Consider the following 228,859-nt stretch of genomic DNA (forward strand, 5'->3'; position numbering starts at 1 on the left):
GCTGGCCGGGACCATCATGGTGTGGCTCCTGGGCCAGGCCACCGTCAACATGTCCGTGGTCACCGGGCTCGTCCCTGTCATCGGAGTGCCGCTGCCGTTCATTTCCTATGGCGGTTCGGCGCTGCTGATGTCACTGTGCGCCGTCGGCGTAGTGTTGTCGTTGGCCCGGGAACAGATGGCGCCCAGCGTCCAGCCCAAGCGGCTCCTCAAGTTCCGCACCAAGGGCGGGCGCCCACACACCTCACGAAAGCGTAAATAGCACTTAATGAATGCCGATTCTTTGTCAGTAGTCCTTGCCGGCGGCGGAACAGCGGGTCACATCAGTCCGCTGCTGGCCATAGCGGCCGCGTTGCGTGACGTGCGTCCGGACGTGCAACTCCTGGCCGTGGGAACGCCCAGCGGGATGGAGACCAGGCTGGTCCCGGCAGCCGGCCTTGAGCTGGCCACCATCGACCGCGTGCCCTTTCCCCGCAGGCCATCGCTCGACCTGCTGCGGCTCCCCGGACGGCTGGCGGGCGCGGTCAAACAGGCCGGAAAAATCCTCGACGACGCCCAGGCGGACGTTCTGGTCGGCGTTGGCGGCTACGTCTGCACGCCGCTCTACCTTGCTGCCCGGCGCCGCCGGATCCCCGTCGTCATCCATGAAGCCAACACGCGGGCCGGCCTGGCCAACAAAGTGGGCGCCCGGTTCAGCCATCATGTCGGCGTAGCCTTCGCCGGCACGAAACTCCGCGGGGCGCGCCACGTCGGCATGCCGATGCGCAAGGAAGTATCCGGGCTGGACCGTGCCGGCGCCCGGCAGGCGGCACGTGAACTGCTGGGGCTGGACCAGGACAAACCCGCGCTCATCGTCACCGGCGGCTCATCCGGTGCGCAGAGCATCAACCGCACGATCGCAGCGTCCGTGGAAGCACTGGCCAAGGCCGGCATCCAGACCCTCCACATCACCGGAAAGGGCAAGGTGGTCCTTGACGGCGAAGGAAAGCCCCTCGCCGCTGACGGCTACCGGCAAGTGGAGTATGTCGACGGCATGGAGAACATCTATGCGGCCGCCGACCTGCTGGTGGGGCGCGCAGGGGCCGCCACCGTCTGCGAAACCGCGGCCGTGGGTGTTCCGGCCGTGTTCATCCCGCTCCCGATCGGCAACGGCGAGCAGGCCCTCAACGCCGCCGGGCCGGTAGCGGCAGGAGGGGCGCTGGTCATTGATGACGAATCGTTCACGCCCGCATGGGTCAGCAGTGAAATCATCCCGCTGCTGTCAGATCCCGCCCGCCTGGCGAAGATGGCAGCCAGCGCCGAAGCACTCGGTATCCGAAACGCAGATCAGCGCATGGCTGGTCTTGTCCTGGAAGCGGTAAGCAAATGACCACGCCCACAGCAGCTACGGGCACGCAGAGCCTTGAATCCCTGGGCCGCGTGCACTTCATCGGCGTGGGCGGCGTGGGCATGTCCGCCGTGGCCCGGATCATGGTGGCCCGAGGCGTCCCCGTGACCGGCTCCGACGCCAAGGACCTGCCCGTCATGGCGGACCTCGCCGCTGCAGGCGCAGGCATCCATGTGGGCTATGCCGCGGGCAACCTCGGTGCTGCCCAGTCCGTGGTGGCGGGCTCCGCCATCCGCCCGGACAATCCGGAACTCCTGGCCGCGCGTGACGCCGGGCTGCCCGTGCTGCACCGGTCCGAGGCGCTGGCGGCGACCATGGCCGGCGACCGTGTGGTCACGGTGGCCGGAACCCACGGGAAGTCAACCACGACTTCGATGATCACAGTGCTGCTGCAGGGCGCCGGCCTGGACCCCACGTTTGCAATCGGTGCCAACGTCCCGGCGCTGGGGGTCAACGCGGCCAGCGGCACGTCGGACATCTTCGTTGCCGAGGCCGACGAATCCGACGGATCGTTCCTGAACTACCGTCCGCACATTGCCGTTGTCACCAACGTCGAACCCGACCACCTTGACTACTACGGCACCGCCGAGGCCGTCTACGAGTCGTTTGACCGCTTCACCGAACTGCTCCCGGCCGACGGCGTCCTGGTGGCCTGTGCCGATGATCCCGGCGCCCGCGCGCTGGCGGAGCGGACAACGGCACGGGGCAACACCAGGGTGGTCACCTACGGCACTGCCGAAGATTCGCAGCTAAGGCTGCACGACGGCGGACCGGGCGACGTGTGGGTTTCCACCCCCGCGGGAAAGTTTGCGCTGGAGCTCCAGGTTCCCGGCCGCCACAACGCGCTCAATGCTGCCGCGGCATTCGCCGTGGCACTGGAACTGGGTGTCGCCCCCGGCCCGGCCTCCGGCGCCCTGGCCCATTTCTCCGGAGCATCACGGCGCTTCGAATTCAAAGGCGAAGGGCGGGGCGTCCGGGTCTACGATGACTACGCCCACCACCCCACGGAAGTCCGGGCGGCGCTTGCTGCGGCACGATCCGTCGCAGGGAACCACAAGGTGCATGTCCTTTTCCAGCCGCACCTGTTTTCCCGCACACGCGAGTTTGCTGCCGAGTTTGCCGAAGCGCTCAACGCTGCCGACACCGCTCTGGTGCTGGACATCTACCCGGCCCGCGAGGATCCGATTCCCGGGGTAAGTAGCCAGCTGATCGGTGACCGCCTCTCCGGGGGCGGCCGGCTGGTTGCTGCCGACGATGCAGTCCGCGCCGTCGTCGCCAACGCGGCGCCCGGGGACATTGTGCTCACGGCCGGCGCCGGCGACGTTACCGCCTACGGCCCGCTGATCGTTGAGGCACTAGTGGCGGAGGCGCCGGGTGCCTAGTACGCGCCGGCCCACGTACAAGACGGGGGCACCCGCAGGCCGAGGAAAGGCCGAACCGGCAAGCGGCCGCTCAGACGTGATTTCCGCGTCCAGGCCCGCGCCCGCTGCCGACGTCGCATCTGCTCCCCAACGCGCCACGGACAATGTGCTGTCCTTCCCGGAACCCAAAGGCCGGCGGATCCGGCGGAACATCATCCTGGCTGTGTGCATCGTAGCTGCCCTGATGGCCGGCCTGCTGGCAGCCGCCGTCTACTCGCCGGTGTTCGCCGTGCAGACCGTGTCCGTGGACGGAACCAAAATGCTCACGCCGCAGCAGGTCCAGGACGCGCTCAAGCCGCTGCACGGCAAGCCGTTGCCGCAGGTCCACGACGACGAGGTGAAGCAGCTGCTGCAACCCCTCGTGCAGGTCAAGGACGTGACCACCGAAGCGCGGCCGCCGTCGGTACTGGTGGTACACATCCAGGAACGCACCCCGGTCGCCCTGGTGAAGCAGGGGGACGTGTTCCAGCTCGTTGATGTTGACGGCGTGCAGCTCGGCACCACCCAGGAGCCGGGCAGCATCCTGTTGCCGGTGATCGACGGCGGGGCAGGGGTGATCGGCAAGGAACTTTTCAAGGCCATCACCGCGGTGCTGGCCGCGCTGCCTGCCGACGTCCTCGCCCGGCTGTCCGATGCGTCGGCGAAATCCGTTGATGCCGTCGAACTCAAACTTGTGGACGGACAAACCATTGTCTGGGGCAACGCGGGGGAGAAGGAGCTTAAGGCCAAGGTGCTCGAAGCCTTGCTCAAGGCGCCGGCCAACCCCAAGAATCCGGTCCAGGTCTACGATGTCAGCGTGCCGCGGCATCCCGTGACACGATAGTGGACGATCTCCCGGTGCAAGCAGCGGGACAGGCATTCACATGCGCTCTGGGGCCGGCAGGCCGGCGACCGTCATCCGCGGCGATTTCCGCTCTATTTAGCGGGTATTCCAACGACACGCGGATCAGGTCATTGAATGTCTCAGGCATAGGAAATAGCGTCACAGCATGAGTTACTTGACATAACTATAACCTTCAAGTCGAAGGTTAAGGTTTGAACTTTCAAGCACGACTCCATCAGTTTTCGCAATAGGACACGAACAAGGGACACGTAACGTGGCAGCTCCGCAGAATTACTTGGCCGTCATCAAGGTCGTCGGCATCGGCGGCGGTGGCGTGAACGCAGTCAACCGCATGATCGAAGTCGGTCTCCGCGGTGTCGAATTCATCGCAATCAACACCGATGCCCAGGCTCTGCTCATGAGCGATGCCGACGTCAAACTTGACGTCGGCCGCGAGCTGACGCGTGGTCTCGGAGCCGGTGCAAACCCGGAGGTCGGCAAGCAGGCGGCCGAGGATCACGCCGACGAGATCGAAGAGGTCATCCGCGGCGCGGACATGGTCTTCGTGACCGCCGGTGAAGGTGGCGGCACCGGCACTGGCGGCGCTCCTGTCGTGGCCCGCATTGCCCGTTCGCTCGGTGCGCTCACCATCGGCGTGGTCACCCGTCCGTTCACCTTCGAAGGCCGCCGTCGCGCAGGTTCCGCCGAGGCGGGCATCGACGCCCTCCGCGACGAAGTCGACACCCTGATCGTGATCCCCAACGACCGGCTCCTGTCCATCAGCGACCGCAATGTCTCGGTCCTGGACGCCTTCCGCTCCGCCGACCAGGTCCTGTTGTCCGGTGTCCAGGGCATCACCGACCTGATCACCACTCCGGGCCTGATCAACCTCGACTTCGCAGACGTCAAGTCCGTAATGCAGGGCGCGGGTTCCGCGCTGATGGGCATCGGTTCGGCACGCGGAGAGGACCGTGCGGTCAAGGCCGCGGAACTCGCCATCGCGTCGCCCCTCCTGGAAGCTTCGATCGACGGCGCCCACGGCGTCCTGCTGTCCATCCAGGGCGGCTCGGACCTCGGACTCTTCGAGATCAACGAGGCCGCCCGCCTCGTGCAGGAAGTGGCCCACCCTGAAGCCAACATCATCTTCGGTGCCGTCATCGACGACGCCCTCGGCGATGAGGCCCGCGTGACGGTCATTGCGGCTGGCTTCGACGACGTCAAAGCCACCTCGCCGTCCATGGACCAGTCGCAGCCGCAGGCAGCCCCGCAGCGCCCGGCTGCGCCCGCCTCAGCCCCTGCCCCCGCGCAGGCGCCGTCGCAGCACGTTCAGCCCGTGCACGCCGGCATCGGAGCGTCGGGTCTCAGCAACTGGGGTCAGCAGCGTCCCTCTGCCGTCCCCGCCGACTCCGGCTTCGACGTCGACCTTCCCTCGGTAGTGGAGCCGGACCTGTCCGGCAGCCGCTCCGACGACCTGGATGTCCCTGACTTCCTGAAGTAAGCACTTCCCGAAGTAGGCATTGGCAGGACGTTTTATCAGCTCGTCAGTTAGCGGTGTTTTGATTGTTTTGGTGGCGAACCGAAGTCCGGCCCGGCGTCTGGGTGGCATTCACTGACGCCGGGGCCGGAAACCTCGCCCTCCACGTGGGGGACGATCCGGCCGAAGTGCTTCGCCGGCGTGAACTCCTTGAGGCCGAAGCCGGCCTGGCGGCCGGCGGCTTCCAGTACATGAACCAGGTTCACGGCAACGCCGTAGCCTTTATCGGCGACGGCGATGAGGCGGCTTGCCCTGCCGCCCCGACCGCAGATGCAATGGTGTCCTCCGGGCGTCCGCTGGCGGTTATGGTGGCGGACTGCGTCCCTGTAGTCTTTGCCGGGACAACATCGGGGGGACAACCGGTCCTGGCTGTTGCCCATGCGGGGCGCCCGGGAGTGGCCAGCGGGGTCCTCCCGGCAACCGTGGATCGCATGCGCGCCGAGGGGGCCGAAGACATCCGGGCCTGGATCGGCCCGTCAATCTGCGGATCCTGCTACGAAGTGCCGGAAGGCATGCGGACCGATGTCGCCGCGGTGGTCCCTGCCACATGGACCACAACATCCTGGGGCACCCCCGGCCTGGACCTTCCGGCCGGGGCGCGCAGCCAGCTGGAGGCCCGCGGGGTCGTCGTGGAGTATTCCGGACCCTGCACCCTCGAAAACGAAAATCTGTTCTCCTACCGCGGGAACCCGGCCACGGGCCGGTTCGCCGGGTTGGTGTGGACCAGTGAGTGAACCCCGTGACGTAACAGCTGCGGACGACCCCCGCCTGCTCCAAATTCAGGACCGCCTGGCCGCGGTCCGGCGGAGGATTGCCGCCGCCACGGAAGCCGCCGGCCGGCAGGACAACCCGCCGGAGCTGATCGTGGTGACTAAATTCCACCCTGCTGACGATGTTCGCAGGCTGGCTGCCTTGGGTGTCACCGACGTCGGAGAGAACAGGGACCAGGAAGCGTCGGAAAAGGCCTCCGCGCTCAGCGACCTCGGACTCCGCTGGCATTTTGTGGGGCAGCTGCAGAGCAATAAGGCAAAGTCCGTTGTGCGGTATGCCCATGCCATCCATTCCGTGGACCGGCCGCAGCTGGCGGCCGCCCTTGCCCGGTCCGTCGCCGCGGAGCAGGAGCGGACCGGCCGGGGTCCGCTCGAGTGCTTCATCCAGGTCAGCCTGGACGAGGACGCCGGAAGCCACCGGGGCGGGGCGAGCCGCTTGGAGGTTCCGGCCCTGGCTGACCAGTTGGCCGGATCGCCGGGCATTGTGCTGGCCGGCCTGATGGCGGTGGCTCCGCTGGGTTCGGATCCGGAGGCGTCGTTCGCCAAACTGGCCGAAATCTCGGCGCAGCTGCTCAGGGACCACCCCTCGGCTTCGGGGATCTCCGCAGGCATGAGCCAGGATCTCGAATCGGCCGTCAGGGCGGGTGCGACACACCTGAGAATAGGCTCGGATATATTGGGTTCGCGTCCTGCGTTGAGGTAGCGTCAAAGTATTGGAAGAGAATGGCGGGGATTCCAATACTGTCAAGTCAACTCAGCGGCCCGCTTACGGACACGATTAGGAGTCGACCATGGCTGGCGCTCTGCGCAAGACAATGATCTATCTTGGGCTCGCCGATGGCGATGAACACTACGAGTCTGAGCACCACACACCGCACAAAGACGAGGACGATTCAATGGAGCATGACCGCGAGGAACGCCGGGCGCCGGCGCCCGTCCGCGAGGTCACCCGGGAAACGCCGACTCCACACGCCGCCGAAGAGGAATATCGCGCCCCTGTGACACCTATCAAGCGCGCGGCCTCGAGCCGCGAAGAGACCACCGGACTCCGCCAGATCACCACGATCCACCCGCGGTCCTACAATGACGCCAAGCTGATCGGCGAAAGCTTCCGTGACGGCATCCCTGTCATCATGAACGTCACGGACATGGGTGAAGCCGACGCCAAGCGCCTGGTCGATTTCTCCGCCGGCCTGGTGTTCGGCCTCCGCGGCAGCATCGAACGGGTCACGAACAAAGTGTTCCTGCTCTCGCCGTCGTACATCGAGGTCATCGGCGATGACAAGAAGGTCAGCGAGACCCAGGCCAGCTTCTTCAACCAGAGCTAGCTCCGGACCCGAACGGATGCCAGGCAGGACACCTGTCTGGCATCCGTGCTGAAATAGATAAGAATGGCAACAGGAGACTGCGGGATCCGGAATGAACATGGAGATATGAGTTAACTCATGGGAATTGTTTTCGGACTTATCTATATCGCTTTATTATTCGTATTTGTGGCATTGATCATCCGGCTGGTCTACGACTGGGTGCAGATGTTTGCCCGTGAGTGGCGGCCCCGGGGTGCAGCGCTGGTGGCGGCCCACACTGTCTACTCCGTCACAGATCCGCCCCTGAAGGTGCTGAGGCGCCTCATTCCGCCCTTGCGCCTGGGCGGGATTTCGCTGGATCTCGGATTCTTGCTGTTCTTCATAGCCATCAGCGTGGCTATGGCAATCGTACGGAATCTCGCGTAATTTTCATTACAGCTTGCGGCGCAGTAGCGGGACGGGAAACCGCCATCCACGGCATCGTGTAGAAACTCCGGTTTGACACCTCAGTGTTGAATTAGAGGAACCAGACCATATTTAGGTACCGTAGTTTTGACGGCCGGAAGGCCTACTGACTAACTAGACCAACGAGGTGACCAGATGGCTTTGACGCCAGAAGACGTTGTCAACAAGCGCTTTCAGCCGACCAAGTTCCGCGAAGGCTACGACCAGGACGAAGTTGACGACTTCCTGGACGAAATCGTCGTCGAACTGCGCCGCCTGAACCAAGAGAACGACGAGCTTCGCAAGAAGCTTGCCGAGAGCGGCTCAGGCACGCCCGCCAGCTCCGCAGTAGCGGCGCCGGTGGTGGAGAAGGTCCCCGCGCCGGTCAAGGCTGAAAAGGACGAATCCCGGGCCAAGGCGGAAGCCGAGGCCAAGGCCGCCGCCGAAGCCAAGAAGAAAGCTCCCGAGCCGGCAGCGGCTCTTGCACCGGTAGCAGCTCCGGCTGCCCCTTCCGCGGTCAACCCGACCGCGGAGTCCGCCGCCGGCCTCCTGGCCATGGCGCAGCAGATGCACGACAAGCACGTCGCAGATGGCCAGCAGCAGAAGGACAAGATCATCGCGGAAGCGCAGATCGAAGCCAGCAGCCTGGTCAACGACGCGCAGGAGAAGTCCCGCAAGATCCTTGGCGCCCTGGAACAGCAGCGGTCTGTCCTGGAGCGCAAGGTGGAACAGCTGCGCGGCTTCGAGCGCGACTACCGTTCACGCCTGAAGGCTTACATCGAAGGTCAGCTCCGCGACCTGGATGCCCGCGGTTCCGTGGCTGCGCCCGAGGTTGGCGACGGCAGCCCCGCTGTTTAGCAAGTATTCTGAAAGCCGGTGGCTGAGGACTCCTCGGCCGCCGGCTTTTGCCATTAACCGCTACCGGCGCTGCCGGCAGCGGGCACCAGCATCTTCCCTCCAGTCCCGGGACTGGCTCCTGAATGAAAGCTTTATGACTGACGAAACAGCACCTGCCGCAGCGCAGCCAGCAACGACGCAAGCCCGGCCGCGAAAGGCGGTCCTGCTGACGCTCTTCGCCGGCTTCGCTGTTTTCGCCTACGTCTTCGACCAGCTCACCAAGCTGTGGGTCACCTCCACCATGGTGGAGGGGGAGCGCATCCCGGTGCTGCCCCCGCTGCTGCACTGGTATTACATCAGGAACTCCGGGGCCGCGTTTTCCATCGGCGAGAATGTCACCTGGGTTTTCACCATCATCATGGCCGGCGTCTCCATCGCCATTCTTTTCCAGCTGCGGAAACTAGGTTCCGCCTGGTGGTCCCTGGCGCTTGGCCTGCTTCTGGGCGGTGCCCTGGGCAACCTCACGGACCGGCTGTTCCGTGAACCGTCCTTCGCCATGGGCCACGTGGTGGACTTCATCCAGTTGCCCAATTTTGCGATCTTCAATATCGCCGATTCCGCTGTTGTCTCCGCCGTCGTGATCATCTGCCTGCTGACGCTCCGCGGTATTTCACTTGACGGTTCACGGATCCAGAAACCGGCGGGGCGCACCGATGCCTGAGAAACTCACCGTTCCCGAAGAGCTGGCCGGCACCCGCGTCGATGCGGGACTCGCCAAGCTGATGGGCATATCCCGGTCCCAGGCGGCCACCCTGATCGCCGAGGGCAACGTCAGCTCCGCAGGCAAGGCCGTGGGCAAGTCCCTGAAGCTGGCCTCCGGCACCGTGCTGGAAGTCGTTGTCCCGGAACGCCGGGACCCCCTGGAAGTCGTGGAGGAAGTTGTGGAAGGCCTGAAGGTACTGCTGGACGATGAGGACTTCGTCGTCATCGACAAGCCGGTGGGTGTGGCCGCCCACCCGTCCCCGGGCTGGGTGGGACCCACCGTGGTGGGGGGACTGGCCGGGCTCGGTTACCGGATTTCGACGTCGGGAGCACCCGAGCGGGCGGGCATCGTGCACCGCCTCGACGTCGGCACGTCGGGGGCCATGGTGGTGGCCAAGTCCGAACGCGCCTATACGGCGCTCAAACGCGCCTTCAAGGAGCGCACCGTGGACAAGGTCTACCACGCAGTGGTCCAAGGTCTGCCGGATCCCCTGGCGGGCACGATCGATGCACCCATCGGCCGCCACCCAGGCCATGACTGGCGCTTTGCCGTCATAGAGGACGGCCGGGAATCCGTGACCCACTACGAGGTCCTGGAGGCCTTCGGGAAGGCTTCACTCGTGGAAGTGCACCTGGAAACCGGCCGCACCCACCAGATCCGGGTCCACTTTTCCGCCCTGCGCCACCCCTGCGCCGGTGACCTGACCTACGGAGCCGATCCGCGGCTTGCCGCAACCCTGGGACTGACCCGGCAGTGGCTTCACGCCCGGCAGCTCGGGTTCGACAGTCCCAGGACCGGAGAACGCGTGACAGTCACCAGTGAGTACCCGCAGGATCTCGCGTATGCACTCGAAGTTCTCGCCTCCGGGGACGCCTGAGCCGGAATTGTCCCTGCCCGGCACTAGAATGGTCCGGTGACTTCCAGCAACGACTCGTTTGTCCATCTCCACAACCACACCGAGTACTCGATGCTGGACGGCGCCGCCCGGCTCGGTGAGCTCTTCGATGAAACCGAGCGGCTGGGTATGCCCGCGCTGGCCACCACCGACCACGGCTACCTCTTCGGCGCGTTCGATTTCTGGAAGAGGGCCACGGACAAGGGCATCAGGCCGATCATCGGCGTCGAAGCCTATGTGACTCCCGGGACCGCCCGCGGTGACAAGAGCCGCGTCCGCTGGGGCGAGGAAAGCCAGCGCAAGGACGACGTCTCCGGCGGTGGCTCGTACACCCACATGACCCTGCTGAGCTACAACAACGTGGGCATGCGGAACCTGTTCCGGGCCTCGTCGATCGCTTCGCTGGACTCGGTGTTCGGCAAATGGCCCCGGCTGGACCGCGAGCTGCTCAACACCTACTCGGAAGGGCTCATCGCCACCACCGGCTGCCCTTCCGGTGAGGTGCAGACCCGGCTGCGGCTCGGCCAGTACCGCGAAGCGCTGGAGGCTGCTGCAGAGTTCCGCGACATCTTCGGCGCGGAGAACTACTTCTGCGAACTCATGGACCACGGCCTGGATATCGAGCGGCGCGTCACAGGCGACCTCCTGCGCCTGGCCAAGGACCTGAACCTGCCGCTGGTGGCCACCAATGACCTGCACTACACGCACGAGCACGATGCGAAGGCGCATGAGGCCCTGCTGGCCATCCAGTCCGGGTCCACCCTCCTGGAACCGACCTACGACAACGGCGGCTCCCGGTTTGCCTTCTCCGGCAGCGGCTACTACCTGAAGTCACCGCAGGAAATGCGCGAACTCTTCCGCGACCACCCCGACGCGTGCGACAACACGCTGCTGATCGCCGAGCGCTGTGAAGTCTCGTTCAACACGGGCGCCAACTACATGCCACGCTTCCCTTGCCCCGAGGGGGAGGACGAGACGTCCTGGCTGGTCAAGGAAGTCGACAAGGGACTCCAGTACCGCTATCCGAAGGGCATCCCGGACAAGGTCCGCCAACAGGCCGACTATGAGCTCGAAGTCATCACCTCCATGGGATTCCCGGGCTACTTCCTCGTGGTGGCCGACTTCATCAACTGGGCCAAGAACAATGGCATCCGCGTGGGCCCCGGGCGTGGCTCCGGTGCAGGTTCCATGGTGGCCTACGCCATGCGCATCACCGACCTGGATCCGCTGCACCACGGCCTGATCTTCGAACGCTTCCTCAACCCGGACCGTGTTTCCATGCCTGACTTCGACGTCGACTTCGATGACCGGCGCCGCTCCGAAGTCATCGACTACGTCACGCGCAAATACGGCGACGAACGCGTGGCCATGATCGTCACGTACGGCACCATCAAGACCAAGCAGGCCCTGAAGGACTCCTCGCGCGTCCTGGGCTACCCCTTCAGCATGGGTGAGACGCTGACCAAGGCGCTGCCGCCGGCGGTGATGGCCAAGGACATTCCGCTGGCCGACATTCAGAACAAGGACGCAAAGCGCTACGGCGAAGCCGGTGACTTCCGCCAGCTGATCAGCACCGACCCGGAAGCCGCCAAAGTCTTCGAAACGGCACTGGGTATCGAAGGCCTGAAACGGCAGTGGGGCGTGCACGCCGCCGGTGTCATCATGTCCTCGGACCCCATCATCGACGTGATTCCGATCATGCGCCGCTTCCAGGACGGCCAGGTCATCACGCAGTTCGACTACCCGACGTCCGAAGGCCTCGGCCTCATCAAGATGGACTTCCTCGGCCTGCGGAACCTGACGATCATTTCGGACGCCCTGGAAAACATCAAGATGAACCGCGGCATCGATCTTGACCTCGAAACCCTGGAACTCGACGACACCGCTTCCTACGAGCTGCTGGCCCGGGGTGACACCCTGGGCGTGTTCCAGCTTGACGGCGGCCCCATGCGTTCGCTGCTCAAGCTCATGAAGCCTGACAACTTCGAAGACATCTCCGCGGTGCTGGCCCTGTACCGGCCCGGCCCCATGGGTGCCAACGCCCACACCGACTACGCGCTGCGCAAGAACAAGATCCAGGAAGTCATTCCGATCCATCCGGAGCTGGAAGAACCGCTCTCCGAAATCCTGGGCGGCACCTACGGGCTGATCGTGTACCAGGAGCAGGTCATGGCCGTGGCGCAGAAGCTCGCCGGCTACACGCTGGGCCAGGCCGACATCCTGCGCCGTGCCATGGGCAAGAAGAAGAAGTCCGAACTGGACAAACAGTTCGCCGGCTTCTCGCAGGGCATGCAGGACAACGGATATTCCATGGCCGCCGTCAAGACCCTCTGGGACATCCTGCTTCCGTTCTCCGACTACGCCTTCAACAAGGCGCACTCGGCCGCGTACGGCGTAATCTCCTATTGGACCGCGTACCTCAAGGCGCACTATGCGCCGGAGTACATGGCGGCCCTGCTGACCTCGGTGGGCGATGACAAGGACAAATCGGCGATCTACCTGAATGAATGCCGGCGCATGGGCATCACGGTGCTGCCGCCCGATGTCAACGAGTCAGCCCTCAACTTCACCCCTGTGGGCAACGACATCCGCTTCGGGATGGGCGCAATCCGCAACGTCGGCGTGAACGCCGTCGAAGCCATGGTGGCGGCGCGGGAAAAGGAAGGCGCGTACACGTCCTTCAAGGACTACCTCATGAAGGTTCCAGCGGTGGTGTGCAACAAACGCACCATTGAATCGCTGATCAAGGCGGGCGCGTTCGACTCCCTGAACCACCATCGGCGCGCGCTTGCCATGATCCATGAAGAGGCCATCGACTCCGTCATCACCCTCAAGCGCAATGAGGCGATCGGGCAGTTCGACCTCTTCGCCGGTTTCGACGAGGCCGAATCCGAAGCATCCCTGAGCATCGAAATCCCGGACCTTCCCGAATGGGAGAAGAAGGACAAGCTCTCCTTCGAACGCGACATGCTGGGCCTCTACGTCTCGGACCACCCGCTGCAGGGCCTCGAAGGGCTGCTGAGCCAGCACGCCGACCAGTCCATCACCTCGGTCATCGCAGAGGACGGCCCGCACGACGGCGCCATCATCACCATTGCGGGCATGATCACCTCGCTGAGCCGGCGGATCGCGAAAGCCAGCGGAAACGCCTATGCCCGCGCGGAAATCGAGGACCTGGGCGGTTCCATGGAGGTCATGTTCTTCGGCCAGGTCTACGGTCCCATTGCGTCCGTTCTGGCTGAAGACCTGATCGTGGTGGTCAAGGGCAGGCTGCAGCGCCGTGACGACGGCGCCGTCGCCCTGAACTGCATGGAGCTGTCCGTCCCGGACCTCAGCGAAGGCCTGAACGGGCCCCTGGTGATCACCATGCAGACGCACAAGGCCACCGAGGCCGTGGTGACCGAGCTTGGGGACGTGCTGAGGACCCACCGGGGCAACTCGGAGGTCAGGCTGCACCTGCAGGGAGACACCAGGGTGGAAGTGATGGCGCTTCCTGTGCACCTGAGGGTCAACCCGAGCCCATCACTGTTCGGCGACCTGAAGGTGCTGCTCGGACCCACCTGCCTGGACAGCTAGTTGCCTGGACATCCGGTGAACCCGGCCCCGGGCGTCGCGGTGATTTCCGGCGCGGGGAGGGGCTTCGGTGCCGCCCTCACGGCGGTCCTTGCGGCCGAAGAATGGACGGTCTACGGCATTGTCAGGCCGGGCTACGCGGCAAACGCCGGGACTGACGGCAGGGTGCGGTTCCTGGAATGGGACATTGCGCATTCCTGCCCCAAGGAGGTATCGCAGGCTCTTGCGGAAGCCAGCATCGACGTCGTGGTCAATAATGCCGCGGTGGGCAGCAGCCAGAAGACGCTGGCGGCAGTTGACCCCGAATCCCTTGCGCAGCTCCTCGACAATAACGTCGCGGGCGCAGTCAGGGTGACCCAGGCGTCGCTGGCCGGGCTGCTTCGCCCGAGTGCAGGCGGCCGCCGGCCCCTTGTGGTCAATGTGTCGTCCCGGCTGGGCTCGGCCGCTCTGCAGGCGAACGGTGAATTCGCCGGCTTCGGGACGAGTTACGGCTACCGGCTCGGCAAAGCGGCGCTCAACATGCTGACGCTTAGCCTGCATGAGGAATTCGGCGCGGAACTGGACGTTTGGTCCGTGCATCCGGGAGCACTGGCGACCGGGATGGGACGAAGCGGTGCGTCGAAGGAGCCCGCGACGGCGGCCAGTGAGCTGCTGCGGGAGCTTTCCGAACCCGGTGGCAGCAGTCCGCGGTTCTTCGAACTCGGATCGTCCGCGCCGCTGCCCTGGTAGGGCGCTAGATTTCGTAGTCGAGCGGGACGGGCTGGCTGTAGGCGCCGGAGTGGTAAAGCAGCGGAGAGCCGTCCTCGCCCACTTGTCCTTCCACGACTTCCACCACGACCACCGCGTTGTTCTCGAAGGAGAGGCGCATCTGGATCTTGCCGATCAGCCATCCGGCGACGTCCTTGAGGACTGGTACATCGTGCGGTCCAAGTTCCCAATGGTCGCCCTCAAACCGGTTCTTGGTCCGTGCGAAGCGGTCCGCAAGTTCCTGGTTCTCCAGCCCAAGCATGTGGACACCAATGTGCGTGGTGTTGGCGATGGCCGGCCATGAACTGGAGCTGCGGGCCATGTTGAAGGTAAAACGCGGCGGCTGGGCGGACAGCGAGGCCACGGAGGTGGCCGTGAATCCGTACGGGATGCCGTTGTAGTTCACCGTGATAATTGCCACGCCGGCCGCATGCCGGCGGAACATCTCCTTGAACGTGCCTTCGAAGGCTGCGTTATCTGAGGTCACTGTGATCTAACTCCCTGCTGAAACTAATCCTGGTTTGTCCTGCATGCCAGCGTATGGGGCCCCCGATGCCGTCCGTGACTTGGTTACCTGCCGCGTCATTTGTTGAACGGCGGTGAACGTTTGTTAATGTTTGTTTCATGAAACAGCCATCAGGCACCGGGCCGGCTCCGCAAAATCCGAGCCATCACGGGGATGCCGGACTCCCTCCCGCCTATGGTGAACTTTACCGCGGTGACGGGGGTTCGTGGCGCGTGCCCGCAGCCATAGCCGCCAGCGGGATCCCCGTCGGACTTGCGTGGTGGCTGCTGGCGCCCGGGGGACTGAACCTGTTGTCCGGCGACCCCTCGTTGGCCACCGGAACGAATGCCGAAGGCTGGCTTCCCCGGGACCTTGTGCTGGCCGGCCTGTTTCTGTTGGCAGGCTGCGTCACCGGGTTCCTCCTCGACGGAAAACGAACCGGAGCACCCGCGCCACGGACGGTGCTGTTCGCCGTGATCGGCGGTGCGCTTGGCGCCGTCGTCGCCTGGCAGGCAGGCGTGCTGGCGGGGCAGTGGTGGGGACCGGCTGAAGATACCGCTCCGAACGCCAGCATTGCCTTCTCGCTCCGTGCCCTCGCCGTCCTGGCCATTTGGCCGGCAGCGGTGGCCATTTCCGTCTTTGTGGCAAACCTGCTCAGCCTCCTGGGCAAACCACGTAAAATGGACGGGTGACTATTTCTCCCGACAGCCCCGCCCAGATCACCACGCCGGCCGTCAGCTACCGCACCATTGACCTGCGCGGCCAGCGGCTCTCCCTGGCCGAACTCCGGGCGGCTGTTCCGCGGGCCCGGCACCAGACCATGGCGGACGCTGAGCAGAAGGTCACGGACATCATCACGGCGGTCCGTTCCCGGGGCTTCGCCGCGCTGAGCGACTACGCGAAGGCGTTCGACGGCGTCGAACAGGCACACCCGAGGGTGCCGGCCGCTGCGCTGCAGGAAGCGCTGGAAACACTGGACCCCGCAGTGCGGGCAGCCTTGGAAGAATCCATCAGCCGTGCTCGGAAGTTCGCTGACAGCCAGCGGCCGGCAAACGTCGACGTCGAACTCGGCGAGGGCGCCGTCGTGAGCCAGAACTGGGTGCCGGTTGGCCGCGTGGGGCTTTATGTCCCCGGCGGACTGGCCGTATATCCGTCGTCCGTCATCATGAACGTCGTCCCCGCACTGGCGGCAGGGGTGGCATCCATCGCCCTGGCCTCGCCTCCGCAGAAAGACTTCGGCGGACTCCCGCACCCCACCATCCTGGCCGCTGCGGCGCTGCTGGGCATCGACGAGGTGTACGCCATTGGCGGGGCCCAGGCCATTGCGGCCTTTGCTTACGGAGTTCCCGCGGAAGACCCGGCGGCAGCCCTGGATCCGGTGGATGTGGTGACCGGGCCGGGCAACATTTTTGTGGCGACGGCCAAACGGCTGGTCAAGGGCGTTGTGGGCATCGATTCCGAGGCCGGCACCACGGAAATCGCCATCCTTGCCGACGGCAGCGCCCGCCCGTCGCTGGTGGCGGCCGACCTCATCAGCCAGGCAGAACACGATCCGAAGGCCGCGTCCGTCCTCATTACCGATTCCGAAGAGCTCGCTGCGGCCGTCCGGGTCGAGCTTGACGTGCAGGCTGCCCTGACCAAACACTCAGAGCGGGTGCGGGAAGCCCTGTCCGGCCCGCAGTCCGGCGTGGTGCTGGTGGACGACCTGGACCAGGGAATCGCCGCCTGCGATGCTTACGCCGCGGAGCACCTGGAGATCATGACGGCGGACGCCCCGGCTGTCGCTGCACGCATCCGCAACGCGGGAGCCATCTTCGTGGGGGACTACAGCCCCGTCAGCCTCGGGGATTACTGCGCAGGGTCCAACCACGTGCTGCCCACCAGCGGCACGGCAGCCTTCTCTTCCGGCCTCAATGTCACCACGTTCCTTCGCGCCATCCAGGTGGTCAACTACAGCAAGCCGGCCCTCGAAAGGGTCAGCGGGCACATCCTCAGCCTCGCCGGGGCCGAGGACCTGCCCGCCCACGGCGAGGCCGTGACGGCACGGTTTACCGGCGATGCCTAACCACTACATGTAGTAATTACAGGCTTGTGATTCGGCTACATGTAGTCGTAAACTGATTCTGGAAGAATATTCCGGCCAAATGTTTTCCGGCCAGGGAAGGAAGCAACGTGTATTGCCCGTTTTGCCGCAACCCTGATTCCCGCGTGGTGGACAGCCGGATGGCCGATGACGGTTCCGCGATCCGCCGCCGCCGTCAGTGTCCTGAATGCGGCCGCCGCTTCACCACGGTGGAAACCACCAGCCTCACGGTGATCAAACGCTCCGGAGTCGGCGAACCTTTCAGCCGCAGCAAAGTGATCAACGGTGTGCGGAAAGCATGCCAGGGCAGGCCCGTGACCGAAGACGACCTTGCCATGCTGGCGCAGGAAGTCGAGGAAACGATCCGCGCGTCAGGCGCTGCGGAAATCGACGCCCATGAAGTGGGCCTCGCCATCCTCAGCCCGCTGCAGAAACTGGACGAAGTCGCCTACCTCCGGTTCGCGAGCGTGTACCAGGCGTTCGAGTCCCTCGAGGACTTTGAGACCGCCATTGCCATCCTTCGCCATGAAGCGGAAGTCGATGCAAAGGCCGCTAAGGGCAAGAACTCCGAGAAGAGCCCCCTCTAGACTCCGGTGGTGGCAGCGGAGGGGAAGCCGAAGCCACCACCGGCACCACGTGCTGTACCCGGGCCGGGCCAAGCCGGCACCACGATTGCGGCGCCGGCGGCTCCGGCTACTTGGCCAGTTTGTGTGTCAGCGCGACCTCGATCGCGGCGCCCACAATGCCGGCGTCGTTCTTAAGTTCGGCCGGGACGATCTTCGTGCGCAGTTTCATGTGCGGCAAATACTCGTCGGCTCGCTTGGAGATGCCGCCGCCGACGATGAACAGCTCCGGGGAGAAGAGGAACTCAACGTGCGAGAAATAGCGCTGGAGTAGCACGCTGTACTCGGTCCAGCTGAGGCCGTCGCGTTCCCGGGCCACGGCGGAGGCCTTGCTCTCGGCGTCGTAGCCGTCGATTTCAAGGTGCCCGAGTTCGGCGTTCGGGACCAGCTTGCCGTTGAAGATGAAGGCCGAGCCAATGCCGGTTCCCAGCGTGATCACGAGGACCGTACCGGAGACGCCCTCGCCGGCGCCGTAGCGGGCTTCTGCGAGGCCGGCGGCGTCGGCGTCGTTAATGACCTCGACGGGGCGGCCCAGGCGTTTGGTCAGCAGGGCGTCAATATCCGTGTTGAGCCAGGACTTGTCGACGTTGGCTGCGGAATGGACCACGCCGTGCTGGATGATGCCGGGGAAGGTTACGCCGATCGGAGAATCGGGGGCGGGCGCATCCGGCCGCGCGTCGAGCTCGGCGACCACAGCGGCCACCGTTTCGGCGACCGACTCGGGCGTCGCCGGCTGCGGCGTGGGTACACGGAAGCGGTCGCCTACGAGTTTGCCCTTCTTGAGGTCGACAATGCCGCCCTTGATTCCGGTGCCACCGATATCAATACCGATCAGCGGGGCGTTCTTGGTTGACTTGTCGTCCTTCTTGGCCAATGTGATTCCGTTCGTGGCTGTGGGCGGGAAAGAGGTAACTGGGCAAATGTGCCGGCGGGGCCGGGCGGGGCAATCAGGGCAGGGTGAGGATTTCTGCGCCTGATTCGGTGACGAGCAGGGTGTGCTCGAACTGGGCGGTGCGCTTGTGGTCGCGCGTCACGACGGTCCAATCGTCGGCCCACATGTCCCACTCCACGGTACCGAGCGTCAGCATCGGTTCAATGGTGAACACCATGCCCGCCTCCATGACCGTGTTGTAGGCGGGGGCCGCATCGTAGTGCGGAATGATCAGGCCGGTGTGGAACGCTTCGCCGACACCGTGACCGGTGAAATCCCGGACAACGCCGTAGCCAAAGCGCTTGGCGTAGGACTGGATTGCGCGGCCGATGACGTTGATTTCACGTCCGGGGGCCACGGCCTTGATGGCACGGTTGAGGGATTCCTTGGTGCGTTCCACCAGGAGCCGCGACTCTTCGTCCACGTCGCCAACGAGGAACGTGAAATTGGTGTCGCCGTGGACCCCTCCGATGAAGGCCGTGATGTCGATGTTCAGGATGTCGCCGTCCTGGACCACCGTGCTGTCCGGTATTCCGTGGCAGATCACTTCGTTCAGCGACGAGCACAACGACTTGGGGAAGCCCCGGTAGCCCAGTGTCGACGGATAGGCGTGGTGGTCGACCAGGAACTCATGGCCGATCCTGTCCAGCTGGTCGGTCGTTACGCCAGGTTCGATGTGCTTGCCCACCTCGACGATTGCCTGGGCCGCGATCCGGCTGGCGATCCTGATCTTCTCGATGGTCTCGGCAGACTTCACCTCGGAGCCGGTGAACTTCTCCGGACCCGGTTTGCCCACATACTCGGGGCGGGGGATTGACGCCGGGACGGGCAGCTGCGGGCTGATGGTTCCGGGGACCAGTGTGCCGGTGGGTGCAGTCGAGGCAAGAGAAGGCATAGATTGATCATATAAGCAGGCGTAGAACCCCATGTAACGGAAAGCCGGATCGGAACACGATGCAGCCCTACGTTACGTGGATCACTTTCAGCGGGCGTGGAGCCTGCGTGATGCGAGGAGCAGCGATGACCGAGTACTGGTACAACGTCAAAACCCACGAGGTGGAGGAAGACGCCATGTCCGATTGGACGCAGCTGATCGGGCCCTACAAGACGCGCGAAGAAGCAGAGCATGCGCTCGAAAAGGTCAAGGCGCGAAACGAATCATGGGAAAAGGGCGACGAGGACTGACCTGTATCGTCTGCGAGAGTTAGTACACATTCGAGTACCGGACCGGCCGGTACCGCATTTAGGAGAGTCATGGCCGCAATCAAGCCAGAATACACAGGAGAGTGGCGGTTCGACCCGACGCATACGCGAATCGGCTTCTCCACCCGCCACGCAATGGTCACCAAGGTCCGCGGAGCTTTCAACGATCTCGAAGGCTCGATCACAGTCGACTCGCAGAACCTTGACCGCTCGAAGGTCGGGCTGACTCTCAAGGTAGCGAGCATTGACACCCGCAATGCCGACCGTGACCAGCACCTGCGGACGAATGACTTCTTTGACGCTCCCCGGTTCCCCGAGATCACTTTCCTGAGCAACCGGGTGGATCAGGTTGACGAGGGCCACTTCATTGTCAGCGGAGACGTGACCATCCGGGGCGTCACCAAGGAGATTTCGATTCCGATCGACTTCATCGGCGTCGAGCGGGACCCGATGGGCAACCTCCGGGCCGGCTTCGAAGGTTCCCGTCGCATCGACCGCCAGGATTTCGGGCTCAAATGGAACACGGCCCTGGACTCCGGCGGCGTACTCGTGTCGGACAAGATCACCCTGGAGTTTGAAGTGTCCGCCATCAAAGTCGGTGACGGCCCTATCGCAGCCGAATAGGGGAGCCCCGGCCCGGAGCTTCGTTAGAACGAATGCTCGGGGCCGGGGAACTGGCCCGTCCGCACGTCCTCGCCATATGCCTTGGCCGCGTTGCTCAGCGAGGTGCGCAGGTCAGCATACTGCTTGACGAACTTGGCCATCTTCCCGCCTCGAAGTCCGGCCATGTCCTGCCAGACCAGCACCTGGCCGGTCGTCGTGTTTCCGGCGCCGATGCCGACGGTAGGAACAGAAATGGCAGCATCGACGGCCGCAGCGGTGGCGGCGGGAACCATTTCCATCAGGACGCTGAAGGCGCCGGCGTCGGCGAGTGCCACCGCGTCGTCGATAAGCCGCTGTGCGTCATCGCCGCGGCCTTGCACCCGGTAGCCGCCCAGCGAGTGCTCGCTCTGGGGAGTGAAGCCGATGTGCGCCATGACCGGAATGCCGGCCTGGACCATGGCGCGGACGGTGTCCGCGTAGTACTTGCCGCCTTCAATCTTCACGGCATGGGCAAGGCCCTCCTTCAGGAAGCGGACGCCAGTGGCCACGGCCTGCTCGGCTGAAACCTCGTAGCTTCCGAACGGAAGGTCAGCGACCACCAAGGCCCGCTTCGCGGACCGGGCCACGGCACGGCACAGCGGAAGGAGCTCATCGACGGTGACCGGCAGGCTGGTTTCGTTGCCGAAGACGTTGTTGGACGCGGAATCGCCGACGAGGAGCACCTCAATGCCTGCTTCGTCGAAAATCTCGGCAGTGTACTGTTCGTAGGCCGTGAGCATCGCAAAGTGCTCACCTTTTTCCTTGGCCTGCTGCAGGTGGTGGGTCCGGATTCGGGCCGCGGGCTTCCTGGCGGCGTCCGACGGCGTTGCGGCCGGCCCGGCGGGACCGTTGCCGTAGGGAGCAGGTACTTCGGCGGACATGCTGGAATCGGAACTGTTGCTTGTGGCCATGGCTAGAGCGTAATGCGATACTGCGCGTCCTAGCTACCGGGCGTCCGGCCGGAGCCGGTGAATCTCGTCACAAATACATCGCCCGGGGCCGGTCGCGGCGGCTCTGCCGGGCCCAGAGGGCCGGTGTCCGTGTTAACGCTGTGTTACGCGGACCTCCGGCTCCAACATTCCGCGCGAATGCTTAGTAAAGTGAATCGTGAGCTGCCGCCGGCTCTAGCGAATACGGACCCGGGGCATCAATACGTTGACCCGGAGAAGAGGCCATCATGGACCGCCAGCAAGAGTTTGTCCTGCGGACAATCGAAGAGCGCGACGTACGGTTTGTGCGTCTGTGGTTCACGGACGTCGTGGGTTCACTCAAGTCTGTTGCGCTTGCCCCCGCTGAAGTTGAAGGTGCCTTCGAGGAGGGCCTCGGCTTCGACGGCTCCGCGATCGAGGGCCTGGCCCGCGTGTTCGAGTCGGACATGCTGGCACAGCCGGACCCCTCGACGTTCCAGATCCTGCCGTGGCGCGGTGAGACTGAACAGACCTCGCGCATGTACTGCGACATCCTGACCCCCGACGGCGAGCCCTCGGCAGCGGACCCGCGCAACGTCCTGAAGCGCACCCTCGCCAAGGCCGCGGACATGGGCTTCACCTGCTATACGCATCCCGAGATCGAGTTCTACCTGCTGAAGTCGCAGGAGCCCGGCCCGGACGGTTCACCCGTCCCCGTGGACGAGGGCGGCTACTTCGACCACGTTCCCGGCGGCGTCGCGCAGGACTTCCGGCGCACCGCGGTCACGATGCTGGAGTCCGTGGGCATCTCGGTCGAGTTCAGCCACCATGAGGCCGGTCCCGGCCAGAACGAGATCGACCTTCGTTACGCTGACGCCCTGCAGACAGCGGACAACATCATGACCTTCCGCACCGTCATCAAGGAAGTCGCCCTGCAGCAGGGCACCTACGCCACCTTTATGCCCAAGCCGTTCACGGCGCACCCGGGCTCGGGCATGCACACCCACTTCTCCCTCTTCGAAGGCGACACCAACGCGTTCTACGAAGCCGGTGCGGAATTCCAGCTGTCCAAGACGGCCAAACAGTTCATCGCGGGCATCCTTAAGCACGCCCCCGAGTTCACCGCCGTGACCAACCAGTTCGTGAACTCCTACAAGCGCCTTTGGGGCGGCGGCGAAGCACCCAGTTACCTGAGCTGGGGCCACAACAACCGTTCCGCGCTGGTGCGCGTTCCGCTGTACAAGCCCGGCAAGGGGCAGTCCGCCCGCATCGAGTACCGCGGCATCGACTCCGCGGCCAACCCCTACCTGGCATACGCCGTCCTGCTCGGTGCCGGCCTCAAAGGCATTGAAGAGGGCTACGAGATTCCGGCAGCCGCAGAGGACGACATCTGGTCGCTGAGCTCGGCCGAACGCCGCGCCATGGGCCACGATCCGCTCCCCGCGAGCCTGCACGATGCGATCCGGGCCATGGAGGATTCCGAGCTTATGCCGCAGATCCTTGGCGAACAGGTCTTCGAGTACTTCCTGCGCAACAAACGCGCAGAATGGCAGGACTACCGTCTCCAGGTGACGCCCTACGAGCTGCAGCGCAACCTCGGCATTCTGTAGGGGGCTGCGGTGAGCCTCGCCCGTCGCCTGATCTCCGCTGGTTTCAGTGACCTGGAAAAGGGGGAGCGGTTCCTTGCTGCCCGGGAACTGGAAGGGATCGACCAAGAGGCACTGTTCGCTGGCTTCCATCTGGCCGCCAACCCCGACACCGCCCTGCAGTCGCTGGTGCGCCTGATCGAAAAGCATCCCGATCTTCGGAAGCTTGCTGCTGCCGACATCGACACCAGCGAGCCGCTGTACCGGGTCCTGGGTGCCTCCGAGGCGCTGGGTGAATTCCTGATCCGCCACCCGGAGCACCTTGACGCCTTTGACGTGGTGGCAAGCCCGGAGCCTGCGGCGGCGGATGCCGGGGAACTGAGGGCGCGTCTCCTGCGATCCGTCCAAGCCGACCCGAAGGCGCGGAGGCCGGTGGCCGGGCTCTCCGGCCCGGAGGCCTACGTGGCCCTGCGAACTGCTTACCGCAGGGGCGTGGTTGATCTGGCGGTGAAGGACCTGTGTGCCGCCGATCCGCTGGACTTCATGCCCGCGGCCGGCGCGGAACTGGCGGATCTTGCCGGTGCTGCCATCGAGGCGGCCCTGGCAGTATCCCGTGCCGAGGCAGGTGAGCAGTTCTCGGCATCGGAAGTCGCCGAAGTGGGACTCGCCGTCATCGGCATGGGCAAGTGCGGTGCCCGCGAACTCAACTACATTTCCGACGTCGACGTCATTTACGTGATCGACGCCGGCGAGCTGGATGATGCCCGCGCCAACACGATCGGGACGGCCCTTGCCACCGGGATCTCGCGGGCCATCATGTCCATCGGCCGGGAACCCGGCCTCTGGGAGGTGGACGCCAACCTGCGGCCGGAGGGTAAATCGGGACCGCTGGTGCGGACGCTGGCGTCGCATCAGAGCTATTACGCCCGGTGGGCAGAAAGCTGGGAATTCCAGGCCCTCCTGAAGGCGCGGACCATTGCGGGGGACGCGGAGCTGGGCGCCCGGTATGAGGCGGCGGTCCTTCCGCTGATCTGGGGTTCGGCGAACCGCGAAGGATTTGTGGAATCCGTGCAGGCCATGCGCCGGCGCGTCACGGACAACATTCCCGCAGATGAGGAACAGCGCCAGATCAAACTGGGCCGCGGCGGCCTGAGGGACGTCGAATTCACGGTCCAGTTGTTGCAGCTGGTGCACGGCAAAGCCGACGAATCCCTCCGGCAGCGGGACACCACCTCAGCCATCGCCGCGCTCTCGGCCGGCGGCTACATCGGGCGGACGGACGCCGCCGAATTCGACCATGCCTACCGGTACCTCCGGCTCATGGAACACCGGATCCAGCTCTTCCAGCTGCGCCGCACCCATCTCATGCCGGTGAGGGAAGACGCCCTGCGTGCACTGGCGAAGGGCGTGCTTGGCCCCTTTGCCCAGGAACGCCCGCACCCGGATGCCCTCCTGGCTGCCTGGCAAAAAACCAAACGCGCTGTCCGCGAACTGCACGAACGCATTTTCTACCGGCCTCTGCTGAACACCGCCGCCAAGCTGAGCAGCGAAGAAGCGCGGCTGACGCCGGAGGCCGCACAAGGCCGCCTTGCCGCCCTTGGTTACCAGGATCCCCGGGGGGCCATGAGGCATATCGAGGCGCTCACCGCCGGGGTGAGCCGGCGTGCGGCGCTGCAGCGCCAGCTCCTGCCCATCCTGCTCGGGTGGCTGGCCGACGGCGTGGATCCCGACGCCGGGCTGCTGGGCTTCCGCCGCGTCAGCGAGGCGCTGGGAACAACGCACTGGTATCTGGGAATGTTGCGGGATTCGACGGCGGCGGCCGAGCGGCTCTGCCATGTCCTCTCCAACTCGCGCCTGATCGCAGACCTCCTGGAGGTTTCCCCGGAATCGGTGGCCTGGCTCGGGACGGACAAGGAGCTGGCCCCGCTGGGATTCGAAGCCCAGTGGCTGGAAATCACCTCGAAGATGTCGCGGCATGAGGACCCGGAAAGCGCCATGCGGCTCATCCGGCTGATCCGTCGCCGGGAGATCCTGCGGGTTGCCATTGCGGACAGCGCCGGGCTGCTGGACCAGGACCAGGTGGGTGCTGCCCTCGCGGACACGGACCGCGCAGCAGTGCTGGGCGCCCTCCGGGTCGCGGAAAGCATCGTGGGTTCCTCGGGTCCCCTGAAGACACGTGTCCTGGTGGTGGCCATGGGCAGGCAGGGCGGCCGCGAAATCGGTTACGGCTCCGACGCGGATGTCATGTACGTGCACCGCGGTCTGCCGGGCGTTCCCGAGGAAGAAGCCCAGAACCAGGCCGCGCAGATCGTGGGTCACATTTCGAACCTTTTGACGCAGCCGCTCAAGCCCGCCATCCTGGCGGAACGCGTGCTGATGGTGGACGCCGACCTGCGGCCCGAAGGCAAGAGCGGAGCCATGGTCCGCTCCCTGGACTCCTACGCCGAGTACTACCGCCGGTGGTCGCTCGTCTGGGAAGCCCAGGCGCTGCTGCGGGCCCTGCCCATCGCAGGGGATGATGACCTGGCAGCGGACTTCGTGGAGCTGGTCGACACCATCCGCTATCCGGAAGAACTGTCGGACAAGGACGTGCGCGAAATCCGCCGCGTCAAAGCAAGGGTGGAAGCGGAGCGGCTGCCCCGCGGCGCGGATCCGGCGCGGCACCTCAAACTGGGACGCGGCGGCCTCAGCGACGTTGAGTGGCTCGTTCAGCTGCTGCAGTTGCAGCACGCGGGCAAGCATCCGGAGCTGCAGACCACGTCCACCGTGCCGGCGCTGGATGCCGCTGCCTCCCTGGGGTTCCTGGAAGCGGACGAGGCGGAACTCCTCCTCAAAGCCTGGCGCCTGGCTAGCCGCATCAGGTCGGCCAACGTCATCTGGACCGGCCGCGCCTCCGACCTCCTGCCGTCTTCCCGCAGGGACCTGGAAGCCGTGGCCCGCTGGTGCGGCTACCCGCCAGGCAACGCTGCCGCCTTGGAAGAGGACTACCTGAGGATCAGCAGGCGCGCCCGCGGTGTTTTCGAACGGGTATTCTACGGGCAGTAGCCGGGCCGGTTCGGGGTGTGGCAACCCGCCGCGGGGGCTGACACGTTGCGGGCTGGATGCTAGTTTGAGCCAATGGCCACGCAACTCTTTCTGAATCTCCCTGTCAAGGACCTGAACAGGTCGGTCGAGTTCTTCACCGCGCTCGGCTTTTCCTTCAACCCGGATTTCACCGACGAAAATGCCACCTGCATGATCATCAATGACGGTGCCTACGTCATGCTGCTGGTGGAAGGCTACTTCAAGACGTTCATTTCCAAGGGCATCGCGGATACCGGCGGAACCGCTGAAGCGATCGTGGCATTTTCCGTTGACAGCCGTGAAGCCGTTGACGACACGATCCGGAAGGCCATGACCGCTGGAGGCGCGCCTTCGCAGGAAGCCCAGGACTACGGGTTTATGTACAACCACAGCTTCCAGGATCCGGACGGCCATCTCTGGGAGGTCTTCTGGATGGATCCTGCCGGGCCGCCTGCTGACGCTCAGACGCCATAGCTTCACCCCTGTCCTGCAAACAGCCGCCGCACAGTCGACATTCACGACGCCGGCCGTCACCCCAAAAGGTGGCGGCCGGCGTCGCAGGTTCTGGGTAGGCTCGATCCATGTCTGAATCCGTCTGGCTTATCGCCCTGAAGAACCTCGACGACGACGCCAGGGCCATCAAGCTGGGCGAAGTCGCGGAAATGGAACTGGGGGAGGGCCAGGGGGACTTCGCCGGTGATCCGCTACGCATGATGCTCGTTGCGCTGGAGGAGGACTCACGGTTTCCCTATGTGGTGGACTCCGGCGGAGAAGCCGTCGGCGTGTTCACGTTGCAGCGCGGTGCGGCGTCGCTGGCGGGCTGGGAGGACGACCACGCCGTCTGGCTGCTGCGCGGCTTCCTCATCGACAGGAACCGGCAAGGCAGGGGCCTCGGCACCCTTGCGGCCGCCGCAGCGGTCAGGGAAGCCGCGAAACTGACGGCAAGGCTGGGCGGCGGAGAGGCCGGCGTCGTTCTTTCAGTCAATGAACGCAATCCGGCCGGGCAGGCCGCCTACCGCAAAGCGGGATTTGAGGACCGCGGACAGTACCTCGGCGGCGACGCCGGACCGCAGCGGACCATGTACCGGGCCTTCTGAACCCTTCATCGTTGGTCAACTTATGTTGACGCGGAATGTGCCGTCAACTATGGTTGACGCAGGGAGGTGGCTATGAAGACACTCATCGGTTCAATGGACGGCAAGGGTCCGGCGGAGGCCCTGTATGCCGTGGCGGAGCTGCATAAGGAGCTGGCGCGGACGGAGACCGAGGCTGTGCTCCGGGCGCGCCAGGCGGGACTGTCCTGGGAGGCCATCGCGGTGTGCCTTGGGGTGAGCAAGCAGGCCGTGCACAAGAAATACGGTAAGCGCTAGGAAGTGTGCCGGCGACGCCGGGACGGATTCAGTTTCCGGGTGCCGTGCAGAAAAAAGTCCGCATGTGCTGCCGTAGCAGCACATGCGGACTTTCTGCGGACTAAACCATGGTTAGGTCCGGGGTCTGACTAGACGCCGTAGTACAGCTCGAACTCGTACGGGTTCGGGCGCAGGGACAGCGGGCGGATCTCGTTCTCGTACTTGTACTCGATCCAGGTGTCGATCAGGTCCTGGGTGAACACGCCGCCGGCCTGGAGGAACTCGTTGTCCTCAGCCAGTGCGTCCAGGGCTTCCTCGAGCGTGCCCGGAGCCTTGGGGATGTCCTTGGCTTCCTCGGCGGGGAGCTCGTAGAGGTCCTTGTCGATGGGAGCCGGGGGTTCGATGCGGTTGCGGATACCGTCAATGCCGGCCATCAGCTGGGCAGCGAACGCCAGGTACGGGTTGGAGGAGGGGTCCGGAGCGCGGAACTCGATGCGCTTGGCCTTCGGGTTGGAGCCCGTGATCGGAATACGGATACCGGCGGAGCGGTTGCCCTGCGAGTAGACCATGTTGACCGGAGCTTCGAAGCCCTTGACCAGGCGGCGGTACGAGTTGACCGTCGGGTTGGTGAAGGCAAGAACGGCGGAGGAGTGCTTCAGCAGGCCACCGATGTACCAGCGGGCCATGTCGGAGAGGCCTGCGTAGCCCTTTTCGTCGTAGAACAGCGGCTCGCCGCCGTTCCACAGCGACTGGTGGCAGTGCATGCCCGAGCCGTTGTCACCGAAGACCGGCTTCGGCATGAAGGTGACCGACTTGCCCCAGGCGTCAGCGGTGTTCTTGATGACGTACTTGAACTTCTGCAGGTCATCAGCCGCGTGCGTCAGCGTGGTGAACTTGTAGTTGATTTCAGCCTGGCCGGCGGAGCCCACTTCGTGGTGGCTGCGCTCGACCTCAAGGCCGGCTTCGTCCAGGGCAACACACATGGCGTCGCGCAGGTCGGCCTGCTTGTCCGTGGGGGAGACCGGGAAGTAACCGCCCTTGACGGGGGTCTTGTAGCCCAGGTTTCCGCCTTCTTCTTCGCGGCCGGTGTTCCAGTGGGCTTCTTCGGAGTCGATCTTGTAGAAGCTGCCCTGCGGGGAGGACTGGTACTGGACGTTGTCGAACACGAAGAACTCGGCCTCGGGAGCGAAGAACGCGGTGTCGGCGATGCCGGTGGAAGCGAGGTAGGCCTCAGCCTTCTCGGCCACGCCGCGGGGGTCGCGGTGGTAAGGGTCACCGGTGCGGGGGTTAACGATGGAGAAGTTCAGTGCCAGCGTCTTCTCCATGCGGAACGTGTCCAGGAATGCCGTGGTCACATCCGGGATGAGCTGCATGTCGGACTCAGCGATGCCCTGGAAACCGCGGATGGACGAACCGTCGAAGAGCTGGCCGTTGATGAAGAAGTCTGCATCAACGCTCTTGGCCGGCACGTTGAAGTGCTGCTGCACGCCAGGAAGGTCGGTGAAGCGGATATCGACGAATTTAATATCTTCGTCCTTGATGAACTTGAGGACTTCGTCCGCAGTCTTGAACATCTATGCTCCTTACGCATAAGTAATAACTGGCTGGAAAGCCATATGGTCCAGCGCAATCCGACGGCGCGAAAACACAAAAGTGTCCCCGCTCCCAGCTCGCTAGCAACTGTTACCACCCTAGGGACACGGGATTTCCCGTCCGTGTCCGCTATGTTTCCGGCAGGTTACAGAACCGCCTGATATGTAAACGCTATACGGTGTCCACACTGTGGTCCATCCGCATCCATACTGTGAACTTAACTGCGGGGGCCGTGCAGCGGATAGGCTTGATCCGTGGTTGATCGTAAAGACATAGGTTCCTGGCTCAGCGGACCGGATACGTCCGGCATCTCCAAGTACCCGGGGGAGCGCCTCGGCCTGCCAGAGGCGGGCCCCGGCTCGATCGCCCGGGCCGGACGCCGGATCCTTGCCATTTGCATCGACTGGGGACTGGCGCTGCTGATCAGCAACTACGCGTTCGGCGGCGACCCGGGGGGCACACTTGCCGTGTTCGCCGCAGAGCAGATCCTCCTGATCGGCACACTCGGCTACAGCATCGGCCACCGTCTCCTCGGCATCCACGTAGTCCGCCTGGGCGGGGCTCCCGCCGGGCCGCTGGCCGCGCTGGTCCGCACCATTTTGCTGTGCCTCGTGATTCCGGCGGTCATCTTTGATCCGGATCACCGCGGCTTGCACGACAAGGCGATGAACACCGTCCTCGTGCGCATGTAGCCGGTCCCGCCTAGACCCCGGCGGTCACGTGATCCTGCTGCTCACGCTGCCCGCTGCCCGTCGGCGTCAGGTAGCCGCGCTTGCCCGCCCACCGTTCGAACAGGACTGTGGCGAACGGCAACACCGCTGAGAAGCCCGCGAGGAACGCCACCAGGAAGGGCCACCGCTGCAGGCGCCACAGGGCAAGGGCCGCCACTCCGTAGGCGATGAACAGTGCCCCGTGAATTGGTCCTGCAATCTCCACGCCAAGCTCGGAGGTCCCGGCAATCCATTTGAAGTACATTCCGGTCAGGAGGGCCGCCCAGCTGAAGGCTTCGGCCACGGCGAGGACCCGGAAGAGCCGGATCACGGTGGATTTCGAGGGCAGTTTCACGGTACTCCGGTTTCTCTGGGTAGTGCGGTTTCGCTGGGGTGCTGCCGGGCGGACGAAGCCGTGATCCGGGCTGACGGCTCAAAACAAACGCCCCGGTGCCGGCTGATGACCGGTTCCGGGGCGTTGCCAAGGCTGCTAGCGGCCGCGGGCTGCTTTGCGGTCCGGCCGGGCCTTGTAAGGATCGATTCCTTTGGGGATGGGGAGGCGGTTTCCGAGCGAGGAAATCCGCTTCGACACCGCACTCACCTCAAGCTTGGTCAGTTCCTTGTCCAGTTTGTTCATCTTCTTGGCGATCTGGCTGAGGGGAACCTGGCCTTCGCCGCGGCCGCTCTCGATCACGTGGACTGTGACGTTGGGCAGGATGCGCGCCAGCCGCTTGCGTTCGGCGTCGACGAGCGGCCGGACCCGGTGGGTGGGGCCTTCACTGACGAGGACGACGCCGGGACGGCCGATGGCGCGGAAGACTGCGTCCTGGGTCCGCGGGTTGACCGCAACCGGCTGGTCCTCAGTGATCCAGCCGCGCTTCAGGGTACCCAGTGCGGCGCCCGAGGCGCCAGGCTGGTTCTCAATCTGGGCAAACGCGGCACGCTCAGCGCGGCGCGAAAGGATGAGGGTTGCGGCCAGCAGGCCGAGGGGGATGCCGATAATCAGGCCCGTGATCCAGTTTTCCAGGAGGAAGCCCACCAGGAAGCTGACGGCGACGACGCCCAGGAAAGCAAGCAGCATCATCCAGACCACCATGGGGTCATGGCGGCGCGTCATCTGGAAGACTTCGTTGATCTGCTTCAGCCTGCTGGGCTTCTTGACCTTGGCTTCCTTCGGCTTGCGAGAGAAGAGGCCACGCTTCGGAGCGTCGGAGGCTGCCGGAGTCGGTTTGCTGGAATCAGGGGAATTCGCCATAGTGCCTTAATTCTACGTGATTTATGCCTGAGGGCCGGACGCCGGAATGCTCCGGTGCCGGCCCTCAGGCATAAATGTTACGAAAGGTCCTAGTGGTGTGCCGCGATGAGGGAGCTGGCTTCCTGGCGGGTGCTGCCGGAGGACTCGATGTGCGCGAGTTCGGCCGGGATTTCCCAGCCTTTCTTGCGCATTGCGGTGGCCCAGAGCCGGCCGGCACGGTACGAGGAACGGACCAGCGGGCCGGACATGACGCCGAGGAAGCCGATCTCCTCGGCCTCGGTGGCGAGGTCGACGAATTCCTGCGGCTTGACCCAGCGGTCCACCGGCAGGTGGCGTTCGGACGGGCGCAGGTACTGGGTGATGGTGATCAGGTCACAGCCGGCCTCGTGCAGGTCCCGCAGGGCCTCGGAGATTTCCTCGCGGGTCTCGCCCATGCCCAGGATCAGGTTGGACTTGGTGACCATGCCCAGGTTCCGGCCCTGGGTGATGACATCCAGGGACCGGTCGTAGCGGAACGCGGGGCGGATGCGCTTGAAGATCCGCGGCACGGTCTCGACGTTGTGCGCGAAGACCTCCGGTTTGGAGTCGCAGATCGCCGCGATGTGCTCGGGTTTGCCGGAGAAGTCCGGGATCAGGAGCTCGACGCCGGTGCCCGGGTTCAGTTCGTGGATCTTGCGGACCGTTTCGGCGTAGAGCCAGACGCCCTCGTCGGCGAGGTCGTCCCGGGCCACCCCGGTCACGGTGGCGTAGCGCAGCGCCATGGCCTGGACCGAGCGGGCCACCTTGGTGGGTTCGAACATGTCCACGGGGGAGGGCTTGCCGGTGTCGATCTGGCAGAAATCACAGCGCCGGGTGCACTCTGAACCGCCGATCAGGAAGGTGGCTTCCTTGTCTTCCCAGCACTCGAAGATGTTCGGGCAGCCGGCCTCCTCACACACGGTGTGCAGGCCTTCCTTCTTCACCAGGTTCTTGAGCTGGACGAACTCCGGGCCCATCTGGACCTTGGCCTTGATCCACTCCGGCTTACGCTCCACCGGGGTGGCCGCGTTGCGCTGCTCGATACGCAGCATCTTCCGGCCTTCTGGTGCCAGTGTCACAGTAGAGCTCCTTCGGGGCTTGAAACGAGTGCTTCTTCGTGCTTTCGGAATTCCGCCACGACCCGGTCCGCAATATCACCGGGGGTGATGGTCCTGCCGGCTTCAATGGACATCGTGGTGACGCCGGCGTCGGTGATGCCGCAGGCAATGATCTGGGCATACGGTGCCAGATCGTTGCTGCAGTTGATGGCGATGCCGTGCATGGTGACCCCGTCGAGGACGCGGATGCCGATTGCGGCAATCTTGCGGTCCGGCCCCTTGCTGTCAGCCTTGATCCAGACGCCGGCGCGTCCCTTGATCCGCTCCGCATTGATGCCGTACTCGGCCATGACAGTGATCATCACGGCTTCGAGCCGTTCGACGTAGTCACGGATGCCTGACCGGTTTTTCAGTTTGAGGATCGGATAGGCGATGAGCTGGCCGGGACCGTGCCAGGTCAGCTTGCCGCCGCGGTCCACGGGGACGACGGGGGTTCCGTCGAGCGGCCGTTCGTGGTCTTCTGTGAGCTTGCCGGCCGTGTAAACGGCTGCATGCTCAAGGAGCAGGACTGTGCTGGGTGCCTCAGCTGCGACGACTTTGTCATGGAGTTCGCGCTGGATGTCCCAGCCCTTCATGTAATCAACGAAATCCGGAGCAAGACCCAGCGTGGAAAACTCAAGAGTCATGGCATCCAGCTTAGACCCCGTCCGCCGTCGTGCCTGATTCTGTGCTTAACCTCTCACTGCGGTGCCTGTGGATAACTTCTGCGGAATTCTGCCGATTCCGCTATTCCTTGGGTATGGAGAAATACGATGACGACGGCGCGGCCCCGGAGGTTCCCGGCTACGAGGTTGTGCGTGAACTCGGGCGCGGCGGAAGCGCCAGCGTATGGCTTGTCCGGGAGGAGCAGACTCTCCGTGAGTTTGCGGTGAAGTGTTTTGACGCGGCCGACGGCCGTTTGCTGTCCGGGCCCGACGGCGGTGTTCCCGCCAGGGAGGCCCGGGCGACGGAAGACGCCGTGCGCCGGGAACTCAGGATTCTTTCCGCGCTGGACCACGGTCACCTCGTTCGAGCCCACGATGTGGTCAGGCTCCGGGGTGCAGCAGCCGGAGGCCTGGGGCTGGTCATGGATTACGCGGCCGGCGGCTCCCTGGCCCAGCTGGTCACCTGCCGCAGCCCGTTGAGCGTTGGCGAAACAGTGACTGTCCTGACGCCGCTTGCCCAAGCTCTGGGGTACCTCCACGGCCAGGGTTTCATGCACTCGGATGTGTCGCCGGGCAACGTGCTGTTCACCGCCCACGGCAAGCCCCTGCTGGCGGACCTTGGTGTTACTCGCATGGTGGGCGACGCCGCGGATGCTTCCCCGGCCGGCACGGCAGGCTTCCTGGACCCGGCGCCGGTGGACGCCTTAAGGGCAGGGCTGCAGCCCGAGCGGGATGTCTATTCGGCCGCAGCCGTCGGCTGGTACTGCCTGACCGGCAAGGCACCGGAGTCCGGCCCGGAGCGCCCGCCCCTGTCGCTCCTGGTTCCCGGCGTGCCGACGGCTCTCGCTTCCGCGCTGGAAGCCGGCCTGCGGGAGGACCGTCGGGAGCGGCCGACGGCCTTGGAGTTTGCGGCTGCCGTCTATCGCAGCGCGGACGCCGCCGCGGTGGATTTGTCCGGCGCGGTCCACCCCACAGTGCTTCCCCAGCTGCTGACCCGCCGCAACGTCCCGCCGTCCCGCAACGCGCGCGGCGCGGCGAAGCTCCGTGCCCTGCGACGCCGCCTGGGGAGCCCCGGTGGCCCCTTCAGCCGCCGCAGGCTCGTCGCGGGCCGGCATGCCGGGGCTAAACGCCGCAGGATGGGCGCCGCGGCTGCAGCGCTTGCCGGCTTGGTGATCGCTTCCGCGTGGTTCCTGGCCGGACCGCAGCAGGCCCTACAGCAGGCAGCCGATCCAGAGTCCAGGCAGACAGCGGCGGCGCCATCGCCGGACGTCCGGCCGGGGGCGGCAGGAAGCCCCGTTCAGGCGGAGGCCCGTCAGCTGGCGCTTTCGCAACGGCCCGAGGAGGCCGTGCGTGGGCTGGCGGGACTACGGTCGGCTGCGTTGAGCTCCGGGGAACTCGGGCTGCTGGACGAGGTCAACCAGGAGAATTCCCCGGCTGCCGCAGCCGACGCCAAAGTCAGCGGGAAGCTCAGGGATACCGGCCATGTCCTGGCCGGCTTCAGCACCACCCTGACTCGGGCCGAGGCGTCGCCCGGCGGCTCGGATTCACGCGCCGTGGTGGCAATCACCGCAGTCAACTCGGAATATCGGGAAACCGATGCCGGCGGAAACGTCGTTGCAGTGGAACCTGCCGGTCCGGAGCAGCGGCTTCGCCTGGTCCTGGTCAGTTCCGGCGGGCGGTGGCGGATCCAGGAGATCCTGCCCGAGGTTTAGCTTCGAACGCTTAGTCCCGGGCGGTTGCCCAGGCCGCTGCCTCGGACAGCGAGGGATGCTTCCACTCGAACCCGGCCTCGGCCAGCAGGGCCGGCTCCATGCGCTGGCTCCCGAGCAGGAGCTCATCGGCCAGCTTGCCCATGACCAGGCGCAGCACCGGCCCCGGCACCCGGAGGAGGGCCGGCCGGTGGAGTGCGGCGGCAAGCCGTGCCACCAAGGCATTGACGTCTGCGGTCTCGGGGGCGCAGAGGTTGACCGGACCTGACAACGGGGAGGTGAGCAGGAAGCTGAAGGCCGAGGACACGTCCGGCAGCGTGATCCACGGCCAGCACTGCCTGCCGTTCCCGAGGGGACCTCCAATGCCGAGCCGGAGCAACGGCAGCAGCCGTCCCAGTGCGCCTCCCGACCGGCTGAGGACCACCCCCGTCCTGGGCGTGACCACACGAACGCCCGCCGGAGCCGTGTGCGCCGCTGCTTCCCACTCCCGGCAGATCCGCGCCATGACTCCGGAGCCGTTCGGGGCGTGCTCGCGAAGAACTGCCGCCCCGCGGTCCCCGTAGTAGTTCGAGCCTGACTGGCTGATGAAGACCTTGGGCGGCTGTTCCGTTTTCGCCATTGCGGCCGCCAGCGTGTGCGTGGGGTCCAGCCGTGACCGGAACAGCTCGTCGATCCGTCCCCGGGTCCACGGCCGGTCCCCGATCCCGGCTCCTGCCAGGTTGATCACGGCGTCCGCGCCCTCCAGGTGGGCGGGATCAAGCTGCCCGGCTGCCGGATCCCACTGCAGTTCGCCTGCAGCCGCCGGCGCCCGGCGCACCAGACGGATGACCTCATGGCCACCCGAGCGCAGGTGGGCGGACATGTCGGTTCCGATAAGGCCGGAGGCGCCGGCCATGATGATTCGCATGATCCATCTCACCATGCCCGGCACGGCGGCGGAACCTCCCGTCCGGCCCACTGGACTTTGACTATGATCTAACGATGACCTCTTCGAGCTACTTTCGTTTCCCGCATCTGCACGACGATCTGGTCACCTTCGTGGCCGAAGACGACGTCTGGATTGCGCCGCTGGACGGAGGCCGCGCCTGGCGGGTTTCCTCCCTTCAGCTGCCGGCCCGCAACCCGCGCTTCACACCCGACGGCAAGCGCCTGGTGTGGACGGTTGTGCAGGGAACAGCGCCCGAGGTTGTCACCGCGGATGTCGACGGCGGAGGGTACCGCCAGCTGACGTACTTCGGGCATGCTTCCACCCGGGTCAAGGGCTTCACCGCGGCCGGCGACGTACTGGTCACGAGCGCGTTCCGGCAGGCGGAAAGCCGTCACACGCATGCCTACAGTGTTCCGCTGGAGGGTGGCTGGTCGGAGGAACTCGCTTTCGGGCCGGTCGAGTCAGTGGCCTTCGGCCCGGAGATCGGCGACGAACGCCCCGTGGTCGTAGCCAGTGTCCTCTCACGCGAGCCGGCCTGGTGGAAGCGGTACCGCGGTGGTACCGCTGGCAAGCTCTGGATCGACGCCGACGGCAACGGGGAGTTCGAACGCCTTGTTCCGGAACTGGACGGCAACCTCGCGGATCCTATGTGGGTTGACAGGCGGGTAGCTTTCCTTTCGGACCACGAAGGCTATGGGAACCTGTATTCAGTGCTGCCGAACGGCACCGGGCTGCGCCGCCACACGGACCACGAAGACTTCTATGTGCGCCACGCGGCCACGGACGGCAAGCGTGTGGTGTTCGAATCCGCCGGCGAGCTCTGGCTGGTCCCTGACCTGGATTCCGACGCAGTAAAACTCAACATATCGCTGGGATCAGCCTCGCAGGGGCGGAGGCCGGCACTCCTTAAGACCGCAAGGCACCTTGGCGGCGTGATTCCGGACCACACCGGTTCCTCAAGCGCCGTCGAAGCGCATGGCACCATCCACTGGCTCCGGCACAAGGACGGGCCGTCGCGGGTCGTTGAAGCCGCGCCCGGTGTCCGTGCCCGGCTGCCGCGGCCGCTGAGCGAAGGCCGCATTGCCTATGTGGCCGACCACGACGGCGCGGAAGCCCTGTACATCAAAGAGATTGCTCCGCAGGTGGCCGGTGCGCAGGCAGCGGCTGCGGCCCGGCCCCAGCGGCCCGCCGGGCAGGACACCGGAACGTCCCTGCCGAAGCCCGTCCCGGCCGCCGGGATGAACACCCCCGGCATGGCATCACCCGCCGTTGATGGTTCCAGCGGCAGCGATGTGGCCGGCGGGGCGCCTGAAGAAGCAGTCATCCCCGCTGGTGGCGCCGGTGCCGGGCGTTTGCAGAAGATCGAATTCCCCAAGTCCACCCGGGCGAGTGCCATGGAGGCCAGCCCGGACGGCCGCTCCGTTGCCGTGGGAACGTCCTTTGGCGATGTCTATCTGGCCGACACGCGAAGCGGGACCATCAAGCTCATCACCAGCATCGGCGAGGGCACCATCGACGGCCTGTGCTGGTCCCCTGACTCCGCGTGGCTCGGATGGTCCGAACCGGTCACGTCGTTTGGTTCCCGCAGCAGGCTCCGCATTGTCAAAGTGGACGATCCGGAGTTCCGGATCGTGGACGTCACGGACGGACGCTTCCGGGACGCCTCGCCGTCGTTTACTCCTGACGGCAAATTCCTCGCGTTCCTCTCGAACCGGAGTTTCGACCCCGTGTACGACGGACACTCCTTTGATTTGTCCTTCCCCAGCCCCATCAAGCCCTACCTTGTTGCGCTGGCCGCGGACACGCCGTCGCCGTTTGGCCCCTCGGTGGACCTCTCGGACGGACCGGACCGCACCTCCGCGGAAAGCACCGACGACGACGGCGCCGGTTCCGCTGTGCCTGCCGTCCGGGTAGACGCAGAGGGCCTGGCGCACCGTGTCATCGGAGTGCCTGTTCCGCAGGGCAACTACTCGGCGCTCGAGGCTACGCCGGGCGCTTTGCTCTGGCTGGACAACGCCCTTGCCGGCGTCACCGGCGACGGCCGGGCCAGCACCGACGACAAGGACGCCGCCCCCAGCCTCGTGCGCTTTGACATGGCCAGGCGGAGAACGACCACCCTTGTGGACGCCCTGGACAGCTACCGGGTGTCCGGCGACGGCAGGAAAGTGGTCCTCCTGCACGACAAGCAGATCCGGGTGGCGCCCGCCGATTCCAAGGGTGACGAGGAGTCGGGGCAACTGGTGAAGGTGGACATCAGCCGCATCCGCGTGCTGCTGAATCCGCTGAGCGTTTGGGGCCAGGCATTCGACGAGGCCTGGCGGCTCCAGCGTGACTTCTTCTGGACAGAAGACATGGCAGGACAGGACTGGGAATCGGTGCACCGCCGCTACCGTCCCCTCGTGGACCGGCTCGGCTCGCACGATGACCTGGTGGACTTGCTGTGGGAGCTCCACGGGGAATTGGGCACGTCGCACGCCTACGTTCGTCCGGCGGCTGTCACCGAAAACGGCAGCAACGGGCAGGGCCGCCTGGGCGCGGATCTGGCCTTCACCGGAACGGGCTGGGAAATTACCCGCATCCTGGCGGGGGAGTCATCGGACCCGCTCGCCACTTCACCGCTGACCAGGCCGGGTGCAGACGCCAAGGCCGGGGACGTCCTGCTCGCGATCGACGGCGTGGAACTGTCCGAAACGCTGACGCCCGCCATGCAGCTCGTGGGCGCCGCCGGAAAAGCCGTGGAGCTGACCTTGCGCAACGGTGCGGCCCACGGTGAGGCGGCAGGAAAGCAGCGCCGCATCGCTGTGGTGCCGGTCAAGGACGAGGAGCGCCTGCGGTACCAGGAATGGGTGGCCGGCAATCGGCGGACAGTGCGTGAAGCGTCCGGCGGAACGTACGGCTACCTCCACATCCCGGACATGCTCGCGAACGGCTGGGCGCAGCTCCACCGCGACCTCGACACTGAGACCGCACTGGACGGGCTGATCGTGGACGTCCGGCGCAACCGGGGCGGGCACACGTCCCAGCTCGTTGCAGAACTCATCGGCCGCAAGGTGACCGGGTGGAGCATGCCGCGCGGTGAAAGGCCCCGGACGTACCCCCATCACGCGCCCCGCGGACCGGTGGTCATCCTGGCGGACGAATTTGCCGGCTCGGACGGTGACATCATCACCCAGGTGTCCAAGCTGCGCGGGATCGGGCCGGTCATCGGCACCCGGACCTGGGGCGGTGTGGTGGGCATCGACAACCGCTTCTCCCTCGCGGACGGAACCGGAGTGACGCAGCCGCGGTACGCTACCTGGTTCAGCGGCGGCGTGGGCTGGGGCGTCGAGAACTACGGCGTGACACCGGACATTGAGGTGACGTTCCCGCCGCACGCCTATGCTGCGGGCCGGGACCCCCAGCTTGAGTACGGCATCGGCGCCCTTAAGGAAATGATCCAGGAACTTCCCACGGACCGGCCCCCGCTCCGTGAAGGCTACCGGCGGCTCCTTCCGGCGCCCCTTCCTGCCCGCACCGCCAAGGACTGATCCGGCCGGCTGCCCGGACAAACGAAGGCCCCGCTCCTTCCTGGCAACAACCAGGAAGGAGCGGGGCCTTCGCCGTGCGGTGGTGCGGCATCCTTGGGAGCGGCCGCGTGCCTGCAGCCTAGGAAGCTGCGAGCGTGGCGTCCATGGTGATGTCGATGCTGGCCAGGGCACCCGAGACCGGGCAGCCAACCTTGGCTTCCCCGGCGATCTTCTGGAACTCTTCTTCCGAGATGCCCGGGACGGTGGCGTTCACCGTCAGGTGGCTCCCGGTGATCCCGGTCCCCGGCACGAAGGTAACATCTGCCTTGGTGTTGATTTCTTCAACGGTGAAGCCGGCCTGGCTCAACGCCAGGCTGAACGCCATGGAGAAGCAGGCCGAGTGCGCTGCGGCGATCAGCTCTTCGGGACTGGTCTTGCCTTCCGACTGTTCCGCTCGGGCCTTCCACGTAACGGCGTAGGTGCCCAGCCCGGAGCTGTCCAGCGTGGTGTTGCCGGACCCCTCGAACAGGTCGCCGTTCCATACGGTGTGCGCGGTGCGTGTTGCTGCCATATCCACTCCTCAGCTTAGATTCGATCCGGTCCGGGCTTCCGCCCAAACCTTCCGGATCAATCCTATGGATTCAGGACCTGCGGCGCACGGGGTGTCCGCTGTCAGAGGATTATGACCGTCTACACTGGCGCCATGGGAACTCAACGCCGAAGGGATCACACTGCCGTCATGACACCGCAGGCGAGGATCGCGGCCATCATGGTCAATGCCGGGAACGCGGAAGAGCTTGCGGCATTTTGGGCTGCTCTGCTGGGAACCACGGTCTCCGCCCGCTTTGACCAGTTCGTCTGGCTCAAGCCGGCTGCTCCCGGAGCGCCGCAGCTGGCCTTCCAGGAGGTCCCTGACGCCACACCCGGCCGGCGGCGCCTGCACCTTGACCTCCATGGACCCGACCCGGAAGGGCTGCGGGCCCACGCCGAATCGCTCGGAGCAGTGTTTGTGGAAGGACACGACATCGGCGACTTCCACTGGGACGTGATGCATGACCCTGAAGGAAACGAATTCTGCATCGCCACCGACTGACTGGCAGACGGAATCCGCCACTGGCCCGCCGCTGACCGGCCACAACGACGACGGCGGCCCTCCCTGCCGGGGAGGGCCGCCGTCGTCGTTGGCGTAGCAGCGGTACTGCCGGAGTTGCGCTACTGCCAGAGAGTGGCGATAGCAACGTTCAGCAGCGCGAGGCCGCCCACGCTGTGGGCCAGTCCCTTGCTGATCGGCTCGTCCTTTTTGTATTTGCGGCGGCCCATGAACGCGAGGACCGCGACGGCCAGCGCGATGGCGAACTTGATGCCGAGCTTGAAGTAGTTCGCCTCCATGTCCAGTGCGGGGATGAGCCCCATCATCACGATGCCCGTGATGATCTGCAGGGCTGCGCCGTCGAATTGGCGCGGATGCACCGTGGGCTTTTTCATGTTGCCGATCCAGATGCCGACAATCATGGCTGCGCCGATGATATGGAGGAAGACCATGATGTGGTAGACGATAATCATGAGCCCAGTCTAGCCAGAGGGTTCTACGCATCGTAGTAAGCCCCGCGGACCGAAACGGCGACGATTTGGTAAACAAAAACGACGGCGGTGCAGGCCGTCCGGTGGTTGCCCACCGGTGCCTGTACCGCCGTCGTCGTGTGCTGTTGCCTACAGCCCCAGGTCCGCCTCGAAGGCGCCGGCCTCAAGGCGGGCCTTGAGGGTCTGCAGGAAGCGCCCTGCGTCGGCGCCGTCCACCAGGCGGTGGTCGTACGTCAGGGAGAGGTACATCATGGAGCGGATGGCGATCGAGTCATCGCCGTTTTCGTCGGTGACCACCACGGGGCGCTTGACGATCGCACCCGTGCCGAGGATGCCCACCTGCGGCTGGTTGATGATCGGGGTGTCGAACAGTGCGCCGACAGACCCGATGTTGGTGATGCTGAACGTTCCGCCGGACAGCTCATCCGGGCCGATCTTGCCGTCGCGGGTGCGGCTCGCGACGTCCGCGATCTTGCCGGCCAGGCCGGCAAGATTCAGGCTGCCGGCGTCGGAGATGACGGGAACCAGGAGGCCCTTGTCCGTGTCCACGGCGATCGCCAGGTGCTCGGCGTTGTGGTAGGTGATTTCCTGCTTGTCTTCGTCGTAGGCAGCGTTCACCTTCGGGTGCTGCTTCAGCGCTTCGGCCACGGCCTTGGCGATGAACGGCAGGAAGGTCAGCTTCACGCCGTTCTGGGCCTGGAAGGAGTTCTTGGCCTTGAGGCGCAGCTTGGCGATCTTGGTCATGTCTACTTCGTGGACCTGCGTCAGCTGCGTGGAGACGTCCAGCGACTCGCGCATGCGGCGGGCGATGACCTGGCGGATGCGCGGTGCCTTCTGTACGGTGCCGCGCAGTGAGGACTCCGCACCTGAAGCCGGTGCAGCTGCTGCGGACGGTGCCGGGGCTGCGGCGGCCGGGGCAGCCTTGGCCTCGGCGGCAGCGATCACATCCTGCTTGCGGATGCGTCCACCGACTCCGGTGCCGGTCAGCGAGGCGATGTCCACGCCCTGCTGGTTGGCGAGCTTGCGGACCAGGGGAGTGACGTAGCCGGACTCGGCCGGTGCAGCAGATTCCGCAGCGGGTGCTGCCGGTGCCGGGGCTTCCTGCTTGGGCGCTGCCGGTGCTTCTTCCTTGGCAGGCGCGGCGGCCGGGGCCGCGGGTGCTGCTGCGGGAGCCTCGGCGGCGGGTGCTTCCTGCTTGGGAGCCGGGGCTGCCGGAGCGGCGGCCGGTGCGGCTGCGCCGGAGCCGATGACGGCAAGGACGGAGCCGACCTCGGCGGTCTCGTCCTCGTTGACCCGGATCTCCTGCAGGGTGCCGGCAACCGGCGACGGGATTTCGGTGTCCACCTTGTCGGTGGATACCTCCAGGAGCGGCTCGTCAACCTCGACGGAGTCGCCAACGGCCTTGAGCCAGCGGGTCACGGTGCCTTCGGTGACGGATTCGCCGAGCGCCGGAAGGGTTACTTCGTGGCTTTCGCCGGAAGCGGCGGGGGCTGCTTCGTCGGCGGGGGCCTCAGCGGGGGCAGGCGCCTCGGTCGAGGGTGCTTCTTCGGCGGGTGCTTCTTCGGCTGCGGGGGCCTGTTCGGCCGGGGCGGCCTCGGCGGGGGCAGCTGCTTCGGATGCGCCGGCGGAACCCGAGCCGTCACCAATGCGGACGAGCGGAGCGCCGACTTCGGCGGTCTCATCTTCGGCGACGAGGATTTCCTCAATCACGCCAGCAATCGGAGAGGGGATTTCGGTGTCTACTTTGTCGGTGGAAACCTCGAGCAGCGGCTCGTCCACCTCTACCCGGTCACCTACCTGCTTGAGCCAGCGGGTGACGGTTCCTTCGGTGACACTCTCACCGAGGGCGGGCAAGTTAACGGATTCAGACATGTCGTCCCCGTTCTCCTTATTGATCTTTAGTGCGGATGATTGCTGCCGTGTTCGAGCTTAGTGCACCCTGCGGATCATGCCGGGTGCACTAAGCCCTGTGGTAAAGCGGAAGTACTAGCCGTGGAGGGCTTTGCCCGCGAGGGCAAGGTGGGCCTCGCCCAGGGCCTCGTTCTGGGTCGGGTGGGCGTGCAGCAGCTGTGCCACGTCCTCCGGGTAGGCTTCCCAGTTCACGATCAGCTGTGCTTCACCGATCTGCTCGCCCATGCGGGAACCGATCATGTGGACGCCCACCACGGGGCCGTCCTTATGGCGGACCAGCTTGACGATGCCGCCGGTGCCCAGGATGGAGCTCTTGCCGTTGCCGGCGAGGTTGTATTCCTGGGTTTCCACCTGGTCGTCGCCGAACTTTTCCTTGGCCGCCTTCTCGGTGTAGCCGACGGTGGCGATTTCAGGCTCGGAGTAGGTGACCTTGGGGATGTTGACATCCTCGACGATGACCGGCTTGAGGCCTGCGATTTCCTCGGCCACGAAAATGCCCTGCTGGTAGCCGCGGTGGGCCAGCTGGACGCCCGGGACGATGTCGCCCACGGCGTAGACGTTGCCGACGCCGGTGTGCAGGCGTTCGTTGGTGATGACGAAGCCGCGGTCGATGGTGATGCCGGCTTCTTCGTAGCCCAGGTTGGCGGTGACCGGTCCGCGGCCTACCGCTACCAGGAGCAGGTCGGCTTCGAAGGTCTTGCCGTCAACGAGGGTGACCTTGACGCCGTCGTTGTTCTGCTCAACGCCCTGGAAGAACACGCCGGTGGAGAACTTGATGCCGCGCTTCTTGAACGCGCGCTCGAAGTTCTTGACGATCGCAGCGTCCTCGTTCGGAACCAGCGACGGCAGGCCTTCAACGATGGTGACGTCCACGCCGAAGGACTTCCAGACCGAAGCGAACTCGACGCCGATCACGCCGCCGCCCAGGATGATCGCGCTCTTGGGGATGTAATCCATGGTGAGGGCTTCGTCGGAGGTGATGACCTTGCCGCCGATTTCCAGGCCCGGCAGGGTGCGGGAGTAGGAACCCGTGGCGAGCACGATGTTCTTGCCCTTGTATGCAGTGCCGTTCACGACGACAGTGTCGGTGCCCTGCAGTTTGCCTTCGCCTTCGATGACGGTGATGCCCTTGGACTTGATCAGGCCCTGCAGGCCCTTGAACTTGCCGGCGATGATGCCGTCTTTGTAAGCGTTGACTGCGCTCATGTCGATGCTGTCCAGCGTCACGTTGACGCCGTACTTTGCGGAATCGCGTGCGTGGTCGGCGAGCTCGGCCGAGTGCAGGAGGGCCTTCGTGGGGATGCAGCCGTTGTGCAGGCAGGTGCCCCCGAGTTTCCCCTTCTCCACGAGGCCTACAGTGAGGCCCAGCTGAACGGCGCGGAGGGCCGTGGCGTATCCGCCGCTGCCACCGCCGAGTACCAGGATGTCGAATTCTTGCGCAGTTGCCTGATCGGCCACTTAGACGCTCCCTCGCGTGAACGATGACACGAGAGTACGCATCATCTGGTCTTGGAACTTGCTCTGCCGTGATTATGCCAGCAGGCCGGTTCTCTTGCATTTGTGACTACCGCAGTTCACCTTAGCGAACCACTTATCCATGCTCCACCTTGTCACGGCGTTTGTGGAGCGCTTGTGTCGAGTGTCACGCGGCTTTGTGGCGGACGGATCAGACCCGCCATAAAGCCCCGGACGGCCTCACCGGCCCTGCGGAGGGCCGGTGAGGCGGAGCCGGTTACGAGGAGGCTGCCAGGACGTCCTCGACGTAGGCCACCAGGGTGCGCACGGTGCAGCCGGTGCCCTGCTTGGGGGTGTATCCGTACGGGCTGCCGTTGTTAAAGGACGGACCGGCGATGTCGATGTGGGCCCACGGGATCTGTTCGCCGTCCTTGCCCTTTCCGACGAATTCACGCAGGAACACGGCAGCGGTCATCATGCCGCCGTGGCGCTCACCGATGTTGGCCAGGTCTGCCACCTCGGAATCGATGCTGGCGCGGAGCTCTTCCGGCAGCGGCATCGGCCACACCAGCTCGCCGGCACGGTCGGCCGCGGCTTTGAGCGGTCCGGTGACACTGTCCGAGCCCATGACGCCGGCCGTCCTGTTGCCGAGGGCGATCAGCTGCGCGCCGGTGAGGGTGGCGACGTCGATGATGGCGTCCGGGTATTCCTGGCTGGCGGCCACGATGCCGTCGGCCATGACCAGCCGGCCTTCGGCATCCGTATTAAGGACCTCGACGGTTTTCCCGCCGAACATGGTGAGGACGTCCGCCGGGCGCTGCGCGGCGCCGGAGGGCATGTTTTCAGCAATGCACAGCCATGCGGTCACCTTAACGGGAAGGCCCAGGCCTGCGATTGCCAGCACGGTGTTAAGTACGACGGCGGCGCCCGCCATATCGCTCTTCATGTCACCCATGCCGAGGGCGGGCTTGATGGAAATTCCGCCGGTGTCGAAGGTGATGCCCTTGCCCACAAGGGCGATCTTGGCCGTTGCCTTGGACGGGGCGTATTCCACCTTGACCAGCCTGGGCTGCCGGGTGGATCCCTTTCCAACGCCCATGATCCCGCCGAAACCCTCCTTTTCGAGGCGCTTTTCGTCCCACACAGTGACCTTAACCGGCAGGCCCTTGGAGAGTTCCTTGGCGGCGTCGGCAAAGGACTCGGGGAACAGGTGGCTGGGGGGCTGGTTCACCAGCGAACGGGTCGCGTTGACCGCTTTCCCGATAAGGGCGGAACGGTCCAGCAGGGGCTGCAGGTCCTTGTCAGCGGCGAAGTCCGTGAAGATGACGACGTTCTTGACCGGGTCCTTGCGGCCGTTGGCAGCTGAGCGGTATTCCGTGAACGAGTACGAACCCATGGCCGCACCCTCGGCGACGGCAGCGACGTCGGCGAGGGATGCCGTCGGGAGCGCCAGCGTCACAGTGGTGAGTCCGGCCAGTTGGCGTACAGCGGACCCGGCGGCGCGGCGCAGCGCCTCTTCAGTCAGCTTTCCTCCGGCACCGGGTTTGCCGATCCCAGCCAGGACCAGAACGGCGGCGCCGGCTTCCGGAAGCCCGGGCAGCCTGTGAACCTGGTCGGCCGCGCCGGTGAGGCCAAGAACCTTCAGGGACTCCGCGATGGCCTCGGCGGACTTGGCCGTCAGCGGGTTGTCCAGCAGTACAGGACCGTCAGGACCCTGCGCCACTCCAATGACCAGCGCGTCCGTGGGCGACTTCTTAACGTCACGCGCAATGACGCTAAGTTTGATTTCAGTATTCTTGACCACGAGGATCAGTCCTCAATTCTCTGTGATTTTCGGCAGGATGCGCATGTTGGGCGCCCCGCCATGGAACAGGCCGTCGTCGGCTTGAGACGCAACCCGGTGTCTGCCAGGCCGTCCGTAGGGCCAGTTCCGATCGTAGTCTCTCCGTCCCGGTGGCGCTGAATTTGATGAGACCTGCGGCACATTGCCGCTGTGCACCCCGGATCCGGAATGCTTCGGGCGGCCGGTGCGTTGTAGAAGATATCCGGCGGATCTGCGCGGACCACCCCACCCAAAGCGCTGCCGACCCCCGCCTCCGCCGCCACCTCGAAAGGAACACGCCGTGCTTGAACGGATTTCCGGCTCCCTGCTGGACCCCGACGCTCTCTTTGTGAGCAATGCCGAGCTGTTCGACGACCCGGCTCTCCGCGGGCTCAACCTGGTGATGGGCTTCACGGGATTCGCGGACGCCGGCCACGTGGTCAGGCAGATCACTACTGAGCTGCTGGACACCCTCGACTCTGAGATGGTGGCTGTGTTCGACGCCGACCAGCTCATCGACTACCGCTCGCGCCGCCCGCACGTCACCTTCGTGGAAGATCACCTCCAGGACTACCAGGCTCCCAGCCTGGCCCTTTACCGGCTGGTGGACGGACTGGGCAAACCCTTCCTGTTCCTGGCCGGCTTCGAGCCCGATCTCCAGTGGGAGCGGTTCGCCCGGGCCGTTGTCCGGATCGTGGAGCATCTCGACGTGAACCTGGTGACCTGGATCCACTCCATCCCGATGCCCGTTCCCCATACCCGGCCGGTGGGAGTCACCGTCCACGGCAACCGTCCCGAACTCATCGAGGGCATCTCGGTCTGGAAGCCCACGGTGGAAGTTCCCGCCGCGGTGGGCCACATCCTGGAACTGCGCCTCACCGAGGCTGGCCGCAATATTGCCGGCTACGTCATCCATGTCCCGCATTACCTTGCGGACGCTGAGTACCCCAACGCGGCCGTGGCCGGGCTTGAGTACCTTGGCGCAGCCACCTCGTTGATGCTTCCCACTGACCGCCTGCGGGAGGCCGGCCGCGAAGTCGGGCGTCAGATCGCCGAGCAGCTTGAGGCCTCCGAAGAAGTGCAGCAGGTGGTTTCGCGTCTGGAGACGCGTTATGACGAGAAGGCTGAGGGCACAGTCCGTCGCTCCCTGCTGGCTGATGAAAACGACGAGCTGCCGAACGCCGACGCTCTCGGCGCTGCCGTGGAGGCGTATCTCGCCCGGGAAGAGCCCCGTCAATAAATAGGACTTATCCCGGCAGCGGGCATAATGGAGACGTGACTGCACCGCGCGCCTGGCTCATCTGGACCGTCGGAATTTTCGCGTATCTGGTTGCAGTCAGCCAACGCACGTCCTTTGGCGTGGTGGGCCTCGAAGCGACCGAGCGGTTCCATGCCACCGCAGCGGAGATCTCCTTCTTCACCGTGCTGCAGCTCCTGGTCTACGCCGGACTGCAGATCCCTGTCGGCGTCCTCGTTGACCGGCTCGGGTCACGGACAATGATCGCCGGGGGAGCCGTCCTCATGGGACTCGGCCAGCTTCAGCTTGCCTTCGCGGACAATATCCCGGGCGGCGTGCTGGGGCGGGTACTGGTGGGTGCCGGGGATGCCATGACGTTCATCTCGGTGATCCGGTTGATCCCGCTGTGGTTCGCCCCGGCCAGGGTGCCGCTGATCACGCAGCTGACAGGAATGTCGGGCCAGCTCGGCCAGCTCTTCAGCGTGGTCCCGTTCGCGATGATCCTCCATTCGGCCGGCTGGACCCCCGCATTCCTGACGCTCGCGGCCATGTCCGCGCTCGCAGTCGTACTGGTGCTCGCGGTGCTGAAGGACCAGCCGCCCGGGCACCCCCGGCCGGAAGCAGGCCAGGGCCTCAAGGCCACCGGCATTTCACTCTCCCGCGCCTGGCGCCAGCCCGGCACCCGGCTGGGGCTCTGGAGCCACTTCACCATCCAGTTCAGCGGCACGGTGTTCGCCATGACCTGGGGCTACCCCTTCCTGATCTCCGCCCAGGGACTCAGCGCCGGGACGGTGTCGGGCCTGATGGCCATCTACGTTGCCGCTGCCATCGCAGCGGGCCCGCTGATCGGCAGGTTCGTCTCCCGGCACCCGCTGCGCCGCTCCACCATGGTGCTCCTCATTGCGGCCACTACGGCGGCGGCCTGGGCCGCCGTGCTGCTCATGCCCGGCCGCTCTCCGCTGTGGATGCTCGCCGGGCTGGTGGTGGTGCTGGCCATCGGAGGGCCGGGATCCATGATCGGCTTCGACTTTGCCCGAACCTTTAATCCTGCCCACCGGATCGGAACCGCCACCGGAATCGTCAACGTCGGCGGATTCATTGCGGCGCTCGTGGCCATCTACCTCGTGGGCGTCGTGCTTGACGTGCTCAATGCCACCGGGTTCTCGCAGGGCGAGCTCTACGGCCTCGACCCGTTCCGGATCGCCCTGAGTGTCCAGTTCGTGCTGATAGGAATCGGTTCCGCGGCGATTATCTACACCCGGCGCAAGGTGCGGCGGCAGATGGCGGCCCAGGGCGTCGTTGTGCCGCCGCTGCTCAAAGCCCTCGCGCAGCAGCGCCGCCGCAACCTGGATCGCCGCCGTACGGAGTAGGTGTCGGACGGAATGATGCCGAACCGTTCCTCATAGGTTTTTCCACATGGGTTGAGATCTATCTTCCGGCGTCCAGCAGTCTCTTTCAGTCTGGATGCATGACACCTCCAGAACGACTGACCATCACCGGCCCAGAGGACATCCTGGGCTTCATTCCGCATTCCCTTGGCTACTGGCCGGCCAACAGCCTGGTGGCCATGACCATGCAGGGGAAGCGGCTGGGCGCCACCCTCCGCGTCGATCTCCCGGACCTTGACTCGGATCCGGGGCTGCTTCGGTTTGCCCGCACTGTCAGGGACTACCTTGAAGCGGACCACGACGCCGACGGCGCCCTCCTGGTGCTCTTCAGCGAGGAGGGATGGGCGGGCGGGTCGGGTAGTTGGCCCGGGGATGTTCCCGCCGGGGCGCCGTTGGAGGGGACACTGGCGAGGCTGCTGACAGCCCTGGAGGTCGAGCTGGAATTATCCGGGCTCCCGGTCCGCGACGCCTGGTTCGTCGGCGAGGCCTTCTGGCGGAACGCGTACTGCTTCGATCCGGCCTGCTGTCCGTTGCCCGGCCGCTCCATCGATGAGATCCGGGACAGCCGGCTCAACGCCGAGATGGTGTTCCGCGGGAGCAGCGTGGGCGAGGACCCCTCCGCCGCAGGCGGTGCCTTGCCCGCTGCGGCGGAGGCTGATGCGTGCGTGCTGGAATCGGAACAAAAGTGGGCCACCGAATTTGTTCGGCTCCGGGGCAGTTGTGCCCAGTTCGCCAAAATACTGGACGTCTGGGGGTGCGTGCTGGCCGATGGAGGGAAGGGGCACCTTCCGGCCGAGTTGGCCGGGTATCTCCGGGCCTCCCTGCGCATACCCCATTGGCGGGACGCCGTGATGGTGATGAGCGCGGCGGGACGGCTGGCCGCGGAGCAGGGCGCCGAGGACTTCGGGATCTTCGCGCCGGACGCCGGCTTGCAGGTGGTGTCACCGCCCCCTGGCGCTTTGCCGGCAGATGGACCGGCGGAAGATGCGTCGGACGATGGGACATTCCCGGTTCCCGGCTACGGGGATGTGCTGCTGGGGCTGGCACCGCCATCGCCCCGCTGGGACCGGATGAGGGCGCTGGAGCGCGTGCTGGAGCAACTCGGCACGGCTGGCGGGGGAGAAGGCGGCGCTGCGTCGCTCACGGGGCGGGGCTGGATTGAGTGGTGCCGCGGCAGGGGATCGTTCGCCCATGCGCTGCTGGACCAGGCCGTGACGGCGCACCCCGGATACCGGCTCGCGGAACTGCTCTCCGAACTGGTCAGCCGCGGGACCCTGTGCGGATGGGCCCGGCGCCGTGACGCAGCATGGCAGAAGTTTGAAACGGACGCGGCGTAGGGCGGGCGGGCCGCATTCGGATGATGCCGGGTAGGGAGAGGCCGGGTTCGCCGAAACATTCGGGCCCGTGCGGCGGCCCTGAGGGGCCGATTCGGAAAATCGTGAGACAATGGATGCCGAGACCCGGTTGGGTCCGTGAATCAAGTGCATGTAGTGATGCCCGGAAACGGGAACATTACGGCCGCTCCGGCAGTTCTACTTAATGGCTCTGCTGGCCGCGATCGCACCTGATGTGAATCACGGACTTGACAGGGTCATAGTGGTGTTGCCCGTATGGTGATTCCACAGACCGCCGCTAGAAAGGTTTTCTGTGACCCCGTCTTCCGCCAAGAAGGAACCCGCCGACCAGGCCGAATTGTCCCCTGAGGAGAAGAAGGCGGCGACGAGCGCCAAGCGTGCCGCCACGCGCGCAGCCAACAAGGCTGCGGCTGCCGAGGGCGGCGCCCCGGCAAAGCCCGAGCCCAAGAAGCGCGGACCCAAGCCCGGCGCCAAGGCTGCCGCCGAGGCTGCCGGAAAGTCCGACGACGACGCAGAGGACGTTGAGCTGGACGAAGATCTCGACGACGTCAGTCCGGATCCGTCGGAGCTGAGCGAGGAAGAGGCCGCCAGCAAGACCGGTGCCGCAGCCACCGGCACAGGCTTTGTGTACTCCGACGCCGACGACGACGACGCCCCGGTCCAGCAGGTCATGTCGGCCGGCGCCACGGCCGACCCCGTCAAGGACTACCTGAAGCAGATCGGCAAGGTGGCCCTGCTGAACGCCGAGCAGGAAGTGGACCTTGCCCTCCGCATCGAGGCGGGCCTGTTCGCCGAAGAGAAGATCGCGGCGGACGACGGCTCCATGGATCCGAAACTCAAGCGCGAGCTCGAGTTCGTCATCCACGACGGCAAGCGCGCCAAGAACCACCTGCTGGAGGCCAACCTCCGCCTCGTTGTTTCGCTCGCCAAGCGCTACACCGGCCGCGGCATGCTGTTCCTGGACCTCATCCAGGAAGGCAACCTGGGCCTCATCCGTGCGGTCGAGAAGTTCGACTACACCAAGGGCTTCAAGTTCTCCACGTACGCCACCTGGTGGATCCGCCAGGCCATCACGCGTGCCATGGCCGACCAGGCCCGCACCATCCGGATCCCGGTGCACATGGTGGAAGTCATCAACAAGCTGGCGCGCGTCCAGCGTCAGATGCTGCAGGATCTTGGGCGCGAACCTACGCCCGAGGAGCTGGCCCTCGAACTGGACATGACACCTGAGAAGGTTGTCGAAGTCCAGAAATACGGCCGCGAGCCCATCTCGCTGCACACCCCCCTGGGTGAGGACGGCGACTCGGAGTTCGGTGACCTCATCGAGGACTCGGAAGCCGTCGTTCCCGCCGACGCAGTCAGCTTCACGTTGCTGCAGGAGCAGTTGCACTCGGTGCTGGACACCCTGTCCGAGCGCGAAGCCGGCGTTGTGGCGATGCGGTTCGGCCTCACCGACGGACAGCCGAAGACTTTAGACGAAATCGGCAAGGTCTACGGAGTCACGCGCGAGCGTATCCGCCAGATCGAATCGAAGACGATGTCCAAGCTGCGGCACCCGTCCCGGTCCCAGGTCTTGCGCGACTACCTGGACTAAGAAGCAGAAGCACACATAAGTAAGGCCCTGCCGGACGGCGGGGCCTTACTTATGTGTGGAGTTGAGCGGTGTCCAGGGACAAACGAACAGGGCCCCTCCGAAGCGGAGGAGCCCTGTTGCTGTCAGAGAGTCGCCTAGTCCACCGATACCGGCGGCTTCTCGTGAAGCCGGCCCGTCTCGTCGTGCCAGTCGGAGCTCAGCGGCTTAAGCGTCGCTTCGACTGCCCGCGCGTGGTGGCCGCAGAAGAGCAGCTCCCCGCCGGAGGTCTCGAGAACAACCCGGACGTACGCCTGTGCTCCGCAACGATCGCACCGGTCCAGTGCGTTGAGCGTGCGGTCCGCAACTGCTGTTGTCATTTCGGCCTCCTTAGTAGATCTGTACATCTATATAACCAGCATTCGTAGCAAAACCATGACAAGGATGGATCACTTTCGCTGTGCGCGTATCACCATTCCGTAACGGGTACTGCCGGACGACGCCGATGTTGGAGTGGCTGGCAAGCGTCCCGGCGCGGGCCGACTAACCTAGGAAGAGCGTCAAAAGCCTTAGCTATTCCGTCACTGAAGGAGTTCACAACCCGTGGCACCAAGTTCTGATTACACTGCCCGGCACCTGTCTGTACTGGAAGGCCTCGAGGCCGTCCGCAAGCGCCCGGGCATGTACATCGGTTCCACCGACTCCCGCGGCCTGATGCACTGCCTGTGGGAAATCATCGACAACTCCGTCGACGAGGCCCTGGCCGGGTTCGGCCATGACATCCAGATCATCCTGCACGCCGACAACTCCGTGGAGATTCACGATGACGGCCGCGGCATCCCCATTGACGTTGAGCCCAAGACCGGACTGACCGGCGTCGAAGTTGTCTTTACCAAACTGCACGCGGGCGGCAAGTTCGGCGGCGGATCCTATACGGCGTCCGGCGGCCTGCACGGCGTCGGTGCCTCGGTGGTCAACGCGCTGTCTTCCCGCCTTGACGTGGAGGTGGACCGCGGCGGTAAGACGTACAAGATGTCCTTCCGCCGGGGCGAACCGGGGCGGTTCAAGGACCCGGGGACCAAACCCGATCCGGCGGCGACGTTCGAACCGTTCGTCAATGACTCGGTCCTTGACGTGGTGGGCAAGGCCAAACGCGGTGTCACTGGCACCCGGATCCGGTACTGGGCGGACCGCCAGATCTTCACCCCGGACGCCAAGTTCTCCTACGATGAACTGGCCGCCCGGGCCCGGCAGACATCTTTCCTGATACCGGGCCTTAAGCTGACCGTCCGCGACCAGCGGAGGCTTCCGGGCACTCCCGGCGAACTGGCCGGCCACGAGGAAGTCTTCCACCACGACGGCGGAATCTCCGAGTTCGTCGATTTTCTCGCCGCTGATCCGGCGGTCACGGACACCTGGCGGCTGCACGGTTCGGGCAAGTTCAAGGAAACCGTTCCGGTCCTGGACGAGCGGGGCCACAGCCAGCTCGCCGAAGTGGAACGCGACTGTGAAGTGGACGTGGCACTCCGGTGGGGAATCGGTTACGACAGCACCGTGCGCAGCTTTGTGAACATCATCTCCACCCCCAAGGGCGGGACGCACCAGTCCGGCTTCGAGCAGGCCCTGGTGAAGACTTTCCGCAAGGCTGTGGAAACGAATGCCCGCAAGCTCAAAGCCGGCAACGACAAGATCGAAAAGGACGACATCTTCGCGGGCCTGACCGCGGTGCTGACGGTACGCCTGGCCGAGCCGCAGTTCGAGGGCCAGACCAAGGAAATCCTCGGCACGTCAGCGGTCCGGGCCATCGTGGCACGGGTGGTGGAGAAGGAGATCAATGCCAAACTGAGCTCCGCCAACCGCAATGACAAGGCGCAGTCCGCGCTGCTCCTGGAAAAAATCGTCAGCGAGATGAAGTCCCGGATTTCCGCGCGCGTCCACAAGGAGACACAGCGCCGGAAGAACGCGCTGGAGACATCGTCGATGCCCACGAAACTGGCGGACTGCCGCACGGATGACGTGGCCCGCTCGGAACTGTTCATCGTGGAGGGAGACTCCGCGCTGGGAACTGCCAAACTGGCCCGCTCCTCGGACTTCCAGGCGCTCCTGCCCATCCGCGGCAAGATCCTCAACGTGCAGAAGGCCTCGGTGGGGGACATGCTGTCCAACGCCGAGTGCGCTGCGCTCATCCAGGTGGTGGGCGCAGGGTCCGGGCGAAGCTTCGACATCACGGCGGCACGCTACGGCAAAGTGATCCTGATGACGGATGCCGACGTGGACGGCGCCCACATCCGCACGCTGCTCCTTACGCTCTTCTTCCGCTACATGCGGCCAATGATCGATGAGGGCAGGGTGTTCGCCGCAGTGCCGCCGCTGCACCGCGTGGAGGTCATCAACGCCGGGCAGAAAGCCAACGAGATGATCTATACCTACTCCGAAGCTGAACTCCACGTGCTGCTGGCGCGGCTGGCCAAGGAGGGCAAGCGGTACAAGGAACCCATTCAGCGCTACAAGGGCCTCGGTGAAATGGACGCAGAACAGTTGGCGGAGACCACCATGGATCCGCGCCACCGGACCCTGCGCAAAGTGGGGATCGAAAACGCCAAGCAGGCAGAAGAGACCTTCGACCTGCTGATGGGCTCCGACGTCGCGCCGCGCAAGGACTTCATCATTGCCGGTGCTGCGAGCCTGGATCGGGAGCGGATCGACGCCTGAGTCCTGCGGCCGGGGAGCACCCGGCCGCCAAGGGCGGTTGCGGAAGGGGCGGTTAGCCGAGCAGCCCCGGGACAATCAGCAAAGCCGTGGGGACCGCCAGAAGTAGCAGGCAGCCCGCCAGGACCAAAGCCCGCAGCGGCGCCGGCAGCGGCTCCTGGGGGGACAGCAGCCTGCGGACCCGGGACACGGTGGTGCCGGCCGAACTCGCGCTGCCCGGCGAACCCTGGAGACCGGCGTCGACCATTCCGGCTGCGCTGATGCCGCCCGCGCCGGCGTCGCCGGACGGCAGGTCGGCGCCGTTGAACGCCACGCGGCCGCCGGGCACGCCGGCAGGACCGCTGGCAACAATGGCAATGGCCTTGATGAGGGTGGCCTTGCTCTCGGTCTTCAAGGCGACGTCGTCAGCAAGCATTTCGATCAGGGTGCTCACTGATTCCTGGGCAAGGCGGGTGGTGGGCAGCCAGGGGAGGGCCTGTCGCCAGGCCGCGAACGCCCACAACAGGAGGTGGTGGCGCTGGCTCAGATGGGCGTTCTCGTGGATGAGCACGGCGCGAAGTTCTGCCGGCTCCAACGCAGCCATCAAGCCGTCGCTCAGCACCGTGACAGACCGTGCGCCCCCCGGGAGGCAGTAGGCAACGGGGGAATCGTGGTTGATCACCACGGTTCCCGGGCCGTCGGTGGACGGCGACGCCAGGAGGGCAAGGAGTTCACGGTGGCGCCTGCGCTGCCGTTCGATCCGGTAGTAGGTCAGCAGCAGCGTAAAAACGAGGTGCGCGGTGAGGAGCGCCGCCGCCGACAGCGCGAAGAGATGCCAGAAGCCCAGCGCCGTGGTGGGGGCATTAAAAAGGACCATTCCGGCCAACCCGCGCAGGCCGGCCAGGAGGTTGTCACCGATCGGCTCGAGGCCGTAGACCAGCATGGCGCCGATCATGGACAGGCCGCCGGCCAGGGCGATTGCCTGCCAGAGCAGCATGGCCGTGAACGGTGACCGGGCCGGCCATTGCGCGCGCGAAAGAAGGATAGGCACCGGCCACGCCAGGACTATCGCCAGGACCGCCAGTAAGTATGAGGTCCAGAACATGCGCTGTTAGTTGTGGCCAAGCAGTTTGCGCAGTGTTTCGGCTTCACTTTCGGTGACGGAGCCAATAAAACGGGCGAGCACGGCTTCGCGGTCCGGCGCCGAGCCGAGGACCTCGTGCATGAGTTCGGCGGTGTGGTCCGCCCTGCTGGAGACAGCTTGGTAGCGGTGCGGGCGGGTGCCGCGTTCGCGTTCCACGAGCCCCTTCTTCTCCAGGCGTGAAAGCACGGTCAGGACGGTGGTTACGGCGAGGTCCTTGCCCTCGTGGCCGGCCGTGCCGCCCTGGGCCTGGGTGCTCTGCGCCAGCAGGTCCCGCAGGGTGTTGGCGGTGGCCGCTTCCTGGCCTGCCCAGAGCAAATCCATCACTGCCCGTTCCAGTTCACCAAGACTTGCCATTCCGTACATCCTTCTTAACGTTCCGATCCGCGAAGCCGGGGCGGCCTTCGCGGAACGTAGTTGAATACTTAGGATCTAAATTTACATCTTTTTGCAGTTTCTTTCTACATGAGGTAGAACAATCGGCGCGTCGCGCCCTTGCCAGCGGGTCCGGCCGGTGGAACTGTTGGTTACACTGCTCGCCGAAAGTGTTCTACACTCTGTAGAAGTTGGTTTTCTACGAAGCGTAGAAGACCTGGACTGATGAAAGCCTAGCCAAAAGTAGGGACTGCCTTGGACGCTTTGGAAATCGCACGCTGGCAATTCGGCATCACCACCGTGTACCACTTCATGATGGTCCCGTTGACCATCGGGCTGGGCCTCGTGGTGGCAGTCATCCAGACAGTCTGGTACCGCACCGGCAAGCCCGAATACCTCCGCATGACCAAGTTCTGGGGGAAGCTGTTCCTCATCAACTTCATCATGGGCGTTGCCACCGGCATCGTGCAGGAGTTCCAGTTCGGGATGGCCTGGAGCGAATACAGCCGCTTCGTCGGGGACGTTTTCGGGGCGCCGCTGGCCCTCGAGGCGCTCCTGGCTTTCTTCGTGGAGTCCACCTTCCTGGGGCTGTGGATCTTCGGGTGGAAGCAACTCAAGAGGGGCGTCCACCTGGCCTGCCTCTGGATTGCCGTGGTGGGCTCGGTGTTCTCCGCGTACTTCATCATCGTGGCCAACAGCTGGATGCAGCATCCCGTCGGTGTGGAAATGATCAACGGGCGCCCGGTCATGACTGACGCCTGGGCCGTCTTCACCAACAACACCGCCCTCGTGGCAGTCCCGCATACCCTCTTCGGCGCCCTGGCCGTTGCCGGAGGCTTCCTGCTGGGCATCGCCTGGTACCACCTGTGGCGCCGCCGCCATGACGGCATCGACACCGTGGGCAAGGACGGCAAGGTCATCCCGGGCGAAGCGGACATTCCGGGCCGCGACAAGGCTGACTACAAGGTCTGGATCACCTCGCTCCGGATCGGCGCCGTCGTGGCCATGATTTCCTTCGCCGGAACAGCCCTCACCGGCGACCTGCAGGGCAAGCTCATGTTCGAACAGCAGCCCATGAAGATGGCCGCGGCCGAGGCTGCCTGCCACGACGGCACCGGCTTCTCCGTCCTCAGCGTCGGCAACGTCGGTTCAAAGAACTGCGACGAGATCGTGGCGGTGATCGAAGTTCCCGGGATCCTGTCCTTCCTGGCCAAGGGCGACTTCACCACCGAAGTGAAGGGCGTCAACAGCCTGCTGGACCAGTACAAGGCCGACTACGGAACGCACCTCCCGGACAACCCCATCTACGGTGACCGTGCCGGGCAGGAAATCGAGTACGTTCCGGTCATGGAAGTGACCTACTGGGGCTTCCGGATGATGATCGGCTTCGGCGGCCTCGCTGCCCTCGCTGCCCTCGTGGCGCTCTGGGCCACCCGCAAAGGCACCGTGCCGGCCTCCCGCGGACTGATGCGGCTCGCCGTCGTCGGCATCATGGCGCCGTTCGGTGCCAACGCGGCCGGCTGGATCTTCACCGAAATGGGACGCCAGCCCTTCGTGGTCGCGCCAAACCCGGACCCCAGCGGGATCGACCAGGTGTTTATGTTCACCGCTGCGGCCGTTTCACCGGGCGTTTCCGCAGGAGAACTGCTCACCTCCCTGGTGGTGCTGACGGCCGTGTACGCCGTGCTGCTGGTGGTGGAGGTGAAGCTGCTGGTGAAGTACATCCGCGGCGGCGTGGTTTCCGCAATGCCTGAACTCGCCCACGCCCCAGTCGGCGAAAACGAGGACGCCACACCGGGCCCCGGCGGCCCCGGCAAGCCCGGCGGCTCCGACGACGTCCTGGCATTCGCCTACTAAGCGCAGAGGAAATTCGACCATGGAACTGCTGCCCACCATCTGGTTCATCGCCATCGCGGTGTTGTGGACGGGATACCTCTTTCTCGAAGGGTTCGACCTCGGCGTCGGCATGCTGATGAAGCTCTTCGCCCGCAACAACACCGAGCGCCGCGTCCTGCTCAACACGATCGGCCCCGTCTGGGACGGTAATGAGGTCTGGCTCCTGACCGCCGGCGGCGCGACGTTCGCCGCCTTCCCGCTCTGGTACGCATCCCTGTTCTCTGCCCTCTACCTTCCGCTGCTGCTGGTCCTCGTTGCCCTCATCTTCCGTGCGGTGGCCTTCGAGTACCGCGGCAAGGTGGACACGGACCGCTGGCGCGCGGTGTGGGACTGGGCCATAGCGGCCGGATCCCTCGTGGCTGCGTTCGGCGTCGGCGCGGCGCTGGCGCTGACCACCACCGGGCTCCCGCTCAACGCCAATGGCGACCGCGAGGGCGGACCGTTCGCCTGGTTCAGCGGCTACGCCGTCCTGGGCGGGCTGGCCGTGGTGTGCTTCTCCCTGCTGCACGCGCTGGCCTTCCTCGCCCTGAAGACCGACGGCGATGTCAGGCACCGCGCCCGGAACTGGTTTGTCCGGCTGCTGCCGGTCCTCCTGCTCCCCATCGCCGGCTGGGCCATCAGCGTGCAGCTCCTCAGCGGCGAAGCCTGGACCATCGCGGCGGTTGCCGCGGCAGTGGTGGCCGCGGTGTTCGCCTGGCAGTTCGGCCGGAACGGACTCGAGGGGAAGGCGTTCCTGTCGCTCGGGGTGTTCCTGCTCCTGGGCAGCGCGTCGATCTTCGGTGCGGCCTTCCCGGTGGTGCTTCCCTCCACCCTCAACGCGGACTTCAACCTGACCATTTCCAATGCCTCATCCTCCGACTACACCCTGGGGCTCATGACCATCGTGGCCTGCGTGGGCCTGCCCCTGGTGCTGGCCTACCAGGCCTGGACCTACTGGGTGTTCCGCCGCCGGGTCAGTGCCGCCCACATCCCGGAAGCCCACAGTTTCCTGCCTGCCATCGCCGCCAGGGCGCTGGCCCCCAAAGACTAGGACCCGATGAGACCGCAGTTCCCGGCCGGCCCAGCAAACCGGCTCGCGCTTTATTGGCTCGGCTTCCTCGCTGCCCTCAAGGCATTGTCACTGGTGCTGATGGCGCAGGCGGTGGCATCGGTCCTGGCCGGACTGGTCTCCCAGAGCCCGGCCTGGGCCGACCAGCTGGGCTGGGGACTGGCAGGCGTGGTCCTCCGGTCCGTGACGGTGTGGGCTCAAGGGGTGGCCTCGCGCCGGGCGGCCCTCGGAGTCAAGGAAGAACTGCGCGCCGCACTGCTGGAACGCGCACTGCGGAACGGCACGCGTGCGGCTGGCCCGTCCGACGGCGGCCTGGCGATCCTGGCCACCAGAGGCCTGGATGCTCTGGACAGCTACTACACCCAGTTTTTGCCGGCCCTCGTCAACTGCGCCGCCATCCCGCTCCTGCTGGGCGCCCGGATCCTGTTCGCCGACTGGGTCAGTGCAGTGGTGGTCGTCCTGACCGTACCGCTCGTGCCGGTGTTCATGGTGCTGATCGGCAGGTACACCGAAGACCGGGTCCGGGCCGCACAATCGGCCCTGGCCCGCCTGTCGGGCCACATGCTGGAACTGGCCAAAGGGCTGCCCGTACTGGTGGGGCTGGGCCGGGCCAGTGCCCAGCGGAAGGCCCTCGAGGACATCTCGGAGCAGTACCGCTCCCGGACCATGGACACCCTGCGGACGGCCTTCCTCTCCGCGCTCGCGCTGGAACTCATCGCCACGATCTCGGTGGCCGTTGTGGCCGTCTTCATCGGCGTGCGCCTGGTCCACGGCGACATGGCACTCGAGGCCGGGCTCCTCGCCCTGATCCTGGCACCCGACTGCTATCTGCCGTTGCGGGAACTGGGCACCGCCCACCACTCAAGCGACGACGGACGTGCGGCCCTGGCCGAGGTCGCCGCGGTGATGGACGCGCCGGAGGTCCGGCCGCTGCAGCCGCAGAATGGCTCGCAGCCGCAGGGCGGCCTGCTTCCCGGGGGGACTTCCGAGGGCGGCGCGGGCCTTCCGGCGGTGACGGTCAGGAATCTGACGGTCACGTACGGCGGGCGGCTGGAACCCGCCGTCGGACCGCTGGGTTTTGACGCACCCGCCGGCCGGATTACCGCCCTCGACGGTGCCAGCGGGGCAGGCAAGAGCACCATTCTGGGCGTCCTGGCGGGAATCGTCGGCACGGGCGGCGGTGCAGTGGTGAGCGGCGGGATCGCCGGGTTCTCGCCGCCGGATGTCGCCTGGGTGCCGCAGCATCCGGTCATGGTGGAGATTAGTGTGCTGGCCGAGGTGATGCTCTACCTGAAGGGCGGCGCCGCCGGCACCGCAGGCACAGCCTCCGCCCATGCCGCCGCCTCGAAGGCCAGGGCCTGCCTTGAGGCGGCAGGAGCCGGACACCTGGCCGCGAAACATCCCGCCGAGCTCAGCCCGGGGGAGCTCCGCAGGGTTGCCCTGGCGCGGGGCCTGGCCCGGATCGAGGCCGGTGCCACCCTGCTGCTGCTGGATGAGCCCACCGCGCATCTGGACCGCGAATCCGCCAACGTGGTCAACGAATCCATCCTGAAGCTTCGCGGCCGGGCCACTGTCCTGCTCGTGGCCCACGACCGCCTCACCCGGGAACTGGCAGACCACGTAGTTCCTGTCGCCGCCGGATCCGCACCGGGATGGCCGGCAGCAGACGCTGCCGGCTCGTCACGGCATTCCGCCGTTCTCCCGGCACCGGACGCGGGACCGGACGCGGCACCGGATGCGGCATTGGGGCGGGCGACGGCGCCGGTGACGGCGCGGGCGGCCGAGCACCGTGCCACGGCGGGAACCGACGCCCGGGCCGGAGGGACCGCGGGGGTCCGCACGCACAACACTCCCGCCCGGATCTTCAGGCTCCTGCGGCCGGAGTCCCTCAAATTCGGCGCAGCCGGCGTCGTGGGGGTCCTGGCGGCCCTGTTCGCCGTTGCCCTGGCAGGATTGTCCGGCTGGCTCATCATCCGGGCCAGCGAGCAGCCGCCCATCCTCTACCTCCTCACCGCCATCGTGGGCGTGCGGTTCTTCGGCATCGGCAGGGCAGTCCTGCGCTACACCGAGCGGCTCCTGCTGCACGACGCCGTATTCGCCTCGCTCACCAGGCTGCGCGGCCGGCTCTGGGATTCGCTGAGCCGTCGCGCCCTGTCCCTGCGCCGGCTCCTGCAAGGCGGAAACGTCCTGGGGACGGTGATTGACGACGTCGATACCGTCCGGGACCTGGTGCCCCGGGTGGTCCTGCCGCCTGTGACCGCCGTGGCTGTGGGTGCATCCGCCATTGCAGCCACAGGCCTCCTGCTGCCCGCGGCGCTGCCTGCAGTCATCGCCGCTGCAGTGGTGTCACTGGTTGCCGCGCCGGCAGCGGCACTCCTCGCAGACAGGATGTCGGCGCAGGCCGAGCAGCGGCTCCGCTCAGGGGTCCTGCGGGACATCGCCGCGGCGCTGGACGCCCGCGCTGAACTGCACGCCAACGGTGTCGCCGCACCTGTCCTGTCCGCCATTGGAGTTGCCGACAAGGAGGCAACAGCTGCCTCGCAGCGGTCCGCGTGGGCCGAGGGGCTGGGCCAGGCGCTCACCGTCCTTGCCTGCGGGACCGCCGCCCTGGCCGCTGCGGTCCTGGCCGGACCCGAGGTGACGGGCGGATCCGTGGCCCCGGCCACGGCCGCCGTCGTGGTCCTGCTGCAGCTCGCGCTGGTGGATCCGTACGCCGCCATCACGACGGCGGTACGCCAGTACCCGGCTCTCCGCCTGGTCCTGGACCGGATCAGCGAGGCCGGCGTGCTGGACGCCTCCGAAGCCGCCGACCCCGATGCCGCCGACCCTGATGCCGCCGGCGTTCCCGCCGCAGAAACGGGCGCCGCAGCCACACCCGCCGGGGACACCGGTGGACGGAACCGCGGGACACCCGGACTGGAGCCTGTTGCCCAACGCCCCGGCGGGCTGCCCGGTATCGAGCTTGAGTCGCTCTCCGCCGCCTGGCCCGCGGGTCCGGAAGTCTTCACCGGTGTTTCCGCGACGGCGGAACCTGGCCGCTGGCTCGCCGTGACCGGAACCTCAGGCTCCGGAAAGTCCACCCTGCTGGCCGTCCTGCTCGGGTTCCTGCCGCCACGCTCCGGCCGGATCGCTGTCACCGGACGCGCTGCCTGGTGTCCGCAGGAAGCGCACCTTTTCGACTCCACCATCCGCGGAAACCTCCTGCTCGGCCGGCCGGAAGGCAAGGACGGCGACGCCGGTCAGGAAATCGCTAAAGCCCTGGCCGCCGTGGGGCTGGAGCCGCTGCTTCGCAGGCTGGAGAATGGCGCCGACACCCGGATCGGACCCGGAGGCGCCTTCCTCAGCGGCGGGGAACGCCAACGGCTGGCGGTTGCCAGGACCCTCATGACCGGGGCCGACGTGATCCTGCTGGACGAACCCACCGCCCATCTTGACGCCGAGGCGGGCAGGGAGATGCTGGCTGACCTTCGGCGGGGTCTCACCGGACGGACCGTAGTTCTGGTGACCCACAATCCCGACGACATAGACCCGGCAGATCGCAGGCTGGACCTCGACGCGGGGGCGCGCGCCGGCGTCGGGCAGGTTCTGGCGCGGGGCGGGGCCGGCAGCTAGCCTGTTGGCATGCTGAACAACGACGCTCCGATGCCCGGATCCTGGCGGGCCGCACTGGCCGGCGAGGGGCTGGCCTGGCGTCCGGCAGAGGAGAGGGACGTCGCGGCGTGGGCGGACCTGATTGCCCGGACGGCCGAGGTGGAACGGCCCGTGTGGTTTGAGCGGGCCGCCGACCTTGAACAGATCCTGCAGTCGAAGAAGAACCATCCGGCCGCCAACACGCTGCTGCTGCTGGACCGCGGGTCGGTACCCCGCGCTTATGCCCGCATCACGAAAAACCCGGACGGCGACAAGGCCTACGGTTTCGGCTGCGTCGACCCCGGCTGGCAGCGCCGGGGAATCGGCACGGCGCTGCTGGGATGGCTCAGCCAGCGGACCCTCGAGCGTTTCGCGGAAGACCAGGGTCGGGAAGACAACGAACCGTCGCCGCGGCTGCGGGTCCACATGGAACAGCAGCACGAGCACCAGCAGCGGCTGCTCCGCAAAGAAGGATTCCACGTGGTGCGCTATTTCAACGAGATGCACCGGCACCTGGACGGCGTCCCGCTTCCAGACGTGCGGCTCGATGACGGGCTGGAACTGGCAACCATGCGGCCGGAGCTCAGCGAGGAGGTCAGGCTGGCCCACAACGCCGCCTTCCGTGACCACTGGGGAAGCGAACCACGGGATGAGGAATCCTGGGGTTTCACCGTCAACGATCCGCAGGCCAGGCCGGACCTGAGCGCTGTGGTCCTGGACCGCGGCTCCGGAACCGTGGCAGGCTACCAGCTGGCCAGCCACGACCCGGACAGCGCGGTATCCCGGGGCTACACCGAGGGGTATACGGAACTGCTGGGCGTCCGCCGCGAGTACCGCGGACGCGGGATCGCCCAGGCCCTGCTCGCCGATGCGATGCGGCGCTTTGCCGCGGCGGGGATGGACCGCGCCTCCCTCGACGTCGATTCGGAGAACCCCACTGGCGCGCTCGCCCTCTACGAAAAAATGGGGTACAGCGCCGTCAACCGGAGCCTGGCGTGGGACAAGGAATTGTCGGCGCGCACAGCTGACCGGGCCAGCTGATCAACTCAGGCGTCGACGTCGTGCAGGTGATGGACGACGTCGTGCAGGAAGTACTGCGCGAGGGTCATCACCGTGAACTCCGAACCGTTGCCCCGGATGCCTTTCCTGCCCCACTCGTCCTCATGAACGCCCGCGAATGACTCCGCGATCTGTTCGCCTTCGCCGGTTAGTTCGGCACTGACGATGGCGGGGTCCGCGTTGGCGTAGTCCTGCTCCACGGCGGTCTTGTCCTGGTCCCAGTTCTCGAACCGGGCGTTGTCCTCGCTCAGCATCAGGTTCAGCCGGCGGTCGAAGAGGCTGAAGACATCCCGGACATGCGATGCGTACTCCAGCACGGACCACGTGGCCTCGTCCGGTCGTTCCGCGACGTCCGGGCGGCGCAGCGCCGCCCGCCAGCGCGGAAGCATGTTCGTGACGCTGCCGGGAACCGTGGCGGGAGTGACTGTCGAGGCGTCGAATCCGCACTCCGGGCAGACCCTGGTCAGCACCCAGGTCCAGTCTTTTTCATCGGGGATGATAGGCATGCCAGTAGTCTAGGCCCAGGTCATGCTGGGCCCAATGGCGTCCACGGCCTGCGACAGCGGGATGCCGGAGCCGTCCCGTCGGCCGTGTTCCTGCGGGAGCGAGCGCGCCACCCCCGCCAGCGAGGACGCCTTGGCCGGCCCGTGTCCGGCCCACGCAATGAGCAGGGTATCTTCGCCCTTCAGGAACCGGTGCGCCCGCACTCCCGCAGTGGCCCTGCCCTTGGCCGGGTACTCCGCGAAGGCCGTCACTTTCCCGGCACCGGGGGCAGTGCCCGGCAGGGCACCCTCGGTCCCGGAAACGGTGACCACGACGGCCTCCTCGTCGCCCGGGGCGACAGTTCCGAAGAACAGCACCTCGTCCCCGGCTCCCAGCTTGATCCCTGCCATCCCGCCCGCCGTGCGGCCCTGCGGCCGGACCGCTGCGGCGGTGAAGCGCAGCAGCTGCGCCTGCTTGGTGAGGAACACGAGGTCGACGTCGTCCGCCCCGGCCGGCTCAACGCCCACCACGGTGTCCTTGTCCTTCAGGGCAATGACTTCCCAGTCCTCGCGGTTGAGGGGGTAGTCGGGCTGGACGCGTTTGACGATGCCCTGCGCCGTGCCGATCGCCAGCACCGTATCCAGCGGGGCGAAAGCGACCAGCGTCTCGCCCTTCAGCAGCGTGATGAAGTCCTTGGCAGGTACGCCGCCGGCCAGGTTGGGAAGGCCGGACATCGGCGGCAACACGGGCATGTCCATGACCTGGAGGCGCAGCATCCTGCCCAGGGACGTGACGGCGGCGATCTCGCCGCGCGCCGAGGTTTTCACCACGGACCGGAAGACGTCGTGCCGTGACCGCGGACCGGACTCGGCCAGGGGCTCCTGGTTTGAGGTCCGGGCGATCTGTCCGCTGGCGCTCAGGATGGCCCAACAGGGATCATCGGCTATTTCCAGGGCGAGCGGGGCCGCCTTGCCCTTGCCGCCGGGCGCAGCGGCCAGCGCGGCGACGGTGGGGGAGACCGCCTCGGATTCAAGCAGCACCGTCCGGCGCGGGGTGCCGTACTTTTCCGCGATTTCAGCCAGTTCGGCGGAGACAAGTTCACGCAGGCGCTGGTCCGAAGCCAGGATGGCCTCAAGCTCCGCAATCTCACGCTTCAGCTGGTCCTGCTCTTTTTCGAGCTCGATCCGGGAGTACTTGGTCAGCTGCCGGAGCCGGAGTTCCAGGATGTAGTTCGCCTGGATTTCGGTGAGGTCGTAAATGGACATGAGGCGTTCGCGGGCGGCGGCAACCTCGTCGGAGGACCGGATGATCTGGATGACCTCGTCGATGTCCACGATGGCGATCAGCAGGCCCTCCACCAGGTGGAGGCGGTCCTTCTTCTTTGCCAGCCGGAAAGCCGTGCGGCGCCGCACCACGTTAATGCGGTGGTCCACGTAGACGGAGAGCAGCTGCACGAGGCCCAGCGTCTGCGGCTGGCCGTCCACGAGCGTCACGTTGTTGATGCCGAAGGAATCTTCCATCGGCGAGTAGCGGTAGAGCTGCTGGAGCACGGCGTTCGGGTTGAAGCCGTTCTTCAGCTCGATCACCAGGCGGAGCCCGTGCTTGCGGTCGGTCAGGTCCACGATGTCGCTGATGCCGGTCAGCTTCTTGCCGTTGACGGCGTCTTTGATCTTCTCGATCACCTTTTCCGGGCCCACCATGTAGGGAAGCTCGGTGACCACCAGGCCGGTGCGGCGGGCGGACAGCTGCTCGATCTCCACCTTCGCCCGGGTCTTGAACGAGCCGCGGCCCGTGGCGTAGGCGTCGCGGATGCCGTCCAGGCCCACGATCCGGCCGCCCGTGGGCAGGTCCGGGCCGGGGACGAACCGCATGAGGTTCTCGAGGGTGGCCTCGGGGTTCGCGATCAGGTGCCGGGCAGCGGAGATGACCTCCACGAGGTTGTGCGGGGCCATGTTTGTGGCCATGCCCACGGCAATGCCCGTGGCGCCGTTGACCAGCAGGTTGGGGAACGCTGCCGGCAGGACATCCGGCTGGGTCAGCTGGTTGTCGTAGTTGGGGACGAAATTCACCACATCTTCGTCGAGGTGGTCGGTGAGGGTGAGCGCAGCCGCAGCGAGGCGGGCCTCGGTGTACCGCGGGGCCGCCGGGCCGTCGTCGAGCGAGCCGAAGTTGCCGTGGCCGTCGATCAGCGGCAGCCGCAGCGAAAAGTCCTGCGCCATGCGGACCATGGCGTCGTAGATCGCGGTGTCGCCGTGCGGGTGCAGCTTGCCCATGACCTCGCCCACCACGCGGGCGCTCTTGACGTGGCCGCGGTCAGGGCGCAGGCCCATTTCGCTCATCATGTAGAGGATGCGCCGCTGCACCGGTTTCAGGCCGTCACGGGCATCCGGGAGGGCCCGTGAATAGATGACCGAATAGGCGTACTCGAGGAACGAGCCTTCCATTTCCGACGTGACGTCGATGTCAACGATGTTCTCGGTGTAGTCCTGGACGGCGTCCCCTGCCGGGGCGGAACTTTGGCGGCGGGCCATGGGGCTGGTGGATCCTTAACGGTTTACTGGCGAATTTTAGCTAGGCTAAGCCTATGGTGGATCAGCCCGGGGACGGCGTATATCCGGAACATTGGGAAGCCGATGTCGTTCTGCGGGACGGAGGGACGGCTCATCTGCGCCCGATCCACCCCTCAGATGCCGACGCCGTGCAGGCTTTCCATACCGGCCAGTCGCAGAAGTCCATCTACATGCGGTTTTTCGCCTTCAAAGCGAGGCTCTCCAGCAAGGAGCTGAAGCGCTTCACGGAAGTGGACTACAAGGACCGGGTGGCGCTGGTGATCACCATAGGCGGTGAAATCCTGGGCATCGGCCGCTACGACCGGCTGACCGATCCCGAAGAAGCCGAGGTTGCCTTCAATATAGCCGACGCCCACCAGGGTCGCGGCATCGGATCGATCCTGCTGGAACACCTGGCCGCCGCCGCCCGCGAAAACGGCATCCGTAAATTCAGTGCCGAAGTGCTGCCGGAAAACCGCAAAATGCTGATGGTTTTCTCCGACGCCGGTTACGACGTCAAGAGGCATTTCGACGACGGTGTGGTGAGCCTGGAGTTCAACATCGACCCCACGGAAAAATCCCGGGCCGTGATGGAGTCGCGTGAGCACCGCGCGGAGGCGCGCAGCATCCAGGAGCTGCTGGCGCCGTCGTCGGTCGCGGTGATCGGGGCCAGCCGCAAATGGGGCACCATCGGCTACCAGCTGCTCGAACACATCATCGAGGGCGGCTTCACCGGGCCGGTCTACGCCATCAACCCCGAGGCGCTCGAACTCGCCGGGATGCTGTCCTTCGCCAGGCTCTCCGAGGTGCCGGACCCCGTCCGGCTGGCCATCATCGCCGTCCCCTATGATGAAGTGCCCAAAGTTGTGGCGGACTGCGCGGCCTCGGGAGTCAAGGGCGTTGTGGTGGCGACGGCCGGGTACGCCGACGACGGTGAACGCGGGCTGGCCAGGCAGCGCGAGCTGGTCCGCCAGGCCCGCTCCAACGGGATGCGCGTGATCGGCCCCGCGTCCCTGGGGATCGTCAACACGAACCCGGCCGTGTCCCTGAACGCATCCATGGCGCCAAGCCTGCCGCGCCGGGGCGGCCTGGGACTCTTCAGCCAGTCCGCCGCCATTGGTGTGGCGCTGTACGCCGCGTCCAGCCGTCGCCGCCTGGGCCTTTCCACGTTCCTGTCCGCCGGCAACCGGGCCGACGTCTCCGGCAACGACATGATGCAGTTCTGGGAAGACGACGCCGACACGGCCGCGGTGGGACTCTACCTCGAATCCATCGGAAATCCGCGCAAGTTTTCCCGGCTCGCCCGCCGCCTGGCCCGCACCAAGCCCGTCATCGTGGCGAAATCGGACTCGATGGGCCTGCAGTTGCCTCCGGGGCATGCGGTTCGGACCACGCAGGCGCCTGCCGGCGCCCTGGACGCGATGATGCGCCAGTCCGGCGTCATCCGGGTTGAAACGATTGAGCAGCTGATGGACGTGGCCCAGATCGTCGCCGGCCAGCCGCTGCCGGCCGGGGCGGACATTGCTGTTTTCAGCAACTCCCGGGCCCTCGGAAAGGTGGTCGCGGACAGTGCCGCCGCCAACGGGCTCGGCGTTGAGCGGATTGTCACGGACGTGGATCTCGACGCCGGCATGTCACTGGCGCTGCCGGCACTCCGGGAGAGCCTCGCCGGGATCCTCGCCTCGGACTCCATCCACGCCGTCGTGGTGGCGCTGCTGCCGGCACGGGGCCTCACGGTGGAGAAGATTGCCGGCGTCCTGGCGGAATGCTCCGCCGCGGCCGGAAAACCGGTGGTTGCCGCCTTCACCGGGATCCTGGACCCGTCCGTCTATGTTGAGGGCATGGTGGGGGCGGAACCGTTGCCTGTCCACGCAGTGGACGCCGAATCCGCCAGCGGATCCGTGCCGTGCTACTCCAACCCCGGTGCCGCCGTCGCAGCGCTCGCCGCCGTGGTCAAGTATGCCGAGTGGGTCGAACGCGACCAGGGTCTCTTCGCGGAGCCGGAAGGATGCGACCCGGAAAGCGTCAGGGCCGAGCTGGAGGAACTGCTCCATGACGTCCCCGGCGAGCAGCTGGTGCAGCTCGACCCGGCGAAGGCGGCAACCCTGCTGGCCCACTACGGCATCGACGTTGTCCCCTCCGTGGGCTTCGAGACGCCCGACCAGGCTGTTGCAGCCGCCGAGCGGCTTGGCTGGCCGGTGGTGCTGAAGACCACCGATCCGACCCTGCGCCACCGGCTGGACCTTGGCGGTGTGCGGCTGGACATCCAGGACGCCGAATCATTGCGGCGCAACATCGTAGAGATGCACCGCGCCCTTGCGCCCTACGGCTCGCCGTCCATGGAAGTCCAGATGATGGCTCAGGTGGGCCAAGCCTGCACGTTCCGGGCCATTGAGGATCCGCTGCTGGGTCCGGTGGTTTCCTTTGGACTTGCCGGGGACGCCGTGAATTTGCTGGAGGACTGGGCCCACCGGGTTCCGCCGCTGTCCGGTGCCGATGTCCACGACTTCATCCGCGCGCCGCGCGCGGCCCGGAAACTGTTCGGATACCAGGGCCTTCCGGCGGTGGATGTGGCCGCGCTGGAGGACCTTGCCGCGAGGTTGACCCGGCTCAAGGACAACCATCCCGAAATAGCGCTGGTTGAGTTCAACCCTGTCCTGGCGGGGCTGCGCGGCGTATCGATCCTGGCCGCAGATGTCCGGATCGCGAACGCCGCCCAGCGGACCGACAGTGCCCGCCGGGCGATGCGAAGCTAGCCCGCCCCGGGCGCACAGTTAGCAAGTGCCCAGTCGATCTGTGAAAATGGAGTCATGAGCCCCCAGCCTCCCACGTCGAAGCCGCACGCACCCCGACCCGGTCACCAGGCCTCACACGGGCATAGCGCACATGACCACGGTGTCCAGGGCCAGAGCCTTGAAGGCGCACTCCAGCAGGCAGGCTTCTACCCACGGCTGGTCGCCGATGTCGTTGATGACGCACTGGACGGCCGCGACTGCATGGCGCACCTTGTGCATCTTGAAACCCATTTCGACCGCGCGGAAGTTCGCCGCCACATCACCGTGCTGGTGCTGACGGACGACATGCTGGTCATCGCCCATGTTGACGACCAGCAGCTCGACGAGGCCGGCGAGCAGATTGTCGCCCAGATTTCCACCGAATCAGTACCGGTGGCGCAGATCCGTTCCGTGGTCCTGAGCTACATGTACGCCCAGCCGCAAAACTACAAGCCCTCGGATCCCGTGCGGGAACTCACCCTTTCCATCGCCTGGTCCGGCGGCCAGCGACTGGACATGGGGCCGGCCAGCTGCGGGGACCCCCAGTGCGAGGCGGACCACGGTTACAGCGGCACCATCGCCCAGGAGGACATCGTGCTGCGAATCAGCGCCGAAGCCGACGGCCTGCAGGCCGTCCAGGACGCCAAGCTGTTCGCCCGCGCCCTGCGCGCCGTCAACACCGGTTCGGCGCCCCTGCCGCACAGCGGCCTGGTGGCCGCGCCGCGTCCGCGCACCGGCGTTTTTGGAAACCGCCTCAGCCGCGGGCACCAGCGCTGAGATGATTCCCGGAAACAACTCTGAGCAGTCAGCTGTCGCCATCGCCGAGGGTGCCCCCGCTCCTTCGCCGATGCCACCGGCGCCTGCTTTCGGCCAACGTTCCATCGCCGAAGTACTGACCAGCGCGGCGGCCAGCCTGGGGATTGAAGGCTTCGAGAACCGGCTGAACCTGCCTGCCGCCAAGCGGGTGTGCGTTGTCCTCGCTGACGGCCTGGGCCGCGGCCTGCTGAAGCAAAAATCGGCACACACCCCCTTCCTCCGGTCCGTGATGCAGCAGGGACAGGGAGCCGTTCCAGTGGCCCTGGATTCCGCCTTCCCCTCCACGACAGCCTCCTCCCTCGCCAGCTTCGGGACAGGGCTCCCTGCCGGCCAGCACGGAATGGTGGGCTATGACGTCCTCGATCCCGGGCAGGACAAAGTGGTCAACATGCTGGGCAACTGGGATGCCGGTGTGGACCCCCTCGAATGGCAGCCGTTTCCCACCGTGTTCGAGCGCGCCGCGGCCCACACCGACGTCACCACCATCAGCCTTCCGCAGTTCGGCGCCTCACCCATGACCCAGGCCGCCCTCCGCGGCGGCCGGTTCATCGCCGCCGAAACCCCGCACGCCAGGACTGCAGCGGCGGCGGAGGCCATGCTGGGCACCGACAGTTCCCTGATGTACTTCTACGTCAACGACCTGGACAAGGCGGGGCACCGCTACGGCTGCCAGTCCGCCCAGTGGGAACACCAGCTTGAAGAGCTGGACGCCACCGTACGCCGGCTCAACGCCACGCTTCCGCCGGGGACCACTGTCCTGTTGACCGCGGACCACGGCATGCTCGACGTCCCGGAATCGCAGCGGTTCGACTACTCGGCGGAACCGGCCCTCATCGCCGGCGTCCGGCACACCGCAGGGGAGCCGCGCATGGTCCACCTGTATCTGGAGCCCGACGCCGGTGATCAGGACCGGCCACTGCTGATTGAATCGTGGCGGAAACGTTTTGGAGACAGGATCTGGGCGTTCACCCGCGACGAGGCCGTGTCCGCCGGGCTCTTCGGCGACATCCGCCCGGAAGTCAGCGCGCGCATCGGCGATGTCATGATCGCCGCCCGGGACGCCCTGGCGCTCTACGACACGCGCCGCGTGCGCCCCGCCGCGCTGGAGGTCGTCGGGCAGCACGGGTCGCTGACCAAAGCCGAGCGGGAGGTTCCGCTGTTGTGCTTCCAGGCCCAAGGCCGAAAGGGAGCGCGTGGCTGAACTCGTCTTCTTCTCAGGAACCATGGACTGCGGAAAATCCACCCTCGCCCTGCAGATGGACCACAACCACCGGGCCCGCGGCCGCGGCGGCGTCCGGTTCAGCCGCAACGACCGTGCCGGCGGTGCCAGGATCTCCAGCCGGCTCGGACTCGAGACGGACTGCGTGGAAGTCCTGGACAGCACGGACTTCTGGGACGAGGTCATCCAACGCCGCACCCGCGGCCTGCGGGTGGACTACCTCATTTGTGACGAAGCCCAGTTCTACTCACCACTGCAGGTGGAACAGCTGGCCCGGATTGTGGACGAGATCGACGTCGACGTGTTTGCTTTCGGGATCAGCGCCGACTTCCGCACCCGCCTTTTCCCGGGATCGCAGCGGCTCATCGAGCTGGCGGACCGCGTCCAGGTCCTGCAGGTGGAGGCGCTGTGCTGGTGCGGACGCCGGGCCACCCACAATGCCCGCACGGTCGACGGCGTGATGGTCACCGAAGGTGCGCAGGTGGTGGTGGGCGACGTCGACATGGCCGGTGACCAGGCCCCCACCAGCGCGGCGGACCACGCCCCCGTGGTGGGCTACGAGACGTTGTGCCGGCGGCACTTCATGCGGCGGGTCACTGCCCACGGCGCCAACGTCATGGCCCAGCAGGACCAGCTGTTGCCGTTCGAGGTGGACGCCTGCCTGTGGAACGGTGCCGGGGAAACCCGGCCCGGCTGACCCGCTGCGCCGGGGGAGTGCCTGAGGATGCGGACGGAGCCGGCTGTGCCAGCCGGGTTGCTATCTCATCCGCCCAGGCGTCGACGGCCGTCCAGTCCCGCAAATCCCCGAATCGGCCGCCGGTGAGCCGGAACAAAACCCGGAGCAATGCAGGCATCTGGGCGGCCTGGTAGACACCTGAGAAGACTCTGTGGCCGCGAAGCGGAACGTCCTTTGCGAGAACTCCGGCGATACGCGCCTGTTGCACTGCGGCACCACGCTTGCGAAACGGCTTTGGCAGGGCATCCGCCATCCCGACGCTGAACGCCCAAACGGGTAATCCGGCCAGCTCGGGCGCATGGCGTGCAAAGAACAGGACCGCCTGGGGCAGCCAGGCCTGATTGTGGATGGCGCTGCCGACCACCACAGCCTTGTAGCCGGAGACAGCCTTGACGTCTTCCACGGACCGGCATTCGACCTCGCCCAGCCTCACCGCCATGCGGGAGGCCACACGTTGGGCTATCTCCCGGGTGGAACCCATCGCACTTGCGTAGGTGACAAGAACAGTCATGATGACGCCTCCAACCTTCCGCTCTCCAGTCTCATGGAAAGTTCGCTGGCTGGAAGGTGCCATTAGTCCCTATGCGGGCTCAGGCAGGGCGGAGCTGCTCAGTCGCCGCGTGCGCCGAAGACTATTTCATCCCAGCTGGGTACGCTGGAGCGCTTGGGTTTGGATGGCTGCCGTTCGGGCTGCTCTGCATCCCGGTCATTTCTGGGGGTGGCCGGTGCGTCGTCCCGGCTCCGGCGCGGGCTGCCTCCGCCCAGCAGTTCATCCAGACCCACGTTCGGAGCGGATTCGCGGTTCCAGCCGGTCTGGCGGGCACGTGCGGTTTCTTTGGCCGGGGCGGGTTCCGCGACGGCGGCTTCATCGGTGTCCGGGCCGGCGTCGGGTGCCGCCGGCGTGCTGCCGGAGTCTTCAGCGGACGCTTCGTCCGGGTCCGTCACCGGGCGCAGCGGGGAAGCCACGATGGTGATTTCGCGGGTTTCCGTGCTGACGCCGTCGTGGAGTTTCAGCCGTTCATCGTCGTCCCCGGTGTGCCGGGGAGCTAGGCTGAGCCGGGACAGCATTGACGCGCGGACTTCGCGCTTGCGGGTGAACGAGTCTCCCTTGGCGGCCGGAGCGTCGGTTTCTTCGCGGCTTTCCGTCCCGGTGGCGTCGTCATCGGCCTCGGGCTCCGCCACTACTTCGGAGGGGCGCGGGTGGGCCGCCGGAACACCGTTCGTGAGCAGTAGTGCCAAGGCGTCGTCGCCGTCCTCGTCCACACCGAGCCGCTGGCCGCGGCGTGAGCGGAGCATCTCGAGCAGGCCGTCCGAATCCTTGCCGGACTGGCCGGATGCCGTCCGGGCCGCGGCCGCTTCGGCGTCGGTCTCAAAGTCAAACGGGCGGTCGGAAACTGCGGACAGGCGGCGGGCCGGAACAGGACCGTCGAGCGGTTCCAGTTCGCTGAGCTGCTGCGCCCAGCGGTTGGCGTTCTGCAGGGATTTCCGCGCGGGACTGAAGGTCCACATGGCCGGCGGTTCCTCGCCGATGCTGGTGTGCGCGCCGGTACTGGTTTCGAAGCGTGCCACCACCGTCCAGGTGCCGTCCGGGCGCCGCCAGGAGTCCCACTCAACGGTGGAGGATTCGATGCCGTGGGCGTTGAGGCGGTGTGCCACCATGTCGCCGAGGGTAGCCGGGTTGTCGCCGAAGGCGGAGCGGTAGACGTCATGGCCCGGCGCAGGGGAAGCCACCTCGATTTTTCGCGCCTGCTGTGCCACGTAGTCTCGCTCGGCAAGTACGGGGCCTTCATAGCGCTGGACCTTGGCCAGTGGGATGCCCGAGAGTTCCGAAACTTCGGCGGCTGTGGCACCGCTTCTGATGCGTGCCTGGATGTCCCGCGGGGACATGGCAACAGGCGCAACTGCAGCGGCCGCTTTCGCCGGAGAGCGGCTGGCCGCGAGCCGAAGGGCTTCGTCGATCGGCAGCCGGAACATCTCGCCGCCGGTGCCGCTCAACAGGAGATGCTCCCCGTCGTCGTGGACGCCTACAAGCCGTAGATCCTGCATACAAATCCTCCACCCTGGCATTACTGACATTCGAAACTCTGCCACTCGGCAGTCGCAATTCGGGGGAGGGGAGAGGGCGCGCCGCGATATTCCGCGACTTTCCGGCCGTCAAGTCCTTTTATCCCGCCTCCGCCTTCCGTCGGGCAGGCTCGGGTGGGCGCCGCCCCGAAAAGCCCTCGCTTTCGCCCCCGCTTAGGGAAAATTGGCGCCTAAGTCGGGCACAAAATCAGGCAGGCCAGCGTTTACATCGGTGAACCGGCCCGGGGGACCAGCCCACGGACGATGTCCGTCCCTGAACGCGGCCACCGGCACCCGGCCATCAAACCGAAAAAATCGGAGTGTGAGCAAAAAATAATGGCGACAGATTACGATGCGCCGCGGAAATCAGAAGAGGACCTGAACGAAGATTCCATTGAGGAATTGAAGACCCGCCGCGCTGACAAGCCAACGGCAGTGGTGGATGAGGACGAATCCGATCTGGCCGAAGGCTACGAACTCCCAGGGGCGGACCTGTCCGGCGAGGAACTCCTGGTCCGCGTCCTGCCGGCCCAGGCTGATGAATTCACCTGCTCGTCATGCTTCCTGGTCCGTCACCGCTCGCAGATCGCCCGCGAAAAGGACGGGTTGCTCTTCTGCAAGGACTGCGAGGGTTGACAACGCGGCCTAGGCGCGGGTGAGGGCCGCCGTCAACTGTGCCGGGCGCCGCGTGGAGGTAAGCCAGTAAGGCGTGGGATCGGAAGGATCCGTGATGTCGATCCTGACCACCGGGTCCACCCAGCCCCGGATGCAGAGGTATGCCAGTCCGTTCAGGCGCGTGCCGCGTTCCGCCGTCGCCTCTTTGCCGGTGAACGGTGTCACGGTTCCTATGTACCGGCGTTCGATGGTTGCCCGCCCGACCTGGAGCGTGTCTGCCGTCACCGTTATCGACGGCGTGGACAGGATCAGCAGCACCGTGATGATGGTGAACAGCACCAGCGCTGCCGTGATGCCGGCCGCCATACTGATCGGAGCAAACACGAGGATGCCTGCGCCGGACAAGCCTGCTGCCACGAGCCAGATCCAAAGGTTGGGGTGGAGTTTCTCGCTATACAGAACGGCAGTTCCGCGGGGTGTGCTGTTGGGGGCAGGCACAGCTGCACTAGATTCCGGCATAGGCCCAGCTTTCCACTTTTCCCGGGGTATTTCACCTTGGCCCGGTACTGGCCGCCGCCCGCGGCGGCCAGTACCGCGGCTAGGCCAAGGTGCGCCGCTCGCGTTAGAGTAAATGACTGTGACTGAAGAAACTGCAGCCGTGAGTACTTTGCCGCCGAACTCCCTGGAAGGCAGTGCCGCGGCCTACGGATCGCCCACGCTGTCGGTCCAGCTGAAAATGCTCGACGCGGGCCTCGAAGCCCCGTCCTACGCGCACCCCGGCGACGCCGGAGCGGACCTTCGTGCCCGCGAGGACGTAGTTCTTGAACCGGGTGAACGCCGGCTGGTGCCCACGGGCGTCTCCATCGCCCTGCCCAACGGGTATGTCGCCCTCATCCACCCGCGGTCCGGGCTCGCCACCAAGCACGGCCTGACAGTGGTCAACGCCCCCGGAACCGTGGACGCCGGATACCGCGGCGAGATCGCCGTGACGCTGCTGAACACGGACCGTGAGAAAGCCATCGAGCTGCGGCGCGGCGATAGAATTGCACAGATGGTCATTCAGCGCGTGGAGTACGCACAGTTTGTGGCCGTTGCGGAATTGAGCGACTCGGTCCGCGGTGACGGCGGCTTCGGTTCCACCGGTGGTTTCGGTTCCGCCGCCGGTTTCGGAACACCGCAGGCCTAGCCGCGGGCGCCGCCCGGCTCAGCCGGTGCTGCATGACTTACCGCGCGGCCCAGGGTGGCACGGCGGGAAATGATCACAACTAAGGAGACAACCCGATGGTTTTTGGGCGTGGCAAGAAGGCCAAGAAGGACCAGGCGGCAGAGCCCGGGGAAAGCCCGGAAACTGCAGGCTCCGCTGCCGAGGAGAGCACCGGCCGGGCCGTCACGGGGCCCTTTGATGTCTCGGAAGTCGACAGCACTGACGGCTACGTGGACCTTGGCGCCCTCCTGATTGCACCACGGGAAGGCCTCCAGCTCCGTCTCGAGATCGAGGAAGCCACCCAGCGGGTTGTGGCCGTGACCATGGACCTCGACGGTTCGAGCCTCCAGCTCCAGGCCTTCGCCGCACCCCGCACCGAGGGACTCTGGGATGAGATCCGTGAACAGATCGGCCAGTCCGTGGGAAGCCAGGGCGGGCAGGTCGAGGAGATTCCCGGAGTTTTCGGCACCGAGCTCGTGGCCAAACTTCCGGCAGGAACAGCCGACGGCGCGGGCGGCTACCGCGTGGCCCGCTTCATCGGCGTCGACGGCCCCCGTTGGTTCCTCCGCGGCGTGCTGGGCGGCGAAGCTGCCCTGGACCGCGATGCTGCGGCGAACCTGGAGTCGTTGTTCAGGCAGATCGTGGTGGTGCGGGGCGAGAGCCCGATGCCGCCGCGTGACCTGCTGCAGCTCCGCCTGCCGAAGGATTCCGCTCCGGCGCCGCTGCAGGGCGCACCTGAGTTCGAGCAACCCGAGCGCGGACCGGAGATCACCCAGATTGGCTGACCCGGCCGGCGAATATCCGCAGCCCGAGCTGTCCATCAGTGGATTGCCGGACCGTGGACGTGTGCTGTGCCGCGGCTTCATCGAATCGGTGACGTACGTACCGGCCACACAGGTTGCCAGCTTCACCGCAATCGTCACGGACCACGACCTGCCGCGCGCCCAGGGGGGCCTTGCCCCCGCCGCGGTGGAACCGCCGTCGGCACGGAGGCGCGGAGGACCCGGCCGGCGCGACCGGCTGCGGGTCGTGTGGCTCGGCCGGCGTCGGGTACCCGGCGTCGACCCCGGCTGCGAACTCCGGCTGGAAGGCATGCTGACGTTGCGCGACGGGCTGCCCACCATGTTCAACCCCCGCTACGAAATACTGTCCCGCCAGGAGAACCAATGACGCCGTCCGAGACCCCGGATCCCGCTGCCGGGCGCGCCTCGTCCGAACCGGTCAAACCACCACACACGCCGGAGCCGCCGTCAGTGGCCGACCTCGCGGAAGGCTACGCAGTCAAGGCCGGCCTGCATCGGACGAAGGACGGCAGCATCGACGTGCTCAAGACTGCGGGCGGCGTCCAGGGCATTGCCGAGAGCATCGTTCCCGGGCTCACCTTCCTCGTCGCGTTCACCATCACCCGCGACCTCACCCTGTCCCTGATCGGCGCCTTGGCTGCGGCCGCCGCCTTCACCATTGCCCGGCTGGTCCAGCGGCGTCCGTTGACCCAGGCGCTGGCCGGGATAGTCGGCGTCGGAATTTCCGCGTGGCTGGCGAACACCACCGGCAAGGCGGAAAACTTCTACGTCCTGGGGTTCTTCACCAATGCCGCCTACATTGCAGGCATGGTGGTGTCCATAGCGTTGCGCTGGCCCATCGCCGGACTGCTGTTCGGCTTCATCAGGAACGAAGGCCTGGAGTGGCGCAAGGACCCGGCCCGGGTCAGGGCCTACCGCCTGGGCACGTGGATCATCGTGGGCGTCCTGGCCCTGCGGCTGCTGGTGCAGGTGCCGCTCTACCTCCTCGGCGAGCAGGGCCTGGCCGGCCTCGCCACCACACGGCTCCTGATGGGCGCCCCGCTGTACATCCTGGGCATCTGGGTTGCCTGGCTCATCACCAGGCCCGTTGCTGCCGCGGTGCCGCCGGCGCAGCCCGGTGAACCTTCGCAGCCTGGCGCACCGCAGCAAGGTCCTCCGCCGGCGGCCTAGCCGCCGGACTTAGCTGTCGATCTTAGCCGTCGAAGCCGTCGTCCTCGGGGGCCTGCTGCTCCCGGGGCTGGGCGGCCGCCGGTTCATTGTCGTCCTCCTGTGAACCGTGCGTGTCCGTGTCCCGGTCCTGCTGTTCAGGGGACAGCAGGGCCCTGAGGTCGTCTTCGGCAGCAATGGTGGTGACGAAAAACAGTTCGTCCCCGCCGTCGAGCACATCGTCCCGGCTGGGCGTGATGGGGGCCTGGTCACGAAGAATCGCCACCAGGGTGGAGTCCTCGGGCCAGTCAATGTCTCCCACCGTCAGTCCGATGACGTGCGAGTCGTGGGGCACCGTGAACTCGACCAGCGACGAAACCCCGGTCTGCAGCGTGAGCAGCCGGACGAGGTCGCCGATTTCCACCGCTTCCTCCACAAGCGCGGTCATCAGCTGCGGGGTGTTGACTGCGACGTCGACGCCCCAGGAATCGTTGAACATCCAGTCATTCTTGGGGTTGTTGACGCGTCCCACCGTCCGGCCAACGCCGAACTCGGTCTTCGCCAGCAGGGACACCACAAGGTTCACCTTGTCATCACCCGTGGCTGAAACCACCACTTCGGCGTCCTCGAGCTTGGCGTCCTGGAGCGTGCTCAGTTCGCAGGCGTCGCCCACAAGCCAATGGGCGCCACGGAGCCCGCTGCGGCCGATCACTTCCGGTTTCAGGTCGATCAGCAGGATTTCGTGTTTGTGGGCAAGGAGCTCACGGGCGATCGAGGAACCGACGCTGCCTGCCCCGACGATGACGACTTTCACTTACTGCTCCTTGGGGGGTTCTTTGGCAAGAATGTGGCCTACCTCGGCGCTGCGGTCCACGCGCAACATGGCGTGGACGGTGTCGCCCTCCTGATAGGACGTAGCGGCGGCCGGCAGCATGCCTTCGCCGAACCGGGTCAGGTAGGCAACCCGGATGCCGGCCGCCTTCTCGATCTGGGCGACGGAGTGCCCGATCCAGGCCGGGTCAAGGTCGATTTCAGCGAGGACCAGCCGGCCGGAGGGCTCACGGAAATCACCGGCGAGGTGCTGTTCGGGCAGGATCCGGCGCAGCACCTGGTCTGCGCTCCAACGCACCGCCGCGACCGTGGGAATGCCCAGGCGCTGGTAGATCTCGGCGCGGCCGGGGTCGTAGATCCTGGCCACGACGTGGGGCACGTGGAAGGTTTCGCGGGCCACCCGGGTGGCCAGGATGTTGGAGTTGTCACCGCTGGACACAGCGGCGAAGGCGTACGCCTCACTGACGCCGGCCTGCTTCAGGGTCTCCCGGTCGAACCCGACGCCGGTGACCTTGCGACCGGAAAACCCGGTGCGGAGCCTGCGGAAGGCACGGTCGTCCTGGTCGATGATCGCCACCGAATGGCCAGCATCCTCGAGGGTGTGCGCCAGCGTGGCTCCCACACGCCCACATCCCATGATCACGAAGTGCGCCACCCGTGCCTCCTCAGTCTTTTTCCAGTCGCTGCGTAAGACTCTACCGGCCGTCGGCGCCACTCTGCCCCCTGCCCGCAACTTCGGCCCGCCGCCGCGCGGGCGCCGCGGAGGGGCCCCGGAGCGAACGGCCACCCGCCGTCATGACATCGCGTCCGAATCAGACTAGCTTTGTGGAGTGCTGACAATATTGAATGCCGTGAAGCGGGTGCTGGTGGGGAGGCCCTTCCGGAACGACCGGCTAGCCCACACCCTGCTGCCGAAGCGGATCGCGCTTCCGGTCTTCGCCTCAGATGCCCTCTCCTCGGTGGCCTACGCGCCCGACGAAATCCTCCTGACCCTGGCGTTGGCGGGCGTGAGCGCGGTTGCCTTTTCACCGTGGGTGGGCCTCGCCGTCATGGTGGTGCTGCTCACGGTGGTGGCCTCCTACCGACAGAACGTCCACGCCTACCCGTCCGGCGGCGGCGACTACGAAATAGCCAACGTCAACCTCGGCAAGCACGCGGGACTGACCGTGGCATCCGCGCTGCTGGTTGACTACGTACTCACGGTTGCCGTCTCGATGTCGTCCGCGGCAACCTACCTCACCACCGCGGTCCCCTCGCTTCACGGCCAGCAGGCACTGATTGCCACTATCGGCGTAGTCATCCTGGCGCTGGTGAACCTGCGGGGAATCAAGGAAGCCGGCAGCGTCTTCGCCGTTCCCACCTACATCTTCATGGCGTCCATCCTGGGCATGACCGCCGTCGGCGTCTTCCAGGCGGCGACCGGCCAGCTGGGCGAGGCCCCGTCCGCGAACTTCACGATAGTTCCGGCGGCCGGGTTCGATGAGGGGCTGGTGGGGCTTGCCGGCGCCTTCCTGCTGCTCCGGGCGTTCTCCTCGGGCGCCGCGGCCCTGACCGGTGTGGAAGCCATCAGCAACGGTGTTCCGAATTTCCAGAAACCCAAGAGCAAGAACGCCGCCACCACTCTGCTGCTGCTGGGCGTCATCGCCTCCGCGATGCTCGCCGGCATCATCTACCTCGCCAACGCCACCAAGGTGCACATTGTGCTGGATCCGGCCACGGAATTCCTGGTCAACGGGCAGCCGCTGCCGGAAGGCTACATCCAGAGCCCGGCCATCAGCCAAATCGCCCAGACCATCTTCGGACCGGGCTCGGTGCTGTTCTACATCGTGGTTGCCGCAACCGGCGTCATCCTTGTTTTTGCCTCGAATACAGCCTTCAACGGTTTTCCGGTCCTCGGATCCATCCTCGCGCAGGACGGCTACCTCCCGCGCCAGCTGCGCACGCGCGGTGACCGCCTGGCCTTCAGCAACGGCGTCCTGGCCCTCGCCGCAGGCGCCCTGGTGCTCATCCTGGCCTTCAACGCCGACGTCACCAAGCTCATCCAGCTCTACATCGTCGGCGTTTTCATCTCCTTCACCGCAAGCCAGCTGGGCATGGTCCGGCACTGGGGGCGCGAACTCAAACTGGCGCGGGACAAGACCGTTCGCCTCCGAATGCTCAAGTCGCGCACCATCAACATGATCGGTTTCGGCATGACCGCCCTGGTCCTGACCATCGTGCTGATCACCAAATTCGAGCAGGGGGCCTGGATCGCGCTGCTCGCGATGTTCGTCCTGTACCTCATCATGTGGAGCATCCGCTCGCACTACGACAACGTGGCCAAGGAACTGGCGGTGGACGAGGATTCCTCGCCGCGTGCCCTGCCGTCCCGGGTCCACGCAGTGCTCCTGGTGTCCCACGTCCGCAAGCCCGTCCTGCGGGCCCTGGCCTATGCGCGGGCGTCCCGGCCCTCGCGGCTCGACGCCATAACGGTGGACATCAACTCCGAAGAAACCGCGCACACCCTCGCCGACTGGGAGAAACTGGAAATTCCGGTGCCGCTGACGGTCCTCGCCAGCCCGTACCGGGAAACGGTGACCCCCATCATGGAATACGTCAAGAACATGCGGCGGGATTCGCCCCGCGACCTCATCGTGGTCTATATCCCCGAGTACGTGGTGGGTAAGTGGTGGGAACAGCTGGTCCACAACCAGACCGCCCTGCGTATCAAGACCCGCCTCCACTTCGAGCCGGGTGTCATGGTGGCCAGCGTCCCCTGGCAACTGAAATCGTCCGAAGAAGCAAAGAAATTGCAGGATATCCAATGAACGCCGAGACCCAGACCCGCACGCATGCCGACCTCGTGGTGGATGTCGGGCCCATAGCCCACGGCGGGCACTGCGTGGCCCGCCACGAAGGCCGCGTGGTGTTTGTCCGGCACGCCATTCCCGGCGAAAAAGTCCGGATCCGGCTGACCGACGCCGGCGAGGAATCCAAGTTCTGGCGCGCCGACGTCGTCGAGGTGCTCGAAGCATCACCCGACCGCGTGCCCCATTTCTGGCGCGTGGCGGATTCCCTGCGCGCATGGTCCCACGGCCACCCGCCGGTGGGCGGCGCCGAACTGGGCCACGTGTCCCTGGAACGCCAGCGCAGCCTCAAGGCCGAAGTCCTGGCGGAACAGCTGAAACGGCTCGCCGGCGTCGAACGCGTTACGGAAGTGGAAGCTGTCGGGGCAGGCAGCGACGGCCTCGGGTGGCGCACGCGGGCAAGCTTTGCCGTGACGCCCGCCGGGAAGCTGGGCATGCATGCCCACCGTTCCGATCAGGTCATTGCCATCCGCGAGATGCCCCTGGCCGTGCCCGGAATCAACGAGCTCAGGCTCTGGGACATCGACCTCCAGGGCGTCGACCGCGTGGAAGTGGCGGCGCCCGCCAACGGGTCGCGCCCGCTGGTGCTGCTGGCCCCTGCCGCAGGCACCCGCGCAAAGCGCCTCAGCGGCATCCTGGCGCAGCTTCCCGACGACGTCTCGGTGGCCAGCTTCGATCCGGCCAAGGGCGAGGCCCTGCAGCTGCGCGGCCGCACCTGGGTCCAGGAGACGGCCGCCGGCCACGAGTACCGGGTCACAGGGGAGGGCTTTTGGCAGATCCACCGGGACGCGCCGGACACCCTCGTCGGGGCGGTCAAAGAATTCCTGCACGACGGCGGATACCTTGAGCCGGGCGCCGTGGTGGCCGACCTGTATGCCGGGGCGGGCCTTTTCACCGCCGCCCTTGCGGACGCCGTCGGGGTCACCGGTTCGGTGTTGTCCGTTGAAGGTGCCCCCGGCACCAGCCGCGATGCACGGAAGAACCTCCACGGGGCGCCGCAAGTGGAGATCGTGCAGGGACGCGTGGAGCGCGTGCTGCGCCAGAAGCCCCGCAACTTCGACGCCGTCGTGCTTGATCCGCCCCGCGCCGGCGCAGGCAAGGCCGTGGTCAGCCAATTGATGGCCGCGGGGCCGCGGGCGGTCGCCTATGTGTCCTGCGATCCGGCGTCGTTCGCCCGGGACCTGGGGTACTTCCAGCAGGGCGGCTGGTCGCTCGCCGGGCTGCGGGCGTTCGACCTCTATCCGCACACCCACCACATGGAGACAGTGGCGTTGCTGACGCCCCCGGCCTGATGTGACTAGGATGGGCGTAGTAGTCCCACGTCGCGCGCCGAATTCTCGGCTGACCCCATGCTCTTTTGTATGACCTTGTACTAATTAGGATGACCTAACTAGCAAGCGGTCTACCGCGCGACAAAGATGAAACTGTTGCGAGAGGAGTCCTGCGATGAGCATTGTGGACAGCTTCGGTTCAAAAGGCAAACTTAATGTAGCCGGTACCGAATACGAAATTTTCCGGTTGAACTCCGTTGAAGGTGCAGAAAACCTTCCGTTCAGCCTCAAGGTATTGCTTGAAAACCTGTTGAGGACCGAGGACGGCGCGAACATTACGGCCGATCACGTCCGAGCACTGGCCGGTTGGGATCCCAACGCCCAGCCCGACACTGAAATCCAGTTCACGCCGGCGCGCGTGATCATGCAGGACTTCACTGGCGTGCCCTGCGTTGTAGACCTCGCCACCATGCGTGAGGCCGTCAAGGAGCTCGGCGGTGACCCCAAGAGGGTCAACCCGCTGGCTCCCGCCGAGATGGTGATCGACCACTCGGTGCAGATCGACGTATTCGGTAACTCCGGCGCACTGGAGCGCAACATGGAGATCGAATACCAGCGGAACGGGGAGCGCTACCAGTTCCTCCGCTGGGGCCAGACCGCGTTTGACGACTTCAAGGTCGTCCCGCCGGGAACCGGCATTGTGCACCAGGTCAACATCGAGTACCTGGCCCGCACCGTCATGACCCGCGAAGTTGACGGCGTTGTCCGGGCCTACCCGGACACCTGCGTCGGCACCGATTCGCACACCACCATGGTCAACGGCCTCGGCGTGCTGGGCTGGGGCGTTGGCGGCATTGAAGCCGAGGCCGCAATGCTGGGCCAGCCCGTGTCCATGCTGATCCCGCGCGTCGTGGGCTTCAAGCTGACCGGGTCCATCCCGGCCGGCGCCACCGCCACCGACGTCGTCCTGACCATCACCGAGCAGCTGCGCAAGCACGGTGTTGTGGGCAAGTTCGTGGAATTCTACGGCGAAGGTGTGGCGGCAGTGCCGCTGGCCAACCGCGCCACCATTGGCAACATGAGCCCGGAGTTCGGCTCCACGGCCGCCATGTTCCCGATCGACGACGTCACCCTCGACTACCTGCGCCTCACCGGCCGGTCCGAGGAGAACGTTGCCCTCGTTGAGGCCTACGCGAAGGAACAGGGCCTCTGGCACGATCCTTCCAAGGAGATCAAGTTCTCCGAGTACCTCGAGCTGGACCTGTCCACGGTTGTTCCCTCTATCTCCGGCCCGAAGCGTCCCCAGGACCGCATCGAGCTCACCGATGCCAAGGAACAGTTCCGCAAGGACATCCACAACTACGTGAGCATCGAAGACGGCAGCGTGGACGAGTCCCTGGAAGAGTCCTTCCCGGCCTCCGACCCGCCCTCGTTCACGCACGCTGACTCGCACACCACCGAAACGGCGCGGGTTGAGTCCGCGGCCAACGGTGCGCATGGGCGTCCGTCCACCCCGGTGCACGTTGTCACTGCGGACGGCCGCGAGTTCGAGCTGGACCACGGCGCGGTGTCCATCGCCTCGATCACGTCCTGCACCAACACGTCCAACCCGTCCGTGATGCTTGCCGCCGCACTGCTGGCCCGCAACGCCGTGGACAAGGGCTTGGCCGCGAAGCCGTGGGTCAAGACCTCCGTGGCACCCGGCTCCAAGGTGGTCACCGACTACTACGAGAAGTCCGGCCTGACCCCGTACCTGGAGAAGCTCGGCTTCTACATCGTGGGCTACGGCTGCGCCACCTGCATCGGCAACTCCGGCCCGCTCGACGCCGAAATCTCCGAGGCCATCCAGGCCAACGACCTTTCCGTCACCGCAGTGCTGTCCGGTAACCGCAACTTCGAAGGCCGGATCAACCCGGACGTCAAGATGAACTACCTGGCCTCCCCGCCGCTGGTCATCGCCTACGCCCTGGCCGGAACCATGGACTTCGACTTCGACACCGATGCCCTCGGCCAGGACGAAGCCGGAAACGACGTCTTCCTGAAGGACATCTGGCCGAACCCGGTCGAGGTCCAGCAGGTCATCGACTCCTCGATTGACAAGGAAATGTTCGCCCGCGGCTACGAGGGTGTCTTCGACGGCGACGACCGCTGGAAGGCACTGGACACCCCGGCCGGCGACACCTTCGCCTGGGACGAGAAGTCCACGTATGTCCGGAAGCCCCCGTACTTCGACGGCATGAAGGCGAAGCCGGAGCCCGTCACGGACATCACCGGCGCCCGCGTGCTGCTCAAGCTCGGCGATTCGGTCACCACCGACCACATCTCCCCGGCCGGTTCCTTCAAGTCGGACACCCCGGCCGGCCAGTACCTGCTGGCCAACGGTGTGGAGCGCAAGGACTTCAACTCCTACGGCTCGCGCCGTGGCAACCACGAAGTCATGATCCGCGGCACGTTCGCGAACATCCGCATCAAGAACCAGCTGCTCGACGGCGTCGAGGGTGGCTTCACCCGCGACTTCACCCAGGCGGACGGTCCCCAGGCGTACGTTTACGACGCCGCCCAGAACTACCAGGCAGCCGGCACCCCGCTGGTGGTCCTGGCAGGCAAGGAGTACGGCTCCGGCTCATCCCGTGACTGGGCTGCCAAGGGCACCGCACTCCTGGGCGTCAAGGCTGTCGTGGCCGAAAGCTACGAGCGCATCCACCGCTCCAACCTGATCGGCATGGGCGTCCTGCCACTGCAGTTCCCGGCCGGCGAATCAGCTGCGACCCTGGGCCTGACCGGCACGGAAACCTTCGCAGTCGAGGGCGTCACCGCCCTCAACGAGGGCACCACCCCGAAGACACTCAAGGTCACCGCCACGGCTGAAGACGGCTCCGCCAAGTCCTTCGATGCGGTCCTCCGCATCGATACCCCGGGCGAAGCGGACTACTACCGCAACGGCGGCATCCTGCAGTACGTGCTGCGCCAGATCTCCGCCAACTAGCGGCAGAGGTCACAACCGGCACCACCAAAAGCCCCGGCCTGTCACTGACAGGCCGGGGCTTTTGCGTGGCGGCCCCCTGTCCCTGCGTCCTGCCCGCCGTCGAGGCGTTAGAGTTAAAAGGCATGTCTACCACCCGAAGGAGGCCCCGTTGGGAATCTTGGACACCATCCGGAATCCGCAGGACCTGAGCAAGTTGACCGAAGAACAGCTGTCCCAGCTGGCTGCGGAGGTCAGGAGTTTCCTGATCGGCAACGTGTCGCAGACGGGTGGCCACCTCGGACCGAACCTCGGCGTTGTGGAACTGACCATGGCCGTGCACCGTATTTTTGATTCTCCCCGCGACAGCATTGTCTTTGACACCGGACACCAGTCGTATGTCCACAAACTCCTCACCGGACGCCAGGACTTCAGCACCCTCCGCCAGGAAGGCGGCATGTCCGGCTATCCGGACCGTGCAGAGTCCGAGCACGACATCGTGGAAAGCTCCCACGCCTCCTCGTCGCTGTCCTGGGCCGACGGCATCTCCCGCGCCCGGCAGCTGACCGGCGACGGCGACCGCTACGTGATCGCCGTGGTGGGCGACGGCGCCCTGACCGGCGGCATGGCCTGGGAAGCGATCAACAACATTGCAGCGGACAAGAAGCGCCGCGTCGTCATTGTCGTCAACGACAACGGCCGTTCATACGCGGCCACCGTGGGCGGCTTCGCCGACTACCTCGCCTCCCTGCGCCCCACCATTGATTCCTTCCGCGCTGCCCCTGCCTACGAAGGCACCCTGGACTGGTGGAAGCGGAAGCTGCAAAACGGCGGACCCGTGGGACAGTTCACCTACCGGAGCCTGCATGCCATGAAGAAGGGCATCAAGGACTGGTGGGCGCCGCAGGGCATGTTCGAGGACCTGGGCATGAAGTACATCGGCCCGGTCGACGGCCACAACCTCCAGGCCATGGAGCACGCCCTCTCGACGGCGAAGAACTACGCCGGCCCGGTCATCGTGCACGCAATGACCGAAAAGGGTCACGGCTATGCGCCGGCACGCGCCCACGAGGCCGACCAGTTCCACGCCGTTGGCATTATCGATCCCGAAACCGGGGAGCCCACGGAGGCAGGCGGTGCCCAGTCCTGGACGTCGGTCTTCGCCGACGAAATCGCAGCGATCGCCGATGAGCGCCAGGACATTGTGGGCATTACCGGTGCCATGCTCATTCCCGTGGGCCTGCACAAATTCGCCGCACGGCACCCGGAACGCGTCTTCGATGTCGGCATCGCCGAGCAGCACGCGCTCACCTCGGCCGCCGGCATGGCCTTCGGCGGCCTCCACCCCGTGGTCGCCGTCTACGCGACCTTCCTGAACCGCGCGTTCGACCAGCTGCTCATGGACGTTGCCCTGCACCGGGCCGGCGTCACCATTGTGCTGGACCGCGCCGGTGTGACAGGGCCCGACGGCGCCAGCCACCACGGTATGTGGGACATGGCCATGGTGCAGATCGTCCCCGGGCTCCACCTGGCAGCGCCACGCGACGCCACAAGGCTCCGCGAAGAACTCCGCGAAGCCGTGGCCATCAAGGACGCGCCCTCAGTTGTCCGGTATTCCAAGGGCAGCGTGGGTGCCGAAGTGGAAGCGCTGGAGCGCCTGAGCGACGGCGTGGATGTGCTGGCCCGCCGTCCTGCGGGCTCCAGCGAAAACGACGTGCTGATCGTGAGTGTGGGCGCCATGTCCGAGCTCGCCCTGGACGTTTCCAACCGGCTAGGCGCCCAAGGCATCAGCTCCACGGTGGTGGACCCCCGCTGGCTGCTGCCGGTCCGGAAATCCATCATTGCGCTGGCTGCCCGCCACCGCCTGGTCATCTGCATCGAGGACGGCGTCCGCGCCGGTGGCGTGGGATCCCGCATCCGTCAGGAAATGCGCGCCGCGGGTGTGGACACCGCCCTCAACGAGGTGGGCCTGCCGGTGGAGTTCCTGGACCACGGCACGCGCGCGCAGGTGCTGGAACGCGTCGGTTTGACCGCCCGCCAGATCACGCACGACGTCGTTGCCCAGGTTTTGGGGACCAAGGTGCCTTTCGCTCGTCCCCTGCCCGGCCAGGAACACCCGACTACGGGCAGCCTGCCAAAACTGTGATCCCGCACGAGGCCGAACCTCCCGGGAACCTGGCACCCGGGGACCTTGTGGTGGCGCGGAACCGCAAATGGGACGGTGGCGCGCACTGGGTGGTACCGGGCAGCTACCTCGGCGAGGATAGCCACGGCTGGTGGATCTTCCAGCCCAAGGGATCGTTCATATCGCGGCCCGGAGCGGCTTTCCACGCCCGGTCCGACGCCGTCCTGCTTGTTCCGCGGACCGGCGACTACGTGGCCACGTTCTACGACGACACCTACCCCGGCGACTTCCGGGTGTACGTGGACCTTGCCGTGGGCCACGGCTGGAACGGCATCAGGCCCGGGACCTTCGAGTTCCATGTGATCGACATGGACCTGGACGTCATCCGGTCCGTGTCCCGTGGCGTCTACATCGACGACGAAGACGAATTCGCCGAACACCAGGTGCGCATGGAGTATCCGCGGGACCTCGTGGACCGGATGCTCCGGGAGACAGAACAGCTTTACCAGGCCGTGAAGGCACAGCACGCACCGTTCGACGGCACAGACGCCGAGTGGTTCAGGAGAGGACGGGCATGAGCGGAATTATCAGGGTCTACAAACGAGACGACGAAGGGGTCCTGCTGTTCCGGGAAGCCTGGTTCGATGAGGATTACAGCCAGTTCGTCATGAACCACGGCGTCGTCGGGCACCAGAGCAAGACGGACGAAACGGACGTCGCCGATGCCGAGGCTGCCGAAGGCCTCATGGACGCCTTCGCAGTGCAGTGCGCAGAGGACGGCTACGCCGAGATTCCGGACGAGGAACAGTTCTGGGTGGTTGCGCAGTACGCGCTGAAAACCAAGGACGGCACCGACCGTGACCGCTACCTGGAGGAAAAGGCCAAGGACGCCCTCATCAGCCACCTTGCCTGGCGCGGACTCGGCACCGTGGAGCGGTCAGAATTCGGCGAGGCCAAACTCAACATCTTCTGCCTTTGCCCCGATGTCAACAAGGCCGTCAACGCCATCAAGGTCTGCATCCGCGGTGAGGACCTGGACTTCACCAAGCTCAGCATCGCTGCCGCGCCGTTCGGAGAGCTGGAAGCCTTTAAGCTCAAGCACTCGCCGAAACCAGCTTCGGGCTTTACCCTCTAAGAGGGGGCAACCGACTTACTGGGAGGCAACCGCTATGGCGCCAAAATCCGTTCAACCAGGCCACACCCCGATTCCCCGCGGAATCGGCGCGCCTGCCCGCCGGGCCATGGCCCACGCCGGACTGGAAACCCTGGAACAGGTGGTCCAGTATCCCCAGCGGGAATTGTTGAAGTTGCACGGAATGGGCGTCAAGACCATGGCACAACTCCAGGACGCCATGGACGAGCACGGACTCGAGTTCCCCGCCACCTGACAAGTTCTCCGGCCTCCGGCCCGGTCCGGACGCAGCCCCGAAGGGCCGCGTCCGGACCTGCATTGCGGCCGTTATAGGCTGAATTCATGACTGAATACCGCCGCCTTGGAAAATCCGGATTGACCGTCTCCGTTGTTGGCCTCGGCTGCAACAATCTTGGCCGGGCCAACACCGTGACGGAGTCGCAAGAGGGGACGGACGCCGTCGTGCATGCCGCCCTGGACGCCGGCATTACGCTCTTTGACGTCGCGGACACGTATGGCCGGGAGCCCGGACTCAGCGAAACCATGCTGGGCAAAGCCCTTGCGGGCCGGCGCGGTGACGCGATTGTGGCCACGAAGTTCGGCATGGACATGGGCGGAGCCAACGGCAACGACTTCGGCGCCCGCGGATCGCGGCGCTACATCGTCAAGGCCGCCGAAGCCTCGCTGCGGCGGCTGGGCACCGACTGGATCGACCTTTACCAGTTCCACACCCCGGACCCGCTGACGCCCATCGACGAGACGCTTGCCGCCTTGGACGACCTGGTGACCAGCGGGAAAGTCCGCTACCTCGGGCACTCCAACCGGGCCGGCTGGCAGGTGGCCGAGGCCGAATTCGTGGCCCGCGCCCGTGGCGGCGCACGCTTTGTCTCCACCCAGAACCACTACAACCTGCTGGACCGCCGCGCCGAAATCGAAATCACGCCCGCCGCGGAAGCCTACGGCCTGGGCGTGCTGCCGTACTTCCCGCTGGCCAACGGACTGCTGACCGGCAAGTATGCGCCCGGCAAGGCCCCGGAGGGCTCGCGCCTCAGCCACACCCGGACCAACCTCGTCCACGACGCCGACTGGGACCAGCTGGAGAAGTTCAGCACGTTCGCCGCGGAGCGGAACCTCAGCGAAATCCAGGTGGCGTTCTCCTGGCTGGCGGCCCAGCCGTCCGTCAGCAGCGTGATCGCGGGCGCCACGAAGCCGGAGCAGGTCCGGGAGAACGCCGCCGCCGTGGCCTGGGTGCCCAGCGCGGAGGAACGCGCCGAGCTGGATGAGATCTTCCCCCGTGCGCCCAAGGTGGCACTCTTCTGATGCAGTCGGTCCTGATGGACGTGGACACCGGGATCGACGACGCCCTGGCCCTGGGGTACCTCCTGTCCCGCCCCGACGTCCGGGTGCATGCCATCACCTGCACCGCCGGAAACGTGGGGGCGCGGCAGGTGGCACTCAACAACCTGGCCCTCCTGGAGCTGTGTGGCACGCCGGGAATCGAGGTGGCCATCGGCGCCGAAGTGCCGCTGGAGATCCCCTTGGTGACCACGGAGGAAACCCACGGGCCGCAGGGGATCGGCTACGCGGAACTGCCGCCGCCCGCACAGCAGGTCTCGGACCGGCACGCCGTCGATGTCTGGGTGGACGAGGTGCGGAAGCATCCCGGCGAGATCACCGGACTCATCACCGGTCCGCTGACCAACTTCGCCCTGGCCCTCCGCCGGGAACCGGACCTGCCGTACCTGCTCAAGGGGCTGGTGATCATGGGCGGCTGCTTCTACTACCAGGGCAACACCACCCCGACGGCGGAGTGGAACGTCTCGGTCGATCCGCACGCCGCGAAGGAAGTGTTCGCCGCCTACCGGGGCCTCCCGGAGGACAAGCTGCCGGTGGTGTGCGCGTTGGAAACCACCGAACTGATCGAGATGCGGCCCGAGCACCTGCAGCGCCTTGCCGAGGCTGCGGGCGCCGGTCCGGAACCCGTTCTTCCGGACCAGCCTGAGGGACTCCGCAGCAAATCCGGAAACCCCTTGGTGGCATGCCTTTCGGACGCCCTCCGCTTCTACATGGAATTCCACCGGCTCTACGACCAGGGCTTCGTGGCCCACGTTCACGACGCCTTCGCCGCCTGCGTGGCCGTGGGGCGGACGGACGTGGCCACAGCGCTGGCCACGGTGGACGTCGAAACCGGATCCCCGCTGCTGATGGGCACCACGGTAGCGGACTACCGGGGCCTGTGGGGCCTGCCGCCCAACGCCCGGATTGTGACATCGAACAACCCGAAGCAGTGCTTCGATGAGCTGATCGAATCCGTGGGGGCGCTGGCCAGGCGACTGCCCTAAGATGGTAGCTGCGCCGAGGTGACATAGGCGCACGTTTGCCGATCCCGGTACCGGTGTACCCAAGTCCGTGTACCCGAGGAACGCAGCCCACAGCCAAAGGAACAGCCATGTCACAGCCATCCCGGACCCTGCCCGCCCCTGGACAGGCGGCGGTCCGCAACCGCCGCCTGCTCGAAATCCTTGGCGCGGTGTCCATTGCGGCCACCTTCATCTTCCTCGTCCTCACGCAGCCCGCGGATATCACCAACGGGCTGGCGGGCGGATCCACGCTCGTGGCCCTGGGCGGTTTCCTGCTGGGAGCCATCCTCCTGATCGTCGGCGTGCTCCCCACCCTCCCCACGTCCACGCTGGTGCTGATTCCGGTGGCCCTTGTCCTCAACATCGCCCTCGGGCAGATCATGGGGTCCACAGGACTGCCGTTCTACTTTGACGCGATCGGCACAGTACTGATTGCCGTCCTGGCCGGTCCGGCGGCCGGAGCCGCGACGGGCGCCCTCAGCAGTGTCGTGTGGTCCTTCATCAATCCGACCGTGCTGCCTTTCGCCGCCGGTGCGGCACTCATCGGCTTCCTGGCGGGGCTGGCCGCCCGCTACGGGCTGTTCCGCCGCTTCTACCTTGCCCCGGTGGCAGGCTTCGTGACAGGCATCCTTGCGGGCGTCGTCTCCGCACCGATCGCGGCTTTCGTCTTCGGTGGCACCTCCGGCGTCGGTACCGGCGCGATTGTCAGCGCCTTCCGGGCCATGGGAGACACCCTGCTGGCCGCGATCACCAAGCAGGCGCTCATTTCGGACCCCATGGACAAGGCCATCGTCTTCGCCGTCGTCGCGATGCTGGCGTACGCGCTGCCGCGCCGGACCACGCTGCAGTTCGCGTTCGTGCGGCGCTTCAACGTGCTCGCGGGCAAGAAGCAGGACGCGCCGGACGCCTGATTCCGTGCCTGCCCGCCTGAACCCTCCCGCAGCGCTTAACCCCCTGACCACACTCGCGGCGGCCGTCGCGGCCGCGGCGATCACGACGGCGGTCTCCAGCTGGGCCGTTTCACTCGCCGTTGCCCTCGCCTGCGCAGCGCTGGCAGTGCGGTCCGGGGTGGCCGGCCGGCTGGCTCCGGCCGCCGCGGTGATCCTGGCGCCCTTCTGGCTGTCGCTGCTGGTCATGCACGGGCTGTTCTTTCCCGAGGGCAGGACGGTCCTGGCGGACTGGGGCGCAGCCCGGGTCACGGTGGAGGGGCTTCGATTCGCCCTGGACATGGGCGCGCGGACGGCGGCCTACGTCATGGTCTTCCTGCTCTTTTCGTTCACCGTCCGTGTGCCGGACCTGGTGGCGGTGATGTCGGCGCGGCGTGTGCCCCCGCAGTTCGGCTACGTCCTGGCGTCCACCCTGACGCTGGCACCGGCCATCAGCGGAAAGCTGGCGCGGATCCGGCGGGCCCAGGAATCCCGGGGACTGGTGCTGGGAAGCGGGCCGCTGCGGCGGCTGGCGGCCGTCCGGCTGCAGATGGTTCCGCTGGTCCTGTCGCTGATCGAGGATGCCGGTGAGCGGGCGCACTCGCTTGATGCCCGGGGCTTCAACGGCAGCCGGGCGCGCACGAGCTACCGGGACGTGCCGGATACGGCTGCCCAGCGGGCATTCCGGGCCGTCGCCCTGCTGCTGGCCGCAGCCGCGGTTGCGCTGCGGCTCTCCGGCCAGTGGCCAGAGCTCCAGTGGCCCGCGCTCCAGGGGTTCGCAATGCTGTGGCCCCTGGGAGTTCCGGCATGACGACTGTGCCTCTGCTCGAGGTCAGGATTGAAGCCTTCAGCTACCACGGTGACGACGCGGACGTTCTCCACGACGTGGACGTTGCCGCGGCACCGGGCACACTCACTGCCGTGCTGGGCGGCTCCGGCAGCGGCAAGTCCACCCTGGGCCGGCTGCTGGCCGGCTGGCTGTCCGGCGGGAACTCCGGACAGTTCAGGGGCACCCTGCACCTGCGTCCTTCGGCCCTGCGTCGTGACCCGGACCGGCACTCGGCACCGGGGGACAGCGGGCCCCTCGTTTTTCACGGCACCCCGGACGACCCCCGGATCAACCCCGCCCTCTGGTCCGAGCATGTGGGGTTCGTTCCGCAGGATGCCGCAGCCCTGTTGTCCACCGTGGGGTCCACGGTCGCCGAGGAGTTGGCCTTCGGACTCGAGAACCGGGGCATGGACAGGACCCTGATGCGCGCGGAGGTGTTGCGTGCCGCCGACTCGGCGGGACTGACCGCCCTGCTGGAACGCGATCCGGCCACCCTGTCCGGCGGCGAGCTGCGGCGACTGGCCGTGGCCTGTTCCGCCATTACGCGCCCCGGCGTCCTGGTGCTCGACGAACCCCTCGGCTCGCTGGATGCCGAAGGCGCCGCGTCGGTGCAAGCGCTGGTCCGTCGACTTCTGGACTCCGGCACCGCCGTCGTCGTCCTGGGCCAGGCCGTGGATGAGCTTGCGTTGTCAGCCACCCGCTGGCTGGTGCTCGACGGCGGCACGGTCACCGCACTCGGCACCCCCGGCGAGCTGGCGGGGAGCCCCGCGCTGCTGCACTCCGGCGTCGTGCTTCCCGCGCTGGCGGACGATAGTCCCGGCCCGCGCCGCCGGACCGCTGACCGGCACCCGGCCCCTGCCGGTCCCGGCACGGAAAATTCCGCGCCTGCCGTTCTGGAGCTGGACCGTGTCAGTTTCGGCTACCCGGCCGGCAAACACCAAACGGGTCCCGGGGTGCTTGGCGATCTCAGCCTGGCTGTCCGTGCGGGCCAGATTGTCGCCGTGACGGGTCCGAACGGAGCCGGCAAGTCCACGCTGCTGAGGCATGTCAACGGACTGCTCCGTCCCCTCCGGGGGGCCGTCCGGATCGAGGGCAAGGACATCGCCGGCATTCCGACCGGGCGGGTGGCGGACCGGGTGGGCCTGCTCTTCCAGCACCCGCGGGACCAGCTCTTTGAGCGGACGGTCCTGCGCGAAGTGCTGTTTGGCCTGGACCGGAAGTCCGGTGCCGCGGAGGAAGCAGCCGCGCGGGCGGCGCTGACCGCCGTCGGACTCGGTGACCAGCTGAAGGCCCATCCGCATGAGCTTCCGGCGTCCGGGCAGCGGCTCCTCGCCCTTGCCACCGTCCTGGCCCGGGAACCGATCCTCATTGCGCTGGACGAACCTACCGTGGGCCTGGACCGGCACGGCCTCGTACGACTGGATGAGGCGCTTGGCGCGGCGGCGGAGCGTGGCGCTGCCGTGGTCATGGTCACGCACGAGGTCGCTTATGCCCGGGCCACGGCCCACCGCGTCCTCGAGCTCCGGGACGCCAGGCTGCACGAGGTTTGATCGTTGCCTGTCCGCACGCAGCAGCGCCGCAGCCCGCACCGGATAAGGTGCGGGCTGCGGCGCTGCTGGTTGAGCAGCGGGAGTGGACTGCTGCCCCGTGGCCCTAGGCCGGAACTGCCGCGGACGCTACGCCGGGAGCGAGGAACTTCCTGCCATTGACCCGTTCGGAGGCTCCGACGCGGTCCAGGTACGGGGTGATGCCCCCGAGGAACATCGGCCAGCCTGCGCCGAGAATCATGCAGAGGTCGATGTCTTCCGGCCCGGCCACCACGCCTTCTTCCAACATGAGTCCGATTTCCTCGGCCAGCGCATCCTGCGTGCGGCGGAGGACCTCCTCACCGGTGGAGGGGGAGGTGCCGAAGGAGAGCAGCGCCATCGTTTCGGCGGGGATGAACGGTTTTCCGTCCGGCCCCTTTTCCGGCACCCCGTTCTGCACGGACCAGATGGATTTCACGCCGTTGTCGATCAGCTTTTGCAGGTTCTGCGAAACGCTGAAGCGGTCCCCGAACGCGGCGTGCAGGGATTCCTGGACGTGCTGCGCCACGGGCAGGCCGACCATCGCGCCGAGCGTAAACGGCGTCATGGGCAGTCCCATGGTCCGCAGTGCATTGTCGGCCACGTCCGCCGGAGTTCCCTCATCGAACGCCGCGGTCACTTCGCCCATGAGGCGCAGCAGGATGCGGTTGACCACAAACGCGGCGGCGTCCTTGACCAGGACGGCGGTCTTCTTCAGGCCCCTGGCAAGTTCGAACGCGGTGGCCAGCACGGCGTCGTCGGTCCTGGGCGCCCGGACGATCTCCAGCAGCGGCATGACCGCCACCGGGTTGAAGAAGTGGAAGCCCACCAGGCGCTCAGGGTGCTCCAGGTCCTCAGCCATGGCAGTGACGGAGAGAGAGGACGTGTTCGTGGCCAGGATGCACTCGGGGGAGACAATCGCCTCCACCTCCGCGAACACCTGCTTCTTGACGTTCAGCTCCTCAAACACGGCTTCGATGACGAAGTCGGCGTCGGCAAACGCCGCCTTGGAAACCGAGCCCGTCACAAGTGCCTTGGTGCGGTTGGCGGCGTCGGCACTGAGCCGTTTTTTCGCGAGCATCTTGTCCACTTCGGCATGGACGTAGCCCACACCTTTGTCCACGCGGGCCTGGTCGATGTCCGTCATGACCACGGGCACCTTGAGCTGCCGGGCGAAGAGCAGCGCCAGCTGGCTCGCCATCAGGCCTGCACCCACCACGCCCACTTTGGTCACCGGCCGGGCCAGCTTGCGGTCAGGTGCACCCGCCGGGCGCTTCGAGCGCTTCTGTACGAGGTCCAGGAAAGCGTAAACAGTGGAGCGGAATTCGTCGGTCTGCATGAGGCCGGCCAGGGTCTCGCACTCGAGTGCTGCCGATTCCGCCTGGCTCATGGTCCGGTTGGCCTCCATGATGTCCAGCACTTCGGCCGGCGCGGGGGAGGCGTTGGACGTCTTGGCCTCCACGAAGGCCCGCCCGGCGGCAACGGCTGCCGCCCAGCGGCCGGCAACCTCCGGATCGGAAGGTTCGACGGCGTTGGGCCGCTTCGGGGCGACCTCGCCGGAAATGACGCCGGCAGCCCAGGCGAGGGACTGCTCCACGAAGTCGGCGGGTTCGAACATGGCGTCGGCAATGCCCAGGCCGAAGGCCTGCGGGCCGGTGAGCGTCCGGTTGTTGCTGAGCGGATTCTCGATCATCACCTTGACGGCGTTCTCCGGTCCGATCAGCCGCGGAAGGATGTAGACGCCGCCCCAGCCGGGCACCAGGCCGAGGAAGGCTTCGGGAAGCGCCAGGGCTCCGGCGCTGGTAGACACCGTGCGGTAAGTGGACTGCAGGGCGATCTCCAGGCCGCCGCCCAGTGCCACGCCGTTGATGAAGGCGAAGCTGGGCACGCCCAGGTTGGCCAGGGTCGCATAGACGTCGTGGCCGAGCTGCGCCATCCAGAGGCCGTGGTCCCGGTCGTTAAGGGACTTGACAGCGGACAGGTCCGCGCCGGCCACCAGGTAGTAGGGCTTTCCGGTCACGCCGACGCCCACGATCTCGCCGCGGGTGGCCCGGTCTTTGAGGCCTTCCAGGACCGTGCCCAGTTCCACCAGGGTGTTCGGGCCCAGTGTGGTGGGTTTGGAGTGGTCCAGGCCGTTGTCCAGGGTGATCAGCGCGAATGTTCCCGGGCTCGGCTTGCCGCCGGCAGCCGGCAGCTCGATGTCCTGGACATAGGAATGCGTGACGATCTCGTCAGGGAAAAGGTCGGCAAGCTTGCGGAAATCTGCGGCGCTCATGCTGCTGCTCCTTCAGTCTGGGTGATGGCAGGTTCGGTGGCGGGATCGCTGGTGGCGGTGTCGTCGGCGGGCGACACTGTGCCGCTGTAGCCTGTGTATTCCGAGTGACGCGGGTTTTCCCAGATGACGGTGGCGCCCATGCCCAGGCCGATGCACATGGTGGTCATGCCGAAACGGACCGACGGGTCCTCCTCGAACTGGCGCGCCAGCTGGTTCATCAGCCGCACCCCGGAGGAGGCCAGCGGATGCCCGACGGCGATCGCGCCGCCGTAGCGGTTGACGCGGGGATCGTCGTCGGCAATGCCGAAGTGGTCCAGGAAGCTCAGCACCTGGACGGCGAATGCCTCGTTGATTTCGAACAGGCCGATGTCCGAGATGCCCAGGCCTGCGTTCTTCAGCGCCTTCTCCGTGGCGGGGACCGGCCCGATGCCCATGACCTCCGGCTCGACGCCGGCAAAGGCGTAGCTGACCAGACGCATCTTCACCGGCAGCCCAAGCTCCGCCGCGGCATCCGCGGAGGCAAGCAGGGCCGCCGTCGCGCCGTCGTTCAACCCTGCTGCATTGCCGGCAGTCACCCGGCCGTGGGGGCGGAACGGCGTGCGCAGCGCGGCAAGGTCCTCGAGGGAGGTTCCGGGCCGGGGCGGTTCGTCAACGGTGTTGACCGTCCAGCCCTGCCCCGGCTTCATGGTGGCCACCGGCACCAGGTCCGGCTGGATCTGGCCCTTTCCGTAGGCCGCTGCCAGCTTGTCCTGGGACGCCACTGCGTAGGCGTCGGTGCGGTCCTTGGTGATGGCCGGGAAACGGTCGTGCAGGTTCTCGGCGGTGTTTCCCATGTTCAGTGCGGCGGGGTCCACGAGGCGCTCGGACATGAACCGCGGATTGGGATCGGCGCCCTCGCCCATCGGGTGGTTGCCCATGTGTTCCACTCCGCCGGCGATGACGACGTCGTACGCCCCGAAGGCGATGCCGCTGGCGGTGGTGGTGACGGCGGTCATGGCGCCGGCGCACATGCGGTCCACAGCGAAGCCGGGGACGGTGCGGGGGAGCCCGGCCAGGAGGGCCGCAGTGCGGCCGATGGTAAGCCCCTGGTCGCCGGTCTGGGTGGTGGCGGCAACGGCCACCTCGTCAATGCGGTCGGCAGGGAGGGAAGGGTTGCGGCGCATCAGTTCGCGGATGCACTTGACCACGAGGTCATCGGCGCGGGTTCCGGCGTAGATCCCCTTCTCGCCCGCGCGGCCGAACGGCGTGCGGACACCGTCCACAAAAACGACGTCGCGGACGGTCCTGGTCATTCCGCTGCTGTGGGTTCCGCTGCTGTGTTCTCCGCTGTGGCGGGGCTGGCTCACGTGATACTCCTCATCGAGACATTGGTGCCGGACGCGCGCCGATGGCAGCGGCAATCCGGGCGGCATTGATCCCAATGTTACTCGTGAGTAACTTAGCTGGCAAGGAGTGCGCGGGACTGGTGTTGTCCGGCCGCGGCGAGCCGGCCGATGCAGACTGTCGATACAGGCGCGGGCAGCTAGCTCCCGGTTCCGGTCGCGGCCCTGGGCTCCTTCGGTTCTTTGGGAGGCAGCGGCTGCGGATTGAGGAACGCCGCAGTGATCAGCGGAGCCGTCAGTTCGATCTGCCACGGCCGGGCACCGAGTTCACCGAGCTCTTCGGCGATCCCTTCTTCGCTGAGCTCGGCAGGGGGACGCCACGCCACCCGGCGGAGGAAGTCGGGCGTGAGCAGGTTTTCGACAGGAAGGTTCAGTTCGTCGGCCTTTTCCTGGAGCAGCGGCCTGGCAGTCGTCAGGCGTTCGGCCGCAGCCGGGTCCCTGTCGGCCCAGACCCGTGGTGGCGGCGGAGCATTGGTTGGAAGGTGCAGCGGCGGCAGCTCCTCCATGCTTCTCGCTGTCGCGATGCAACGCAGCCAGCGCGGAGCCTCACGCTGCGCGGCACGGCCGTGGAAGCCCTTGGTGCCCAGCAGCTGTGGAACGGTGGTGGGCATGGCCTTGGCGGCTGCGACCAGCGAAGAGTCGGGGATGAGCCGGCCGGGAGCGACGTCGCGCTTGCGGGCCAGGGAGTCGCGCTCCAGCCACATTTCACGGACCGCGGCGAGCTGCCGGCGGTCCCTGATCTGGTGCAGCCCCGAGGTCTTGCGCCAGGGATCCACGCGCGGCGGGGCGAGTCCGGCCGCGAGGATGGCTGCGAACTCCTGTTCGGCGAATTCAAGCTTCCCGTCGGCCTGGAGCAGCTCGATGAGTTCTTCGCGCAGTTCCGTGAGGACCTCCACGTCGAGGGCCGCGTAGCGCAGCCAGGGTTCCGGGAGCGGGCGGGTGGACCAGTCGGCGGCGGAATGCTCCTTGGCGAGGCCGAAGCCGAGGAGCTGCTCGATGACAGCCGCCAGGCCCACCCGCGGCAGTCCGGCAAGCCGCGCGGCCAGTTCGGTATCGAACAGTTTGTGCGGCCACATGCCAAGCTCCGACAGGCACGGAAGGTCCTGGCTCGCTGCGTGCAGGATCCATTCGACGCCCTCGAGGGCGTCGTTGATGATCCGCAGGTCCCCGAAGGGTTCCGGGTCGATGAGCCACGTTCCCGAGCCTTCGCGGCGGATCTGGACCAGGAAGGCGCGCTGCCCGTAGCGGAAGCCCGATGCGCGTTCCGCGTCCACCCCTGCCGGGCCCGTCCCGGCGGCAATGGCGGCCGCGCAACGCTCCAGCCCCGCCGGAGTTTCAATGACGAGCGGTACTCCGTCGCGGGGGGAGTCCAGGTCGATGACCTCGGGGACCAGGCTGTCGAAGCCTTCCACCGTGATGTGGGGAGTAATGTCAGCAGCCGGGACGCCGGCCGTGGTGTGTTCCGGATTTTGAGGGGTCATGATGCCTTCAGTTTACCGACATCGCGCTGAAGGGCGTCCCGCCGTGGTGAACCATGGTCAGTTGCGCCGCCGGCGGGGCAGGGCGGATACGCCCTCAGGCAGTGGCGGGAGTCCGGCGAAAGTGCAGACCATGTCCGACCACGCCTCCAAATGGGACCGGATATCCGGCCCCACAGGGGTCCACGACGCCCGCAGCTCGATGTCGATGGAGCCGGGCCTGTCGGCGAGGGTGCCGAAACTTTCGGACAGGATCCTGGTGGCCGTTCCGCCCGCCGCGCGGTAGGGCGCGTTGTGGTTCTCCAACGCTTCGACGAGCCAGGTCCACGCAACCGAGCCCAGCATTTCGTCGTTGCCCATCTCGGCCTCCAGCTGGGCGCGGATGTAGGTGACGATCCGGAACTCGCCGTCCCACACCGCCGAGCCGTCCGGATCGTAAAGCAGGATGAACCGCCCGGTGGCGAGTTCCTCGGCGTCGTCGTCGACGGTTCCCGCCGCGCGGACCAATGCGGCGGAAACGGGTCCGTGCACAGCGGCGGGGGCGGGCCCCGGAACAGGGCCTATGACCTCCGCGCCGAGGGCCACTGCGAAGGGGGCCAGCCTGGACGGTGCGGGGATTTCGTCCAAGTGCAGCTCACTGCGGCACCGTGCTTTTCGTAGGGATCCCAACGCGGTAAGGAACTCCGCGGGAACCTGGGCGAGTGCGTTCACATTCGCAGGTTACGCAAAATGTGGCGCTGAACCCGGCAGGCTCGCCGCCCCGTGCGCCCGCTCAACGGGCCGCCAGCTCCCGCTTGATGGCAGCGACAAACGAATCCACGTCCTCCTCGCTCGTGTCGAAGGAGCACATCCAGCGGACTTCCCTCGCAGCTTCGTTCCAGTCGTAAAAGCGGAACGATTCCCGCAGCCGGTCCGCGACGCCTTCGGGCAGGATGGCAAACACACCGTTGGATTCCGTCTTCTGGGTGGGTTCCACGCCGTCGATCCCATCCACTGCAGCGCGCAGGCGGGCAGCCATGGCGTTCGCGTGCCTGGCCGACCGCAGCCAGAGGTCGCCCTCGAGGAGGGCAATGAACTGGGCAGACATGAACCTCATTTTGGAGGCCAGCTGCATGTTCATCTTGCGGAGGTAGATCAGGCCGTGCGCGGCGTCCGGATTGAGCGCCACCACCACCTCTCCGAACAGCAGACCGTTCTTGGTGCCGCCGAAGGAGAGGATATCCACGCCGGCGTCGCGCGTGAACGCCCGGAGCGGCACGTCGAGGTGGGCAGCGGCGTTGGCCAGCCGGGCCCCGTCCATGTGGAGCTTCATGCCCTTGGCGTGGACGTGGTCCGCTATGGCGCGGACCTCCTCCGGCGTGTAGCACGTGCCCAGTTCGGTGGTCTGGGTGATGGACACGGCCAGCGGCTGGGCGCGGTGTTCGTCGCCCCAGCCCCAGGCTTCCCTGTCGATCAACTCGGGGGTGAGCTTTCCGTCGGTGGTGGGGACCTGCAGCAGCTTGATGCCGCCGATCCGCTCCGGGGCGCCGTTCTCGTCCATGTTGATGTGCGCCGTCGACGCGCAGATCACCGCGCCCCAGCGGGGGAGCAGGGACTGGAGCGAGAGGACGTTGGCGCCGGTTCCGTTGAAGACCGGGAAGCATTCGATGCCGGCGCCGAAGTGCTCCTCCATGAGCACCTGCAGCCGTGCGGTGTAGTCGTCTTCGCCGTAGGAGACCTGGTGGCCCTCGTTGGCCGCTGCCAGGGCAGCCAGGACTTCGGGGTGGACGCCGGAATAGTTGTCAGAGGCGAACCCCCGCACGGCAGGGTCATGGAGCCGCGCCGCGGTGGCGGCAGGGGCAGTTTCAACTGTGGTTGTCATCGCTTTGGTCACGCTTTCAGTCTAGGGATGTGGGCCGTTATCGGCTAAGGACCAGCCGACGGCCGTTCAGTTCCGCCGCCGGGGTGGTAAAAAGTCCGACGGCGGCAGCCGCCAGGTCCGAAACGTCGGTGAAGCCGGGGAAGCTGCGTTCGGGGGACCGCGCACGCATCCCGGCGTCCACGAGGCCTTTCGCCACGAAGATGACCGCGGCGCTGTGCGTCCCCTTGCTGAAGCCTTCGGCCACCGCAAGGGTCCATGCTTCGGCAGCCGCTTTCGCCGCAGCATAGCTCGCGCCGGCCGCCGTCGGGGTTGCAACGGCAGTGGAGGTCACCATGGCGAAACGGCCGGCCTCCGATGCCGCGAGGTCGTCGTAGAACACCCTCGTGACATTCCGCACGGTGGTGAGCGCGCCGCGTTCCAAGAAGTCCCAGTCCTCGTCGGTCTGGTCCGTGATGCCCCGGGCGCCGCGCCAGCCGCCCACAAGGTGGATGACGCCGTCGACCCTTCCGGCAGTGGCGGAAATGGTGGCGTGCAGCTCCCGGACGTCAGCCAGGCTGGCGAGGTCGCAGACGAGGGGGATGACGCCGCCGCCCGCTTCCGCGGCGGCGGCCTCAATCCGGGGACCGTCCGAACCGACCGCAAAAACCGTATGGCCTGCTTCGCGCAACGCGCGTGCAGTGGCGATCCCGGACGGCCCGCTGCCGCCCGTGACCAATACGTTCAAGGGGCGTCCGGCACTCATCCGGCGTTCATGGCCAGGGTATTGATGCCGGTGCCGGTGGCAGATGAGCCGGTGATGCCGGCAGTGGACTCGATGACGGGGCGCATCTTCTTCTCGAGGGCTTCATAGAACATGGACAGCGGGAATTCGTCGTCGAGCACCTGGTCGGTGAGGCCGCGCGGCGGTCCGGCCAGGGGCAGCGCGCCCGGACCCTTGGCCCAGACGGACGCCGGGTTGGGGGTGACGGTCCCGGAGATCAGCTCGTAAGCGGCCAGCCAGTGGGCCATCTTGGGGCGGTTGATCGAGCGCCAGTAAAGCTCTTCGATCCTGGCACCGAGCTCAACCACGACGTCGGCGACTTCGTTCCAGTCAATGCTGAGCTTGCTGTCGGTCCAGTGCAGGACGCGGTGCTGGTGCATCCAGGCGAAGAGCAGCTGGCCGCCGAGGCCGTCGTAGTTACGGACGCGGCTGCCGGTGATGGCGAAGCGGAAGATCCGGTCGAAGATGACGGCATACTGGACGAGCTTGGCGTGCCGGCGTGCTTCGGGGTCAGCCTCTTCGTCCTTTTCGATCTTCACGGATTCGCGGAAGGCGGTCAGGTCGCAGCGGAGTTCCTCCAGTGAGTACAGGAAGTACGGCATGCGCTGCTTGATCATGAACGGATCGAAGGGCAGGTCGCCGCGCATGTGGGTGCGGTCATGGATCAGGTCCCACATCACGAACGTTTCCTGGGTGAGCTTTTGGTTCTCCAGGAGCTCGGCGGCCTCGGCAGGGAGCTCCAGGCGGGTGATATCGGCAGCGGCCCCGAGGACCCGGCGGAAGCGGGCTGCTTCCCGGTCCGCAAAGATGGCACCCCAGGTGAACGTCGGGGTTTCCCGGACCGCCACGGTTTCCGGGAACAGCACGGCGGAGTTGGTGTTGTAGCCGGGCGTGAAGTCCAGGAAGCGGATGGGAACGAAGAGCTTGTTGGAGTATTCACCCTCTTCAAGGCCGGCGATGAACTCCGGCCAGATGACCTCGATCAGGACTGCTTCCACGAGGCGGTTGCTGCTGCCGTTCTGGGTGTACATGGGGAAAACCACCAGGTGCTGCAGCCCGTCGATGCGGTGCTGCTGCGGCTGGAAAGCGAGCAGCGAGTCAAGGAAATCCGGCACCCCGAAGCCGTCGGAGGCCCAGCGGCCGAAGTCGCTCACCAGGAGTTCGAGGTATCGGGAGTCATGCGGAAAGGACGGAGCCAGTGCTTCGACGGCCGTGCAGATGGTGCTGACGTGCGCGGCGGCGGCTTCGTGGTCAGCGGCCGCGGGCACCGAGCCGTCCTGGGTCTGCAGGGCCTGGATTGCCGTCGCGGCAGCCTTGAGCCTCAGCCACTCGGGGTGGTTTTCGGTGAGCGGGGCGTGTGCGGTGAGAGCGGTCGTGGTCATCGTCGGCGATCGCCTTTCTGGGTTGCTTGGAGCTTCTACGGCGAGCGTAGCAAGCAATCAGAGCTCCTAATGCAAAATTAGCCCGAGCATAAGAAAGACTGGTGCAAGTGGTGGAGCAGACCCGCCCTAGCCGTAGCCGGGGCGGGTCCTTCCGCCTCTGCCTGGCGGCGCCTACTTTGCGGCGTCGTCCGCTGAAACCAGCGTCAGCGAGACGGAATTGATGCAGAAGCGCTGGTCCGTGGGGGTGCCGTACCCCTCGCCCTCGAAAACATGGCCCAAGTGCGAATCGCAGCTTGCGCAGCGGACCTCAACACGGTCCATGCCCATGGTGCGGTCATGGATGTAGCGGACGGTTCCGTCTGCGAGCGGTGCCCAGAAGGACGGCCAGCCGCAGTGGGAGTCGAACTTTTCCTTGCTCGTGAAGAGTTCCACGCCGCAGGCCCGGCATTTGTAGACACCGGCCGTGTGGGTGTCCCAATATTCTCCGGTGTAGGGACGCTCGGTTCCCGCCTGCCGGAGCACCCGGTACTCCTCCGGCGTCAGCTCCTGCCGCCATTCCTCGTCGGTCTTTTCAACCCGCGGAGTGTTGTTTTCCGCAGGGGATCCATCGCCGGAGACCTGGACGGGCGCGACTTTTGGCTTGTTGCTAAAGATGCTCATGGTTTGAACAACGCTCAGGAGTCGCCGATAAATCCCGAACCCGCATACAGGTGCAGCACAGGCAGTCCCAGCTGGTCCTGGGCCTTGTTGGCCCAGTCGGTGTGGAACGTGTCCGCGATGGCATGGGGGCGCGTGATGACGACGGCCTGGCCCGCACCGACTTCCTTGACCTTGGCCACGAGTCCCTGCACGGCCCCGCCCTCCACCACTTCGCCGGTGACGCCGCCGCCGATTCCGGCCAGCGCGTTAAGCGATACCGCCAGCGTTTCGGCGGCGGCAGCGCGTTCGGTTGCGGGATCCGGGGCATGGGAAGTCAGCTCCCGGAAAGCTTTGGCGACGTCCAGGAGGGAGAGGTTTTCGAGGAAGTCCACCAGTAGGTGCCGTTCCGTGTTGGCCGGCACCAGCACCAGGAGGGGCGCGTCACCCCCGTCCACCAGGCGTTCGATGTTCACGCGGTCGTCCGCACCCAGCGGCTCTTCTGTCAAAATGACGATTGGATCGCTCATGACCCCAGCCTAGTCCCGGCCTGACCTTCCCGCACGGATTTCATCCGGGCCTCCGGCCGCCAGCGGTGTGCCCGAATATGATCGGAGGGCCGGCAGCAGTAAGAATGGATCCATGGCATCAATTCCGGGGCTGCGCCCGGCCACTCCGACGAATCCGCCCCGTGCCTTGGACCGGGTCCAGGGCACCCCCGAGGCGGGCATGTCCGCCAGCGCCAAATGGGCCGTGGGCGGCGTAATCGCCGGAGGTGCCGCCGCGGGACTGCTGGGTGCAGGGTCCTCTGCCCTCGCCCTCTATTTCGCCCGGCGGGTCATCACGCCAGTGCGGGTCCGGGATGAGAACCAGGAAGTGCTGGCCGTCATCCGGGCCGCGGACGGACTCCAGATCATCCTTGCCGCCACCGAGGACACCACGGTTGAGGGCACCTACGGGCTGTTCTTCGACGGCGGCCGCGGACACGCACGGATCGGCAGGATCCTTTCGTACTCACCCGCGGAACGCACCGTCCTGCGGGAGGTCGAAGCGGTCTATTCCGGCGACCTCACCAAGGCCCGCCGAGGCTACTGGAGCGGGGCTTCGCACCCCGACCCGGCGTCGATCGGCCTGCCGGCCGAGGACGTGGAAGTCGACGTCGAGGGCGGCGTTGCGCCGGCGTGGCTGGTGCGCGCGGCGGTGCCCTCGGACATCTGGGCCATCATGGTCCACGGCCGCGGTGCCAGCCGGCAGGAATGCCTGCGGGCACTCCGGCCGGCGCGGGCTCTCGGCATGACCAGCCTGGTGGTCTCCTACCGCAACGACGGACTGGCACCTTCCGCCCCGGACGGGCGCTACGGCCTTGGGTCCACCGAATGGCGCGATGTCGAGGCAGCCATCAGTTTCGCCGTCGCCAATGGCGCCAGGGAAGTGGTGCTGTTTGGCTGGTCCATGGGCGGTGCGATCTGCCTGCAGACGGCCGACCTCTCCCGGCACCACCACCTCATCCGGGCGATGGTGCTCGATGCACCGGTCATTGACTGGGTGAACGTGCTGGCGCACCATGCGCAACTGAACCGCATCCCGTCCGCAGTCGGGAAGTACGGGCAGCTGATGATGGGACACCGCCTGGGCCGGCGCCTGACGGGACTGGCGGCGCCCGTAGACCTGAAGCCGATGGACTGGGTCTCCCGCGCCGTGGAACTCAGGACCCCCACACTGATCCTGCACAGCGTCGACGACGAATATGTGCCTTACGGCCCGTCGGCCAGCATTGCCGAAAAAAACCCGGAGATGGTCACCTTCGAGTCGTTCCAGAACGCCCGCCATACCAAGGAGTGGAACGTCGATCCGGAGCGCTGGGAAGGCCTGGTCACCGCCTGGCTGCGGCGGCAGCTGGCACCCCGGACCAACCCGGGCTCCCGCCCCCGGAAGCCCTTGCCGGCCGTGCCGGATGCTAACGCTCCGGAGTAGCTTCCGGACCGGACGCTAGCGGTCCGGAGTGGATTTCGGGCCTGTGCCGATGCGCGCGGTGATGGCGCCGGTGAGCCGGACAAGATGGCCCGGGTCAAGCTCGATGTCGAGCCCGCGCCGGCCGCCGGAGACCAGGATGCTCTCCTGGCCCAGGGCGCTCTCATCCAGGACGGTGGGGGAGGGCTGGCGCTGCCCCAGCGGTGATATTCCGCCCAGTACATAGCCGGTCCTGCGCTGTGCCGTGGCTGGATCCGCCATGGCTGCCTTCTTGGCGCCCAGCGCAGCCGCGATTGCCTTCAGGTCCAGGTTTCCGTGCACCGGGACGATCCCCACGGCGAGCCTGCCGTCCACATCCACCATCAGGGTCTTGAAGACCTTTGCGGGATCCACGCCCAGCACTTCGGCGGCTTCCATCCCGTAGCTGGCAGCCGAGGGGTCGTGGCTGTACGGATGCAGCACGAAAGGAACGCCGGCCGCAGCGAGTGCTGCTGTAGCCGGCGTTCCTTGTGAAGCCTGTTTGCGCGCCATGTGGTGCCCGGACCTTCCGGCCTAGGCCTTCAGCGCGGCGGAGGCAGCCACCTTGCGCTTGATCCGTCCCAGCATGGCCGTCATTCCCCGCATCCGCAGGGGAGTGATGGCGCGGGTGAGCCCAAGCAGCTCGGGCATGTCATCCGGCACCGAAAGGATCTCCGGTGCCGTGAGACCGTCGAGCCCTTCATGCAGGACACCAGCGAATCCTCGGGTGGTGGGTGCTTCCGGCGGCGCCTTGAAGTACAAGCGCACGCTGTCCGGCGAACCGGCGTCGTGCTTTTCCGTCTCAACGGTCAGGAACAGCGGCGACTGGCACTCGACAACCTGCTCAAGGAGTTCCGGGTGGTCCTTCAACCGGTCCGGAAGCTCGGGGAGCCCCTGGGAGAACTCCAGCAGCAGTTGCAGCCGCTCGGGTTCGGTCAGGGCCTGGAAGTCGTCAACTATTTCCGCCAGCGCGGCGGGAAGGGCTTGGGTATTCATCAGGTCCAGTTTACGCCGGTACCGTGCCGCGCTCGGTTCCCTTGGTGATGGGCACGCGGACGGCGTTACCCCACTCGGTCCAGGAACCGTCGTAGTTACGCACCGTCTCGAAGCCCAGCAGGTACTTCAGTGCGAACCAGGTGTGGCTGGAACGCTCGCCGATGCGGCAGTATGCCACGACGTCGTCGCCTTCCTTGAGGCCGGCCTCGCCCAGGTAAAGGGCCTCGAGTTCGGCCCGGTTGCGGTACGTGCCGTCGCCGGCTGCCGCGCGTGCCCAGGGGATCGAGGCAGCCGTCGGGATGTGGCCGCCCCGCAGGGCGCCTTCCTCAGGGTAGGCGGGCATGTGCGTGCGCTGGCCGCTGTATTCCTCGGGGGAGCGGACGTCGATCAGCGGCTTGCCGAAGTGGGCCAGCACGTCTTCCTTGAAGGCGCGGATGGGGGCATCGTTGCGCTCCACCTCCGGGTATTCGGCCGGGGAGGTGACCGTGACGTCGGTGGTCAGCTTGTGGCCCTCGGCGATCCACTTGTCGCGGCCGCCGTCCAGCAGGCGGACGTCTTCGTGGCCGAAGAGGGTAAAGACCCACAGGGCGTACGCGGCCCACCAGTTGGACTTGTCGCCGTAGATGACCACGGTGGAGTCGCGGGAGATGCCCTTGGCAGCCGCCAGGGCCGCAAACGCCTTGCCGTCCACGTAGTCGCGGGTCACCTCGTCGTTCAGGTCGGTGTGCCAGTCGATCTTGACGGCGCCCGGGATGTGGCCGGTTTCGTAGAGCAGGACATCCTCATCGGACTCCACCACCACGAGTTTGCCCTCGGCGACGGCGCCGTTTTCAATGGCCTCTGCGAGCCATTCGGTGGACACAAGGCGTTCCGGATTCGCGTACTCGGCGAACTTTTCGTTCTGTTCAACGGGGTAGGACACAGGGATGGCCTTTCACTGAAACGGTCAGGGGACCCATGCCACCGGGAGGCGTCGCTGCGGCCGGGCCAGTTCCAACACTAGCCACGGGCCGGCACTAATGCGTCCCTGCGTTCACAGAGGGAAATATGGCCTTGGTCACGTGTGCGCACAGCGCAATGGGGCCGGTGCCCCATTGCCGGTATCCTTTCTGGGGACACGAGACCAGCAGAACGGACCACCTTGGTACAGATCGAACAGCTCTCCGCGCGGACACCGTCGGTTTCCGTGGATGAACTCCTCAAGGGTTTTTATCCCTCCCCGCGGTTCGGAGAGGTCTCCTTCACAAGCTACCGGCCCGATCCGTCGCAGCCGAGCCAGGCCGGGGCGGTGACGGCGCTGGAGTCCTTCGCCACCGGCGTTGGCGCCAACGGAAGCTCCGGACTTTTCAAGAAACTGTTTGGCAAGAAGGACAAGGACAATTCCCGCGCCGGCATTTACCTGGACGGCGGTTTCGGCGTGGGCAAGACCCACCTGCTGGCATCGCTGTGGCACGCGGCCCCCGGACCCAAGGCCTTCGGCACCTTCGTCGAATACACCAACCTGGTGGGCGCGCTGTCCTTCCGCAAGACCGTTGAGGCGCTCAGCAGCTACAAGCTCGTGTGCATCGACGAGTTCGAACTCGACGACCCGGGGGACACCGTCCTGATGTCCCGGCTGATGCGGGAACTGGCCGACGCCGGCGTCAAGCTTGCCGCCACGTCGAACACCCTCCCCGGTTCGCTGGGCGACGGACGGTTCGCCGCTGTCGACTTCCAGCGTGAGATCCAGGTGCTGGCGGACCAGTTCGACGTCGTCAGGATCGACGGCGAGGACTTCCGCCACCGCGGCCTCCCGGCAGCGCCTGCTCCGCTGAAGAATGCAGACCTGACGCACCACATGCAGGCGGAATTCCACGGTAAAACGGTGGCCCGGGATGACTTCAAGACCCTCATCAACCACCTGGCAGGCGTCCACCCCAGCCGGTACCGGCAGCTCCTGGCCGGCATCGAGGGTGTTGTGTGGCGTGATGTGGAAACCATCACCGAGCAGGCAGTGGCCCTCCGGTTCGTGGTGCTGGCGGACCGGCTGTATGACAAGGATGTTCCGATCCTCGCCAGCGGCGTTCCCTTCGATCAGCTTTTTACCGAGGAAATGATGACCGGCGGCTACACGAAGAAGTACTTCCGGGCGGTGTCGCGGTTGACGGCCCTTGCCCGGGAAGGGCAGAACCACGAACCGTCGTAGCCCGTAAACGCTGCGCTTAAACGCCGCGCTTAAACGCCAAAGGTGCCGGCGCCGCCTCACGGCGGGACCGGCACCTCGCTGACGTTCCTGGGTTAGAGGCCCTGCTGCCGGGGTTCACCGGTTACAGGGGGCTCTCCGGCGACGGGAGGCTCGTCGACGGGTGCCGCATGCGGCTTGTCGTCGACCTTGTCCACGAGGCCGGCTGCGCCCTTCTGGACGGAATCGATCTTGTCGGCGTACTTTCCGCCGGTCTTCGAGTCGACGAAATCGCCGGCCTTTTCGATGCCGTCCTTGATGGCTTGTTCATTGCCACCAACGAGTCGCTGAGCCTTGCCCTTCAGATCGTCAAGAATTCCCACGGGCACCTCCCTTCTGTCGCGGAGCCAGATCGCTCCTCCGCTTTCGATCCTAGCCCGGGACCCCCGGAGTGCCAAGGGCACGCGCCGCGACTTGTCTAGGGTCCTGATGCCCTATTCGGGGCGTTCCCGCCGGAACGCCGGGCAATAAAAAAGCAGCTCCGGGGAGCTGCTTTGTGGTGGGCGATACTGGGATCGAACCAGTGACCTCTTCCGTGTCAGGGAAGCGCGCTACCGCTGCGCCAATCGCCCGCACCGGAAGGATCCGGAGTGGTATTGAAAAAAGAGAGCGGACGACGAGATTCGAACTCGCGACATCCACCTTGGCAAGGTGGTGCTCTACCAGCTGAGCTACGTCCGCATTTAGTCCATGCCGGCTGGGCCGGTGGTACTGGATCAAGCAAGTTTCCTTGCTTTGGTGGGCGATACTGGGATCGAACCAGTGACCTCTTCCGTGTCAGGGAAGCGCGCTACCGCTGCGCCAATCGCCCAAATGTTCTCCGGGATAAACCGGATACCAAGGTTTTCACCGAGGTGGGTACGGGATTCGAACCCGTGTATACGGCTTTGCAGGCCGCTGCCTCGCCTCTCGGCCAACCCACCGTGTAAGCCAGGTTCCGGGGAACCTTTGCCATGACAGTGTCCTGCGAGCGGACGACGAGATTCGAACTCGCGACATCCACCTTGGCAAGGTGGTGCTCTACCAGCTGAGCTACGTCCGCATTATTGTCAGCATTTCCGTGCCGCATTCGGCATTTCCTCGCGTTCCAACGAGTAAGAACTCTATAGGAGGTTCGGGGAACTTACAAATCGGCCCCTCGTCATCGGCGCCCTAGGCCCTTACTTCCTTGAAATCTAGGGGATAAAGCTAATGACAGCCGTGTAATTCGATGGTTCGTTTCGGCGTCGAAGGGCTCGATTTCCAAAAGCCGCCGGGGTGGGCTAGCATTCAATGGCATTGGGGCGATTGGCGCAGTGGTAGCGCGCTTCGTTCACACCGAAGAGGTCACTGGTTCGAACCCAGTATCGCCCACCAATGAATGGCCCGTTCCGCTGAATCAGCGGGACGGGCCATTTCGCTTTCCGGCCGCGTCCCTTGCCGCCCGGCAATCCTGTCAGCCCTTCATGAAAGAGTGTTTGCATGACTGATCCACTCCTTGCCCACGCCACGGAATACGGGCGGATGTATGCACGCTCCACCTCCGAATCGTTTTCCGTCCCGTCCATCACCACCGTGATCGGCCAGCAGCCGCACGGCCTCGACGGCTGGTTCGGGTACATGGGGGCAAACAGCCTGGCCAGCGATCCGCTGCTCCCCGGGATCCTGGGAAGCCCCGCAAAGGTCCGCCAGGCGGTCAGCCGGGCTGCCAAAGCAGCGGAAACCTACCGCGACGACGCTGCCCGGCGAGGCGACCGCGTGCACAACTACTGCGAACAGGTTGCACTCAGGGCCCTGGGCCGGCCACATCAGATGAAGGAAATGCGGGAGGCGCTGGCAGCAAACGGCGAGGAAGCCTTTGCGGCGCGATTCGACGAGTGGTGGGAACTGTTTGCTGTGGAGCCGGTCGCGCCCGAAGTCACCGTCTGGAATAAGACAGTCGGGTACGCAGGCACGCTGGACCTGGTCGCCAGGATCAACGGCAGGACCTGCATTATCGATTACAAGACCAAGGGCACCACCCGGGACGGCACGGTCAAGCCGCTGGACGACAAAGTGGTGATGCAGCTGGTGGCGGGAATGAAGGCCGAGGAAAGCCTGGTTGATCCTGTCGCAGGGGAGTGGGAGCCCTGGCGGCACGGCGAGTCCCCGATCCTGCTGGCGGTCGCCATCGGGGAGACGGAGGTCCGGCCAATGCGTGCCAACCCGGAGGTGCTCAAGCACCACTGGTGGAAGTTCTGCGCCCTGCGGCGCGTCTGGGAGATGTCGGCCGACACCGTCAGCGCCGGAACAGCCCTGCTCCCGCTGGCGCCGCCGCCGCTGCCCGTGGCACCGCCGACACTGCAGGCTGTGCCCGGCAGGTAGCCGGCCAACTAAACTGGACTGGATCCCGTACCCGCTTACCCAGCACCACCGAAGGACAGATTGCACATGGCCATTTTGAGTATCCGCATCATCGGCGACCCTGTGCTGCGCACAGTTGCCGATCCCGTGACGGAATTCGGGCCGGAACTCGCAAAACTCGTCGCCGACATGACCGAAACCATGGAGGACGTGGACGGTGCAGGACTGGCCGCGCCCCAGGTCGGCGTCAGCAAGCGCGTGTTCACCTACCGCATCGGCGGAGTGGAAGGCCACATCATCAACCCGGTGCTGGAAAACAGCGACGACTTCCAGCCCGACGAAGTGGAAGGCTGCCTGTCCATCCCTGGCCTCGGCTTCCCGGTCCGGAGGCGACGTGCCACCCGGGTCACCGGCGTCGACCTGCACGGAAACCCCGTCACGGTGGACGGCGAGGGCATGCTGGCCCGCTGCTTCCAGCATGAAACGGACCACTTGGACGGCATCCTGTTCACGGACAGGCTCGAGGGTGAAGACCGCAAGGCCGCCCTGCGTTCCATCCGCAACGCCAACTACGACGCCATCACCGAGCGGACGACGTCGAAGCGGGCCAAGACTGTTGGCTCCAGTTTTGGTGGCGGAAGCTTCAGCGGCGGCAGTTTCGGCGCCGCCGAGTGAGGGTCCTCTTCGCCGGTACGCCGGCTGTCGCGGTCCCGTCCCTGGACGCTTTGGTGCAGGCCGGCTTTGACGTCGTCGCCGTCCTGACCCGGCCGGACGCGCCGATCGGACGCAAGCGCGTGCTCACGCCGTCGCCCGTTGCCGCCCGCGCCGCCGAACTCGGCATCGAAGTGATCCATGCCGCGAAGGTGGACGCGGACGTGACGGCAAGGATCGCCGCCGCGGCACCGGATGCCGCCGCCATCGTCGCCTATGGCGGCCTCATTCCGCGCGCCGCGCTGGACGTTCCGCGGCACGGCTGGATCAACCTGCACTTCTCCCTCCTCCCCGCCTGGCGCGGCGCCGCGCCCGTGCAGCGCGCGGTCATTGCCGGCGACGACATCACCGGCGCCGTTACGTTCCTGCTTGAGGAGGGGCTGGACACTGGCCCCGTCTTCGGCACCCTGACCGAGGCCGTCCGTCCTGACGACACCTCCGGGGCACTCCTGGAACGGCTCTCCCACAGTGGCGCCGTGTTGCTCGCCCAGACGCTTTCGGCCATCGAGGCAGGACGGGCCGTCGCGGTTCCGCAGTCGGGGGATGTGTCCTTGGCGCCCAAACTGGGCATCGACGACGGCCGGATCGACTGGCACCAGCCCGCCCTTGCCATCGGGCGCCGGGCGCGCGGCGTCACGCCCGAACCCGGCGCGTGGACCACGCTGGAGGGGCAGCGGGTCAAACTCGACCCGGTTGTACTCAGGACCGAGGCGCCGCCGCAGAAGCCGGGGCAGGTGCTTCCCGACGGCAAAAGCGTTTTGGTGGGGACAGGTTCCCATCCCGTTGAGCTGACGCGGATCCAGCCTTCGGGCAAAAAGATGATGGCCGCCGCCGACTGGGCGCGCGGACAGGCAGCACTGGAAGGCGTGGTATTCGAATGAGTGAGTCCGGAACGGGCGGCAGCGGCCGCGGCAGGGCCCCCCGTCAGGGGAGAACAAGCGGCGGCGGGCCGTCCGGCGGATCCGGCGGCAGCCGCAGCGGAAGCCAGCGGGACGCCCAGGGTCGGGAGCGCAACCGCGGACCCAAGCGGAACTTCACCGAGAATGCCCCTTCGCAGCGCACACGGCGTGCCGACCCGGCCCGGCTGGTGGCGTTTGAAGTGCTGCGTGCGGTCGCGTCGGAAGACGCCTACGCAAACCTGGTCCTGCCGGCGCGAATCCGCCACCATGGCCTGGACAAGCGGGACGCCGGGTTCGCCACCGAGCTGAGCTACGGGGCGCTGCGCGGCCAGGGAACCTATGACGCCGTACTGGCCCGCTGCGTCGACCGGCCGCTGGACCAGCTGGATCCGGCCATCCTGGACGCCCTTCGGATCGGCGCCCACCAGCTGCTGGCCATGCGCGTACCCGCCCACGCTGCCCTGGACCAGACCGTGGGACTCGCCCGGGCGGTCATCGGAGCCGGCCCGTCGGCCCTGATCAACGCCGTCCTGCGCAAGGTCTCCGCCCACACCCTGGACGAGTGGCTCGAGCTGCTGCTCAGCGACGAGCAGGACGAAACCCGGGTGGCGTCCGTCCGTTACGCCCACCCCGAGTGGATTGTCCGCGCCCTGCGGCAGTCCCTGGTGGCGCACGGGCGCCCGGTCACCGAGATCAACGAACTCCTTGAGGCGGACAACGCCGCCCCGGTGGTCAACCTCGTTGCTCTGCCCGGGCTGGGAAGCCTCGACGAAGCCCTGGAAGGCGGAGCCACTGCCGGCGAGCTGGTGGAAGGCTCGGCCCTCTCCAGCGGCGGCGACCTCGGCCGGCTCGCATCGGTAAGGGAAGGCAGCACCAGGGTCCAGGACGTAGGCTCGCAGCTGGTTGCCCGCGCCATGGCCGCCGTCGACCTGACACCTGCGGATCCGGGGAAGCCGGAGGCGCAGTCCGCCGGCCAAAGCGGCGAAAAGTGGCTGGATCTCTGCGCCGGACCGGGCGGCAAGGCGGCGCTGCTGGGTGCCCTCGCCCGGCAGCAGGGTGCCACCCTGCTGGCCAACGAACCCGCCCCGCACCGCGCCAAGCTGGTGAGGCAGGCCCTGGCCGCGGTCCCGCACGAGGTGTGGCATGTCCGGACCGGCGATGGCCGCGACGTAGGTACTGAGATGGCGGAAACATTCGACCGCGTCCTCGTCGATGTTCCCTGCAGTGGACTGGGCGCCCTCCGGCGCAGGCCCGAATCAAGGTGGCGGCGCACCCCCAAGGACCTCGCGGATCTTGGCCCGCTGCAGCGGGAACTGCTGAAGTCGGCACTCGACGCTGTCCGGCCCGGCGGCGTGGTCGCGTACGTGACCTGCTCGCCGCACCCTGCCGAGACCACCGCCGTCGTGACCGATGCGCTGCGCAAGCGCGACGACCTGGAACTGCTCGATGCCGGCGCTGCCCTGGACAAGGTGAGCCTGCCCGGGCACCTGGAGGCCGGCCATGAACTGACCGCCCAGCTGTGGCCGCATGTACACCGGACGGACGCAATGTTCCTGGCACTCATCCACAAGAAACCCTGATCCCTCAGCCTTCAGTGAAAGGAGCCGACATGGCTCAGTGCTGCATCAACCCCAGCATTCTCTCCGCCGACTTCGTCAACCTGGAGGCAGAGCTGCGCAGAATCAGCAATGCAGACGCCGTCCACGTTGACGTCATGGACAACCATTTTGTGCCGAACCTGACCCTTGGCCTGCCCGTGGTGCAGCGCATCCAGGCCGTGAGCCCGGTGCCGTTGGATGCGCACCTGATGATCGCCGACGCCGACCGCTGGGCGCCCGCTTATGCGGACGCGGGACTCGCGTCAGTGACGTTCCACGTTGAAGCCTCGATCGCGCCCATCAAACTGGCCCGGGAGCTTCGCGCTCGCGGTGCCAAGGCAGGTATGGCCCTGCGCCCCGGCACGCCGGTGGAGCCCTACCTGGACATGTTGTCGGAACTGGATCTGCTGCTGATCATGACTGTGGAACCCGGTTTCGGCGGCCAGTCCTTCCTGGACCTGACGCTCCCCAAGATCAGGCGGGCCCGGGCAGCGATCGACGGCTCCGGCACCGGGGTGGCGCTGCAGGTGGATGGAGGCATCACCGAGGAGACCATTGTCCGGGCGGCCGAAGCCGGCGCCAATGTGTTTGTTGCAGGCTCCGCGGTGTACGGCGCGGAGGACCCTGCGACGGCGATTGACCGCCTCCGGGCGGCCGGCTCCCGCCCGGTCTCGGCCGGGTCCGGCCCTGTTTCGCAATCATGACGGAGTCTGACGGGAATAGACGGACCAGTCACTCAGTTGTGACAGAATAACAACACACACTACGTGCTCCGGGGTCGGTGTAAGTCCGAACCGGCGGTGACAGTCCGCGACCCGCGAGCCGGCACAGATCCTTTTGGGGAACTGTTCCGGCGGACGGTTGAACCGGTGAAATTCCGGTACCGACAGTTAAAGTCTGGATGAGAGAAGCACGTACAGCTGTTACTGCACTGCCCTTTCGGCGGTGTGGTATTGCGCTGTCGTATACCCCCGGAGCCTACTCGGTTTCGAGGGAAGGAACGACGAACGCTTTGACGCCGCAGACTACGGACCAGTTCAGTGCTGCCGAGATCGACGCCATGGAGGCTGCCCTCGCCGCCGCGCTCCACGGTCCCCGCGGGGCAAACCCTCTCGTGGGCGCCGTCGTCATCGGATCCGATGGCCGGCAACTGGTGACCGGTTACCACCGCGGCGCCGGCACGGCGCACGCAGAGGCCGATGCCATTGCCCAGGCCGGCATGAAGGGCATCGACCTGGCCGGATCCACCATGGTGGTCACCCTGGAGCCCTGCAACCACTGCGGACGGACCGGGCCATGTGCCCAGGCAATCATCGATGCCGGCATCGCTTCGGTGGTGTACGCGGTGGACGACCCCCACGACCCCGCCGCCGGCGGAGCCGCAACGCTGCGGGCCGCGGGCGTCAGCGTTCGTTCCGGCCTGTCCGCGCGCGCCGCTTACGAGCTGAACCGCCGCTGGTTTGAAGCCGTGTTCGGCCAGCGCCCCTTTGTCACCCTGCACATTGCCCAGACCCTGGACAGCCGCATCGCTGCAGCTGATGGCACCAGCCAGTGGATCTCCAGTCCGGAATCCCTCGCCGACAACCACGGACTCCGCAGCCGGGTTGATGCCATCCTGGTGGGCACGCAGACGCTCCTGGTGGACAACCCGCGGCTCACCGCCCGGGATTCGTCGGGCCAGGCGGCAGGCAGCCAGCCGCTGCGCGCCGTCATGGGCCTCCGGGGAATTCCCGACGACGCCGCCATCCACGGGGACGACGGCCGGGTGCTGCACCTGCCCACGCGGGATCCGCATGAGGCCCTGGCCCGGCTGTTCGCGGCCGGCGTACGCCACGTCATGGTGGAAGGCGGGTCCAGCATCCTGAGCGCCTTCCTCGCCGCCGGACTCGTGGATGAATTGATCGTCTACCTCGCGCCCACCCTTCTCGGGTCCGGCACGGCAGCCCTCGGCGACCTCGGCATCACCACCCTCGCGGAGGCCCAGGCCTGGGATTGGGACCAGGCATCCGGGGGAGCGGTGCAGACCCTCGGCCGGGACCTGCGGCTCCACCTCTTTCCGGGCCACGCCGAACCCGCGCACACCGAACCCGTGCAGGCCGAACCCGCGCACGCCGAACCGGCAGCCGCCTCAGAACTCATTTCATCCCTCACCAGCTCACCCGAATCCTTACCGCACCGCACCGGCGCGGGCACCGCCACAGGAGGCAACTGATGTTTACCGGAATAATTGCCGAACAGGGCAGGGTCCTGTCCGTAGAACGCAACGGCGCCGTCAGTGCCACGGTGCGCCTCCATGCGCCAACCAGCACCGAAGGACTGACCCTGGGCGGCTCGGTGGCCGTCAACGGAGTATGCCTGACCGCCACGGACATCGACGGCAAGGACTTCAGCGTCGACGTCATGGGTGAGACCCTGGTCCGCAGCACCATCGGCGAGCTGAACACGGGCGACACCGTCAACCTGGAACGCTGCGTTCCTGCTGGCGGGCGCCTGGACGGACACGTTGTCCAGGGCCACGTGGACGGGGTCGGCGAGCTCCTCGAGCGCGAAGCACTGGGCAACTGGGACCGCCTGAGGTTCGGCGTACCCGTGCGCCTTGCCCGCTACATCGCCGAAAAGGGCTCCATCGCCGTCGACGGCGTCTCCCTCACGGTCACTGCCGTCAGCGAGGCGCCGGAACCTGCCCCGTGGTTCGAAGTGGGCCTCATTCCCACTACCCTGGCCGATACGGGCCTGGGCGCGAAGAAGCCCGGCAGCAAGGTAAACCTCGAAGTCGATGTCCTGGCCAAGTACACGGAACGGCTGCTCGCCTTCGCCGGAGGCGCAGCCACCGGCGCTCACACCGCCACTGCTGCTGCCGGAGCGGGGGAATCCAAGTGAGCCAGCTCAAGAACACGCCCCGACCCGGTGCCACTGCGGATGTCCTGTCAGGCAACACGCTCCTTGACCCGATCGAGGACGCCGTCCGCGCCATGGCGGCCGGACTTCCGGTGCTGGTGGTGGACAACGAGGACCGCGAAAATGAAGGCGACATCATTTTCGCTGCCCAGCACGCCACTCCCGAGCTGATGGGCTGGACCGTCCGCTACAGCTCCGGGGTCATCTGCGTACCGCTCGACGGAGCCCGGGCTGATGCCCTGCTCCTGCCGCCCATGGTCGAGGTCAATGAAGACTCCAAGGGCACTGCCTACACGGTGTCCTGCGATGCCGCCATTGGCGTCAGCACGGGAATTTCCGCGACGGACCGTGCACTCACGGCCCGCGTGCTGGCAGATCCCGGCAGCCGCCCGGAATCGATCACCCGTCCCGGGCATGTTTTCCCGCTGCGGGCCGTTAACGGTGGAGTGCGTGAACGTCCGGGCCACACCGAAGCGGCCGTGGACCTGTGCAGGCTTGCCGGACTGGAACCGGTGGGCGTGATCGCCGAGGTGGTGTACGACAACGGAGAAATGATGCGCCTGGACGGACTTCGCGGCTTCGCTGCTGAGCACGGGTGCCCGCTGATCTCGATCGAGGATCTGGTGGCATACCTGGAGACAGCACAGCCAGGCGGACGGACGGCAGCGCCGGCAGGGAACAAGGAGATGCGATGACGGCTTCAGAGGCACGAAAAGACGTTACGGCGGGGCGCCGGCCGCACCCGGTCAGCGGCGGACCCGTGGTCCAGCTGCCCAGCGAATTCGGGGTCTTCGTGGCCCAGGCCTGGACCGACCTGGTGACAGGAATCGAGCACCTCGCCGTCAGTTCACCGATTCCGCCCGTGGACGGCAAGGCGCCGCTGGTGCGGCTGCACTCGGAATGCCTCACCGGCGATGTTTTCGGTTCGTACCGCTGCGACTGCGGCGAGCAGCTGGCCTACGCCCTTGAGAAGATCAGCGAGGAAGGCGGCACGCTGCTGTACCTGCGCGGACAGGAGGGCCGCGGCATCGGCCTGGCCAACAAGATCAAGGCGTACGCCCTGCAGGAAGCCGGCTTCGACACCGTTGAAGCCAACGAGCAGCTGGGCCTGCCCGTGGATGCGCGCTGCTACAACGCCGCCGCGCAGATCCTGGCCGAGCTTGGACTGCACGAAGTGCGCCTGCTGAGCAACAACCCGGACAAGCAGAACCGGCTGGCGGACGCCGGCGTCACCGTCGTCGAGATGGTTCCCACCGAGGTGCCCTCGCGCGAACAGAACATCCGTTACCTGCAGACCAAGAAGGACCGGATGGACCACCGGCTCGTCCTCGACAGCCAGGAGGCTGAGCCGGTGGCCGCGTCACCGTCGGCCGGACCGGCGCCTTTCCAGCACGAACAAGACTGACTCAAGTACCCAAGACTGATTTCAGCACCAAGACTGACCCAAAAAGAACGAACCAGGAGACTTTAGATGAGTGGACACGGCGCACCGGAGATTGACCTCACGACCCTTAACCCGGCGGAGACGTCGCAGCTGAAGCTGGCCATTGTGGCCGCGAGCTGGCACACCCAGATCATGGACGGGCTGCTGGACGGCGCGCTCCGCGCCGCCAAGGACGCCGGAATCAGCGAGCCCACCGTCCTGCGGGTGCCGGGCAGCTTCGAGCTCCCCGTGGCCGCAGCCCGGCTCGCCAAGCACTTCGACGCAGTGGTGGCGCTGGGCGTCGTGATCCGCGGCGGAACACCGCACTTCGAGTACGTCTGCGAGGCGGCCACGATGGGACTGACCGACGTCAGCGTCAACACCGGCGTCCCCGTTGGCTTCGGCGTGCTCACCTGCGACACCGAACAGCAGGGCCTGGACCGCGCGGGCCTGCCCGGGTCCAAGGAAGACAAGGGCCACGAGGCTGTCACCGCGGCGCTGGCCACTGCGGTGACCCTCAAGCAGTACAGCTGATCCGCTGCCTGCTCCGGACCTGTGCATTACCTCACATCGGCGCCGTCATGGAACGGCCCGACAGGCGGGGTCAGGCCCGGAGCAAGTAGGCTGGAGGGCGTGAAGAATTTCGAGACGCTGTTCGCAGAACTGAGTGAGAAGGCAGCCACCCGTCCGGCAGGCTCCCGCACCGTCGCAGAATTGGAGTCCGGAGTCCACGGCATCGGCAAGAAGGTCGTGGAGGAAGCCGCCGAAGTGTGGATGGCTGCCGAATACGAATCCGATGAGGCCGCCGCCGAGGAAATCTCCCAGCTCCTGTACCACCTGCAGGTTCTGATGCTCGCCAAAGGCCTGACCCTGGAAGACGTTTACAAGCATCTGTAGCCATGCTGAGCGTGGCCGATTGCCTGTAACCAAGACTTCCTAACCCAGAAAGACCCCCATGCTGCGTGTTGCCGTCCCCAACAAGGGATCCCTGTCCGAAGCGGCTTCGGCCATGCTGTCCGAAGCCGGCTACCGCCAGCGCCGCGATACCCGCGAGCTGGTCATGGTGGACCCGGACAACGACATTGAATTCTTCTTCCTCCGCCCGCGGGACATCGCCGTTTACGTCGGCCGGGGAACGCTCGACGTCGGCATCACCGGCCGCGACCTGCTCCTGGACGCCGAGGTGGAGGCTGAGGAACTGCTGCCGCTGGGCTTTGCCGCCTCAACGTTCCGCTTCGCCGGCCCGGTGGGCGACTTCAGCAAGGTCGAGGAGCTCGAAGGCAAGCGCTTGGCCACAAGCTATGACGGCCTCCTGCGCGGCTACCTCGCCGAACGCGGCGTCAACGCCAAGGTGGTCCGCCTGGACGGTGCCGTCGAGTCATCCGTGCGGCTCGGCGTCGCGGACGCGATTGCCGACGTCGTCGAAACCGGGAACACGCTCAAGGCCGCCGGAATGGAAATCTTCGGCGAACCGATCCTGAAGTCCGAGGCCGTGCTGATCCGCCGCACCGGCCAGGAAGGCTCCGCGAACGGCACGGCCAAGGAAATCGAAGTCCTGATCCGCCGCCTGCAGGGTGTGCTCGTTGCCCGGCAGTACGTCCTGATGGACTACGACATCCGCAAGGAACTGGTGGAGCAGGCCGCAGCGCTCACGCCCGGCCTGGAATCGCCCACCGTCTCGCCGCTGCGTGACTCGGAGTGGGTTGCCGTCCGCTCGATGGTTCCCAAGAAGGAAACCAACAGGATCATGGACGAGCTCTACGACCTCGGTGCGCGGGCCATCCTGGTCAGCAGCATCCACGCCTGCCGGATCTGAGCCGGCCCGTCCCAGCGCGGTCCGTGTCCAACGGGACCACACCGCATCTCCCACCAGCGAATCCCCAGGAGAAATCATGGCTGTAGCAGTGCGCGTTATTCCGTGCCTGGACGTTGACGCCGGCCGCGTGGTCAAGGGCATCAACTTCGAGGGCCTCCGGGACGCCGGCGATCCCGTGGAGCTTGCGCACCGCTATGACAACGGCGGGGCCGACGAACTGACGTTCCTGGATGTGACCGCCTCCTCGGGCAACCGCGAGACCACCTTCGACGTGGTCCGCCGCACCGCCGAGGAAGTCTTCATTCCGCTCACCGTCGGCGGCGGCGTCCGCGGCGTGGCCGAGGTGGACAAGCTCCTGCGTTACGGGGCGGACAAAGCCTCCATCAACACGGCCGCCGTCGCCCGGCCGGACGTCATCGACGAAATCACCCGGCACTTCGGGTCCCAGGTCCTGGTGCTGTCCCTGGATGCCCGGCGCACCCGCCCCGGTTCCGAGCCCACCGCGTCCGGCTTTGAAGTCACCACGCACGGCGGCCGGCAGGGGACCGGGATCGACGCCATCGAGTGGGCACGCGAAGCCGCGGACCGCGGTGTGGGCGAAATCCTGCTCAACTCCATCGATGCCGACGGCACCAAGGACGGCTTCGACATCGAACTCATCCGCCTGGTGCGTGCCGCGGTCAAGGTGCCCATCATCGCGTCCGGCGGGGCCGGCCGGCCCGATCACTTCCCGCCCGCCGTCGCGGCCGGCGCGGACGCCGTCCTGGCGGCGTCGATCTTCCACTTTGGTCCGGTGGACATGATTTCGCAGGTCAAGACGGCGATCCGCGAGGCAGGTTTCGAAGTCCGCTAGGCGGAAACTCCGGTGGTTGGCCTCGGGGATCGCCGGTGGTGGAGCTTGTCGATACCATCGACAGGCTCCCACCAGCAGAGGCAGTTAAAGTCCGACTTCGGCTGACTGCAGGAGCGCGACGGCGTCCGGCTGGCCTTCGAACGTCACCAGCGCATGGCGGGTACGGCCGTGGGCGTGCATGAGCAGTTCGCCCGGTTCACCCACGATGGCCACCGATACGGGAGCACGTTTGGCCACGTGCCGCGGACCGGAAGGACGCACCAGCACGATGCCCAGGTCCACGCCGCGGTACAGGATGGCTGCCCGCTTGACGAGTTCATCCCACAGGGCATCGGAGTATTCCTCGTCCAGTGCCCGGGGAGCCCACCGGTCCACGGCGCGCCGGACGTCCTCGGTGTGCACGAAGTACTCGATCAGGTTGGAGCTCTCGGCCAGGGCCCTGATCCTCAGCGGCGACAGGGCCGGGGGACCGGCACGGAAGGCGTTGACCAGTCGGGTGTAGTCCTCGGCGGTCTTGAGTTTGGCGGCCAGCTTCGCGGTGGCCTCGTCAGAGGCTTTTGCAAGGCTCTTGATAATCAGGCCAAGCCCCACGCCGGCCTTGCGTTCGCGCAGGTAGAGGTGCGCGGCGAGGTCGCGTGTGCGCCAGCCCTTGCAGAGCGTGGGGGAGTCAGGACCGGCCGCCAGCAGGGTTTCGGCCAGGACTTCTCGGGACGGGTCGACGAAATGCATCACTTGTGAAACTAGCACGAGAGGCCGCGAGTTGCGCAGTGGAAGCACTGCCGATTTTGACCCTGATCGTCACACTGCGGTGAGGCACTAGACTTGGTCTGATGTCTGAGCAGCCCGCCCCCGCACCCGTACCCGCCCTTCCCGCTGAAGTGGCGGACGCCCTCAAGCGCGACAGCGCCGGCCTCGTGGCCGCCGTCGTGCAGCAGTTCGACACCAACGAAGTGCTCATGCTGGGCTGGATGGACGACGAGGCGCTGCGCCGGACCATGACCACAGGGAGGGTGACGTTCTACTCCCGCTCCCGCCAGGAGTACTGGCGCAAGGGCGACACCTCCGGCCACGTGCAATGGGTGAAGTCCGTTGCGCTGGATTGCGACGGCGACGCCCTGCTGGTCCGCGTCGATCAGGTGGGCGCGGCCTGCCACACGGGCACGCGGACCTGCTTCGATGGCCGCGGGCTTTCCGTTGTAGCTGGCGACGCCAGCGGCGCAGGGACCGTCAGCTAGCTCCGACAAGGCAGGGCGCCGGCGCCGGCGCCGGACACCTCACCACACGATTCAGGCACCACTTAAGAACAGGCGGAACACCATAGCCATGCAGGACCTTGGAATCATCAGCCCGGGCCTCGAGGAATTCCGGGAGCTCGCCAGCCACAGCCGTGTCATCCCGGTCCGGCTGAAGGTACTGGCCGACGCCGAGACGCCCATCGGGCTCTACCGCAAGCTGGCGAACGGCCAGCCCGGCACGTTCCTGATGGAGTCCGCTGCCGTCGGCGGTTCGTGGTCGCGCTATTCCTTCATCGGCGCCAAGTCACGCGCCACCCTGACCACCAAGGACGGACAGGCGCACTGGCTGGGCGAGCCGCCCGCCGGGGTTCCCGTGGACGGGAACCCGGTGGATGCCATCAGGGATACCGTCGAAGCCCTGCGTACCGAGCGCTTCGACGGCCTGCCGCCCTTCACCTCGGGCCTGGTCGGTTTCCTCGGCTGGGAAACCGTGCGGCACTGGGAGAAACTCACCAGCCCGCCCGAAGACGACCTGGAACTGCCGGAACTGGCCCTGAACCTGGTCACCGACATGGCAGTGCACGACAACATGGACGGCACCGTACTGCTCATCGCCAACGCCATCAACTTCGACAACAGCTCGGAGCGTGTGGACGAGGCATGGCACGACGCCGTGGCCCGGGTCAAGGCACTCCTTGCCAAGGTCAGCACGCCTGTGGAACAGCCGATTTCCGTGCTGGAACCCGCGGCACTGGACTTTGCCTCCAGCGTCCAGGAACGTTGGAACGAGCCCGACTACCTCGCCGCCCTGGACCGCGGCAAGGAAGCAATCGTCGACGGCGAAGTGTTCCAGGTGGTCATTTCCCGCCGCTTCGAGATGGAGTGCGGCGCCGACCCGCTGGATGTCTACCGGGTGCTTCGGAACACCAATCCCAGCCCGTACATGTACATCTTCAGCCTCGAGGACGCCGCCGGCCGGCAGTATTCCATTGTGGGCTCCTCCCCGGAAGCCCTCGTGACGGTCACGGGCGAGGAAGTCATCACCCACCCCATTGCCGGCTCGCGTCCCCGGGGCAAGACCGTGGAAGCGGATAAGGCCTTCGCCGAGGAGCTCCTGGCCGACCAGAAGGAACGCGCCGAACACCTCATGCTGGTGGACCTCTCCCGCAACGACCTCTCCAAGGTCTGCGTCGCCGGCACGGTGGACGTCACGCAGTTCATGGAGGTGGAGCGCTTCAGCCACATCATGCACCTGGTCTCCACCGTCGTGGGCAAGCTCGCCCCCGCCGCCAAGGCGTACGACGTGCTGAAAGCAACGTTCCCCGCCGGGACGCTCTCCGGAGCCCCCAAGCCGCGTGCGCTTCGGCTCCTGGACGAGCTGGAACCGCACCGGCGCGGCATCTACGGCGGCGTAGTGGGCTACCTCGACTTCGCCGGAGACATGGACATGGCCATCGCCATCCGTTCGGCCCTGCTCCGTGAAGGCCGGGCCTACGTCCAGGCCGGCGGCGGAATCGTTGCCGACTCGGTCAACCCGACCGAAGCCTTGGAGACGGTAAATAAGGCTGCCGCACCGCTGCGCGCCGTCCATACGGCCGGGTCCCTGCACAACATCACGGCCGACTCCGTGCCGGACCCGGCGGACGCTTCCGGCCCCGATGCTTCCGGCCGCGCCGCGGGTCCCGCCGCGGCGGGCAGCTGATGGGTGTCATGGAAGACGGCATCACCGAAGACGGCGTCACGGCGGGCAAGACCGGCCGGCCGGCAACCAAGCGGCCAGGCGCTCCGGTGTGGGCGCGGAAGTCCACGCTGGTGCTGATCATTGCCGCAATGGCACTGGCGGTCTTCGGCACCACCACCCAGACGTGGCTGACCGTCCATCTCGACCCTGCCCAGCTGGGCCAGGCCGTCAACAGCCAGGACGGCCTCCAGGTGCAGGGCAGCAAAGCAGCCACCACCGTCACCGCATTGGCACTCGTGGCATTGGCGGGGGGCCTTGCCGCCTCGATCGCGGGCCGGATTGCGCGCTGGATCATTACCGCGATCATCCTCCTCGCGTCCGTTGGCATCGTGACCGCCGCTGTCACGGTGATGGCAGACCCCCTCGCAGCTGCCCAGGGGTCCATCGCAGCCGCCACCGGCATCACCGGGAGCAGCGTCCAGGTGAGCGCCTCGGCGTTCCCCGCACTCGCCGTCGCCGCCGGTGTCCTGCTGGGGCTGGGAGCCCTGCTCATCATTCCAGCCGGACGCCACTGGAAGTCGCGGACGAAATATGACACCGCAGCGGCTGGCACCGCCGGTACCGCGGAAGGTCCCGCGGACGAGATCGACAGCTGGGACAGGCTGTCCCGGGGCGACGATCCCACGTAGGCGGCCCACCGCCGTCCCAGCCGCCGATGTCCAAGGCGCCGCCAAAAAATGGCAGAATGTAAGCAGTATTCATCCTGAGGAGATTTCCATGAGCAAAGCCACTGTTTCCGCATCCAAAGCCGCTGCTGCCGAAAGCGTCTACACCGGCGTCGACCACAGCGCAGACCTCGGCCACGGCAACAGCCCGGCGGCATGGACGTGCGTGATCGTTATGCTGGTGGGCGCGCTCATCGCGGCCATCGCCTTTGTCATTGCCAGCACCCCCATCTTCATTGCCGGCGCAGCTGTCATGGTCATCGGCCTGCTGCTCGGCTGGATCATGCGGAAGGCCGGTTACGGCGTGGACGGCAGCAAGCTGAAGAACTCCGGCCACTAGCAGTGACTGTTCTCGACGACATCAATGCCGGTGCGCGTGAGGACATGGAGGCCCGCCGGCGCCTGGTGTCCCTCGCCGAACTGAAGGACCGCGCCGCAGCGGCGGCTCCCGCGCGTGATGCGTGGGCTGCCCTCGGCGGGGATTCCTCGCCACGGAGCCAGCTGAAGGTCATCGCGGAAATCAAGCGGCGCAGCCCGTCCAAGGGCGATCTGGCGAGCATCGCCGATCCTGCGGACCTCGCGGTCCAGTACGCCGACGGCGGAGCTTCCGTCATCAGCGTGCTCACCGAACAGCGCCGGTTCAGCGGGTCGCTCGCCGACCTTGACGCCGTCCGGAAAGCCGTGGATGTTCCGCTGCTGCGCAAGGACTTCACGGTTGACGAATACCAGATCTGGGAAGCGCGTGCGCACGGTGCGGACCTGGTCCTGCTGATCGTTGCTTCGCTGAGCGACGCCGAGCTGCGCGACTTCAGCCAGCTCACCCGCGAACTGGGCATGAACGCGCTGGTCGAGACGCACACCGCGGAGGAGATCGAGCGCGCCGTCGCGGCGGACGCCCGGATCATCGGCGTCAACGTCCGCAACCTTAAGACGCTCGACGTCGACCGTTCCGTCTTTGCCTCCCTCGCCGGCGGCATCCCTCCGGAAGCGGTCATTGTTGCCGAGTCCGGAGTCCGCGGCGTGGACGACGTCAGGCATTACGCCGCGAGCGGCGCCAATGCCGTGCTGGTGGGCGAAGCGCTCGTCAGCGACGCGACACCTCGTGAGCGGATCGCCGAATTTACCGCTGCAGGGGCGGAAGCCATCGCAGCACGGGTCTGATGACCGGGGCGCCCGGCGGCAGCCTGCTAAAGCCGTGCGCCACCCGAAATTTCTTTATGAACAGTGGAACAGGATGGTGAGACCGATGGTCGACGCGCCAACAACCGGCTCTGATGAGGGCACCGCGGACGCATTTCTGCAAGGAGACCGGTCCCTGCGCCACGCGCCGGGCCCGTATTTCGGCTCCTACGGCGGGCGCTGGATGCCCGAATCCCTCATCGCGGCCCTGGATGAGCTGGAAGACACCTTCGAGAAGGCCAAGGCCGACCCGGACTTCGTCGCCCAGATCAAGGACCTGAACAAGAACTACTCCGGCCGTCCGTCCCTGCTCACCGAGGCCAAACGCTTCGCCGAGCACGCCGGGGGAGTGCGCGTGTTCCTCAAGCGCGAGGACCTCAACCACACCGGTTCGCACAAGATCAACAACGTGCTGGGCCAGGCCCTGCTGGCCAAGCGCATGGGCAAGACCCGCGTGATCGCCGAGACCGGCGCCGGCCAGCACGGCGTGGCCAGTGCCACGGCAGCTGCTTTGCTGGGACTCGAGTGCGTGGTTTACATGGGCGCCGAGGACTGCCGGCGCCAGGCGTTGAACGTTGCGCGCATGGAGCTGCTGGGCGCCACGGTCATTCCGGTGACCAGCGGCTCGCAGACCCTCAAGGACGCAATCAACGAGGCACTCCGCGACTGGGTGGCCAACGTTGACCACACCCACTACCTGCTCGGCACTGCCGCCGGAGCCCACCCGTTCCCCGCGATGGTGCGGTACTTCCACGAGGTCATCGGCGAGGAAGCCCGCGCCCAGATCCTGGAACAGGCCGGACGTCTTCCGGACGCGGTCTGCGCCTGCATCGGCGGCGGCTCCAACGCGATCGGCATCTTCCACGGCTTCCTGGATGATCCTTCCGTCAGGATCTACGGCTTCGAGGCCGGCGGCGACGGCGTGGACACCGGACGCCACGCGGCCACCATCACCCTGGGCAAGCCCGGTGTGCTCCACGGCGCGCGCTCCTACCTGATGCAGGACGACGACGGGCAGACCATCGAGTCGCACTCCATCTCGGCAGGCCTCGATTACCCGGGCGTCGGACCGGAGCACGCCTACCTGGCGGACATCGGCCGCGTCAGCTACGAGCCCATTACGGACGCCGAAGCCATGGATGCCTTCCGGGTTCTGTGCCGGACCGAAGGCATCATCCCCGCGATCGAATCCGCGCACGCCCTGGCCGGCGCCATCAAGGTGGGCCAGCGCCTCGCCGCCGAAGCTGCAGCCGAGGGGAAGGCCGCGGACAGCAAAATTGTCATCGTGAACCTCTCCGGCCGAGGCGACAAGGACGTGGCCACGGCCGCTGAATGGTTTGACCTGCTGGACAAGGATTCCGTAGAGGCCGAGATCGGCAAAGAAGGGGAACAGCTGTGACCGGCGTTCAGGACATCACCAGCACCAGCAAGTCAGCAGCAGCCATTGACAAGGCACGCGCTGAAGGGCGGGCCGCCCTCATCGGCTACCTTCCCGCCGGCTACCCCAGCGTGGAGCAGACCATCGCCGCCGGCATCGCGCTGGCCGAGAACGGGGCCGACCTGATCGAGATCGGGATCCCGTACTCCGACCCCGTCATGGACGGTCAGGTCATCCAGGCTGCCACCACCGAGGCCCTCGCCAAGGGCTTCCACGTCCGCGAGGTCTTTGACGTGGTCCGCGGCATCACCAGCAAGACCGATGCCGCCGTCCTGGTGATGACCTACTGGAACCCGGTGGTCCGGATGGGCGTGGACGAATTCTCCCGCCGGCTGGCCGAAGCCGGGGGAGCAGGGCTGATCACCCCTGACCTGATTCCCGACGAAGCCTCCGAGTGGATGGCCGCCTCGGACAAGTACGGCCTGGACCGGGTGTTCCTCGTGGCACCGTCGTCGTCGCCGGAGCGCATGAAGCGCACGGTGGATGCCAGCCGCGGTTTCGTGTATGCCGTGTCCATCATGGGCGTCACCGGAGCCCGGTCGTCCGTCAGCGATGCCGCGGAAGGCGTCGTGGCCGCCGCGCATGCTGCCGGGGCCGAGCGGGTGTGTGTAGGCCTTGGCGTCTCCAACGCCGGCCAGGTCCGCGAGATCGCGGCCTACGCCGACGGCGTGATCGTGGGTACGGCGCTCGTCGCCGCCATCCGCGACGGCGGCGTGGACGCAGTCGCCGCCCTGACCAAAGACCTCAGCACCGGCCTGACCAGGGAAGAAGCCTAAACAATGCAGACTGTCCTCCACGCGGCGGCCATGCTCCCCGCCAGCATTCCGAGCCCGGACTGGTCCGGGTTCGACATCCCGCTGCCGTGGGGGTCGCTGCGCATCCATGCGTACGCACTGTGCATCCTGGCCGGAATCGTTGTTGGCCTCTGGCTGACGTCGGTCCGCTGGACCAAGCGCGGCACTCCGGAGGGCAGCCTGTGGGACATCGCCATCTGGGCCATCCCGTTCGGCATCATCGGCGGCCGTCTTTACCACGTGTTCTCCTCCCCGGACGCCTACTTCGGCCCGGGCTTCGACGGCACCGGTGACCTTTCCCTGATCCCGCAGATCCAGCGCGGCGGCCTGGGGATCTGGGGTGCTGTCCTGCTCGGCGCCGTGGGCGCGTGGATCGGCTGCCGGCGGGCAGGTGTCAAGCTCACTGCGTTCCTGGACGCCGCAGCCCCCGGGCTGCTGCTTGCCCAGGCCGTGGGGCGCTGGGGAAACTACTTCAACCAGGAACTGTTCGGCGCACCCACCACGCTTCCCTGGGGCCTCCAGATCGATGCCGATAACGCCAACTTCCCGGCGGGGATGCCAGCGGACACACTCTTCCACCCGACGTTCCTCTATGAGTCCCTCTGGAACATTGCGGGCGTGGTGATCCTGCTGGCCCTGGACCGGAAGTTCAACTTCCGCCGCGGGCGGCTGTTCTGGCTCTATGCCATGTACTACACGCTGGGCCGGGTCTGGATCGAAGCCATGCGGATCGACGACGCAGAACAGATCAGCCTATTCGGCATCACCACGCGCCTCAACGTGTGGACCAGCATCGTCGTGTTCCTCGTGGCACTGATCGTGTTCGTGGTGCTTGGGCTCCGCAAGCGCGATGAGCCGGATACCGCGTACCTGGACGGGCACGTTCCAGCCGACAACGACGGTGACACGCCTGACAAGGACGGCGAGTTGGCGACTGTTCCGGCGGACGGCAAAACCATCCGGCATGCGGACAAGAGTGTCTCAGATAGTGAGTCCCGTGGTAATCTCCCTGATAACCAAAGCGGTCCGGGGCACACTTCCGCCCCAACTGAAGCGGTGAAGGAACCAGCTGTCGGCACCACGCCCGCAAAGGGCGGCCAGGCAGCTGAAAACTCCCTTCACCAGGACTCCGGATCTGCGCCGGACACTGACCGCACCAAGTAGTCAGGGCCGGCAAACCGGGCAGCAGGGCTACCGCCCGCACCGCCCGTTCCCACAGCGTCGTGGCACCAGGGCCCCTTCCCGTCAGCACAGAGCTGCTGCCGGGTCAAGCCCAGGTCAGGGCCTGCGTAACTGTTAGTTCAGCAGGCCGGGCTGACCTACAATTTCCAGTAAGTAACACTTTGTTGTGCCCATCACACAGGCACCGCGAGTGGGGCCAACGTTGTCCCTTCCATACGCACGATCAGGAGGAAGGACGTCTCCCATGACCCAAACTCTTCACAGCCCCAGTTGGTCCGAGCCGGACCAGCCGGCCGCCGCCATGTCGCCGTTCAAACGGTTCGCGGCGCTGCCGGAGGCCAGCGGTCTCTACAACCCGGAGCAGGAGAAGGACGCCTGCGGCCTGGCCATCATCGCCACACTCCGCGGCGAGCCGGGCTACGACATCGTCGATGCCGCCCTGACTGCGTTGCGCAACCTCGAGCACCGCGGTGCCGTGGGCGCCGACGAAGGAACGGGCGACGGCGCCGGGCTGCTCATGCAGATCCCGGACGAGTTCTTCCGCGCCGTCACCGAGTTCGAGCTTCCGGCGCCCGGGCAGTACGTCGCAGGTACGGCATTCCTGCCGGCCGAGCAGCGTGAAGCCGACGCCGCCAAGGCAGGCATCGAAGGCCTCGCGGCCGATGAAGGCCTCACCGTCCTGGGCTGGCGCGAGGTCCCGATCGTGGCCGACCTTGTCGGTGCCATGGCCCGGGCCTGCATGCCGTACTTCTCCCAGCCGTTCTTTGCCTCCAGCACCGGGGAAGTGCTGGAGCGCAACGAACTGGACTCCCGTGCCTGGCGCATCCGCAAGCGTGCCCAGAACAAGTTCGGTGTGTACTTCCCGTCGCTGTCCTCCCGGACCATCGTCTACAAGGGCATGCTGACCACCGCGCAGCTGGAGCCGTTCTACCCGGACCTCTCGGACAAGCGCTTCAAGACCAAGCTCGCGATCGTCCACTCGCGCTTCTCCACCAACACGTTCCCGTCCTGGCCGCTGGCCCAGCCCTTCCGCACCATCGCCCACAACGGTGAAATCAACACCGTCAAGGGCAACCGGAACTGGATGCGTGCGCGCCAGTCCCAGCTGGCCAACCCGCTTTTGGGTGATTCCCCCGAGGAGCTGTACCCCATCTGCACCCCGGGCGCCTCCGACTCGGCGTCGTTCGATGAAGTGGCCGAGCTGCTCTGGCTCTCCGGGCGCCCCATCACGCACTCGATCATGATGATGATCCCCGAGGCCTGGGAAAACCACGCCACGATGGATCCTGCCCGCAAGGCGTTCTACGAGTACCACTCCCTGCTGATGGAACCGTGGGACGGCCCCGCCGCTGTCTCGTTCACCGACGGCAGCCTGGTGGGCGCAACGCTTGACCGCAACGGCCTGCGCCCCGGCCGCTACTGGATCACCGAAGACGGACTGGTGGTGTTCGCCTCCGAGGTGGGCGTCATCGACGTCGAACCTTCCAAGGTGGTCAAAAAGGGCCGGGTTTCCCCGGGCAAGATGTTCCTGGTGGACACCGAGGCCGGCCGGATCATCGACGACGAAGAGGTCAAGGCCGAAGTCGCCGCCGCCAACCCGTGGGCGGAGTGGGTCAAGGACAACCTGATCGACCTCGACGAGCTGCCGGAACGCGAGCACGTGGTGCACACGGCCGCGTCCGTGAACATCCGCCAACGGACCTTCGGCTACACCACCGAGGAACTGAAGATCCTGCTGGGCCCGATGGCCCGGACCGGTGCCGAGCCACTGGGCGCCATGGGTTCCGACACTCCGGTGGCCGTGCTGTCCAAGCGTCCGCGGCTCCTTTTCGACTACTTCGTGCAGTCCTTCGCGCAGGTGACCAACCCGCCGCTGGACGCCATCCGCGAAGAACTGGTTACGTCGCTGATGTGCGCCATCGGCCCGAACGGCAACCTGCTGGACACCAAGCAGGTCCGGCAGCCGCAGGTTTCGCTGCCGTTCCCGGTGATCAACAACGACCAGCTCGCCAAGATCGCCAATATCGAAAGCCCGGACGGCGACAGGATCGCCATGAAGGTCCGCGGCCTGTACCGCCCCGAAGGCGGCGAAAACGCGCTGCGTGCCCGCCTGACGGAGATCTGCGAGCAGGTTTCCGGTGCCATCAACCGCGGCGTGCAGTACGTGGTGCTCTCGGACCGCGACTCGAACGCCCAGTGGGCACCGATTCCGTCGCTGCTGCTGGTCAGCGCCGTGCACCACCACTTGCTGCGCAGCGCCAACCGGACCAAGACCGCCCTGGTGGTCGAGGCCGGCGACGTCCGCGAGACGCACCACGTGGCAGTCCTGATCGGCTACGGCGCCTCCGCCGTGAACCCGTACCTGGCCATGGAATCCGTGGAACAGCTCATCAGCACCGGCGACGTTGTTGGCGTCACTCCGCAGGACGGCGTCTACAACCTGATCAAGGGCCTCGGCAAGGGCGTCCTGAAGATCATGTCCAAGATGGGCATCTCCACGGTTGCCTCCTACACCGGCGCGCAGACGTTCGAAGCCCTCGGCCTCGGCCAGGAACTGGTGGATGAGTTCTTTGCGGGAACCCATTCCCAGCTCGGCGGCGTCGGACTCGACGTCATCGCGGCTGAAGTGTCCGCCCGGCACCAGATGGCCTACCCGGAAGGCGGCATCGAGCAGCCGCACCGTCCGCTGCTCGGCGGCGGCGAGTACCAGTGGCGCCGCGACGGCGAACCGCACCTGTTCAACCCGGAGACGGTCTTCCGGCTGCAGCACGCCACGCGTGAACGCCGCTATGACATCTTCAAGCAGTACACCCGCGGCGTGGACGACCAGTCCGAGAACCTCATGACCCTCCGCGGCCTGCTGAAGTTCAAGAACGGTGCCCGTCCCGTGGTGCCGCTCGAGGAAGTGGAGCCCGTCTCCAGCATCGTCAAGCGCTTCTCCACTGGCGCCATGAGCTACGGGTCCATCTCCAAGGAAGCCCACGAGACCCTGGCGATTGCCATGAACCGGCTCGGCGGGAAGTCCAACACCGGTGAAGGCGGCGAGGACGTGGACCGCCTGCTGGACCCCGAGCGCCGCTCGGCCGTCAAGCAGATCGCCTCGGGCCGCTTCGGCGTCACGAGCCTGTACCTGAGCAACGCCGACGACATCCAGATCAAGATGGCGCAGGGTGCCAAGCCCGGCGAAGGCGGCCAGCTGATGGCGCAGAAGGTGTACCCCTGGGTTGCCCGGACGCGCCACTCGACCCCCGGCGTCGGACTCATTTCCCCGCCCCCGCACCACGACATCTACTCGATCGAAGACCTCGCCCAGCTGATCTATGACGCGAAGCGCGCCAATCCTTCGGCGCGGGTGCACGTCAAGCTCGTTTCCGAGGTGGGCATCGGCACAGTTGCCGCCGGTGTCACCAAGGCGAAGGCCGACGTCGTACTGGTTTCCGGTCACGACGGCGGTACCGGCGCCTCGCCGCTGAACTCGCTCAAGCACGCCGGTGTTCCGTGGGAACTGGGTCTCGCAGAGACCCAGCAGACCCTGATGCTCAACGGCCTGCGCGACCGTGTAGTGGTGCAGGTGGACGGTCAGCTGAAGACCGGCCGCGACGTCGTGATCGCCGCGCTGCTCGGCGGCGAGGAATTCGGCTTCGCCACGGCACCCCTGGTGGTGGAGGGCTGCATCATGATGCGCGTCTGCCACCTGGACACCTGCCCCGTGGGCGTTGCGACGCAGAACCCTGAACTGCGGGCCCGCTTCAGCGGCAAGCCGGAGTTCGTGGTGAACTTCTTTGAGTTCTTGGCCGAAGAAGTCCGCGAAATCCTCTCGGAGCTCGGGTTCCGCAGCATCGAAGAGGCCATCGGCCACGCCGAAATGCTGGATACCCGTGAGGCGATCAACCACTGGAAGGCCGAAGGGCTGGACCTGGACCCGATCCTGCACGGACTCGAGTTCGACGACGACGCCCCGCTGCGCAACCTGACCGGCCAGAACCACGAGCTGGACAAGCACTTCGACCAGCGGCTCATCACCATGGCGGCCGAGGCGCTGACCGACCGCAGCCCGGTGAAGATCGCCGTGGACGTCATCAACACGGACCGCTCCGTGGGCACCATGCTGGGCCACGTCGTCACCAAGACGTTCAGCACGGACGTCCTGGCGACGGATACGATCGACATCACGCTGACCGGCACCGCAGGCCAGTCGCTGGGCGCCTTCCTGCCCGCCGGCATCACCCTGCGCATGTTCGGCGACTCGAACGACTACGTGGGCAAGGGCCTCTCCGGCGGCCGCATCATCGTCCGGCCGGACCGCACCAACGTGTTCCAGGCCGAGAGCAACGTGATCGCGGGCAACGTGATCGGTTACGGTGCCACCAGCGGCGAGATGTTCCTGCGCGGCCAGGTCGGCGAACGCTTCCTGGTCCGTAACTCCGGCGCCACCGCGGTTGTCGAAGGCATCGGCGACCACGGCTGCGAGTACATGACCGGCGGCCAGACGCTCATCATCGGACGTACGGGCCGCAACTTCGGTGCGGGCATGTCCGGCGGAACGGCCTACGTGCTGGACCTGCGGACCACCCGGGTGAACAAGCAGGCGCTGGAGTCCGGCGAACTGCAGCTGCGCGAACTGGACGCCGAGGACCGCGACATCGTCCACGGCCTGCTGGTCAAGCACGTCGAGGAAACCGAATCCCTGCACGCGCAGCGGTTGCTGGAGAACTTCGACGACACCGCAGCCCGCATTACCAAAGTCCTGCCGCGCGACTACGCGGCCGTATTGCAGACACGTCTCGACGCGATCGAAGAGGGCCTGGACCCCGATGGCGAAGAAGTATGGTCTCGAATCCTGGAGGTGACCGGTGGCTGATCCACGCGGATTTCTGAAAGTACGTCAGCGTGAAACCCAGCCGCGCCGTCCCGTTCCCGTCCGCATCATGGACTGGAAGGAAGTTTACGAGGCCCAGGAAAAGGGTGTCCTGAAAAGCCAGGCCGGCCGCTGCATGGACTGCGGCGTGCCGTTCTGCCACCAGGGCTGCCCGCTGGGCAACCTGATTCCCGAGTGGAACGACCTCGTATGGCGGGATAAGGGCGAGGAAGCGATTGAGCGGCTGCACGCCACCAACAACTTCCCCGAATTCACCGGCCGCCTGTGCCCGGCTCCCTGCGAAGCGTCCTGCGTGCTGGGCATCAACCAGCCCGCGGTGACCATCAAGCAGGTCGAGGTCTCCATCATCGATGAAGCCTTTGACAACGGCTGGGTCAACCCGCTGCCGCCGACCCGCCTGACGGGCAAGACAGTCGCCGTCGTAGGTTCCGGCCCCGCCGGACTCGCCGTCGCGCAGCAGCTGACCCGCGTGGGCCACACCGTTGCCGTGTACGAGCGCGACGACAAAATCGGCGGCCTCCTGCGCTACGGCATCCCCGACTTCAAGATGGAGAAGGAACAGGTCGACCGCCGACTGGAGCAGATGAAGGCCGAAGGCACCCGCTTCCGGACCGGAGTCGCCGTCGGTACTGACGTGACCTGGGAGCAGCTTCGCCGCCGGTACGACGCCGTGGTGGTTGCCACCGGCGCCACCGTGCCGCGTAACCTGCCTATCCCGGGCCGCGAGCTTGAGGGCGTGCACTACGCCATGGATTACCTTGTTCCGGCCAACCGCGTGGTGGCGGGGGAGCAGGTGGAAAACCAGATCCACGCCAAGGGCAAGCACGTGGTGATCCTCGGCGGCGGCGACACCGGTGCCGACTGCCTCGGTACCGCCCACCGCCACGGTGCCGCTTCGGTGACTACGCTGGCGATCGGCAAGCAGCCGTCCGTGGAGCGTATGCCAAACCAGCCCTGGCCCACGTTCCCCACCCTCTTTGAGGTTGCGAGTGCGCATGAAGAGGGCGGCGAGCGTACGTACCTCGCCTCCACCGTGGAGTTCGTTGGCGAAAATGGCAAGCTCACCGGCGTCAAGGTTGCCGAGACCGAGTTCGTGGACGGCAAGCGCCTCCCCAAGGCCGGCACCGAGCGGATCATTCCCGCGGACCTGGTGTTCCTGTCCCTGGGCTTCACCGGTGCGGAGCCTGCCGGCATTACCGAGCAGGTCCACGCCGAATTCGACGGCCGCGGCAACGTGGCCCGTGACGGCTACTACATGACCAACACCGAGGGTGTGTTCGTTGCCGGCGACGCCGGACGCGGCCAGTCGCTCATTGTGTGGGCCATCGCCGAAGGCCGCGCCTGCGCGGCAGCGGTAGACAAGTTCCTGATGGGAACCACGATCCTGCCTGCCCCGGTTGCCCCAACCGACCGGGCGATCGCCGTTCTCTAGTCACAACTCTGCAGTCACAATCGGGGGACCACGGAAGTTCACCTGCGGTATAACTCCAATCCAGAAACACACCAATAGGGTAGGTATATGAGACGCGCAAAAATCGTGGCAACGTTCGGACCGGCTATTTCCAGCTTCGAGAACACCCTCGCAGTTGTTGAAGCCGGCGTGGATGTTGCCCGCATGAACATGAGCCACGGCGACTACTCGGTGCACGACGTGACGTATGAGAACGTCCGCAAGGCATCGAAGCAGCTCGGCAAGCCCGTTGCCATCATGGCCGACCTCCAGGGCCCCAAGATCCGTCTTGGCCGCTTTGTTGACGGTCCGCACGAACTGGCCGTTGGCGACATCTTCACCATCACCACCGAAGACGTTCCCGGCACCAAGGAAATTTGCTCCACCACGCTCAAGAGCCTGACCGACGACGTCAACGTCGGTGACGCGCTGCTGATCGACGACGGCAAGGTGGCCCTGCGGGCCATCGAGGTCGACGACGTCAAGGTGGTCGCCCAGGTGACCGTCGGCGGCTTCGTGTCCAACAACAAGGGCATCAACCTTCCCGGTGTTGCCGTCAACGTTCCCGCCCTGAGCGAGAAGGACGAGGACGATCTGCGCTGGGCCATGCGCCGCGGTGTGGACATGGTAGCCCTGTCCTTCGTCCGAGACGCCTCGGACATCAAGCGCGTCCACGAAATCATGGACGAAGAGGGACGCCGCGTTCCGGTCATCGCCAAGATCGAGAAGCCGCAGGCCGTTGACCAGCTGCACGAGATCATCGACGCGTTCGACGCCATCATGGTGGCCCGTGGCGACCTCGGCGTGGAGCTCCCGCTCGAAGAGGTGCCGATCGTCCAGAAGCGCGCCATTGAACTGGCCCGCCGCTGGGCCAAGCCGGTCATCGTGGCCACCCAGGTGCTCGAGTCCATGATCGACAACCCGCGCCCCACCCGTGCAGAGGCCTCGGACTGCGCCAACGCAGTGCTCGACGGCGCCGATGCAGTCATGCTCTCCGGCGAGACGAGCGTGGGCAAGTACCCGATCGAAACCGTCAAGGTCATGGCCCGGATCATCGAATCCACCGAGGTCCACGGCCTCGAGCGCGTCCCCCCGCTGGGGACCAAGCCCAAGACCCGTGGCGGCGCAATCACCCGTGCCGCCGTCGAAATCGCCGACCAGCTGGACGCAAAGTACATCTGTGCTTTCACCCAGTCCGGCGACTCCGCACGCCGCCTGTCCCGCCTGCGTCCCGTCAAGCCGGTCTTCGCGTTCACTCCGGTGGAGCACGTGTGGAACCAGCTTGCTCTGACCTGGGGCATCCAGCCGGTCCTGGTTCCCATGGTGGACCACACCGACGAAATGACGGCCCAGGTTGACCGCAGCCTGCTGGAACTGAACCTGGTGGAGGACGGTGACCTGGTGGTCATCGCTGCCGGTTCCCCTCCCGGAAAAGCCGGTTCGACCAACTCGCTGAAGGTGCACAAGGTGGGCGACCTCGCCGACTCCACTTTCGCGGGCGAAGCATCCAGCAACAAGGAAAAGCTCGGACCCTGGCCGGAAAAGAAGAAGAAGGCCTAGGCTTCCCCTGCGTGCGGCGGGAGTCGCACGCAGAACAAAAGGGAGGATCCCCGCCGGTTGGCGGGGATCCTCCCTTTTTTGTCTTTGTCTCCCGGTGATTGAGTTTGTCGAAATCGACAAGCTCAATCAGAAGCGGTTAGTTGACCTGATTGATGATGGTTTCGGCGACCTCGCGCATGCTGAGGCGACGGTCCATCGAGGTCTTCTGGATCCAGCGGAAGGCCTCGGGCTCGGTGAGGCCCATCTTGGTGGTGAGCAGGCTCTTGGCGCGTTCTACGAGCTTGCGGGTGGCGAACTGCTCCTGGAGGTCGGAGACCTCGTTTTCGAGGGCCTTGATCTCCTCATGGCGGGAGAGTGCGATCTCCAGGGCGGGGATCAGGTCCGCGGGGGTGAAGGGCTTGACCACGTAGGCCATGGCGCCGGCGTCACGGGCGCGCTCCACGAGTTCCTTCTGGCTGAAGGCCGTGAGGAGCACTACCGGGGCAATGCGGGCCTTCACGATTTTCTCGGCGGCTGAGATGCCGTCCATGACCGGCATCTTGACGTCCATCAGGACGAGGTCGGGCTTGAGTTCCTCGGCGAGCTGCACGGCCTTCTCGCCGTTGTCCGCTTCGCCGATGACGTCATAGCCCTCGCCCCGGAGGATTTCGATGATGTCCAGGCGGATAAGGGTCTCGTCCTCGGCGACAATAACGCGGCGCGCCGGCTGGCTGTTGGGGTTTGACTCCGTCTGTTCTGACACGGGAACTCCTTGAAAGGTACGGCGGGAACTAGTCCATCTTAGTTGTGCCCGCCGAGGTACTTGGAACTGCTTGGTTTCGTTGCGGCTGCGCTGGCGCGATTCTGGAATTCAGCCTATCTGCATGTAGAGTAATTTCGCGCACTGGAAGCGATCGCGTTGCTCACAACTCTGCTGTGGGCCTAAGATTGTTACTTCCGTGTAATCCGCGCCCGAGTGGCGGAATTGGCAGACGCGCCGCACTCAAAATGCGGTATCGAAAGGTGTGTGGGTTCGAGTCCCACCTCGGGCACGCATAACCCCTCGTCAGAGGGGTTTTTGCTTTAATATGTGGACATTGGCCCTACACGGGTCCCTCTGACACTGTTCCCGGCTTGGCCTGGCGCCGCGGTCGCCTGTGAAGTTATGTGGGTGGCGGGATCAGAGCCCTGGCTGTTGGGCCCTCTGCTTGCTGGAATCTGGGGTATGTGCCGTCCTATCTGGCTGTTCCGATGGCCGGTTGTTGGCCCTCACTTGTTCATGGCCACGAGTTGTGCTGACGACATGACCGAGCCGAATTGTCTTCGAGGATCTTCCTGGGATAGCTGCTTGCTGCGAGCCAGACAGAGGACTCTCATCGCGTGTTTGTCCGGCCAAAGGGGGCGTGCACATTGTGCACACTTTTGTGCACGGGTGGCTTTCGACCTGCATTTTGGTCCCTTCCTCATAGTCTTGGCTTCACCACTTCATGCAGGTCTCTGTTGCAGTCGACATGACTTGGGGCCCGGGCCGTCGTTTTCCTAGGACTTTCAGGGTTCAGCGGGAATGTCTACGGAGGTTTCTGTAGCCGGCGCACGATCCGTCGACAGAGAGCAGGTGTGTGGGATCCGGACTCTTCTTCCGGGGCGGTCCAGGCTTTGGTTGACGTCACCGACGCTCATTCCGCTGAACACAGCGATGAGCACGCTGGCGGCACTGGGGTCGTGGACGAAGTAGTCGGCCGTTGCTTGCAGCGGATGTGTCTGTCAGATGTGTGCGTCGTTCTGATAGCGGAGTCACCGCTGGGTTTGAGGGTCCGGAGTGCAACTTGGGGAACCGGGAGTGATCCAAAGTTTGGCGAGGAAATAAGCGACGGAGACATCTCACGTGTTTAAGATGTCAAGCAGCGAGCTCCGCGGGTGGGGTGAAGGCTGTGGTTTCGTCGAAGCGGGTGCCGGTGGTGAGGCAGTGGTGGAGTTGGCCGAGGAGGCGGTTGAAGAGGTTGCGCTGGGCTGCTGCGTGCCAATCCCCGGCTGCGCGGCGGCGCTGGTAGTGGGCTCTGGCGCCTGGGGATCCGGTGAGGGCAGACAGCGCCCACATGTAGCCGACGGTGCTGAGGCGGTCGTTCTTGACGAATCTGCGGCCGACGAATTTCTTCTTGCCGGAGGCTCTGGTGATTGGTGCGGAGCCGGCGTAGGCCTTCAGGGCGCGGGCGTCTGCGAAGCGGTTTCTGTCATCTCCGATCTCGGCCAGGAGCCGGGCCCCGAGCTGGTTGCCGATCCCGGGGAAGCTGAGCAGGATCTGGGCATCAGGGTGGTTGAGGAAGGCTTCCTCAACTGCGGTGCCGAGCTGGTCGACGCTCTGGCAGGCGGCGTCGAGGAGGAGCAGCAGACCGGCAGCCTGTTGGCCCATGGCGTCTTCCACGGCTTGGGCCTGGCGGGCGTGGTCACCCCGAAGGATGGTCTTGATCCGCTGGGCCTGGGCAGTGATGCCGCGGGAGCGTCCCGCGCGGCGCAGGGCAGTTTCGATCCGTGCGGTGCTGAGGCGTGCGGCCGTGTCGGGGGTGGGGGCGATGCGCAGCAGTTCCCTTATTTCGGGGCGGGCCAGGCCGTTCTGCCAGACGGCGCCAGCCTGAAGGAGGGCGGGGTAGAACTGGCGGAGCACGGAGCGGAGCTGGTTGGCGGTTTGCTGGCGTGCCCAGACCGCGTCCTGCTGGGCGCGGGCCAGGACGGTGATCGCCCTGGCCTGCTCGGTGTCGGCCGGCAGGGGGCGGTGGGCGTGGGCGTCGGTGCGAAGGATGTTCGCCAGCACCAAGGCGTCGCCGGGATCGGACTTTTTCTTCGAGACCCCGTGCCTGTCGCGGTAGCGTGCGGCCGAGAGCGGATTGACCGCGTAGATCTTCCGGGTGCCGGCGCGCAGGGCGGCGACGAGCAGGCCCTGGCTGGTTTCGATCGCTACCGGGACAGGGTCCTGGGGTGTGTCCCCGTGTTCGGCGAGCAGTTCCATCAGGTCCCGGTAGCCTGCGGCGTCGTCGGTGATCCTGCGTTTGGCCAGCAGATCGCCGGCGCTGTCGATGATGGCAATGTCATGGTGGCCCTCGGCCCAGTCGATCCCGCAGTAGATGTCCAATCTGTACTCCTCGCAGTCAAGGTGTGTTCTGTTCCCGGGGTGTGCCAGTTCGGATCACGCAGCGCCCTAATTCCAAGACTCGAAGGTCTGCCATCTCACCAGCCGTTCGTGAAACGAGTCCACTTCGGGCGCCCCGGTCTAACCAAGAGCTCCACGGCTCCCGGAGAAGGAAGGGGTCATCCCGCAGCCTGCACGCCACCACGAGAATCAAGTACCACGCCAACAGTCGGGGGTTCCGCTGCCACGCGGGCGGCGGAACCTGGCCGGCAAAAACCAGGAGGCATCTGCCGGCCCGGTTCGGGGTTCTGCAGCGTCAATCTGCCACTGGTACGCGCCGCTCTCCGTCGAGGGTTCAAGGACCCAAGAGCGCCGAAGGCGTTGCAGCAGCGCTGCGCCGCGGAACCCCGAAAACAGCTCCCGGCAGGCCAGCCGATCTGACTCTGCGGGAAGCTACTTGCGATCGCTTCCAGCCGGGGTGACCGCCCGGCCAATTCAGAATTCTGCGGAGGGGCACCAGCGAACGCGCCGCTCTGCGTCGAGGATTCCAAGATCCAAGAGCGCCGAAGGCGTCACCACCGATGACTCCACCGCAGAACCCCACCAAGACAGCTCCGGAAGAAACCAACATCTGGCCCCCTGGAAGCCGCTTAACAACGAATTAGGAGCGCCGAACGAAACTTTGGATCGAGCCCGGCGCGTAGCGCCCTGGTTGCGCGGAGGACCCGCCCAGCGATGATGGGGATCAGAATGACAAACAGCGAAGTTACTTCTGGTGGTTCATGGAGGCGGGGGAGCGGGGCGGCATGACGGACTAGGTTGACCAGACGTTCGGTGCCGCCAACTGGCCGTCATGATGCGTTTGCGGCCGCCGACCTGTCCTTGTTCTGGTGCGGCCTGCAGTCCGGACGGCGTACGTTCGACCATGAGTTCCCGTTCCATCTGGGCTAGGGAAGCAATGACGTTGAAAGAGAAGCGTCCAGAGACCGTGGTGGTGTCGATCGCATCGGTGAGGCTGACGAGTCCTACGCCGCGGTCGTTCAGTCCGCCGGCGAAGTCCAGGAGGTCTTTTACGCTCCGGCCCAGGCGGTCCAGCTTCCACACCACCAGGGTGTCACCTTCGCGTGGGTTGTCCAGCGCCTGGTCGAGGCCGGGGCGTTGGGACTTGGTGCCGCTGATTGCGTCTTTGTAGATCTTGTCGCATCCGGCCTTCTGTAGGGCGTCGCGCTGCAGGTCCAGGTTCTGGTCCCGGGTGGAAATCCGAGCGTAGCCGATGCGGTGCGTGGTCTTGGGGATGTTCTCTTCTCAATACTCGGTTCGGGGCCTTAGTTCGACTGTACCGATACGAGAATTATTTATGAGAACCGGGGCGAGGGCTGCCGTTTTTTCTTCGTCGAGCCAATTTTCCGCGGCAGGACGTTGCGCCACTTCGATGAGCGATCGATCGCGGGATTCTCGATTCGATGCTTTCTCGGAATCCTTCGTTTTCAAGAACACTTCACTCGGAACAGATTCGTTAGTCTTCCTGTTCTTGCTCGTACCGGTTCGGCGAGTCAGACGTAGCCCTGTTTTTAAGCCACGCTTCTTTTGCCTGATCTGCCCTTCTACGGGATGCGATTGCCGCCCGAATGCCGAAGAACCCAAAGACGCTGAGGACCCCACCAACGAGGGCACCGATAAGCGCAACTCCAACTGATTCCCCACCGATCAGGCCGGTGATGAGGCGAGAAGTTGCGGCACCCACTAGAAACTCCCCAACCAACGCTAGTGCGAGTTTCATTTTGGGTCTTTGCGGGCCTTAGTACCTACCCCTTGTAGTCGCTGACACGTGGGGGTAACGTGCCCATCACAAAGCTCGCCCTTGGAGGCCTCCATGTCCTCGCTGCTACGCCGCGCTATAGCCTTGGCATCGATCTTGTCCGTCGGACTACTCGGGCCCGTCGGCCTCTCGGCTTGCACCGCCACCGAGGCACCGCCCCCCGCATCGACTACCGAGACGTCGCCCCCCGCATCGACTACCGAGACGTCGCCCCCCGCATCGACCACCGAGACGCCGCCCCCCGCATCGACCACGGAGGCTCGCACGGTCCCACCGCTGCCGGACAGCGGCGACATCGACGCTGGTACATACCTCGTCACCAGCTTCGCGGAGAATTTCGAGATCACCGTCCCAGACGGCTGGTCGGCCGACGGCGATGGCCTGGGAAAGGACGACCCGGATCACCCGGATGATATGGCGGTTTTCGTGGGTTGGTGGCCCTCCGACCATGTGCCGACGGACGCATGCGCGTGGCAGGGCTCGCTCGTCGAGGTCAATCGGTCGGCTAGGGCCTTCGTCGACGCGATGACGGCCCAGACGTCAACGTCCAGCACCCCTCCCGTCGAGGTCGTGGTGGGCGATTACTCCGGTGTCGAGTTCGACCACTCCGTCGAGGGCGACGTGGACATCAAAGCCTGCGACAACGGTCAGTTTTGCGTTCACTCCGAATACTCGAACCTATGCACCCGCTGGTACTCGACCGCCGCTGAACGGGAAACCTACCGGGTGGTCAACCTGAACGGCCAGCGCGCCATGTTCTGGGTGGTCCAATTCCACGAATCGATCAATCCGGAGCTGACCAGAGAAGCACGCACCGTCTTCGACTCGATCGTGTTCAAGGTCCGACAGGTGACCAGCTGATGCGATAGGCGATCCCCGCCTGCGGGGCGCCGACCCCGCCTCGGAACCAACCCGACTGCTTCGTTGCGTGCTGTCAGTTTCCGAAGTCGCATGCACTGGCCTTCCCGTGATTTCGGGGTAGTCCAGATGACTTGTGAACGCTGGATACTCCGCCGCGCAACGGCTTAGTGCAGGGGACTTCTGATATTCAGTGCAGACGACTTCTGAAAATGACACGTATACCCAAGATGTCTCACCCGGCCATTGTGCCTCAGAAACCCCGGGCCAGCACCCCGCTGAGACGATCCACGGTGAGACATCTTTCCAAGACACGGGCCGGCCCGGGACGAGGCCGATTCCTTTTGCGTGCAACATGTACGGTGACGCTATGGCCATTTCAAAGCACTCTTGCACTACCGTGGACAGCAGGGCTCACGTCGTCCTTGGAAGACCCTCATAATGCCCGGCAGTCTTGACTTTCGCATCCAAGTCCTGATCTCCTTCCAACGAGCACTCTGGGACATGGTTACGCCGCCCTTGCGTGGCGTCGCGATTCTGCTTGCCGAACCATTGATCGAAGCCAGATTCATCTACGAACACGAGCCCACCGATGACCAAGTTCAGATTGTCGCTGAGGTAGAAACCTACGTCATCGCCGACTTCACGCCCCCCACGAACGTCAGCTTCAAGGCGGTTGGGGCATTGCCGCCGGCTCCTCGAGAGCTCCTCCCTAGGGAGGAGTGGATTTATCTTCGCCGCGAAGCTGGTATCGAGGCGTGACAACTGTTGGACATATAACTGCGGACTTGTTGGCGGGTTCGAGCGGGGCCGGCATGTTAAGGGCCGCTTCCCCTTCGAACCTCACTTCAGCTAGCGAAGGTCTGGTGAATGTGCGGGTTCCAGGCACCGGAGGCGACATATAGCGCCATGAAATTGCCGCCACTTATCGCGGCGATTCACACACATCTACAAAACGACCGGTGAATCCGGACAAGGGATCCTTTACCGGACGGCGGCAGTTATGGCTGCATGAGCCCGCTTGCCCGGGTCCTGGCGTGTCTCCATGTCGAGCAACCTCGAAACCCGCTTCGCTCAGCAGGTCCCCCATCTGCTCGGGGGACCAGTAGTACGCCGTTGTAACAGCGTGCGGGAAAGAATCGCCCGGAGACCCATCGAAGAATCCGACGAGTAATTGCCCGCCCTGGGTGAGGGCGCGAGAGATCTCCCTGAGCACCAAGGACAACTCGTCCGGTGGCACGTGTATGAGGGAGTACCAGGCCAGCACACCATGCCGTGATCCATCTGGTACGTCTAAATTACGGAACGATGCAACGCGAAAAGGCACTCCAGGAAAGCGTACGCGGGCGCTCTCAAATGAATTCGGGAACAAGACCGATTCCTTGTACAGACGCGCCGCGTTGATACAGGAAGTCGGTCCAATGACCGGGTCCACACCCGGCATCAATCAGTTGGCCGTCAATACTCGGTGCCCACCGTCCGATGCGCTGCCGATCTTTCTCGTGCATGTCCTCAAGGGAACCAAGAATGCGCGTGTACTCGGCGGCACGCACCCCATACGCGGCTCGGATGGATTCGCTCCCCATACTGACGAGCGTATCGGGGGAGGAACAACACTGAATAGCATACCCGCCGGGGTCCGCTAGCTAGCGGATCTCCTTGCGGCATGCGCTATGCGCCAAATAGCGCTGTGAAAACACCGCCGCTTACCGCTAAAAGTCACATCCCTTCATTGGCGCCAAACCGTCTCACGAACGGTCGTTCGTGAAGTGTTCCCCTCCCGACCTTTCCAGCTGACGGTAGGCGCCCATACTGAGAGTGAATGTCACTCGCTCAGGAGCGCGTCGGGCTGCTTCCCCAGCGAGGGGGCGAAGGCCATTGTTAAAGATACAGAGCCCTGCGATTTGAATCGAAGGCTGCCATGATCCAGGCCCTGCTGTGCAAGCTGAACATTCGGCACGATTGGCATCTCGAACATGCCGAAGACGGCGGCGTGTATAAACGCTGTCGTCGATGCGGCAAGGATGACGATAGCGGCGGCGGAGGAACAGGAGGCAACTACAGTGCCTGGATAGGGCCGACGGCAGGAGGGTGAGGCCGGCCGTCCCGCAGGTACATGAATGCCCCGGCGGATTATGGTGTTCTAGCTAGCACATGCTCCTGACTGTCTGCAGGACAGCGTCCTCCATCTCGGGGACCAGCGCAGGCGCGTCTGTGACGTTCAGCTCCCGCGGCGGAAGTACCGTAACCACCGTCACCTGCCGGTGGCCGTCTAAGGAGGACACGGATTGGACACTGTACGGCCCTCCGCCCCCGGACACGAAGACGTGGCGTGTGCCCGGGCAGATGTCGTCGCTTGGACGGATGCCACCCAAAGAGAACGGCTCGGCCTCAATCATGCTCTTCCACGTTTCCTCGCGGATGAGCCGACCTGTGGTGAGCGCCGCCACGAATCTGCTGAGGTCTTCAACAGTTGAAATGACCCCGGAATCAGCCGACCCGGCCACGGCGTCAATACGGGTGAAGTCGCGCTTGTTCCCGTCCTCCAGCACGTACCCATGCAGCATGGGCTCGGGCGGCTGCCCTACCGCCGCCAAGTGGGTGTTGCCCATTCCTGCCGGCTCAAACACGTCCTTGGCGAGAACCTCTCCGAGTCCGCGGTTGTGTTTGCTTTCCAGCAGCCAGCCCAGTACTTCCCAGTCCGTTGCAGACCACGCAGAGTAGGACACTGGCCCTGGCGGCAGGTCCACTCCGGCCGCAATCCGGAGCCGTTCCTCGAAGGTCAAGTGGCGCGTTTGGAGCTCGTCCAGGCTTGCGGACTCAATCAGGGGTGGAAAGTAGTCGGGCAGGCCCGACGTGCTGCCCAGCAGGTCCCGCACCGTGATCCGCTCCCACCCGGGGAAGATGACTGTGAACTCGGGCAGATGAGCGGAGACGGGGTCGTCCAGACGCACGGTGCCGACCTCCACCAGCTTCATCACGGACACGGCCACCATCGGCGTCCCCGCCCCGATGATCCACGTTTTGTCCGTAGGGACCGCCTTCTTGTTGGACTCCAGATCATTCACCCCGGTGGCCCTTAGCTCCTCCTGGTCTCCATTCCGCACATGGAAAACCACAGCAGTCGCACCATGCGCGGAAGCGTCGACGGCAAAAGCTTCCAACGCCGGGGCGAGCTTCGCAACCGGTGTGGTGGCTGTTTCGTCAGGGGTGCCGAACGTGCAGCCGGAAAGCACAAGAGCCACGGCTAGCGTTGCAGCGCGCTTGTTCATCACGGAACCGGACCCCATGGATTGCCCGGGCGGTCTCCAGCCTCGAGGTGCCCCGACCACTTGGCGCTGTGGCGGTCGTACTTGCCGCACTTAGTGCAACGCCGGCGGAACCCGCCGTCGGGCGTCCTTTCCGCCAGCCAGTGGTGGCCGATATTGAGCCTGCACAGCAGGGCCCGGATCATGACCACTCCTCTCCGAGAATGTGTCGCCCAGCCCACTTCCAATTATGTTCCCGAAACTTCTGATTGGATCTTCAGGAACCCGAGCACCACTTGCGTTTGCATGACTTTTACTGCTACCTCGAACAAAATCACTCAGTCCCGTCGGCATGCGGGGCACCGAGAGTGACAATTAGCGCCATGAAAACGCCGCCACTTATCGCTGCGAGTCACAAAGATCCCCGTTTCCAACAGCTCGCTGCGAACACCACGATTCTCAAATCCACCTGTTCTTGAAATCCTTTGTTTGTGAGAACTCTGGAGATCCGCCCTCACGCCCACGCTTCGGGATGAAAGACCGGCTGCGTCCTGATACGCGTGTCCTAATACTTACGTCATCTAAGACGCACATATTGTCGATTCATGGACAGCAACCAAGCTGGCGAACTGGAAGGGCAGACCTCGATCAACGAGCTGCTCGATGCGCCGATCGGCAATACTCATATTCAGATGGCGCTGCCGATCCATGTTCAGCTCCGGGCAGGGGAATTCCGACGTCTGTAGCAGTGACCTCGCATCGGCCGGTTCACCTTTCGGCACTCAGGCCCAGTTGATGCCACGGCGCCTCGGCGGCTTCCGCTTTTGAAGACAACTGTTGCCCCCTGCAAACGATCGCCCATAGGCTCGTCCATGTGAGTGGCGGGGACGGTATTCCGAAAAGCGGAACCGCCCAGCGACCCGTGAAGGACATCAAGCATGGCAACAGGTACTGTCAAGTGGTTCAACTCCGAAAAGGGCTTTGGTTTCATTGCCCCCGACGACGGAAGCGCTGACGTGTTCGCACACTATTCGGCAATCGCATCCAGCGGTTACAGGTCCCTGGACGAGAACCAGAAGGTTCAATTCGACATCACCCAAGGCCCCAAGGGCCCCCAGGCTGAGAACATTCAGCCGCTCTAGCAGTCCCCAAGAGACTGGTCAGCCGTTAATGGCCGGCCAGTCTCTTGCTGTGTCCGGAGGCGAGAGTAAACTCTTCCTGGGCATCCCTAGGATTCGCATCTGAACCTCGGCGCCGTAATGTGGGGTGGCCACCCGGCTGAGAAGTTCATCCGCCAGGTGTGGCAGGGGTATTCGCCCGACAGATCGATCATGCCGCTGATGGCCGCTGTGACCGGGCTTGCTGCGGGTGATGGCCGTGCTGGGCCGTCGGGGAGTGGGACTGGGCTATACGATCCTCAGCTGATGTTGTCCATTGGTGGGTTGCTAACCCATTCCTGCCGGCCCGGCCCACGCTCCTGGTGCGCCCGTTCCGCCGCCGCCGCGGTCATCATCCTTCCCGCAGCGCAGACAGCGCTTGTAGAGGCTGCCGTCTTCGGTGTGCTCGACGTGCCATTCGTGGCGAATGTTCAGCTTGCACAGCAGGGCCCGGATCATGGCAAACTCCGATCTTTATTTCCAATAATGGCCCTGACGCGACCGCCGGAGAAGAGGGGAACTGCCGGGCCGGCAGGTACTACGCGTCGCGCAAAATGTCCCAAGCCAGCGCCCACCATAAAAAGGAAAGTTTGTGATGGCTAAAGTCCCGGGTCCTCCACCATCGACGGGTAAACGGACAAGTGAGTCGTTGATGATGGCTCGACTTCTGTCGTTCCGTGCAGGAATTCGACTGCACAGGCGCCCGCGGAATTCCGGGGTAGTGCAGACGAGCATGGACATTGAAATGTCAGCGGGAAAATCCTCTGGTCATGCAGCCTGTGTAGGCGTATATTCCGTCCATGGCGGAGGATCCTGTTGAGACGAACCCGATGAATTACCGGGTGGCTTTTGAAAACGAACGCGTCCGCGTGCTTGAGTACACCGACTCACCCGGGCATAAGACCACAGAGCATAGTCACCCCGACAGCGTGATGGTTACAGTCACTGCTTTCCGTCGCCGTATTTCTTCCGAGGGAAAGTCCATGGAGGTGGAGCTACCCGCCGCAGTCGCCCGGTGGTTGCCTGCCCAGCACCATTCCGGAGAAAACATCGGGGAAACAGACACGCATACCTTCTTTGTGGAGCTTAAGGAATCCACGCTGCCTACGAACGATGAGGCGGAGTATCTAGGACCAAGCGAGTCCTAGGAGTTCCCTGCGAGCCCAATTGGTTCCCGGTTTCGTTCACTGCCGCTGTCCCTTTGACGAGTAGAAGGAACTGTTGATGACTGTGCCACCACCGACGAGCGATGACCTGCCCCTAAATTCCGATATGCCGACGCCGGGCCACAGTGTTGTCGCAGGGATCTTCTATACCTCCGGCCGCTGGTCGGTTAAGGCGGGTCATGAGGAGGCATTCGCACGGGCGTTTGCGGAATCGGGGGTAAAGGATGTGGATCCTCCAATTCGTGGCCTTCTTCAGCGTCCACGGCTACTTCGCGATCTCAATCAGCCCCGGAGCTATCTCAGCTACGCGGTGTGGGAGACCCGGGAAGCGATCGAGGAGTTCAGGTCTCGGCCGGATTTCCCGGCAATGATCGCAGGGATGAAAGAACATCTAGATGACATGCAAATCTCCACACTGGAACTGGTTCTGGGTCAGGAACTGACGGCCATAGGGCTGGATTCCTAACAACTGCGGGTGTAGTCCGCTCCTGACTGAGTCCGACGAACGTCGGAAGATCTGCCGGTGCATAAGCCCCCGGCGTAAGCGCAGGTTTTACCCACTTGCGGCGCATGTGGCTGAAGAGGTTCCCAGTTTCTCCACATTTTGGAGAAACTCCGCATCGTTCCTGTTAGCTTCGAAGTACCGGGGGGTTTGGCTGCTAATGCGGTGTTTCCGCGAGCTGGCAAATGTTGGCAGTGCTTGATCTTCCGGGTTTTTCATCCTCACTCCACTTCCATCGAAGGTCTCAAACCCATGCGTAGCTTTTCCCGTGTATCACTTGTTGCCGTAGCTTCCGCGGCGCTGATCGGTTCCTTGGCTCTGCCTGCTTCGGCGGCCGACACGACGGCGACCGTCGAGGTTCCGGTTGGTTCCCTTTCCATCTCAGCTCCGGTCGGCGCGGACCTCACCATGATCACGCCCGGGAGCAGCGCGTCGGCGACACTGACCGGTGTCGAGGTCATCGACACCCGCGCCGGCGAGGCTGGCTGGGCCGCCCAGGTTGTTCTGTCCGACTTCGTGGGAGCCACCCCGAGCAACGTCATCCCGGCGACCGCGGCTGTTTACACTCCGGCGGTTGCTGTTCCGACCGGAACTGTCACCGTGGACGGGACCACCCGGGCGGACCTGTCCACCCCTAAGACTGTGCAGGCTGCCATGGCCGTGACAGGGAACAACACCGCGACCTGGAATGCGGACCTGAGCGTCACCGCCCCGGCGGATGCCCTGGCCGACGTCTACACGGCAACGCTGACCCACTCGGTCCTCTAAAGCCTTCAGGCACGCGCCACGGTTCAGGGTGCCGCCGGAACGACGCTCCGGCGGCACCCTGAACGGATCCACGACCCGCTCCACTTCCGACGAACAAAACCGAGGTTCCCGTTTTGCGTTTCCTGTCGACACTGTTCATGATGATCCTGCTTTTCTTCTCAGCTTCGGTTTCCGCCGTGGCAGCGGAACCGGCGCCTGGTGGCATCGGAATCCGGCTGTTGGATATCCCGGCGAGCACCAAAGACGATCCCCGCGCACGGACCTACATCATTGACCGCCTTGCACCGGGCAGCGAGATCAGTCGTCGCGTCCAAGTCGAGAACAACACCGGCGCCGCGCAGACGATCCGCCTGTATGCCGGTGCAGCGCACATTGACGGTGGGTCTTTCATCGGGGAGGACGCCGGAGCACACAACGACCTCACTACCTGGACTGTTGTGGGCCGGCCGCAGATCGACCTGCCCGCCGGAGGCACGGCGGAGGTTCCTCTGACCATCAAGGTCCCTTCCGACGCCCCGGAAAGCGAACAGTACGGCGCCGTATGGGCGGAAGTGCGCAGCGCGGCCGACAAAGCCGGCGTCGTGCAGGCCAACCGTGTCGGGATCCGCGTCTACCTCTCCGTCGGGCCGGGCAACGGCAGACCGGCTGACTTCAGCATCACCTCTTTGAGCCCCTCGCGGGACCAGCACGGGAACCCGCAACTCAGCGCGCTGGTGAGCAATACAGGCGGACGGGCGCTGGACATTACCGGCGACTTGCGGCTCACGGCGGGTCCCGGAGGGCTGTCCGCCGGACCCTTCGGCATCCAGAACGCTACGACTATCGCCCCGGGAACATCCCGGAATGTTATCTTCACGCTCCCGCAGGAACTCCCCAACGGGCCATGGACTGCCAGGATCGCGCTGAAAAGCGGTCTGCTGGAACGGGAGGCATCGGCATCTGTCACATTCCCCGACGCCGGCCCCGGCGAAGCCGTGGCCCCGGCTGCGGACGGAGCAGTTCCCTGGCTCGTCCCGGCAACCGTCGTCGCCGCGCTGCTCGCCGCGGCGCTCCTGACATCGTTCCTCCTTCGCCGGCGCCGCCGGCGCCTGTCCGGCCCGGGGATGGCTGCTTCGGCTGCCGGAAAACGCGCCCCTGGCCGCCGGAGCGCCGATGTCACACGGTAAGCCGCCTGCCGGTCCTGCTCCGCGACATGCATCCGACGGCCCCGGGCCGGGCCGTCCCGCCCCTGTGGCGGCCGCCCCACCGGGGCAGCTTCCCGGTGATGCCGCATTCCGTCTGTCGTTGTTTGCCCCCGAGCTGGGCTTCCAAGACACAGCGGCCGGCCATACCGGAGGCCGGGCCGTCGTCATTGGTGTGCTCGCGGTCCAGGCAGTGTTGGCCCTGAGCGCCGGGGCCGCTGTGCTGCTTCTGCCGCCGGGACTGTCCACCCTTTCAGGGCTGCACATCCTGGCGGGATCACTGATCGTGATCCTGGCATCCGCCGTCGTCATTGGTCTCATGAGGTTCGTCAGGTCTCGCCGTCGGGAGAGGATCCGGGCGCGGGGCGCCGCCGAGCTGATCGACACTGTATTGTGCACGAGCAGGGAGTGGCTGTGGGCGGTCGATGATCTGGGCTACTTCACCTTTTCCAGTCGCGCGAGCGGAGTGTTGTTCGGTTTTGAAGCCTCGGAACTGATCGGCAGGCACTGCAGGATGGTCATAGAGGCGGAGGATCTTGTCCGGGCCCGGGAATCCGTGCAGTCCTCGAAGGATGCTGAAACGTCCGTCTGGACGGGTGTGGTCGTCCGGTGCCGCCACCGGGACGGGAGCACCGTCTGGATGGAATCCTCGGGCAGGACCAGACCTCCGGCGGCCGGACAACGGGGCGGAGTCCAGGGCACCAGCCGGCTCCTCGCGCCCAGGACAGCAGCGGAGTCCGCGGCCGATCACAGCAGGGCCCGCATCCGGGAAGTCATCGACGGGCAGCTCATTATGACGGCATTTCAGCCCATCCACGATCTGCGGTCCGGGAGGGTTATCGGCGTTGAGGCCTTGTCGCGTTTCGTCAGCGACGACGGGGCCTCCGCGGACTACTGGTTCGATAAGGCCGCGGCCGTCGGGATGGGCACGCAGCTCGAATTCGCGGCGCTGGAAGCCGCGCTCGTGGCGGCGCGCACCCTGCCTGCCAACATGTATCTGGCGTTGAACCTGTCCCCGGCCACGTGCCTGGACCCGAGGCTGCGCAGTTTACTGGCCCTCTCGCCCGTTCCCGCGGACCGGATCGTCCTGGAACTGACCGAGCATCTTGAAGTGGAGGATTACGGCCGCCTGACAAGGGAACTGAAGTCCCTGCGGATGCGCGGACTCCGCCTCGCCGTAGACGATGCCGGTTCAGGGTTCGCTTCCATGCGCCACATACTCCACCTCCGACCCGAGATCATCAAGCTCGACCGCAGCCTCATCGCCGGCATCCACGACGACATCGGCCAGCATGCGCTCGGTGCGGCCATGGTTGAATTCGCCCGCCGGATCGGGGCGACCATTGTTGCCGAAGGCATCGAAACTGCTGCCGAACTTGCTGCCGTCAGCGGACTGGGCATGACGGCCGGGCAGGGATATTTCCTGGGAAGGCCCACCGTTCAGCCCGAGGAATGGGGCAAATGGTCTTCCGGGCCCGAAGGGTGGCACACAGGCGGAGGAGCGGCCCCCCGCTCCTCCGACGTCGTCGACAGAGGCCATGTTCCCTCACCCGTTCACCCGCCTCAAGACCGGACACGTCCGACATGACCGTAAAGGCACCCCCGGGCCGCCACCTCATCGACACCTCCAGTGATATCCCCGGCACGGGGTTACCTGAGCCGTTCCCCGGGCCCGCGAACGTGACTGTGTGGATCCCGGCCTCCCGGCTAGTATCAACCCCGGTTCCTCCAACGAGAAAGATCTTTTATTGTGGATTTCACCCGCTATGTCACCTTCCTTGGGATTTTTCTCTTCTCGTCGCTGGGGATCATGATCAGCGCAGGCCTGATTCTGCGCCACCGCGCCGCTTCGAGGGCCAAGGCCCGCGCCAGGAACAGCGGGGAGTAACGGACCATGCCCTACATTGACATCAATCCTCACCGTGCGCGGCCGAAATGGCGGGCATACGCCCTTCTGGGCGTGCTTTTGATCCTCACCACTATCGTGGTCATCGCGGCGCTGTCCGCCGGATAGTATTGGCCTGCGTTTCAGGCGCAGGAATCCGCGGGCGGTCCGCCGGCATCACGGATTCCGACCGGACGCCGCGGCCGTGACAAGCCTTTTCCCTTCCGCTCAAGGAAGCCACAGGGTTTCCGCAGGATCTACCTGTCGCGGCCAATTACGGAATCCGGGCCCGTAGCCTTAACACATGTCCAGTCCAGCGGCCGATGCCGGCGCCCCAGGAGTGACCCGAGCCGGTACAGGGTCGCCCGTAGGGCAGCAGCCGGCGATGCTGCTGCGCGGGGCGGAGGACCTTCCCTGGCTGGACCTGGCGGTTCTTGCCGAGCTGGAAGAAGATCTGGGCAGCCCGGACATTGCATGGAATTTCGCGCAGGATTACATCCGGATCTGGCGACGGCGCCGGGATGCCCTCGCGGCGGGCCTGGAGAGAGGTGAACGGTCAGCGGCGCTGGACGCGGTCATCAGCCTCCGGATATCGGCGGCCATGATCGGCGCGCTGCGGCTGGCACATCTCGCACAGACGCTGCGCGCCCTCATACAGGAAGGGGACCTGGAGCGATGCGTGCCGCTCCTGCCCCGCGTCGATGACTACGGAACCGCCACCGTCCACGAAATCCAGCACAAGTACCTGGCGAGGGCAGAACAAAGCCAAGCGCCGGCGCCGTTCAGCGCTTCATGACAGCCCGTCCGCGCGTTCTGCCCGGTCCGGCGCCAGCCGGTAGCCGACGCCGCGGACGGTTTGCAGCCACCGCGGCGATTCCGGGTCTTCGCGGAGCTTACGGCGCAGATTCCCGATGTGCACTTCAACGGCCCGCTGGTCGGAATCGCTGATGTAGGTGTCCGTGCTGTAGAAATCGCCCCGGACCACACGCACCAGCTCTGTCCTGGACCGCACCGCTCCTGCGGCACGGAGAAGGTCTTGAAGGAGGTCGAACTCGCTTCGCGTGAGTTCCAGGGCTTCTCCTGCGAGTGCAGCGGTGCGGCTCCTGGAGTTCAGCAAGAGCCCGTTGTGCTGCAGGAGGGCCTCATCCGGCTTCTCCGTAGCGTGTGAACGTGCCGGTACCTCTACGGGCGGTTCGGGTCTGGTTGGCTGGTGCCGGGGACGGCGCATCATGGCTCCGATCCTGGCCCGTACTTCCCGGGGGCGGAAAGGCTTTGTGACGTAGTCGTCCGCCCCGGCGTGCAACGCCGTCAGCAGGTCCGGTTCCTCGGTTCTGCCGGTGAGCATCATGACGTAGGCGTTGCTGAACTGCCGGATCCGCCGAAGAACTTCGAAGCCGTCTATGTCCGGAAGGCCAACATCCAGGGTCACGACGTTGGCCTGCGTGTTCCTGACAACTTCCACGCCCTCACGGCCGCCTGAGGCGGTATGCACCTCGAAACCGGCCTGGATGAGTACGGCCTGTAAAAGGTTCCGCATGTCGTCGTCGTCTTCTATGACAACAGCCACGCCCAAGTCGCTCATGGCCCCCCCACTTTTACCTGGTGAACTTCCCCGTATCAGCCCAGCACCGACACGGAATCCACCCTCGTTCCCAAGTTACAACGGAAAGCCTGCTTTGCATAACCTCCATTCCAGCCATAAATGAATGTAATTCAGTTACTTTTCGAGTTTCGAAGGGAAATAATGCGGGAAGGGCTCAGCGCGCACGGCTATTCGATACACGGAATCCTGCATCTCAACGAACTTTGCCCAGTTTGTGTACGCGTAAAGACCTGTATCACAGAGAGAAGATCTGATCCGCCACTCTCACATACCCACTGCATTCTGTGGCATTTGTGAGCAGATTAATATTTTGTCAATTTTTAGTGACTGAGGCATAAAGTTAGGTTATTCGCGTTTAGTGTGTGCATCGGTCCGGGGTTCCAGTCGGACGCGATGGCGGGGGCAGGGGGCGGGGGAGCATGGCAACGGTACCGATCGGGGCTACTGAGGCAACGCTCGAACTGACGGGTGGAATACTCCATCTGCGGTGGGCACAGGGTCAGTTCATCGACGAAGAAGAGGCCCGTGCAGCGGTGGCAGCGGCGGAGAAAATGTGCGGAACCCGCCGCTATCCCATGCTGGTCACCTTGGCCGCGCCCGTTTGGCTGAGCTGCAAGGCGCGGAGGATTCTTACCCTTCCCGGACCGGCCGACCGGATTGCCATTGTGGGGTCATCTCCGGTTGATGCTGTGATGGCCAGGTTTTTCCTGACCGGCAAAGCCTTGGCCTGCCCGGCGCGGTTCTTTACCTCGGCTGGCAAAGCCGTGGCCTGGCTTAGGGACGTGCCTCAGTGAGGCAATCTCCCGGATTGTTCGCTTTGTTGATGGGGGTCGAGGGATGAGTGGGAGGACAGGGGTGAGGGTGCATGGCCGGTAACGAACCTGACCAGCCTGAAAATGAAGTGCTCAAGGACTTGGTGGGGCAACTTGATGCAGTGCTCGATCGTGTGGGCCCTGCCCTGCGGGGCCGTCCACTGTTTGTTGTCGAAAAGGTACTGGCCCGCGAGCTGCGCCGGTGCATTCCGGCTGCCCGTTTCGGCGCGGACGATATAAGGCGGTGGTCAGGAGAAATTTCCAGCTGACGCTACCCGGGTCTTGATCCCACGGGGGTTCATCCACATTGGCCGGCAGTATCGGCCTGGTACTCAGCCCGCGTAGGCGCAGCGGATTGTTCACCTCCGTGTGCTGTCCGGTGCGTTGACGAGTGAGCAAATCCGTGCGGGGGACTAGGGAACAGTTTCTGGGAGTGTTTTCGTGCCAGGAACTCCCTGCGCCGGACCGTCTGCGTGCGTTTCGGGTTGTGAGCCTTGGATTTTGTCCCGGTCGTCGATTTCCCACGTTCGCTGTGCCGCGTTGTAGATCAACCAGTAGGCGCGGGCCGGGCTCCGCACCGACGCTCAGATGCTGACTCGGACGCGGTGTCCGTGCGCCGGGGGCCGGAATCCTGGGCTGCTTTTGTGCACGATTGGCCTCCTGACCGGAACGGCCATGGTCCCGGAAATCGGCCGGGGTATTGCCTTCTTCTGACGATGACATGCCTGGGATCCTGGAGGTAGAGCCTTTTGACCCTCGTGGCATGCCAGCCAGAAATTCACCGGCCGGAGCGGTTAGGGTGCGTGTTTTGCCGGTTCCCGTCCGGGCGCCTCGGTGGCGAGGGCCGTCAGCCATGCCGGAACGGATTCCGGCGGGAGGGGTTTGCTCCATAGAAAGCCCTGGGCGAGGCGCACGCCAAGCCGGCGGAGTTCCGAGAGCTGGTCGCTGGTTTCAACGCCCTCTGCTATGACGTCGAGGTTCAGGCTGCCGGCCATGCCGAGTACCAGTTCGATAATGGTCGCGCCATGGGGGTTTCTTCCCAGTTCGTCCACGAAGGTGCGGTCGATTTTCAAGGTCCGGGCTGAGAGCCATCGGAGGTAGCTCAGGGACGAATACCCCGTACCGAAGTCATCGATCGAGAGCCCGATGCCGAGGCTGTGGAGCCGTTGCAGGGTTTCCTTGGGCAAGTCCGGCTGTTTCATGAGCACTGTTTCGGTGACTTCGAGGTCGACGGCGGCAGGGGCGATGCCCGAAGACAGGATGGCCCCTTCCACGACGTCGGGGAAGTCTTTGGCGAGGAGCTGGCGTCCGGAAATGTTCACGGCTGCGGAGAAGTCTCCTGCGCCTGGCACGTCCGTGCGCCATCGCTGTACCTGGCGGAGGGCTTCTTGGAGCACCCAGGTGCCGATTGGAAGGATCAGCCCGGTCTCCTCGGCGATGGGAATGAAAGTATCCGGCATGATCAGGCCGTGCTCGTGATGGTGCCACCGCAACAAGGCCTCGAAGCCGACGGGGGATGCTGTGGAGAGGTCCATGATGGGCTGGTAGTTGAGGGAAAGCTCTCCGCGGCCCAGGGCCAGTCTTAGGTCGGATTCAAGGTCAAGTCGCCCTGCTGCCCGTCCGGTCATCCGCACGTCGTAGAACGCGGAGGAGTCACCGCCGGCTGATTTGGCTCTGTACATGGCTGAGTCAGCCCCCTGGAGCATCAGTTCGGCCGTATCGTCGTCGCCTGCAAGGGCGATGCCGACGCTGACGTTGAGGTAGATTTGCCGACCGTCGACTTCGAAAGGGCGCCGGGTGGATTCCCGGATCCGTTCGGCCAGCACTTTGGCGCCGCGCATCATGAGGTTTTCGCAGACGATGACGAATTCATCGCCGCCGAACCGGGCAACGGTATCGCCGGTTCTTACCGCCGCCTTCAGCCGTTCTCCGAGATGAATCAGGATCGTATCGCCGGCTCCGTGGCCGATGCCGTCGTTGATCAGTTTGAACCGGTCGACGTCGACGAACATCACCACGGGCCGGGAGGAGCGTTCAAGGCAGCCTTGGAGTACTTCGGTGATCATGTATCTGTTCGGCAGACCCGTCAGGGCGTCATGGCGGGCCCGCCACTCTAGGATCTGTTCTGCGTCCTTGCGGTCGGTGATGTCCAGGACGGTGTCGAGAAACCGGATGGGGTTCCCGTCCGGGCCCTTCACGCTCCGGATCCGTGAATGCAGCCACCGTTTCTCGCCGTCTGCCCTGATGATCCGGTATTCGAAATCCGCGGTGTCAGCACCGTTGTCCAGGCTCTTCCAGATTTCGCGAACCAGTTCCCGGTCCTGCGGATGGGTCAGCTCGAGCATGGCTTCCCGGGAGTCCGAGGCGTCCTCCTGCCGTCCGATGATCCGGGAGAACTCCTTGGAGTGCCAGGTTTCTCCGGTCTCGACGGTGTATTCGATGCTTCCGACGTGGGCCATTTCCTGTGCGGCCAAGAGCCGCTCGCGCTCGGCTGCGGCTGCTGCCTTCAGCCGCTGGATCTCGGTGATGTCCCTGGCGATGGCGGAGGCGCCAACCTGGGCGCCGTCCGGGTCGTATACAGGAGAGACCGTCAACTCCACGTCGATCATCGATCCGTCCTTGCAGCGCCAACGCGCTTCTACGCCTGTGACGAAGGTCCCGCTGCCGATTCGTGCCGCGACTGCGGTGTCGAAAAGGGCATCGTCCCGGGTCGTCAGCAGGCGATAGCTCTGTCCGATGGCGTCCCGGGAGCTCCAACCGAACATGCGGGTGGCCCCCGCGTTCCAGCTGGTAATAGTGCCGGCCAGGTCAGCGCCGATAATCGCATCTCCTGAAGATTCCACCATGGCTGAGAGACGGCGAAGGATCGCCTCACTGTGCTTGCGGTCCGTGATGTCCTTCGAGATCGCCACGACCGCCACCGGGACCGTATGCCGGCCGCGGATCGGGCTGACCGTGGCATGGACCGGGAAGTCCCGGCCTGTCCTGTGCCGCATCCATAGCTCACCGGCCCAGTCCCGGCCGCGGGCAACGGTGTCCGCTATCTCCCGAATGGTGGCACCCGGGCCTGGCGGTTCAGTACCGCCGACGATGGCAAGATCGGTGATCCTTGCCCCCAGGGCATCCGACTGGCTATAGCCGTAAAGTCGCTCCGACGCGCGGTTCCAGTACGTGATCCTCCATCGCGCGTCCATGCCGATGACCGATTGCCCGATTTCATCGAGCAGCAGCGATTGCATGATCAGATCATCATGGTGCTCCTCAGCCATTGGTCCCCCCGTGGGCCGCATCCGTTAGCAGGCAGTCCTGCCTTCACAACACTTGTTCCTGGCTGAAGTGCCATTCTGAGTCTGTAGCCTAGCCCGGACTCACCGCAGAGACTATAGAACTTATGGCGAGACGCTGCGACCGATGATGAAGCCGAGAAAGAATTCAAGAAAAATATAGAAATTGATTGGGCGAAAGAGTAGCCTCGTCCACTAAGCCGCTGAGCCGTTCAAGGGGCAGTCGCGAAACGTACCTGCCTTTGTAATTTTGGTCAGCAATGCTGGACGGTCTGGGGGGATACCAAACCGGTCTCCTACTCGGAGGGCATTGAAAAATGAAACTCAAAATAGCCACCGCTGCGGTCACTATCGCCGCCGCGGCAACGATCGGCCTTGCCGCACCGGCGAACGCTGTCCGCCCCGCCAACGGCACAGGCTGTCCGACCGGCTTCCAGACGAAAACGGTAGAATACGTTCTCGAGTTTGCGACCGTGGGCTTCGACGACGCGATTCGCGCTGAAGATCGCAATGGGGACGATCTGCTTTGTTTCAAGCTCCTGCCGCCTCAGGTGCCTCTCTTTGATCCCACCTTCTTCTATCAGGACAACGACTTCCCGGTGCCGGCGTAAAAACGACGGTCACGCCTTCCGCACTCCCTGGAGCGCGGCGGCGAATGCGACCGCACACGCCAAGCCATTGGCGCGGCGCGATCCGGCATTGTTCCTATTCGTTCCTGCCGCACGCAAACAATTCTTGATTGCGTGCGGCAGGAACGATGTTTCGAGAGTGCTTGACACGCCTGGCCGGTGTACTGGGGCTATGCGCCATTTGGGTCCCGGGCCCAACACCTGCTTTGACTCCAGCTAGTGCCTGCCCTCCGTCCCGCAGCTGAGCCTGTGGTTTTCGCTGTGGTGCGCGCGCCGATTAAGGTCATCGACCAAAGGCTGTGGAGGGACCACAGGTTCCCTACACAGAGCCGTGCAGTAAACGCGGCAGTCAGGGCATTGTCCCGTAATGCATGGTAAATGCCTTCGCCGCATTCCTGTGGCACGGCCTCAAACACGCACTTCTCCGACGGGAATGGAGCAACCCGAAAATGCGCAAATTCTTCTACCGCCTGCTGATCTCTGTCACAGCGCTTATCATCGTTGCGGCCGTAAACGGCCCAGCCAACGCCGCTGTCCCTGACCAAGTCCTGGGACAAGGCACCTTTCACGCTCAGGCGACGGAATCGTTCACTGACACCACGATTCGGGCCAGCGCAACTGACTCGACCCCTGGAATCGGAACCGACGCGTCCGGCACGCTGTCCGTCTCTGATGCGCCAAGCAACAACGTGGCCGTACACTTCGAGGCTGCAGCATTCTGCGTCAACGCCGACGCCAACCGCGCCGTTGTCGTGGGTACGGTCACCCGGGGCCCGGACGGGACCGTCGGGAGAACAATACTTGTTCGTGTCACGGACGGCGGGAACGAAAAGGACGCTCCACCGGACACCGCCGCGTTCGCTCTTTCGACGTTGAGCCCTGTCGAGGCACTCGCGGCAGGCTTCTGCGAGACGAACTTCGCCGATCAGTTCACGATCAACTCCGGCCAGTTCATCGTGCGCAACGGGTCCTGACTTTGTCCCAGTCCAGCTTTTGGATCGTCGAACTCCGGTCTAGTCAGCGGTGTGTCCACGCCCGCCCGACCACGCCGCCATCCATCTAAGTATCAGCGTGGCCGATCGGGCCGAGCAATGCTTCCCTTGAGGAGGGACCTTCGATGCGGGCCGTCTTCTGGAAGGCCCTCGTAGGGATTTGGTTGTTAATTGACAACTTGAATGAGGCAGCCTGGGGCACGCCGTGCGTCTCATTTAAACTGTCGGCTTCTTGGCCAAAGTCGGTTTTCGGAGATACGGGCATGGCTTTGGGAGTGTCTTCAGGAACTGGGAGACGCTGCGGGGCATAGCGGATGGCCGATGTTCGGGGGCCTGAGTGAGGCCCGGGTGAAGCAGGTCCCCATTTGTCCAGATGGTGTCTGGACAAATGGGGACTGGGCTCGCTGAGCCTCCAAGTCGTCGCCGTGCCGACGTCGGACCTCAGCGGCAGCGTGGTTTGCGGCGGCAGTAGGCCTGCACAGCAAAAGCGTACGTGTCGACGGCGTGCAAAACGGCCGATGCACTATTTGACGCTTTTGACGCAGGAAGCGCGTGCAGAAACAACCCGCCGCTCTTAGCGGCTGGGACCGTTGTTGGTCCTCTCCGCGCCCACTACTGCGGGGCCGTCGACAGAGCTCTTCCTGCACCTAAAGAAACGGTCAGCCTTCATCAACATCACAGTTGAGGACATCGCCAGATTCACCGACAGCTTCGAGACGATCTATAGTATCGACGGCGACCTCCAGACAGTCCCACCGCCGGCTGACAGGTCGCTCATAGGGCGTTAATAAGAAGCCTGATTTACCGCTCCCGCGGTCATTTTAGGGCGCCGGTAAGGGATCTTCCGTCAAGCTACGGCCGCGACGGCAATGGCACAACGACGGCGATCGGGGTTGGACCGGCGGCTGCCTCAGCCGGTAATCCGCTTAGAAGTCTGGAAGGGCGAGGAGGTTGTTGTTCCACGTTTGGTCGGCATATGTCCGGAGGTAAGGGCGGAGTCCAGCCGGCTTGACTACGCCCACTGTGACTTTGCTATGACGCGGACCAACATAGGCATGGCCATCTTGGCTGTCGATCCACTCAACTAGGGATGCCTTGCTGTTGGTGCCCGTGTTTGAGTCGCTTTCATCGATCCACTTGAGGTCGGTGATGTTCTCGTGGCTGGCTGCAGTACCCGCAAGGCGTATGTGGGTGATTCTGATTGGCAAGGATTTCCTATCGTGGAGGTTGAGGCGGACAGTAGGTGTCCGATTACCGAAGCCCACTATTGCAAACGTTTATCAATTGCAACTCAAGATCCTGTCAAGAAGGCCGAAATAATGGGGCGGCTAGGAATGTCGCGACTCCTTACTCCTGACGGCTACCGGACCCAGTAAAACGTCAGTGGAGAGCTGGGCGCACCCGCGGTTCTGCTCCGACCGGACGGCCACGTCGCATGGATCGGCGACTCACTCCGTGACCAGTCCCGCCACGTGGCGGCGCCAGGGTGAAAACAAACAGACTCTTCCAAATCGTCTTTTGCCCACTCGGCGAAGATACAGAAATAAGTGTCGGGTCTTGGGGCCATCTACTCGGGCACGTCTTGGCCGGGGAAGAGGCGGCCGTTGCGGTCGGCTCGACTGCGGTGGTGGTGGTCCGTGCTCATTCCTGGTGGCCGGCATCTCGGTTGGTCATGCAGGTCGCTGTTCGTTTCTTCATGAGATGTTCGGAGAGGAGGAGCCCGACATCGTGAAGTTCGTTGATTCCAGCAGGAGGCCCGCCAGGGTAGTGCGGTGCATATTCGGAGCCTGCTCGGTTCCGGACCCCTGCTCATCGTGTTCGAGCGGAACCGCGCCCTGCCCGGACGGCCGTCTTAGCAGCCCGGTTGGGGTCGCCGAAGTAGACAAAAAAGGGTGTGCACAATGTGCACACTCTGGGCTTCGGACTGGGGCGTACTGGGGGCGGATCGGGTCGGATTGGCGATGTTTCCGGGACTTCCCAGTGTTCGCAAGGCCTGGAACCCGGTTCGAGTCCCACCTCGGGCACGCATAACCCCTCGTCAGAGGGGTTTTTGCTTTAATGTGTGGACATTGACCCTCGGCGCGTCCCTCTGACGCTGTCCGCGGTCTGTGCCTGGCGCCGCGGTGGCCTGTTCGGTTGTGTGGGTGGCGGGTTCAGGGTCCTTGCCGGTGGGCCTTCCGCTTGCTGGGATGTGGGGTCATTCTGGCTCCGTTCTTGTTGCTGTGGTGGCTGGGGTTGGTCCTTCACTTATTCATGGGGCGGGTTTGTGCTGACGACATGACCTTGGCGAGATTTCTTGAAGTTTTTTCGTCGCCCGTGGCTGGTTAACATGGCGTAGGGGAGTGGGAATGTGGTCGGTTGTCCGGTCAAGGGGTGTGGACATTGTCCACACCCTGTCCACGGGCGGCTCTTCGGCCTGCATTTTGATCCCTCATCCTGGCTCTGCCTTCACTAGTTCATGAAGTTCTCTGTTTCAGACGACATGACTTCGCGGCCTGGTTCGTCGGTTTTCGTAGGACGTTCCTGTCAGCGGGCGCCGCTCGTGGCCTATCTGCGCTCGGCCCACGATCCGTGGACAGTACTTCTACATCCGCGACGGTGGCCAGCGGGATCGCCGTCCGGAACTGCCAGAACCCACGTAGCAACGATAGGATGGTTGCCAGCCGTGGCGATCGCTGACGCTGAATTCCCTCGGGGGTCGGAGCCGAACCAAGCTGTCCCCCTAGTGCCACAGGTCACCGAGAAGGATCACGTCTGGCCCGTTTGGTCTAGGACGGTTCGGGGAGCTCTTCGATTGCTTGCTCAGTGATTTGCAGCCCAGCATCGTGCAGTAACTTGGCCGCGGGGGTCTCACCAATGGCACGCGACAGACTCTCGATGGCGGCCCCCAAATACAAGTCCTTTTCGGCTTGATTAAGCCGATCCCATAGGGGCTCCGGGATGGGCTTCAGTTTACCGCCCGGAAGCAGGCCGATACCGGAACCGCCGGCAGTTACAGCGCCGAACAGCACGAGGAACTGGAGCGCTTTCGTTTCCAGCGGGGAGCGCTCACGGGCGGGGATGAGCTTGAAGGATCTGGGGGCACCCTTGAAGGTGCCGTTGCCCACGATTATGCCGTGGTCATTGATCCCGGTAGCTTCCTGGAGGAACCAGTCCTCTGTGCCGTAGACCTGTGGCCCCAGAACGTGGAATCCGTGATTGGGGTGTCCCGTCGGGTAATGGACGAATGCTCCTTTAGTGCACGAGCCGACAACGACGCCGGCATCATTGATGTCATAGGCATTGCTAATCTTGATCCCCGCATCCGATGCAGGCACGATATCCTCGAAGACGGCAGTTCCCGAGCTAAGCTCGGCCCGATAAGCGCGATCCGGCCATGATCCGTTAACCATTTGCGCGCCACGCCTCGTACCGCAAACCACGTCAGCATTGTTCATCCGTGCCACGGTGATCACATCCCCGCGTGCATCACTCGGGTCTTTGCCTTCGGAATAGAAAAACAGCTGGTAAGGGTTTGGCTGTCGCGTTGTTTGGTCCTCCACGTCAAGATTGCGCCGCGATATGCCAACGACGTGCCCTTGGTCATTGACCGCAGAGGCTTCAGCCCGTATGTGACCTGGCAGCAGGCGAATCTTGGTCAGCGTGCGGGTTTTCCAGTCCCAGGTGAACGGTTGGTTGTCCTCAGTGCCGACCACAAGACCCGAGTTGTTAACCGCTGCGGCATAGCTGTCCGCGGAAGGCAGAATGTCTGTAAGTTTCCCTTGCTCGTACACAAATGCTTTCGTTGGCGGAAAGTCATGGTGCAACCCGACTATCAGGCCGTCATCATTGATGCCGGTGGCTCGGCCACCGCTTCGGTCAGTGGTGATCTGAGTCCACTGACCGCCATTCCACCAGTAGGGTTCGCCGACGAATTGTCCCGTCATCTGACCGTGGTTGTTTATTCTCTGAAACAGCGTTGTATCAGGCTCGTGGGGGTCTCTGGGCAGGTCCACGAGTTCAAGCGAGTAGGTCTGCATGGGGTTCATTGTGGCCTCGAGGGCGGGTTTAGTCCAGACGCTCGCGATAACCCTAATCATCGGTCGTTGAGCACCGCTCGTTCAGCGCCACTGCGGCTACATCCCCGCGACCGAATAAGAGCGAATGGTACCTACGGCGGGACGGTTGGTATGCGGCAGTGAAAAGCAAGCAAAGGTTGCGGCAGGGGCGGGTAACGAGCGAAGTTCCTCTGGTGTCTGTTAATCCAGGGCGTAATGCAGGCGCTGATTGTTGTACCAGTGGTTCCACTCGGGGACGATCTTCATGACATCTTTCGGTCTTCAAGCCCGGTGCGGAACCGTGTCGGCGAATCCTTCATAATGGCCACTTTCTTGAACAGTGAAAGAAGTTGCCCCCCGGGTGCACGCGGCGATGTCTACGTGGGTGGCACCGGTACCATCGCCCGCCACCAGCCGTCCTGTACACCGGCCAGTACAACTCAGGAGGCATCTACGCCTACGACCCCAACACCGGACAGCTCCCGTACCAGGCCGCCGCGCTGCCCGCAGGGCAGAACCGGCCACTCGACGTCTGCTGGGATGCCCTCAACGGTCTCGTCATCGCAGGCGCCCAGAACGACACTGGCGGCGGCGGGTGCTTCGCCGCCTACAACCCGGTCACCAGCCAGATCACCACAAAGGTCAACCCTATCGACAGTCTCCAGATGGTGCGTGCAGTGGCAACCAAGGACGGCGTTGCCTACCTCGGCGGCGACAACATCTACGCCGACGGCTCCCGCAGCACGGTCGTCGCCTGGGATCCGATAGCCAACCAGGAACTGTGGTGCCTGGATCCGGGCCAGCGTGCGGGCGTGGCGGCCCTCGCCATCCACGGCCGATACCTCTACGGCATGTCCCGCAGGGCCGCCGGCCTGTTCGTCATTGACCTGGATACCCGCCAGCTCGTCCACACAGCGGATCTGAGTAGCGTATGCACTGACTTCGGAGCCTTGACCGTCAGTCGGGGGATCGTCTATGGGGCGTCTCTGACACAACGGTCTTCCGCATCGATCCGACGACATTCGCCGTCTCGGTGGTGGTCGCCGGGATCAACGGCGGCTGGTACAACGGCCCGCACATAGCCGCCGACGAAGACGGCCTGCTGTACTCGATCCAGGGCACCAACCTCGTGCGCATTGATGACAAAGGAGCCATGCAACCATGAGGCGATAGCAGCCTTGAACCGTCCTCCCGGCACGCAGACACGTTGCCCCGCAGGGGGCGTTCGGGGAGGGTGGACCGGGCACCGGAGTTGATCGCTCACCCGCTGCACGAGCGGGTGAGCGACCGAACGCTTTCTACTCTTTGCTCGAGGACCACGGCGCCGATCGCCGGGCATGGCGATAGTAGGCGGCGTTGGCCAGCTCCGTTGCAGCTGCCTCGTCGACGATGACCGTCGCTTTGGGGTGGAACTGAACGATCGATCCGGGGATTGTCGCGGAGATGGGTCCCTCCAGGGCAGCGGCCATGGCCCGTGCCTTGTGTCGTCCGAAACCGAGGAGAATGATGTGCCGGGCCCGGAGAATGGTACCTAGCCCCTGCGTGATGCAGTGTGTGGGGACGTCATCCGGTGAGTCAAAGTACCTGGAGTTGTCCTGGCGCGTTTGTTCGGTAAGTGCTTTGATTCGTGTGGGCGATGCCAGGGACGATCCGGGTTCGTTGAACGCGATGTGGCCGTTGGAGCCGATGCCGAGGATTTGAATGTCGATGCCACCGGCTTCTGCCATCAATGCCTCGTACTCCGCGCCGGCGGACTCGATATTCGCTCCGGTGCCTCGCGGGGTCATGACGTATTCGGGGGTGAGTTCCAACGGTTCGACGACCTCGCGGGTGATGACGGATCTGTAGCTTTGCGGCTGCTGCGCCGGGATGCCGAGGTATTCATCCAAGGCGAAACCACGCACGCCGGAAACGTCAACAATGCCGTCGCGCACTGACCGTGCCAAGGCAGCGTAGGTGGACAGGGGAGTGGAGCCTGTGGCCAGACCGAGCACGGTGCCGGGCGTCGTGATGATCTTGTTGACGATGATGGAGGCAGCGATGTCGCCCGCTTCCGACTGGTCGCGGGCGATGATGACTTCTGCCACGTGATTTCCTTTGTTTGTTGCAAGGGGAGAGCGTTGTTAGACGGTTGCCGTGATCGCGGCGCCGACTGAGCCAACGGGCAGCCCGGGCGGGACCAGGCAGACACGATGGCCCAGGGCCAGACCTGCGAGGAACGGTGATTGCGCGTTGCTGAGGGCCAGCTCCTGGCGGATTCCGCTGAGCAGCGGGTGCCCTAGCGCGTTCAGGCCTCCGCCTATGTAGATGGTGGAGGGGTCGAAGGTCAGCCCGAGGATGCGGACGGCCGCTGCCGCGCCCTGGAAGAACCGGTTCTGGACGGTCCGGGCCTGTGCATCCCCGGCGAGTGCTTTGTCGAAGAGCGATACCGCGGGCCATGTCTCCCCGCTGTACCACTGCCGGGCGATGCCGGATCCGGAGGCAAGCATCTCAAGGCAGCCAATTTGGCCGCAGGGACACAGGTCAGAATGCAAGCCCACAGGCAGGTGACCGATCTCGCCCGCTGCACCAGAGGCTCCCCGGACAAGCGCACCATTAATGACAAACCCGGCGGCCAAGCCCGTCCCCAGGTTGAGGTAGGCGCTGGATTGTTGTTTGGACTCGTGACCTTCGGAGAGGAGATGGTGGGCGCCCACGGCAGCGGCATTGACATCGTTTTCGACGTGGACTTTGAGCCCGAGCTCGCGGTGCGCCAGCGCGCCCAGCTCCAGGCTGGCGACGGCGACGTTCACCGCATTCGATACGTGCCCGGAGAAGGTATCCACCGTCCCCGGGATCCCGATGCCCACGGTTTCCACGGAACAGCCGGCAAGGATTTCCGCGCCGCGCAGCTCATCGATGACCTCGAAGAGGGTACGAAGCAGCGCTTGGTTTCCGTGACCGGTGGCGCGGCGCAGTGTGTGCAGAACATGGTTGTCCCCGTCGATGGCGACAGCTTCCGTTTTGGTTCCGCCGATATCCACGCCGATCCTCACGGTACGCGTGGACGCTTGAACTGGAGTGCTTGAGCCTGGCATCAAAGATCCCTACTTCCTCGGGTGGTCGTCGATCCGAACGAGGTTGCGGCCGCGCATGGTGTACAGGTAGCCATCCTCATCGTTGGTGATGTGGGATCCGCTGTACCAGCCGCCTTGGGTGTCCGCGAGCACGGTTGCCGCGTCGAACGTCTTGGGGTCAAAACGGAACACGGTGGTGTCCGAGACGCCGTAGATCAGGCCGCGGTTGGCCACCAGGGCACCGAACCCATAGGACAAGGTGCTGATGTCGGCCTGGTGCACCAGATTGCGTGTGGGGAGGTCGACGACGAAGATGCCACCCTTGCGGGTCAGCACATACAGGTTCCGCCCCTGGACGGCGAGTGCGGAGATGCCCGCCCCCATCTGCGGTTCGAGCCTCCAGAGCTCCTTGCCGGCCACAGGATCGAAAGCGACAATGGTGCCCGGACCGTCAAGAGTGGGGAGGCCGCCGCCGAGATAGGCCACGCCGTCGCGGGTGGCCACAGCACGCAGGAGCTGACGGTTGTCGATCGGGTTGATGAAGCACTGTTTCGCCCCCGTGGCGGGATCATAGGTCCAGAAGGACCCGCCGCCCTCGGTGTCGGACTGCGCGGCGACCAGCATGAGCTTGTTGACGTCGTCCCAGCAGACGTCGAGCGGCCGGTTCTGCGCGCCGGGGAAGTCGGCGGCCTGGTGGATCGGCTGGCCGCTGCGCGGATCGTATTTCCAGATGCCCTGGGAGCTGTACTGGCCGGTGTAGAGGATACCGTCCACAATGACGGCGTCCTTGGCCTCGCCCGGGGCGTTCAGGTTGACGACCTCGCCGGTTTGGAGGGAGCGGCGGGAGATCACGCCGTTGCCTCCGGCGTAGACGAATCCTGCACCGGCCGCCAGGCCCATGGCTGCCTGGGGCGTGGCGGACGCGCCGGCGTCTCCAAGGTCGGTGACGGTCATGCTTCCTGTTCCGGGGTCGATCTCGGCCACGAAGCCGTAGCCGGAGGTGGCCAGAATCTTGTTGTTGCGGGCGTCCACGCCCCAGATTTCGCCGAGGGACGGGCCGCCGAGCGTCAGCTGTGAGATCGAGTTCGACGCCACGGTATACACGCACAGGCCGGACTCATTGGCGAAGTACACGTCGTTGCCCATGCTTGTGAAGTTCTTGGCGGTCTTGCCGATGGACGTCGCCACGGAATAGGAGGTGAGGTTGTCCAGGTTCAGGAGTGCCACCTTGGACTGTTGGGTCGACGCGGCCGAGCTGGCCACGAGCTTGTCTCCGAGGATGGCCAGTTCCCGGATGCTGGGATCGGCCAACATCTCCGAGGGGGTGACCTGCGTGAAGGTCTGGGTGGCACGGCTGTACGCCCAGAGGCATGCGCGCCCCGCGCTGCCGCCGCCACCGAGGGTGCTGCCGGCGCCGAAGAACACAGTGGTGTCCGTGGCCGCAACCGCGCGCGCCAACGTGGCGCCCGTGTCTGGGATCCCCAGGCCGATGACCTGGCCGGTCGCGGGGTTGTACTCCCACAAAGCAGGCTTGGTGGGGCTCCCGCCGCCCACCGCATACAGGCGGCCGTTCGGTGCCACGCTGAGGTCGCGCACGTCGCGGTCACCGATCCGGCCGATCGGTGTTGCCTTCGTCGACAAGGTGGTCAGGTCCCAGCGGTAGAGGTTCGGCAGCGTACCAACGGCATTTTGGAGGACGCCGGCGTACAGGTAGCGGCCCGTGGAATCGGCGGCCAGGGCCTGGATACTGTATCCCGTGTCCAGCATGGTCTCGCCGACTACCTTGCCCGTGGGCACGTGGAAGGCAACGATGCGGACGGGATCGAGGTTGCGGGAACCGATGTAGACAATGTCGCCGACGAGGATTGAACTCATCAGCGAGAACTGGACTACCGCCGGTCCCAGGTCGAGGATTTCGGTGGTGCCGGGCGCGGCGGTCGAGCCCGTAGCCGCTGCCGGTCCGGACGTGGTCAGGCCCAGTGCGGCCACGAGGCCGGCTGCGCCGCCTGCCTGGAGGATGGCCCGCCTGCTGATGTTGGAAATCTGCATTGAACTTCCTTTGTTCTGAAGGGGAGGTGAAAGCTGGTGCAAAGGTGCCGCCGTCGAACTTTTGCGTGCGGAATTTCCCGCGGGCATGCCCGCGGAAATGCAGAGCACGACGGCGGCGCTCGAGTTATGCGGTGAAGGCCAGGTCCTCGACCTGGACGGGGAAGCGCAGCGGCTCGCCCCGGGAAACACGGTGGGCTTCGGCCACGGCAGTGGCCGCCAGCCGCTCCAGCTCACTGCCCAGTGACCCGGCGAGATGCGGGGTCAGCAGGACATTCGGGTTGGTGTAGAAGCCCGAATCCGCGGGCAGGACCCAAGGCGTGGTGACATCCAGGACGGCAAAAAGTTCGTGCCGTTCCAGCCGGGCAAGGAGGGCATCCTGGTCCACCAGCTCGCCGCGGGCGGTGTTGATGAATGTGGACCCGGTGCGGAGGCGCGAAATCAGCCCGGCATTGATCAGGTTCAGCGTGGAGGGAAGAGATGGTGCATGCAGTGACACGACGTCGCTGCTTTCCACAAGTTCCTCCAGGCCCACCAACTGCACGCCGAGAGCCGCGGCAGCCTCCGGGCTAAGGTAAGGGTCCGCCACCACGACGTCGAGTTCGAACGGCTCGAGCAGCCGGATGACGTGCCTGCCGATTTTGGACGCGCCGATGATGCCCACCCGTTTGCCGTAGTTGCCCATGTCCGGGAACAGCTCGTCCGCCTCGATGGACGATTTTTCGGTGTGCAGCGTCCGCGCGATTTGCAGGACCCTTTTGTTGGCCAGCAGAATCATGGCCAGCGAGTACTCAGCCACCGGGATGGCGTTGGCGTCTGCTGCCGTGCTGACCTGGACGCCCCGGGTCCAGCACTCATCGTCCACATGGTGTTTCACGGTCCCGCCGGCGTGCAGGATGTGGCGCAGCCGCGGGGCGGTGTCCAGAACGGCGGCATCCACGGTGGGGCAGTTCCATCCGGTGATGAGGATGTCGGTTTCGGCGAGCAGCCCCAGCGAACGGGAAGACGCGAACTCCTCCATGGGCTCCGGGCTCAGGAGCCGCAGGCCAACGTTCAGGGATTCCAGGCGTCGGGTGGAGAAGATCCTGGCGGCGACGCCGGGGCCCATGGCAAGAGCAACGTTCAGGTTTTTCGGGCTCATTTGACGGCTCCCGCGGTCAGTCCGGACTTCCAGAAGCGCTGCAGCATGATGAACGCCAGCAGCAGCGGAATGATGGAGAGCAGCGAACCCGTGATCACCATGGGGACGAACTCGGGCTGGGGGACCGCGTAGCCCTGCCAGATGGAGATGCCCACGCTCACCGGCAGTAGTTGCTGGTCCTGGAGCATCACCAGGGGAAGCATGAAGTTGTTCCACACCCCGACGAACTGGAACAGGGCAATGGTGATGTATCCCGGCATCATCATGGGCAGGCCTAGGGAGAAGAAGGAGCGGATGGGTCCGGCGCCGTCCACGCGCGCTGCCTCCAGCGTCTCCATGGGGACATAGGAGGAGGCATAGACGCGGGCCAGGTACACGCCGAAGGGGTTGCACAGGACGGGGATCAGGATGGCCCAGATGGTGTTGGTCATTCCCACCACCGATGCCAGCAGGTACATGGGCAGCACCGTTGCCGTGTTGGGAATCAGGACTCCAACCAGCACGAATCCGAACAGTGAGTCCTTGCCGCGGAACTGGAACTTGTCAAAGGCGTAGCCGGCCATGACGGAGACCAGGCTGCCCACGACGGCGCCGAAACCTGCGTAGAGGACGGAGTTGCCCATCCAGCGGAAGAACACGCCCCCGTCTTGGGCGGCTACTGCTGCGATGTTCTCGAAGAGGGCGAAGTTGCCCAAGGCGTAGGCACTGGTGCCGTAGAGGTCTGCGGCGTTCTTGGTGGATGCGAAGAGCAGCCAGAGGACCGGAACCACCATGTAGAGGGAGCCCAGGATCAGCAGTCCGTTGACGGTGAGCTTGCTGCCGAAACCGCCTTGGCGTGCCGTGGACTTCTGGCGCTGCGCGGGTTTCTTAGCCATGGGCTGGGTCTCTTTGGTCCGGGCGAGGGGCAGGGTATTGGTGCTCATGGTTTGTTCATCCTGGAACTGAATCGGGTGACAACCAGGGACAGGATAGCTGCCAGCCCGGCAATGATGATCGAGGCGGCTGCCGCCTGGTTGAGGTTGTGTCTGATGAATGCCGCGTCGTACGCCCACAGGTTCGGCACCCAGGTGCTGGTGATGGACGGTGTGGCCTTGGCGATGATGGAGGGCTCCGTGAAGAGCTGCAGGGTTCCGATGATGGTGAACAGCATGATCACGCTCAGCGCCGGCAGGATGAGCGGAAATTTGATGCTCAGTGCCGATCGGATTTCGCCTGCGCCGTCTACCCGCGCGGCTTCCAGGATTTCGCGTGGAACGGCCTGCAGAGCGGTGAACAGGATGATGACGTTGTAGCCGGTCCATTCCCAAACGCCGATGTTGACGATTGCCGGAAGGACCAGGTGTGCATCCAGGAAGTTGATCTGGATGCCGCCGCCTTGGAGCGCCTGCACCAGCGGGCTGATGCCGGGAGTGTAGAGGTAGGCCCAGATCAGGGCCGCGATGACGCCGGGCACGGCGTGCGGAAGGAAAACGAGCAGCTGGAACAGCTTGCGTGTCCGGGCTACCGTTGCATCAAGAAGGAGCGCAAAGATGACCGCGCCGCCCACCATGACGGGAATGTAGATCAGGCAGTACAGCCCTAGCCGGGCGATGCCGCTGACGAATGACTCCGACTCCAGGACCTGCAGGTAGTTCTCGAGTCCAACAAAAACAGTCTTGGCCTCGCCGAAACCGAGGCCCGATTTCTGCTGTGCATAGAAGCTCAGCACAATCGAGTAGATGACCGGTGCCACCATGGCGATGGTAAAAACTGCGAAGAACGGGACCAAGAAGAGTGCTGCGGTCCTGCCGCCGGTTCCTGAGGCTGCACGGCGCTTGCGAAGCGGAGCAGCGGTGGTGGCCTGAGGGGCCATGATGATCTCCTAACTGTCTGGGCTGCCTCCGTGGAGGCAGCCCAGGTGAGTAGCTACTCTTTGACGGAAAAACCGTTCTGCTTAAGTCCGGCCACCGTTGCCGTCTGGGCCGTCGTTACGGCCTCCAGAACAGTGCCGCCGGTGCTGAGGTTGCCGTACGCGTCCTTGAGTGCTGTGTTGGTGAGGTCCCAGCTGGGGCCCCACTGCCAGCCCGGGCTGACCGTGGTGTACGCCTTGTTGAAGACGGCGTAGATATCGTTGCCGAAGTAGCTGGCGTCATAGGCCTGCTGTGCCACGGGAGTCAGGCCCGGGAAGGCCAGGAATGCTGAGCCGGTGTTCCCGCGCGCCTTGATGGCTTCCGGGTTGGTGGTGAGGAACTCGATGAATTTGGCGGAGGCTGCCGGGTTCTTACTGCTCTTGGTGACGTTGAAGCTGGATCCGCCGTAGAAAGCGCCGGCCGGGGTGCCCCAGTTCGGCATTTCGGCGGCGATCCACTGCCCCTTCTGTCCGCTCGCTTCGGTCCTTTTCTGGATCCCGGTGGCGCTCCAGTTCGCGCCTACGACGCCAACGACGGTGCCGTTCGCCAGGTCAAGGCTCCACTCATCGCTGTAGGCCTGCGTCACCTTGACGAGCTTGTTATCGATCAGCTTCTGCCAGTAGCCGGCCACCTTCTTGGTGGCGTCATCGTTCACGCCGACCTGCCAGCTGTCGCCCGACGTGCCGAACCATTTGGCCCCCGCCTGCCAGGCCAGTCCGGCGGTGGCCGGTACTTGGTTGGGGTTGAAGCTAGCCAAATAGGCGTCAGGTGCCACCGATTTGAGCTTCCGTGCCGCCTCCTCGAATTCCTGCCAGGTCTTGGGGACCTCGATGCCGGCCTTGGTCAGCATGTCCTTGCGGTAGTACATGACCATGGGGGCGGCGTCATACGGTAGGCCGTAGGTCTTATCGCCGAATTGGACCATGCCCCGGATTTCGCTGCCAAGCTTATCCACGGTGGCGGATTTGTCGATCAGTCCGTCCAGCGGCTGCACCTGGCCATTGCTGACGAACTGCGGCAACTGCGGGTATTCGATCGTTGAGACGTCGGGGCCGTTACCCGCGGTGATGGCCGTGGACAGCTTGGCGTAGCCGCCGCTGTCAGCGTTGGGGACCGTTTCGAACGTGACCTTGATTTTGCTTTGGCTCGCGTTGAACGCGGCTGCGACTTTGTCCATGCCTGCCAGTGGCGACCAGAACGTAATGGTGCCTGAGGGATCCTCGGTGGGCGTGGGGGCCGCGGACGGTGTGGGTCCCGTTCCGCAGGCTGCAAGCAGCATTGCGCTGCTGGCCAGGCCGGCCGCCCCGATCAGTAGATTGCGACGCTTCATTTGTTCTCCCTTGAAATCCACGATGCGAAGGTGGACGTGGCCGATGCCACATGGTGTATTTCAATGAAACCCGCAAAGGTGAACAAAACCAATGAAATGAACAGTAGTGAACATGGCGTATGTTCATTGACGTCCCGGACAGGAATCCGGAGCTGCACTCAGCCGGCGGTCGAATCCCTGATGACGAGAGTGGGCGACAAAATGACCCTCTGAAGCGCCCGGCTCGAACCCCGCCGACCGCCCAGTCGGTTGAGGCACATCTGCAGGGCGTGGTAGCCGACGTCGAACTTGGGCGGTGCCACGGCGCTCATGGGCACGGTCCCAAAGGAGGCGATTTCATCGTCATAGGCCACCAGCGCTAGATCCCCCGGAATGTGCAGCCCGCGGGCCTCGCACAAGTCAGCAAACATGAGCGCATCCTCGTCGTTGTGAACGATCGCGGCAGTAGCGCCGGCGCCAACGAACCCGCTGACGATGCTGTCCAGCTCCCGACGCAGCGTCTCGGGGTCGTTTGCCGCCAGCGTGATGGTGCGGGTCAGGTCGGCATCGGGCGAAATCCCCGCCGTCTCCATGGCAAGGCGGAAGCCTTCGCGGACAGGCGATGACGTGGGACTGCTTTCGCGAACACATAGCGCGATTTTCCGGTGGCCCAGACCCAAAAGGTGGTTGACGGCGATCTCCGCCCCTTGCACATGGTCGCTCCGCACTGATTCCAGCCGGCCATCGTCCATGACTCCATCGATCGAGCGCTCGACGACGATTACGGGTACTTCAGCGGATGCCAGCAGGGCAAAGGTGGGCGTGTTCGCCAGGGTTTGGCCACTGGGCGTCACCAGCAGTCCGTCGACACCGCTCTTCAGCAGCCGTTGAATTTGGCGTTGTTCTTCGGCAGGCGAGTAGTTCGAGACACCAAGGACCAACCTGACGCCCAGCTCGTGGGCCGCAGTCTCGGCACCCCTGATAATCCCGGGAAAGTAGTACCTGGCAGTGGGCACGATCATGCCGATGGTGGCGAGTGGGCGCTGTCTGTCGGGTGGCCCGGCGCGCCTTCCGGACGAAGCAAGGGGCCCGGTGTCCCATGGGCCTTCGTTGATGTTCCCCTGAACCTGCCGCGAAGGACGACGGCCGGAGTCCGTGCCAGCCACAGCCCCTCCATGGACGCGCTGAAGCAAGCCCTGTCCGTCGAGGAAGGCCAGATCGCGCCGCACGGTCATGCCGGAGATTCCCATCCTCCGTGCAAACTCGGCCGCGTTTAGTGACCCGCGGAGCGACAGTTCCCGAAGGATCTGATTCTGCCTGTCCTCAGTCAACATCGGCATACCTTCCATCATGTTTAGTTTTGTGCAGTTTGTTCACTATGAACTACATGCCAGATATTGTGAGGAGTCAAGTCATCCGCACGAAACCGTTCAGCTGGACCCGTTCTTTGGGACGTACCGGGCCGGAACCAGGAGGGGTGCCGCCCAATGGCGCAAATGGAACTTAACGCGGGCATTTGTTCGGTGACCCTTCGGGGACTCAGCATTGACGACGTCGTACGAACCGCGGCCGCTGCGGGCCTGGCGGGAATCGAGTGGGGTTCCGACGTCCATGTCCACGACGCCGCCTCCGCGGCGCATGCCCGGACCGCGACGGAGGGTGCCGGGCTCCGGATCCTGTCCCTCGGGTCCTACTACCGTGCCGGATCATTCGGCGACTTCGAGGACGTCCTTGTCCTCTCACAGGAACTCGGCGCGCCCCGGATCCGCATATGGGCGGGCGATGTGGGTTCTGCCGACGCAACCGGGGAGCACTGGGACGCCGTCGTCGAGGACACCCAGCGGATCGCGGGCCTGGCTGCCGCGCGGGGCACCGGCCTGGCCTTCGAGTATCACGGCGGCACACTGACGGACACACCGGAGACAACACTCGAACTCCTCCGCCGCGTGGACCGGCGCACCGTTGGCACCTATTGGCAGCCCGCCGTCGGCCTGGCCGACAAGCAAGCCCTAGAGTCGCTGCGGCACTTGATCGAACATGTGGTGGGCGTCCACTGCTTCTCCTGGTGGCCGCAGACCGAACGGTTGCCGCTGACGGCCCGAAAGGAGCTGTGGCTGGAGGCTTCAGAGGTGCTGCGCCGCAGCGGCAAAGATCTGGACGTCATGCTGGAATTCGTCGTCGGTGATTTACCGGAGAACGTCATCACCGATGCCGCATTTGTGAAGCGCGTCACGCTATCGAGGCCGGCAACAGTTCCTCTTTAGGAATTGCTGAGGCTTCTGATTTCATTGCGCCCACAGATGCTGAATTTCGTTCCCGGAAGTCCGCTAGGAGCCCTGCTCCCGCATCTGGACCGAATGCCAACGTATGGCTCGCCCATTACTGATAGTGAACCGATCCGGGATCTCGTATCAGATAGTGCTTCCGATGGTCGATAGACCACGTAGCTCCAGTTCGCGCCGGCCATGGGACGCCGATAAACAGGAGCCATGAAGGATTCCAAGCCCGTTCCGATGGGTAATGCTCGGGGCCCGGACGCAGTGTGCTTTGGGAATAGAAATCGGATGCGGAGCGCATTCTTGACGGCGTGGCAGCGATTACGAAACGGGCAAAGGGAAGTGTGGACAGTGTCCACACTTTTCGCCTCGGACCGGCTAGTACTGCTGCCGGATTGGCCTGGATTCCGCATGTTTCCGCGACCTCCCAGTGTTTGCAGGCGTTGGAAGACATTTCGAGTCCCACCTCGGGCACGCATGACCCCTCGTCAGAGGGGTTTTTGCTTTAATGTGTGGACATTGACCCTCCGCGGGTCCCTCTGACACTGGCTGCGGTCTGGGCTTGGCGCCGCGATCGCCTGTTCGGTTGTGTGGGTGGCGGGATCAGAGCCCTGGCTGGTGGGCCCTCTGCTTGCTGGGATGTGGGCGACTTGGTCTCCTATCTGGCTGTTCCGATGGCCAGCTGTTGGCCGTCAATCATTCATGGCCGGGAGTTGTGGTGACGACATGACAAGCCGAATTTTCTTCGAGGTATTTCCTCGGAAAGCTGCTTTTGTGCGAATCAGGTAGAGTCCGCTCATCGCGTATTTGTCCGGCCAAAGGGGTGTGCACATTGTGCACACGTTTGTGTGCGGGCGGCTCGTCTACCGGCATTTGTCCCTTCCTCATGGTGCTGCCTTCACTACTTCATGAAGTTCTCTGTTTCAGGCGACATGACTTTGCGGCTTAGACCGTCGGTGTCATTGGACGTTCCGGGTTCAGCGGGAACGTCTTTGGGGGTATCTGTGGCTGTGGCGTCCGATGCGTCGATAGAGTGCAGGTGTGTGGGATCCGGACTCTTCTTCCGGGGCCGGTCCTGGTTTGGTTGATCAGTGCGACCTGTCCATAGTTGGACGCGGCTATCGTCTTCCTCCCATGCATAGGGTCAGTGCCGTTCCCGTCAAGAAACGCGTCCCGAGCAGATTTGCGGTAGACGACGCGGCTGCTGCGCCTCTCAGAGACGGGCCCGTCACCGGCGGACATTGCGCTGAACACGGCGACGAGCACTATGGCCTCGTGAAACAAAGTAGTCGGCCGCTGCGGGCACCGGACGTGTCTGTCAGATTTGTGCGCCGTTCTGATACACGGAGTCACCGCTGGGTTGAGGGGCCGGAGTGCAACTTGGGGAACCGGGAGCGGTTCAACGTTTCGCGAGGAAATAAGCGACGGAGACATCTCACGTGTTTAAGATGTCAAGCAGCGAGCTCCGCGGGTGGGGTGAAGGCTGTGGTTTCGTCGAAGCGGGTGCCGGTGGTGAGGCAGTGGTGGAGTTGGCCGAGGAGGCGGTTGAAGAGGTTGCGCTGGGCTGCTGCGTGCCAATCCCCGGCTGCGCGGCGGCGCTGGTAGTGGGCTCTGGCGCCTGGGGATCCGGTGAGGGCAGACAGCGCCCACATGTAGCCGACGGTGCTGAGGCGGTCGTTCTTGACGAATCTGCGGCCGACGAATTTCTTCTTGCCGGAGGCTCTGGTGATTGGTGCGGAGCCGGCGTAGGCCTTCAGGGCGCGGGCGTCTGCGAAGCGGTTTCTGTCATCTCCGATCTCGGCCAGGAGCCGGGCCCCGAGCTGGTTGCCGATCCCGGGGAAGCTGAGCAGGATCTGGGCATCAGGGTGGTTGAGGAAGGCTTCCTCAACTGCGGTGCCGAGCTGGTCGACGCTCTGGCAGGCGGCGTCGAGGAGGAGCAGCAGACCGGCAGCCTGTTGGCCCATGGCGTCTTCCACGGCTTGGGCCTGGCGGGCGTGGTCACCCCGAAGGATGGTCTTGATCCGCTGGGCCTGGGCAGTGATGCCGCGGGAGCGTCCCGCGCGGCGCAGGGCAGTTTCGATCCGTGCGGTGCTGAGGCGTGCGGCCGTGTCGGGGGTGGGGGCGATGCGCAGCAGTTCCCTTATTTCGGGGCGGGCCAGGCCGTTCTGCCAGACGGCGCCAGCCTGAAGGAGGGCGGGGTAGAACTGGCGGAGCACGGAGCGGAGCTGGTTGGCGGTTTGCTGGCGTGCCCAGACCGCGTCCTGCTGGGCGCGGGCCAGGACGGTGATCGCCCTGGCCTGCTCGGTGTCGGCCGGCAGGGGGCGGTGGGCGTGGGCGTCGGTGCGAAGGATGTTCGCCAGCACCAAGGCGTCGCCGGGATCGGACTTTTTCTTCGAGACCCCGTGCCTGTCGCGGTAGCGTGCGGCCGAGAGCGGATTGACCGCGTAGATCTTCCGGGTGCCGGCGCGCAGGGCGGCGACGAGCAGGCCCTGGCTGGTTTCGATCGCTACCGGGACAGGGTCCTGGGGTGTGTCCCCGTGTTCGGCGAGCAGTTCCATCAGGTCCCGGTAGCCTGCGGCGTCGTCGGTGATCCTGCGTTTGGCCAGCAGATCGCCGGCGCTGTCGATGATGGCAATGTCATGGTGGCCCTCGGCCCAGTCGATCCCGCAGTAGATGTCCAATCTGTACTCCTCGCAGTCAAGGTGTGTTCTGTTCCCGGGGTGTGCCAGTTCGGATCACGCAGCGCCCTAATTCCAAGACTCGAAGGTCTGCCATCTCACCAGCCGTTCGTGAAACGAGTCCACTTCGGGCGCCCCGGTCTAACCAAGAGCTCCACGGCTCCCGGAGAAGGAAGGGGTCATCCCGCAGCCTGCACGCCACCACGAGAATCAAGTACCACGCCAACAGTCGGGGGTTCCGCTGCCACGCGGGCGGCGGAACCTGGCCGGCAAAAACCAGGAGGCATCTGCCGGCCCGGTTCGGGGTTCTGCAGCGTCAATCTGCCACTGGTACGCGCCGCTCTCCGTCGAGGGTTCAAGGACCCAAGAGCGCCGAAGGCGTTGCAGCAGCGCTGCGCCGCGGAACCCCGAAAACAGCTCCCGGCAGGCCAGCCGATCTGACTCTGCGGGAAGCTACTTGCGATCGCTTCCAGCCGGGGTGACCGCCCGGCCAATTCAGAATTCTGCGGAGGGGCACCAGCGAACGCGCCGCTCTGCGTCGAGGATTCCAAGATCCAAGAGCGCCGAAGGCGTCACCACCGATGACTCCACCGCAGAACCCCACCAAGACAGCTCCGGAAGAAACCAACATCTGGCCCCCTGGAAGCCGCTTAACAACGAATTAGGAGCGCCGAACGAAACGTTGGATCGTGAGCGGCGCGCAGCGCCCTGGTTGCGTGGAGGACCCGCCCAGCGATGATGGGGATCAGAACGACAAACAGCGAAGTTGCTTCTGGTCGTTCATGGAGGTGGGGGAGCGGGGCGGCATGACGTCTTGGAAGCCGGTATCCAGTGAGCTCTGCTGACATGAACGTAGGTGCCCCGAGCGGGAGCTGAACCCGGACTCCTCCGATCCCGCGGGCGCTGATCGAACAGCATGAGCTCGGTCGCGAGACCAAGAGGAAGCACGCGTGCGGTGGCTTCGCGATTGCCGTGGTGGAGTGACGCCATATGGGACTGTCCGCCTCAGGCTCGCTCAGGTGCTAACAACGGGGTCGAGCTGACGGCGCGCGAGCACATGCGCATGCACAACTGGGGAAGGTGCGTCATGGCTGAAATCAATGCGGTGCTGGCCGGACTGACGGCGGAAGAACTCGAGGAGACGTCGCAACTGGGCGGAAGGGGCACCTGGGGCGGCAACTGATCGATGCGCTTGACCGCTCCGCAGGCGGTTCTGATGCCTGCAAAGACCTCGGCGACCGCATCTTCCAAACCCAGAGCCAAAGGCTAAAGCAGGCTCCCAAAGGATAGGCCGCTGAACGGCTGGCATGGACGCTTCTCCCACGGGTTTCCGGGGAATTTTGGAACGCCGATATTGAGCCTTCCGTCAACCTACGGCGACGGCGATGTTCGGCAGGGGAACGGAGCACGACAACGTTACCCGAACTTAGCTAGGCCTCAGCGATTTCCGGTACCACGGCGCGAAGAACACCCAGGTAATCATTGTGCACGTCTACCCGATGCCGGCGGGAACCGACCGGCGTCCACTGATGACGCCACTCGCCTTAGTTGCGACCGTGAAGGAGGGTCCTCATCCTTGGCCACCTCCTAGAGCTGCCTGCCCCCCGGTCCCAGTCCGCAGCCGGGCTTTTTCATCGTCCGGCACACCGTCGTCTACTCTGGAGCGTGGTGCTGCGGTCAGTTTGCCGTGTTCCAACACTACTCAGCGTTTGCTCATGAGACCTTAGTCGATGCGGGAACGTCGGGTAAGCGGCTGAAGGGTCTTCCCGGACGCCTTGCGAAGGCGTATTGCTTTTCGTTCCTTCAGGCACTGCCGCCAAGCAGCAATTGGCAGCAGCACCAGAATGACGGCGGGGAGGATCAGCTCGGCCACAGTGACGGGTTCACTCACGTACACCAGGCCAGCGAGGCTCAGGAATCCATACACGAACATCGTGACCGAGATGAGTGTGATCAGGATAGCCAGGAAGAGTATCCCGCCAGCGGAGGTGTAGGGCTTGATACCGATGTAGTTGGGTCCCTTGTTTACCCCGTGCTCCTCCACAGTGAGCCCGTGCTTCTCCGCCTCGATCTCAGCCTGTCGCGCGTAATATCCCTGGCGGCCGCGTGAGGGCTCTTCCGGTTGACCGGTCATCTGCGGGTGACTCCTCGCTTTGTGTTGAGACAACGTGATCCCTGAGATCACCTTCCTCCCGAGCCTACATCGGTGGCTCGGGGAGCAAGTGACCGCCGGCTCATCCTATGCGACACCGACCGCATTAATGCCGATAACCGACGTTCCGTCAAGCTATCGCGGCTCCGGCTGCCATGATGGTTGGACTCTGAAAGCTCACAAAAGCAGTTGTTCGCACCGACCGGGAACCTAGTCGGAATGGTTGCCAGGAGTTAGCGGATTCAGGGTTCCACGGAGGCGTAGTTGGCCTTTGATCCTGGTGACTGCGGGTTCTGGGTGATCTCCGTTGATGAGGTCCAGCAGTATTCCAGCCGCGCGCGCGCCCATTTCGGCGAGTGGGGGAGCGAACGTCGTAATCCCGGGTCCCCAGATTTCGAACCAGTCGGGATCGCCGTACCCTGCCAGAGCCAAGTCGTTGGGAATGCTGATCCCGGCCTCCCGTGCTGTCCTTAGGACGCCCATAACGAGCCGGCTACTCAGTGGAAGGATGGCCTGGGGCGGGTCAGCCAGCAGCGTGCGCATGGCACGGGCGCCGCCTTCGGCCGTAAATTCGGTGAACACTACGCGGAGGCGTTTTCCGGTTGCTGCGTTTTCGTCGAAGCCGGCCTCTTGTGTGGCGGTCTTGAAGCCCGCGAGCCTGTCACGGCTTGTGCTGTAGATGTCGGGGCCGACGATGGCGGCGATGTCGGTGTAACCGGCGTCGATGGCCAGCTGGGTGAGTTCTTTGACGCCGTTGAAGTCGTCGCTGACCACGGCCGGGACGTTCCGTCCGCTGTAGCGGTTCAGCTCGACTACGGGGACGGGGGACGGCTGGGTGGCGGTGGCTCCGGAAGGGACGTGCACGACGCCGTCGACGCGGCGGGCGGCCATTTCCTGCAGGGCTTCCTGCTCACGTCCCGGGTCGTTGCCGGTGGTTGCGACGAGGAGGTGGTGGCCGGCGGCGCGGAGTACTTCCTGGAGGACTTCGGCGCTGGCGGTGTAGAACTCGTTGGTCATGTCGGGGACGATGAGCCCGACGCTTCTGGTACGGCGTTCCCGTAGGGCGCGTGCGGTGGCGTCGGTGGTGTAGCCGAGTTCTCGGGCGGCTTCCAGGACGCGTGTGCGTGCGTCGCCGCCGACGGGGCCTTTGCCGCTGAGGGCGCGGGATGCTGTGCCGTACCCGACCCCGGCGGCTCGGGCGACGTCCGTGAGTTTGACCATGAGTCCATCCTATTGGCGGGGTCGGGTACGGCAGCGGTTATGGCAGGGACAGTCCGATGGCGGAGCCTATGCCGATGACGGTGAGGAGGATCAGCGGGATGGTGACCAGGTCGGCCACGACGCCGGTTTTGATCATGCGGAGCATCGGCACATAGCCGGAGCCGTACACGATGGCGTTCGGGGGAGTGGAGACGGGGAGCATGGCCCCGGCGTTGCCGCCGAAGATGGCTGCCATGGCGGGGATGAGCGGGTCGACGCCGATTGCCAGGGCGATCGGGATGATGATGGGGACCACGATGCCGACGCTGGCGGTGTTGCTGGTGGTTTCGGAGATCACCATGCCGAGGACGACTGCGACGAGGCAGAGCAGCAGGACGCTGTTGACACCGGTGACGTCTGCGACGGCGGTGCCGATGGTTTCGGCGAGGCCGGTGGCTTTCATCATGGCCCCGACGGTGAGTCCCACGCCGACCAGGATGACGGTTCCCCAGTCGATCTTGGCAGCTTCGCTCCATTCGAGCGTCGGAGTCTTCGTCGCTGTGGGGATGAGGAACAGCAGGCAAGCGAGCAGGACGACGACGGATCCCTCGTTCAGGTGGGAGGCGATCGTCTTGATGACGGCGTTGGTGATGTCGAATGTTGTGACGACTGCCGGGAAGGTCCAGAGCAGGACTGTGAGGGCAAAGACGAATGCGACGATCTTTTCTCCACGGGTCATGGGACCGAGTGCGTCGTATTGCCGACGGAATGATGCTGTGCCGTTGGGGATGTGGTGGGTTTCGGGTTTGTTCATGAGTACCAGGGCGATGAACATGAGGGTCCCGAGGCCCAGGACATAAGGGCCGGAGATGGAGACCCAGTCGAAGAGCGGGATTTGGTAGCCGGTCATCTGTTCGACGGTGCCGCGGCCGATGACGTTGGCGATACCCGTGACGGGAGTGAGGACCGAGCCGACGCCGGCCCCGTACGCGATGGCCAGCATAAGCATGCAGGAGAACCGGGTCTGGTAGCTCTTGCGGCCGCTGGCCGGGTCGTGGATGAGGTCCCCGACGGTGCGGACGACGCCGATACCGATAGGGAGGAGCATGGCGGCGGTCGCGGAGGCCGAGACCAGCATGGCGAGGAGGGTCGCCACGACCATGAAGGCGAGTGCGGTCAGGTGGGTGCTGTCACCGACTCGGGGGAGGGACAGGACGCGGAGGGCGAACCGGCGGTCCAGGCCGTGGACGGTCATGGCACGGGCGAGGATGAAGGCCCCGATGACCAGGAACACGGTGGGGGAGCCGAAGGCGGAGTAGACCTCTGAAGGGGACCCGACGCCCAGGAGTACCAGCAGGGCGATGCCGATCAGCGCTGTTGCGGGGATGGGGATGGTCTCGGTGATCCAGAACAGGACGATGAAGCTCAGGACCCCGAGCATGGCCCGCTGTTCCCATGGCAGTTCCTGGGGCAGGAAGAGGGCAAGTGCCATCAATGGCAGCGCGGCCCAGAGGCCAGCGCGTGCCCGGAGGTAGTCGAAGCGGCTGCCCTCTCCGACATCGTTGTGCGTGGCTACTTCTGTTGCGCTCATGCGGGGTCTCCTTCGGCTCCGCTGGGGGCTGTTGCCAGGTCAGCAATGGGAGGGCAGGCAGCCTGAAGAGGGGTGTGCGAGTGCCAGATGCTGACGGCAGTCTTGCAGATGGAATCCGCTTCGCCAAGGTAATCGCGGGCCTGGACGAGGGATTCGGGGAGCAGCTCTGACATGCCCTGCTCCGTCGCCACGGCGCGGAGGGCGTCGCTGAGTACGGTGCCGGTTTCCCGGGCGCGTGTGGAGGCTGCGTAGAGGAGGTCGTGGGCGTCTTCGCGGCCGACCTTGTCGGCGAGCTGGATCATTTGGGCTTCGGCGAGGACCAGGCCGCCGTCGAGTTCCATGTTCCGGCGCATCCGGTCAGCATCCACGCGCATGCCATCAACGATGACCAACGTTTCACGCAGCGCGCTTCCGGCCAGCGAGGCGAGCTGGGGGATGACCTGCCATTCGATCTGCCATTCGCCGGCGCTGCGTTCATGGCCTGCTTCCTGGATGCGGGCCAGGGATGATGCAAGCGCCCCCGCCGTTCCCGAGAGCCCGATCACCAGTTCCGAGGAAATCGGGTTGACCTTCTGAGGCATGGTGGAGGACGCGCCCCGGTGAGGGGAGTATGGCTCGAAGACTTCGGCGATCTCGGTGCGGGACAGATCCACGATGTTCCGGGCAAACTTCGCGCACGAGGCGGTGATCGTCACGCAGAGCCAGCCGAACTCCGCCAGGCTGTCACGTTCTACATGCCAGGGCACGTCCGTGTCCTCGAGGCCGAGAAGTTCCGCGACACGGGTCCGCAGGGCCGCGGACTGCGGGCCGTAGGCGGCAGAGGTTCCGCCGGCGCCGAACATCGAGATAACGGCGATGCGGGGGATTGCCTGCGCGATGCGCTCCCGCTGCCGTGTGAACTGGTTGAGCATTGTTGCCAGTGTTGCGCCGAACGTTGTCGGGACCGCCTGCTGGGCGTGGGTCCGGCCAGCCATAACGGTCCCGCTGTGGGCAAGGACCTGCTCGGCAAGACGGTCGCCCAGGCGCTCCAGGTCCTCGTCCAGGAGCCTGAGGGAGCGCTGGAGCTGCAGGGCAAGGCCGGTGTCCATGATGTCCTGCGTGGTTGCGCCATAGTGCACGCGGCCGTTGGCGCCCTCGGGCAGTGCGGCGGCAATTTCACGGACCACGCCCAGGATCGGATAACCCACATTTCGTGCGGAGGACCAGAGGCGGTCGGGGTCGATGTTGGAGGGGACAGCGGCTTTGGCGATGGCCTGGGCATCATCCCGGGAAATAATGCCCAGTTCGCCCTGGGCCAGGGCAAGCGCCCTTTCGGCGGCAAGCCAGGACTCGATGGCTTCCGCCGGAGAAAAGAGCTCGGCCTGTCGGGTGTCGCCGACAAGGTGCATGAGCAGTGAGAAAGGAGTGGAGGTCAACGTTGGCCTGCTTTCAAGTTGCGCCGTTGCAGTGGATTCGAATCCACTGTCGGTCGGACATATATGCACGAGGGAAGAAGTGGATTCGAATCCATTAGAGAGTAGATGTTGGATGTTGTCAAGATCACAGCGCCGCTCAGTGTGAAAAATTGTCGTGGCATTGGTGCTGACCGCAACGTCCTGAGCGGCCTCGCCCGATGCCTGGATCCCCAGCTTCAGTACTCACTGAGTCCACTACATAGGAGACTCATTTGCTCTCCCTGGGCCTGTCTTAAGTCGTTCCACCCCAACGCCGATACCCACGTTTCGTCAGGTTGATGCGTGGACTGGTGCGGCCTTGGATCCCGTCATCCACCAAGTGTGTCGGCGCGCTTTCTTGGTTTTGTACGTCTAACCAGGAGGGCGCTGCCCGTCCGGGGGATCCTGCACCTGCCGGGTGCACGCCTCCGATACAGCTGAGACCGGTTTGCTGCGAAGCAAGTTGGCAGAAGCGTTTTGGCCTAGTCATGTGGATGTGGGCCCAGAAGCTCATGAGATGGGTGAATGACGTGTCGTCACATGAAGATCTTCATCGTTGGCCGTTTGCGTCAGCCGTTGAGTGCTCCCTCCCAAGCGGCAAGCCTCACCCGGGACGTGGGGCCGGGGGCGAACCCAGGCATCGTCGCAGTGTTGCCAACCAAAGATAAACCGCTCTCCCTCAGTGGGGGAGCGCGGTTGGCGGTGTGGGCTGGCGGAGAAGGGGCGAATTTGGGGTGTGGTCAATGTCCACACTTTGGACCTCTGAATGGGCCGTACAGGGGTTGGATCGGGCCGGATTCCGCATGTTTCCAGGACTTCCCAGTGATTGAAAGGGTTGGACGACTGAGGTGGTGGAAGTTGGGGCCGACGTTCCGGGACAAAATGCCCGAGGCCGTGTCTCTCGTATTGCCCCAACTGCCGCCGTCGAATTCCCCGCCGCGTAGACGCCGCGGAGCTGGAGCGCCTGCTGCCCTCCGCCTGGAAAGGAAGGCCCATGAATTGTCTGGTTCGCTACCTGGGACTGCTGTTTCAGCTGTCCCGTACGTGGGACCTGGCGTCATGAGAGGCGGAGTTGAGGGAACCCATAATGACATTGACATCGTCCGCCTGGGTGGGCTGGTACGAGGAGGACACCGCGGGCTAATCCACCCTAGAGATCGAGATGGTCCGCGTGCTCAAGCAGCCTGGACACCGCGTAGCCGATGACCAGGCCCCAGAACGCGGCGTGGATGTTGAAAAGGTTCAGACCTGAAATGGTGACCACGAATGTCACCAGTGATCCCAGCGTGAAGGCAGAGGCGAAAGCCGTGACAAACGCCTGTTGAAGGGCCCGCAGCATCGCGATGCCGCCCAGGGTGAGAACGAACTCCTTGGGGGTGGCGAGCATCAGCCTCGTGAGCAAGGGAGCCAGCACGGCGAAGGCAACGGCCAGCAGGCCGTAGACGACGGCGGCCGAGTACTGGCGCTTTTTGGTTCCCGAGGACGTTAACAGGGCATTGGTAGGGCCCGTGACGCACGCTGAAACGGCGCCGAATGAAGCATTGAGCACCGAAAACGCCCCGGACGCCACTGCAAAGACGTTAACGGGCGGATGATGGCCTGCGGCACGGAGAACCGCGATGCCCTGCCCATTCTGAACAAACAACACGGTCAGGGCCAGGGGAATAACCAACTCGAGCTGGGCCGCCCAGGTGAAGTTGGGAACTGTGAACACGGGTGCAGCCAGCAGGGGTCCCGCTTCTCCGAGGACGAACTGGCCGCTTACCGCCACAGCCACGCAGCCGGCCATCAAGGTACCGAGTACCGGCGGAAGGAGGCGTCCCAGGATCGGCACGGCAGTGAGCAGCAGGAATGATGCCACCATCGGGCCGGCAATGGCCGGATTGGATTGCGTCGAGGCAATAATGTCCGTGCCGAACTTAAGGAATACCGCGGCCACCATGGCCATGACGATTTGCATTGGCACCCGGGCCATGATTCGGCGGACCACGCCGCAGGCGCCCAAGGCCAGGATGAGTACGCCCGAGGTGAAAAAGGCTCCAACCACTTCCGCAAAGGACAGGTGCTCCAGGGACGGGCCCAGCAGGACCGTGCCGGGAATGGACCAGGCAAAGCCGAGGGGCTGACGATACAGCAGCGACATGACCAGGGTTGCTGCTCCGCCGGAAAATAATATGCCGAACACCCAGGACGCGAGCTGGGCTTCACTAAGTCCCCCCGCCGTTCCAACAGCCAGAGTTATAGCTATCGGGCCGGAAGCGGAGAAGATGAGGCCGATCACCCCGTTGGAAATATAAGGCAAGCCGAGGTCACGGAAGACCTGTCGCACGCCTGCGGGACGGAAACCCGGGCGTTCCAGCAGGGGCTGGCGTACATGGGCCGCAGCAGTTTCCGTTTCGAGGACGGCGGGCGGGTTCTGGCGGGATTGTGGCATGTCGGCTCCTGACAACGGCAGCACAAGTTACGGGCGCCCCGGAGGTGACCCTCCGGGGCGCCCTGTGGTGCCGGAGGCAACGGGCACCATTTGTGAGCGGTGGTTCTTACTTGTGCTGGCCTTCTTTGGCAAGGACGTAGTCATAGACCACTTCTTCGCCGGCGCCGCCATCCGTGCGCGGCTTGGGATCGAGCATGAGTTCAGGCTTGACTGCCGAGGCAATGTCGTCGGCGTTGTGGGGGTCGCCGGGGAAGTAGAGCTGCTGAGTTACAGGCTGGAAGCCGGGCGCCGAGACCTTGATGTGGATGTGCGCCGGGCGCCAGGCATGCCAGCCTGCCGCGCTGATCAGCTGCCCGCAGGCCCCGTCCGTGGGGATCTGGTACGGCGCCGGGCGCATCGTGTTGATTTCGAAGCGGCCGTCGTCGTCCGCCTTGACCGTTGCCCGGAAGAGCCATTCCGGCATGCCCGGCGCGTACTGGGAGTAGAACCCGGCGCTGTCGGCGTGCCAGATCTCCACCTGGGCATTCCGGATGGGATTGCCGTCCGTATCGGTGAAGCGGCCGCTGAAGTGCAGCGGGGTGCCCTCCTCGTCCTCACGCATTTCGACGGTGCCCGGGGTCTGGAGCAACGGGGAGCCCGGCACGTAGTAGGGTCCTTCGATGGTGCCCACAGTGCCGGGGCGGTCCTGGGAGTTGACGTCCTCCACGGTGTGCTCCAGCCACACGTCGAGGAACAGCGGCCATTCCCCGTCAGTTCCCACTTTGATGAGCCAGGCTTTGAGTGCGTTGTATTCCTCGTAGGTGACCTGGTGTTCGACGACGATATCGTTGGCGGCCTTGATGAGTGCCCCCGCCAGCAGGCTCACTCTTTCTTTCGGCACATCCAGGCGGGAGAGCTTGCCTGAGACGGTGAAGCGTTCGGTGGCCTTGGAGCCGGCTTCGACGGCAGTGCCTTCGTCCTCTTTGCGGGTGTCTGCTTGGGTCTCGGTCATGGTGATGTCCATACTCCTCTTTGAATAAGGGACAGGAAGTGCTCCTGTGCCATTGCGAAGGCGTGCGGCCGGACTTGCACCTGCCACCACGCGACCTCGGGTGATGTCCGTCTCATCGTAGGCTTCAAATAAGGACGCTACAAATATCGATTTAGCCTGTTTTCAGTCAAAAAGGCGACATAAAGACACCCTTGGTCGAACCTAGGTTTTTGCCTGATGTGAGAGCTGTCACGGTGGACAAGAATTACCTGACAACGTCCTGGGCGTTCCGCGACGCTAGCCGGACCACCCGCCCATCCGTCCAGCACTCTCCAATGAAGGAGCAGCCATGACCGAGAACATGACCCATGTCCGCGAGGTCCTTGCCGACGCCGTGATCGACGACCGTGAGAACGGCGTCATCCGGGCCAAGCGCGAGATTTTCACGGATGAAGAGATTTTCGAACTGGAGATGAAGCACATCTTCGAGGGCAACTGGGTTTACCTGGCCCACGAATCCCAGATCCCCAATGTGGGGGACTACTTCACCACCAACATCGGCCGCACTCCTGTCGTAATCACTCGCGACAAGGACGAAAAGCTCAATTGCATCGTCAACGCCTGCTCCCACCGCGGCGCGATGCTGTGCCGCCGCAAGACGGACAACCGCACCACGTTCACCTGCCCGTTCCATGGCTGGACCTTCAAGAACTCCGGTGAGTTGCTGAAGGTCAAGGACTCCCGCAACGCGGGCTACCCGGAGACGTTCAACAAAGAGGGCTCCCACGACCTCACCAAGGTTGCCCGCTTCGAGTCCTACCGCGGTTTCCTCTTTGGTTCCTTGAAGGCGGACGTGCTCCCGCTCGAAGAGCACCTGGGTGACGCCACCAAAGTGATTGACTCCATCGTGGACCAGTCCCCGGAGGGACTCGAAGTGCTGCGCGGCTCATCCACCTACACCTATGACGGCAACTGGAAGGTGCAGGCGGAGAACGGCGCCGACGGCTACCACGTGACCGCGGTCCACTGGAACTATGCTGCCACTACGGCCCGCCGCACCGCCGGAGACTCCGCGAACAAGACCAAGGCCATGGACGCCGGCAAGTGGGGCAAGGTCAAGGGCGGTTTCTATTCCTATGACCATGGACACCTGCTGCTGTGGCAGGAATGGACAAACCCGGAGGATCGCCCCCTGTGGGACCGCCGCGAGGAGCTCGTCGCCAAGTATGGCGAGGAGATGGCTAACTTCATGATCAATATTTCGCGGAACCTCTGCCTTTACCCGAACGTCTACATCATGGACCAGTTCTCCTCGCAGATCCGCCACTTCCGTCCCATCTCTGCGGACCAGACCGAGGTGACGATCTACTGCATCGCCCCGAAGGGCGAATCACAGGAGAACCGGTCCAAGCGCATCCGCCAGTATGAAGACTTCTTCAACGCCACCGGTATGGCAACCCCCGACGATCTCGAGGAGTTCCGGTCCTGCAACAAAACCTACTGGGCTACTTCTGCGCCTTGGAACGATATGACTCGCGGGTCCACCCACGAGATTACGGGCCCTGACGAGCAGGCCCAGGCGCTGGGAATGACCAGGGTCATCGCTTCCGGGGTACGAACCGAGGACGAGGGGCTTTACCCCATTCAGCACGGGTACTGGAAGGAAGTCATGGACCGGGCCCTGGCGGAGGAGGAGACCTCCGCACTGGACGCTGTTCCAGTCCGAGCCTGACCCAGAGCCCGCCGGAACCAGAGAGAGCGCAGAACCCATGACCAACCTGACCCAAACCGCCCCGGTCCTGAAGACCGCGGAGGAGATCGCAACCCTCGAGACCGTCCGGGCGTTCCTTTACCGGGAAGCCCGCCTGCTGGACGACCGCCAGTTCGATGAATGGCTTGAGTGCTACCACCCGGACTCCGAATTCTGGATGCCGGCGTGGGACGTCGACGACCAGCTGACGCAGGATCCCCAGAACGAGATCTCCCTTATCTACTACGACAACCGCGGCGGCATCGAGGACCGGGTGTTCCGGATCAAGACCGACCGGTCTTCTGCCACCTCCCTTCCCGAGCCGCGCACGGGCCACAACATCACAGACATCGAGGTTTTGGCGAACGACGGCGGCCAGGTCCAGGTGCGCTTCAACTGGTTCACCCTCTACTTCCGCTACAACACGACGGACACGTACTTCGGCACCAGCTTCTACACGATCGACCTTTGCGGCCCGGAGCCGGTGATCCTGAAGAAGAAAGTGGTCCTGAAGAACGATTACATCCACCACGTGGTGGACGTCTACATGATCTGACCTGCCGTGCGGCCCCCGGGAGTTCCCGGGCGCCCCACTGCAGGTCCCACACCCGTGCCCGCCGGGCACGGCAGAACTTTTCCCGGGTCGCTTTGAGGCGGCCCCAGCCAGGAGGAAACCATGGGCCACAAAGTTGCCCTCAGCTTCGAAGACGGCGTCACCAAAGTCATCAAGGTCGGCGACTACGAAACCGTGATGGACGCCGCGTACAAGGCCCGCATCAATATTCCGTCGGATTGTCGTGACGGCGCATGCGGTACCTGCAAGGCCTTCTGCGATTCGGGCTCCTTCGATCCGGGCGACTACATCGACGACGCCATGACGGAGGAAGAGCTCGACAAGGGCTACATGCTTACCTGCCAAGCGATTCCCGAGTCTGATCTGGCCATTCAAATCCCCGCCACGTCCGAATCGGCGAAAACCGGAGCCAGTTCCTTCACTGCAACTGTGAAGGAACTCAACAAGCACTCGGAAACCACGGTTTCGTTTACCTTGGAGGTGGAAAACCGGGAGGCCCTTGCCTTCCTGCCGGGCCAGTACGTCAACATCAAGGTCCCCGGAACCGACGCGGAGCGTTCCTATTCGTTCAGCAGCGGCCCCGAGGTTCAGGACTCCTCATTCATGGTGAGGGTGACGCCACAGGGTGCGATGTCCGAGTACCTGCGCGATCGCGCGGCAGTGGGAGACGCCATCGGATTCACGGGCCCCTACGGATCGTTCTTCCTGCGTGAACCCAAGCGACCCCTGTTGCTCCTGGCTGGAGGTACCGGCCTGGCGCCGCTCCTGTCCATCCTCGAGAAGCTTTCCGAGAACCCGGCGTCGGTACCGGTCCATCTGATTTATGGCCTGACCCGTGAGGCGGATATCGTTGGCCTTGAGTGGCTGCGGGACTATGAGGCGAAGCTGCCCGGATTTACGTGGGACTACATTGCTTCCGAACCTGGCACGTCGGCTCCCCACACGGGCTATGTCACCCAGATCATCGAGCCAAAGCATCTGAACGACGGCGATGTTGACATCTACCTGTGCGGACCCCCTCCCATGGTCAACGCCGTGTCGAAATGGCTGGACTCCGAGGGCATCAAGCCCGCCAACTTTTACTTCGAGCGCTTTGCCCCGAAGGAAACCACCGGCGGCGACGCGGAAACAGGTGCGCCGGCAGCCGCCGAGAAGATTGCGGCCGACGGCGACACGATGAGCCGCAGTGAGGCCGTTTCGTCCCTGGAGACCGGCCGGCTGGATTTCCGTAAAGAGGACAGCTTCGCACAGCTTGACGCGCGAATGGGCCTGGAACTCGCAGTGAGCGAACTGATGGTGGGCCGCCTGAGCGAGGAGCAGCTGCACCAGTTCCGCCGCCTCGCCGAGGCAACCAAGCGCTCTGTAAATGCCGGCACAATCCAGGAACCGGAAGAGTTCGCGCGGACTAATGAGGAGTTCCACGAATACCTCTTCATGGTCTGCGACAACCCCATGCTGCTCGAGTCCTACCGCCGGCTGGACGTCCACGCGCAGATGGCGGCGGCCTTCGAAACGGGCACCAGGATTTTCGAGCGGGTCATACAGGACCATCTTGATGTCGTCGACGCTTTTGAGCGCCACGACAAAGCACGGGTCCGGGAGGTCATCATGGCCCATGCCCACGATGCCAAGGAAACCATGGCCGGCGCCATCGACGCCAAGGCCGGCCGCTGATGTCACAGCCGTATGCCGGACAGTTCGTTACTCCCGGCCGGTACGCCGGCAAGGTAGTTCTAGTAACGGGTTCCGCCCAGGGGATCGGCCAGAAGGTGGCCGAGCGCATCGGTGCCGAGGGCGGCGCCGTCGTCCTCGTAGACCGGGCCGAGTTGGTCCATGAGGTGGCGAGCGGGATCCAGGAGGCGGCACAGGGGACCGGTTCAGGTGGCTCGGCCACCTCGGTGACTGCGGATCTGGAGACCTTCGCAGGAGCACAGCGGGCCGTGGACGCGGCACTGGCCGCTTACGGCCGCGTGGATGTGCTGGTTAACAACGTCGGCGGCACCATCTGGGCGCGTCCCTACGAAGAATATGACGAAGACAAGATCGAGAAGGAGATCCGGCGCTCCCTCTTTCCCACCTTGTGGACCTGCCGGGCGGTTCTGCCGGCCATGCTCCAGCAGGGCTCGGGCACCATCGTCAACGTTTCCTCGGTGGCCACGCGCGGCATGCATCGCGTGCCGTACGCGGCAGCGAAGGGCGGGGTCAATGCGCTGACCCAGTCGCTGGCGATGGAAGTGGGCGGGCGCGGCATCCGCGTAGTGGCCGCAGCACCCGGAGGCACCGAGGCGCCGCCACGCCAGGTTAAGCGCGGGCCGGAGGCCGAATCCTCCACCGAGAAGGCCTGGTACCAGGTAATCGTTGACCAGACCGTGGATTCGTCCTTCATGAAGCGCTACGGGACTTTGGACGAACAGGCCGCACCCATCGTGTTCCTCGGATCAGACGAAGCGTCCTACGTCACCGGCAGCATCCTCCCGGTCGCTGGCGGGGACCTGGGCTGAGCTCACGGTGATGGATGTCCGCCGTCAGGTCCGGCCGGCCGGCTCCGGTAGAGTTGCGGCCATGACGGCGGGCTCCATGCAAGGCGATACTGCGGAGGGCTTTCCCCTGGTCGGCCGGTCAGGGGTCTTTGAGGAACTGCTGGGCATTCTCCGCACGGTTCGCAAGGGCAAAGTGGGCGCAGTAGTGATCACCGGCCCGTCCGGTTCCGGGAAGACCGCCGTGCTGGAGTCCTTTCTTGAGCACTGCCGCACTGTGGCCCGCGGTGTCCGGGTGTTGTCCGCCATGGGCGATGAATGGGAGGCACAGTTTCCGCTCGCGGGTTACTCCCAGCTCATGCTCACCTCGCCGCTGCGCTCGGCAAAGGATTACGACGGCGGCCCTGCCCTGCCCGCGGGTCCGGTTGCGGCTCTCACCGCCGCCCAGGTGGTTAATTACGCTTCCACCCTCAGCACCCACCTCGAAGGGCTGCAGGCTCATGGCAGCGTAGTTGTAGCAGTCGATGACGTCCACAAACTCGATGTGGAGAGCCTGCGCATCCTCACCTTCGTCATGCGCCGGGTGTACGGAAAACGGATTTTGTTCGTGCTCACCCTCAACCCCGATGACGCTTTAAGCGTCCCCAGCGGCGTGCTTGACTTCCTCACCGGCCACCAAGTAGCCAGTATCCCGCTGGATCCGATAACCCCGCAGCAGGCTCAGGATCTCGCCCGGAGGATGTTCGGCCTCGACCTCAGCGCGACGGCGGCCCACGGCCTGGTCAGGCACACCGGCGGAATCGCGCAACCGATCGTGGAGCTGCTCCGTGAGCTGCCGGCGGAAACCTGGCAGACGTGGTTTCCCTCCCTGCCTCCGACGTCCCGCGTCCGCGCCAGGGTGCGAAGTGTCCTGGCAGCAGCGTCCCCGGGGCTGGTTGCTGTCGCGGAGGCAGCGTCGGTGCTCGGGCGGGCCGCCAGCATGGCAGAGGTTTCCCAGGTCAGCGGAGTGGACGCCATTATGGAGGCGCTCGACGAGGGGCACCGTGCCGGGCTGGTGGGGCTGTCTGTCGACCAGGCACGTTCCGCCGTTGTGTTCTTTGAATCAGGCACCGACGCAGCCGTCTATGAACAGATCGCTCCTAGCCGGCGCATTGGGCTTCATCGGCTGGCCGCTGAGGCCGTGCAACCCGAGGGCGAGAGGTTGGGCCACCGTGTGTCCGCCACACCCGGCGCGGACGAGGCCCTGGCCAAAGAGCTGGAAGATTTTGCCCGACGCCAAGCCCTCGTTGGAGCCTGGCAGGACGCCTCAACAGCATTGTTCTCCGCCTCCCGGCTTTCCGAGGACATCCGTTCCCGGAACGACAGGCTCCTGAGGGCCGTGGATGCTCTGGTGGGTTCCGGCAACATTGCCCAGGCCCAGATGTGGACGGCGGCGGTGGACGCACTGCCGCCGTCGCCGCTTCGCTCGTCCGTGTTGGGCTACCTCTCCACCGCGTCGGGACAGAATGACAGTGCCCGGAAGCAGTTGGAGATGGCCTGGCGCACCTCCAACCCGCAGCGTGATCCGGCCGCCGCCGCGCAGGTGGCGCAGCGCTTCGTCCTGCACGGCGTGGCGTCGTGGGACGGTCCGGTCATTACCATCTGGGCAGAACGGGCCATGGAACTTACCCAGCCGGGCACCCCCGCCCATATTGAATCAGAGGCCATCTACGGCCTCGGCCTGTACGCCCAGGGCCGGCTTTCCGAGGCGGAGGCTTCCTATCACCGGGCTTTTGAACATGCTGCCGAGAACGCCCAAAAACAACGGGTCCAGATGGGTGCGGGCTGGCTGGCGCTGCGGCTCGACAACGTTGAGACGGCGCTGGTGAACTTCGAGTCGGCGGCCCCCACTGAGTACCAGGGCGGCTCGATGCGGATTTCGCTTTGGGCCGAGGCCTGGCTGGCTCGCACTCACCTGGTACTCGGCAACTGGGATGCGGCGGCCGCCACCGTGGCGCGTGCATCCGTGCGGCTCGAGACTTCGCGGATGCCGCTGATCCGGCCCCTGCTCTATTGGACTGCAGCGGAGCTATGGTCCATGCGGGGAGACTGGGAGCGGGCCCGGTACTACGTTTCCCAGGCCGCAGTGCAGCCCGGAACATACCGTGCCATGCAGGTGCCCGCGAGCCTCGCCCGCGCCCGCTTCCACGAGGCCAGGGCGGATTATGAAGGGGCTTTGGCTGTCCTGCAGCCGCTGACGGAGCTGGACCCCTGGACCGAACACCGCGTGTCCTTCTGGCCCTGGCAGGACACCTATGTCAACGCCCTGGTCATGACCGACCAGCTCGACGCCGCCGACTCATTCCTTACGGCGTTCGAACGCGTGCCGCGCGAGCGGGAAGTGCCCTCGGATATGGCGCGGATGGCGTGGGCCAGGGGACGGCTCGTGGCTGCGCAGGGAGACCCGGACACTGCCAGGGAACATTTTGAGGCGTCTTTGGGGCACCTTAGGGGGCTCAACCGGCCGTATCTCCGGGCACGGATCAGTTTTGCCTTCGGCCAGAGCATGCGCCGGGCGGGCAAACGGCGCCTGGCCTCCTCGGTCCTGCGGGCCGCCCGTGACCTCTACGATTCCCTGGGGGCGGCCACGTATGTGGAACGGTGCGACCGGGAGCTGAAGGCAACAGGGCTCGACGTCGGGAGCCTGGCTGACCCTGCCGACCCCGTGCTGACCGCCGTCAGCGACCAGCACCTCCAGCTCACAGCCCAGGAACGCGCCGTGGCCGAACTGGTAGCGGGCGGCGCCACCAACAAGGAAGCGGCCCGGACCCTGTTCCTGGCAGAGAAGACCGTGCAGTACCACCTGACCCGGCTTTACCGGAAAATGGGAATCCGCTCCCGCAGCGAGCTCGCGGCCGTGTTCCGGGCCAGGGACTGATCCCGGAACACGGCCGGCCCTGGAGGCCTCGCGCCGGTGACTATTTGACGTCGGAGGGGTGCTTCGCGAGCGGGACCACCGAGATGTCCATGTACGGGAACAGCGGCAGGTTCTGCAGGATCTCGTGGAGTTCGTCGTTCGAATCGACGTCGAAGATCGAATAGTTGGCGTATTCACCCACCACCCGCCAGATTTCCGGCCACTTGCCCGAGCGCTGCAACTGCTGCGAGTAGGCCTTCTCCCTGGCCTTGATCTCCGCGGCTTGGCCGGCGGGAAGGTCTGCGGGCAGGTTTACGTCCATGTGGACCAGGTACTTCATGAATGTCCTTTCGGTAAAGCGGTTTGCTAGCGGTCGGTGCGGAAGCGCGAGAGCTTTTCTTCGTCGACAGCGGTGCCCACGCCCGGGCCCTCGGGAACACGGATGCGTCCGCCGGTGATGGCCAAGGGCTCGGCCAAGAGGTCGTCGGCCATGTCCAGGTAGTTGGACAGCTCCGCTGCCCGCTTGGCCGAATGGGCAAAGGCGGCGCCGAAGGCCACCGAGGCGACCGTGCCGACCTGGGTGTCGATCTGGTTGCCTATATAGACATCGATGCCCATACCCTCGGCCATGCCAACGATTTTGGCAGCCTCGGTAAAACCGGACCGGGCAGTCTTTACCGCCAGGAGGTTCGCACCGCCCGTGAGGATCTCCCGCGCGGCCTCGCCAAGGTTGGCAGCAGATTCGTCCGCGGCGATCGGGATGGGGGAGTTCGTCACGAGGCGACGGCGGCCGAGGACTTCGCGGGCGTCGTCGGGCTCCTCCAGGAACTGCAGGCCCAATTCTGCCGTGCGGCGCAGCACTTCGGCGGCCTCGTTGGCAGACCAGCCGCGGTTGGCGTCCATGTACAGCTCAGCGTCCTCGCCGAGACCCTCGCGCAGCACCCTGGCGGCCTCAATGTCCAGGTTAAGCGGTCGGCGGCCGGTCTTGAGCTTGAACGTGTTGATGCCGTAGGTCTCGCGGAACTCCAGCGCCAATGCGAGCAACTCCTGGGCAGGCTTGAAGCCGAGCATGTGGGAGACCCGGAGCGAGTCGGTGTACCCGCCCAGAAGCTTTGTCACCGGCTGGCCGAGAGTCTTGCCGATGACGTCCCACAGGGCGATGTCTACGGCGCCCTTAGCCGTCTGGTTGTGAACGGTCCTGTGCAGGATTGACTGAACTTTCTCCCGATCAAAAATATCGACACCGATCAGTTGCGGAGCGAAAATGTCCTCCACCACCGCCACGATCGACTTCTGCGTCTCACCATAGGTGTAGGGGCGCGGCGGGGTATCAGCGGTTCCCACCACGCCGTCGTCGGTGCGAAGCCTGACGAGCACGTGGTCTGCCTCGTGCACGGAACCGGAAGCGAAATGCAGTGGATGAAGATAGGGGATCGAGTAGGGAATCGCCTCAATGGCTGCGATCTTCATGAGCGGGAAAGCCTTTCATCAGTGGGAAACGACACAGGGTCGGGGGCCGGGGCAGGCACCGTCGGTCCCGCAGTTGCGGTAGCCACGATGTCCAGAAAGTTGCGGAGCAGCGCAGAGTGATGCCCGCGCATCCAGGCGACCGCGAGCTCCACATCGGGGACGTCTTCAATTTCCCGGTAGGCCACGCCTTCAAGCTGGAAGGCCTGCACGCTGGACGGCATCACCGCCACCCCGCCCCCTGCAGCTACAAACGCCAGCATCGTCGAGGTCTCACCAACCACCTGGGCAATGCGTGGCTGGAAGCCCGCCTGGCGGCACAGGTCTGCGGTGGTGCGGTGAAGCACGGACTCGGGCGGGTAGGCGATGAAGTCCTGGTCCTGCAGCTCGTGCATCGCCACGGGCCGATCCACGGCCAGGGCACTGAAGGAGGGAAGCGCGACGACGAGCGGCTCACGGGCCACAGTCCGATAGTCGATGTCTTGCGCTGCGACCGGGGGCCGCAGCAACGCGGCGTCCAGAGTACCGTTCCGCAGGCCCGCTTCCATGGACGGCGTGAGCATTTCGCCGCGCAGTGCCAGGGACAAGCCCGGCAGCAGCTGTTTGGCAAGTCGGGCTACCTGGGGCATGACGCCATACGTTGCCGAGCCCGAGAAGCCGACCCGCAGGACGCCGGTTGCCCCCCTTCCCACCTGATAAACATCAGCCTGAAGAGTCGCCACGTCATTGACTATCTGCCGTCCCCGATCGAGGAGGAGCTGCCCCGCCGCCGTGAGGTCCACCCTGCGGGTGGTGCGGTTGAGCAACTGGACTCCAATCTGGTCTTCCAGCTGGCGGATCTGCTGCGAGAGCGGTGGCTGGGCCATATGAAGGCGCTTGGCCGCGCGGCCGAAGTGCCGCTCCTCAGCAACCGCAATGAAGTAGTTCAGTTGGCGGATGTCCACGGTGGTGCCGTCCTTCAGCTAACCGGCCCCGACGATGCGGCCGCGGCCTATTTATTCAAATAATAACCACAATAAGCCTCACTAGGATATCCAAGCCACGTAATGTTGCTGCGGTGCCAGTGGATCATGGGCGGATTGCGGACGTTGTGAACTGCTCAGCAGGAATGCTGTCTTCTACCCGACCCACTGCGATTTCTTCGACCTTGTGCTCGGCCTCCTCCAGCTTCCGCTGACGCGGTACCAGCACGGTGACTACGGCGCCGACGAGGGCCACGGCCCCGTAGATGTAGAAGGCCGTGGATCCGCCAATGCCGGCGGCGGCCAGCCACCCGCCGATAATCGGACCGAGCACACCGCCCAGCCGCCCCACGCTTGCGCACCATGCGACGCCCGCGGCCCGGGCGTTGGTGGTGAAGTAGTTGGACTGGAACCCGTAGATCAGCACCTGGGTTCCCAGCGTTCCCACGCCAGCGAGGGCGATGAAGGCAAAAAGCAGCGGCAGCGGAAAGCTGAAGGTCATGAGCGCCAGGGAAATGGTCGCCAGCGCAAAGGTGGCCGCGATGACCCGCTGGGGACCGCTTCTGTCCGCGAGGCGGGACGCAAGCAGGCCGCCCGCCACAGCGCCGAGGTTCAGTGCCAGCGGGAAGAACAGCGAGTACGTCCGCCCGTAACCGTAGCCCTCCATGATTTTGGGCAACCAGGTGTTGAGTCCGTATGTCAGCAGAAGACCGCAGAAGGACATCAGGCCCAGCAGAATCGCTGCCACGGCAAACTGGCGGGAAAACACGGCCGCAAAGCCTGATTTCTGCGGCGCGGCGCCGACCTGCAGGATGACCCGCTCCTCGATGAGCGGGACACCGGTGCGTTGTGCGGCAGCGAGCGCTTCCTGTTCGCGGCCCCGGGACAGCAGCCATCGCGGTGATTCAGGGAGCTTGCGCCAGGCAATGGGCAGGAGGATGACCAGCGGCAGTGAGCCAATCATGAACAGCCCGCGCCAGCCGATGCTGTTGAGGAAGAGGATGCCCAGGATGGAGGCCAGGACGCCGCCTGCCGGGATGCCTGAGTACACAATTGCGTTGTAGAACTGCCGCCTTCCCGCCGGTGCGAATTCAGCCATGGTGGCGCCGGCGCTGGCGATAACGATTCCCAAGCCAAGTCCGGTCGCAAACCGCAGGCCACCAAAGGCAGGGACGCTGGTGGCAAAGGCTGTGGCGAACATGCCGATGGAGAACCAAGCTATGCCCAGGAGCATCAGGCGGCGGCGGCCGAAAAAGTCGCCGACAGCGCCGCAAACGAGTGAGCCGACAAGTACCCCGATGAGGGCCCAGGAGCCGAGGAGGCCGGCGGTGACTGTGTCAAACACTCCGATCTGGCCCGGGTCCGCGAGCAGCCCTGGCAGGACGGTGCCGTAAATGACAAGGTCGTAGCCGTCAAACAGGAGGGCTGTGCAGATGATGAACGCCACCCAGTTGGCAGTGCGCGCCTCCTTTTGTGGATTTTCGGCGATAACGACGTGCGGTTGTGACATGGTCCCTAAGTCCTCTCTGACTCAAGTGGAGGCCTGCGGCGCCGGGAGAATCCGAGGGGCCGTCCTCCGAGTGCTTTCAGCCTGACAGGCTTGTGACGCGCGACATATGAGGGAAATACCCGGCTTTCCACCCGGGGGCAATTCATATGCTATGGATCTGAAACGCCCTCTTTGCGGGGTTAAGGCCTTGGCAATGCTGCCCGTCTGAGTCGAGACGATCTGGATATGGAAAGACGGGGCAGGAACGGTGGTTTGAAAACTGGCCCGTGGGTAGGCTGGCACAATGATCAACCCTGCACGCCTTTACTCGGACCTGTCCCGCCTAGGCAGGGAAACGGACATGTTCCTGGCCACCGTTGAGTCCCTTGCCGACGACGAGCTGAGGGTTCCCTCGCTGTGTGAGGGATGGAGCCGTGCCGACGTTATTGCCCACGTCGCATCCAGTGGCCGCGCCCTGGTAAAGCTCATCGACTGGGCAACCTCCGGCGAGGAACGTCCCCTGTACGCCTCACCCGAGGCCCGCTCCCAAGAGATCGCTGCACTCGCGGCCCTGCCCCGCCAGGAGCTAATTGCGGAACTGCGGGAGTCCGTCCGGAACTTTGCTGCCCAGGCGCAGCGCCTCAGTGGTGAACTCATGGCCATCGAAGTGCAGGTGGGCGGCAAAACGGTCCCCGCCACGTCCATCGTGGCGCTCCGGATCGCCGAGGTGGTGGTGCACCATCATGACCTCGACACTGCCTGGACCATCGAGGAAGCCGATCCGGATTCGCTGCTGAACGCCCTCGAGGCCGTGGTGCGGTCCTTGCGAGCCAAGGGCGCTCCCGGAATGACGCTGGTGACCGAAGAGCGTGACGAGTGGGTCATCGGCGACGGCGGATTGCGCGTTGAGTCCGACCGTGAGGGCCTGCTCCAGTGGCTGGCGCGCGGGGACGCCGAACACGTGGATATTGACGGCCCGGCGCCGGCACTGCCGTCCTGGTAAGCGGGCCAGCCCAGGTGGAGGTCGGCCTGCCTGGCTGATGAACTTGGCCTGCGGTCTTAATCATGATGAACGGTTCCTCGGTGACCTCCCGGAGTGATATTTCCGGCCGGGACGCGGGCAGCCGGTCAGGTCTCCGTGTGGATGACCGGACCGGGTGTCTGCTACGGGGGTGCGGGCAGAGTGGTGAGGAGTTTGTCCTGACAAAGGAGGTGTGGACATTGTCCACACTTATGTCAGCTTTATTGGAGTGGCCGTGGGGCAGTGTGGGCCTGCCTGACGTCAGGTTGTGGTGTGCCTCATTTGCACGCCAAGTGCCCGCTGCCCCTAGCCGATATCAGGATCTTAAGCCCGACTTTCTAGTATCCGGTGCGGTTTTCGCGGAATTGTTCAGGCTGCAGCAGCTTCAGCCCGCCTTCTGTTTTCCTCGCCGAACTTGTTTCACTATGCGCGGGCAGTTGCCGTCATTGCGGTGCGGGCGGCAATGGCGAGGGTGAAGGCTGTTGCGAGCCCGAGTATCGTCCAGGCGTAAATTTCCCGGCTGGGGAGGCTGGTTTCGGCAAGCCAGCGGATGGCGTAGTTGGTGGTCGCGCCCACGGGGAACGTGAACACCCAGAACGCTGGTGAGAAGGGAAGCTTGCGATATTGGGGGAGGAGCATGACCTGCATTAGCGCCATGATTGCCAGCACGCCGGTGAGCCCGAGTTGGACGGTCCCCACGGGTCCCGGGTGTGACACCATCCAGGCGATGTTCGCCGTTGCAGGCGCAGCCAGGTATGCGGACAGTCCGGTCTTGGCTGCTGGTGCCAGCGCGCCTCCGGTCATGAGCCGGACGGTGACGACGGTGCCCACGACAAGCCAAAAGAACACGCCGACGCCGAACGCAGCCATGGCCGCACCGTGGACGTGGAGGCTTGAAAATCCGATGCTCGCTACGAAGGACCCGGCAACGACGGGCAGCAGGTAGCCGGGATGGATGGACTGCATCGAGATCCCGCCGGTAACCCAGTGCGCGAGGAGTTGTGCGGCGACGATGGCCAGCGCGGCGATGGACGCCACACACAGCCAGGCACCCCAGGGCGGCAAATACTGGCTGTAGTGGGAGGAAAGCAGGATCCCGACGAGTGGAATAAAGGATGCGAAAGGCCCTGCCACCTCGTGCTTGAGGTCAGAACGGAATGTTCCTTTCCGCCGAAGGCCCCGAAAAACGTACAGGACGGTCAGGACCAGCCATAGGGCGGTGGCTGCTCCGTAGAGAGTTTCCTCCGGCCATATTGGGGATCCGAGAGAGCTCCTCGCAGCGGACCAGCCGCCGCCCAGGCCGGCAAGCCCCAACGGTACGCCGAAGCGGCTCAACTCATGCATCCCTGGCTCGGCGTTCAGGGGCTCAACAGGTTCGTGAGCGGCAGGTGCCAGGGCAACAGCGGCGGCACTATGTGTCATGGTGTCAGCGCCTCCGGTTGGTGGGGAAAGACGAGGAGTGTGCTTGTGGCGGTGGCGAGGAGTTCACCCTCGGTGGTGCAGAGGCGGCCCTCGGTGAAAATCAGCCGCGAACCAGCTTTTACCACTGACCCCTCTGCACGAAGGGCGCCCTTCCGAAGCGTGACGGGCCGAAGGTACTTCACCGCCAGGTCGATGGAGGTGTAGCCGAGACCTGCTGACAAGGTGGTATGTGCTGCGCAGCCGAGGGCCGTGTCAAGGAGAGTGCAGGCCAGGCCGCCGTGCACCATTCCAAGGGGGTTGTAGTGGGCTTCACTTGGCCTGCACTCGAATTCGACGTGCCCATGTTCAGCTTCGACGAGATCGAACGCCATCAGGGACGCGATCGGCGGCGGCGGTATGCTGCCGTCGCGGAGGCCGGAAAGGTAGTCGAGACCCGACAGCCGTGGCAGCTGTTCGAGCGCGATTGCCGGGTCCATCCAGCTGAAGGTCTCCGAGCGCTCTGCAGAGGTGTTTGTTGACACGGGTGAATTCTCCCTGGTTTTCTTGGGACGTCTTCGAATTCGCCTGAGGTTATGCCCGGGCGTTGGCTGCCAGGGCAGGGTAAAGATCCAAGATCGGGCCGGACAGGCCAAGCTTCACGCCGGCGGTGATGTCATCCACGATGACCTCGTAATCTCCCTGCTCGAGCCCCTCGAATGCCTTCCGAACGACGTCCTCGGGGGCGATTTTCGGGTCATCCACACCTTCAGCCATGGCCGTGTCGATGTATGCGACATGTACGCCTGTGACGTGCGTGCCTTGGGGAGCCAGTTCCATCCGGAAGGAGTTGGTCGCCGACCACAGAGCGGCCTTTGATGCGCTGTAGGCGCCGGTGAGCGCGATCCAGCTGAGCGCCGAGTGGATGTTGAGGACCGCTGACGTCCCGCTGGCCGCGAGCACCGGCGCGAATGCCTTGGTCAGGGCGATCGGTCCGAAGAAATTCGTCTCCATCACGTTTCGGATTTCCTCGTCGGGCAGTGAAAGGAGTGTGTCCGATTCCACGGCAATGCCTGCGTTATTAATGAGAACCGTAACGTCCGGAGCCTGCGCCACGACGGCACGGATCGAGTTGGGGTCGGTGACATCCAGAACGAGAGGGACGATCCGGGCATCGTGCCACTCCCGGGGACGGCGGGCTGTCGCGTAGACCTTCGCAGCGCCGCGGGCGAGGGCCTGTTCCACGAACTCGCGGCCGAGTCCTCCATTCGCGCCCGTAACAAGGACGACGGCACCAGACAGCTGTGGCATGAATTCTCCTGATCTCAGACAGGGCGGCGACGCGGTTGCAGCAGCCTTCGAAAGTCAGGTTAGCTGAGTCGGTTGGATTTTCCAACTAACTTGTATGCTTATAGAAAGCACTGAAAGCAGGTAAGTCATGACACCAACCGATACGGCCAGGGATGCGCCCAGGGCATGTTTCATCGCAGCAGGGCTTGAGGTCCTGGGCGAGCGGTGGGCGCTGCTGGCGCTTCGGGAGATGTCCTTGGGTGTTCACCGTTTCGACCAGATAGCCCGCAATACAGGCGCGTCCCGCGACATCCTGACGGGCCGGCTGCGGACGCTCGAAAGCCACGGCGTTATTGAGCGCGTCCAATATTCCGAGCACCCCCCGCGCCATGAGTACCACCTCACAAAGTCCGGGGCCGAAGTTGCTCCCATTCTCATCTCACTCGCGGCCTGGAGCAGTACCTGGATGCGCGACGAGACCCCCCGCGCCTCTTACCGGCACAGTTGCGGGGCCGACCTGAAACCGGTGCTGACCTGCGCGGAATGCGGTGAGGAATTCAAGCTGGGCAGTCTGATGCTGGGACCACCTGTGTCAGCGGCCGACACGGTCCCGGTGGACCAGTAACAACAGATTTGCAGGGCGACGACGGGGCGTCCTGTGGTCGTCCCCTGTAGCGGCTGCGCGAGTCATGGAATATCAACAAGACATACATCAGGAGGAGATAAATGTCCGGCAATCCGGCGGGACTGACACTGGAAATAGTTAACTTTGAAGACCCCAGAGCAGCCCGTCTGCGGGGTCTGTTAACGGACGAGCTTCTGGCCAGGTACGCTACCGAAGAAGAGCCTCATCTTTCCGAAGCTGCGAGGGAGGCCCTCTCCGTGCCACCGGAAGATTTCATCGCCAACGTCCTGGTACTTACTGCTGTCGGTGTACCCATGGGGCACGGCGCTCTTCGCCGGTTAAATGGGGAGTGGGAGGTCAAGCGGGTCATTACAGACCCTGCAGCCCGGGGTCTGGGCGCTGCGACCGTACTCATGGCCGAACTCGAGAGGATTGCCGCCAGTGCCGGCGCCCGCCGGGTTATCCTGCAAACCGGGGGTAAGCAGCCGGAAGCTGAAGCTCTCTACAGAAAACTGGGATACAGGCAGATACCAACTTATCCTCCATACGAGCACGCCATCCCGACGTCGATCTGCTTTGCAAAAGAGCTTCAGCCTATGGAGGACCGGCTCGTTTGATGTCAGAGTGGGGTGTGTTCCTGGTTTGATCTTTCGGCGTGCAACGCCCGACGGAGGCTTATCGTTGGGTGAGGCGGGCAGCCCACCCTGATTCTTCAGATTGCTGGCGACTGAATGACGGTCGGCGGCGTGCCGTCGCACGTACTTCTCGGCGGCCGTTTTAAGTGCTGGGCATCACTTGCCTCCCCAGGCAGCGATGGCGCGCTCGACATAAGTCGAGACGCTGGCGCGTATCTCGGTTCCGGGGTTGAGGAGCCATTGTAGACCGATGCCGTCCATCATGGCAGTGAGTAGCCGCACCTCGACCTCGATCTGCGCAGGGGAGAGGGGGGCGATATCCCCGGCCGCGACGGCTTCCTGCAAATGCGCGGCGAGGGTTCCCAAGTTGGCGGTGTAGCGCTGGGTGATGAACGAGCGGCCCGGGTGGGCCGGATTGGAGGCCTCGGCTGCGATGGTCGTGAACAGTTCGAGCAGCCCGCGGTTGTTCTGGTGGGAGGCCATGACGTCTGGCAGCCGCCGGAAGTAGTCCAGGCCGCTGACATCGGTGAGGCTGTTCTCTACGGTCTGCCGGTCCCATTCCTTCAGCACGGCCGTGAGCAGGCCTTCCTTGCTGCCGAAGTGCTGGATCAGGGTGGCGTGGTTGACCCCTGCATGCTCGGCGATCGTGCGGAGTGAGCCGCCAGCGAAGCCGTGTTCGCCGAAGACGTCCATGGCGATGCCGATGAGCTGCTCGCGTCGGCGGATTCCTGTGCGGTAGGGGCCTCGTGTTCTGGTCTGCGCGCTGTCTGGCATGCCACTACTTTCTCATAACCGTTGCCGAAATATAACCGATTGGTTAGTATTTAAGTTCGAACACGGCCCGTAGCCGCCAGGGTCCTCCCGACAGATCGCTGGACGTGTCGGCCCAGTCCCGAAACTCGCAGATGGGAATCCTATAGATGAAGTACTCCGTTCTCGGCCCGACCGGTGTGCGTGTGTCTCGCATCTGTGTGGGCACGGCAACCTTCGGCGTGGCACCGAGCGCACACGAAGCTGATGGCGTCGTAGGAGCAGCCCTGGAGCTGGGCATCAACTTCTTCGACACCGCTAACGTGTACGGCTCGACCTCGACGTTCGACCGGCCCGGGGCCCCGCCTGCCTCAGAGCGCGAGTCCGCGGAGGAGATCCTCGGTCGTGCCCTCGCCGATCATCGGGACGAGGTGGTGCTGGCCACGAAGTCGGGGGAGCGCCGCTTCGACCCGGATGCCGGTCTCTCCCGCCGGTACATCATTCAGCAGGTCGAGCAGAGCCTGTGCCGGCTGCGTACTGACCGCATCGACCTCTATTACGCGCATTTCCCGGATCCGAACACGCCGCTGGAGCAGACACTCGCCGTCTACGACGACCTGATCCGTCAGGGAAAGCTGCGTTATGTCTCGCTGTCCAATCATCCGGCGTGGCAGGTGACCGAGTCGCTGTGGATCGCCGATGACCGTCGGCTGGTGTCCGCTCCCGTGGCCGCGCAGGTGATGTACAGCCTCCTGGACCGCAGCGCTGAGAAGGAGCTAACTGCCGCGTGCGTGCGGTTCGGCTTGTCGATCATTCCCTATGCCCCCCTGCACGGCGGGCTGCTGGCCGACCTGTCGGTGCTGGACCGCCCGATCGCCGGAGGAATGCGCTATGGGGGACCCGGATATTCGGAGTCCGAGATCGCCGTCGCCCGCAAGCTCGACAGGCTGGCCGGCGCGTGGGAGTTGGAAATGCAGCAGGTCTCGCTGGCCTGGCTGCTGTCCCGCCCTGCCGTCGCGTCGGTGATCGTCGGAGCCGAGAACGTTGAGGAGCTCCGCGCCAACGCCTCGGCCGCGGATGTTGAGCTCACCCAGGAACAGCTTGATGCAATCTCAGCGCTGACCGCCGGGACCACGTCCTGATCGGAAGATTCGAGGAACGCTGATGAAGTACTCGCTTCTTGGCCAGACAGGTGTCAGAGTCTCACGGATCGCGCTGGGCACCGCCACCTTCGGGGTTCGCTCCGAGCGCGGGAAGACGCCGACCCAGTAGTCAGCATTGCGCTTGACTTGGGCATCAACTTCGTTGACACCGCTGACGTGTACGGCAATATGCCAGTATTTGATCGGCCTGGAGCCAAACCTTCCGTGGAACGCGAACCTGCCGAGCAGATCTTCGGACGTGCCCTGCGCGGACGCCGGGATGAAATGGTGATCGCCACCAAATCCAATGGCATCGTCGGGCACGGCGTCAACGACCGGGGGCTCTCACGCCGGCACATCATCGATCAGGTCGAGATGAGTGCTGTACCTGCGCTCCCTGCGAAAGGGGCGTTGGCGGACCTGCAGGTCGCCGGCCCGTTAGTCGTGGTTCCCACGACGATCCCGATGACCGACGAGCTTGGCGGGAGTTGTTGTTGCCGTTGATGCCTAAGAGAAGGCCCGGGCTAAGACGGCACTCGCAGGGGTGTCCGCTGACTTCGAGGTGGGTGATGCCGCATCGCCGCCGCGTGCTCCCGGCTCTGTCGACGTTGTGCTAGCCCGCCACGTTTTGTGGGCTCTGCCTGATTTTGACGCCGCGGTGGGTCGCTGGACCGGGCTGCTTCCTGGTTCGGGCACGATGATTCTCATCGAAGGGCTGTGGGGAACAGGCGCAGGAATTCCCGCCGAACACTGTCTAGACCTCGTGCGCCGTCACCGCAAGAATGCCTCCGTGACGATGTTGGCGGATCCTGCAATATGGGGCAAGGAGATCACGGACGAACGCTACGTCATAGTTAGCGCGACTTAGCAGCGTAAACCCGCCGGCCGCGTAGGTCATGCAAAAGATCAGCCGTGGACGATGAGCTGCGAACGACGGGCCCGGACCGGCACGGATGCGCCACCGGGCGGGTGGCAGCTTCTACAGCGGCTTTATTCCGAGGACCAGGCACGGGGCGGCATACGTGTCGTTTTCAGCGGCCTAGGGACTCGCAGCGAAGGAAACGTCTCGTTGCTGTGTCTCTCAACCCGCTCGATTCGGTTGTCCTCGCGGAGTCTTACGAGACTCATCGGCGGATGAAAGGGGATGAGACTGGCCTCCCCACCTGGAAACGCTGGAGCCAGTAACGACCATATGTTCGACGGCCGGCGATGTGTCGGTCGTGTCAGGTTGGGATCCGAGAATTTCTCTAGCCGCTGACAGTAGAGCAGAACCAACCCTTTTCCGACAGCGCTTCGGCTTCCTGCCTGACTTCAGGTTGGGGTGTGGTCTAACCCCGAGGCACAGCCGATTTACGCAACGGAGAGGCTCTTTGCTGGAACATGCAACCATTGAAATTCGTGAATGTGAGGGTCACCCTACGGCGGTGTGCGCGCCTGCAGCCCCATTGTGGCGTCCTGGTCCTGCCAGGTATTCGAAAGCGCTCCATGTTGGCGAAACCAGCTGGCAGTCGTGTCGGTGACGGGCAGCGAATGACGGCCGACGCTTTTGTCCTGCTCGAAATACCGCCGGGCCGTCACAGGACAGGCATGTCAATTCCTGCCGGGCCACTTTCCGCTTTTCTGGTTGGAGTCCCGCGAATTCCGTGGCGGTCCATTCCGTGCCATCCAGAACGCTTTTTGCCATGTACAAGGTGCCTCCTCGTGTAGATGTCTGGGAATGAGGATCAGGGTGACCGTCGATGCGTTCTTGGCAGCCTGCCGCTTCCCGCGAAGCCTCTGACTCTAGGTTTCCCCACAAATCCACCTGTGCCAGTGCTGGCCGACAAGGTGATGCCCCCTCTGGAGACTCTGTTCGACGCCCGCCGGCACCACGTGTTCTTCATTACCGTGCCGGCCGAGGTCCTGGACACCGCAACGGCGAGTAGACCCACCGCCGGTACGCCATCATCGAACAGATCAATGCCGACCTCAAAGACAGTGCCCTGGCCCATCTGCCGTCGGTGTTTTGGCCGCGAACTCTGTCTGGCTCGTTGCCGGGGTCGTGGCACACGATCTTGCTCCGCGATAATTGCCCGTGGGCGGCACTTTAAGTTCGAGGCGGTGCTTTGCGGCCCGTTCGCCGGCCTCGAGATCAGATCGGCTGTCCAACAGCATTGGCCGGCCGTCGGCTTCTGGGGACAATGCCTTACCACCACTCGGTGACCGCAATCGATGCGCTTTAGAGTTTCGTCGACGGTTCGACAACTCCGAACGGTACCGGCACCGTCGAGCCGGCGCGACGAGGGGACAGCCTGGTGGGACCGGCCCCCCGACGCAAGGGTCCTCTGCCCGCCACGGCAGGCCAAGGTAATTGCCTGGGTCTGGCGTCGCCGGTGGTGAGCTTTGCGGTGGGGTCTGCCGCTGTTCCGGGATACCGTTATAGTTCGCGCGTCAAGATTTGGAGCTGGGTCGACCAGGAATATGGCTAAGAATAGACTTAGTGAAGCCACCATCGACACAGATGTCTTGCCCGGTGACATAGCCCGCCAGAGGGCTTACAAGAAACTCGATCACGTTCGCAATGTCCGTGGGGTCCCCGATTCGTGCCAACGGGATAATATCTTCCCTTGCCTTCTTGATTTGGGGATCTTCATACATTTTTTCTGTCATCCGTGTATGCGTCATACCCGGGGATACCACATTTACACGTATTCCGTCAGGTGCCCATTCCAATGCGAGTGTCTGGGCCAGCATCGTTAACGCAGCCTTGCTGGGGCTGTAGGCGCCTGATCCGGCATGTGGGAGCTGGCCAGACATTGAAGAGGTAAAACAGGCGGTGCCGCGGCTCTGCCTCAAATGCGGGTAGCTTGCTTTGGCAAGGAGCCACGGGCCGCGGAGGTTAACGGAGAACATGCTGTCCCAGTCCTCAACAGATAGGTCACAGATGGCAGCGGGGCTGGCGATTCCGGCATTCGCCACCAACGCGTCCAGGCCGCCGAATTCAGCTACCGCAGCTTCTACCAGTTTGCTTGGCACCTCGGGGTCGGCGAGGTCGCCTGCCAATGCGATGGCCGTACCTCCCATGGACTGGATGGAACGAACAACGTGTTCTTGGCTAATGTTCGTTTCGTGTCCACACACCGCAATCATTGGATGCACGCCCCGAGCAAGAGCCGCCTCTGCGATTCTGAGGCATGTAGCCGCGCCTATGCCGCTACTTCCGCCACTTACCAACGCTTTCATCGCACACTCTCCTTTTAAAAGTAATTCACATGGGAATAATTTTGAATACCAAAAGATGATGGAAATCATCGGCTGCGAAATGCGGGTCGATTTGCGGTTCAATTCGCAATCTATTCCGGTTTGATTATTTTCTAAGAGCAACCGGCTGACGCGTTGCAGTCTCCAATACTGGAGTTAATTTCCTAGTTCCCAGCCTTGATTTTTGAGATCCTGCATCGCCTTCTTGAACTCATGCACCGGGTTCTCTTCGCGAATGATCTCAAGAACAACGTTATTGACTCCACACGTTTCTCTGACGACCTTGCCCAGCGCATTCCAGTCAATCACTCCAGTGCCGATTGGATCGTGACCCCAGGTTTCCGTACCTGTATCAGAAATATGCACAAGTCCAATTGACTCGTGGTTGGAGAGCAAACTTTTTACGGGATCTTCTCCTATGTAGGCAGCATTGGCCACATCGTAGACGATCTTGACTGAATCGTCGTTGACAGTGTTTACGACCCCTACCAGGTCCTGGATGGTAGGGGTGAAGCAATAGGGAGTGTTTTCGAAAAGCAGTCGCGTGCCCGCCTGTTTGGCCAGCGGAATGAGATTCTCCAGACTCTCGTACATCCACCCGTAGGTCTTTTCAAGCGAAGGTGAGATCATGGGACGCCTTGTGCCTGGGGATATCACAACCTCGCGGACGTCCCAGGCTGCAGCCAAGTCGATCACCGACTTAATGTGCTCAATGCTCTTGCGACGCATATTGGCGCCCGGACTGGCCAAATTGATGTCATATCCGCCGGCATTCAGCGACCTGATTTTGGCGCCGTATTGAGCGAGTCTTGCATAGGCTGCCGAGCGCTCGGAGCTGGACATTTCATCCGGCCAACAATGTGGAGAGCTTATCGGAACTTCAAAAGTCTCATACCCGTTGTCGACCAATTCAGCAATCGCATCAATAGCCGTGGATGACCATAGATAGGAAAACGTATTGATGATCATTAAGAACATCCTCTCAGTTCTGCGCCATGGAGAAAAAACTTGTTTCATTCATAACGCTATGTGAATTTCGATCCCGCGTAAGGGATCGCGCCCTTGGCAAGCCAGGCGGCTCGACGAGACCTGGGGCAGAGGCACGCCCCTTCTTGCCCGGTCGAGCCGCCACGGCATCCTGTGGACAAGTGCGCCTACCGGGAACGCGTCGCTTCGTCTGCGGCCTGCGGAGTGCTCAGGAGCAGGCGTTCGCCTTCGAGTACCTCGGGGTCGGCGGGAGCTACGGTGGCTCGGGCGGCGCGGCTGCCGGTCTCCGGGAGGGTGAAGTAGACGATGAGGCTGAGGGCGACAATGGCGATCATGTAGACCGCGACGAGCATTGGCTGTCCGGCGCCGACGAACGCAGCGGCGATCAGCGGCGCGGTGCCACCGAAGACTGCAATCACGATTTGGTGTGCGAAGCCGATGCCCGATACCCGTACCGAAGCTGGGAACAGCTCGGCCTGGATGGTCGGATATACCGACTGCCAGATACCGAGAACCACCCACCCGGACGCCGATACCAGCACGTAAACACCGAAGCCCGGCTGGTTCAGCAGCAGGAGCATGGGGTAGAAGAGAACGATCATGCCGATGGCGCCGATGATGGGGAAGATTTTGCGTCGGCCGAGTCGATCGGAAAGCGCGCCGCAGACCGGCACGATGATCACGAGCAAGGCCAGTCCGATAACGCTCCCGGCCAGGGTGGAGGACAGGTCCCGGCCGGTGGTCAGCTTGGCGTAGGTGGGAAGGAAGGTGGCCCAGGTGTAGTAGGCCACGGCCGGGGCAGAGAGCGCTGCTGCCTGCAGCAGCGCCTTCGGGTGTTCGCGAAGGAGTTCCATCAGGCGGGCCGCGGCGGACTTGTGATCGACGAGGGACTCTGCCTCAAACTCAGGGGTCTCCTCTGCCCGGGCCCTCAAGATAAGGCCGACGATGCCGAGGATGCCTCCCACGACGAATGGGATGCGCCAGCCCCAAGCGGCGAGGTCGGCGGGTGAAAAGGATGATGTCACCAGTGCCGCGGCGCCAGTCGCTACGAGGGTCGCAAGGCCGCTCGCCATGTTGGTGAAGGAACCGAACAGGCCCCTCCGGTTCGCTGGAGCGTGCTCAACCATGAACGCGATGGCGCTCTGTCCCTCGCTACCGGCCGAGATGCCCTGGATGATGCGTGCAACCAGAAAGAGAACGGGCGCAGCGTAGCCGATGGTCGCAAACGACGGCGTGAGGCCGATGATAAGCGATCCTAGCGCCATCCCGGAGACGGACAGTGTCAGGATGAGCCTTCGGCCGAAACGGTCGGCCAGTGGAGAGATGATGATGCCGCTGAGCGGGCGTACAACAAACCCGACGGCGTAGGCGAGCAGTGCCGCGATCAAGGAGGCGAACGGGGAATCACTTGGAAATATCTGTGATGAGAACACCGCTGCCAGGAGCCCGTAGATGTACCAGTCGTACCACTCCACGAAGTGGCCGATCGTGCCTGCAACGATGTTGTGGCGGCTGCGGCCGGGCGCCTTGAGCTGATCGGAAGGGTCCGGGCTGCGGAGGGCGTTTTGCGAGGTCTTCATTGAACTCTCCATATTTTCACGTTTGTTGCGGAGGGATATTGGACGATTTCCCGGACGCCTGAAAGGGGTATGCGGGTCTCGCCCGGCTGTAACTCGGCTCGACGGACAATCGACCGCCAAGACCAACAGCCAGAGCAGCTTGGAGCGGGACAGAATCTGATCCAAGCTGCCCATATTTCATAAATGAGATCGGTTGCTGAGATCGGTTGCAAGCAACGATACGGATGCGATGTGATCCTTGTCAACGTTTCGTGTGCTCGCGGCGCAGATATCGAAGATAGGCCTCCGACCCAGTGACTAATCCTCGACGCGGTTCACGTCAATCGACCGGAAGGGGCGCCTGATTGTTGAAGTCCTGGAAATGCACTCCGGCCCAAGCACACTCCAAGCTGCCGTACACCGACCAGTATTCATCCCAGTGGGCAAGTTTCCACTGGTCTCGTTCCAGTCCGCGCAGGGTGAGCCGCGTACGTAGAACGTCTTGGGGTACCCTGACCCGTATCACGGTGATCGTGGGTGACGGCCATTGGAATTCTTCTCCCACACGACTCAGATAGTCTGGTTCTCCGAAATAGGCTCCAAAGGGAGCATCAAGGACCACTGATCGGCCGAGACGCAGGTTTATCCCCGCCACATCCATGAGAGTCTCGTACTCGAGGGGCAGCAAATTGCGGCGATAGTAGTCGTTGGACTCGCGGTCGGTGGGATCATGGCCGGTGGCGGTCAGTGCGAATTCGACGAAGCGGCCACTGACCCGGTCCTTGTCCAGGTACGTCGCCTCATGCTGTCGTGCAGTTTGTTGGGCAATGGTCGTCTTTCCCGATCCCGCAGGGCCGATGACAATGAAGACTTTGGGGGCCTTCATTGGCGGGCCTCTGCTACGGCTGACAGGAACTCCTTGGCGGCCTCGGTGACGCGGGAGAAGTCGCCATCGGGTTGCCATGCCTTTGTCACGTAGCTGCCGACGCCGACGCCTGCCACGCCCGCCGCGAACCATTCGCCTACGTTGTCCAGGGTTACGCCGCCGGCGGGCATGATCGGCAGATGCGCCAGCGGAGCCAGCACGGATTTGGCGTAGGCGACGCCGCCGGCTTCGGTGGGGAAGAGCTTGAGGATGTCGGCGCCTGCCTCGGCGGATTCAACCAGCTCGGTCGGTGTGTAGGCGCCGCTGATGGTTGGTATCTGGTAGCGGTTCGCCGTGCGGATCATCGCGGGGTTCAGCTGCGGACTGACCAGGAACTGAGCGCCGGCGCGGATGCATTCGTACGCTGAGTGTTCGTCCAGCACTGTTCCGGCACCGACCGCTACGCCGGCGGACCCATGCTTGGCGGAGAGCCGACGGATGACGTCTACGGCGCCAGGAATTGAAAGAGTGATCTCGAGCGCCCGGAACCCTCCTTCGATGGCAGCTTCCGCGACGCGCTCGGCAACCTCCGCATTTTCCAGTCGCACGATGAGGACGGCCCCGGACTCGTCGATGGTTTGCAGGGTGCGAAGTTTCTTATACATGCTGGCCTTTCTCTGGGTTGGTATCTCTATCTTGCTGAGTGGCCCGACCCTTGTTGGTGTTTGGTTCCGTTGACAAACTCTCCCACCATCCATAGTGTTATTGCAACCGATCTCAGCAACCGATCTCATCTAAGGGGGTATTGCGGTTGACGCACGTACGCACAATCATTCTGGGCGCTTCCCATTGGCATGTTCCGCTCTGTGCGCAGGCCATTGCCGAAGAGCACGAGGTCATCGGAGTCGGTGACGACGATGTATCCCTCGTGCAGGTGCAGGAGCTGGCCAAAGGCTGGGGTGCACCGGTTGAAGCCGACTGGCGGAAGCTGATTGCTCTCCCCGATCTCGGACTCGCATATGTCTTTGGCCCCCATGAGGGTATGGCCGAAAAGTGTCTCGCCCTGATCGAGCGTGGTATTCCGTTCGTCGTGGAAAAGCCATTGGGCACTTCCCTTGACGAGCTTTCTGCCGTGCGTCAGGCCGCCGAGGCTGCTGGCGTGCCTGTCACTGTCCCCCTGGTCCAGCGCGGCGGACCCACAGATCAGTGGCTTGCCAAGGCGGGACGGCCCGCTTACCAGCGAACCTCATTTATTGCTGGTCCACCATCCCGGTATCTCGATAATGCCAATCCCTGGATGCTCGACCCGGTCAAGGCGGGCGGGGGGTGTCTGGCGAACCTGGGTCCACATTTTGTTGAGCTGTTCCTCAGGGGCAGCGGCGAGACTGCAGCACATGTGGACTCCCGGCTCTCATCGTTTCTTCATAGCCAGGCTGTCGAGGATCATGCCACCCTTATCATCACGACGCCGGAGGGACGCGAAGCCATAGTGGAAGTTGGCTATGCATTCCCTGGCTCGCCGCTTAAGCGCTACTGCAGCTTCACCTCGGTCGGTGAGGCAGGATTCGCCTCCGTTGATTCGGACGGTACAGCTACGTTCACGGCATTGGATGGCAACACGGAGGTCGACAAGATCAATGTGGATAGCGACCCTCTTTACGATCCGTTTGTGCGGAGCGTCGCCCGGACGCTGGATGATGGATTCCGGGGCCTGCCGACGCTGGCCCAGCTCGAAGACGTTATGCGCCCTATTTGGCGGGCCTATGACGACCAGCACGGAGGAAGAGAACATGCCTGATCTGAGTATCGACGTCGTCGCGAAGGCTGCCGGCGTCCACCGGTCCACCGTTTCCCGGGCGTTCTCCCGGCCGGAAGCCGTGAAAAGGGAAACGCGTGAACACATCCTCAAAGTTGCCGAAGGCCTCGGCTACACGATGAGTCCACTCGCCCAGGCTCTTCGGACCAAGACCAGCACATTCATCCCGCTGATCGTTCCCGACATCACCAACCCGTTCTTTGCAGAACTTGCCAAGACGATGACACAGGCCGCGGATGAGCGCGGATACCAGCTGCTGCTCTGCGTCACCAACGGGGACCCGGCCAAAACCGACGGATACTTCACCGCCATGCAGGCCATGTATGCCCCCTTCGGCATCGTCGCGCCGTCCACAAAGGTCGATACCGAGGCCATGAAACGCTTCGACTTCGGCCACAAGGTCGTGGTAATCGACCGGGTGGAAGGCGACGATGCCGTCCCAACGGTCACCGTCGACAGCCGCCGCGGAATCATGATCGCCCTGGAGCACCTGCACTCTCTGGGGCACACCTCGATCGGCTACGTATCCGGCATCGCCGGAACGCACACCGCCCAGGACCGGATGGACGCTTATCTGGAGCTGTCCGCCGAGAGCGACAGCGCACCTGTCGTGCTGGACAGCGGGTCGGATCTGGATGCGGGCACGCGCGGGGCGGAACATTACCTCGAGATGGACAATCCTCCAACGGCAATCATCGCGGCCAATGACATGGTGGCCTTTGCGGTCATCTCGGCACTCGGCCAACGTGGCGTACGGGTACCGGAGGACGTGTCGGTTATCGGCTTCGACGGTCTCGCTCTCGGCGCCCGGTTCAACCCTCCCCTGACAACCGTGCGCCAGCCGATCGCCGACATGGGACACATCGCCATCGAACTTGCCGAGAAGCAGAACATTGACGGCTCCGTGGACCACATCGTCCTCGAACCTGAACTTCTGGTCCGCGGCTCCACCTCTGGACCACGCAAATGACCAGGGGAGAGGAGTCAACGCTCCGGCGTCTGCCAGGGCTCCAGCACACAGACCACGTCGGCCTGACAGTGCCAAATCTGGAGGAAGGCATCCGCTTCTTCGTCGAAGTCCTCGGAGCTGAGGAGCTCTACCGCTCCGAGCGCGGGCCTGACGAAGAATTCATGCCCACAAACTTCGAAGTCCCGGCAGATGCCAAGCTCACGCTCGCAATGTTGCGCCTGCCACCAAACCTCAACATCGAGCTTTTCGAATGGAGCAGCGCTGCGCGGCGTGATACCCCGCCGCGGCACTGTGACGCCGGTGGGCACCACCTGTGCTTCGTCGTGGACGACGTAGATGAAGCGATCGCAGTGCTGCAGGAAATACCTGGGGTACGCGTGCTCGGTGAGCGCAAAGAAGTCGCTGGCGACAGCCCCCGAGTAGCCGGCAATCGCTGGACATACTTCGTCACCCCTTGGGGATTGCTGATGGAAATCGTGGATCGATCCCGCGTCGCAGCCCCGCCCCGGCTGGTCGGTCCCACGGACTGGGCAGCACCTCCAAACACTTCAGAAAGGACATAAACAATGCGGCTAGCCGGTCACACACTAGGCACCCCGGACCACACGGTTCCCCAAGCACTTGATCTATTCCGAGCCGCAGGGCTCGATGCCGCCGAAGTCATCTACCAGAATGACTACAAATCAGGATTGCCATTAGGTGACCGGCGTGCCGCGATGGAGGCAATGAAAGCGGCCGAAACCGCAGGGATACCCATCGTAGGTCTGACGCCTTACACGACCGCCATCAACTCACTGGACGACGCGGAATGGCGCACAGCAGTCGATGAATTCCGCGGCGCCATAGAAACCGCACACCTGCTGGGCGCTGACCGGGTACGTGTCTACGCCGGATCCTGGCACCCCGGCGACAACGACCACGCGGCGCGTTGGGGAAAACTGCGTGAAGCATTGGAGACCCTTGCACCTGAAGCAGACCAGGCCGGGGTTCGCCTTTGTGTAGAAAACCACTTCGGCACCATGACCCAGACCGCGGCGGACACCGCTGCCCTGGTCCGCGAAATAGCCCACCCGGCCGTCCGCGTTCTCTACGACCAGGCGAACCTGACATTTACTCACGACGAAACGTACGAACAGGCCTTCGCTGTTCAAGGTGACCTGATCGGTCACGTTCACGTGAAGGACCTCGTCTTCACGGATCCCAACGCGGCCTTCCGCGCCACTGAAACGGCCCGGGTCGACGCTTCCGAACGGGCGGTCCGGTCCCGCGTCGTCGGAAGCGGCGTCGTTCCGTGGCCCCAAATTCTCGCCGGGTTGCTGGAGCATGGCTACGACGACGTGCTGAGCATCGAACTCGAGTACCGTTGGCACCCGCAAGACCTCCCCGCGCCCGAGGACGGATTCCGCGAATCCGCCGCCGTCCTGCGCTCAATGCTCTCTGAAGTGAGGAACGCCTGATGACCACCAACCGTCTCCGCGTCGGAGTTGTCGGCGCGGGCAATATCGCCACCATTGCCCAATTGCCCACCCTCGTCCAACGCGATGATGTTGAGTTGGCCGCTCTGGTGTCCCGGCGTGAGGACCCGGGCAACCTGGTCCGGCGCTGGGGCTTCAACGCCGCGTACAAAACGGTCGAGGACATGCTGGACTCCCAGGAGCTGGATGCAGTATTCGTCCTCACGCCCCGGTCTGAGCACGCCCACGCGGTCCAGCTGTGCCTGGGCCGCGATGTTGACGTGTTCTGTGAGAAGCCGCTGGCTCCGGCAACCGATGAGGCAGAACGTCTGGCGGACCTCGCCGACCAGCGCGGCCGCATCCTGATGGTTGACTTCAACCGCCGCTACGCCCCGGTTTATACGGCCGGTCGGGAAGTCTTTGGCGACAAAGGCGCCACCTTCTGCGTCGCCCAGAAAAACCGCCCTGGATCGGAATACCGTGCGACATTCGAGAACGCCATTCATATGGTCGATCTCCTCCGCTGGTACTGCGGCGGCGAGCCGGTGGACGTCGCCGCCCACGCCGCCGGTGACGACCCTTGGGAAGAAGACGGCGTCGCAGCAACCATCCGCTTTAGTACCGGGAACACGGGCGTCCTGATGGCAGCCCGCACGGCAGGTGCATGGAACGAAAAACTTGACGCCTACGGCGACGGAAAGACCGTCGAAGTCAGGGCACCGGAGACGGTTTCAACCACGGTCAAGGGTGTCACCACATCGCGGGAACTTAGCGCCGAGGCCTATGGCTGGGCCACTGCGACAGAAACTCTGGGCTTTGCGGCCGCCGTTCATCATTTCCTGGACCGGGTTGCTGACAGGGCGCAGCCGCTTACCTCAGGCCGGGAAGCTGTCCATACCCAACGCTTGCTCGACCGGATTCTCGCTGCCTCCGGTTTGCCGACAGAAGAGCAGGCCGGCCGGGAATGGGCCAGCCACGCAGTAAACGGAAGCTAACAACCAACCGAGCTCGCCCATTCTCCACTGCACTTCCAGTCCTTGATGCGGGCACCGTGGAACCTGGCTTGAACAAACCTGCTGAAAATACGGAGGTGCAAACATAGCTCTATTTCGCCTGCGTCAGGGCAGACCACACATCGGGGGAGCGGGGAGACAGCCGTTACGGGGCCGGCTCACCGCGCTTGCCGGCATCCTGCTGGTCGCGTTCAGCGCCAGAGAAGCGGTTTCGGCGGTGTCCCCGCTCCTTGGTCCAATAAGCGAGGACCTTCCCCTCGATGCGGTGACGACAGGGATTCTTGGGATGCTGCCGACCGCCGGCTTCGCAGTGATGGGCTTCCTGGCTCCGCCGCTCCTCCGGCGTATCCAGCTGGAACACCTGCTACTGGTCTCGATCCTGCTGACAACACTTGGTCAGGTCGGCCGAGCACTGGGATGGAACATCCCGTCATTCTTGGTGTTCACCGGCATCGCCATGCTCGGGATCGGGGTGGTCAATGTCGTGATTCCGCCTCTGCTGATGAGGTACTTTCCCGACAAAACCGGGATCCTCGCAACGCTCCACATAACTCTCCTGGGCGCCAGCACGGCCGTGGCCGCCCAATCTGCCATACCCCTGGGCAATCTTTATGGCTGGCGGTTCTCCATCGGCATTTGGGCGGCCGTCAGCGCGGTCGCTGCGATGCCCTGGCTGATTCTTCTTGCAGGCAAGCGGACTGTTGCCCGCTCCGAGACATCACCAGCCCACGATGGGCCGTCTCCCCCTGCGAACGCGATCAAACCCTGGAGATCATCAATTGGCTGGGGAGCAGCACTGATCTTCGCTGGTTGCTCGAGCAATACTTTCGCGGCGCTCAGTTGGCTTCCCGCTGTTCTTGTCGACAGAGGAATGAGTCAGGATACCGCTGGATCCATGCTGGCGCTCTATTCAATGCTCGCCGTGCCTGTCGCCCTGATTGTGCCTTTGGTGGTCGTGAGAATGCCTCGCCCGCTACCCGTCGCAATCCTGTTTGTCGTCGCATTCGCCATCGGTTACGGAGGCATCATCTTTGCTCCACCAGCCTCTGCGGTGGTCTGGGTCGTCATAGCCGGACTTGGCCAAGGCGCGTACTCCTTCGCGTTCACGATGATCAATAAGCGAACGCGATCACAATCCGGCTCGGGGATCCTGTCCGGGTTCGCCCAGGGAGTCGGCTACGCCCTCGCGAGCGTTGGCCCGTTCTTTTTTGGGCTCCTGCATCATCCAGGGGACGGCTGGCTGCCCTCGTTTGGCATGCTCGGAGGCTGGCTCGCGGTGCTTTCGGTAGGAGCCGTGATGGTCAACAAGCCACGCATGCTCGAAGACGCCTTTCGGGCGGCTCGCCCAGCCGCCAACGAAGCAAGAAACTGATGCAGAGCCCGGCAACGGCAAATCCAAAACCGAAATAACCTGCGCAGTCAACCGAGAACGCCTGGCCCCCGAAACCGGAACCACATAGATCCTTGACAGACCCTTCTTGCCACCCTATGTTTATTGCAACCGATCTCAGCAACCGATCTCAGTGTTACTGAAAGAACTTCACCGATCTCAAGGGAGAGACTTTATGGTCACCTGCTTCGTCCCTGGCAGCATCTTCGGCGGCCCGACATCATGACCGAGACGGCACATGCCCCGCGTGTCGCCGTCGTGGGAGCGGCCGGCTGGGCCGGATCACGGCACGCGCGGGCCTTTGCCGCGGCAGGTGCCAATGTCACCATCCTTGTGGAGAAGGACGGGCGCGGCGTTGCCCTCGCTCAGGAGTTGGGCGCACAGGTGGTGCCCAGTACCGCGGAACTGCACCCCGAAGACTTGGACCTGGTAGTCGTAGCATTGCCCACCACCATGCAACCGGTCGTATGCGCAGATCTGCTGAACAGGGGATTCCGAGTGTTGACTGAAAAGCCGGTGGCCGCAGATGCCGAAGGTGCTGCCGTCCTGGCCGCCGCTTCCGGGGTGCACGAGAGACTCATGGTTGGGTATACGCTCCACCACCATCCCGCCGCCGCACTGGTCTCTGAATGGATCAGGAACAAGGACGTGATCGCCGTGTCTGTCCGTTCCGTCGCCCACAAACAAAACGTCAACTCATGGCGCGCTGACCCGAAAGAGGGCGGCGTCGCTGTAGTGAATGGCATTCACGCCATCGAATTAGTCTCATCATGGTTCAACGGCGACCCAAAAGTACTGGCCACCAGCGCCAGCAGCAACCTCTATGGGTCGCCGGTACCGGAGCACGTCGTCTCCACCCTCGAATTTCCTGAGGGCGTCATATTCACCATGCAGAGCTACTGGTCTCCCTGGCAGGAACCTCAAGGACTCAATCAGGGCGACTGGAGCCTCACCATCGACGTCGTGGCCACTGAGGGCCGGATGTTGTGGACCAACGACTCCCTTCACGTGTGGGAGCGCGACGGCCGCCAGTACGTAAAGACCTTCGAGCCCTCCGACCTGTTCCTGCGCCAAGCGGAGACGGCGCTGAAGTTCTGCAAGGGTGGAACCCCTGCAGTCACATTCGCCCAGGCACTCCGGGCTACACAAATCGCCGATGCAGTCCTGGCAGCGGCACCTTCCCGCACTGAGGATGTGGTCTCCCGGTAACATCTCAAAACCTGACCGCCGACCGAACAATCTTTAACTAAGGAATTAGACATGAAGCGAGCAACTCATGGCCCCACCGCAGGAGAACCGCGGCGCAGCCGCATCCAGAGTGGGGAGAACCGATGAGCCTCAAAGACCAGGTGGTTCTGATAACCGGATCGAGCGGGGGAATCGGCGATGCTGCTGTCAGCGCATTCGTAGCCGCAGGCGCCCTCGTTATCGGCGCTGATCGTTCCCCCAAGGAGGACCAGGCGCTGGGGGCCTTCTATCCTCTCGACATCACCTCTGAGCAACAATGCGCAACGGTTATCCAGGACATCAAAGCCAGATTCGGCCGCATCGATGTCCTCGTCCATGCAGCAGGAGTGCTCGGGACCACGCCGGACATTATGGAGACAACCACAGAAGAGTTCGACTCCATTCTGAGGATCAATGCCTCTGCAACGTTTTCGATGGTACGAGAGACAGCGAAGTCAATGCTTGAGTCCGGCACGGCCGGCGCCATCGTGGTCTTATCCTCCGTTGCGGCCAAAGAAGCACGCCTGAACTACCTGCCTTATAACGCGAGCAAACTCGCAGTCCTACACATCATGTGGTCGTTTGCAGAATTGCTTGGGCCTCAGGGCATCTCTGTCAACGCCGTCGCACCAGGTCCGGTGAACACACCCATGTGGGCACAGTTTGCCAAAGATTCCGGCCCGGATGCGGCTGCCAACCGGGCGAAGCGGGCAGCGCAACTGCCGATGCGTCGGTTTGCCGAACCCGACGAAGTCGCACGCGCCATCCTTTTCCTGACCGATCCCGACAACCGCTATATCACCGGCGTGTCTCTCGATGTGGCCGGCGGAGCACACCTGGGAATCGGAACCTGAACCCCCTGCACGGTGCCGCGCAATCATAGAGGCCATCACGCACTTTTTTGCGGGTGGCAACCCAGCGTACACATACGCCAGGCAAACCCAGCACCGACCCCTCAAGGCTGTGTCTGAGCAACCCCAGCGAAGTCAAAGTCTGAATCTACGAGGAGAAAAAGATATGTCCCTTCTTTTGGTCCAGTTCAAGCCCCTCGGGAATGTTTAGGTGAGAGAAATGAAAACTGCGATTCGACATCATCACACTGCCCTGCACGTAACGGACATGGAGCGCAGCGCCCGGTTCTACGTGGAAGGACTTGGCCTTACCCGCTTGAAAGCGTGGACATCGGGCCCATACGTCGGCGAACTCTACGGCCGTCCCAACGTCAAGGTCAAAGCACTAATGCTCACAACGGGCGACGGGACCTTCAACCTGGAACTGGTCCAGGTTGAGGATCCGCCACCCGCCGTTAACCCATCAGAGGCGCAGCCAGGGACTGCACATCTTGCTTTCACCGATATTGACGTGCGCATGGTTTACGCCAGGATGACAGCGCTCGGGTATAGGGCTTTGTCCGAACCGGTCGCTCCGACTTCGGGCCCAGTTTCGGGAGGCCTGCTGGTATACCTGCTCGATCCGGACGGAAATCGCGTGGAGCTCATTCAGGCGCCAGACTGGCGGCCAAGCGACGACTCATGAGCCACCCGCACCCCGGAAAACATGCTCGGAATGCTTAAACGCCAGGTGACCATATCGGGCAAAGTGGGGGAATATCGCATGGAAGTAGGAGCACGGCTTCACGATTCCAGCTGGCAGGGCCGCCACTCATCGACCGAGCCCTGAGTCTCCTCGATAGCAGTGACCTCTCCGCCGAGAAAGCCGATCCTTTGCAAAAAGTCTGTGGCAAGGACGTGCTGCGCCACCTGATGTTTGGCTTGAGTAGGGAAAAGGCATCCCCCTTATCTTGTCATCCCAACGGTGCCGGACCTTCAGCGCCCGGGACGGCAAGGAGCATCAAACCCTGTCCTTTAGAGAAAGTTCTGTACGGGCGTTGATTGCAGCCTGGTCCTCGAGCTTAACGCTGTGCCCGCCGTCAAAAGAGGGCGAAGTAGTGTCCCTGTTCGGGTTCAGCTTGTGGTGGGCGAGCAGGCTGCGCATGTGTTCTGCCCGCAGGCCGTCTGGTTCCTGATCCAGTGCTTCGTGGCTGAGGGGGTCTCGCCGGCGCCGAGTCGCGAGGTCGTCGCCAAGCACACCCCGGAATGGTCTTGGCGGGCGCGCTGTCAGGCTCGGCGCAAGGTGTTGGCTACCCCTTGAATCCCTGGGGCCACTGCTATTCGGCCTGCGGCACCACCCGGGTGGTAGTTGGATACGATCGTTTTGGAGGCTGGGGATCTGGTTGCTCGTGCTGACCACAGGAGCAGCCATGATAAGCCGTCCTGTATGCTCGAGGGCCCAGATAATTTCGGGGTTGAAATGACTGATGCAGGTTGTCAGAATTTCCCCAATATCGTTGCCGGCCTGGCGGAGCGGGAGCCAGTTCAACAACATCATCGACGTTCCCGGCTTTGAATCCGGCCGTCGTGAGGGACTTTGCAATGGCCGGTCCGCCAGCCAAGGCAACGAGACACCCCTTGTTTCCGCAAATACAAGGAACATCTGCGCCGCGTGGAATGGGGATATGTCCAACGGCGCCAGCAGTGCCCTTCATTCCGCGAAGCAACGTGCCACGGCCAATCAGCCCCGCGCCGATGCCAGTGGAAGCGTCAACAGCTGTCATGTCCGTCGCGGCAGGGCCTCAACAGGTGTTCGCCGTCCCCCAAGAGGGGAGCCGACGCTGGCTTCGTGGCAGAATTCGAGCTCATACCGGCGCCAGGTCTCCAGACGGTCCGGAGACGCCGTCTTAAGGGCCGTCGTAGCCCCATCCCAAGGCGAGCTTGCCGTCCTCGTCGAGGGGAAGATGGGCCCACTGACCGGTGGGCATGGCGTTCGGGCGGTGCATTGGTCAGGCTCCTTCGCTGGCATTGGTGTTGGTGCTGAACGAGATTCCATGGAGGGACAGGCGGTGGGGCCTGGCTCGTCTACACGTTGAGCTCTTGCCCGTGAGTTCCAGCGCATTCGGCCCCCGCAGATACTTATGACGCGGGCTGAGGGGCTTGTCAGAGTTTAGGGATTGCAGTTCCGATGAGTTGGTCGCGAAAGGGCACGCCACATGACCGCTTGGAAGCGGCCATGCGGCGTGCTTTTCTAGGCTGGGTCTGGGCAGCAGAACTCTTGCTTCAGTTATCCCTTGACACCACCGGATGTCATGCCGGCAACAAACCAGCGCTGGAAGGCCAGGAAGATTGAGAGAACGGGGATGAAAGCAACGACGATGAATGCAGCGAAGAGTCCCCAGAAGCTACCGAAGCCAGTGGTTATATACCGCACGATGCCGTTCTGGACGGTCTTCATGTCTTCTGTGGTGGCGAGGACGGTGCCTACAAGGAAGTCGTTCCAAACGAATACGAAGATGAAGATAGCTACAGCAGCGATACCGGGACGGATGAGCGGGAGGATGATTCGCCACAAGATCTGTATCCGGGAGCAGCCATCGATTGCGGCCGCTTCCTCAATCTCGACGGGTATGTTCTCGATGAAGTTGCGAAGAAACAGAATGGTCTGTCCACAAATGATGGCCGTGTAGACGACGATCAGCATCGGGTACGTGTTGATTAAGGCGGTTTTGACGAACATGGAGTACAGCGCGATAAAGACCACGATTGCCGGGACCATCGATAGCACCAGGATCCCGGTCATAAGAGTTTCCATGCGGCGGCTTCGGTACCTGGTGGCAACATATGCTGCAGGAATGGAAATCGCCAACGCGAGGGCGATAGATCCGCCAGCGTAGATGAGGGAGTTAACAAAAAACCGGATGTTCGTTGAAGTCAGCAGGCCTGCATAGCCCTCGAATGAGATCGGGTCCGGAATCCATCTCGGCGGGAATTCAAGGGTATCCGAGGCCGTTTTCAGCGAGGTGGATACGATCCATGCGACAGGCGGTAGAACGATCGCAGCTGAGAGGGTGACGTATGCCCAGGCCGGAACCGCCCGAAGGGCCGCGCCGACGCGGCCTTGGCGACGTGAAGTTGTGGTGCTCACAGGCTTTCCTTCCGTCGGAAGCGAATCGCGACAAGAGTGAGGACAATGTTTACGGCAAAAAGGAGGATGGCCGTTGCTGATGCCCCGGAGAGATCGAACTTGTCGAACATCTGGTTGTAGACCCGCATTGACAGCGTCTCGGTCGATCCGATGGGACCGCCTCGTGTCGTCACCAGGATGATGGTGACCATCTGTACATAGAGCATGAGTAGAACGATCACGACGGAGACGATGGTGTTGCGCAGGTGAGGCAACGTGATGTTCACAAATGCATGCCGGATCCCCCCGCCGTCCACTTTGAGGCTTTCGTACAATTCCCCTGGAATGGTTTGAAGGGCGCCGAGAAAGAGAAGCATGGCTTGCGGGTAGGACCACCACGCCGTCATCAGAGTCACGGCAACGAGCGCACTGTTCGGGGACGAGAAGACATCAGTAGGACCGAACCCAAGGGATTTAGTGATAGCTGAGGCGGGCCCGTAATTGGGGTTGAGAAACCACAGCCAGATTGTTCCTGCTGTGGCCTGGGACATGAGCCACGGCAACAGGAAGAGGCTGCGGACGGAGCGCTTGAATCGGTGCAGGTTGTTCAGCACAATCGCAGACAAGAGCCCCGCGGGCAATGCAATGACCAGCGCCCCGAGCGAAAATACAAGGGTTGTCCAGATGCGACCGGGAAGATCGGAGTCTGAGAACAGCTTGGTAAAAGAGTTAAGACCGGAGAATTTTCCGATCTGGTAATACGAAGTCTCATGAAGCGCCGTCCATGCCGTGTAGATGAGTGGTCCAACAAAGACAAAGAGGAACACGGCAGTGACGGGGACGACGTACAACCAGACCATGCGGTCCTTACGAGCCCGGCGGGAAGCCTGGATGCCTGTGGGCGGGGTGGCCGTCTGAGATGAAGTGCGGGTCGGGCTGTTTGTTGACATTATCTCTCCCTTCCGAGGGGAGCCTGATTCGTCAGGCTCCCGACGGACGTTGGGGGCTATTTCTTGTTGGCCGCATCCTGGGCGGAACGGATAAATTCGCTGCCCGATGTACCGTTGAGGGTCAGTTTCTGTCCGGATTGGGAGAGCCCGGTGGCCAGCGAGGTCCAGCTATTGGAGTACGTGCGGGGTTTGCTGTTGCTCTTGACGTAGGCGGCGATGTCGTTCACCGTTTTCGCTTCGGGCGTGGAGAAGAATGGCTGCTCATAAGTGGCAGCGCGTGTGGGGACCTCACCGCCGGTGGCCATCTTTGCCCCGGCTTCGGGACCGGTCATGTACTCGATGAATTTCCAGGCCGCCTCTGTGTGCTTGCTTCCCGAGCCTATTCCCAAAGTCCACCCGATGGTGGTGCCGGTGGTGTCGCCAGTGGATGCCTTTGGCAGGGAGGTCCACTTGAGGTCCGGGTTCTGCGAGCCGAAGGAAACGGCCCGTTCCGTGCCGAGGACTGCCATTGCGACAGTGCCGCTGGCCATGCCGTCTGCTACGGTGCCGTACGTATCGGAAACGACATTGCTACCCAGAGCCTTTGCGTCCCGGAGCTTGGTGAGGAAGTTGCCAAACTCCTCGCCCTTCTTTGTCGCAAAATCTGCTTGTCCGTCCCCAGTCCATATTTCCTGATCAACCTGCGTCATGAAGCAGTTGAAGAAAGTGCTGATGATGGCTGAGTTATCGGTGTCCGAGAACCCGGTTCCGAACCCGGTGAACCCAGCTGCGGCAGCTTTTCGTGCAACGTCGACGACTTCCTCGTAGGTGGTTGGAGTGGCCGCACCGATCTGAGAAAGAATCTTTTGGTTGTAGTAGAGGGCGCAGGTCCGGTATTCATAAGGCACTGCGACCTGCTTGCCGTCAGGACCGGCAAGAGTGTCGGTGGGGCGAAGCCAGTCCTTGACTTTGGACGAAGCATCAGGCAGCGGCGAGTAGACGCCGGCGCCTGCCATTTGGGGGACGAGCGGGGTGAACATCTTGAATACATCCGGCGCCTGACCGGCCGCTGCTGACTGCGGCAGCCTGTTCAGCATGTCGCCCAATGAAACAACGGAGAGGTTGATCTTGATGTCCGGATTTGCCGCCTCGAAATTGGCGATATTTTCCTTCAGGGCTTTTGAGCGCGGATTAGCCTGGCTGGGATCGAGGAAGTCCCAGTAATTGAGCGTCACCGGCCCCCCAGATTCCGGAGTTGAGGGGGAGCAGCCGCTGAGAGCAAGGCTGGCTACGACTGCTGTGACGAGTGCCAAGCCCCATCGCTTCTTTATCATGAATCTCTCCTGTGTACTGGGTTGCTGATGCGGGAGCATGCCGTATTCAAAACGACGCCTGTTGAATGTGGGGCTACCGAAGGTCCGGGGATGAGCGAGTTGATCATCGAGTCTCTCCTTTGAGATCGGTTGCATTGACGAGCAGTGAGATCGGTTGCTGAGATCGGTTGCAATAAACATAGGGCTGCAGGGAGGCCCTGTCAAGGATTCTTTTAGTGCGGAACTTGGGGGTCCGGAGTTCTCGATCGTCTCGAATATTTTGTCTGTGGTCTGCTGCGATCGGGCTCTATCCGTTTCTTGCCACACCCAGTGCGCCTACACGCGTTCCGTGGCGGACCACATGTTCCGCAACTATGATGGCGTCCTCAAGGTCGAGGGCGAAGTTGGCAATAAGAAGACCTACGGCCCCCGCGTCTGGGGCGCCGTGGCGGAGGCCGGGCTCGCTGGCCGGATCGTTGACGCAGCTCAGCAGCTTGGTTCCGTGGGCAGGACCTTCTAGGCGGCAGCTAAGATGCC

202 protein-coding genes, 7 tRNA genes, 4 pseudogenes and 1 riboswitch (1 of these 214 only partly in view) are annotated in these 228,859 nt (G+C 64.6%); of the genes and pseudogenes, 126 read left to right on the forward strand and 87 right to left on the reverse strand.

Annotation, left to right across the window (positions count from 1 at the left end):
* The 14 genes from ftsW to ACSQ1X_RS08115 all read left to right on the forward strand — a co-directional run.
* On the forward strand, positions 1-259 hold the 3' portion of the coding sequence (gene ftsW / locus ACSQ1X_RS08050; protein WP_436057275.1) for a putative lipid II flippase FtsW. Its footprint begins 1,124 nt before the window's first position; only the last 259 of its 1,383 coding nucleotides appear in the window; its start codon lies beyond the left edge, outside the window; its stop codon occupies positions 257-259.
* A 6-nt stretch (positions 260-265) separates the two neighbouring features.
* Positions 266-1,366 (forward strand): undecaprenyldiphospho-muramoylpentapeptide beta-N-acetylglucosaminyltransferase, encoded by a 1,101-nt coding sequence (gene murG, locus ACSQ1X_RS08055; protein WP_436057276.1) that lies wholly within the window; start codon positions 266-268, stop codon positions 1,364-1,366.
* A complete protein-coding gene (gene murC / locus ACSQ1X_RS08060; RefSeq protein WP_055800102.1) occupies positions 1,363-2,766 on the forward strand; it encodes a UDP-N-acetylmuramate--L-alanine ligase in 1,404 nt (467 codons plus the stop codon). Before murG ends, murC begins: the two co-directional genes overlap by 4 nt.
* The gene (locus ACSQ1X_RS08065) at positions 2,759-3,628 is read left to right on the forward strand and encodes an FtsQ-type POTRA domain-containing protein (RefSeq protein ID WP_436057277.1); all 870 of its coding nucleotides are present in this window, start codon (positions 2,759-2,761) and stop codon (positions 3,626-3,628) included. The genes murC and ACSQ1X_RS08065 overlap by 8 nt, the downstream gene beginning before the upstream one ends.
* 274 nt (positions 3,629-3,902) lie before the next feature.
* The gene (ftsZ, locus tag ACSQ1X_RS08070) at positions 3,903-5,126 is read left to right on the forward strand and encodes a cell division protein FtsZ (protein WP_055800096.1); all 1,224 of its coding nucleotides are present in this window, start codon (positions 3,903-3,905) and stop codon (positions 5,124-5,126) included.
* A 62-nt stretch (positions 5,127-5,188) separates the two neighbouring features.
* Complete coding sequence (locus tag ACSQ1X_RS08075) at positions 5,189-5,896, forward strand: polyphenol oxidase family protein (protein ID WP_436057278.1); 708 nt, start codon at positions 5,189-5,191, stop codon at positions 5,894-5,896.
* Complete coding sequence (locus ACSQ1X_RS08080; protein WP_436057279.1) at positions 5,889-6,635, forward strand: YggS family pyridoxal phosphate-dependent enzyme; 747 nt, start codon at positions 5,889-5,891, stop codon at positions 6,633-6,635. The genes ACSQ1X_RS08075 and ACSQ1X_RS08080 overlap by 8 nt, the downstream gene beginning before the upstream one ends.
* 88 nt (positions 6,636-6,723) lie before the next feature.
* On the forward strand, positions 6,724-7,260 hold the full coding sequence (locus ACSQ1X_RS08085) for a cell division protein SepF (protein WP_055800087.1): 537 nt from the start codon (positions 6,724-6,726) through the stop codon (positions 7,258-7,260).
* Positions 7,261-7,377: 117 nt separating this feature from the next.
* Positions 7,378-7,665, forward strand: coding sequence for a YggT family protein (locus ACSQ1X_RS08090; protein ID WP_028271742.1), 288 nt, complete (start codon positions 7,378-7,380; stop codon positions 7,663-7,665).
* Between the two features lie 174 nt (positions 7,666-7,839).
* Positions 7,840-8,541: a DivIVA domain-containing protein gene (locus ACSQ1X_RS08095; protein WP_055800084.1), complete on the forward strand. Its 702-nt coding sequence runs from the start codon at positions 7,840-7,842 to the stop codon at positions 8,539-8,541.
* A 133-nt stretch (positions 8,542-8,674) separates the two neighbouring features.
* Positions 8,675-9,241 (forward strand): signal peptidase II, encoded by a 567-nt coding sequence (gene lspA, locus ACSQ1X_RS08100; RefSeq protein ID WP_436057280.1) that lies wholly within the window; start codon positions 8,675-8,677, stop codon positions 9,239-9,241.
* Positions 9,234-10,160 (forward strand): RluA family pseudouridine synthase, encoded by a 927-nt coding sequence (locus ACSQ1X_RS08105; protein WP_028271745.1) that lies wholly within the window; start codon positions 9,234-9,236, stop codon positions 10,158-10,160. Before lspA ends, ACSQ1X_RS08105 begins: the two co-directional genes overlap by 8 nt.
* A gap of 36 nt (positions 10,161-10,196) precedes the next feature.
* The gene (gene dnaE / locus ACSQ1X_RS08110; RefSeq protein WP_436057281.1) at positions 10,197-13,754 is read left to right on the forward strand and encodes a DNA polymerase III subunit alpha; all 3,558 of its coding nucleotides are present in this window, start codon (positions 10,197-10,199) and stop codon (positions 13,752-13,754) included.
* Between the two features lie 15 nt (positions 13,755-13,769).
* Positions 13,770-14,480 (forward strand): SDR family NAD(P)-dependent oxidoreductase, encoded by a 711-nt coding sequence (locus ACSQ1X_RS08115; protein WP_436057282.1) that lies wholly within the window; start codon positions 13,770-13,772, stop codon positions 14,478-14,480.
* A 4-nt stretch (positions 14,481-14,484) separates the two neighbouring features.
* Here the strand turns inward: ACSQ1X_RS08115 and ACSQ1X_RS08120 are convergent, their stop codons facing one another.
* A complete protein-coding gene (locus ACSQ1X_RS08120; RefSeq protein ID WP_436059294.1) occupies positions 14,485-14,943 on the reverse strand; it encodes a flavin reductase family protein in 459 nt (152 codons plus the stop codon).
* A gap of 179 nt (positions 14,944-15,122) precedes the next feature.
* Here ACSQ1X_RS08120 and ACSQ1X_RS08125 point away from each other — a divergent pair, with 179 nt between their 5' ends.
* The 3 genes from ACSQ1X_RS08125 to nrdR all read left to right on the forward strand — a co-directional run bounded on the left by ACSQ1X_RS08125 (position 15,123) and on the right by nrdR (position 17,673).
* Entirely contained in the window at positions 15,123-15,695 is a 573-nt protein-coding gene (locus ACSQ1X_RS08125; protein WP_436057283.1) for a hypothetical protein, read from the forward strand.
* Positions 15,692-17,068, forward strand: coding sequence for a histidinol dehydrogenase (hisD, locus tag ACSQ1X_RS08130; protein WP_436057284.1), 1,377 nt, complete (start codon positions 15,692-15,694; stop codon positions 17,066-17,068). Before ACSQ1X_RS08125 ends, hisD begins: the two co-directional genes overlap by 4 nt.
* Positions 17,069-17,175: 107 nt before the next feature.
* Entirely contained in the window at positions 17,176-17,673 is a 498-nt protein-coding gene (nrdR, locus tag ACSQ1X_RS08135; protein WP_436057285.1) for a transcriptional regulator NrdR, read from the forward strand.
* Between the two features lie 106 nt (positions 17,674-17,779).
* On the opposite strand, the gene ppgK is transcribed toward nrdR, so the two are convergent.
* Complete coding sequence (gene ppgK / locus ACSQ1X_RS08140) at positions 17,780-18,583, reverse strand: polyphosphate--glucose phosphotransferase (protein ID WP_028271751.1); 804 nt, start codon at positions 18,581-18,583, stop codon at positions 17,780-17,782.
* A 73-nt stretch (positions 18,584-18,656) separates the two neighbouring features.
* Complete coding sequence (gene map / locus ACSQ1X_RS08145) at positions 18,657-19,535, reverse strand: type I methionyl aminopeptidase (protein WP_055800060.1); 879 nt, start codon at positions 19,533-19,535, stop codon at positions 18,657-18,659.
* Positions 19,536-19,660: 125 nt separating this feature from the next.
* Between map and ACSQ1X_RS08150 the strand changes: the two genes are divergently transcribed.
* Together ACSQ1X_RS08150 and ACSQ1X_RS08155 are read left to right on the forward strand one after the other, a co-directional pair.
* Entirely contained in the window at positions 19,661-19,825 is a 165-nt protein-coding gene (locus ACSQ1X_RS08150) for an SPOR domain-containing protein (protein WP_156372338.1), read from the forward strand.
* 69 nt (positions 19,826-19,894) lie between these two features.
* Positions 19,895-20,467: a YceI family protein gene (locus ACSQ1X_RS08155; protein WP_436057286.1), complete on the forward strand. Its 573-nt coding sequence runs from the start codon at positions 19,895-19,897 to the stop codon at positions 20,465-20,467.
* 23 nt (positions 20,468-20,490) lie between these two features.
* Here the strand turns inward: ACSQ1X_RS08155 and panB are convergent, their stop codons facing one another.
* The gene (gene panB / locus ACSQ1X_RS08160) at positions 20,491-21,396 is read right to left on the reverse strand and encodes a 3-methyl-2-oxobutanoate hydroxymethyltransferase (RefSeq protein ID WP_436057287.1); all 906 of its coding nucleotides are present in this window, start codon (positions 21,394-21,396) and stop codon (positions 20,491-20,493) included.
* 266 nt (positions 21,397-21,662) lie between these two features.
* Here panB and glnA (ACSQ1X_RS08165) point away from each other — a divergent pair, with 266 nt between their 5' ends.
* The 5 genes from glnA (ACSQ1X_RS08165) (at position 21,663) to ACSQ1X_RS08185 (ending at position 27,412) form a co-directional block, all read left to right on the forward strand.
* Positions 21,663-23,003 (forward strand): type I glutamate--ammonia ligase, encoded by a 1,341-nt coding sequence (gene glnA, locus ACSQ1X_RS08165; RefSeq protein ID WP_011691452.1) that lies wholly within the window; start codon positions 21,663-21,665, stop codon positions 23,001-23,003.
* Between the two features lie 9 nt (positions 23,004-23,012).
* Positions 23,013-26,024 (forward strand): bifunctional [glutamine synthetase] adenylyltransferase/[glutamine synthetase]-adenylyl-L-tyrosine phosphorylase, encoded by a 3,012-nt coding sequence (locus ACSQ1X_RS08170; protein WP_436057288.1) that lies wholly within the window; start codon positions 23,013-23,015, stop codon positions 26,022-26,024.
* Positions 26,025-26,096: 72 nt separating this feature from the next.
* Positions 26,097-26,516, forward strand: coding sequence for a VOC family protein (locus ACSQ1X_RS08175; RefSeq protein WP_436057289.1), 420 nt, complete (start codon positions 26,097-26,099; stop codon positions 26,514-26,516).
* Between the two features lie 107 nt (positions 26,517-26,623).
* A complete protein-coding gene (locus tag ACSQ1X_RS08180; protein ID WP_436057290.1) occupies positions 26,624-27,139 on the forward strand; it encodes a GNAT family N-acetyltransferase in 516 nt (171 codons plus the stop codon).
* 72 nt (positions 27,140-27,211) lie between these two features.
* The gene (locus ACSQ1X_RS08185; RefSeq protein WP_436057291.1) at positions 27,212-27,412 is read left to right on the forward strand and encodes an AsnC family protein; all 201 of its coding nucleotides are present in this window, start codon (positions 27,212-27,214) and stop codon (positions 27,410-27,412) included.
* A gap of 128 nt (positions 27,413-27,540) precedes the next feature.
* Here ACSQ1X_RS08185 and glnA (ACSQ1X_RS08190) read toward each other — a convergent pair whose 3' ends face one another.
* Positions 27,541-28,965 (reverse strand): type I glutamate--ammonia ligase, encoded by a 1,425-nt coding sequence (gene glnA, locus ACSQ1X_RS08190; protein WP_011691460.1) that lies wholly within the window; start codon positions 28,963-28,965, stop codon positions 27,541-27,543.
* Between the two features lie 273 nt (positions 28,966-29,238).
* On the opposite strand from glnA (ACSQ1X_RS08190), the gene ACSQ1X_RS08195 reads away from it, so the two are divergent.
* Positions 29,239-29,676: an RDD family protein gene (locus ACSQ1X_RS08195; protein ID WP_436057292.1), complete on the forward strand. Its 438-nt coding sequence runs from the start codon at positions 29,239-29,241 to the stop codon at positions 29,674-29,676.
* A 10-nt stretch (positions 29,677-29,686) separates the two neighbouring features.
* Here ACSQ1X_RS08195 and ACSQ1X_RS08200 read toward each other — a convergent pair whose 3' ends face one another.
* The 4 genes from ACSQ1X_RS08200 to lipB all read right to left on the reverse strand — a co-directional run bounded on the left by ACSQ1X_RS08200 (position 29,687) and on the right by lipB (position 32,711).
* The gene (locus ACSQ1X_RS08200) at positions 29,687-30,049 is read right to left on the reverse strand and encodes a DUF3817 domain-containing protein (RefSeq protein ID WP_436057293.1); all 363 of its coding nucleotides are present in this window, start codon (positions 30,047-30,049) and stop codon (positions 29,687-29,689) included.
* A 135-nt stretch (positions 30,050-30,184) separates the two neighbouring features.
* On the reverse strand, positions 30,185-30,949 hold the full coding sequence (locus ACSQ1X_RS08205; RefSeq protein WP_436057294.1) for a DUF4191 domain-containing protein: 765 nt from the start codon (positions 30,947-30,949) through the stop codon (positions 30,185-30,187).
* 89 nt (positions 30,950-31,038) lie between these two features.
* Positions 31,039-32,046, reverse strand: coding sequence for a lipoyl synthase (gene lipA, locus ACSQ1X_RS08210; RefSeq protein WP_436057295.1), 1,008 nt, complete (start codon positions 32,044-32,046; stop codon positions 31,039-31,041).
* Complete coding sequence (gene lipB, locus ACSQ1X_RS08215; RefSeq protein ID WP_436057296.1) at positions 32,043-32,711, reverse strand: lipoyl(octanoyl) transferase LipB; 669 nt, start codon at positions 32,709-32,711, stop codon at positions 32,043-32,045. The genes lipA and lipB overlap by 4 nt, the downstream gene beginning before the upstream one ends.
* A 113-nt stretch (positions 32,712-32,824) precedes the next feature.
* Here lipB and ACSQ1X_RS08220 point away from each other — a divergent pair, with 113 nt between their 5' ends.
* Positions 32,825-34,441 carry a serine/threonine-protein kinase gene (locus ACSQ1X_RS08220; RefSeq protein WP_436057297.1) on the forward strand — a complete coding sequence of 539 codons (1,617 nt, stop codon included), beginning with the start codon at positions 32,825-32,827 and terminating at the stop codon, positions 34,439-34,441.
* A 10-nt stretch (positions 34,442-34,451) separates the two neighbouring features.
* Here the strand turns inward: ACSQ1X_RS08220 and ACSQ1X_RS08225 are convergent, their stop codons facing one another.
* On the reverse strand, positions 34,452-35,345 hold the full coding sequence (locus ACSQ1X_RS08225) for a TIGR01777 family oxidoreductase (RefSeq protein WP_436057298.1): 894 nt from the start codon (positions 35,343-35,345) through the stop codon (positions 34,452-34,454).
* 74 nt (positions 35,346-35,419) lie between these two features.
* Between ACSQ1X_RS08225 and ACSQ1X_RS08230 the strand changes: the two genes are divergently transcribed.
* Positions 35,420-38,893 carry a S41 family peptidase gene (locus ACSQ1X_RS08230; RefSeq protein WP_436057299.1) on the forward strand — a complete coding sequence of 1,158 codons (3,474 nt, stop codon included), beginning with the start codon at positions 35,420-35,422 and terminating at the stop codon, positions 38,891-38,893.
* 118 nt (positions 38,894-39,011) lie between these two features.
* Here the strand turns inward: ACSQ1X_RS08230 and ACSQ1X_RS08235 are convergent, their stop codons facing one another.
* A complete protein-coding gene (locus tag ACSQ1X_RS08235; protein ID WP_055802168.1) occupies positions 39,012-39,443 on the reverse strand; it encodes an OsmC family protein in 432 nt (143 codons plus the stop codon).
* A gap of 168 nt (positions 39,444-39,611) precedes the next feature.
* Between ACSQ1X_RS08235 and ACSQ1X_RS08240 the strand changes: the two genes are divergently transcribed.
* A complete protein-coding gene (locus ACSQ1X_RS08240; RefSeq protein ID WP_055802170.1) occupies positions 39,612-39,965 on the forward strand; it encodes a VOC family protein in 354 nt (117 codons plus the stop codon).
* Between the two features lie 119 nt (positions 39,966-40,084).
* On the opposite strand, the gene ACSQ1X_RS08245 is transcribed toward ACSQ1X_RS08240, so the two are convergent.
* The 4 genes from ACSQ1X_RS08245 to ACSQ1X_RS08260 form a co-directional block, all read right to left on the reverse strand.
* Entirely contained in the window at positions 40,085-40,435 is a 351-nt protein-coding gene (locus tag ACSQ1X_RS08245; protein ID WP_436057300.1) for a hypothetical protein, read from the reverse strand.
* A gap of 147 nt (positions 40,436-40,582) precedes the next feature.
* Entirely contained in the window at positions 40,583-42,325 is a 1,743-nt protein-coding gene (sucB, locus tag ACSQ1X_RS08250) for a 2-oxoglutarate dehydrogenase, E2 component, dihydrolipoamide succinyltransferase (protein WP_436057301.1), read from the reverse strand.
* 114 nt (positions 42,326-42,439) lie between these two features.
* Positions 42,440-43,822: a dihydrolipoyl dehydrogenase gene (gene lpdA, locus ACSQ1X_RS08255; protein WP_436057302.1), complete on the reverse strand. Its 1,383-nt coding sequence runs from the start codon at positions 43,820-43,822 to the stop codon at positions 42,440-42,442.
* 274 nt (positions 43,823-44,096) lie between these two features.
* Positions 44,097-45,623, reverse strand: coding sequence for a leucyl aminopeptidase (locus tag ACSQ1X_RS08260; protein ID WP_436057303.1), 1,527 nt, complete (start codon positions 45,621-45,623; stop codon positions 44,097-44,099).
* Between the two features lie 319 nt (positions 45,624-45,942).
* On the opposite strand from ACSQ1X_RS08260, the gene ACSQ1X_RS08265 reads away from it, so the two are divergent.
* From ACSQ1X_RS08265 to ACSQ1X_RS08280, 4 genes are all read left to right on the forward strand, one after another.
* Positions 45,943-46,881: a proteasome assembly chaperone family protein gene (locus ACSQ1X_RS08265; protein ID WP_436057304.1), complete on the forward strand. Its 939-nt coding sequence runs from the start codon at positions 45,943-45,945 to the stop codon at positions 46,879-46,881.
* Positions 46,882-46,916: 35 nt separating this feature from the next.
* Positions 46,917-48,248 (forward strand): MFS transporter, encoded by a 1,332-nt coding sequence (locus ACSQ1X_RS08270; RefSeq protein WP_436057305.1) that lies wholly within the window; start codon positions 46,917-46,919, stop codon positions 48,246-48,248.
* 98 nt (positions 48,249-48,346) lie between these two features.
* Positions 48,347-49,603: a DUF4192 family protein gene (locus ACSQ1X_RS08275; protein ID WP_436057306.1), complete on the forward strand. Its 1,257-nt coding sequence runs from the start codon at positions 48,347-48,349 to the stop codon at positions 49,601-49,603.
* Between the two features lie 310 nt (positions 49,604-49,913).
* A complete protein-coding gene (locus tag ACSQ1X_RS08280; protein WP_028270845.1) occupies positions 49,914-51,215 on the forward strand; it encodes an RNA polymerase sigma factor in 1,302 nt (433 codons plus the stop codon).
* A gap of 134 nt (positions 51,216-51,349) precedes the next feature.
* On the opposite strand, the gene ACSQ1X_RS08285 is transcribed toward ACSQ1X_RS08280, so the two are convergent.
* Positions 51,350-51,571 carry a DUF7455 domain-containing protein gene (locus ACSQ1X_RS08285; protein ID WP_305940551.1) on the reverse strand — a complete coding sequence of 74 codons (222 nt, stop codon included), beginning with the start codon at positions 51,569-51,571 and terminating at the stop codon, positions 51,350-51,352.
* Between the two features lie 223 nt (positions 51,572-51,794).
* Here ACSQ1X_RS08285 and ACSQ1X_RS08290 point away from each other — a divergent pair, with 223 nt between their 5' ends.
* Positions 51,795-53,903, forward strand: a complete 2,109-nt coding sequence (locus tag ACSQ1X_RS08290) for a DNA gyrase/topoisomerase IV subunit B (protein WP_055802189.1) — start codon at positions 51,795-51,797, stop codon at positions 53,901-53,903.
* Between the two features lie 52 nt (positions 53,904-53,955).
* Here the strand turns inward: ACSQ1X_RS08290 and ACSQ1X_RS08295 are convergent, their stop codons facing one another.
* Both ACSQ1X_RS08295 and ACSQ1X_RS08300 read right to left on the reverse strand, forming a co-directional pair.
* Positions 53,956-54,984 carry a M56 family metallopeptidase gene (locus ACSQ1X_RS08295; protein ID WP_436057307.1) on the reverse strand — a complete coding sequence of 343 codons (1,029 nt, stop codon included), beginning with the start codon at positions 54,982-54,984 and terminating at the stop codon, positions 53,956-53,958.
* A gap of 6 nt (positions 54,985-54,990) precedes the next feature.
* Entirely contained in the window at positions 54,991-55,377 is a 387-nt protein-coding gene (locus ACSQ1X_RS08300; protein WP_028270841.1) for a BlaI/MecI/CopY family transcriptional regulator, read from the reverse strand.
* A 273-nt stretch (positions 55,378-55,650) separates the two neighbouring features.
* On the opposite strand from ACSQ1X_RS08300, the gene ACSQ1X_RS08305 reads away from it, so the two are divergent.
* Genes ACSQ1X_RS08305 through ACSQ1X_RS08320 form a run of 4 tightly spaced genes read left to right on the forward strand, consistent with a single transcriptional unit; the run spans position 55,651 to position 63,010 of the window.
* Positions 55,651-57,252, forward strand: coding sequence for a cytochrome ubiquinol oxidase subunit I (locus ACSQ1X_RS08305; RefSeq protein WP_436057308.1), 1,602 nt, complete (start codon positions 55,651-55,653; stop codon positions 57,250-57,252).
* A 19-nt stretch (positions 57,253-57,271) separates the two neighbouring features.
* Positions 57,272-58,321, forward strand: coding sequence for a cytochrome d ubiquinol oxidase subunit II (gene cydB / locus ACSQ1X_RS08310; RefSeq protein WP_436057309.1), 1,050 nt, complete (start codon positions 57,272-57,274; stop codon positions 58,319-58,321).
* 6 nt (positions 58,322-58,327) lie between these two features.
* Positions 58,328-61,951: a thiol reductant ABC exporter subunit CydD gene (gene cydD / locus ACSQ1X_RS08315; RefSeq protein ID WP_436057310.1), complete on the forward strand. Its 3,624-nt coding sequence runs from the start codon at positions 58,328-58,330 to the stop codon at positions 61,949-61,951.
* Positions 61,952-61,960: 9 nt separating this feature from the next.
* A complete protein-coding gene (locus ACSQ1X_RS08320) occupies positions 61,961-63,010 on the forward strand; it encodes a GNAT family N-acetyltransferase (RefSeq protein WP_436057311.1) in 1,050 nt (349 codons plus the stop codon).
* A gap of 5 nt (positions 63,011-63,015) precedes the next feature.
* Here the strand turns inward: ACSQ1X_RS08320 and ACSQ1X_RS08325 are convergent, their stop codons facing one another.
* Both ACSQ1X_RS08325 and ACSQ1X_RS08330 read right to left on the reverse strand, forming a co-directional pair.
* The gene (locus ACSQ1X_RS08325) at positions 63,016-63,534 is read right to left on the reverse strand and encodes a DinB family protein (protein ID WP_436057312.1); all 519 of its coding nucleotides are present in this window, start codon (positions 63,532-63,534) and stop codon (positions 63,016-63,018) included.
* Positions 63,535-63,543: 9 nt separating this feature from the next.
* Positions 63,544-66,042: a DNA gyrase/topoisomerase IV subunit A gene (locus ACSQ1X_RS08330; RefSeq protein ID WP_436057313.1), complete on the reverse strand. Its 2,499-nt coding sequence runs from the start codon at positions 66,040-66,042 to the stop codon at positions 63,544-63,546.
* 53 nt (positions 66,043-66,095) lie between these two features.
* Between ACSQ1X_RS08330 and ACSQ1X_RS08335 the strand changes: the two genes are divergently transcribed.
* The 4 genes from ACSQ1X_RS08335 to ACSQ1X_RS08350 all read left to right on the forward strand — a co-directional run bounded on the left by ACSQ1X_RS08335 (position 66,096) and on the right by ACSQ1X_RS08350 (position 71,566).
* Entirely contained in the window at positions 66,096-68,816 is a 2,721-nt protein-coding gene (locus ACSQ1X_RS08335) for a bifunctional acetate--CoA ligase family protein/GNAT family N-acetyltransferase (protein ID WP_436057314.1), read from the forward strand.
* 54 nt (positions 68,817-68,870) lie between these two features.
* A complete protein-coding gene (locus ACSQ1X_RS08340) occupies positions 68,871-69,611 on the forward strand; it encodes a DUF5998 family protein (RefSeq protein ID WP_436057315.1) in 741 nt (246 codons plus the stop codon).
* A 70-nt stretch (positions 69,612-69,681) separates the two neighbouring features.
* Positions 69,682-70,851 (forward strand): alkaline phosphatase family protein, encoded by a 1,170-nt coding sequence (locus ACSQ1X_RS08345; RefSeq protein ID WP_436059295.1) that lies wholly within the window; start codon positions 69,682-69,684, stop codon positions 70,849-70,851.
* Positions 70,844-71,566: a thymidine kinase gene (locus tag ACSQ1X_RS08350; RefSeq protein ID WP_436057316.1), complete on the forward strand. Its 723-nt coding sequence runs from the start codon at positions 70,844-70,846 to the stop codon at positions 71,564-71,566. The genes ACSQ1X_RS08345 and ACSQ1X_RS08350 overlap by 8 nt, the downstream gene beginning before the upstream one ends.
* Here ACSQ1X_RS08350 and ACSQ1X_RS08355 read toward each other — a convergent pair.
* Entirely contained in the window at positions 71,484-72,179 is a 696-nt protein-coding gene (locus ACSQ1X_RS08355) for a flavodoxin domain-containing protein (protein ID WP_436057317.1), read from the reverse strand. The two genes, ACSQ1X_RS08350 and ACSQ1X_RS08355, sit on opposite strands and share 83 nt — an antisense overlap.
* A 35-nt stretch (positions 72,180-72,214) precedes the next feature.
* Positions 72,215-73,651, reverse strand: coding sequence for a septation protein SepH (gene sepH / locus ACSQ1X_RS08360; RefSeq protein ID WP_436057318.1), 1,437 nt, complete (start codon positions 73,649-73,651; stop codon positions 72,215-72,217).
* A gap of 354 nt (positions 73,652-74,005) precedes the next feature.
* Between sepH and ACSQ1X_RS08365 the strand changes: the two genes are divergently transcribed.
* On the forward strand, positions 74,006-74,305 hold the full coding sequence (locus ACSQ1X_RS08365; RefSeq protein ID WP_055802215.1) for a DUF4193 domain-containing protein: 300 nt from the start codon (positions 74,006-74,008) through the stop codon (positions 74,303-74,305).
* Between the two features lie 9 nt (positions 74,306-74,314).
* Here the strand turns inward: ACSQ1X_RS08365 and ACSQ1X_RS08370 are convergent, their stop codons facing one another.
* A complete protein-coding gene (locus tag ACSQ1X_RS08370; protein WP_055802217.1) occupies positions 74,315-74,803 on the reverse strand; it encodes a DUF3093 domain-containing protein in 489 nt (162 codons plus the stop codon).
* Positions 74,804-74,921: 118 nt separating this feature from the next.
* On the opposite strand from ACSQ1X_RS08370, the gene dut reads away from it, so the two are divergent.
* From dut to ACSQ1X_RS08390, 4 genes are all read left to right on the forward strand, one after another.
* Positions 74,922-75,470 (forward strand): dUTP diphosphatase, encoded by a 549-nt coding sequence (dut, locus tag ACSQ1X_RS08375; RefSeq protein ID WP_028270827.1) that lies wholly within the window; start codon positions 74,922-74,924, stop codon positions 75,468-75,470.
* A gap of 95 nt (positions 75,471-75,565) precedes the next feature.
* Positions 75,566-76,273, forward strand: a complete 708-nt coding sequence (locus tag ACSQ1X_RS08380) for a DUF3710 domain-containing protein (protein WP_436057319.1) — start codon at positions 75,566-75,568, stop codon at positions 76,271-76,273.
* Positions 76,266-76,658, forward strand: a complete 393-nt coding sequence (locus ACSQ1X_RS08385) for a hypothetical protein (protein WP_436057320.1) — start codon at positions 76,266-76,268, stop codon at positions 76,656-76,658. The genes ACSQ1X_RS08380 and ACSQ1X_RS08385 overlap by 8 nt, the downstream gene beginning before the upstream one ends.
* Entirely contained in the window at positions 76,655-77,461 is an 807-nt protein-coding gene (locus tag ACSQ1X_RS08390) for a DUF3159 domain-containing protein (RefSeq protein WP_436057321.1), read from the forward strand. The genes ACSQ1X_RS08385 and ACSQ1X_RS08390 overlap by 4 nt, the downstream gene beginning before the upstream one ends.
* Positions 77,462-77,483: 22 nt before the next feature.
* Here the strand turns inward: ACSQ1X_RS08390 and ACSQ1X_RS08395 are convergent, their stop codons facing one another.
* Together ACSQ1X_RS08395 and ACSQ1X_RS08400 are read right to left on the reverse strand one after the other, a co-directional pair.
* Complete coding sequence (locus ACSQ1X_RS08395) at positions 77,484-78,251, reverse strand: potassium channel family protein (protein ID WP_055802224.1); 768 nt, start codon at positions 78,249-78,251, stop codon at positions 77,484-77,486.
* Positions 78,252-78,923: a potassium channel family protein gene (locus tag ACSQ1X_RS08400; RefSeq protein WP_055802226.1), complete on the reverse strand. Its 672-nt coding sequence runs from the start codon at positions 78,921-78,923 to the stop codon at positions 78,252-78,254.
* 175 nt (positions 78,924-79,098) lie between these two features.
* On the opposite strand from ACSQ1X_RS08400, the gene ACSQ1X_RS08405 reads away from it, so the two are divergent.
* From ACSQ1X_RS08405 to ACSQ1X_RS08460, 12 genes are all read left to right on the forward strand, one after another.
* A complete protein-coding gene (locus tag ACSQ1X_RS08405; protein ID WP_436057322.1) occupies positions 79,099-81,075 on the forward strand; it encodes an APC family permease in 1,977 nt (658 codons plus the stop codon).
* Positions 81,072-82,406, forward strand: coding sequence for a class I SAM-dependent RNA methyltransferase (locus tag ACSQ1X_RS08410; protein ID WP_436057323.1), 1,335 nt, complete (start codon positions 81,072-81,074; stop codon positions 82,404-82,406). Before ACSQ1X_RS08405 ends, ACSQ1X_RS08410 begins: the two co-directional genes overlap by 4 nt.
* A gap of 154 nt (positions 82,407-82,560) precedes the next feature.
* A complete protein-coding gene (gene acnA, locus ACSQ1X_RS08415) occupies positions 82,561-85,371 on the forward strand; it encodes an aconitate hydratase AcnA (RefSeq protein ID WP_055802232.1) in 2,811 nt (936 codons plus the stop codon).
* Positions 85,372-85,519: 148 nt separating this feature from the next.
* Positions 85,520-87,493, forward strand: coding sequence for a 1-deoxy-D-xylulose-5-phosphate synthase (dxs, locus tag ACSQ1X_RS08420; protein WP_436057324.1), 1,974 nt, complete (start codon positions 85,520-85,522; stop codon positions 87,491-87,493).
* A complete protein-coding gene (locus ACSQ1X_RS08425; RefSeq protein WP_436057325.1) occupies positions 87,490-88,050 on the forward strand; it encodes a DUF402 domain-containing protein in 561 nt (186 codons plus the stop codon). Before dxs ends, ACSQ1X_RS08425 begins: the two co-directional genes overlap by 4 nt.
* A complete protein-coding gene (locus ACSQ1X_RS08430) occupies positions 88,047-88,607 on the forward strand; it encodes a hypothetical protein (protein WP_055802238.1) in 561 nt (186 codons plus the stop codon). Before ACSQ1X_RS08425 ends, ACSQ1X_RS08430 begins: the two co-directional genes overlap by 4 nt.
* 34 nt (positions 88,608-88,641) lie before the next feature.
* Entirely contained in the window at positions 88,642-88,860 is a 219-nt protein-coding gene (locus tag ACSQ1X_RS08435) for a hypothetical protein (RefSeq protein WP_028270815.1), read from the forward strand.
* An 86-nt stretch (positions 88,861-88,946) separates the two neighbouring features.
* The gene (locus tag ACSQ1X_RS08440) at positions 88,947-89,924 is read left to right on the forward strand and encodes an aldo/keto reductase (RefSeq protein WP_436057326.1); all 978 of its coding nucleotides are present in this window, start codon (positions 88,947-88,949) and stop codon (positions 89,922-89,924) included.
* Positions 89,924-90,946, forward strand: coding sequence for a nucleoside hydrolase (locus ACSQ1X_RS08445; RefSeq protein WP_436057327.1), 1,023 nt, complete (start codon positions 89,924-89,926; stop codon positions 90,944-90,946). Before ACSQ1X_RS08440 ends, ACSQ1X_RS08445 begins: the two co-directional genes overlap by 1 nt.
* A 107-nt stretch (positions 90,947-91,053) precedes the next feature.
* Positions 91,054-91,875, forward strand: coding sequence for a hypothetical protein (locus ACSQ1X_RS08450; RefSeq protein WP_055802244.1), 822 nt, complete (start codon positions 91,054-91,056; stop codon positions 91,873-91,875).
* Positions 91,876-91,879: 4 nt separating this feature from the next.
* Positions 91,880-92,701 carry an energy-coupling factor transporter transmembrane component T gene (locus ACSQ1X_RS08455; protein ID WP_436057328.1) on the forward strand — a complete coding sequence of 274 codons (822 nt, stop codon included), beginning with the start codon at positions 91,880-91,882 and terminating at the stop codon, positions 92,699-92,701.
* Positions 92,698-94,269 (forward strand): ABC transporter ATP-binding protein, encoded by a 1,572-nt coding sequence (locus ACSQ1X_RS08460; protein ID WP_436057329.1) that lies wholly within the window; start codon positions 92,698-92,700, stop codon positions 94,267-94,269. Before ACSQ1X_RS08455 ends, ACSQ1X_RS08460 begins: the two co-directional genes overlap by 4 nt.
* Positions 94,270-94,372: 103 nt before the next feature.
* On the opposite strand, the gene ACSQ1X_RS08465 is transcribed toward ACSQ1X_RS08460, so the two are convergent.
* From ACSQ1X_RS08465 to ACSQ1X_RS08505, 9 genes are all read right to left on the reverse strand, one after another.
* Positions 94,373-96,559: a 3-hydroxyacyl-CoA dehydrogenase NAD-binding domain-containing protein gene (locus ACSQ1X_RS08465; protein WP_436057330.1), complete on the reverse strand. Its 2,187-nt coding sequence runs from the start codon at positions 96,557-96,559 to the stop codon at positions 94,373-94,375.
* Complete coding sequence (locus ACSQ1X_RS08470; RefSeq protein ID WP_436059296.1) at positions 96,556-97,851, reverse strand: thiolase family protein; 1,296 nt, start codon at positions 97,849-97,851, stop codon at positions 96,556-96,558. The genes ACSQ1X_RS08465 and ACSQ1X_RS08470 overlap by 4 nt, the downstream gene beginning before the upstream one ends.
* Positions 97,852-98,081: 230 nt before the next feature.
* Complete coding sequence (locus ACSQ1X_RS08475) at positions 98,082-99,422, reverse strand: HRDC domain-containing protein (protein ID WP_436057331.1); 1,341 nt, start codon at positions 99,420-99,422, stop codon at positions 98,082-98,084.
* Positions 99,423-99,479: 57 nt separating this feature from the next.
* On the reverse strand, positions 99,480-100,130 hold the full coding sequence (locus ACSQ1X_RS08480) for a DUF3000 domain-containing protein (protein ID WP_055802252.1): 651 nt from the start codon (positions 100,128-100,130) through the stop codon (positions 99,480-99,482).
* 61 nt (positions 100,131-100,191) lie between these two features.
* Positions 100,192-101,280: a threonine aldolase family protein gene (locus ACSQ1X_RS08485; protein ID WP_055802254.1), complete on the reverse strand. Its 1,089-nt coding sequence runs from the start codon at positions 101,278-101,280 to the stop codon at positions 100,192-100,194.
* Between the two features lie 37 nt (positions 101,281-101,317).
* A complete protein-coding gene (locus ACSQ1X_RS08490) occupies positions 101,318-102,022 on the reverse strand; it encodes an SDR family oxidoreductase (RefSeq protein WP_436057332.1) in 705 nt (234 codons plus the stop codon).
* Complete coding sequence (locus tag ACSQ1X_RS08495; RefSeq protein ID WP_436057333.1) at positions 102,019-103,422, reverse strand: DUF6421 family protein; 1,404 nt, start codon at positions 103,420-103,422, stop codon at positions 102,019-102,021. The genes ACSQ1X_RS08490 and ACSQ1X_RS08495 overlap by 4 nt, the downstream gene beginning before the upstream one ends.
* A 171-nt stretch (positions 103,423-103,593) precedes the next feature.
* Positions 103,594-104,082, reverse strand: coding sequence for a peptide-methionine (R)-S-oxide reductase MsrB (gene msrB, locus ACSQ1X_RS08500; protein WP_436057334.1), 489 nt, complete (start codon positions 104,080-104,082; stop codon positions 103,594-103,596).
* Between the two features lie 14 nt (positions 104,083-104,096).
* A complete protein-coding gene (locus tag ACSQ1X_RS08505; RefSeq protein WP_028270801.1) occupies positions 104,097-104,588 on the reverse strand; it encodes a hypothetical protein in 492 nt (163 codons plus the stop codon).
* Between the two features lie 199 nt (positions 104,589-104,787).
* On the opposite strand from ACSQ1X_RS08505, the gene ACSQ1X_RS08510 reads away from it, so the two are divergent.
* Positions 104,788-106,032, forward strand: coding sequence for an alpha/beta hydrolase family protein (locus tag ACSQ1X_RS08510; RefSeq protein WP_436059297.1), 1,245 nt, complete (start codon positions 104,788-104,790; stop codon positions 106,030-106,032).
* Between the two features lie 15 nt (positions 106,033-106,047).
* Here ACSQ1X_RS08510 and ybaK read toward each other — a convergent pair whose 3' ends face one another.
* Genes ybaK through ACSQ1X_RS08525 form a run of 3 tightly spaced genes read right to left on the reverse strand, consistent with a single transcriptional unit; the run spans position 106,048 to position 107,965 of the window.
* Positions 106,048-106,560 carry a Cys-tRNA(Pro) deacylase gene (ybaK, locus tag ACSQ1X_RS08515; RefSeq protein ID WP_436057335.1) on the reverse strand — a complete coding sequence of 171 codons (513 nt, stop codon included), beginning with the start codon at positions 106,558-106,560 and terminating at the stop codon, positions 106,048-106,050.
* Positions 106,561-106,581: 21 nt separating this feature from the next.
* Entirely contained in the window at positions 106,582-107,043 is a 462-nt protein-coding gene (locus ACSQ1X_RS08520; protein ID WP_055802264.1) for a SufE family protein, read from the reverse strand.
* Between the two features lie 10 nt (positions 107,044-107,053).
* Entirely contained in the window at positions 107,054-107,965 is a 912-nt protein-coding gene (locus ACSQ1X_RS08525; protein WP_436057336.1) for a sulfurtransferase, read from the reverse strand.
* Between the two features lie 219 nt (positions 107,966-108,184).
* On the opposite strand from ACSQ1X_RS08525, the gene zapE reads away from it, so the two are divergent.
* The gene (gene zapE / locus ACSQ1X_RS08530; RefSeq protein WP_436057337.1) at positions 108,185-109,228 is read left to right on the forward strand and encodes a cell division protein ZapE; all 1,044 of its coding nucleotides are present in this window, start codon (positions 108,185-108,187) and stop codon (positions 109,226-109,228) included.
* 92 nt (positions 109,229-109,320) lie between these two features.
* Here the strand turns inward: zapE and ACSQ1X_RS08535 are convergent, their stop codons facing one another.
* The 6 genes from ACSQ1X_RS08535 to ACSQ1X_RS08560 form a co-directional block, all read right to left on the reverse strand.
* On the reverse strand, positions 109,321-109,587 hold the full coding sequence (locus ACSQ1X_RS08535; protein ID WP_156372377.1) for an antitoxin: 267 nt from the start codon (positions 109,585-109,587) through the stop codon (positions 109,321-109,323).
* A gap of 174 nt (positions 109,588-109,761) precedes the next feature.
* A tRNA-Val gene (locus ACSQ1X_RS08540) sits at positions 109,762-109,836 on the reverse strand.
* 36 nt (positions 109,837-109,872) lie between these two features.
* A tRNA-Gly gene (locus ACSQ1X_RS08545) sits at positions 109,873-109,945 on the reverse strand.
* Positions 109,946-110,000: 55 nt separating this feature from the next.
* A tRNA-Val gene (locus ACSQ1X_RS08550) sits at positions 110,001-110,075 on the reverse strand.
* Between the two features lie 41 nt (positions 110,076-110,116).
* Positions 110,117-110,187, reverse strand: a tRNA-Cys gene (locus ACSQ1X_RS08555).
* Between the two features lie 46 nt (positions 110,188-110,233).
* Positions 110,234-110,306, reverse strand: a tRNA-Gly gene (locus ACSQ1X_RS08560).
* Between the two features lie 239 nt (positions 110,307-110,545).
* On the opposite strand from ACSQ1X_RS08560, the gene ACSQ1X_RS08565 reads away from it, so the two are divergent.
* The 14 genes from ACSQ1X_RS08565 to hisF all read left to right on the forward strand — a co-directional run bounded on the left by ACSQ1X_RS08565 (position 110,546) and on the right by hisF (position 121,784).
* Positions 110,546-110,620: transfer RNA gene (locus ACSQ1X_RS08565), tRNA-Val, on the forward strand.
* Between the two features lie 105 nt (positions 110,621-110,725).
* Positions 110,726-111,607, forward strand: coding sequence for a cytochrome (locus ACSQ1X_RS08570; protein ID WP_436057338.1), 882 nt, complete (start codon positions 110,726-110,728; stop codon positions 111,605-111,607).
* A gap of 66 nt (positions 111,608-111,673) precedes the next feature.
* The gene (gene def / locus ACSQ1X_RS08575; protein WP_055802274.1) at positions 111,674-112,261 is read left to right on the forward strand and encodes a peptide deformylase; all 588 of its coding nucleotides are present in this window, start codon (positions 111,674-111,676) and stop codon (positions 112,259-112,261) included.
* Complete coding sequence (fmt, locus tag ACSQ1X_RS08580) at positions 112,258-113,178, forward strand: methionyl-tRNA formyltransferase (RefSeq protein ID WP_436057339.1); 921 nt, start codon at positions 112,258-112,260, stop codon at positions 113,176-113,178. The genes def and fmt overlap by 4 nt, the downstream gene beginning before the upstream one ends.
* Positions 113,175-114,776: an RsmB/NOP family class I SAM-dependent RNA methyltransferase gene (locus ACSQ1X_RS08585; RefSeq protein ID WP_436057340.1), complete on the forward strand. Its 1,602-nt coding sequence runs from the start codon at positions 113,175-113,177 to the stop codon at positions 114,774-114,776. Before fmt ends, ACSQ1X_RS08585 begins: the two co-directional genes overlap by 4 nt.
* Before the next feature lie 29 nt (positions 114,777-114,805).
* A complete protein-coding gene (rpe, locus tag ACSQ1X_RS08590; protein WP_055802280.1) occupies positions 114,806-115,498 on the forward strand; it encodes a ribulose-phosphate 3-epimerase in 693 nt (230 codons plus the stop codon).
* 60 nt (positions 115,499-115,558) lie between these two features.
* Positions 115,559-115,711: riboswitch (FMN riboswitch) on the forward strand.
* 143 nt (positions 115,712-115,854) lie between these two features.
* Complete coding sequence (gene ribD, locus ACSQ1X_RS08595; protein ID WP_436059298.1) at positions 115,855-117,006, forward strand: bifunctional diaminohydroxyphosphoribosylaminopyrimidine deaminase/5-amino-6-(5-phosphoribosylamino)uracil reductase RibD; 1,152 nt, start codon at positions 115,855-115,857, stop codon at positions 117,004-117,006.
* A complete protein-coding gene (locus ACSQ1X_RS08600; RefSeq protein ID WP_436057341.1) occupies positions 117,006-117,674 on the forward strand; it encodes a riboflavin synthase in 669 nt (222 codons plus the stop codon). Before ribD ends, ACSQ1X_RS08600 begins: the two co-directional genes overlap by 1 nt.
* Positions 117,675-117,718: 44 nt before the next feature.
* Positions 117,719-118,387 carry a 3,4-dihydroxy-2-butanone-4-phosphate synthase gene (ribB, locus tag ACSQ1X_RS08605; RefSeq protein ID WP_436059299.1) on the forward strand — a complete coding sequence of 223 codons (669 nt, stop codon included), beginning with the start codon at positions 117,719-117,721 and terminating at the stop codon, positions 118,385-118,387.
* Complete coding sequence (gene ribA, locus ACSQ1X_RS08610) at positions 118,384-119,097, forward strand: GTP cyclohydrolase II (RefSeq protein ID WP_436057342.1); 714 nt, start codon at positions 118,384-118,386, stop codon at positions 119,095-119,097. The genes ribB and ribA overlap by 4 nt, the downstream gene beginning before the upstream one ends.
* 66 nt (positions 119,098-119,163) lie before the next feature.
* Complete coding sequence (gene ribH, locus ACSQ1X_RS08615; protein ID WP_011691538.1) at positions 119,164-119,649, forward strand: 6,7-dimethyl-8-ribityllumazine synthase; 486 nt, start codon at positions 119,164-119,166, stop codon at positions 119,647-119,649.
* Between the two features lie 99 nt (positions 119,650-119,748).
* A complete protein-coding gene (locus ACSQ1X_RS08620; protein ID WP_028270786.1) occupies positions 119,749-120,012 on the forward strand; it encodes a phosphoribosyl-ATP diphosphatase in 264 nt (87 codons plus the stop codon).
* Positions 120,013-120,070: 58 nt separating this feature from the next.
* Entirely contained in the window at positions 120,071-120,931 is an 861-nt protein-coding gene (gene hisG / locus ACSQ1X_RS08625) for an ATP phosphoribosyltransferase (RefSeq protein ID WP_028270785.1), read from the forward strand.
* 76 nt (positions 120,932-121,007) lie between these two features.
* On the forward strand, positions 121,008-121,784 hold the full coding sequence (hisF, locus tag ACSQ1X_RS08630) for an imidazole glycerol phosphate synthase subunit HisF (protein WP_055802288.1): 777 nt from the start codon (positions 121,008-121,010) through the stop codon (positions 121,782-121,784).
* 84 nt (positions 121,785-121,868) lie between these two features.
* Here hisF and ACSQ1X_RS08635 read toward each other — a convergent pair whose 3' ends face one another.
* Positions 121,869-122,513 carry a TIGR03085 family metal-binding protein gene (locus ACSQ1X_RS08635; RefSeq protein ID WP_436057343.1) on the reverse strand — a complete coding sequence of 215 codons (645 nt, stop codon included), beginning with the start codon at positions 122,511-122,513 and terminating at the stop codon, positions 121,869-121,871.
* Positions 122,514-122,614: 101 nt separating this feature from the next.
* Here ACSQ1X_RS08635 and hisI point away from each other — a divergent pair, with 101 nt between their 5' ends.
* The 11 genes from hisI to pyk all read left to right on the forward strand — a co-directional run bounded on the left by hisI (position 122,615) and on the right by pyk (position 137,907).
* On the forward strand, positions 122,615-123,019 hold the full coding sequence (gene hisI, locus ACSQ1X_RS08640) for a phosphoribosyl-AMP cyclohydrolase (protein ID WP_436057344.1): 405 nt from the start codon (positions 122,615-122,617) through the stop codon (positions 123,017-123,019).
* Positions 123,020-123,107: 88 nt separating this feature from the next.
* Positions 123,108-124,721, forward strand: a complete 1,614-nt coding sequence (locus ACSQ1X_RS08645) for an anthranilate synthase component I (RefSeq protein ID WP_436057345.1) — start codon at positions 123,108-123,110, stop codon at positions 124,719-124,721.
* The gene (locus ACSQ1X_RS08650; RefSeq protein WP_436057346.1) at positions 124,721-125,389 is read left to right on the forward strand and encodes a Trp biosynthesis-associated membrane protein; all 669 of its coding nucleotides are present in this window, start codon (positions 124,721-124,723) and stop codon (positions 125,387-125,389) included. The genes ACSQ1X_RS08645 and ACSQ1X_RS08650 overlap by 1 nt, the downstream gene beginning before the upstream one ends.
* A gap of 88 nt (positions 125,390-125,477) precedes the next feature.
* Entirely contained in the window at positions 125,478-125,765 is a 288-nt protein-coding gene (locus ACSQ1X_RS08655) for an HGxxPAAW family protein (RefSeq protein WP_055802295.1), read from the forward strand.
* Between the two features lie 2 nt (positions 125,766-125,767).
* Complete coding sequence (gene trpC, locus ACSQ1X_RS08660; protein ID WP_436057347.1) at positions 125,768-126,586, forward strand: indole-3-glycerol phosphate synthase TrpC; 819 nt, start codon at positions 125,768-125,770, stop codon at positions 126,584-126,586.
* Positions 126,587-126,671: 85 nt separating this feature from the next.
* Complete coding sequence (trpB, locus tag ACSQ1X_RS08665) at positions 126,672-128,003, forward strand: tryptophan synthase subunit beta (protein WP_055802298.1); 1,332 nt, start codon at positions 126,672-126,674, stop codon at positions 128,001-128,003.
* Positions 128,000-128,818, forward strand: coding sequence for a tryptophan synthase subunit alpha (trpA, locus tag ACSQ1X_RS08670; RefSeq protein WP_055802299.1), 819 nt, complete (start codon positions 128,000-128,002; stop codon positions 128,816-128,818). Before trpB ends, trpA begins: the two co-directional genes overlap by 4 nt.
* A gap of 3 nt (positions 128,819-128,821) precedes the next feature.
* Positions 128,822-130,000, forward strand: coding sequence for a prolipoprotein diacylglyceryl transferase (lgt, locus tag ACSQ1X_RS08675; protein WP_436057348.1), 1,179 nt, complete (start codon positions 128,822-128,824; stop codon positions 129,998-130,000).
* A gap of 262 nt (positions 130,001-130,262) precedes the next feature.
* On the forward strand, positions 130,263-134,879 hold the full coding sequence (gene gltB / locus ACSQ1X_RS08680; RefSeq protein WP_055802304.1) for a glutamate synthase large subunit: 4,617 nt from the start codon (positions 130,263-130,265) through the stop codon (positions 134,877-134,879).
* On the forward strand, positions 134,872-136,329 hold the full coding sequence (locus ACSQ1X_RS08685; protein WP_028270774.1) for a glutamate synthase subunit beta: 1,458 nt from the start codon (positions 134,872-134,874) through the stop codon (positions 136,327-136,329). Before gltB ends, ACSQ1X_RS08685 begins: the two co-directional genes overlap by 8 nt.
* An 87-nt stretch (positions 136,330-136,416) precedes the next feature.
* Positions 136,417-137,907, forward strand: coding sequence for a pyruvate kinase (gene pyk, locus ACSQ1X_RS08690; protein ID WP_055802306.1), 1,491 nt, complete (start codon positions 136,417-136,419; stop codon positions 137,905-137,907).
* A 136-nt stretch (positions 137,908-138,043) separates the two neighbouring features.
* Here the strand turns inward: pyk and ACSQ1X_RS08695 are convergent, their stop codons facing one another.
* Entirely contained in the window at positions 138,044-138,649 is a 606-nt protein-coding gene (locus ACSQ1X_RS08695; protein WP_028270772.1) for an ANTAR domain-containing response regulator, read from the reverse strand.
* A gap of 207 nt (positions 138,650-138,856) precedes the next feature.
* Between ACSQ1X_RS08695 and ACSQ1X_RS08700 the strand changes: the two genes are divergently transcribed.
* Positions 138,857-138,938: transfer RNA gene (locus ACSQ1X_RS08700), tRNA-Leu, on the forward strand.
* 845 nt (positions 138,939-139,783) lie between these two features.
* On the opposite strand, the gene ACSQ1X_RS08705 is transcribed toward ACSQ1X_RS08700, so the two are convergent.
* The 3 genes from ACSQ1X_RS08705 to ACSQ1X_RS08715 form a co-directional block, all read right to left on the reverse strand.
* Positions 139,784-141,061, reverse strand: coding sequence for an IS110 family transposase (locus ACSQ1X_RS08705; protein WP_436059300.1), 1,278 nt, complete (start codon positions 141,059-141,061; stop codon positions 139,784-139,786).
* A 729-nt stretch (positions 141,062-141,790) separates the two neighbouring features.
* A complete protein-coding gene (locus tag ACSQ1X_RS08710; protein WP_436059301.1) occupies positions 141,791-142,306 on the reverse strand; it encodes a recombinase family protein in 516 nt (171 codons plus the stop codon).
* A gap of 220 nt (positions 142,307-142,526) precedes the next feature.
* Entirely contained in the window at positions 142,527-142,790 is a 264-nt protein-coding gene (locus tag ACSQ1X_RS08715; protein WP_436057349.1) for a hypothetical protein, read from the reverse strand.
* 93 nt (positions 142,791-142,883) lie between these two features.
* Between ACSQ1X_RS08715 and ACSQ1X_RS08720 the strand changes: the two genes are divergently transcribed.
* Positions 142,884-143,690, forward strand: a complete 807-nt coding sequence (locus ACSQ1X_RS08720; RefSeq protein ID WP_436057350.1) for a hypothetical protein — start codon at positions 142,884-142,886, stop codon at positions 143,688-143,690.
* A gap of 438 nt (positions 143,691-144,128) precedes the next feature.
* A complete protein-coding gene (locus tag ACSQ1X_RS08725; RefSeq protein WP_436057351.1) occupies positions 144,129-144,449 on the forward strand; it encodes a hypothetical protein in 321 nt (106 codons plus the stop codon).
* A 163-nt stretch (positions 144,450-144,612) separates the two neighbouring features.
* Here ACSQ1X_RS08725 and ACSQ1X_RS08730 read toward each other — a convergent pair whose 3' ends face one another.
* A complete protein-coding gene (locus ACSQ1X_RS08730) occupies positions 144,613-145,131 on the reverse strand; it encodes a class I SAM-dependent methyltransferase (RefSeq protein WP_436059302.1) in 519 nt (172 codons plus the stop codon).
* 703 nt (positions 145,132-145,834) lie between these two features.
* Complete coding sequence (locus tag ACSQ1X_RS08735; RefSeq protein WP_436057352.1) at positions 145,835-146,959, reverse strand: serine hydrolase domain-containing protein; 1,125 nt, start codon at positions 146,957-146,959, stop codon at positions 145,835-145,837.
* Between the two features lie 581 nt (positions 146,960-147,540).
* Between ACSQ1X_RS08735 and ACSQ1X_RS08740 the strand changes: the two genes are divergently transcribed.
* The 9 genes from ACSQ1X_RS08740 to ACSQ1X_RS08780 all read left to right on the forward strand — a co-directional run bounded on the left by ACSQ1X_RS08740 (position 147,541) and on the right by ACSQ1X_RS08780 (position 154,390).
* A complete protein-coding gene (locus ACSQ1X_RS08740; RefSeq protein ID WP_156372379.1) occupies positions 147,541-147,681 on the forward strand; it encodes a hypothetical protein in 141 nt (46 codons plus the stop codon).
* Positions 147,682-147,873: 192 nt separating this feature from the next.
* On the forward strand, positions 147,874-148,077 hold the full coding sequence (locus ACSQ1X_RS08745; protein ID WP_055802320.1) for a cold-shock protein: 204 nt from the start codon (positions 147,874-147,876) through the stop codon (positions 148,075-148,077).
* An 815-nt stretch (positions 148,078-148,892) separates the two neighbouring features.
* Positions 148,893-149,240, forward strand: coding sequence for a cytoplasmic protein (locus tag ACSQ1X_RS08750; protein WP_436057353.1), 348 nt, complete (start codon positions 148,893-148,895; stop codon positions 149,238-149,240).
* Between the two features lie 76 nt (positions 149,241-149,316).
* Complete coding sequence (locus tag ACSQ1X_RS08755; RefSeq protein ID WP_436057354.1) at positions 149,317-149,724, forward strand: antibiotic biosynthesis monooxygenase family protein; 408 nt, start codon at positions 149,317-149,319, stop codon at positions 149,722-149,724.
* A 288-nt stretch (positions 149,725-150,012) separates the two neighbouring features.
* Complete coding sequence (locus ACSQ1X_RS08760) at positions 150,013-150,528, forward strand: hypothetical protein (RefSeq protein WP_436057355.1); 516 nt, start codon at positions 150,013-150,015, stop codon at positions 150,526-150,528.
* A gap of 137 nt (positions 150,529-150,665) precedes the next feature.
* On the forward strand, positions 150,666-151,694 hold the full coding sequence (locus ACSQ1X_RS08765) for a hypothetical protein (protein WP_436057356.1): 1,029 nt from the start codon (positions 150,666-150,668) through the stop codon (positions 151,692-151,694).
* Between the two features lie 118 nt (positions 151,695-151,812).
* Positions 151,813-153,297, forward strand: coding sequence for an EAL domain-containing protein (locus ACSQ1X_RS08770; protein ID WP_436057357.1), 1,485 nt, complete (start codon positions 151,813-151,815; stop codon positions 153,295-153,297).
* Between the two features lie 162 nt (positions 153,298-153,459).
* On the forward strand, positions 153,460-153,597 hold the full coding sequence (locus tag ACSQ1X_RS08775) for a hypothetical protein (protein WP_436057358.1): 138 nt from the start codon (positions 153,460-153,462) through the stop codon (positions 153,595-153,597).
* A 301-nt stretch (positions 153,598-153,898) separates the two neighbouring features.
* Positions 153,899-154,390, forward strand: a complete 492-nt coding sequence (locus tag ACSQ1X_RS08780) for an Hpt domain-containing protein (protein ID WP_436057359.1) — start codon at positions 153,899-153,901, stop codon at positions 154,388-154,390.
* Here the strand turns inward: ACSQ1X_RS08780 and ACSQ1X_RS08785 are convergent.
* A complete protein-coding gene (locus ACSQ1X_RS08785) occupies positions 154,385-155,176 on the reverse strand; it encodes a response regulator transcription factor (RefSeq protein WP_436057360.1) in 792 nt (263 codons plus the stop codon). The two genes, ACSQ1X_RS08780 and ACSQ1X_RS08785, sit on opposite strands and share 6 nt — an antisense overlap.
* Positions 155,177-155,616: 440 nt before the next feature.
* On the opposite strand from ACSQ1X_RS08785, the gene ACSQ1X_RS08790 reads away from it, so the two are divergent.
* Together ACSQ1X_RS08790 and ACSQ1X_RS08795 are read left to right on the forward strand one after the other, a co-directional pair.
* Positions 155,617-155,991 (forward strand): DUF7793 family protein, encoded by a 375-nt coding sequence (locus ACSQ1X_RS08790; protein WP_055802337.1) that lies wholly within the window; start codon positions 155,617-155,619, stop codon positions 155,989-155,991.
* 71 nt (positions 155,992-156,062) lie between these two features.
* On the forward strand, positions 156,063-156,278 hold the full coding sequence (locus ACSQ1X_RS08795) for a hypothetical protein (protein ID WP_436057361.1): 216 nt from the start codon (positions 156,063-156,065) through the stop codon (positions 156,276-156,278).
* 525 nt (positions 156,279-156,803) lie between these two features.
* Here ACSQ1X_RS08795 and ACSQ1X_RS08800 read toward each other — a convergent pair.
* Positions 156,804-159,278 (reverse strand): sensor domain-containing protein, encoded by a 2,475-nt coding sequence (locus ACSQ1X_RS08800; protein ID WP_436057362.1) that lies wholly within the window; start codon positions 159,276-159,278, stop codon positions 156,804-156,806.
* 332 nt (positions 159,279-159,610) lie between these two features.
* Between ACSQ1X_RS08800 and ACSQ1X_RS08805 the strand changes: the two genes are divergently transcribed.
* Together ACSQ1X_RS08805 and ACSQ1X_RS08810 are read left to right on the forward strand one after the other, a co-directional pair.
* Positions 159,611-159,904, forward strand: coding sequence for a hypothetical protein (locus ACSQ1X_RS08805; RefSeq protein WP_436057363.1), 294 nt, complete (start codon positions 159,611-159,613; stop codon positions 159,902-159,904).
* Between the two features lie 467 nt (positions 159,905-160,371).
* Positions 160,372-160,896 (forward strand): hypothetical protein, encoded by a 525-nt coding sequence (locus tag ACSQ1X_RS08810; protein WP_436057364.1) that lies wholly within the window; start codon positions 160,372-160,374, stop codon positions 160,894-160,896.
* 944 nt (positions 160,897-161,840) lie between these two features.
* Here the strand turns inward: ACSQ1X_RS08810 and ACSQ1X_RS08815 are convergent.
* Positions 161,841-162,122, reverse strand: a complete 282-nt coding sequence (locus ACSQ1X_RS08815) for a DUF3892 domain-containing protein (protein ID WP_436057365.1) — start codon at positions 162,120-162,122, stop codon at positions 161,841-161,843.
* 183 nt (positions 162,123-162,305) lie between these two features.
* On the opposite strand from ACSQ1X_RS08815, the gene ACSQ1X_RS08820 reads away from it, so the two are divergent.
* Positions 162,306-162,404 carry a hypothetical protein gene (locus tag ACSQ1X_RS08820; RefSeq protein WP_436059303.1) on the forward strand — a complete coding sequence of 33 codons (99 nt, stop codon included), beginning with the start codon at positions 162,306-162,308 and terminating at the stop codon, positions 162,402-162,404.
* A 1,278-nt stretch (positions 162,405-163,682) separates the two neighbouring features.
* On the opposite strand, the gene ACSQ1X_RS08825 is transcribed toward ACSQ1X_RS08820, so the two are convergent.
* Entirely contained in the window at positions 163,683-164,933 is a 1,251-nt protein-coding gene (locus ACSQ1X_RS08825; RefSeq protein WP_436057366.1) for a hypothetical protein, read from the reverse strand.
* Positions 164,934-165,301: 368 nt separating this feature from the next.
* Between ACSQ1X_RS08825 and ACSQ1X_RS08830 the strand changes: the two genes are divergently transcribed.
* Positions 165,302-166,033, forward strand: coding sequence for a hypothetical protein (locus ACSQ1X_RS08830; RefSeq protein ID WP_436057367.1), 732 nt, complete (start codon positions 165,302-165,304; stop codon positions 166,031-166,033).
* Positions 166,034-166,249: 216 nt separating this feature from the next.
* Here the strand turns inward: ACSQ1X_RS08830 and ACSQ1X_RS08835 are convergent, their stop codons facing one another.
* From ACSQ1X_RS08835 to ACSQ1X_RS08875, 9 genes and pseudogenes are all read right to left on the reverse strand, one after another.
* A complete protein-coding gene (locus ACSQ1X_RS08835) occupies positions 166,250-167,038 on the reverse strand; it encodes a glucosamine-6-phosphate deaminase (RefSeq protein ID WP_436057368.1) in 789 nt (262 codons plus the stop codon).
* 36 nt (positions 167,039-167,074) lie between these two features.
* Positions 167,075-167,974 carry an ROK family protein gene (locus ACSQ1X_RS08840; protein WP_436057369.1) on the reverse strand — a complete coding sequence of 300 codons (900 nt, stop codon included), beginning with the start codon at positions 167,972-167,974 and terminating at the stop codon, positions 167,075-167,077.
* A 63-nt stretch (positions 167,975-168,037) separates the two neighbouring features.
* The gene (locus ACSQ1X_RS08845; protein ID WP_436057370.1) at positions 168,038-170,056 is read right to left on the reverse strand and encodes an outer membrane protein assembly factor BamB family protein; all 2,019 of its coding nucleotides are present in this window, start codon (positions 170,054-170,056) and stop codon (positions 168,038-168,040) included.
* A gap of 124 nt (positions 170,057-170,180) precedes the next feature.
* Positions 170,181-171,194: a hydroxyacid dehydrogenase gene (locus ACSQ1X_RS08850; RefSeq protein WP_436057371.1), complete on the reverse strand. Its 1,014-nt coding sequence runs from the start codon at positions 171,192-171,194 to the stop codon at positions 170,181-170,183.
* A complete protein-coding gene (locus tag ACSQ1X_RS08855; protein WP_436057372.1) occupies positions 171,191-172,117 on the reverse strand; it encodes a carbohydrate ABC transporter permease in 927 nt (308 codons plus the stop codon). The genes ACSQ1X_RS08850 and ACSQ1X_RS08855 overlap by 4 nt, the downstream gene beginning before the upstream one ends.
* Positions 172,114-173,046 carry a carbohydrate ABC transporter permease gene (locus tag ACSQ1X_RS08860; protein WP_436057373.1) on the reverse strand — a complete coding sequence of 311 codons (933 nt, stop codon included), beginning with the start codon at positions 173,044-173,046 and terminating at the stop codon, positions 172,114-172,116. The genes ACSQ1X_RS08855 and ACSQ1X_RS08860 overlap by 4 nt, the downstream gene beginning before the upstream one ends.
* Before the next feature lie 53 nt (positions 173,047-173,099).
* Positions 173,100-174,413, reverse strand: coding sequence for an ABC transporter substrate-binding protein (locus ACSQ1X_RS08865; RefSeq protein WP_436057374.1), 1,314 nt, complete (start codon positions 174,411-174,413; stop codon positions 173,100-173,102).
* A gap of 158 nt (positions 174,414-174,571) precedes the next feature.
* Positions 174,572-175,414: a LacI family DNA-binding transcriptional regulator gene (locus ACSQ1X_RS08870; RefSeq protein ID WP_436059304.1), complete on the reverse strand. Its 843-nt coding sequence runs from the start codon at positions 175,412-175,414 to the stop codon at positions 174,572-174,574.
* Between the two features lie 198 nt (positions 175,415-175,612).
* Positions 175,613-175,744 (reverse strand): annotated as a pseudogene (locus tag ACSQ1X_RS08875) (DeoR family transcriptional regulator); the annotation flags it as partial.
* A gap of 144 nt (positions 175,745-175,888) precedes the next feature.
* Here ACSQ1X_RS08875 and ACSQ1X_RS08880 point away from each other — a divergent pair.
* Positions 175,889-176,656: a sugar phosphate isomerase/epimerase family protein gene (locus ACSQ1X_RS08880; protein ID WP_436057375.1), complete on the forward strand. Its 768-nt coding sequence runs from the start codon at positions 175,889-175,891 to the stop codon at positions 176,654-176,656.
* Between the two features lie 1,463 nt (positions 176,657-178,119).
* Here the strand turns inward: ACSQ1X_RS08880 and ACSQ1X_RS08885 are convergent.
* The 7 genes from ACSQ1X_RS08885 to catA all read right to left on the reverse strand — a co-directional run bounded on the left by ACSQ1X_RS08885 (position 178,120) and on the right by catA (position 189,159).
* On the reverse strand, positions 178,120-179,397 hold the full coding sequence (locus ACSQ1X_RS08885) for an IS110 family transposase (protein WP_436059300.1): 1,278 nt from the start codon (positions 179,395-179,397) through the stop codon (positions 178,120-178,122).
* Between the two features lie 1,672 nt (positions 179,398-181,069).
* On the reverse strand, positions 181,070-181,480 hold the full coding sequence (locus ACSQ1X_RS08890; protein WP_436057376.1) for a hypothetical protein: 411 nt from the start codon (positions 181,478-181,480) through the stop codon (positions 181,070-181,072).
* Between the two features lie 228 nt (positions 181,481-181,708).
* Positions 181,709-182,719: a LacI family DNA-binding transcriptional regulator gene (locus ACSQ1X_RS08895; protein ID WP_436057377.1), complete on the reverse strand. Its 1,011-nt coding sequence runs from the start codon at positions 182,717-182,719 to the stop codon at positions 181,709-181,711.
* Between the two features lie 37 nt (positions 182,720-182,756).
* Positions 182,757-184,289, reverse strand: coding sequence for an SLC13 family permease (locus tag ACSQ1X_RS08900; protein WP_436057378.1), 1,533 nt, complete (start codon positions 184,287-184,289; stop codon positions 182,757-182,759).
* A complete protein-coding gene (locus tag ACSQ1X_RS08905) occupies positions 184,286-185,704 on the reverse strand; it encodes a lyase family protein (RefSeq protein WP_436057379.1) in 1,419 nt (472 codons plus the stop codon). The genes ACSQ1X_RS08900 and ACSQ1X_RS08905 overlap by 4 nt, the downstream gene beginning before the upstream one ends.
* Positions 185,705-186,872: 1,168 nt before the next feature.
* Positions 186,873-188,156 (reverse strand): benzoate/H(+) symporter BenE family transporter, encoded by a 1,284-nt coding sequence (locus ACSQ1X_RS08910; RefSeq protein ID WP_436057380.1) that lies wholly within the window; start codon positions 188,154-188,156, stop codon positions 186,873-186,875.
* A 106-nt stretch (positions 188,157-188,262) separates the two neighbouring features.
* On the reverse strand, positions 188,263-189,159 hold the full coding sequence (gene catA / locus ACSQ1X_RS08915) for a catechol 1,2-dioxygenase (protein ID WP_436057381.1): 897 nt from the start codon (positions 189,157-189,159) through the stop codon (positions 188,263-188,265).
* A 316-nt stretch (positions 189,160-189,475) separates the two neighbouring features.
* Between catA and benA the strand changes: the two genes are divergently transcribed.
* The 5 genes from benA to ACSQ1X_RS08940 all read left to right on the forward strand — a co-directional run bounded on the left by benA (position 189,476) and on the right by ACSQ1X_RS08940 (position 196,844).
* Positions 189,476-190,858, forward strand: coding sequence for a benzoate 1,2-dioxygenase large subunit (gene benA / locus ACSQ1X_RS08920; RefSeq protein ID WP_436057382.1), 1,383 nt, complete (start codon positions 189,476-189,478; stop codon positions 190,856-190,858).
* A 37-nt stretch (positions 190,859-190,895) separates the two neighbouring features.
* The gene (benB, locus tag ACSQ1X_RS08925; RefSeq protein ID WP_436057383.1) at positions 190,896-191,432 is read left to right on the forward strand and encodes a benzoate 1,2-dioxygenase small subunit; all 537 of its coding nucleotides are present in this window, start codon (positions 190,896-190,898) and stop codon (positions 191,430-191,432) included.
* Positions 191,433-191,552: 120 nt separating this feature from the next.
* Positions 191,553-193,124, forward strand: coding sequence for a benzoate 1,2-dioxygenase electron transfer component BenC (benC, locus tag ACSQ1X_RS08930; RefSeq protein WP_436057384.1), 1,572 nt, complete (start codon positions 191,553-191,555; stop codon positions 193,122-193,124).
* Positions 193,124-193,951: a 1,6-dihydroxycyclohexa-2,4-diene-1-carboxylate dehydrogenase gene (locus ACSQ1X_RS08935; protein WP_436057385.1), complete on the forward strand. Its 828-nt coding sequence runs from the start codon at positions 193,124-193,126 to the stop codon at positions 193,949-193,951. Before benC ends, ACSQ1X_RS08935 begins: the two co-directional genes overlap by 1 nt.
* A 61-nt stretch (positions 193,952-194,012) precedes the next feature.
* On the forward strand, positions 194,013-196,844 hold the full coding sequence (locus tag ACSQ1X_RS08940) for an AAA family ATPase (RefSeq protein WP_436057386.1): 2,832 nt from the start codon (positions 194,013-194,015) through the stop codon (positions 196,842-196,844).
* A gap of 40 nt (positions 196,845-196,884) precedes the next feature.
* Here the strand turns inward: ACSQ1X_RS08940 and catC are convergent, their stop codons facing one another.
* From catC to ACSQ1X_RS08960, 4 genes are all read right to left on the reverse strand, one after another.
* A complete protein-coding gene (gene catC, locus ACSQ1X_RS08945) occupies positions 196,885-197,163 on the reverse strand; it encodes a muconolactone Delta-isomerase (RefSeq protein ID WP_390246858.1) in 279 nt (92 codons plus the stop codon).
* Positions 197,164-197,189: 26 nt separating this feature from the next.
* Positions 197,190-198,293: a mandelate racemase/muconate lactonizing enzyme family protein gene (locus ACSQ1X_RS08950; RefSeq protein ID WP_436057387.1), complete on the reverse strand. Its 1,104-nt coding sequence runs from the start codon at positions 198,291-198,293 to the stop codon at positions 197,190-197,192.
* On the reverse strand, positions 198,290-199,234 hold the full coding sequence (locus tag ACSQ1X_RS08955; RefSeq protein WP_436057388.1) for a LysR substrate-binding domain-containing protein: 945 nt from the start codon (positions 199,232-199,234) through the stop codon (positions 198,290-198,292). Before ACSQ1X_RS08955 ends, ACSQ1X_RS08950 begins: the two co-directional genes overlap by 4 nt.
* Before the next feature lie 124 nt (positions 199,235-199,358).
* Positions 199,359-200,762: an MFS transporter gene (locus ACSQ1X_RS08960; protein ID WP_436057389.1), complete on the reverse strand. Its 1,404-nt coding sequence runs from the start codon at positions 200,760-200,762 to the stop codon at positions 199,359-199,361.
* A gap of 283 nt (positions 200,763-201,045) precedes the next feature.
* On the opposite strand from ACSQ1X_RS08960, the gene ACSQ1X_RS08965 reads away from it, so the two are divergent.
* On the forward strand, positions 201,046-201,744 hold the full coding sequence (locus ACSQ1X_RS08965; protein ID WP_436057390.1) for a maleylpyruvate isomerase family mycothiol-dependent enzyme: 699 nt from the start codon (positions 201,046-201,048) through the stop codon (positions 201,742-201,744).
* Between the two features lie 441 nt (positions 201,745-202,185).
* Here the strand turns inward: ACSQ1X_RS08965 and ACSQ1X_RS08970 are convergent, their stop codons facing one another.
* From ACSQ1X_RS08970 to ACSQ1X_RS08980, 3 genes are read right to left on the reverse strand one after another with little or no spacing between them, the layout of a single operon-like run.
* Positions 202,186-203,184, reverse strand: coding sequence for a TDT family transporter (locus ACSQ1X_RS08970; protein ID WP_436057391.1), 999 nt, complete (start codon positions 203,182-203,184; stop codon positions 202,186-202,188).
* The gene (locus ACSQ1X_RS08975) at positions 203,181-203,705 is read right to left on the reverse strand and encodes a PaaI family thioesterase (RefSeq protein WP_436057392.1); all 525 of its coding nucleotides are present in this window, start codon (positions 203,703-203,705) and stop codon (positions 203,181-203,183) included. The genes ACSQ1X_RS08970 and ACSQ1X_RS08975 overlap by 4 nt, the downstream gene beginning before the upstream one ends.
* Positions 203,706-203,754: 49 nt before the next feature.
* Positions 203,755-204,471, reverse strand: a complete 717-nt coding sequence (locus tag ACSQ1X_RS08980) for an SDR family oxidoreductase (protein ID WP_436057393.1) — start codon at positions 204,469-204,471, stop codon at positions 203,755-203,757.
* A 127-nt stretch (positions 204,472-204,598) separates the two neighbouring features.
* Between ACSQ1X_RS08980 and ACSQ1X_RS08985 the strand changes: the two genes are divergently transcribed.
* Positions 204,599-205,075 carry a winged helix-turn-helix transcriptional regulator gene (locus ACSQ1X_RS08985; protein WP_436057394.1) on the forward strand — a complete coding sequence of 159 codons (477 nt, stop codon included), beginning with the start codon at positions 204,599-204,601 and terminating at the stop codon, positions 205,073-205,075.
* A 101-nt stretch (positions 205,076-205,176) separates the two neighbouring features.
* Entirely contained in the window at positions 205,177-205,692 is a 516-nt protein-coding gene (locus tag ACSQ1X_RS08990; protein ID WP_436057395.1) for a GNAT family N-acetyltransferase, read from the forward strand.
* Between the two features lie 174 nt (positions 205,693-205,866).
* On the opposite strand, the gene ACSQ1X_RS08995 is transcribed toward ACSQ1X_RS08990, so the two are convergent.
* On the reverse strand, positions 205,867-206,484 hold the full coding sequence (locus ACSQ1X_RS08995; RefSeq protein WP_436057396.1) for a TetR/AcrR family transcriptional regulator: 618 nt from the start codon (positions 206,482-206,484) through the stop codon (positions 205,867-205,869).
* A gap of 146 nt (positions 206,485-206,630) precedes the next feature.
* Here ACSQ1X_RS08995 and ACSQ1X_RS09000 point away from each other — a divergent pair, with 146 nt between their 5' ends.
* The 4 genes and pseudogenes from ACSQ1X_RS09000 to ACSQ1X_RS09015 all read left to right on the forward strand — a co-directional run.
* Positions 206,631-207,602, forward strand: a complete 972-nt coding sequence (locus ACSQ1X_RS09000; RefSeq protein ID WP_436057397.1) for an aldo/keto reductase — start codon at positions 206,631-206,633, stop codon at positions 207,600-207,602.
* Between the two features lie 147 nt (positions 207,603-207,749).
* Complete coding sequence (locus ACSQ1X_RS09005; protein ID WP_436057398.1) at positions 207,750-208,106, forward strand: aldo/keto reductase; 357 nt, start codon at positions 207,750-207,752, stop codon at positions 208,104-208,106.
* A gap of 22 nt (positions 208,107-208,128) precedes the next feature.
* Positions 208,129-208,470 (forward strand): annotated as a pseudogene (locus ACSQ1X_RS09010) (class I SAM-dependent methyltransferase); the annotation flags it as partial.
* A gap of 977 nt (positions 208,471-209,447) precedes the next feature.
* Positions 209,448-209,658, forward strand: a pseudogene (locus tag ACSQ1X_RS09015) (IS1380 family transposase); the annotation flags it as partial.
* Positions 209,659-210,032: 374 nt separating this feature from the next.
* Here the strand turns inward: ACSQ1X_RS09015 and ACSQ1X_RS09020 are convergent.
* The 5 genes from ACSQ1X_RS09020 to ACSQ1X_RS09040 form a co-directional block, all read right to left on the reverse strand.
* Complete coding sequence (locus ACSQ1X_RS09020) at positions 210,033-210,926, reverse strand: SDR family NAD(P)-dependent oxidoreductase (RefSeq protein WP_436057399.1); 894 nt, start codon at positions 210,924-210,926, stop codon at positions 210,033-210,035.
* Positions 210,927-210,998: 72 nt separating this feature from the next.
* Positions 210,999-211,811: a sugar phosphate isomerase/epimerase family protein gene (locus ACSQ1X_RS09025; RefSeq protein WP_436057400.1), complete on the reverse strand. Its 813-nt coding sequence runs from the start codon at positions 211,809-211,811 to the stop codon at positions 210,999-211,001.
* A gap of 185 nt (positions 211,812-211,996) precedes the next feature.
* Positions 211,997-213,409: an MFS transporter gene (locus tag ACSQ1X_RS09030; protein ID WP_436057401.1), complete on the reverse strand. Its 1,413-nt coding sequence runs from the start codon at positions 213,407-213,409 to the stop codon at positions 211,997-211,999.
* Positions 213,410-213,728: 319 nt separating this feature from the next.
* Positions 213,729-214,274, reverse strand: coding sequence for an AAA family ATPase (locus ACSQ1X_RS09035; RefSeq protein ID WP_436057402.1), 546 nt, complete (start codon positions 214,272-214,274; stop codon positions 213,729-213,731).
* Positions 214,271-214,918: a bifunctional 4-hydroxy-2-oxoglutarate aldolase/2-dehydro-3-deoxy-phosphogluconate aldolase gene (locus tag ACSQ1X_RS09040; RefSeq protein ID WP_436057403.1), complete on the reverse strand. Its 648-nt coding sequence runs from the start codon at positions 214,916-214,918 to the stop codon at positions 214,271-214,273. Before ACSQ1X_RS09040 ends, ACSQ1X_RS09035 begins: the two co-directional genes overlap by 4 nt.
* Before the next feature lie 146 nt (positions 214,919-215,064).
* Here ACSQ1X_RS09040 and ACSQ1X_RS09045 point away from each other — a divergent pair, with 146 nt between their 5' ends.
* The 9 genes from ACSQ1X_RS09045 (at position 215,065) to ACSQ1X_RS09085 (ending at position 223,659) form a co-directional block, all read left to right on the forward strand.
* The gene (locus ACSQ1X_RS09045) at positions 215,065-216,051 is read left to right on the forward strand and encodes a Gfo/Idh/MocA family protein (RefSeq protein ID WP_436057404.1); all 987 of its coding nucleotides are present in this window, start codon (positions 215,065-215,067) and stop codon (positions 216,049-216,051) included.
* Positions 216,044-217,039, forward strand: coding sequence for a LacI family DNA-binding transcriptional regulator (locus ACSQ1X_RS09050; protein ID WP_436057405.1), 996 nt, complete (start codon positions 216,044-216,046; stop codon positions 217,037-217,039). Before ACSQ1X_RS09045 ends, ACSQ1X_RS09050 begins: the two co-directional genes overlap by 8 nt.
* Positions 217,036-217,602 carry a VOC family protein gene (locus ACSQ1X_RS09055; protein WP_436057406.1) on the forward strand — a complete coding sequence of 189 codons (567 nt, stop codon included), beginning with the start codon at positions 217,036-217,038 and terminating at the stop codon, positions 217,600-217,602. The genes ACSQ1X_RS09050 and ACSQ1X_RS09055 overlap by 4 nt, the downstream gene beginning before the upstream one ends.
* A gap of 3 nt (positions 217,603-217,605) precedes the next feature.
* A complete protein-coding gene (locus ACSQ1X_RS09060) occupies positions 217,606-218,496 on the forward strand; it encodes a sugar phosphate isomerase/epimerase family protein (RefSeq protein ID WP_436057407.1) in 891 nt (296 codons plus the stop codon).
* The gene (locus tag ACSQ1X_RS09065; RefSeq protein WP_436057408.1) at positions 218,496-219,488 is read left to right on the forward strand and encodes a Gfo/Idh/MocA family protein; all 993 of its coding nucleotides are present in this window, start codon (positions 218,496-218,498) and stop codon (positions 219,486-219,488) included. Before ACSQ1X_RS09060 ends, ACSQ1X_RS09065 begins: the two co-directional genes overlap by 1 nt.
* A 199-nt stretch (positions 219,489-219,687) precedes the next feature.
* A complete protein-coding gene (locus ACSQ1X_RS09070) occupies positions 219,688-220,878 on the forward strand; it encodes an MFS transporter (protein WP_436059305.1) in 1,191 nt (396 codons plus the stop codon).
* A gap of 240 nt (positions 220,879-221,118) precedes the next feature.
* On the forward strand, positions 221,119-222,105 hold the full coding sequence (locus ACSQ1X_RS09075) for a Gfo/Idh/MocA family protein (protein ID WP_436057409.1): 987 nt from the start codon (positions 221,119-221,121) through the stop codon (positions 222,103-222,105).
* A 122-nt stretch (positions 222,106-222,227) separates the two neighbouring features.
* Positions 222,228-222,977: an SDR family NAD(P)-dependent oxidoreductase gene (locus ACSQ1X_RS09080; protein ID WP_436057410.1), complete on the forward strand. Its 750-nt coding sequence runs from the start codon at positions 222,228-222,230 to the stop codon at positions 222,975-222,977.
* Positions 222,978-223,194: 217 nt separating this feature from the next.
* On the forward strand, positions 223,195-223,659 hold the full coding sequence (locus ACSQ1X_RS09085) for a VOC family protein (protein ID WP_436057411.1): 465 nt from the start codon (positions 223,195-223,197) through the stop codon (positions 223,657-223,659).
* Positions 223,660-224,290: 631 nt separating this feature from the next.
* On the opposite strand, the gene ACSQ1X_RS09090 is transcribed toward ACSQ1X_RS09085, so the two are convergent.
* From ACSQ1X_RS09090 to ACSQ1X_RS09105, 4 genes are all read right to left on the reverse strand, one after another.
* Positions 224,291-224,737, reverse strand: a complete 447-nt coding sequence (locus ACSQ1X_RS09090) for an ROK family protein (RefSeq protein WP_436057412.1) — start codon at positions 224,735-224,737, stop codon at positions 224,291-224,293.
* 503 nt (positions 224,738-225,240) lie between these two features.
* Positions 225,241-226,101 (reverse strand): carbohydrate ABC transporter permease, encoded by an 861-nt coding sequence (locus ACSQ1X_RS09095; RefSeq protein WP_436057413.1) that lies wholly within the window; start codon positions 226,099-226,101, stop codon positions 225,241-225,243.
* The gene (locus ACSQ1X_RS09100; RefSeq protein WP_436057414.1) at positions 226,098-227,030 is read right to left on the reverse strand and encodes a carbohydrate ABC transporter permease; all 933 of its coding nucleotides are present in this window, start codon (positions 227,028-227,030) and stop codon (positions 226,098-226,100) included. The genes ACSQ1X_RS09095 and ACSQ1X_RS09100 overlap by 4 nt, the downstream gene beginning before the upstream one ends.
* Positions 227,031-227,086: 56 nt before the next feature.
* A complete protein-coding gene (locus ACSQ1X_RS09105) occupies positions 227,087-228,322 on the reverse strand; it encodes an ABC transporter substrate-binding protein (RefSeq protein WP_436057415.1) in 1,236 nt (411 codons plus the stop codon).
* A 325-nt stretch (positions 228,323-228,647) separates the two neighbouring features.
* Between ACSQ1X_RS09105 and ACSQ1X_RS09110 the strand changes: the two are divergent.
* Positions 228,648-228,842 (forward strand): annotated as a pseudogene (locus ACSQ1X_RS09110) (class II fructose-bisphosphate aldolase); the annotation flags it as partial.
* Positions 228,843-228,859 lie beyond the last annotated feature (17 nt).

This window comes from Arthrobacter sp. LjRoot78 (assembly GCF_964254335.1).
In the GTDB taxonomy this organism is placed as follows: domain Bacteria; phylum Actinomycetota; class Actinomycetes; order Actinomycetales; family Micrococcaceae; genus Arthrobacter.

Excerpts from the sequence above, each read along its gene's own strand:
- murG (WP_436057276.1), top strand. The coding sequence starts at position 266 with ATGAATGCCGATTCTTTGTCAGTAGTCCTTGCCGGCGGCGGAACAGCG.
- murC (WP_055800102.1), top strand. The coding sequence starts at position 1,363 with ATGACCACGCCCACAGCAGCTACGGGCACGCAGAGCCTTGAATCCCTG.
- ACSQ1X_RS08085 (WP_055800087.1), top strand. The coding sequence starts at position 6,724 with ATGGCTGGCGCTCTGCGCAAGACAATGATCTATCTTGGGCTCGCCGAT.
- ACSQ1X_RS08090 (WP_028271742.1), top strand. The coding sequence starts at position 7,378 with ATGGGAATTGTTTTCGGACTTATCTATATCGCTTTATTATTCGTATTT.
- ACSQ1X_RS08095 (WP_055800084.1), top strand. The coding sequence starts at position 7,840 with ATGGCTTTGACGCCAGAAGACGTTGTCAACAAGCGCTTTCAGCCGACC.
- lspA (WP_436057280.1), top strand. The coding sequence starts at position 8,675 with ATGACTGACGAAACAGCACCTGCCGCAGCGCAGCCAGCAACGACGCAA.
- ACSQ1X_RS08105 (WP_028271745.1), top strand. The coding sequence starts at position 9,234 with ATGCCTGAGAAACTCACCGTTCCCGAAGAGCTGGCCGGCACCCGCGTC.
- ACSQ1X_RS08120 (WP_436059294.1), bottom strand. The coding sequence starts at position 14,943 with ATGTTCCGCCGGCATGCGGCCGGCGTGGCAATTATCACGGTGAACTAC.
- ACSQ1X_RS08125 (WP_436057283.1), top strand. The coding sequence starts at position 15,123 with ATGAAACAGCCATCAGGCACCGGGCCGGCTCCGCAAAATCCGAGCCAT.
- map (WP_055800060.1), bottom strand. The coding sequence starts at position 19,535 with ATGCCTTCTCTTGCCTCGACTGCACCCACCGGCACACTGGTCCCCGGA.
- ACSQ1X_RS08150 (WP_156372338.1), top strand. The coding sequence starts at position 19,661 with ATGACCGAGTACTGGTACAACGTCAAAACCCACGAGGTGGAGGAAGAC.
- ACSQ1X_RS08155 (WP_436057286.1), top strand. The coding sequence starts at position 19,895 with ATGGCCGCAATCAAGCCAGAATACACAGGAGAGTGGCGGTTCGACCCG.
- panB (WP_436057287.1), bottom strand. The coding sequence starts at position 21,396 with ATGGCCACAAGCAACAGTTCCGATTCCAGCATGTCCGCCGAAGTACCT.
- glnA (WP_011691452.1), top strand. The coding sequence starts at position 21,663 with ATGGACCGCCAGCAAGAGTTTGTCCTGCGGACAATCGAAGAGCGCGAC.
- ACSQ1X_RS08175 (WP_436057289.1), top strand. The coding sequence starts at position 26,097 with ATGGCCACGCAACTCTTTCTGAATCTCCCTGTCAAGGACCTGAACAGG.
- ACSQ1X_RS08180 (WP_436057290.1), top strand. The coding sequence starts at position 26,624 with ATGTCTGAATCCGTCTGGCTTATCGCCCTGAAGAACCTCGACGACGAC.
- ACSQ1X_RS08185 (WP_436057291.1), top strand. The coding sequence starts at position 27,212 with ATGAAGACACTCATCGGTTCAATGGACGGCAAGGGTCCGGCGGAGGCC.
- glnA (WP_011691460.1), bottom strand. The coding sequence starts at position 28,965 with ATGTTCAAGACTGCGGACGAAGTCCTCAAGTTCATCAAGGACGAAGAT.
- ACSQ1X_RS08205 (WP_436057294.1), bottom strand. The coding sequence starts at position 30,949 with ATGGCGAATTCCCCTGATTCCAGCAAACCGACTCCGGCAGCCTCCGAC.
- lipB (WP_436057296.1), bottom strand. The coding sequence starts at position 32,711 with ATGACTCTTGAGTTTTCCACGCTGGGTCTTGCTCCGGATTTCGTTGAT.
- ACSQ1X_RS08220 (WP_436057297.1), top strand. The coding sequence starts at position 32,825 with ATGGAGAAATACGATGACGACGGCGCGGCCCCGGAGGTTCCCGGCTAC.
- ACSQ1X_RS08225 (WP_436057298.1), bottom strand. The coding sequence starts at position 35,345 with ATGCGAATCATCATGGCCGGCGCCTCCGGCCTTATCGGAACCGACATG.
- ACSQ1X_RS08230 (WP_436057299.1), top strand. The coding sequence starts at position 35,420 with ATGACCTCTTCGAGCTACTTTCGTTTCCCGCATCTGCACGACGATCTG.
- ACSQ1X_RS08235 (WP_055802168.1), bottom strand. The coding sequence starts at position 39,443 with ATGGCAGCAACACGCACCGCGCACACCGTATGGAACGGCGACCTGTTC.
- ACSQ1X_RS08240 (WP_055802170.1), top strand. The coding sequence starts at position 39,612 with ATGACACCGCAGGCGAGGATCGCGGCCATCATGGTCAATGCCGGGAAC.
- ACSQ1X_RS08245 (WP_436057300.1), bottom strand. The coding sequence starts at position 40,435 with ATGATTATCGTCTACCACATCATGGTCTTCCTCCATATCATCGGCGCA.
- sucB (WP_436057301.1), bottom strand. The coding sequence starts at position 42,325 with ATGTCTGAATCCGTTAACTTGCCCGCCCTCGGTGAGAGTGTCACCGAA.
- ACSQ1X_RS08275 (WP_436057306.1), top strand. The coding sequence starts at position 48,347 with ATGACACCTCCAGAACGACTGACCATCACCGGCCCAGAGGACATCCTG.
- ACSQ1X_RS08285 (WP_305940551.1), bottom strand. The coding sequence starts at position 51,571 with ATGACAACAGCAGTTGCGGACCGCACGCTCAACGCACTGGACCGGTGC.
- ACSQ1X_RS08295 (WP_436057307.1), bottom strand. The coding sequence starts at position 54,984 with ATGTTCTGGACCTCATACTTACTGGCGGTCCTGGCGATAGTCCTGGCG.
- ACSQ1X_RS08300 (WP_028270841.1), bottom strand. The coding sequence starts at position 55,377 with ATGGCAAGTCTTGGTGAACTGGAACGGGCAGTGATGGATTTGCTCTGG.
- cydB (WP_436057309.1), top strand. The coding sequence starts at position 57,272 with ATGGAACTGCTGCCCACCATCTGGTTCATCGCCATCGCGGTGTTGTGG.
- cydD (WP_436057310.1), top strand. The coding sequence starts at position 58,328 with ATGAGACCGCAGTTCCCGGCCGGCCCAGCAAACCGGCTCGCGCTTTAT.
- ACSQ1X_RS08320 (WP_436057311.1), top strand. The coding sequence starts at position 61,961 with ATGCTGAACAACGACGCTCCGATGCCCGGATCCTGGCGGGCCGCACTG.
- ACSQ1X_RS08325 (WP_436057312.1), bottom strand. The coding sequence starts at position 63,534 with ATGCCTATCATCCCCGATGAAAAAGACTGGACCTGGGTGCTGACCAGG.
- ACSQ1X_RS08330 (WP_436057313.1), bottom strand. The coding sequence starts at position 66,042 with ATGGCCCGCCGCCAAAGTTCCGCCCCGGCAGGGGACGCCGTCCAGGAC.
- ACSQ1X_RS08335 (WP_436057314.1), top strand. The coding sequence starts at position 66,096 with ATGGTGGATCAGCCCGGGGACGGCGTATATCCGGAACATTGGGAAGCC.
- ACSQ1X_RS08340 (WP_436057315.1), top strand. The coding sequence starts at position 68,871 with ATGAGCCCCCAGCCTCCCACGTCGAAGCCGCACGCACCCCGACCCGGT.
- ACSQ1X_RS08345 (WP_436059295.1), top strand. The coding sequence starts at position 69,682 with ATGCCACCGGCGCCTGCTTTCGGCCAACGTTCCATCGCCGAAGTACTG.
- ACSQ1X_RS08355 (WP_436057317.1), bottom strand. The coding sequence starts at position 72,179 with ATGGCACCTTCCAGCCAGCGAACTTTCCATGAGACTGGAGAGCGGAAG.
- sepH (WP_436057318.1), bottom strand. The coding sequence starts at position 73,651 with ATGCAGGATCTACGGCTTGTAGGCGTCCACGACGACGGGGAGCATCTC.
- ACSQ1X_RS08365 (WP_055802215.1), top strand. The coding sequence starts at position 74,006 with ATGGCGACAGATTACGATGCGCCGCGGAAATCAGAAGAGGACCTGAAC.
- ACSQ1X_RS08370 (WP_055802217.1), bottom strand. The coding sequence starts at position 74,803 with ATGCCGGAATCTAGTGCAGCTGTGCCTGCCCCCAACAGCACACCCCGC.
- ACSQ1X_RS08380 (WP_436057319.1), top strand. The coding sequence starts at position 75,566 with ATGGTTTTTGGGCGTGGCAAGAAGGCCAAGAAGGACCAGGCGGCAGAG.
- ACSQ1X_RS08390 (WP_436057321.1), top strand. The coding sequence starts at position 76,655 with ATGACGCCGTCCGAGACCCCGGATCCCGCTGCCGGGCGCGCCTCGTCC.
- ACSQ1X_RS08410 (WP_436057323.1), top strand. The coding sequence starts at position 81,072 with ATGAACGCCGAGACCCAGACCCGCACGCATGCCGACCTCGTGGTGGAT.
- acnA (WP_055802232.1), top strand. The coding sequence starts at position 82,561 with ATGAGCATTGTGGACAGCTTCGGTTCAAAAGGCAAACTTAATGTAGCC.
- ACSQ1X_RS08430 (WP_055802238.1), top strand. The coding sequence starts at position 88,047 with ATGAGCGGAATTATCAGGGTCTACAAACGAGACGACGAAGGGGTCCTG.
- ACSQ1X_RS08435 (WP_028270815.1), top strand. The coding sequence starts at position 88,642 with ATGGCGCCAAAATCCGTTCAACCAGGCCACACCCCGATTCCCCGCGGA.
- ACSQ1X_RS08440 (WP_436057326.1), top strand. The coding sequence starts at position 88,947 with ATGACTGAATACCGCCGCCTTGGAAAATCCGGATTGACCGTCTCCGTT.
- ACSQ1X_RS08445 (WP_436057327.1), top strand. The coding sequence starts at position 89,924 with ATGCAGTCGGTCCTGATGGACGTGGACACCGGGATCGACGACGCCCTG.
- ACSQ1X_RS08450 (WP_055802244.1), top strand. The coding sequence starts at position 91,054 with ATGTCACAGCCATCCCGGACCCTGCCCGCCCCTGGACAGGCGGCGGTC.
- ACSQ1X_RS08460 (WP_436057329.1), top strand. The coding sequence starts at position 92,698 with ATGACGACTGTGCCTCTGCTCGAGGTCAGGATTGAAGCCTTCAGCTAC.
- ACSQ1X_RS08465 (WP_436057330.1), bottom strand. The coding sequence starts at position 96,559 with ATGAGCGCCGCAGATTTCCGCAAGCTTGCCGACCTTTTCCCTGACGAG.
- ACSQ1X_RS08470 (WP_436059296.1), bottom strand. The coding sequence starts at position 97,851 with ATGACCAGGACCGTCCGCGACGTCGTTTTTGTGGACGGTGTCCGCACG.
- ACSQ1X_RS08475 (WP_436057331.1), bottom strand. The coding sequence starts at position 99,422 with ATGACCCCTCAAAATCCGGAACACACCACGGCCGGCGTCCCGGCTGCT.
- ACSQ1X_RS08485 (WP_055802254.1), bottom strand. The coding sequence starts at position 101,280 with ATGACAACCACAGTTGAAACTGCCCCTGCCGCCACCGCGGCGCGGCTC.
- ACSQ1X_RS08490 (WP_436057332.1), bottom strand. The coding sequence starts at position 102,022 with ATGAGTGCCGGACGCCCCTTGAACGTATTGGTCACGGGCGGCAGCGGG.
- ACSQ1X_RS08495 (WP_436057333.1), bottom strand. The coding sequence starts at position 103,422 with ATGACCACGACCGCTCTCACCGCACACGCCCCGCTCACCGAAAACCAC.
- msrB (WP_436057334.1), bottom strand. The coding sequence starts at position 104,082 with ATGAGCATCTTTAGCAACAAGCCAAAAGTCGCGCCCGTCCAGGTCTCC.
- ACSQ1X_RS08505 (WP_028270801.1), bottom strand. The coding sequence starts at position 104,588 with ATGAGCGATCCAATCGTCATTTTGACAGAAGAGCCGCTGGGTGCGGAC.
- ACSQ1X_RS08510 (WP_436059297.1), top strand. The coding sequence starts at position 104,788 with ATGTCCGCCAGCGCCAAATGGGCCGTGGGCGGCGTAATCGCCGGAGGT.
- ybaK (WP_436057335.1), bottom strand. The coding sequence starts at position 106,560 with ATGGCGCGCAAACAGGCTTCACAAGGAACGCCGGCTACAGCAGCACTC.
- ACSQ1X_RS08520 (WP_055802264.1), bottom strand. The coding sequence starts at position 107,043 with ATGAATACCCAAGCCCTTCCCGCCGCGCTGGCGGAAATAGTTGACGAC.
- ACSQ1X_RS08570 (WP_436057338.1), top strand. The coding sequence starts at position 110,726 with ATGACTGATCCACTCCTTGCCCACGCCACGGAATACGGGCGGATGTAT.
- def (WP_055802274.1), top strand. The coding sequence starts at position 111,674 with ATGGCCATTTTGAGTATCCGCATCATCGGCGACCCTGTGCTGCGCACA.
- ACSQ1X_RS08585 (WP_436057340.1), top strand. The coding sequence starts at position 113,175 with ATGAGTGAGTCCGGAACGGGCGGCAGCGGCCGCGGCAGGGCCCCCCGT.
- rpe (WP_055802280.1), top strand. The coding sequence starts at position 114,806 with ATGGCTCAGTGCTGCATCAACCCCAGCATTCTCTCCGCCGACTTCGTC.
- ribD (WP_436059298.1), top strand. The coding sequence starts at position 115,855 with ATGGAGGCTGCCCTCGCCGCCGCGCTCCACGGTCCCCGCGGGGCAAAC.
- ACSQ1X_RS08600 (WP_436057341.1), top strand. The coding sequence starts at position 117,006 with ATGTTTACCGGAATAATTGCCGAACAGGGCAGGGTCCTGTCCGTAGAA.
- ribA (WP_436057342.1), top strand. The coding sequence starts at position 118,384 with ATGACGGCTTCAGAGGCACGAAAAGACGTTACGGCGGGGCGCCGGCCG.
- ribH (WP_011691538.1), top strand. The coding sequence starts at position 119,164 with ATGAGTGGACACGGCGCACCGGAGATTGACCTCACGACCCTTAACCCG.
- hisG (WP_028270785.1), top strand. The coding sequence starts at position 120,071 with ATGCTGCGTGTTGCCGTCCCCAACAAGGGATCCCTGTCCGAAGCGGCT.
- hisF (WP_055802288.1), top strand. The coding sequence starts at position 121,008 with ATGGCTGTAGCAGTGCGCGTTATTCCGTGCCTGGACGTTGACGCCGGC.
- ACSQ1X_RS08635 (WP_436057343.1), bottom strand. The coding sequence starts at position 122,513 with ATGCATTTCGTCGACCCGTCCCGAGAAGTCCTGGCCGAAACCCTGCTG.
- hisI (WP_436057344.1), top strand. The coding sequence starts at position 122,615 with ATGTCTGAGCAGCCCGCCCCCGCACCCGTACCCGCCCTTCCCGCTGAA.
- ACSQ1X_RS08645 (WP_436057345.1), top strand. The coding sequence starts at position 123,108 with ATGCAGGACCTTGGAATCATCAGCCCGGGCCTCGAGGAATTCCGGGAG.
- ACSQ1X_RS08650 (WP_436057346.1), top strand. The coding sequence starts at position 124,721 with ATGGGTGTCATGGAAGACGGCATCACCGAAGACGGCGTCACGGCGGGC.
- ACSQ1X_RS08655 (WP_055802295.1), top strand. The coding sequence starts at position 125,478 with ATGAGCAAAGCCACTGTTTCCGCATCCAAAGCCGCTGCTGCCGAAAGC.
- trpB (WP_055802298.1), top strand. The coding sequence starts at position 126,672 with ATGGTCGACGCGCCAACAACCGGCTCTGATGAGGGCACCGCGGACGCA.
- lgt (WP_436057348.1), top strand. The coding sequence starts at position 128,822 with ATGCAGACTGTCCTCCACGCGGCGGCCATGCTCCCCGCCAGCATTCCG.
- gltB (WP_055802304.1), top strand. The coding sequence starts at position 130,263 with ATGACCCAAACTCTTCACAGCCCCAGTTGGTCCGAGCCGGACCAGCCG.
- pyk (WP_055802306.1), top strand. The coding sequence starts at position 136,417 with ATGAGACGCGCAAAAATCGTGGCAACGTTCGGACCGGCTATTTCCAGC.
- ACSQ1X_RS08715 (WP_436057349.1), bottom strand. The coding sequence starts at position 142,790 with ATGAAACTCGCACTAGCGTTGGTTGGGGAGTTTCTAGTGGGTGCCGCA.
- ACSQ1X_RS08720 (WP_436057350.1), top strand. The coding sequence starts at position 142,884 with ATGTCCTCGCTGCTACGCCGCGCTATAGCCTTGGCATCGATCTTGTCC.
- ACSQ1X_RS08725 (WP_436057351.1), top strand. The coding sequence starts at position 144,129 with ATGCCCGGCAGTCTTGACTTTCGCATCCAAGTCCTGATCTCCTTCCAA.
- ACSQ1X_RS08730 (WP_436059302.1), bottom strand. The coding sequence starts at position 145,131 with ATGCCGGGTGTGGACCCGGTCATTGGACCGACTTCCTGTATCAACGCG.
- ACSQ1X_RS08735 (WP_436057352.1), bottom strand. The coding sequence starts at position 146,959 with ATGAACAAGCGCGCTGCAACGCTAGCCGTGGCTCTTGTGCTTTCCGGC.
- ACSQ1X_RS08740 (WP_156372379.1), top strand. The coding sequence starts at position 147,541 with ATGGACAGCAACCAAGCTGGCGAACTGGAAGGGCAGACCTCGATCAAC.
- ACSQ1X_RS08745 (WP_055802320.1), top strand. The coding sequence starts at position 147,874 with ATGGCAACAGGTACTGTCAAGTGGTTCAACTCCGAAAAGGGCTTTGGT.
- ACSQ1X_RS08750 (WP_436057353.1), top strand. The coding sequence starts at position 148,893 with ATGGCGGAGGATCCTGTTGAGACGAACCCGATGAATTACCGGGTGGCT.
- ACSQ1X_RS08755 (WP_436057354.1), top strand. The coding sequence starts at position 149,317 with ATGACTGTGCCACCACCGACGAGCGATGACCTGCCCCTAAATTCCGAT.
- ACSQ1X_RS08760 (WP_436057355.1), top strand. The coding sequence starts at position 150,013 with ATGCGTAGCTTTTCCCGTGTATCACTTGTTGCCGTAGCTTCCGCGGCG.
- ACSQ1X_RS08765 (WP_436057356.1), top strand. The coding sequence starts at position 150,666 with ATGATGATCCTGCTTTTCTTCTCAGCTTCGGTTTCCGCCGTGGCAGCG.
- ACSQ1X_RS08780 (WP_436057359.1), top strand. The coding sequence starts at position 153,899 with ATGTCCAGTCCAGCGGCCGATGCCGGCGCCCCAGGAGTGACCCGAGCC.
- ACSQ1X_RS08785 (WP_436057360.1), bottom strand. The coding sequence starts at position 155,176 with ATGAGCGACTTGGGCGTGGCTGTTGTCATAGAAGACGACGACGACATG.
- ACSQ1X_RS08790 (WP_055802337.1), top strand. The coding sequence starts at position 155,617 with ATGGCAACGGTACCGATCGGGGCTACTGAGGCAACGCTCGAACTGACG.
- ACSQ1X_RS08795 (WP_436057361.1), top strand. The coding sequence starts at position 156,063 with ATGGCCGGTAACGAACCTGACCAGCCTGAAAATGAAGTGCTCAAGGAC.
- ACSQ1X_RS08800 (WP_436057362.1), bottom strand. The coding sequence starts at position 159,278 with ATGGCTGAGGAGCACCATGATGATCTGATCATGCAATCGCTGCTGCTC.
- ACSQ1X_RS08805 (WP_436057363.1), top strand. The coding sequence starts at position 159,611 with ATGAAACTCAAAATAGCCACCGCTGCGGTCACTATCGCCGCCGCGGCA.
- ACSQ1X_RS08810 (WP_436057364.1), top strand. The coding sequence starts at position 160,372 with ATGCGCAAATTCTTCTACCGCCTGCTGATCTCTGTCACAGCGCTTATC.
- ACSQ1X_RS08825 (WP_436057366.1), bottom strand. The coding sequence starts at position 164,933 with ATGCAGACCTACTCGCTTGAACTCGTGGACCTGCCCAGAGACCCCCAC.
- ACSQ1X_RS08845 (WP_436057370.1), bottom strand. The coding sequence starts at position 170,056 with ATGCAGATTTCCAACATCAGCAGGCGGGCCATCCTCCAGGCAGGCGGC.
- ACSQ1X_RS08850 (WP_436057371.1), bottom strand. The coding sequence starts at position 171,194 with ATGAGCCCGAAAAACCTGAACGTTGCTCTTGCCATGGGCCCCGGCGTC.
- ACSQ1X_RS08855 (WP_436057372.1), bottom strand. The coding sequence starts at position 172,117 with ATGAGCACCAATACCCTGCCCCTCGCCCGGACCAAAGAGACCCAGCCC.
- ACSQ1X_RS08860 (WP_436057373.1), bottom strand. The coding sequence starts at position 173,046 with ATGGCCCCTCAGGCCACCACCGCTGCTCCGCTTCGCAAGCGCCGTGCA.
- ACSQ1X_RS08865 (WP_436057374.1), bottom strand. The coding sequence starts at position 174,413 with ATGAAGCGTCGCAATCTACTGATCGGGGCGGCCGGCCTGGCCAGCAGC.
- ACSQ1X_RS08870 (WP_436059304.1), bottom strand. The coding sequence starts at position 175,414 with ATGATCGTGCCCACTGCCAGGTACTACTTTCCCGGGATTATCAGGGGT.
- ACSQ1X_RS08880 (WP_436057375.1), top strand. The coding sequence starts at position 175,889 with ATGGAACTTAACGCGGGCATTTGTTCGGTGACCCTTCGGGGACTCAGC.
- ACSQ1X_RS08890 (WP_436057376.1), bottom strand. The coding sequence starts at position 181,480 with ATGACCGGTCAACCGGAAGAGCCCTCACGCGGCCGCCAGGGATATTAC.
- ACSQ1X_RS08895 (WP_436057377.1), bottom strand. The coding sequence starts at position 182,719 with ATGGTCAAACTCACGGACGTCGCCCGAGCCGCCGGGGTCGGGTACGGC.
- ACSQ1X_RS08900 (WP_436057378.1), bottom strand. The coding sequence starts at position 184,289 with ATGAGCGCAACAGAAGTAGCCACGCACAACGATGTCGGAGAGGGCAGC.
- ACSQ1X_RS08910 (WP_436057380.1), bottom strand. The coding sequence starts at position 188,156 with ATGCCACAATCCCGCCAGAACCCGCCCGCCGTCCTCGAAACGGAAACT.
- catA (WP_436057381.1), bottom strand. The coding sequence starts at position 189,159 with ATGGACATCACCATGACCGAGACCCAAGCAGACACCCGCAAAGAGGAC.
- benA (WP_436057382.1), top strand. The coding sequence starts at position 189,476 with ATGACCGAGAACATGACCCATGTCCGCGAGGTCCTTGCCGACGCCGTG.
- benB (WP_436057383.1), top strand. The coding sequence starts at position 190,896 with ATGACCAACCTGACCCAAACCGCCCCGGTCCTGAAGACCGCGGAGGAG.
- benC (WP_436057384.1), top strand. The coding sequence starts at position 191,553 with ATGGGCCACAAAGTTGCCCTCAGCTTCGAAGACGGCGTCACCAAAGTC.
- ACSQ1X_RS08935 (WP_436057385.1), top strand. The coding sequence starts at position 193,124 with ATGTCACAGCCGTATGCCGGACAGTTCGTTACTCCCGGCCGGTACGCC.
- ACSQ1X_RS08940 (WP_436057386.1), top strand. The coding sequence starts at position 194,013 with ATGACGGCGGGCTCCATGCAAGGCGATACTGCGGAGGGCTTTCCCCTG.
- catC (WP_390246858.1), bottom strand. The coding sequence starts at position 197,163 with ATGAAGTACCTGGTCCACATGGACGTAAACCTGCCCGCAGACCTTCCC.
- ACSQ1X_RS08950 (WP_436057387.1), bottom strand. The coding sequence starts at position 198,293 with ATGAAGATCGCAGCCATTGAGGCGATTCCCTACTCGATCCCCTATCTT.
- ACSQ1X_RS08960 (WP_436057389.1), bottom strand. The coding sequence starts at position 200,762 with ATGTCACAACCGCACGTCGTTATCGCCGAAAATCCACAAAAGGAGGCG.
- ACSQ1X_RS08965 (WP_436057390.1), top strand. The coding sequence starts at position 201,046 with ATGATCAACCCTGCACGCCTTTACTCGGACCTGTCCCGCCTAGGCAGG.
- ACSQ1X_RS08970 (WP_436057391.1), bottom strand. The coding sequence starts at position 203,184 with ATGACACATAGTGCCGCCGCTGTTGCCCTGGCACCTGCCGCTCACGAA.
- ACSQ1X_RS08980 (WP_436057393.1), bottom strand. The coding sequence starts at position 204,471 with ATGCCACAGCTGTCTGGTGCCGTCGTCCTTGTTACGGGCGCGAATGGA.
- ACSQ1X_RS08985 (WP_436057394.1), top strand. The coding sequence starts at position 204,599 with ATGACACCAACCGATACGGCCAGGGATGCGCCCAGGGCATGTTTCATC.
- ACSQ1X_RS08990 (WP_436057395.1), top strand. The coding sequence starts at position 205,177 with ATGTCCGGCAATCCGGCGGGACTGACACTGGAAATAGTTAACTTTGAA.
- ACSQ1X_RS08995 (WP_436057396.1), bottom strand. The coding sequence starts at position 206,484 with ATGCCAGACAGCGCGCAGACCAGAACACGAGGCCCCTACCGCACAGGA.
- ACSQ1X_RS09000 (WP_436057397.1), top strand. The coding sequence starts at position 206,631 with ATGAAGTACTCCGTTCTCGGCCCGACCGGTGTGCGTGTGTCTCGCATC.
- ACSQ1X_RS09025 (WP_436057400.1), bottom strand. The coding sequence starts at position 211,811 with ATGATCATCAATACGTTTTCCTATCTATGGTCATCCACGGCTATTGAT.
- ACSQ1X_RS09030 (WP_436057401.1), bottom strand. The coding sequence starts at position 213,409 with ATGAAGACCTCGCAAAACGCCCTCCGCAGCCCGGACCCTTCCGATCAG.
- ACSQ1X_RS09035 (WP_436057402.1), bottom strand. The coding sequence starts at position 214,274 with ATGAAGGCCCCCAAAGTCTTCATTGTCATCGGCCCTGCGGGATCGGGA.
- ACSQ1X_RS09040 (WP_436057403.1), bottom strand. The coding sequence starts at position 214,918 with ATGTATAAGAAACTTCGCACCCTGCAAACCATCGACGAGTCCGGGGCC.
- ACSQ1X_RS09050 (WP_436057405.1), top strand. The coding sequence starts at position 216,044 with ATGCCTGATCTGAGTATCGACGTCGTCGCGAAGGCTGCCGGCGTCCAC.
- ACSQ1X_RS09055 (WP_436057406.1), top strand. The coding sequence starts at position 217,036 with ATGACCAGGGGAGAGGAGTCAACGCTCCGGCGTCTGCCAGGGCTCCAG.
- ACSQ1X_RS09060 (WP_436057407.1), top strand. The coding sequence starts at position 217,606 with ATGCGGCTAGCCGGTCACACACTAGGCACCCCGGACCACACGGTTCCC.
- ACSQ1X_RS09065 (WP_436057408.1), top strand. The coding sequence starts at position 218,496 with ATGACCACCAACCGTCTCCGCGTCGGAGTTGTCGGCGCGGGCAATATC.
- ACSQ1X_RS09075 (WP_436057409.1), top strand. The coding sequence starts at position 221,119 with ATGACCGAGACGGCACATGCCCCGCGTGTCGCCGTCGTGGGAGCGGCC.
- ACSQ1X_RS09080 (WP_436057410.1), top strand. The coding sequence starts at position 222,228 with ATGAGCCTCAAAGACCAGGTGGTTCTGATAACCGGATCGAGCGGGGGA.
- ACSQ1X_RS09085 (WP_436057411.1), top strand. The coding sequence starts at position 223,195 with ATGAAAACTGCGATTCGACATCATCACACTGCCCTGCACGTAACGGAC.
- ACSQ1X_RS09090 (WP_436057412.1), bottom strand. The coding sequence starts at position 224,737 with ATGACAGCTGTTGACGCTTCCACTGGCATCGGCGCGGGGCTGATTGGC.
- ACSQ1X_RS09100 (WP_436057414.1), bottom strand. The coding sequence starts at position 227,030 with ATGTCAACAAACAGCCCGACCCGCACTTCATCTCAGACGGCCACCCCG.